Here is a 224,372-nt window from a genome sequence, read left to right as displayed (position 1 = left end):
ACCGCCGCCGACGCCGGCGAGCCCGCGCCCGGCACGAGCACGGTCAGCGCGCGCTCGCCCACCCGGTACAGGAGGTGCGCGGCCGGCTGCCCGCCCAGCGCGCACCGGCGCGCGCCGAGGAGCGTCGCGCCCGGGAGCTCGGGCACGGGGACCGTGAAGCCCAGCGCGCCCTCGAGCCAGGAGGCCACCGCGCCCGCGTCGCGCGACTCGAACTCGCAGGGCGAGGCGCGCGAGAAGGAGCGCAGGTGCGTGCGCTCCGCGTCGGAGGCGAGGCCGCGATCCAGCCCCGCCCTGCCCCGCCCCGCCAGCCAGGCCCCGCCGGCGATCCCGCCCGCCGCGAGCGCCAGGCCCGCTGCGAGCGCCGCCGCGCGGACGGCCGGGCGGGGTGCGCGCCGCGCCGGCAGGACCTGCCGCGCCGCCCGGGCCGGGCCCGCACCGCGCCGGAGCGCCGCGCGCAGCCGCCCGAACGCCGCCGCCGCCGCCGCACAGCCGGGGCAGCCTGCGAGGTGGGCCTCCACCCGCACCCGCTCCATCCGCTCCACCTCGCCGTCGAGCCAGGCCGAGACCCGCTCGTTCCACTCCGGGCTACAGGCCGACATGGCGGTCCTCCTCGCGCAGGCGGCCGGCGAGCTCCCGCCGCGCCCGCGCCAGCCGCGAGCGCACCGTGCCCACCGGGCACCCCTGCACGCGCGCGATCTCCTGGTACGACAGCTCCTCCACCTCGCGCAGCCACAGCGCCTCGCGCCACTCCGGCGGCAGCGCGGCGAGCGCCGCCGAGAGCCCGTCCCCGAGCGCGCGGGCCAGCAGCGCCTCCTCGGCGGTGGGGGCGGCGTCCGGCGTCGCCTCCGCGGCGCGCCCGCCCTCCAGCACCTCCAGGCGCGGCCGCAGCCCGCGCACCGCGTTCAGGTGGATGGAGCGCTGCAGGGCGCCGAGCCAGCCGCGCAGGCGGGTCGGGTCGCGCAGCTCCTCCTGCCGCTCCAGCGCGCGCACCAGCGTCTCCTGCACGAGGTCCTCCGCGTCGGCGGCGCTGCGCGCGAGGCGGCGCCCGTTCCGGCGGAGGAACGGGACCTGCGCGAGCGCACGCTGGAGGAAGCCGCCGGCCACCGGAGGGTGAGACACGCGGAGCCGCGAAAAGGTTCCCGGCGCCGGCGCCATCCCGCCCGGGCACCGGTCGATCCGGGAACTTTCCGGGCGCCCGGGCGTGTCGGGGAGGTCGCCGGCCCGCGTCCGCGGCCGGCCGGGCTCCCACATCGGCCCCGTGACGCCGGGCCCGCGCCCGGGGAGAATCCAGAGATGGGCTTCGATCTGCCCGGCCTGTTCGCCGCCGGGATCCTCACCTTCGCGTCCCCCTGCGTCCTGCCGCTCGTGCCGGTCTACCTGTCGCTGCTCGGCGGCGCCTCGGTGGACGCGCTCCGCCGGGGCGAGCGGCCGCGCGGGCTGGTCCCGTCCGCGATCGCGTTCTCGCTCGGCCTCGCGGCGGTGTTCGTCGCGCTCGGCGCCGGGGCGAGCGCGGCGGGCGAGGCGCTCTCGGCGCACCGCGACGCGCTGCTGGCGGTGTCCGGCGCGCTGGTCGTCGCGCTCGGCCTGAAGGTGCTCGGCGTGCTCCGGCTGCCCGCGCTCGACGTGGAGCGGCGGCCGTGGCTGGCGCGCGTGCGGCCCGGCGGCTCGCTCGCGGCGTCCCTCGCGTTCGGCGGGGCGTTCGCGCTGGGCTGGACCCCGTGCGTCGGCCCGGTGCTCGGCTCGGTGCTCACCTGGACCGCCTCGGCTGGCGCGAGCCCGGCCCGCGGCGCGCTCTACCTCGGCACGTACGCGGCCGGCCTGGTGACGCCGCTCGTCCTCGCGGCCGCCTTCGCGGGGCGCGCGCTCGCCTGGCTCGACCGGCTGAAGCGGCAGCTGCCCCGGCTCGAGAAGGCCACCGGGCTCCTGCTGGTGGGCGCCGGCATCCTGCTCGCCACCGATCGGCTCATGGTGCTGATGCCGCGCGCGGGTGGCGCCGCGGCGGAGGAGGTCGCGGCGGGCGCTCCGGCGGCGCCGGCGGTCCCCTCGACCCCGTCCGTCGCGGCGGCCCGGCCCGCCGAGTCCGGCGAGCCCGCGGTCTGCACCGACGCGTCCTCCGCCGCCTGCGCGGTGGCGGTGCCCGACCTGCCCGGCGCGGCGCCCGCCGCCGTGGCGCCGCGGCACGGCCCGGCGCTGGTCGAGATCGTGAGCCGGAGCTGCCCGGTCTGCCGGAGGATGGAGCCGGTGGTGGCCGCGGCGGAGCGCGGCTGCCCGGGCGCGCGGGTGGAGCGCCACCAGGTGGAGGCGCCGGAGGGCGCGGCGCTGGCGCGCGCGCACCGGGTGGTGGCCGTGCCCACGTTCCTCGCGCTCGACGGCGCCGGCCGCGAGGTGCAGCGGCTGGTGGGCGAGCAGTCTCTCGACGCGCTGGTGGACGCGCTGCAGCGCCTCTCCGGCCGGCTGTGCCAGGCCGCGCCGGCGGCGCCGCGACCCGCCGCGGGCTGAGGGATCTCGAGAGCGCGGAGCGCCGCGCCGCGCGCCGCGGGGGCACGCCCGCCCGCGGCAACCCCGAAGACCCACCCCTGCCCCCGGCCGCGAGCGCGCCGCGCCGCGGCGGCGGGGGCACGATCGTCGCGTAGCCCATCTCTCGAGACGGGAGCGAACGGTCATGATCCCGATGATGATCGAGGCGCACCTGAAGGAGCATCACCAGGGGTACGAGCTGCACACGCACCCCTTCGCCATGTCGGCGCAGGACCTCGCCGCCACCGAGCACGTCTCCGGCCACCGCGTCGCGAAGGCGGTGGTGGTGCGGCTCGACGGCAAGTACGCGATCGCGGTGGTGTCGGCCGCCGAGAAGGTCCGGCTCGGCGTGCTCGAGGAGGCGACCGGCGCCGCCGCCGAGCTGGTCCCCGAGCACGAGCTCGCGGAGCACTTCCGGCCCTGCGACCCGGGCGCGGAGCCGCCGCTCGGCCTCTTCGGCGCGCCGATCTTCGTGGACGCCACGCTGGCCCACGCGCCGCGGCTGCTGATGCCCGCCGGGACGTACATGGACTCGGTCCTGCTCGACACCGCCGAGTGGATGCGCTGCGAGCAGGTGCAGCCGATCGCCAACCTGGGCGCGCCGGTGCATTGACGTCCTGAGGTCCCACCCGGGTGAGTCACGCCACGGCGTGCCGTGGATTCACGCCCTCCGGGGGCGACGCATTACTCTGGGTCGGGGAAAGCAGGCGGTAAGCGCCCGATTTCATTGATCGGCCGGACGGCCCGGGGCTGGTGCGGCGCATGCAAATCCGGGAGCGTGGATGCCCGGCGCCCGCACGCCGGCCCAGCCCGGAGACGCTCCATGAAGAAGCCCGCCCTGCTCGCCCTCGCGCTGGTCCCGACCCTGCTCCTCCCGGCCTGCGTGACGACCACCACCAGCACGCGCACCTGGGGAGATCCGTACGGCGGCGGGGGCGGCGACTGGGTCCGCTACGGCCGCGTCGAGTCGATCCGCGAGGTGGTCCAGAAGCAGCAGGGCAACCCCGGCGCCGGCGCGGTGGCCGGCGCGGTGATCGGCGGCCTGCTCGGCAGCGCGCTCGGTGGCCACACGCACTACGACCGCTACGGCTACGCGCACACCCACGCCAGCGCGGGCGGCGCGGTGGTGGGCGCGGTCGGCGGCGCCATGATCGGCGCGGCGGCCAGCCAGGGCTCGAACGCGGAGTACCGCAGCTACGAGGTGTTCGTGCGCTACGAGGACGGCGGCGTCGAGCGCTACGTGTACCAGGGCTACGCCCCGTTCCGAGTCGGCGACGCGGTGGCGCTCACCGCGAACGGCCTCGCCCGCGAGTAGCCGTTCGCCGCCATCGCGGCGGGCGGAGGCACGCGCGGCCCGCGCGCGCTCCCGCGGCCGGCCGCTGCGCACTCGGGGTGCACCCGGCGTTCCGGGGGCGCGGCGCCCGGCCGCGCGGCCCGCGGGTGTAGGATCACGCCATGGTCACCGTCCGCGTCCGGCTCGCCGCCGCCGGCCGCGCCGCCGCCGGCGCGACCCTGCTCCTCGCCCTCGCACTCGCCTGCGCCGGCCCGCCGGCCGCCACCGGCCCGCTGCCGGAGCGCCGCACCGCGTTCGCCCGCCCGGACCAGGATCCCGCCCTGCGATCGCTGCCGCTCGACGAGCGCTCGCTGACCGGCGTGGAGCGCGTGGTGGTGCGGCTCTCGCCCGGTCCGCGCGGCGGGGTGCGGCTGGTGGAGGTCGTCTCGCCGGACCTCACGCCGGCCGAGCGCGCCGACCTGGCGCGCGCCATCGAGGCCGGCGAGGTGAGGCCGGAGACCGGGCCGGAGCGTCAGGGCGCGAGCTGGACCAGCACCGTGCTGCGCCGGCGCTGATCCACGGACCGTGAACCTCCGCTCAGCGCCGGTCCTGGGTGGGATCGGGGTTCGAGCTCCCCGACCAGCCGCCGGTGGCGGTGTCGCCGCTCGACGAGGTGCCCCCGCCGGCGTGCGAGTCCTCCTCGCCGCCGGTGCGCGGCCCGGGTGGCTCGACCGGGCTCTCGGCGCTCGCGCCGGACGCGGCGCCTACCTGCTCGCCCGCAGTGGTCCGCCGCTCCGCGCCCGTGCCGCCCCGCCGCCCGTGCACCGGGCGCCGGACGTCCTGCGCGCTCCGCTGCTGCGGCACCGCCTTGCGGGCGTGGGGCGTACCGGCCGCCTCGCCGCCCTTCGCGCGCGGCGCCTGGCTCCCGGCGGCCGCTTGCCCCCCTGTCGCGTGCGGCGCCGCCGTCGTCGGCTCGCCCTTCGCCTTGCGGGGCGCCTCGGGTTGCGCCCGCTCCCCGCCCGCGGGCCCGCGCCCGTCCTCCTGCGCGCGCTCCCCCTGCGCCCGCGCGCCGGCCGCGAGCAGCAGGCCCGCCGAGATGGCCGCCCCGATCGCCCATCGCCGCGCCGTCATGATCCGCCTCCCCGCGGCGAGCCCGCCGCGCTCCCTCACGGTGGGGAGCGGCGGCCGGCTTCGCAGCGGCGGCGGGCGCCGGGGCGGCGCGCAGCGGGGCGAGCGCCTTCGCGGCCGCGGTGACGGAGCGCACCGCGGGCGCCTCCGCGCCCGCTCGTGGCGTCAGCGCTCGCTCAGCCCAGCTCGAGCCAGGAGAACCAGACCGGGTGGTTCGCCTTGTACCACTCGAGCACGCGGCGGACCGCCTCCTGCTTCTCGCGCGGCACCACCCGCTCGTCCACCCGGTCGAAGTGGACGCGGATCTTCTCGCGGTCGTGCTCGAGCGCCTGGGAGAACATGGTCTGCAGCTCGTTCCGGATCCGGCCCGAGTCGGAGATCTTCACCGGGCGCTGCGTGTGGTCCACCCCGGACATGAACCGGACCAGCAGCGGGCTGAAGACGTGCCGCGCCTGCTCGAGCGGCTCCATCAGCCGGAACGTGAACGCGATCTGCGCGGAGGCGCTGTGCGTGGCGAGCCGGGTGGTGACCCGGTAGACGCCGTCGCGCACCTTCGTGACGCCCGGGCTGCCGGTGTACGGGTCGTCGCACATGTACCCGGTGCTCGCGAGGACGCGCCAGCTCTTCTCCGGCAGGAAGTCGGCGGCGCGCAGCACCCGCCGCCCGAGCGGCATGTTGGACGCGTCCGCCTCGCGGATGGCCTCGGCGTAGCTCTCGACCTTGCCCACCTCGAGCTCGCGCCCTCCGAACACCTCGGTGAGCCGGCGCGCGAAGTCCGGCGCGGCCGGATCGAGCTGCATGATCCGCCCCTCGGCGTCGCAGGGCAGCTCGAACGACGGCGAGAACGGTGCCATGGTGGTCTCGACGTCGAGCACCTCCGAGAGGCTGGCCGCCTGCACCGCCTCCGCGGTCGCGGCGTACCCGTCGGTGAGGAACACGTGCGTCGCGCCCTCGGCGTCCTTCCAGCTCCCCACCAGGAACGTGGGCGCGTAGGTGCCCGAGTCGGTGAACACCGCCACGCCGGACGGCGCCTTCCAGCCGTCCTCGACGAGGTCCACGCCGAGCGACTTCCACTCCTCCCACAGCTTGCCCAGGCGGGCCACGCGGCTCTTCCCGCGCAGCGTCCACACGTGGACGTTCTCGCGGCGGATGCCCGGGTACGTCGCCTCGATCGCCTCGACCACCTGGCGGCGCGGCGTGCGGTAGTCGAGCAGCACCGAGGCGCGCTCGGCCGACTGCGCCACCGCCCGCGGCACGGTGAGGCTGCCCATGTACGACTCGTACGGCCGCGACATGGTCAGCGGCGAGTCGAACAGGTGGAACACCGCCATCGGCCCGGTGGGCTTCCCCTCGGCGAAGCGCGAGGTGTTCTCGAGCGTGTCCACCGCGGCGCCCCACACGGTGATGCCGCGCTTCTGCAGCCATCCGTAGAAGTCGTCGAAGGAGTGCGAGGGGTCGTTGAGCAGGCGGCGCACCGCGCGGTCCACCAGCCGCGCCACCTCGGGCCGGGCGTACACGCGCCCGAAGCCGAGCAGCGGGTTGGCGCCCATCTCCGGCGTCTCGCCCGCCTTGGGCATGAGCCCCTCGCCGAGCGACACCATGATGGCGTGGTTCTCGGGGAGCGTGCGGGTGAGGTGCCAGAGCCCCTCGCTCATCACGTAGGCGCTGATCGCGTCGGCGCCCTTCTTCACCTGGTTGTAGGCGGCCTTGTCCTTGCCCGCGCCGCCGCCATAGTCGCCGAACAGCCGCGTGCCGAGCGCGGTCGCGGCCGAGGTCATGGCCAGGCAGCGGGCGATGCCGCGGGGCGTGAAGGAGAACGCGGAGACCGGCTCGGTCTGCGCGCGCTCGACCTCGACGTCCTCCAGCCAGAGGTGGAAGCGGAGGAGCACGGGCCGGGTGTCGAATGCCCACTGCGCGACCAGGTTTCGCTTTTCCGTGTCGGTCACAGGATCTCCGGAAGGTGCGGCCGCGACGGTGCGGCGCGGCGGCATTGTAGAGGAAGGTCGGGCACTTTTGGGTCAGGATCGAAAAGCCGTCAATCCGGACTTCGAGTGACGGTGGGATCCCTCGATCCGGTGGCCAACGCCCCCTGCGGCCCGCGCGGACCCGCGCGGCCCGGGCCAGCGAGACGCCGGCGCAGCACGGTCCGGCCCCGCGCGAAGGCCGCACGCGCCCGGAGCGTCCGGGCGGCGGGGCATCGCCCGGACCGAGTGTCCACCGTCATGAGACGAGGGCTCGATCATGACTGCGCCGCTCATCTCGCCCACCATCCACGGCATCCTCGACTACCTGCTCGGAGCGGTGCTCGTCCTGGCGCCGTCCGTGCTCGGCCTGCCCGCCGGGCCCGCGGTGATCGCGTACGCGGTCGGCGGCGCGCACCTCGCGATGTCCTTGCTCACCGGCTACGCCCCCGGCGCGCTGCGCGTGATCCCGTTCTGGGCGCACGGCGCCGTCGAGGCGGCCGGCTGGGCCGGGCTGCTCGTGTTCCTGGGCCTGCTCACCGCGCCGGCCGACGGGCTGTTCCTCGCGTCCGGCGTGGGGATCCTGATCGTCTCGGCGCTCACCGACTACGGCGTCGAGGCCGACGGCGTCCGCCTGCGCGCGCGGCGCCACGCGCACGCGCGGCCCTGACCCGGGCGGGCGGCGCGGCAGCCGCTCCCGGTGCGAGGCGGCGCGTCGCTTGAGCGCCCGGGCGCGACGGCCTACGGTACGGGGAGGAGGACGCCATCCCCGGGACCCGGCTCGCCGCCCCGCGCACCCTCGCCGCGCTCGGCCGCGCGGCGCTCGCGGCGATCGTCGTCGCCGCGGTGAACGCCGGGGTGGTCCGCGCCGAGCCGCCCCGCGCCGCGCCGCCGGTGCGCACGGTGGTGGTCGGCGGCGACCGCGACTACCCGCCCTACGAGTTCCTCGACCGCGACGGGAAGCCCGCCGGCTTCAACGTCGAGCTGACCCGCGCCATCGCCGAGGTGATGGGGATGCGGGTGGAGATCCGCCTCGGCGCGTGGTCGGAGATGCGCGCCGCGCTCGTCGCCGGGCGCCTCGACGCGCTGCAGGGCATGTCCTGGTCGGAGCAGCGGGCCGCGGAGGTGGACTTCTCGCCGCCGCACCTAGTGGTGAACCACGCCATCTTCGCGCGCAAGGGCACGCCCGCGGTGGCGTCGCTGGAGGCGCTCCGGGGCCACGCGGTGGCGGTCCACCGCGACGGGATCATGGACGACCAGCTCACCAGCCTGGGCATGGGCGACCGCCTGCTGCGCACCGACACGCCGGCGGACGCGCTGCGGCTGCTCGCGTCCGGCCAGGGCGAGTACGCGGTGGTGGCGGCGCTGCCCGGCACGTTCATCATCCGCGAGCTGAAGCTCACCAACCTCGACCAGGTGGCGCACAGCGTGGCCTCGCAGCGCTACGGCTACGCGGTCCGCAAGGGCGACGCGGCGCTCCGGTCCCGCTTCGACGAGGGGCTCGCCATCCTGAAGCAGACCCGGCGCTACGAGGCGCTGCGGCAGCGCTGGCTGGGCGTGCTCGAGCCGCAGCCCGTCTCCTGGGGGAAGTTCTTCCAGTACGGCGCGGTGGTGTTCGTGCCGCTGCTGCTCGTGCTGGGCGGCACGGTGCTCTGGTCGCGCCAGCTCCAGCGGGAGGTGGCCGAGCGCACCGCCTCGCTCGCGGCGGCGGTGGAGGAGCTGCGGCTCAACCAGGCCCAGCTCGTCCAGGCCGACAAGATGGCGGCGCTGGGCGTGCTGGTCTCCGGCGTGGCCCACGAGATCAACAACCCGAACGGCTTCATCCTGCTCAACATGCCGGCGCTGAAGGACGTGTACCTCGACGCGCTGGAGGCGCTCGACCGCGACCGGCCGGACGGCGCGCCCCCGCGGCTCGGCGGGCTGCCCTTCGCGACCGCGCGCGAGGAGGTGCCGCGCATGCTCGACGAGATGCTGGACGGGGCGCGGCGCATCCGGCGCATCGTCGAGGACCTGAAGGACTTCGCGCGGCGGGAGGACGCCCCCGCGCGCGCGCCGCTCGACCTCGACGAGGTGGTGCGGGCGGCGGTGCGGCTGGTGGAGAACCCCATTCGCAAGGCGACCACGCGGTTCGAGCTGGCCCTCGACGGCGCGCTGCCGCCGGTGGTGGGGAGCGCGCAGCGCATCGAGCAGGTGATCGTGAACCTGGTGCTGAACGCCTGCCAGGCGCTGCCCTCGCCCGACCGCGCCGTGCGCGTCTCGACCCGCGCCGACGGCGCCCGAGGCGTGGTGATCTGCGAGGTCCGGGACGAGGGCGTGGGGATCCCGCCCGAGCACCTGCCGCGCCTCACCGACCCGTTCTTCACCACCAAGCGCGACAGCGGCGGGACGGGTCTCGGCCTCTCGGTGTCGTCCGGGATCGTGAAGGAGCACGGAGGGACGCTCGAGTTCCGCTCCGCGCCCGGCGCGGGCACCACCGCCACCGTCACGCTCCCGGCCGCACCCGACGCCGGCCCCCAGGGGATCCCATGAGCGAGCCCGCGTCCACCTACCCCTCCTTCGCCGTGCTGCTGGTGGACGACGAGGCGGCCTGGCTGCGCTCCATGCGCGTGGCGCTGCAGCGCGCCGGGGTGGACCACGTGCTCGCCACGCAGGACCCGCGCGAGGTCCCGGAGCTCCTGGCGCGCGAGCCGGTGGGCCTGGTGCTGCTCGACCTCAACATGCCCCACCTCTCCGGCGAGGCGCTGCTCGAGCGGCTCGCCGCGGAGCGGCCCGAGGTCGCGGTGATCGTCATCAGCGGCATGAACCAGGTCGAGACGGCGGTGCGCTGCGTGAAGGCCGGCGCGCTCGACTACTACGTGAAGACCGCCGAGGAGGACCGGCTGGTCGGCGGCGTGCTGCGCGCCATCCGGCTGCTCGAGCTGCAGCGCGAGAACCGCGAGATGGCGAGCCGGTTCCTCTCCGGCGACCTCCGGCACCCGGAGGCCTTCGCCGGGCTCGTCACCCAGGACCGCGCCATGCTGGCGATCTTCTCCTACGTGGAGGCGGTGGCGCGCAGCCCGCAGCCGTTGCACGTGCAGGGCGAGAGCGGGTCGGGCAAGGAGCTCGTGGCGCGCGCCGCGCACCAGGTGTCGGGCCGGCGCGGGCCGCTCGTGGCGGTGAACGTGGCCGGGCTCGACGACACGGTGTTCGCCGACACGCTGTTCGGGCACGCCCGCGGCGCGTTCACCGGCGCCGAGCAGGCGCGCCGGGGCATGGTGGAGGAGGCGGCCGAGGGGACGCTGTTCCTCGACGAGATCGGCGACCTCTCGCAGGCGTCGCAGGTGAAGCTGCTCCGGCTGCTGCAGGAGGGCGAGTACTTCCCGCTCGGCAGCGACCGGCCGAAGCGGCTGCTGGCGCGGGTGATCGTCGCGACGCACCACGACCTCGCGGCGCGGCAGGCGGCGGGCACGTTCCGCCGGGACCTCTACTACCGGCTCGCCACCCACCAGGTGCGCATCCCGCCGCTGCGCGAGCGCCGCGGCGACCTCCCGCTCCTGCTCGACCACTTCCTCGCCGAGGCGGCGCGCGAGCTCGGGAAGAAGCGGCCCACCCCGCCCCGGGAGCTCGTGCCGCTGCTCGGCAGCTACGCGTTCCCCGGCAACGTGCGCGAGCTGCGCTCGATGGTGCTCGACGCGGTGAGCCTGCACCGTGAGCGCGTGCTCTCCATGGACGCGTTCGTGAAGGCCATGGCCCGCGGCGGCGCGGCGGCGCCAACGCCCGGGGCCCTCCCCGACCGCAACCCGTTCGCCGGCGTGGAGCACCTGCCCACCATCCACGACGCGGTCGAGCTGCTGGTCGAGGAGGCGCTCTCGCGCGCCGGCGGCAGCCAGACCATCGCGGCGCGCACGCTCGGCATCACCCAGTCGGCGCTCTCGAAGCGGCTCAAGGCCGCGCGCGAGTGACCGCGCGCACCGCCGCGGCATCCGGTTGCGCCCGGGAACGGGCATGAGCGGGCTCATGCGCATGAGCCGGCGCATGCCGCGACGAATCCGGCGGCCGGACGCGGGGTTCGGGCGCGGCCGCCCGGGACCGCAGGAGCCCGCTCATACCCCTTCCCCGCGCCGGCAGCGCACGCGGCCCAGCGATCCCGCGACGTTGCCGCGCCCGGCGGCGTGGCACCGCCCGTGCTCAAGGACGCGGGCGGAGGCCACACATGCTCATGTTCTGGATCCAGTTCGCCCTCGTGCTCGGCGCCATCCTGCTCGGCATCCGCCGCGGCGGCGTGGCGCTCGGGATGATCGGCGGCCTGGGCGTCGCCGTGCTGGTGTTCCTGTTCCGCGCGGCGCCGTCGGAGCCGCCCATCGCCGTCATGCTCATCATCCTGGCGGTGGTCACCACCTCCGCCACGCTGCAGGTGGCAGGCGGGCTCGACTACCTGGTGCAGCTCGCCGAGAAGCTGCTGCGGGCGCACCCGAAGTACGTGACGATCCTGGCGCCGTTCTGCACGTTCTTCCTGACCATGGCGGTGGGCACCGGGCACGCGGTGTACGCGCTGCTGCCGGTGATCGCCGACGTCGCGCTGAAGACGAAGACGCGGCCGGAGCGGCCCATGGCGATCTCGAGCGTCGCCTCGCAGATGGGCATCACCGCGAGCCCGGTGGCCGCGGCGGTCACCACCTTCCTCGCGTTCTCCGCCAAGGCGGGCCAGCCGCTCTCGCTCTACGACATCCTCAAGATCACCATCCCCGCGGGCGTGGTGGGCGTCCTCGCCGCCGCGCTGTGGAGCATGAACCGCGGCAGGGACCTGTACTCCGACCCGGAGTTCCTGAAGAAGCTCGAGGACCCCGAGTTCCGCAAGTCGCTCGACGTCTCGGTCACCACCCTCGACAAGCAGCTCCCCCGCGCCGCCAGGCTCTCGGTGCTGCTGTTCTTCACCGGCGTCGCCACCATCGTGGTGCTCGCGCTCGACCAGGACTTCCTGCACCTCGGGCTCATCCCGCTCGTGAACGGCGGGAAGCCCGTGGCCATGACCACGGTGGTGCAGATCGTGATGCTGGCGTTCGGCGCGTTCATCCTGTTCACCGCGAAGGTGAAGGCCGCCGAGGTGGCCCGCTCGAGCGTGTTCACCGCCGGCATGATCGCGGTGGTGTCCATCTTCGGCATCGCCTGGATGAGCGACACCTTCGTCACCGCGAACAAGCCGTTCCTGATCGAGAAGATCCAGGCGATGGTGCAGGTGGCGCCGTGGACGTTCGCCGTCGCCATGTTCTGCGTGTCGGCGTTCGTGAAGAGCCAGGCCGCCACGCTCACCATCATGCTGCCGTTCGGCCTCGCGCTCGGGCTGCCCGCGACGCTGCTGCTCGGCCTGATGCCGGCGAGCTACGCGTACTTCTTCTTCTGCTTCTACCCGTCGGATCTCGCCGCCATCAACATGGACCGGACCGGCACCACGCACATCGGCAAGTACCTGCTCAACCACAGCTTCATGATCCCCGGCTTCATCGGCGTGGGGACCTCCACGGTCGTCGCGTACGCGCTCTCGCGGCTCGCGTTCTGAAGGGCTGCGCCGCGGGCGCGCAACGGGGCCGGCGGTGCGCGCACGGGCGCGCCGCCGGCCTCGGCGTTCCGGGCGCCGCGCCGGCTCAATCCCGGGGCCGCTCCGCGTCGCTCTCGTTCGGCGGCCAGGCGTCCACGTCCGGTGGGGCCACGCCGGCCACGGCGCGGAAGCGGATCTCCTCCGGCGTCTCCAGGATGAGCCGCGCGCCGCGCTTGAACGTGAGGTAGTGCCAGAACCACTGGAACAGCACCGAGGCGCGGTTCCGGAAGTCGATGAGGAACCAGATGTGGATGAACAGCCACGCGAGCCAGGCCAGGTAGCCGCTGATGCGGATGCGCCAGAAGCCGGCCACCGCGCGCCCGCGCCCCACCGTGGCCATCACGCCCTTGTCGAAGTAGACGAACGGCGTGCGCGGCCGGCCGCGCAGCGTCGCGAGCAGGTTGCGCCCGGCGTGGCGGCCCTGCTGGATCGCCGCCGGGGCGACGCCCGGGATGGCGGCGCCGTGCTTGTCGCGCGCGAGCGCCAGGTCGCCCACGACGTAGATCTCCTCGTGGCCGGGCACCGTCAGGTCCGGGCTCACCGGCACGCGGCCGGCCGGGTCGAGCGGCACGCCCAGCGTCCGCGCCAGCGGCGCGCCGGCCACGCCCGCCGCCCAGAGCACCGTGCGCGCCGCCACCCGCTCCTCGCCCACCTGCACGCCGCGCGGGTCGATCCCGGTCACCCGCTTGCCGGTCCACACCTGCACGCCGAGCCGCTCCAGATCGCGCTGCGCCGCCGCCGAGAGGCTCGGGGGCAACGCCGGCAGGACCCGCTCGCTGCCCTCGATGAGGATCACGCGCGCGCGCTCGGTGGACACGGTGCGGAAGTCGCGCGGGACGGTGAAGCGCGCGATCTCGGCGAGCGCCCCGGCCAGCTCCACGCCGGTCGGTCCGCCGCCCACCACCACGAACGTGAGGAGCGCCTCCCGGCGCTGGCGATCCGGATCCGCCTCGGCGCGCTCGAAGGCGGTGAGCACCCGGCGGCGGATCTCGAGCGCGTCCTCCAGCGTCTTCAGGCCCGGCGCGAAGCGGGCCCACTCGTCGTGGCCGAAGTAGGAGTGCGTCGCGCCCGCCGCGACCACCAGGAAGTCGTAGTCGAGCGCGTAGCCGTCGGCGAGCCGCAGGCGGCGCTGCGCCGGCTCCACCGCCGCCGCCTCGGCGAGCAGCGTCCGGACGTTCCGCTGGCGCGAGAGGACGTGGCGGATGGGCTCGGCGATGTCGGCGGGGCTCAGCGCGGCCGTGGCCACCTGGTACAGGAGCGGCTGGAAGAGGTGGTGGTTGCGGCGGTCCACCAGCGTGATGCGGACCGGCGCGCCCGCCAGCTCGCGCGCCGCGTACAGCCCGGCGAACCCCCCGCCCACGATCACCACGTGCGGCGTCTGCTGCGCCTTCTCCTGCTGCGGATCCACGCCGCCTCCTTGCCCGCGGCCTGTATACACCGGCCCGCCCCGCCCCGGGGGGCGCGCCGCGCCCCGCCCGTGCGACACGCGGCCGCCGCCCGGCCCGCCGCTCCCCGACCCAGAGTCATTTGCCGCGTCGCCGGCCGTCCCCGGCCGTCCCTCCTCCCCGACCCAGAGTCGTTTCCTTCCTCCCCCGACCCAGAGTCGTTTCCCGCCCCCCGCCCGGCTCCCCGTTTCCGACCCAGAGTCATTTTCCCCGCGCTCCCCGGCCCCGGAGCCACCATCGGGTCCCTGCCCGGCGCCTTGACGCCGCCCCCGCCGGCCGGCAGGTTCCGCGCACACGGCGCCGGACCACCGGCGCGGGAGGACCCCGATGCCCCAGCACGCCCACGCGCTCGACGACGGCCTCGGCACGGGCCCCGACGGCCGGGCCCGCTGCGCCTGGGGACTCTCGGCCGCGGACTACGTCCGCTACCACGACGAGGAGTGGGGCCTCCCCGTCGCGGACGATCGCCGGCTGTTCGAGAAGCTGTGCCTGGAGGGCTTCCAGTCCGGCCTGTCCTGGCTCACCATCCTGCGCAAGCGCGAGGCGTTCCGGGCCGCGTTCGCCGGCTTCGAGTTCGAGAAGGTGGCCCGCTTCGGCGCCCGCGACGTCGCGCGCCTGCTCGGGGACGCCGGCATCGTGCGCCACCGCGGCAAGATCGAGGCGACGCTCAACAACGCGCGGCGCGCCTGCGAGCTCGCCGCCGAGGCCGGATCCCTCGCGGCCTACTTCTGGCAATTCGAGCCGCCGAAGGCCTCGCGGCCGGAGCGGATCACCTGGGCGGCGCTCCGGGCGCAGCCGGTCACCACGGAGTCGAAGGCGCTGTCGCGCGACCTGAAGCGGCGCGGCTGGGCGTTCGTCGGGCCGACCACCTGCTACGCGTTCATGCAGGCCATGGGGCTCGTGAACGACCACGTGGAGGGCTGCGCCGTGCGCGGCCGCGTCGAGCGGGCGCGGCGCGGGTTCGAGCGGCCGGTCGTCGTCGACGGGGCGTCAGCGGAGCCCGAGCCAGCGCCGCGCGCACGAGCCCGGGCCGCCGCGCGGGGGCGCCGCTAGCCCGGGTCGCCCGCGGGGCGCTGCCGCTATCGAGGATCCTGGGCGGGCGCGGGCGGACGCACCAGCCGCTGGAAGAGCCGCTCGAGCGCGCGGTCCGGGTCGTCGCACAGGCCGGAGTGGACCGGCGAGAGCTGCACCATGGTGCTGCGAGGTGCGGTCAGCCAGTGGAAGCGCTCCCGCACCGAGAGCGCGCCGATGGGTCCGGCACCCGAGCCTCCCGCGCAGATGCGCGGGATGGCCTCGAGATGGGCGGCGATCGCGTCCAGGTCGGCGTGCGGGCAGAGCGCCGTCACGCGCGCGCGGTCCAGCTCCACCCGCGCGCCCAGGAACCCGCGCTCCAGGCAGAACAGGACCACGCCCGCGTTCACGAACTCCTCCCGCTCGACGCGCGGGACGACGCGGACCACCGCGTAGTCAAACGAGCTTCGCGCGGGCACGCTCGGCCTCCTCGACGAACGCGGGCGCCGCGGCCAGCCGACGCGACAGGTGATCGACGTACGCGGCGCGGTGCGCGGCCGGGGTCGCGAAGCGCGGGTCGCCCTCGAGCCACGCGTCCGGCACCTCCTCCAGCGCGCCGGCGATGGCGCCGCCCGCGAGGCGCGGCGCGAGGCGCTCGCCCGCTGCGGCCAGCTCGCCCGCGAACGGCAGGAGCACGTGCTGGCCGACCATCGGGAACGGCGCGCGCGCCGGATCGGCGGCGCGGTCCCAGTCGTGGTGGAAGTAGAGCGCCGCGCCGTGGTCGATGAGCCACATCCGGCGGTGCCAGCGGAGCAGGTTCGGATTGCGCACGGTGCGATCCACGTTCGTCACCAGCGCGTCGAACCACACCACCTCAGACGCCTCCGCAGGCGACGGCGGCGGATCGGCCACCGGGTCGAACGTCAGGCTACCGGGCAGGTAGTCGAGGCCCAGGTTCTCGCCCGCGCTCGCCTTGAGCAGGTCGCGGATCTCGCCGTCCGGCTCGTTGCGGCCGAGCGCCGGATCGATCAGCACGCGGACGCGCTCCGGCACGCGCAGCCCGGCCGCCTGGGCCAGCCCGCCCGCGACCACCTCGGCCACCAGCGCCTTCGGCCCCTGCCCTGCCCCGCGGAACTTCACGACGTACATGCCGTCGTCGTCGCCCTCGACGATGGCCGGCAGGGAGCCGCCCTCGCGCAAGGGGGTGACGTAGCGGGTCGCGACCACCGTCCTCATGGCCGGCACCGTAGCGCAGGGCCCGGGCGCCGTCGACGTGCCGGCTTGAACCGAGGCGTTGGGCGTGCGAGAACGCGCCCCTCGTGATCCGCCTCGACGCCATCTCCAAGCAGCACGGCAACCAGCTCCTGTTCGTGGAGGCCTCCGCCGTGGTCCACCGCGGCGAGAAGGTCGGCCTCGTCGGCCCGAACGGCGCCGGCAAGTCCACCCTGTTCCGCCTGATCACGCGCGAGGAGGCGCCCGACGAGGGCCAGGTCTCCATCGACCGCGGCGTGACCGTGGGTCACTTCTCGCAGGACGTCGGCGAGATGTCCGGCCGGACCGCGCTCGCCGAGACCATGGACGGCGCCGGCCCCGTGTCCGAGGTGGCCGCAGAGCTGCACGGGCTCGAGCAGGCGCTCGCGGATCCGGAGCGGGCGGACGAGCTGGAGGCGCTGGTCGAGCGCTTCGGCCACGTGCAGGCGCGCTTCGACGAGCTGGGCGGGTACGCGCTCGAGGCCCGGGCGCGGGAGATCCTGGCCGGCCTCGGCTTCACGCAGGAGATGATGGACGGCGACGTCGGCGCGCTCTCCGGCGGGTGGAAGATGCGCGTGGCGCTGGCGCGCATCCTGCTCATGCGGCCCGACGCCATGCTCCTCGACGAGCCCTCCAACCACCTCGACCTCGAGTCGATCATCTGGCTGGAGGAGTTCCTGCGCGGCTACGAGGGAGCCATCCTCATGACCTCGCACGACCGCGAGTTCATGAACCGCGTGGTCGGGAAGATCATCGAGATCGACGCCGGCACGCTCACCACCTACTCCGGCGACTACGACCTGTACGAGCGCGAGCGGGCCGTCGCCGACCAGCACCAGCAGGCCGCGTTCGACCGGCAGCAGGCGATGCTGAAGAAGGAGCTCGCGTTCATCGAGCGGTTCAAGGCGCGCGCCTCGCACGCCGCGCAGGTGCAGTCGCGGGTGAAGAAGCTCGACAAGATCGAGAAGGTCGAGCCGCCCAAGGTGCGGCGCACCGTCGACTTCGAGTTCCGGGCGCCGCCGCGATCCGGGGAGGACGTGGCGAAGCTGGCGGGCGTGGTGAAGCGGTACGGCGAGCGCACCGTGTACGGCGGGCTCGACTTCCTGGTGCGGCGCGGCGAGCGCTGGTGCGTGCTGGGTGCGAACGGCGCCGGCAAGTCCACGCTGCTGCGGATGGTGGCCGGGGAGTCCACGCCCGACGCCGGGTCGGTGACCGTCGGCGGCAGCGTGAAGATGGGGTACTTCGCGCAGCACGCCATGGAGCTGCTGCGCGCGGAGGAGACGGTGTGGGACGCGCTGCAGCGGGCGTTCCCGCGCGCGTCGGTCGGATCGCTCCGGACGCTGGCCGGCTGCTTCGGGTTCTCCGGCGACGAGATCGAGAAGCGCTGCAAGGTGCTCTCCGGCGGCGAGAAGGCGCGCCTCGTGCTCGCGACGCTGCTCTACGACCCGCCCAACTTCCTCGTGCTCGACGAGCCCACGAACCACCTCGACGCCGCCACCCGCGAGATGCTCGTGCGGGCGCTCGCCGGCTACGAGGGAACGCTCCTGTTCGTCTCGCACGACCGCCGGTTCCTGGCGTCCCTCTCGAACCGCGTCCTGGAGCTCGGGCCCGATGGCCCCGTCCCGTACGGGGGCGGGTACACCGAGTACGTCGCCCGGACCGGCCGGGAGGCCCCCGGGCTGCGGGCCGCCCCCGGCCGCGCCGCGCGAGCCTAGCCCGCCCTACCCCGAACCCAGAGTCATTTGCCGACTCCGGCGCTCGCGCTGGAAGCGCGCGAAGCCACTCGGGATTGGTTCACGACCCGCGACACGTTCGCCGCCCGATCGGGGCGAAGAAATGACTCTCGGTCAGGAGCCTCCGATCGGGGCGAAGAAATGACTCTGGGTCAGGAGGAACGATAGGAACGATGACTCTGGGTCGGGGCCGGCAGGGTCGGGCCGCCACCGATGACTAGCCCGGATCGGCCCCCCGCAAGGCGACGTAGACGCCCTCGTGGCGGCCGCCGGCGCGGCCGCCGCTGGCCACCTCGCCCTCGACGGTGATGCGGGCGCGGGAGTGGCGGGCGAGCGTGGCGAGGAACCGCTCCCACTGCGCCGGGGGCGGGAGCCGGGCCGAGGCGGTGAAGTCGCCCTCGATCGGCTCCAGGAAGTCGAGCGCGCTCCGCTGGATCACGAGCCGCACCTCTAGGCCGCGCTCGCGCAACGCGAGGTGCAGGATGGCCCATCCGGCGAGGATGGCGAGCGCCGACAGGCTGCCGCCGAACGCGGTGCCGCGGTGGTTCAGGTTGGGCGCGAGCGGGGCCGAGAGCCGGATCGCGCTTCCGTCCCACGCCTCCACCCGCGCGCCCAGCGCCTGCGTGAGGGGAATGTGCGCGTGGAGGTAGGCGGTGATCTCGTCGTGGCGCATGCCGGGTTGGATACCGCGCGAGGCCGCGCGGTGCCGTGCTTCCGTGCGGGTTGCGCCGCGCGGGCCGCGCTCCGCGGTTACGATGCACGCATGCGGAGCATCGAGAGCGTGGTGGTGTGTGGCGTGGGGGCGGTGGGCGCGGCCGCGGTCGAGCGGCTGGACGCCATGGATCCAGCGTGCGTGACGGTGGTGGCGGACGGTGCGCGCCGCGAGCGACTGGAGCGTGAGGGGCTCACCGTCAACGGGCGACGGTTCTCGCCGCGCGTGGCCGCGCCGTCGGCGCTGACCCCGGCGGATCTCCTCCTCGTCGGCGTGAAGCACGGCGACCTCACGGCCGCAGTCGAGGACGCCCGCCGTGCCGTCGGTCCGCGCACGATCGTCATGTCGCTGCTGAACGGGATCTCCAGCGAGGCGACGCTCGCCGACGCGTACGGCGCCGACAAGGTGCTCCCGGCGTTCCTCGTCGGCAACGACGTGGTGCGCGAGGGGACGCACGTCCGCTACCAGAACATCGGCCGGCTGGTGTTCGGCGCGCCCTCGAACGACCCGGCCGACCCGCGCGTCCTCACGGTGAAGCACCTCCTCGACCGGGCCGGCATCCCGTGCCAGGTCGCCGCGGACATCCGGCGCGAGCAGTGGTGGAAGTTCATGCTGAACGTGGGCGTGAACCAGGTCTCGGCGCTGCTGCGCGCGCCCTACGGCGCGTTCCGGCTCGAGGAGGTCCGCGCGCTCGCCCGCCGGGCGGCGCTCGAGGTGGTCGCGGTCTCGCGGCACGAAGGCGTGGGGTTGGTGGCCGAGGACGTGGAGCGGATCTTCCCGGTCATCGCCGGGCTCGCGCCCACGGGGAAGACGTCGATGCTGCAGGACGTGGAGGCGGGCCGGAAGACGGAGGTGGAGATCTTCGCGGGTGCGGTGGTCGAGCTCGGCCGCCGGCACGCGGTCGCGACCCCCACGAACGCGTTCCTGGGCCAGGCCATCGCGGCGCTCGACGCGATGGCGGCCGCACGCGCGGCCGGGGGCGTCGCATGACCGCGGGCCCCGGGCTCGTCGGCCTGCAGGTCCGGCCCGGCCACCCGGACTTCCTCGACCTGCCATGGGATCTCCCGCTGGCGCGCTGGGGCGAGCGCTGCGCGCGCATCGTCGAGGTCACGCGCGGCGTCTCGCGGCACGACGTGCTGTTCCTCCAGTACGATCGGGCGCTGTACGTCGTGAAGGAGCTGCCGCCGGCGCTGGGCGAGCGGGAGTACGGCGCGCTGCGCTGGCTCGAGGACCGCGAGCTCCCGGCGGTCGTCGCCGCGGGACACGCCCACGTTCGCACCGGCGAGGGCGACGCGAGCGTGCTCATCACGCGGTTTCTCGACCGATCCTTGCCCTTTCGCACCCTGTTCGAGAACGCCGGCCTGGAGACGTACCGGGCGCGCCTGCTCGACGCGATCGCGGGGCTGCTGGTGCGGCTCCACCTCGGCGGCTTCTACTGGGGCGACTGCTCGCTCTCGAACACGCTGTTCCGCAGGGACGCGGGCGAGCTGCGCGCGTACCTCGTCGACGCCGAGACCGCCGAGATGCACGACCCCCTCTCCGACGGCCAGCGGCGGCACGACATCGAGATCCTGGAGGAGAACGTCACCGGCGACCTCCTCGACGTCGCCGCCATGCTGGGCGTCGCTCCGCCGCCCTGGCTGTACGAGACCGGCGCCGCGCTGCGCGGCCGGTACGAGCGGCTGTGGGGCGAGATCACGCGCGAGGAGCTCATCTCCGCCGGCGAGAGCTGGCGCATCCACGAGCGCATCCGTTCGCTCAACGCGCTGGGGTTCACCGTGGGAGAGGTGAAGCTGGAGCCGACCGGCGACGGCAGCCGCCTCCGCATGCGGGCGGTGGTGACCGACCGCGATTACCACCGCGACCTCCTGCACGCGCTCACCGGGCTCGTGGCGGAGGACCGGCAGGCCGCGCTCATGGTGAACGAGATCCAGGAGCTGCGCGCCACGCTGGTGCGGCGCGAGAACCGGAGCGTCGCGCTCGCGGTCGCCGCGTACCGCTGGCTCAACGAGCGCTGGCTGCCGGCGATCCGCAAGCTCGCCCCGCGCCCAGGCAGCGATCCCGCGGAGCTGTACTGCCAGCTGCTGGAGCACAAGTGGTACCTGTCCGAGCGCGCCCGCCGCGACGTCGGCTTCGACGCCGCCCTGGAGGATTGGCTGCGGCGCTTCCCGCCTGGCGCCGCTCGTCCTCCTTCTCCTCCTCATCCCGACCCAGAGTAGTTTTTCTCGCACGCAGGTCCGTCGCGCGGACCGTTCGCCGCGCCGAAAGGCGCGTCAGGACGTGCTTTGGACGTGGCACGCCCGGTGCCATGGGCAACCCACCATGACCGCGCCCCGCCAGATCTGCCCCGGGAAGACGTACTTCGTGACGCGCCGCTGCACGCAACGCCAGTTCCTGCTCCGCCCGTCACCCGAAACCAACACCCTGTTCGGCTACGTCCTCGCAGTCGCCGCGAAACGAACCGGCATCCTCGTCCACACGTGCGTCGTGATGTCGAGCCACGTGCACCTCGTGCTCACCGATCCCGAGGCGCGCCTCCCCGAGTTCTCGCAGTACCTCTGGTCACTGGTCGCTCGCGCGCTCAACGCGTCGCTCGGGCGGTGGGAGTCGTTGTGGGCCCCCTCCAGCTACAGCGCCGTCCAGCTCGAGACCGCCGAGAGCATCGTGGGGGAAACGGCGTACGCGCTCGCCAACCCGGTGAAGGCCGGGCTCGTGCGTTCGGGGCGCGAGTGGCCGGGCCTGTGGCTGGCGCCTGAGCACGTGGGAACGCCGGTGGTCTTCGAGCGACCCGCATTCTTCCGCACCGAGGGCCCCATGCCGGAGGCGGCCCAGCTCACGCTCACCCCGCCGCCAGGCTTCACCGCGGACGAGTACCGCACACGCGTCGAGGCGGAGCTCGCGGCGTCGGAAGAGAAGGCGCGCGCGTCCATCGCGTCCAGCGGGCGCGGTTTCCTGGGGATCCGGCGCGTACTCGCGCAGGACCCGACCACCTCGCCCAGGACCCACGAGCCGCGCCGCAACCTGAGCCCGCGGGTCGCCGCGCGCGATCGGTGGAGGCGGATGGAGGCGCTCGCCCGCCTGCGGTCGTTCCAGAGCGCCTACCGCGAGGCGCGAGCGCGCTTCAGCGCGGGGATACGCGACGCGCTGTTCCCAGCCGGCACGTACCTGCTCCGCGTCATGCACGGCGTGCGCTGCGAGGCCCCTTCCTAGCGCACGGATCAGCACACGCCGTCATCGTACCCGTCAAGCGGCGCTCGCCGACGAGGGCCGGTACACCTGCACCTGAACGGCGGCGGTCACGCGCACCGGCTCGTCGAGCACGGCGACGCGCGCGGCGAGGACGTCCGGCGAGGTGTGGTGGGCCGATGGTCCCATGCCGGCGACGGCGAGGACGTCGGCCCGCGCGAGGGAGAGCGTCCAGGCGAGCGACTCCGAGAACGCGAGCGCGAAGTGGCCCTCGAGCGCCTCGGATACCCGGCGTGCCTTGTCTGGATCGACCTCGAGCAGCCCGAGCGGTTCGCGCAGCTCGGCGAGGTGCGCGGGTGCGGGGGTGACGAGCAGCAGCGATCCTCCCGGCACGAGCACGCGCCGAAACTCGGCGGCGTTCCGCGGCGCGAAGACGTCGAGCACCAGCGCGGCGCAGGCATCCGCGACCGGCAGCGGCTCCCAGGCGTCGGCGACGACGGCGGCGAGGCGCGGGTGTGCCCGCGCGGCGCGCCTCGCGGCGTGGCGGGAGAGATCCAGCGCGAGGCCGTAGCGATCCGGGAGCGCCTCGAGCACGGCGCGCAGGTGGTGCCCCGTTCCCGCGCCGACCTCCACGACGAGGCCTTCGGGCCCGGCGTGCGCCTCGGCTGCCCGAGCGAGCGCGGCGCTCAGCGGGGCGAAGTGCCCGGCGCCGAGGAAGGTCTCGCGGGCCGCCACCATGCCAGCGTCGTCGCCGGTTCCCGGTGAGCGTCCGCGAAGCAGGTTCACGTAGCCCTGGCGTGCGAGATCGAACGCGTGCCCGGCCGGACAGCGCAGGGCGCCGGGAAGGGCGGCGAGCGGCGCCCTGCAGACCGGGCAGCGTAGGTGTCGAAGGACCTCGGGAAGCACCGGCCGGGGATGATACGCGAATCCCACCTCTGCGCCGCGACGCGCTACGCTTCTCGCATGCGTCTCGCGTCGCGCCTCGCCATCGGCCTCGTCGCGCTCCTCACCGCCGCCGCGAGCATCGCGGCCTGCACCTCGTCCGCGCCGTACACGCTCGGGGCCGCCGCCGTGAACACGACGCTCGCGCTCGGGGTCGCTGCAGGTCAGCGCGCCGGAGGCGGCTGCTATGCGACGTGCACCGGCGGCACGGTGTGCAACCCCGTGAACGGCATGTGCGAGGCCGCAGCCGCGGAGCAGGTGTGCCAGGAGGCACCGGGCGGCGGGATGCGGTGCGTGCCGGTGTCGGTCCGAGGCATGACGCGCGAGAAGGAGGGTGCGGGCCAGGTGCCGCCGGTGCGCGCCGGCGTGTCGCCCGCCACGGGAACGGTGGCGCCGCCGCCGAACGAAGCGTCGCCGCGCACTGCGCCGTGAGGGCGCGCGGTTCTCGTGCGACGACTCAGGGATCGGCGTCCTCGGGAGCGCTCGCGTCCCCCGGCTCCCTCGGCGCGACCTCATCCGGGGCCCGTCCGGGTTTCGCTCCAGGTGGCCAGACGGGAGCCGGCACCTGGCCATCCTGGAACTTCACCTTCCCGACGAGGATGCATCCCTTCATGCCGGGGCGGCAGTACGCGCCCGCGACCTTCTTGCAGATGCCCTTCAGCTCGTAGCGGCAACTCCAGGAGCTCAAGCCCCCTCCATCGGATGATCCATCCGGCACGACCGCCGCCGGCGCAGGACCGCTGTCGGACGAAACGACTCTGGGTCAGGTCCGGGGGTCCTGTGTCCGGCGAAATGACTCTGGGTCGGGACGTATCGGGAGTGTAGCCGAACGGGACGGCGGCGCACTCCCGCGCTTGCGCCAGGCGCCGGGCGGGGCCTCGCCTGCTTCGGGGTTCGCGGCTGGCCGCGCCGGCGGCGGGTGGCTAACTCACAGCGCGGCCGGGTGACCCGGCCGACCGCCCGCGTCAGGAGAGCACCACCCATGGCCATGATCCAGAAGCGCGACGACCCCATGCAGGCGCCGGCCGGAGACCTGCTGCTCGGAAAGGGAGTCGAGTTCGACGGCAAGCTCACCTTCGCCGGCACGGTCCGCATCGACGCGAAGTTCACCGGCTCCATCACCACCGAGGACGTCCTGGTCGTCGGCGAGCAGGCGCGCATCGACGCGCAGATCACCTGCGGCACGGTCATCGTCCACGGCGAGGTGAACGGCGACATCAAGGCGAAGACCTCGGTCGAGCTGCACCACACGGCACGGGTCCGCGGCGACATCGAGACCCCGTCGCTCTCCATCGAGAAAGGCGTCGTGTTCCAGGGCTCCACCCGCATGCCGGGCGCCGGCGGCGATCGCGGCGGAGCGGTGAAGCCGGTGACGCCCGCGGGCACGCCGTAGCCGCGCGGCCGGGCCCCCGGTGTAGCATCCGGGCGAATGTCCGGCTCCCCTTCCTCCGCTCCGCGTCCGCCCGCCCACCCGTCGCTCGCCCAGCGCTGCGCCCGGGCCGTCCTCCGCGCCGCCGGATGGCGCGTGGATCTGCCCTGGCCCTCCAGCCCGCGCTGCGTGATCGTCGTCTACCCGCACACCTCGAACTGGGATTTCGTGCTCGGGTACCTCGCGAAGGTCTCGGCGGCGCTGCCGGTGCGCTGGGTCGGGAAGCACTCCTTGTTCCGTCCGCCGTTCGGCGCCCTGCTGCGGCGCATGGGCGGCATCCCGGTGGATCGTCGTGCGCCCACGGGCTTCCTCGCCGAACTCGGCCGGGAGCTGGCCGAGGCGCCCTGGATGTGGCTGGCGCTCGCGCCGGAGGGCACGCGCGCGCGCACGGATCACTGGAAATCCGGCTTCTACCGGCTGGCGCTCGCCGCGCGCGTGCCGGTCGGGCTCGCGTTCATCGACTACCGGAGCCGCACCATCGGCATGTCGCGGTACCTCGACCTGAGCGGCGACGAGGCCGCCGATCTGGCGCAGATCCGGGCCGCGTATGCCGGCAAGATCGGACGCCATCCCGCCCAGGCGAGCGACATCCGGTTCCGTCCGGGCGCCGCGCCGTGAGGTCAGGGCGGCGTCTGCCCGGAGGCCTCCGCCACCCCGCGGCGCGCCCGGATCTCGCGCACGATCTCCGCGTCGAGCGCGCCCGCCAGCAGCCGCCGCATGGCCGGGAAGATGATCTCCTCCTCGCGCCGGAGGTGGATCTCGAAGTGACGCTCGAGCTCGCCCACCGCGGCGGCCATCGCGCCGGCGAGCGCGGCGTGGCGGGACGGCTCGCGAGCGACGGCCTCGCAGGCCGCGACCAGCCGGCCAAGGGGCTCCTCGTGCTCCGCGTGCTCGTGGGCCATCGACGCGAGCGCCGCGTCCACCTCGGCCTCACGCCCGCGCAGCCGCGGCAGGATCGACTGCTCCTCGTCGTGAGCGTGCAGCGGCAGCGCCTGCGTGAAGTAGCGGCGCACCCGCGACGCCGCCTCCGGCACCTCCGCGAGCTGGTCCGGCCGTGCCTCGGCCACCCGGCGCCCCAGCGCCAGGAACTGCCGGATGCGGTCGTGGCACTCGAGCAGGAGGTCCACCGCGTCCGCGGGCGCCGCCCGCTTTCCGATCACGTTCAGCATGGTCACGCCCCTGCCTTGGCCTCCAGCTCCTTCACGCGCCGCGCGAGCTCCCGCTCGCGCTGAAAGCGCTTCGTCACGTCGCGAATGATGGCGAGCGGTCCGAGCAGCTCGCCGCCCGCGGTCCGCAGCATCTGGATCGTGAACTCGATCGAGATGTTCCGGCCATCCTTCGTGATGGCCGGCACCGCGAGCACGTCGCCCGCGCCGTAGCGGCTCTTGCCGGTCTGCATGGTCTTCATGTAGCCGTCCCAGTGACGGCCGCGGAGCCGCTCCGGGATGATGATGTCCATGGACTGGCCCAGCGCCTCGGCGGCGGTGAAGCCGAAGATCGCCTCCGCGCCCGCGTTCCAGATGCGGATGCGCCCCTCGCGATCGCCGAGGATGAACGCGTCCGGGCTGCCGTCGACGATCTGCTGGTAGATGGCGGTGTCGGTCATTCGGCTCCTCTGCGGGCGGGCGGGCGCTCGGGCACCCGTCCGGAAGGGGCTGCATGGCGGCCCGCCGAAACGACTCTGGGTCAGGGTGGAGACGACCGAGAGTCGTTGGGAGCGCGGGCAGTGGTCCGGCAGTGCCAGCGCCCTGCCATCGACCGGACCAGTCCAATTTCGCGGACTTAACGCACCATCCCCGATTGAGCCACCCATTGTTCGGTGAATTGCGACCCATCATTCGGTGTTCAAACGGCCGGCGGGTGCGCCGATGCGCTCCATCCGGGCCGTGGCGCCTCGGAGGCGGGAGGCGCTTCCCTTGCGGAACCGAGCAGCGTCACGGCGGATTTCGAGCCGGACGCGGCCCGCAGCGGGGCGCGCTGCCGTCGTTGGCACACGGCGCGTAAATGGTTCGAACGTCCGCTTACGGCGAGGCCGACGCCCCGCCGAACGCTGCCGCGCACCCGCTGCCCAGAGACGTCGAAAGGACTGCCTCATGGCCTCCGAGCACCTGCTCCGCGCCGGGGCGCTCGCGTTCCTGCTCGCCATGCCGTCCCCGTGGCTCGCGGCGCAGCAGCCCGCCGCGGAGCCCGCCGCCCCCGCGCCGGCCGAGCCCGCCGCCGCAGCCGCCCCGGACGCCGCCGCGCCGGAACCCACCGCGCCGCCCGGCGACCCGGCCATCGGCCGCGACCTCTTCATCGGCGCGCGCGCGCTCCGGAACGGCGGCGCGCCCTGCGGCGCCTGCCACGCCATCGGCGGCGAGGGCTCCGCGTTCGCCGCGTCGTTCGGCCCCGGCCTGCGCGCCAGCTTCGACGGGCTCGACGCCGCCGCGCTGGACGGCCTGCTGTCCGACCCGCCCTTCCCTTCGATGGTCCCGGTCTACGCCGGCCACCCGCTCGATCCGGACGAGCGCGCCCACCTCTCCGCCTTCCTGCTCGGCGCGGCGGGGAAGCCGGAGCCGGGCGCCGGACGCGCCGGGTGGATCGCCGCGCTGATCGCGCTCGCCTGCCTCGCCGGCATCGGCCTCGGCGCGCGCCGCATCCCGGGCTCCGCCCGCGCCGAGCTGGTCGCCCGCGCCCGCCTCGCCCCGCCGCCGCGGCGGACGCGGCCTTCACAGCCCACCCGGCCCGCGGCGTCTGCCGCGGGGGCCGCACCGACCGCGCCGGCGAAGGCCACGCGCGCGCAGGGAGGAGTCCGATGAGCTGGATCGAGGACGTCATCGCCCCGTCGCAGCGCACCTGGGAGGACCTGTACCGGAGCCGCCACCAGGTGGACAAGGTCGTCCGCAGCACGCACGGCGTGAACTGCACCGGCGGCTGCTCCTGGAACATCCACGTGAAGAACGGGATCGTCGCGCTCGAGACGCAGGCGCTCGACTACCCGCGCTTCTCCTGCGAGGTGCCGGGCTACGAGCCGCGCGGCTGCCAGCGCGGGATCTCCGCGTCCTGGTACCTCTACAGCCCGCTGCGCGTGAAGCACCCGTACCTGCGCGGCACGCTCATGGACCTGTGGCGCGCCGCGCGCAAGGCGCACGCGGACCCGGTGGACGCCTGGGCGTCGATCGTGGACGACCCTGCCTCGCGCGCCGCCTACCAGCAGGCGCGCGGCCAGGGCGGCCTGCGGCGGGCGAGCTGGGACGAGGCGCTCGAGCTGGTGGCGGCCTCCACCATCCACACGCTGAAGCGCCACGGCGCCGACCGCATCGTCGGGTTCTCGCCCATCCCGGCCATGTCGATGCTGTCCTTCGCCGGCGGCTCGCGCTTCCTGCAGCTCCTCGGCGCGGTGAACCTGTCCTTCTACGACTGGTACTGCGACCTGCCGAACGCGTCGCCCGAGGTGTGGGGCGAGCAGACGGACGTGGCCGAGAGCGCCGACTGGTATCACTCCAAGTACATCGTCTCGATGGGCTCGAACGTCGGGATGACCCGCACGCCGGACGTTCACTTCCTGGCCGAGGCGCGCCACGACGGCGCCAAGGTGGTGGTGCTCTCGCCCGACTACAGCATGACCTCGAAGTACGCGGACGAGTGGCTGCCGGTCCACGCCGGCCAGGACGGCGCGTTCTGGCTGGCGGTGAACCACGTCCTGCTGAAGGAGTTCCACGCCGACCGCGAGGTCCCGTTCTTCGCCGACTACCTGCGCCGCTACAGCGACGCGCCGTTCCTCGTCGAGCTCGAGGTGCAGGACGGCCAGGTCACCCCGGGCCGCATGCTCCCGGCGAGCCGCCTCGAGCGCTACGCCGGCGAGGAGCACGGCGACTTCAAGTTCCTGGTGTGGGACGAGGCCGCGGACGCGCCGCGCATGCCGCAGGGCACGCTCGGCTTCCGCTGGCAGCAGAAGAAGGGCCAGTGGAACCTGGAGATGAAGGACGGCCACGACGGCGCGGCGCTCTCCCCGCGCCTCGGCCTCCTCGACGCGCACGACGAGGTGGTGCAGGTGTCGTTCGTGGACCACGCCACCGGCCGGGTCTCCCGCCGCGGCGTGCCGGTGCGGCGCGTCCCGACCGCGCGGGGGACGGTCACCGTCACCACCGTGCACGACCTGCTGTTCGCGCGGCACGGCGTCTCTCGCGGCCTCCCCGGCGACTACCCGGCGAGCTACGACGACGCGGACGCCGCCTACACGCCCGCCTGGCAGGAGCGCCACACCGGCCTGGATCGCCGCGACGTGATCCGCTTCGCGCGCGAGTGGGCCGGCACCGCGGAGCGCACCCAGGGCAAGTGCTCGATCATCATCGGCGCCGGCGTGAACCAGTGGTTCCACGCCGACCTCGCCTACCGCGCCGCCATCACCGGCCTGGTGCTCTGCGGCTGCGTGGGCCGGAACGGCGGCGGCCTCAACCACTACGTCGGCCAGGAGAAGCTCGCGCCGGTGGCGCCGTGGCAGGCGCTCGCGTTCGGCCTGGACTGGTCGCGCCCGCCGCGCCTGCAGAACGCCCCCAGCTTCCACTACGTCCACTCCGACCAGTGGCGCTACGAGGGCGCGGCGGACCTGGGCCAGCTCGACCCGGCGCGGAACGGCCACCCGCTCACCCAGGGTCACACGCTCGACCACCAGGTCCGCGCGGTGCGGCGCGGCTGGCTCCCGTTCTTCCCGCAGTTCGACCGGAGCCCTGCGCAGGTGGTGCGCGAGGCCGAGGCCGCGGGGGCGCGCACCGACGCCGAGGTGGTGGAGCACGCCGTGCGCGAGCTCCGCGACCGGAAGCTCCGCTTCGCGGTGGAGGACCCGGACGCGCCGGCGAGCTGGCCGCGGCTCTGGTTCATCTGGCGCGGCAACGCGCTCATGTCGAGCGCGAAGGGGCACGAGTACTTCCTGCGCCACTACCTCGGCACGCGCCACGGCACGGTGGCGCCGGAGGCGGCGAAGGGCGCGGTGACCGAGGCGACGTTCCGCGAGCAGGCGCCGGAGGGGAAGCTCGACCTGGTGGTGGACCTGAACTTCCGGATGGACACGACGGCGCTCTACTCCGACGTGATCCTGCCGGCGGCGAGCTGGTACGAGAAGGACGACCTCAACACCACCGACATGCACTCCTTCATCCACCCGCTGCAGGCGGCCGTGCCGCCCTGCTGGGAGTCGAGGAGCGACTGGGACATCTTCAAGGCGCTCGCGGAGAAGGTGAGCGCGCTCGCCCGCACCCACCTCCCGGAGAAGGTGCGCGACCTGGTGGCGACGCCGCTCATGCACGACACGCCGGCGGAGCTGGCGCAGCGCGAGGTGCTCGACTGGAGCCGCGGCGAGTGCGAGCCGGTGCCCGGCAAGACGATGCCTGGCCTGGCGGTGGTGGAGCGCGACTACGTGCACCTCCACGATCGCTTCGTGTCGCTCGGCCCCACGATCCGCACCGCCGGCCTCTCGGCGCACGGGATCAGCTGGCCGGTGGACGACCTGTACGACGAGCTGGTGCGCACGCGCCGCACGGTCGAGTGGGGCGGCGCGCGCTACCCGTCCATCGCCGAGGCGCGCGACGCCGCCAACGCCATCCTGCACCTCGCCCCCGAGACCAACGGCGAGTCGGCCTGGCGCGCGTACCACGCGGAGGAGAAGAAGGTCGGGCTCCCGCTCGCGGACCTCGCCGAGAAGACCCGCGGCGTGCGCATCACGTTCGAGGAGCTGGCGCGGCAGCCGCGGCGGCTGCTCGACAGCCCGTGCTGGACCGGGATCACCGGCGGCGGGCGGACCTACTCCGCCTACTGCCTGAACGTGGAGCGGCTCGTGCCGTGGCGCACGCTCACCGGCCGCCAGCACTTCTACCTCGACCACCCGGGCTTCATCGCGTTCGGGGAGGCGCTGCCCACCTACAAGCCGAAGCCGGAGCGCGACGCGGTGCGAGACCTCACCGCCCCGGCCGGCGATGCGGGCCAGGCGCTGACGCTGAACTTCCTGACCCCGCACGGCAAGTGGGGCATCCACTCCACGTACGGCGACAACCTCCGGATGCTCACGCTCTCCCGCGGCATCCACCCGCTGTGGGTGAACGACGAGGACGCCGCCGAGATCGGGCTCGCCGACAACGACTGGGTGGAGGTGGTGAACGACAACGGCGCGGTGGTGACCCGCGCGGTGGTGAGCGCGCGCATGCCGCGGGGCGTCTGCTACCTGTACCACGCGCCGGAGCGCACCATCGGCGTGCCCCGCTCGCCCTCGCGCGGCGGCCTGCGCGGCGGGAGCCACAACAGCCTCACCCGCGTCCGGCTGAAGCCCACGCTGATGATGGGCGGCTACGGCCAGTTCACGTTCGCCCTCAACTACTGGGGGCCCACCGGCAACAACCGCGACACCTACGTCCGCGTCACCAAGCTCGAGGGCGAGCCGCAGTGGTAGCCGCCCGGCCGAGGAACCCATGAACGTCCGCGCGCAGATCTCGTCGGTGTTCCACCTCGACAAGTGCATCGGGTGCCACACCTGCAGCGTCGCCTGCAAGAACCAGTGGACCGACCGGAAGGGCGTCGAGTACGCGTGGTGGAACAACGTGGAGACCCGGCCCGGCACCGGGTACCCGGTGCTCTGGGAGGACCAGGAGCGCCACCAGGGCGGCTGGAAGGTCGAGGGCGGTGAGCTCTCGCTCCGCCAGGCCAGCCCCGGCGCCTCGCTGGGCCGGCTGTTCCACAACCCGAACCTGCCGGTGCTCCAGGACTACTACGAGCCCTGGACGTACAAGTACGACGACCTGTTCACCGCGCCGGCCGGCGACGTGCAGCCCACCGCGCGCCCGGTGTCGCTGGTGGACGGCAAGCCCATCGACATCGCCTCCGGGCCGGCCTGGGACGACGACCTGGGCGGCTCCGGCACCTACGCCGCGAACGACCCCGGCCTGGCCGCGCTCACCGAGGCGGAGCGGACGCAGCTGTTCGACCTCGAGCGGATGGTGTTCTTCTACCTGCCGCGCATCTGCAACCACTGCCTGAACGCGGCCTGCGTGGCGGCCTGTCCCTCCGGCGCGATCTACAAGCGCGGCGAGGACGGCGTGGTGCTGATCTCGCAGGACGTCTGCAAGGGCTGGCGCATGTGCGTCTCGGCCTGCCCGTACAAGAAGGTCTACTTCAACTGGGAGACGGGCAAGTCCGAGAAGTGCATCCTGTGCTACCCGCGGCTCGAGGCGGGCGAGGCGCCGGCCTGCTTCCACACCTGCGTCGGCCGGATCCGCTACCTGGGCGTGCTGCTCTACGACGCCGACCGGATCGCGCAGGCCGCGTCGCGCCCGGACCAGGACCTGGTCGCGGCGCAGCGCTCGCTCATCCTCGATCCCTCCGACCCGGCGGTGATCGCGGCGGCGCGCGCCAGCGGCGTGCCCGACGCCATGGTGGAGTCCGCCCGCCGGTCGCCGGTGTACCGCTTCGTGAAGGAGTGGGAGATCGCGCTGCCGCTCCACCCCGAGTACCGCACCTTGCCCATGCTGTTCTACGTCCCGCCGCTCCTCCCGGCGCTGGCGCGCTCGGCGTCGGACCCGGACGGCCGGTTCTTCACCTCGCTCGAGTCGGCGCGCCTCCCGCTCCGCTACCTCGCCGGCCTGTTCGGCGGCGGCAACGAGGCGGTGGTGGAGGCGGCCTACCGCCGGCTCATCGCGGTGCGCGTGCACCGCCGCGCCGGCCAGGTCGGCGACGTGACCCCGGCGCAGGCGAACGCGGCGCTCGAGGCGGCCGGGCTGCACGCGGCGCAGGCGGACGAGATCCACCGCATGACCACGCTCGCGCCCATGGAGGAGCGGATCGTCATCCCGCCCATGGCCCGCGAGGCGGACACCGAGCCGGCCGTCGAGCCGCAGCCGCGCTCCTCGAGCGGCCTCGGGTTCCTGCGCCCGCTGGGGAGGTGAGCCGATGGAACGCACGCACGCCGAGCTCTGCCGCACCCTCTCCGCGCTGCTCTCCTACCCCACCGGCGACGCCGCCGCGCTGGCGCACGAGGCGCGGGGACTGGCCGGTCCGGGCGCCGCCGCGGCGGCGCTGGGCCGCTTCGAGGACGCCGCCCGCGAGGCCGGCCGCGAGGGGCTGGAGGAGCTGTACACCGCCGCGTTCGACCTGCGCCCGGCCTGCGCGCCGTACCTGGGCGCGCAGCTGCTCGCGGAGGACAGCCCGGTGCGCGGGCCGCTGCTCGCGAAGCTCGCGGAGGTCTACGCCGCCGAGGGCTACCGGCCGCGCGAGGAGCTGGCCGATCACGTGGCCGAGGTGCTCGGGTTCCTGGCGGTGGCGCAGCCGGGCCCGGTGCGCGACGACCTGGTGCAGGACGGCCTCGCGCCGGCGCTCGACAAGATGATCCACGCGTTCGCGGATCGCGCGAACCCCTACCGCGAGCTGCTGGTGGCGGTGCGCGCGGTGTTCGCCGCGCCGGCCGCCGCCCGGCCGCGCGGCGCGGAGGCGAGGCCATGAGCGACACGTTCCTGTTCGCGGTGTTCCCCTACCTCGCGGTCGCGTTCGCGGTGGGCGGCGCCGTCTACCGCCGGCGGGCGCTGGGCGGCTCGGTGAGCGCGCGCTCCACGCAGCTCATCGAGGGGCGCGCGCTGCGCTGGGGCTCGATCGCGTGGCACCACGGCATCCTCGCCATCCTGGCCGCCCACCTGCTCGCGGCGGTCGCGCCCGGCCTCTGGGGCCGGCTGCTCGGCGCGCCGGCCCGGCTGTACGCGCTCGAGATCACCGGGATGGCGCTGGCGATGCTGGCGGTGTTCGGGATCGCGCTCCTGCTCGTGCGGCGCACCGCGCTGGCCCGGCTGACGACGCCGATGGACTGGGTGGTGCTCTCGCTGCTGCTCCTGCAGGCCGCGACCGGGCTGTGGATCGCCTACGCGCTCCGCTGGGGCGGCCTCTGGTACCTGCACACCGCCGCGCCGTGGCTCGCCTCGCTCGCGACGCTCTCGCCGCGGGTGGACGCGATGGCGGTGCTGCCGCCGCTGGTGAAGGTGCACGTGGTGAACGCGTTCCTGCTGCTCGCGCTCGTGCCGGTGTCGCGCCTGGTCCACGCCACCAGCCTGCCGCTCGCGTACCTGTGGCGCGCGCCGCAGCGCGTGGTGTGGCGCCGCGCGCCCTCCCAGGAAGCGAGGTGACCGATGAGCCCCGTCCCCGCCCCGGCGCCCGTTCCCGAGCCCGTCGCGCCCCCGCGCCGCCGCGCGCGCCTCATCACGCAGTGGGACCCGGAGGACCGCGCCTTCTGGGGCGCGGCGGGCCGCCGGGTGGCCCGCCGCAACCTCTGGCTCTCCATCTTCGCCCTGTTCCTCGCGTTCGCGGTCTGGATGGTGTGGAGCGTGGTGGCGGTGAAGCTGCCCGCCATCGGCTTCCGCTTCACCACCAACCAGCTCTTCTGGCTGGCCGCCCTCCCCGGCCTCTCCGGCGCGACCCTGCGCATCTTCTACGCGTTCGCGGTGCCGGTCTTCGGCGGCCGCCGCTTCACCGCGCTCTCCACCGCCTCGCTGCTGCTGCCGGCGATCGGCATCGGCGTCGCGGTGCAGGACCCGGACACCTCCTACTCGACGTTCCTGGTGCTCGCGCTCCTCACCGGCCTCGGCGGCGCGAACTTCGCCTCGAGCATGTCCAACATCAGCTTCTTCTTCCCGCGCGCGGAGAAGGGCACCGCGCTCGGCCTGAACGCCGGCCTCGGCAACCTGGGCGTCTCCGGCGTCCAGCTCGCGGTCCCGCTGGTGGTGGCGGCCGCGCTGCTCGGCCCGCTCGCGGGCGGGCCGCAGGTGCTGCACGGCGGCAAGCAGGTGTGGCTGCAGAACGCCGCGTTCGTGTGGGTGCCGCTCATCGTGGTCGCATCCGTGCTCGCCTGGTTCGGCATGGACGACCTCGCCAGCGCGAAGGCCTCCTTCCGCGAGCAGTCGGTGATCTTCCGGCGCAAGCACAACTGGCTCGTGTCGCTGCTGTACCTCGGCACCTTCGGCTCGTTCATCGGCTACTCCGCCGGCCTCGCGCTGCTCACGCAGGCGTCCTTCCCCGCGGTGGACCCGACCCGCTACGCGTTCGTCGGGCCGCTGGTGGGCGGCCTGGCGCGGCCGGTGGGCGGGTGGCTCGCGGACCGGCTGGGCGGCGCCCGGGTGACGCTGGTCACGTTCCTGGTGATGGGGCTCGCGGCGGTGGGCGTGCTCGTGGCGCTGCCCCGCGGCGGCGGGCCCGGCAGCTTCGGCGGCTTCCTGGCGGCGTTCGTGGTGCTCTTCACCGCGACCGGGATCGGGAACGGCTCGGTGTACCGGATGATCCCGGTGATCTTCTCCACCTTCCACCAGCGGCGCGCCGGCTCCGATCCGGTCGCGCTGGCCCAGGCGCAGAAGGACGCGCTCCGCGAGGGCGGCGCGGTGGTCGGCTTCGTCTCCGCCATCGCCGCCTACGGCGCGTTCTTCGTGCCGCGCACCTTCGGCATGTCCGTGGAGCTGACCGGCGCGCCGCACGGCGCGGTGCTGGCGTTCGTGGCCTACTACGCGGGCTGCATCGCGCTGGTGTGGTGGTACTACGCCCGGCCGCGGGCCGAGATCCCGGCGTGACGGGGCCGTGCCGGGGCGACGCGCCGCCGCGCGCCCCGGCTCACCGCCGCCCGCCCTGCGCCCCCATCCGCGCGAACGCCGCCGCGAGCCCGTCCACGCGGGCGAGGTAGGCGCCGAGCTCGTGATCGCCGCAGCGCTCCCCGGGCGCCGCGGCGAACCCGCGCCGCGCGAACGCGGCGCCGCGCTCCCGTCCGCACAGGTGGATCACGGCGGCGAGCCGGCGCGCGTCGGCGGGCCCGGCGGTGCCCGATCCGGCGAGCGCGTCGGCGGCGCACACGTGCAGCCACGCGGCGGTCATCTCCACGGCGTGGCTCGGCACGGTGCGCAGGTAGAGCGCGTTGAACCAGCAGGCGTCGGGGTCCCACCAGGCGCCGTCGCGCGCCACCCGGTGATCGTGGATGCAGAGCCGGCGCGCCTGCGCGTAGGTGCCGTCGGTGATCTGGAGGATCCCGACCGCGCTGGAGGCGGGCGCCCACACGCGCAGCGGATCCGTGGTCCAGCGCCAGCGCCAGTAGGTCCGCGCCAGCGGGTCGCCCGCGCTCTCCAGCTGCACGAGCGCGGCGAGCACCTCGGGCCGCACCAGGTCGGTGGCGTGCGCCTCGAAGAGCGGGCCGTACTCGGCCCAGGTCTCGGCGGGCGCCTTCGGCGAGGTGGGCACGACCGCGCCGAGCAGCTCGGTCGGCTTGCGCACCACCTGGACGGCCAGGTTCACCGCGAGGAGCAGCGCGACGGCGAGGAGCGCCCAGGCGGCCACCGGCAGCTCCGCCCAGCGCCGCGCCGCGAGCCACCCGCGCACGCGCGCGCCCGGACCGCGCCGCGACGGCCGACGCCCGGTCCGCCCCTGCCCCGCCCGCCCCGTGCCCCGCGCCCGCCGCCGCGCCATGTCCGCATGCTACCGCGGACCGGCCGCCCGGCTTCCGCCCTCCGCGGGCGCGCTCAAACGAACAGGTCGCCCGGCAGCGCCGGCGCGCCCGGGTTCACCTGCCGGTACACGTCGAGCAGCGTCGCCACCGCGCGCCGCCCCGCCTCGCCCAGGTCCACTGAGAAGGCGTTCACGTACAGGTCGATGTGCTGGCGCATCACCGCCTCGTCCATCTCCTGCGCGTGGCACCGCACGTACCCGGTGACAAGCGGCCGCCCCGCGAGCGCGTGCTCGGCGCTGGCGCGCACGAGCCGCTCGAGCTTCCGCAGCACCTCCGGCCCGAGCGACCGCCGCGCCACGATCCCGCCGAGCGGGATGGGCGACCGGGTCCGCGACTCCCAGTGCTCGCCCAGGTCCATCAGGCGCTCGAGCCCCTTCGCCTGGTACGTGAAGCGGCCCTCGTGGATGATCACGCCGGCGTCCACCGCGCCGGAGAGCACCGCCCGCTCGATGTCCGAGAACACCATGAACTGCTTGTGCGCGGCGCCGGGGTACGCGAGCGAGAAGAGCAGGTGCGCGGTCGTGTTCCGGCCCGGGATGGCGACCGTCATCCGCGCCGGGTCGAACGCGCCGAGCCCGGGCCGCGCCACCAGCAGCGGCCCGACCCCGAGGCCGAGCGCGCCGCCGGACGCGAGCACGGCGTACTCGCGCGCGACGAGCGGCAGCACGCCGTAGCTGATCTTGCTCACGTCGAGCCGACCGGCGAGCGCCCACTCGTTCAGCGTCTGCACGTCCTCGAGCCGGACGTCGAGGTCGAGCCCCTCCGCGTCCACGGCGCCGTTCACCAGGGCGTCGAAGATGAACGTGTCGTTCGGGCAGGGCGAGAAGCCGAGCGTGAGCCTCATGCGGCGCGGTCCTCCAAGGCGACCGGCGCGGCCGCGGGCCGGGCATCATACGCCCGGGCGCGGCCACGTGCAGCCGTGGCCGCTCCGGTCCCTTCCTCCAGCGGGCCCTGTCCTGGAGCGGGCCGCTAGGTCGGCGCTCCGGAGCGCCCTGACGTGGATGCGCGGCGGTGGTGGGGACGCTCTCGCCGGAGGAAGCTCTCGTCCCGCTCCCTCGAAGCCGCGTTCCACGGCCCCACGTCCGCAGCGCGGACGCCCTCGCCCGCGACCGCGACTGTCAGCGCAGGCGCAGCGAGAGACGATCGCGCCTCGCGCGCGTATCCAGCCGGCGTGCGCGGCGAGCATGTCTGAGGCCGCGCGTCGCGCCAGCGATACGCGCGGCCGAGTTTGCGAGCGCGCCCAGGTGCGTCGAACGCGATCCGCGCGCGTCCTGCCACCGAAGTCCCGCGCCGAGCATTCCGCCTCCACGTCGCGAGAGCGGGCGAGGGCGGGAGCGCAAACGAGGACCCGCCCACACGGAGACCCGGCTTCGAGGAACGCGGTTCCGACCTGGGAACGCGACCGCTCGCCCTTCAACAGGCTCAGGGCGAGCGGATGCTCAGAAAGGCCTCGGTCGGTTCGAGCACGGGACCGCTCACGCCGTGTCGCGCAGGTACTCGCGGATGAGCTCGTCCACCACCTCGGCGCGACGGCCGGCGTCGAGGACGATCACGGGCGCGACGGGATGCGGCGTGCCCTCGCGCGCGAAGTCGGTGAGGACGGCGAACGCGCGGCGCCAGCCCTCCGGATCGGCGGTGGGCCGCGCCACGGTGACGGTGCCGGCGGCGAGCAGCGCCAGCACCGCGTCGGCGCCGGACTGCGAGCAGGCGATGAGGCCGAGCGGATCGCCGCGGCGCACGCGCCGCAGCACCGCGGTCTCCGCGTCGCCCAGCGCCACGCCCGGCGGCGCCCCGAGCTGCAGCTGGACGGCGCCGAGCGCGCCCAGGCGCCCGCCGCGCCGCAGCACCGTCCGGAGCCGCTCCGCCAGCAGGGCGTCGAGCCAGGCGCCGTGCCCCGCCTCGGGCGAGGGGCCCCCGCGCACGTCGCCCGCGAACGCCACGCCGATCTCGAGCGGCGCCGTCCGGCGGGCCCACACCACCTGGCCCAGCGCCAGCAGCGGCGAGCCCCCCGTCTCGATCGCGATCTGCACCAGCGCGCCCGGGCTCACCGGCCGCCGCGCCGTCAGGCGGCAGCCGCGGGCGGCGATGTCGAGCGTCTCGCCCGTCCACTCCGCCAGCTTCTCGGTGACGACCACCCGGCAGGCGAGCGGGATCCGCGCCAGCCGGCGACGCTCGTCGTTGCCCGATGCCATCCCGCCTCCTCGCACGCGGCGCCGGCCCTCCGGCCCCTCGCCCCACTTGCTCAGCTTCCGCGGCGCCGCGGCATATCGCGGTGCGGTGTCACCGGATCGCGGCGGTGGGACGGTGTCGGGCGCACGGTGAGTGCGCCCCACGTTCCGGGGCGAGTCGCCACGCCGGTGGGGCAAGACGCAACGGGATCAACCCCGCGCGAAGAACACTGCCGCCATGGCGAGGCCGGTGGCGACGATCCCGCGGCGGAGCCACGCCCCGGGGATGTGCCGCGCCGCGCGCGCCCCCAGGTAGCCACCCGCCGTCGCGCCCGCGGTCATCAGCGCCGCCTCCGGCCAGCGCACCAGCCCGCCCGCCGCGTAGAGCGCCACCGCGATCGCGGCGAGCGCCGCCGAGAGCAGGTTCTTCAGGCCGTTCATCGCGTTCAGGTCGGTCTGGCCCAGGAGCGCGAACAGCGCCAGCAGGAGCACGCCGAGCCCGCCGTTGAAGTAGCCGCCGTAGGCGCTCACCGCGAGCACGCCCGCCGCCGCCCAGCGGGCCGGCGATCCCGACGCGTCGTGCGATGCGTGCGCGGCGCCCTTCGCATCGCGGCGCGCGGCCCGGAGCAGGCGCGGCGCGAGCGCGAACAGCGCGGTCGCGGCGAGCAGCAGCCACGGGACGAGCCGCCGGAAGGCGGGCGCCGGCGTGAGGAGCAGCAGCGCCGCGCCGGCCGCGCCGCCCGCGAGGCCGAGCACCAGCAGCGCGCGGAGCGAGAGGCCCGGCGGCGGCCGGATGTCCTCGCGGAAGCCCCAGGTGCCGGACAGGTAGCCGGGCAGGAGCGCCACCGTGCCGGTCGCGTTCGCCACGATGGGCGAGGCGCCCACCACCACCAGCGCCGGCAGGGTGAGGAAGCTTCCCCCGCCCGCGACCGCGTTGAGGGCGCCCGCCCCGAAGGCCGCGGCCGAGAGCAGCGCCGCCTCGGCGAGGGTCATTCCCACACCTCCGCGCGAGCCCGCGCAGGCCGAGCGCGCACGGTTGGCGCGCCCGGATCGCCGATCGCTTCACCCGGCGTCCGAGGGCGCCGCAGGGCCCGCCCCTCCGAGTCCTGGGCACATCCCTCTGACGACACAGGCATTCTCTCGCTCCATCGAACCCCGAGTCCGGCGGGTTCGGATCGACCGGCCCCAGCAGGGTGACCGATTCGTCGTGCTAGCGTAGCGCGCCCGCGCTTATTTTGCGTGTCCCGCAAGGTATTTTTTGCGTTCACTCCGCGTCACCAGCCACGGAGCACCATCCATGACCAAGCTGTTGGGTACCCTGCTTCTCTGTGCACTTGCCCTGCCCGCCGGGGCAGCCGACTCCGTCAAGATCGCCGTCACCGGGCCGTTCAGCGGCGGGTCCGCGCCCATGGGCGCCTCGATGCGGGACGGCGCCAAGCTCGCCATCGCCGAGATCAACGCCGCCGGCGGCATCCAGGTCGGCGCGCGCAAGCTGAAGATCGAGGTGGTCGAGCGCGACGACGAGGCCAAGAACGAGCGCGGCGCGCTCATCGGCCAGGAGCTGGCCTCGATGGCCGACCTCGCCGGCGTGATCGGCTCGGTCAACACCGGCGTGGTGATGGCCGGCGACAAGCACCTGCAGGAGAAGGGCATCACCAAGATCATCACGCCCGCCGCCGGCTCGGCCTCGATGACCCAGTGGGCGAAGGGCGCCGAGGGGCCGAAGACGCTCTCCATCTTCCGCTTCGCCGCGCACGACGGCATCCAGGCCGCCATGGTGGTCGAGGAGGCGATCAACCGGAAGTTCACCAAGGTCGCGCTCCTGCACGACTCCACCAACTACGGCGTGTCCGGCCGCGACGACCTGCTCCGGCAGATCAAGCTCCAGGGCGACAAGCTGCAGGTGATCGCCACCGAGAAGTTCAACATCGGCGACAAGGACATGACCGCGCAGCTGCTCCGCGCCAAGGCCGGCGGCGCGCAGGCGATCCTGATCTGGGGCATCGGGCCCGAGCTCGCGGTGGCCGCGAACGGCATGGCCAAGCTGAACATCAAGGCGCCGCTCATCGGCGGCTGGACGCTGTCCATGTCCAACTACATCGACAACGCCGGGAAGAACGGCAACGGCACGCTCATGCCGCAGACGTTCATCGAGGAGCCGGTCACCCCGAAGGCGAAGGCGTTCATCGAGGCGTACCACAAGGCGTACGGCGTGAGCCGGATCCCGTCGCCCGTCTCCGCCGCGCAGGGCTACGACGCCGTGTACCTGTTCGCGGCCGCGGTGAAGCAGGCCGGCACCACCGACACCCGCAAGATCGCCGAGGCGCTCGAGGACCTGAAGGAGCCGGTGCCGGGGGTGATCGCGACCTGGATCCACCCGTACACGAAGTGGGACCCGTCGAAGGTCGAGACGCACGAGGCGTTCCGCCGCGAGCAGGTGGTGATGGGCATGGTCAAGGACGGGCGCGTGGTGTTCGCGAACGAGTCCGACCGCGCCCGCCTCGCGCAGGGCGCCCAGAAGAAGATGTAGCCGCGCGGCGCGCGGGGAGGAGTCCCCCTCCTCCCCGCGCCCGCAGGCCTCTCCCCCCGCCTCCCCGAGGACCAGACCCGCGTGCCAGCGTCGATCATCGCGCAGATGGCCATCAGCGGGGCGTTGATGGGGCTCGTCTACGCCCTCATCGCCTACGGCTTCCAGCTCACCTACGCCACCAGCAAGAGCCTCAACTTCGGCCAGGGCGAGCTGGTGATGGTGTCCGCCTTCTTCAGCCTGACGCTGCTCGACCTGGGCGTGCCGTACTGGCTCATGGTGCCGGGCGGCCTCGTCTTCGGGGCGCTGCTCGGCCTCGCGGTGGAGCGCGCCGGGGTCCGGCTCGCGCTCGAGCAGAAGAGCGAGGGCTGGATCCTCCTCACCATCATCCTCGGGCTGTTCCTGTTCTCCGCCGCCGAGAACGTGTGGGGCCGGGACGACCGGCCGTTCCCCACGCCCATCTCCTCCGACCCGATCCACGTGCTCGGCGTGGACGTGACGCCGCTCGAGCTGTCGGTCGCGGTGGGCGTGCTCGCGGTGATGGCGCTCATCGAGGTGTTCAAGCGCCGGACGCTGCTCGGCAAGGCGTTCGAGGCGGTGTCCGCCGATCGCGACGCGGGCGAGCTGATGGGCATCTCCGCCACCCGCACCGTCATGCTGTCCTACGCGCTCTCCGGCACCGTCGCGGCGCTCGCCGGCATCCTGGTCTCGCCCATCACCACCGTCGGGCCGACCATGGCGTCCGCGCTGGTGCTGAAGGCGTTCTCGGTCGCGGTGGTGGCCGGGCTCGACTCCGGCTTCGGGGTGGTGCTCGTCGGCGTGCTGCTCGGCGCCCTGGAGAGCCTGGCGAGCTTCTACGTGGGCAGCGGCTGGCGCGAGGCGCCGGGCCTCGCCCTCCTCATCCTGGCCCTGGCCGTCCGCCCCACCGGCGTGTTCGGCAAGGCCGCCATCCGCAAGGTCTGACCGGAGCCGCCCCATGCTGAGACGACTGCTCCTGGTCCGCGGCGCCGAGGTGGTGCTGTTCGCGCTGCTCGCCGCGGTGCCGCTCGCCGTCCACAACCCGTACGCGCTCGGCCTGCTCACGCTGCTCGCCATCTACGGCATCCTGCTCATCGGCCTCGACGTCACCGTCGGCTACCTGGGCCAGGTGAACCTGGCGCACGCCGCGTTCCTGGGCCTGGGCGCCTACACCGCCGGCATCGCGGTGACGAAGCTCGGCCTGGGGCTCGTGCCGGTCCTCCTCCTCGCGCCCACCATCGCGTTCGTGATCGGCGCGCTCCTGGCCCTGCCCTCGCTGCGCCTGGAGGGCCCGCAGTTCGCGCTCGCCACGCTCAGCTTCCTGGCGCTCACCACCACCGCGCTGAACGAGCTGGAGTGGCTGACCGCCGGCGCGCAGGGGCTGAGCCTCGACCGGCCGCCGCTGCTCGGGCACGACCTCAGCCCGCGCGACTTCTACTGGCTGTGCATGGTGCTGCTCGCCGCCGTCTGGTGGGCCATGCGCAACCTGCTCTCCTCCCAGTGGGGCCGCGCGTTCGAGGCCCTCCGCGACAGCCCCATCGCCACCGACGCCATGGGCGTCGGCACCTACCGCCACAAGGTGGCCGCGTTCGCGTTCGGCTCCGGCCTGGGCGGCCTGGCCGGCGCGCTCTACGCGTTCAACTTCGAGTACCTGCAGCCGCAGTCGTTCGTGTACGAGCTCACCATCACGCTGCTGCTCGGGGTGGTGCTGGGCGGGCGCAAGAGCCTGTGGGGCGCGTTCGTGGGCGCGACGCTGGTGGCGCTGCTCCCGAACCTGCTCTCCAACCGCGTCCTGTTCCAGGTGTTCTCGGGCCTGGGCCTGGCGGTGGCGCTCGCCGCCGGCGGCCGGGGCCTGGCCCGGCGCACCCTGCGGCCGTTCCAGGCCATCGCCCCGGCCGTCGCCACCGGCGCGCTGGTGGTGGGCGGCATGGTGGTCGAGAACACCGAGGACTGGCGCAAGGCGATCTTCGCGCTGATGCTGTTCGCGGTGGTGGTGGGCCTGCCCGAGGGGCTGATGGGCTTCGCGGGCAAGTTCCTGGCGCGGCTGTTCCGCGTCGCCCCGCCGCCGCTCCCCGCCCCCGCCCCGCTCGACCACGTCCTGCCCCCGCGCACCGCCGACGGCGCCGCCATCCTCGAGCTGCGCGACCTGAAGCGCCACTTCGGCGGCGTGAAGGCGGTGGACGGCGTGACCCTGACGGTGCGCGCCGGCGCGGTGCACGGCCTCATCGGCCCGAACGGCTCCGGGAAGAGCACGCTCGTCAACGTGGTCTCCGGCCTCTACACGCCCAGCTCCGGCGAGATGACGCTGCGCGGGAGGCCGCTCCCCGCGGGCAGCCTGTTCCAGACCGCCCGCACCGGCGTCGCGCGCACGTTCCAGAACCTGCAGCTGTTCGTCGGGCTCACCGCGCTCGAGAACGTGATGGTGGCGCTCCAGGGCGTCTACCGCGCGCCGCTCCCGCTCGTGCTGCTCGGCCTCGGCCGCGCCGAGGAGCGGCGGGCGCAGGCCGACGCGCTCGCGCTGCTCGAGTTCGTCGGGCTCGCCGACCAGGCGCGCACGCCGGCCAGGGACCTCACCTACGGCGCGCAGCGCTTCCTCGAGATCGCCCGCGCGCTGGCGCGGCGCCCGGAGGTGCTCATCCTCGACGAGCCGGCGGCCGGCCTGGCCCACCCCGACGTGGTGAAGCAGGTGGAGCTGATCCGGCGGATCCACCAGCGCGGCATCACGGTGGTGCTCATCGAGCACCACATGGACGTGGTGACCTCGCTCTGCAGCACCGTGACCGCGCTCGACGGCGGCCGGCTCATCGCCGAGGGCACGCCGGACGAGGTGAAGCGCAACCCCAGGGTGGTCGAGGCCTACCTCGGCAACGTGGCGCCCGAACCGGCGCCCCGGCCCGCCGCCGGCGCGCCGGCCTGACACGGAGCCCCAGATGCTGGTCGTCGAGGATCTCTACGCGGGATACGGGCTGAGCGAGGTGCTGGTGGGGACCTCGCTCCAGGTGAAGCCGGGCTCGGTGGTCGCGCTCATCGGCGCGAACGGCGCCGGGAAGACCACCACCATGCGGGCGGTGTCCGGGCTGCTCCGGCCCGCGCGCGGGCGGGTGCTGCTCGACGGCGCGCCGGTGCAGGGGCAGGCGGCCTCGCGGATCGCGCGGCTCGGCCTCGCCCACGCGCCGGAGGGGCGCAAGGTGTTCGGCCCGCTCTCGGTGGAGGACAACCTGCTGCTCGGCGCCTACCGCCGCCTGCCCCGCTTCTTCGGCTTCCACGGCCGCGCCGCGGCCGACCTCGAGCACGTCTACGAGCTGTTCCCCCGCCTCAAGGAGCGGCGCCGGCAGGCCGCCGGCACGCTGTCGGGCGGCGAGCAGCAGATGCTCGCCATCGGCCGCGCGCTCATGGCCCGGCCGAAGGTGATGCTGCTCGACGAGCCGTCGATGGGGCTCGCGCCGGTGATCGTCCAGGAGGTCTTCCGGACCATCCGCCGGCTCAAGGCCGAGGGCATGACCATGCTGCTCGTGGAGCAGTTCGCGAAGACCGCGCTCGAGGTCGCCGACTACGCCTACGTGATGGAGCGCGGCCGCATCGCCATCGAGGGGACGCCCGCCGAGCTCGCCCGCGACGAGCGCGTGCTCGCGGCCTACCTCGGGTGAGCGCGTCCCCGGCCGCGGCCGCCGTCGCCCCCCGCGCGCGCGGCGCGGCCGCCGCCTACCTGTTCCTCGCGCTCGCGGCCGCGTTCTGGTCCGGCAACTTCGTGGTGGGCCGGGCGGTGCACGGCCGCGTGCCGCCGGTCGGCCTCGCGTTCTGGCGCTGGGCGGTGGCGCTCGCCCTGCTCCTCCCGCTGGCGCGCCGCCCGCTGGCGGCGCAGTGGCGGACGATCCTCCGCGCGTGGCGGATCGTCATCCCGCTCGGCATCCTGGGCGTCGGCAACTTCAACCTGTTCGTCTACCTCGGCCTCACCCGCACCACCGCCACGAGCGCGCTCCTGCTCCAGTCGGCCTGCCCCGCGTTCATCGCGGCGCTCTCGCCGCTGCTGGGCGGCGGCCGCCCGGGGCGGCGCCAGGTGGCGGGCATCGCGGTCTCGCTCGCCGGCGTGCTCGTCATCCTGGGCCGCGGCACGCTGTCGGCGCTGGCCGGGCTCGCGTTCGGCCCGGGCGACCTGTGGGTGCTCGCCGCGGTGCTGAGCTGGGCCCTCTACACCCTGCTCCTCGCGCGCCGGCCCGCCGGCGTGGACCCGCTGGCGCTGCTCGCGGCGCTGGTGGCGGTGGGCGTCGCCTGGATCGCGCCGTTCTACGCCTGGGAGCTGGCCTCGGGCGCGCGGATGGCGCTCGACGGCGTGACGGTGGCGAGCGTGGCCTACGTGGCGGTGTTCGCCTCGGTGCTGGCCTACCGGCTCTGGAACGAAGGGGTCGCGCGCGTGGGCGCGAACCGGGCCGGCCCGTTCATCCACCTCATGCCGGCCTTCGGCTCCCTGCTCGCGGTGGCGCTGCTCGGCGAGGCGTTCCGGCCCTTCCACCTGGCCGGCCTGGCGCTGGTGCTCGGCGGCGTGACGCTCGCCGGGACCTCCGGGCGCCGGGGGCGCGCCACCGCCTGAGCGCGCCGCCCGTCCGGCCAGTCCGGACCGATCCCGGCCATCCCGGGCCAGCGCCGGCCCGCCCGGCCGCCGGGCGCCGCCCGCGGGCGGCTGCGGGAAGGTGTTGCGTCCGGGGCCGGGGGTGAGATATCCGCCGGGCGCGGGGACGACGGGCTGGACGCCGGTCCCCGGAGCGAGGACAGCCCATGGGTCGCATCTTCGAGACGCGCAAGGCCACCATGTTCGCCCGGTGGAACAAGATGGCGAAGGCCTTCACGCGCATCAGCAAGGACATCGCCATCGCGGTGAAGGGGGGCGGCCCGAACCCGGACAACAACCCCGCCCTGCGCCGCGTCCTGCAGAACGCCCGCCACCTCAACATGCCGAAGGACAAGGTCGAGGCCGCCATCAAGCGGGCCAGCGGCCAGGACCAGCAGGCGTACGAGGTGGTGGTCTACGAGGGCTACGCGCCCCACGGCGTGGCGGTGATGGTCGAGACCGCGACGGACAACGTGGTCCGCACCGTCGCGAACGTGCGCATGCACTTCAAGAACAACGGCGGCAACATGGGGAACACCGGCAGCGTGGCGTTCCAGTTCCGCCGCATGGGCGTGTTCCGCCTCGCGCCCGAGGGCATCGACCAGGACGCGCTCGAGCTCGACCTCATCGACCACGGCCTGGAGGAGATGGGCGAGAGCACCGGCGAGAAGGGCGAGAAGCTGCTCGTCATCCGCTGCGCGTTCGAGAGCTTCGGCCAGCTCCAGGCCGCCCTGGAGGAGCGGAAGCTCAACGTGCTCTCGGCCGAGTCCGAGTACGTGGCGCAGACGCCGGTGCAGCTCGGCGAGGAGCAGGCGCGCGAGGTGCTCGAGCTGGTGGACGCGCTCGAGCAGGACGAGGACGTCCAGCACGTCTTCCACAACCTGGCCTAGGCTCGCGGCAGGTCAGCGGGCCGCGCCGGCGCCCTCGACGGCCCGCGTCCCGACCTCGTACGCGAGCCGGAGCGCCTCGCGGAGCACCGTGAAGCGCTCCCGCTCGCGCAGCGCCGGGCAGAGCCGGATCAGCTCCCGGACCTCCGCGTCGAACCGGGTGGCGATGGCGAGCCGGCTCGCCTCGACCCGCTGCAGGTCGGCCTCCACCCCGAAGTACGCGAACAGCCGCGGCAGGTCCAGCGTCCGCACCGCCTCCAGCGCTCGTCCCATCGCCTGGCACCTCCGCGCACCGGAGATGCGCGGTGCGTGCCAGCGCGGCCCGGCCCGCGAAACCGCGCGATGCGGCCGCAGCCGACGCGGGCGGCGTCGCCTCGGCGACGCCGGATGCCGGATTTCCGGGCAGCGCGCGCCCGTCAGGCCGGCGCGGCGGCGCCCTCCGCCGCGATCGCCTCGGGCGGCTGCGCTGCCTCCTCGGAGGCGTCGCCCGGCACGTCCGCCCGGGCGTCGCCGGCGCGCTCCGGCTCGGGATCGCCCGCCGCCAGGACCCGGTCCAGGTCGAGGAGGAGCACGAAGCCGCGGCCCACCTTGCCCATGCCCACCAGGTACTCGACGCTCACGCCGGTCCCGAACGACGGCGAGGGCTCGACCTCGTCGGCGCGGAGCGCCACCACCTCGTTGACCGCGTCGGCCAGCACCCCGAGCGTGAGCCGGCCGCCCGGCACCTCCACCTCGACCACGAGAACGCAGGTGAAGCGCCCGGGCCGGGAGGCGGACCCGCCGAACTTCACGGCCAGGTCCACCACCGGCACCACCGCCCCGCGGACGTTGAGCACCCCGCGGACCGAGGGCGGCGTGCCCGGCACCCGGGTGATCTCCTCGTGCTGCAGGATCTCCCGGACCTTCAGGATGGGGACCGCGTAGTCGATCCCGTCGATCCGGAACGACAGGTACTGCGCCTGCTCGCCCGCCGCCTCGACCGCGTCGCGCATGGCCGCCCCTAGAACCGCTTGAACTCGCCCGCTGCGGCGGGCTTGCCGTTGCGCGGCTCGGGCTGCGGCCAGGGGCGGTCCAGCGCCGGAAGCGGCGCGGGGGCCGGCGCGCGCAGGGGGAGGTGGCGCGGCGCGCTTCGCCGCTCCTCGCGCACGGTGAAGAAGCCCATGAGCTGCTGCAGGCCCTCCGCCTGCGACGCCAGCTCCTCGGCGGTGGAGCTGAGCTCCTCGGCCGCGGTGGCGTTCCGCTGCGTGACCTGGTCCACCACCCCCATGGCCTTGCTGACCTGCGAGACGCGGTCGCTCTGCTCCTGCGACGCCGCCGCCACCTCCTGCACCAGGTCGGCCGTCTTCTGGATGGCCGGGACGAGGTCGGTGATGAGCCGCCCGCTCTCCTCGGCCACCGAGAGCGAGCTCTCGGCCAGCGTGCCGATCTCGCCGGCGGCCTTCTGCGCGCGCTCGGCCAGCTTGCGCACCTCGGTGGCGACGACCGCGAAGCCCCGGCCGTGGTCGCCGGCGCGGGCGGCCTCGATGGCCGCGTTCAGCGCCAGCAGGTTCGTCTGATACGCGATCTCCTCGATGATCGAGATCTTCTCCGCGATGGAGCGCATGGCCGCGACCGTCTCGGTGACGGCCGTGCCGCTGCGGCCCGCGCTGCCCGCCTGGGCCTTCGCGGCGGTCTCGGTCTGGCGCGCGCTCTCCGCGTTCTGCGTGATGGAGGCGTGCATCGCCTCGAGCGAGGAGGTCGTCTCCTCCACGCTGGCGGCCTGCTCGCCGGTGCCCTGCGACAGCGTCTGGGCGGTGGAGGAGACCTGCGACGAGGCGCCGGCCAGCGCGTCGGCGCCGGCGCGCACCTCCGAGATCACCTGCGCCAGCTTCTCGCCCATGGTCTTCATGGCGGCGAGCAGCTTGCCCAGCTCGTCGCGGCCGGAGACCTCCACGGCGTCGCGCAGGTCGCCCGCCGCGATCCGGTCGGCGGCCTTCACCGCGCTGCCGAGCGGCAGGACGATGGTGCGCGTCACCCAGAACGAGAGCACGATCGCGATCACCGCGGTGGAGAGCAGCACCGCCACCACCAGCACCCGGGCCGACTCGTACATGGCGTGCCCGGCCTCGGCCGCCTCCTGCATCTGCGCGCCCTGCGCCTTCGTGTAGTCCGACCAGCCGAACTCGACCGCGGTCAGCGCCGGCACGAGGTCGTCGCGCGTCACGCGCTTGGTCTCGGCCAGGTTCAGCGTGCGGGCGGTCTCGAGCGTCTTCTGGAACGTCTTGCCGAGGTGGGCGCGGCGCACCGCGAGCTCCGCGAGCACCTGCTTGGTGCGCTCGTTGTCCACCACCGTGATGCCGCCCTCCATCGCGGCGAGCTTGTCGCCCTCCTCGTTCGCCCGCTGCGCCTCCTTGCGCAGCTCGAGGATGGTCTCGATGCGCCGGAGCGCCTCGGCGGGATCGTCGGTCGAGAGCATCACGCCGACGTGGTTCGCCTGCTGCGCCGTCACGTGCAGCCCGCGGATCGCCATCTCGAGCGAGCGGAGGCGCTGGCGCGCCACCTCGTCCAGCCCCTGGTCGAGCTGGGCCAGGCGCGACAGCGCGAAGAAGCCGACCGCCACGAACGCGGCGGTGACGAGCATGAAGGCGAAGGTGAGGCGGACGCCGATCGAGAACTTCCGCATGGTGACCTCTGGTGAAGAAGAGCGGGCGTGACGGGGTGGACCGCCGCCCCGCCGGGAGCCCGGCGGAGCGGCGATCCGGCCGCGGGCTAGATCACGCCCATCGCGGCGCGGAGCTGCGGGTGGAAGATGCGCTTCGGGATGACGCCGTAGATGCCCTTCTGCCCGTTCACCACCTGCGTCACGCGGAAGCTGACCGCGAGGCTGCAGAGGGCGTAGGCGTCGAGGCGGGTCAGGCCGGCGCGGGCCTCGAGGAAGTCGATCGCGTTCAGCAGGGCGATGCGGAACGCGGTGTCGAGGTCCGGGTTCGTGCCGTGGACGATCCAGGCGTCCGGCGTCTCGTGCATCGGCCAGGCGAGCGCGACCTGCTTGTGGAGGATCACGCGGACGCGGATCTCCTTCATCGCGGTCTCCATCGCGGTGAGCGTCACCTCGCCGTCGCCCTGGAGCGCGTGCGAGTCACCGGTGAAGATCTTGCCGCCGCGCTGGAACACCGGGACGAACAGGCGCGAGCCCTCGCCCGCCTCGCGGCAGTCCACGTTGCCGGCGTGCTGCCCCGGCGGCACCGAGCTGATGACGCCGTAGGCGTGGCCCGGGGGCGTGGGGAACACGCCGTTCGCCGGCGCGACGCCCATGGTGCCCTGGAACGGCGCGAGCCGGAGCTGGATGCCCGGCGCGAACTCCGAGGTGTTGTTGGCGGTGTCGAGGTCGAAGTACTTGGCCTGCCCCTGCGGGAACGCGTCGGGCAGCGCGCCGGTGCCGAGGGCGCCGGGGTTGTTGAAGCAGACCGCCCAGTCGGTGGGGCGGACGCGCAGGTACTGGATCTCGAGCACGTCGCCCGGCTCGGCGTCGCGCACGCCGACGGGGCCGATGATCGAGTGCGGCCCGACGCCCGGGTGGGCGAGGCGCAGCCGCGCGATCTCCTCGATCGGCATGCCCGGCTGCAGGTCGTTGAGGAAGTGGCTCCAGGTGTTCGGGTACGAGACCACGTCCCCGGACTCGATCTGGACGACATCGGGCAGGTTGGAGTCGAAGATGCCCCACTTCGTGGTCTCGTAGGTGGACTCGACCACGTGCACCCGGCCGCCGCCCTGCTGGAACAGGCTGTAGCCGCCGTTGCCCTCCGCGCGAGCGCGGGAGAGGACCGGCGCCGCCGCCGCCAGCGCGCCGAACAGGCCGCCGGCCTTCAGGAACCCGCGCCGGCTGCGCGCCGAGAGCAGGTGGTCCACGTCGTCGCCGCGCACCTCGTCGAGCCGCGTGAGGCGCTCGCCGCGCTGCTCGACGGCGAGGTCCACCTCGGCGCCCGACATCCCGCGCGTCGCGCTCGGCCCGCAGCAGCCGCAGATGCCGCCGTGGAAGTCGTGCGTCGCCCCGGCCTCGTGACTCTTGTCGTGCTTCACGCTCATTGACGCGTCTCCTGGCTGGTCCGTCCTCACCACGTCCGCCCCGTCGAAACGACGAAGCCCACGCGTGCTCTGGGCAGACGTGGGCTGGGGCCGGAGAACCGGTCTCGCCACGGCGGCCACGGCCGTCCGGCGTCGCCGGACCCGCGGCTTTGCGCTTCACCCTACGTGCGGGTGAATTGCCCTGAAGCGTGGTGCCCTTCACCGTAAGAGACTCCCCCCTAGGAGGTCAAGACTCAGCGTCGCAGTACCGTCGGTGTACCCAACGGGAGTCATGCGGGGGCCTGCGCGCGGCGCGCCGCCCCACGCACATCCGCTCACCGTGAACCGGGTCGCTCAGGGGCGCGTCGTGAGCGCGCCGAGCACGTGGGGACGGCTCCCGCCCCGATCGCGCAGCGCGAACCCGAGCCCCTCCGCGATCGCCCAGCGCCTCAGCGTCACGGCGGCCGGCAGCAGCACCGGCGCCCTGAACGAGGCGTCCAGCCGGACGGGCCCCGCTGGCAGCCCGGGGCCGAGCTCCGCGGCGATCCGCGCGAGCGACCACATGCCGTGCGCGATGGCCCGCTCGAAGCCGAACGCGCGGGCGGTGAGCGCGGAGAGGTGGATGGGGTTGAAGTCACCCGACGCGCGCGCGTACCGGCGCCCGATCGCGGCCGGCACGTCCCAGCGGCGCTCGTCCGCGCCGGCGGGATCCGCGTCCGCGGGCGCAGGTGGACCGCGGCCGGCGCCGGGGCGGCGAGCGAGCAGCACCGCCTCCTCCCGCCACGCCAGCTCACCGGCGGCCCATGCCTCGGTCACCAGGTCCAGCTCTTGGCCGCGCCCTGCCTCGCGCAGGCCCGAGAGCCGCGCGCGCAGCTCGAGCGGCACGCCCTCGGGCAGCGGTCGGAGCGCGTCGATCCGGTTGCGGAGGTGGACCAGCCCGAGCGCCCGCACCGGGAGCTCCGGCGCGGTGAGGAGCGCGAGGTGCAGCGGCCAGGCGAGCACGTGCGGATAGGTGACCGGCAGGTCGGGGCCGGCGGCGAACCCGCACACCTCGCGGTAGGCCGCGACCCGCCGCGGGTCGGAGCGGATCCCTGCCGCGCGCTGCTCCAGCGCGAACCCGCCCTGCCCCGGCGCGGCGACGCGGGGCTTCCGCGAGAGGAGCGCGCGGGCGTAGGCCGTCCAGGGACCGGGGGGCGGGGTGACGTGCACGGCCCTTCTTACCCGATCCGCCGCGCCGCGGCCCGCGCGGCGCCCCCCGCCGCGGGAAGGCAGGGGCGGACACGACCACCCGGCCGGTAGGGCGGGCGCCTGGGCGGGCGCCAGCGCGCGGTTACGCCCTCTCCGGCCGCGCACGATCCGTACGAACGTCGGATGTCTCCGCCATCGCCTCCGGCGTAGCGTGCGCGCCCATGTGCGACGACCGCCGCGTGCGGGGGCACGGCGGCGGCGGCGCCGAACGGTGCGGGCGATCGCTCGCGGAGGGACGACGGATGGCCTCGAGGAGCATGCGGACGAGGTTCGGTTCCATGGCGGGCGCGGCGGCGCTGGCGGCGGCGGTCGCCGGGTGCGGCGGGCAGGCGCCGGAGGACGACGCGGCGGCGGCCTCGGCGGCGGCGCGCGCCGCGTCGGAGGGCCAGGCGCTGGCGGCCGCGCGCGCCGCGAGCGCGCGCTACCACGACGTCGCGGTCGCCGAGGCGGAGGGCTTCGTGCCGCTGAGCCCGTGCGTCGCGTCGCCCGCCGGCGCCATGGGGATCCACTACATCAACCTGGCGCGGCTGCTCGATCCGTCGATCGAGGCGGACGCGCCCGAGGCCCTGCTGTACCTGCCCACCGCCGACGGGCTCGCGCTGGTGGGCGTCGAGTACGTCCTGCCCATCTTCCACGACGGCGCCCCCTGGATCGGGAGCACCCCGCCCGACGCCGCCGACGTTCCGCCGCGCCCGAGCTTGTTCGGCCAGGCGTTCCAGGGGCCGATGGAGGGCCATGGGCCCGGCGAGCCCTGGCACTACGACCTGCACGTCTGGATCTGGCGCAACAACCCGGAGGGCACGTTCGCGCAGTGGAACCCGGCGCTGTCCTGCCCCTGAACGACCGCTCGCGATCCGCGATCCCCGGCGGGGGTTCGCGGATCGCGCTCGGCCCGGCCGGTCAGAGCGCGTGAATCCATCCCCGGACCGAGCCAGGCGGTCGAGACGCGAGCAGCGCGAGGCGCGACGACCGAGCATGCCCGTCGGCATGTGAGGGAGGAGCAACGACGCGATGCGACGCGGATCGGCCGCCGCGGCGACGGGAGGGGATGGGTTCACGTGCTCTCAGGCCTCCTCGCGCGCGCCACCGGCCAGGATCGCGCCGGGCCCGGCGGCGCGGGCGCGCTCGGGCGGGCGCGCCGCGGCGAGGCGCGCGAACAGCTGCGCGCGGCTGCGGGCGCCGGTCTTGTCGAAGACGTGGGTGAGGTGGTCGCGCGCGGTGTAGGGCGAGATGCCCAGCGCCGCCGCGATCTCCTTGGTGCAGAGCCCCTGCAGCGTGAGCTGCAGCACCCGGCGCTCCGCCGGCGTCAGCCCGAACGCGCAGACCTGCAGCTCGGCCAGCTCCACCGGCGCAGCCGGCTCGATCAGCGCGGCGAGCTCCACGCCCGCGCGGCCGGCGGGCCGGAAGCCGTGCACGGTCAGCCAGCGTCCGGAGCGCGCGCGGGCCCGCACCCGCGGCGGCCCGGCCGCCTCCCCCGCCTCCCCCGCCTCGTCGCGCCGGCGCGCGGCGGCGGCGACCGCCTGGAGCACCAGCGGCGGCGCCGCCCCGTCCGCGCCCAGCTCCTCCAGCCAGCGCTCCGCGGCCGCATCGGCCGCGACCCGCTCCAGCCCGGGCCCGAGCAGCACCAGCCCCGGCGCGTCCTCCGGCGCGCGCGCCGACGCGCCCTCCAGGAGCAGCGACGCGCGGAGCGCCTCCGCGAGGCTCCGGGCGATGCGCCCCAGCGCCTCGGCCTCGGGCCCCGTGAACTCCGGCCGCCCGCGCTCGCGGTACAGGTCGAGCCAGGCCCAGCAGCCGCCGCCCGCCACGCACGCGCTGCGCGCCTGGCGGCCGAGCCCGATGGGCGCGAGCACCTCGCGGAAGCGGGCGCTCCGCTCCGGACGGCCGGCGGTGCTCACGCCGAGGACGCCCACGTGCCGCCGCCCGCGGGCGAGCGCGGACAGCTTGTCGTAGTCGTCCTCGCGGATCTCGTTGTCGAGGATGGCGGCGCAGTAGCGGTCGGGCAGCTCGTGGAGCACGCCGGTGGTGGGCAGGAGCGTGGCCGGGTCGGTGGCCGCGAACGCCGCCGCCTCGAACGGGATCGCGTCCGCGACGCGGCCGCGGGCGGCCTCCCACAGCGTGGTCCAGGGCAGGCCCCGCCGGCAAAGCGCCGCCACGTCCCGCTCCACGCGCTCCGTCCCCGCCCGGCGATCCGGCATGCGGCCCCCTCGCCCGGGGCGCGCGGCGCCGCCGGTGCCGGTCCCCATAGCGGCCGCGCCCGCCGCGGCGCCAGCGCCCGCTCCAACTGGTTCGCGGCGGACGGCGCGGCCCATGCCCCGACGGCCGTCGGATGGTGGCCGGCCAACGCCGGCGCGAGATTCGGCGAGGCGCGGCGGCGGAGCCGGCCGGCAGAGGAGGCGACATGACCCAGGACGAGATGGATCGGCTGGTGAACCGGCACTTCGAGCAGGAGGCGCACGACGATCTCGACGGCGTCCTCTCCACGTTCACCGAGGACCTGCAGCACCGCTGCGTGGGATCGACCTGGGGGCCGCTCTCCGGGAAGGAGGCCGCCCGGGGCTTCTACCGCCAGCTCTTCGAGGACCTGCGCGGCGAGGGCGTGCGCCCCATCGCGCGCCGGTACGGCGAGGGGTTCCTGGTGGACGAGACCGAGTGGACCGGGACGATCGCCGACGCGAGCTTCTGCGGGCTGGCCGGTTGGTCCGGACGGGCCACGTTCCGAATGCTGCACGTGTTCGAGCTGCGCGGCGACCGGATCTCGCGCGAGGAGCTGTGGTTCGACGTGGCCGCGCTCCGGGCGCAGCTCGCGCCGCCGGTGCGCGGCCAGCGCGGCGACGCGGCGGCGGCGCGCGGCGCCGCGACCCCGGGGTGATCGGGCCGCGCGCCCGTCGACCTGGCGCGTCCGCGCGATCCCGGATCGCCGCCGGCGCGCCCGCGTCGCCGCAGGGGCCCGGGGGCTCAGGGAGGCGGCACCGGCTCCACCGCCGGCGCGCGGCGCGCCCGACGCGCGGCGGCCTCCGCGAGCAGTCGCTCGAGCTGGTCGAGGTCGGGCGGCTTCGCGAGGTGGGCGTCGAACCCGGCGTCGCGCGCGCGCTGCACGTCGTCGGGCTGCGCATACCCGGTGAGCGCCACCGCGTACGTGGCGGCGCCTCCGGGCACGGCGCGGACGCGCGCCACCACCTCGTAGCCGTTCAGGTCGGGCAGCCCCACGTCGCAGATGAGCGCGTCCGGCAGCCGCTCCCGGACGGCCTCGATCCCCTGGCGTCCGTCGGCGGCGAGGCGGACCTCGTGCCCCTGCATGCGCAGGATCTCGCCCAGCGTCTCACGCCCGTCGGCCTCGTCCTCCACGAGCACCAGGTCGAGGCGCGGGACGGCGGGCGTCGGGGCTCGCCCGGCGACGCCGGCGTGCTGCGGGGCCAGCGGGAGCGTCACCACCAGCTCCGCGCCGCGGCCGGCCCCCTCGCTCCGGGCGACGACCGTCCCGCCGTGCATGCCCACCAGGCTGCGCACCAGCGAGAGGCCGATCCCCATCCCCCCGCGCGCGGTCCAGCGGGTGCGCTCCGCCTGGGCGAACGGCTCGAAGATCGCCTCCAGGAGGCCCGGATCGATCCCGACGCCGGTGTCTCGGACCCGCAGCACGCAGCTCCCACCCTCCGCGCGCACGGTCACGGCCACCCGCCCGCCGGGCGGCGTGAACTTCGCCGCGTTCGTGAGCAGGTTGCCCGCGATCTGGGCGAGGCGCGTCGGATCGGCGTCCACCCACACCGGCTGATCGTCCAGGTCGAGGTGCAGCGCCGGCCCGCGCTCGTCGAACAGGGGCCGGAGGTCGTCGCAGGTGCGGCGCACCACCTCGCGGGCGTCGAGCACCGTGCGCTGCAGCGCGATCTTCCCGAAGTTCACGCGGCTGAGGTCGAGCAGGTCGTCCACCAGCTTGGCGAGGTGATCCGCCTGCCGCTCGATGACCGCGCGCGCCCGCTCCGCCTGCGGTCCGCCGGGCGGCGCGTGGTGCAGCAGGTAGACCGCGTTGCGGATCGGCGCGAGCGGGTTGCGCAGCTCGTGCGAGAGCACCGCCAGGAAGTCCGTCTTCCGCCGATCCGCGTCGCGCAGCGCCTGCTCGCGCCGGCGGTGCTCGATCAGATCCGCGGCCTGCCTGGCCAGCAGGTCGAGCATCCGCAGCGTCACGTCGTCCGGCCGGTGCGGCTCGCGCCAGTGCGTGGAGATCATCCCGAGCGGCCGCCCGTCGCGGGCGATGAGCGGCGTGGACTGCAGCGCCCGCACGCCGGCGTCCTCGAGCAGCCGCTGCGCCTGCGTCCCGGCGAGGTGCGGGCACGCGCGCGCATCCTCCACCACGTGCCGCTCCTTCCCGCGCAGCCGCTCGGGGCAGGCGACGGGATCGTCGGGCACCTCCGCGAGCGACCGCACCACGTCGGGCGGGAAGCCGCGCTGCGCCACGAGGCGGAGCGCGGAGGAGCCCTCCTCCAGGATGTGGAGCGTCCCCATGCGCGCGCCCGCCACCGCCAGCGCCGCGTCCATCACGGCCTCGAGCAGCGTGGGGAGCGCGTCCTCGCTCACCAGCCGGGCGGACACCTCGTGCAGCCGCTCCAGCGCGGAGCGATCGGCCAGGAGCCGCGCCTCCGCGTCCATGCGCTCCGTGATGTCGAACACCAGCCCCGCGCTCCGGTCCGGGCGGTGCCCGCTCCGGGTGACCGCGGTGATCACCAGCCGCACCCAGCGCCAGCCCTCCCGGCCGCGCACCCGCAGCTCGCGCTCGAGCTCGGCGGCCTTGCCGGTGGCGTACTCGGCCATCGCGGACACGAAGCCGGGCGCGTCCTCGGGGTGCAGCCGCTCCATCAGCCAGGGCACGAGCGCCGGGCAGACCGGGAGCGCCTCCGGCGCGAAGCCCAGGATCTCCGCCATCCGCGGCGTGGCGAAGCCGCTGGAGAGATCGGCGGAGTGCTCGAAGTAGGCGGCCCCGGAGGCGCGGATGACCTCCCTCAGCTTGCGCTCGCTCTCCCGCAGGTGCTCCTGGAGCTGCTTGTGCGCGGTGACGTCGGTCACGTAGCCGTGCCAGATCACCCCCTCGCCGGATTCCGGCTGCGGCGACGACCAGCCCTCGATCCAGCGCAGCCCGCGCGTCGGGTGCTGGTACCGGAACACGTCGTGCCAGCGCGAGAGCGTCCGGGCGGACGCTGCGATCCGCCGGACCACGCCGGGCAGGTCGTCGGGGTGGACGTTGCGCGCCCAGGCGGACATGTCCCGCGCGAGCTCCTCGCGCGACACGCCGTACAGCTCCTCCGCGGCGGGCGTCGCGAAGGGCATCGAGGCGGTGCCGTCCGGCCGGAGCCGGAACGAGCAGATCACGCCCGGCACGCTCTCGGCCAGCTTCGCGAACTGCTCGCGCAGGGACACCTGCGGATCGGCCGAGGTCGGGCCCGTCGCCTCCTCGCGCGAGGGCTCGCTGCCGGCGGGCGGCTCTGCCTCGCGGCGGGGCATGCCTGCGATCTGGTCAGCGTGGCGCCGCGCCGCAGGACCCTGGGGGCCGAACCCTGGGTCCTGCCTCCGCCGGGCGGGCTCCGCGCATCGCGGCGCGAAGCTTCCGGGGGCGCCCGTCGGCACTAGGCGCTTCTGGAACCGCGCCGCCGTGCGCCCCCGGCGCGGCGCCGGGGCCGCGGCGCTCGGCGCCGCGACCCCGGGTGATCCCTCACGCGATCTTCTCGAACCGCGACGCGGGCGTGCCGCACACCGGGCACTTGTCGGTGGGGACGCCGAACTCGACGTCGCCGCAGACCGGGCACAGGTACACGTCCATCTTCGACAGGTCCTGCCCGGCCTCGAGCGCCGCAAGCGCCTGCTTGAACAGGGTGGCGTGCACCTTCTCCACCCGGTTCGCCCAGTCGAGCATGGTCTTCGCCTTGTGCTGCTCGGCGATGGCCTGCTCGACCATGGGCGGGTACATCTCGGTGTACTCGTAGGTCTCGCCCGCGACCGCCTCGCGCAGGTTCTCGAGCGTCGAGCCGACGCCGCCCATGTTCTGCAGGTGGGCCAGCGCGTGGATCGTCTCGGCGTCGGCCGCCGCGCGGAACAGGCGGGCGATCTGCGGGTAGCCCTCCTTCTCCGCCTTCCTCGCGAACGCGAGGTACTTCCGGTTGGCCTGGCTCTCGCCGGCGAACGCGACCTCCAGGTTCTCCGCGGTGGTGGGCATCGGCTGTCTCCTCCTGCGTGTGGGTGGACGATCGCGCGTCGGGATCGGGGACGCCGCCCGGCGGCCCGCGCTACCCGGCCGCCGGCGTGCGCGCCTGGCCGCGGCGCTGGGCGAACCCGCCCCAGGCCAGGAACGCGATCTCGGCCAGCGCGATGAGCACCATCCAGATCACGATGGGCGAGTCGCCGAAGCCGTACGCGTGGAGCCCGGTCCCGAGGACGTAGTTCACCCCGAGGTACGTCATGAGGATGGTCTGGAAGGCGATGATGCTCCAGGCCGCCACGCCGAAGCGGCCGAGGAGCCGGTCGGAGCGGCCGTGCAGGATGGCCATGTACGCGAGGAACGCGACCAGCGACCAGACCTCCTTCGGATCCCAGCCCCAGTACCGGCCCCAGGACGACGCCGCCCAGATCGAGCCGGTGAGGATGCCGGCGATGAGCAGGATCGAGCCGACCATCGTGTACCAGTAGTTCAGGTCGGCCATCTTCTCGATGAGGTCCTCGCGCCTGGGCGCCAGCGCGCCGAACGCGATCTGCATGTGCGCGATGATCACCCCGAGCGCCAGCACCGCGTAGCTCACCATGATGATGGGCACGTGGATGGCGAGCCAGGGCGTGCCGGTGAGCACCGGCGGCATCGGGTGGATGAAGCCGTCCATGGGCAGCAGGTCCACCAGGAGCATGGTGAGCGTGGCGCCGGCGCTCGCGTTCACGAGCACCAGGCGGTTGCGGATGAAGACGAGCGCGACGAGCGCGAACAGGCCCACGCCCCACGCCAGGAACAGCATCGACTCGTACATGTTGGACGCGGGCACGCGGCCGCCCACCGCCCAGCGCGTGCCGAGGCCCCAGGTCATCACCCCGAACCCGATCACCAGCAGCACCGCGGCCGCCGCGTCGAGCGTGCGGTTCCGCGTGCGCCAGCCGGCGATCGCGGCCACCAGCGCGCCCACCAGCACGATCCAGGCGATGCGGCTCGGGCGCGTGGCATTGTACGAGACCTCGCGATCCATCGCGGCGGCAGACGGCCAGCCCTCCAGGCGCGGCCCGCGGGCCACCTCGAGCAGGCCGGGCAGCCCGGGCTGCGGCGCCGGGTTCCAGCGCGCCTCGGCCGGCCCGCCCACCGGCACCGGCCGCACGCCGCCGGAGATGAGATCGCCCATCCGCTGGGCGCGCTCGTAGAGCTTCTCGACGTCGGCGAGGACGCCGCGGCGCGGCTCGTTGCGCGCCTCCTGCTCGGAGGCCTGCCGCATGAGCTGCCCGAACTGCGGGCTGCGCGCCACCTGCACCAGCGCCGCGTGCGTGGCGCCGGGCAGGCCGATCGCCGCGGCGAGTTCGGCGTCGTCGAGCGCGATCACCGGATCCTCGGCGGCGAGCTGCGGGTTGGCCAGCCAGCCCGCCGCCACGGCCACCGCGTCCCGGCCCTGCCACTGCCGCCGCCCGGTGATCTTCCAGACGTTCTCGCGCGCCCAGGTGTCGAGCGGCATGAGGCGGCCGTCGGCCTGCACCGGCAGGCGGCGCAGCGCCGCCATGTCGGCGTCCATCAGCAGCATGCGGGGCGTCTCTACCTCGCGTTTCGTCACCTCGTCCGCCGCGGCGGCGGGGCGCGCCAGCGCGAGCACGGCCAGGCTCGCGAGCAGCGCGGCGGCGCGGCGGCGCTGCACGATGCGGGTGCCGAACACCACGCACATGCCCAGCACCAGCAGCACGTAGCCGGCGAAGACGATGGGCTGGCCCGGGTCCTTCGACACCGAGAAGACCGACGCCTCGCGCCCGTTCTCCTGCTGGTAGCTCGACTGGAAGATGGTGTACCCCGCCACCTCCAGCGGGTGGTTCATCCAGAGCGCGCCGGGCGTGCCGGCCCCGGTCTGCGCGTCGAGGATGACCACGTAGCTGCGGAACTGCGCCGGGCGCATCGTCCCCGGGTAGTGGTCGATCTGGAAGTCCATCAGCCGGACCGAGAACGGCAGCGTGTGTCGCGCCACCAGCTGGCCGTTCTCCACCTGGTCGATCTCGTTGCCGGTCTGGCCCTCCCACAGGCCGAGCGTCCCCTCCACCTTGAAGAAGTAGGTGACGAGCGCGCCGACCAGGATCAGCACCAGCGAGCCGTGGGTGAGCAGGTAGCCGATCCGCATCTTCCCGTACGGGAACAGCGCGACGAGCGACGCGACCACGTTCACCGTGAACAGCGCCTGGAGCGCCAGGAACCAGGGCGCGTAGTAGACGAGCCGACCCGCCACCTCGACGCCGGACCGCGACTCGATGATCGTGCCCGCCGACAGCCCGAGCAGCAGCAGCACGAGCAGGATCACGGCGAGCTTGAGGGAGGACAGCAGGGCGAGGAGCTTCGGCATCGAACGACCTCTGCAGCGGAAGGGCTCCGGGCCGGGGTGTGTGCCGGCGCGGCGCTTTCGGGGGAAAGCGGCGGCATGGTACCACCAGGGGCGTCCCGGACGCGCACCGAACCGGCGGCCGACGGACGGCGCGGCGCAGGGGTAAGTGGCCGAGGCGAGGGCTCTTCTGGCGGGCGTGGGCGGGGCGCGACATCGCGCCGCAGGGGCCCGTCAGCGCCGCGGACCGCGTCGCGGGCCGCCGGGGCGGGGCCCGGGTCCGCGACCGTGCTGGGAGGGCGTCCCCGACCCGGGGCGCGGCGGCTGCGCGTGGCCGGGCCGGTCGCGTGGGCCGGCGAGCGGCAGGCGCTCGACGCGGATCACCTCGGGTCCGGGGGCGGCACCGGCGCGGCGCCGTTCGCCGCCGCGATCCCCGCCGTGCTCGCGGCGATCGGCTGGGCGGCCCCCGCGGTCTGCAGGGCGGGCGCCGCGGTCGCCGGGGCGGCCGCCGCGATCGCCGGGGCCCGGCCCGCGCTGCCGGTTCCCGGGGGCGCGCCGCTGCGGCGCGTCCCCATGCGCGGGTGCAGCGCGCGCGGGCGCCGCGTGCGTGGGCGCGGGCGCCGGCTGCGTGGGCGCGGCGTGCGGAGCCGCGGCGTGCGGCCGCTGGGGCTGTCCACGACCACCGGCGCGGGCGGACGGGTGCGCGGGAGCGCGCGGCGCGGGCTCCGGCGCGCGGCCGGACGGGACGAAGTCGGGGGTCAGCTCGCGCCGGACGTACGCACGCCAGATCTCCCGCGCGTCGCCCGCGGCGGCGTGGAGCGCGGGATCGAGGGCGGCGAAGAAGCGGCGCAGGTTCTCGAGGTCGCGCCGGAAGAACGCCTCCGCCTGGCCGTTGTGCGCGGCGCCGACCACCTGCGGGAAGTCGATCACCACCGGGCCGTCGTGCCCGAGCAGCACGTTGTACGGCGACAGGTCGCCGTGGATGAGGTCGCAGCAGAGCATGCGCACCGCCTGCGCGCGCAGGTCGGCGTAGAGCGCGGCGGCGCGCTCGCGCGGCACGCGCGCGTCCACCAGGCGCGGCGCGGGGTGGCCGTCCGGCCCGACGACCAGCTCCATGAGCAGCACGCCCTCGTAGAACAGCACCGGGCGCGGGACCCGCACGCCCGCGGCGTGGAGCGCGTGCAGCGCGTCGGCCTCGCGCGCCTTCCACGCCTCCTCCGCGGCCGCCTGGCCGAAGCGGCTCCCACGGTCCATGGCGCGCTGCGTGCGGCTGTCGCGGACGCGGCGGCCCTCGCGGTAGGCCGCGTCGTTGCGGAAGGTGCGGGTCTGGCGGGCCTTGTAGACCTTGGCCGCGACCACCTCGCCGCCGGCCTGGACGAGCCAGACCTCGGCCTCCTTGCCGGTCTTCAGGCGCGCGCCGACGGCTTCGACCACGCCGTCGGCGAGGAGCGGTGCGAGCGGGTCGTGCATGCGCGAGAGGGCGCTACTTCTTCGGCGCGCCGCCGCCGGGGCCGCCGGGACCGCGCCCGCCGCCCGGGCCACCCGGCCGCCGGCCGCCGCCGCCCGGCCGCCCGCGCCCGCCGCCGCGCTCGTTGCGGCGGTCCTCGCGCAGCGAGTCCATGGAGAAGCCGCCGGTCGCCGCGCCGGCTCCCTTGCCGCCACCGCCGCGGCCGCCGCCTCCCCCGCCCCGGCCGCCGCGACCACCCCGGCGCCCGCCGCGATCGTCGCGGTCGCCGCCGGCCGTCTGCTTCATGCTCGCGGGGAACAGGTCCACCAGGAACTGGTGGTCGCCGAGCGTCTTGGCGCCGGCGACCGGCTCCTCGACCCCGAAGACCCGGACCAGCCGGACGTCCTCGGCGCGGCGTCCCACCACCTCGACCGCGGCGCGGAGGAGCGCCAGGCGATCGCCGGACACCCCGGTCGCCCCGGACACCGCGGCGTCGAGCGCGGCCTTCACGGCCTCGCTCTCGCCCTGGGGCGCCGGCGCGGCGGGCGCCGCGGCCTCGGGCTGCGCGACCGCCTCGGGCTGCGCGTCGGTGGCCGGTGCCGCCTCGGCCGACGCGGCCGCCTCGGGAGCGGCGTCGGGCGCCGCCTCGGGCGTGGCCGCGGGGGCAGGCGCCGCCGCGACGGGCTCGGGCTCGGCCGGGAGGTTGCGCCGCGCGGCCGCGATCGCCGCCGCCGCCGTCCGGATGAGGGTGCCGCTCAGCTCGGTCAGGGTCTTCATGGGGCCGTAGCCATACACCATCGGCCGGCGCCGACAAAGCGCCGCGGGGACCCGGCTCCGCGCCGGCCTAGGGCCTGGGCGGCGGGTGCTGGCGGGCCCAGGCCTGGAACCGGCCGGCGGCCCCCTGGAGGCGGGGCGAGGCGGTCGCCCAGGAGAAGGACCGGGTGAGCCGCAGGTCGCGCAACGGGAGGATGCGCAGCGTGCCGGCGGCCACCTCGAGCTGGACGCTCCAGCGCGAGACGAACGCCACGCCCAGCCCCGCCACCGCGGCCATCTTGATGGACTGGTTGGAGCCGAACAGGAGCTCGGACCGCCGCACCGAGCGAGCCCCGAGGACGCCGGCCAGCGCCTCCTCCACCAGCGCGCGGGTGTTGGACCCGGGCTCGCGCAGCAGCAGCGGCGCCGAGGCGAGGTCGGCCGCGCGGGAGATGCGCAGCAGGTCGCGGGCGGATGCGGCGGCGACCGCCACCAGCTCGTCCTCCAGGTAGCGCTCCAGGTGGACGCGGGGCGAGCGCAGCCGGCCCTCCACGATCCCGAGCGGCACCTTGCCGTCGGCCACCCACTCCAGCACGCGCGCGGTGTTCGCGACCTGCATCCGGAACGGGGCGCGCCCGTGCACCGCCCGGTAGCCGGCGACGAGCGGCGGGACGACGTAGGAGGCGGTGGTCATGCTCGCGCCGAGCACCACCTCCTCGCCCACGCCCGGCTCCTCCAGGAACGCGCCCTCCACCTCGCCGAGCAAGGCGTGCACCTGCTTCGCGGTGTCGAGCAGCCGCAGCCCCCAGTCGTTGGGGGTGACGCCCTTCGACGAGCGGACCAGCAGCGCGCGGCCGCACTCCTCCTCGAGCGCGCGGATCTGCGCGGTCACCGCCGGCTGCGACAGGTGGAGCAGCTTGGCGGCGGTGGAGATCTTCCGGGCCTGCGCGACCACGCGGAAGGTCTCGAGCTTGCGGGGATCGAGGCGGCGCACCCGCGCAGGCTATCAGATCCCCTGCGCGGCCGGGAGCCGGCCATCAGCTCTGCCTATGGTCCATCCGATCTTGCGTGGAGGCGCGGCGCGCGCGGGGGCGCATCATCGCCTCCGGAACACGCCGGGCAGCGCCCGGCCGCTCAGCCCCGGAGGGCAACCGCACATGGCCTCGATCCAGACCCGCGTCACCCGCACCGTCGTCGCCCTCGACGACACCGCCAGCTGCGCCGAGGCCGCCCGCCTCATGACCGACCGCGGCATCGGCTCGGTCGGCGTGCGCCGCGGCGGGGCGCTCACGGGGCTGGTGACCGAGCGCGACCTGGTCGCCGCCATCGCGCGCGGGGTCGACCCCGCGAAGACGCCGCTCGCCGCGGTGCTGCGCCCCGACTTCCCCGCCGTCGCGCCGCAGGCCACCGACGCGGAGTGCGCGCAGCTCATGCGCACCCGCCGCACCCGCCACCTCGCGGTGCGCGAGGGCGGCGTGGTGGTCGGCGTCATCTCGATGCTCGACCTGGTGGACCTGGTGGTCGAGGAGAAGCAGTCGGACATCGAGCAGCTCGAGAGCTACATCCGCGGCGGCCGCGCCCACCAGCTGAGCGAGCCCATCACCACGATGTTCAGCCACGCGGCGAACTCGGTCTACTGATCCCACGGGGCTGCGCCCCGCCCCACGGAGCGGAGCTCCGCGGGGCCCCACCCTGCTGCGCGGGGCCCGTGACCTCGCGCGCCCGCCTGCGCGGGCTCGCACGAGGTCCCCGCGGGCGCGGCCTTGCCGCGCTCGGGGCTGCGCCCCGCCCCCGGCCTCACCACGGCACCGGCCGGGGGCCCGTGACCTCGCGCGCCCGCCTGCGCGGGCTCGCACGAGGTCCCCGCGGGCGCGGCCTTGCCGCGCTCGGGGCTGCGCCCCGCCCCCGAACTCACCACGGCACCGGCCGGTAGTCCTTGAAGAACTGCCCGGCCGGATGCCGGCCGGTGCGGAAGCCGTCGAAGATGGGCGCGACGATGCGCGCCGCGCCGTCCACCACGTCGAGCGGCGGCGAGAACGCGTGCTCCTCCACCTTGCGCGCGGCGAGGTGGGCCGGGTCCTCGTCGGTGACCCAGCCGGTGTCCACCGCGTTCAGGAAGATGCCGTCCTTCGCGTAGTCCGCCGCGCTGGTCCGCACCAGCATGTTGAGCGCCGCCTTGGCCATGTTCGTGTGCGGGTGCCGGTCGGTCTTGTGCTCGCGGTAGAACTGCCCCTCCATCGCCGACACCATCACCACGTGGCGGGCCGCGTCGCCGCTGGTGGCGGTCCCCTCGGGCGCCCCGGGCGCCCGCGTCATCAGCGGCTTCAGCCGCGACGCCATCACGAACGGCGCCGTCGCGTTCACCAGCAGCACCTCCAGCAGCTCCAGCGTGGGCACCTCGTGCAGCCGGAGGCGCCAGGAGTTGTGCGTGCGCAGGTCCACCTGCTGCAGGTCCTGGTCGAGCACGCCGCGCGGGAACAGCTCCAGCGCGCTCTTCCCGGGCAGGAGCAGGTCCGCGTCGCTGCGCGCCTGCGAGAGCAGCGCCGGCCCGGTCACGCCCGCGGCGCCCCCCTGGCCGCGGAGCGCGTCCCGGAACGCCTCCCAGTCCCGCAGCAGCGCGCGCTCGGCCGGCGGCAGCGCGGAGGGCGCCACCTGCTCGGCCTCGAGCAGGTGCGCGTAGAACCCGGGCGGCCGCCGCACCGTCTGGCAGGCGTTGTGGAGCTGGAAGTCGAGCCGCGGCAGCGTCGCGTCGAGGCGCTGGCAGAGCAGCTCCACGCTTGGCGTGTGGCGCAGGTCCACGCCGTGGATGGAGAGCCGGTCCCGCCAGCGCTCGAAGTCCGCCTCGCGCGCGTAGCGCGCCGCGGCGTCGCGCGGGAACCGGGTCAGCGCCACCACGGTGCAGCCGGCGCGGAGCAGCAGCAGCGCCGCCTGGTAGCCGATCTTCACGCGCGCGCCGGTGACGAGCGCCACCCGGCCGCGAAGGTCCACGCCGGCGGTGCGGCGCGCCTGGTTCTCGTCCCCGCAGGCGCGGCACAGCTGATCGTAGAACGGGTGCAGGCGGCGGAAGCTCGCCTTGCACACGTAGCACTTGCGCGGCTCCGACAGCTCCGGTCCGGTGTTCTCCGCGACCGCGTCCGCGCCCGGGCCGGCCGCGGCGGCCTCGCCCGCGCCCGGCAGCCGCGGCCACCAGCCGGACGCGTCGGCGCCGGGCGGCGGCAGCTCGGGGAGCGGCGCCACGAACACCGGCGCCTGCCGGAGCCGCTGGATGCCGGTGTCCCGGCGCAGGTCGGCGTCGCGGGAGCGGCGCGCGCGGTGCTCCTCCTTGAGCAGGGCCTTCTGCAGCTTCTTGCGCGCCTTGAGATCCGGCCGCGCCACCTCGCCGGCGAGCCGCTGCAGCGCCACGCGCGCGTCCGCGTCCACGCGCGCGAGCAGGGTGCGGTCCTCGGCCACCCGCGCCAGCACGCGGAGGGCCGCCGCGAGGTCGGCCGGATCGAGGTCGGGCCCGCCGCCGTCGCCAGGGGTCGCCATGGGGGCGCATCCATACCCCGGCTGCGGGCGCGTGCCCACCCCCGCCGCGTGGCGGCGTGCCCCAGCTGTCCCCCGTCCGCGCGTCCCGGCGGTGCGGGTCGGGCGCTCGCGCGACTTCCGCCGCGAGCGCCGGCGCGCGACGCTGGGCACGGTCGCAGGGTCTAGCCGACCAGGGGGGACGCGATGATCCACTTCTACGAGGAGGCGGCGGGCGGCGCGGCGTGCCGGGCGGAGAACGGCCGGTTCTGGACCATCGTGCCCGTCACCGTGTCCTGCCCCGCCTGCCAGGCCGTGCTGGCGGAGCGGGAGGCGGAGCGCCGGGACCAGCGAGCCCCGCCGCCCCCGTGCGCGCCGGTGCTGCTGGGGCGGCTGCGCCCGGCCTGAGCCTCAGCGGCCGGCCGTCCCGTCGCCCGGCGCCCCGCGGCCGCCCGCCTCGAGCACCCGCGCCAGCGTGGCCGGGTCGAGGGGCTTCTCGAGCCGGGCGTTCGGGACGCGCTCCAGGAACTCGCGCGCCCGGGTGGTGAACGCACCGCCGGTCATGAACACGATGCGCGCCGCCTGGCCGGGATCGATCTCCTGGATGGACGCGTGGACGTCCATCCCGGCGAGCTCGGGCATCATCAGGTCGCAGAGGATCACGTCCCAGCGCTCGCCCGAGTGGACGCGCCAGAGCGCCTGCACCGGGTCGGTGCTCACGTCCACCGCGCAGTCGCGCGAGAGCGTCCGGCCGATGGCGCGCGCCACCAGCGGATCGTCGTCGAGCACCAGCACCCGCCGGCGCGGCGGCGCGGCGGGCGCGGGGGGCGCCTCCGGCGGCGCGGCCACCGCGCCTTCCGGCGCCGGCGGGAGCAGCACTCGGAACCGGCTCCCCCGTCCCACCGCCGTCTCGACCTCGATCTCGCCGTCCAGCCCCTTCACGATCCCGTGGCAGATCGACAGGCCCAGCCCCGTCCCCTCCCCCACGCCCTTGGTGGTGAAGAACGGTTCGAAGATGCGGGGCAGCACCTCGGGCGCGATGCCCGTGCCGGTGTCGGTCACCACCACCTCGACGCGCCCGTCCGCGGCGAGCGCGGTGGAGACCTCGATGCGGTTCGCGTCGGGGTCGCCCTCGGGGATGGCGTGCGCGGCGTTCACGATCAGGTTCAGCATCACCTGCCCGATCCGCGCCTCGCTCGCCAGGACCCGCGGGACCTGCGCGAGCCGCACGCTCACCTGCGCCCGGTCGCCGGTGAGCGTCGCGGTCATCTTGAGGCAGCCCTCGATGACCTGCGCCACGTCCACCGGCTCGAGCCGGCCGTCCTCGGCGCGCGAGAACGCCTTCAGGTCGCGCACGATGTGGCGGACGCGGTCGGCGCCGGCCAGCGCCTCGCGCAGCGCCTGGAGCGCCTCGTCGACGGGCCCCTGCCGGCCGCGCGCGACGTCCACCGACCGCAGCCGCTCCAGCGCGAACGCCACGTTGCCGTACACGTAGGTGAGGGGGTTGTTCACCTCGTGGGCGACGCCGGCCGCCATCGTCCCGAGCGCCGCCATGCGCTCCGCGGCCTGCACCCGCGCCTGCATCTCGCGCCGTTCGGTGACGTCGCGGGTCACGCCGATGGCGCCGAGCACCTGCCCGTCGGCGCTCCACAGGAGGCTGAAGCGGGACTCCGCGTGGACCCGCCGGCCGTCCTTCGCCACCACCTCGTGGTCGATGAGCGCGTCGGCGAACGGCTGCGCGTGCGGCGCCACCGCGCCGAGCCGGGCGAGCGCCGAGCGGATCCGCTCGATGGAGGGCGGCGACAGGAGCCGCGGCCAGCGGACGCGGCAGGCCTCCTCCGGCGTCCACCCTGCCAGGCGCTGCACCGCCGGGCTCACGTAGGTGAGGCGGCGCGCCGCGTCCACCATCCAGATCACGTCGGTGGCGCTCTCGGCCAGCAGCCGAAAGCGGGTCTCCTGCTCGGCGAGGTCCTGCACCGCCGCCTGGTGCCGGCGCCAGGCGCGCAGCGTCAGCCAGGCCGCGGCGGCGGTGAGCAGGCCGAAGGCCGCGAGCACGGCTGTGGCGAGCACCGTGGAGCGGCGCCAGCCGGCGAGGTAGTCGTCGCACGCGAGCCCCACGATGACGAGGTGCCCGGTGCGCGCCATCCGCCGGAACGTGAAGGTGCGCTCGACGCCGTCCACCGCCACGCCGGAGTAGGTGGCGGAGCGGTGGCCGTCGCGGAGCAGCGCCAGCAGCTCGGGCGAGACGGTGCGGTCGCCGAGCGCGATGGGCGCGCCGGAGGTCTGGCGGCGCACCACCACGCCCAGGTCGGGATCGCGCAGCACGATGACGCCCCGCGCGCCCACGTCGTAGCCCTCCAGCGCGTGGGCCAGGTCCTCCAGCAGCACGCTCGCGACCGCGACGCCGGCGAAGCCGCCGTCCGCGCGCCGGAGCGCGCGGGCCATGACCAGCTGCGGGCGGGCGGTGAGCCGTCCCACGAGCGGGCTCGAGACGATCACGCCGAGGCCCGGGTCGTCCCGCAGCCGCCGGAAGTACTCGCGGTCGGAGATGTCGCTGACGACCCCGGGGGGCGCGTCGCGGCCGTGCGCCAGCACCCCGTTCGCGTCGAAGACCTCGAGCGCGTGGACCTGCGGGATCCGTCCGCGCTGGCGCGCCAGGAAGTCGTCGAACATCGGCGAGTCCAGCCGGCCCGCGGCCGACTCGCGCGCGTACTCGTCGGCCACCGTGAGCAGCGTCAGCTCGACCTTCTCGAAGATGCCGCCGAGGTACTGCTCCAGCGCGGCGGCCAGGTTCTGGGTGGCCGCGGTGGCGCGCTCGTGCTGGTGGAGCCGGCTCTGCTCGACCGAGGACCCGACCAGCAGGACGGCCAGCAGGTCGATGATCGCGACCGCCACCACCAGCGCCGGGGCTGCCCGCGAGGACGCCCAGGCCGGGACCGGGGTCCGCTGTTCTTCGCCGCTCACGCTCGCGCTCCGGGGCGCCGGGGGCCACGCGCCCCCGGTCGAGCAGCGAGAGTACCCTCCGGGCGCCGGCCTCGGAAGCGCCGACCTGCGCCCCCGCGCGCAGGCACGCGGCGGGCGCGGGAGGTGGTCCGGGCTCCCACCCGGCCGTGCGCCCGCCTATCGGGGCAGGAGCTCGCGCACCGCGTCCTCGAGGCGCGCGCGCGGCACCGCGCCGACGAGCTGCCGGGCCACCTTGCCGCCCTTGAAGAAGAGCAGCGTCGGCATCGCGCGGATCCCGTACCGCTCGGCGGTGGCCGGGTGCCGCTCCACGTCGAGCGCGGCGACCTTCACGCGGCCGCGGTAGCCGCTCGCGAGCGCCTCCAGCGTGGGCGCGAGCGCCCTGCAGGGCGCGCACCACGCCGCGGTGAACTCCACCAGCACCGGCTCGGCCGCGCTCAGCACCTCGCGCTCGAACTCCGCGTCCCCGATGTCCAGCACGCCGCCCGCCATGGCCGCCTCCGCCCGCGCCGCCGGGCGGAGTGCCCGGCCGCCGCGCGGACCGGATCTACCCGCGGCGGCGCGCCGGGGCGACCGGCCGCGCCGGAACGCTGCGTTCCGCGGCGTCCCCCGGCCCCAGGTCCGGCGCGCGCCCCGGCGGATCCCAGGGCAGCGCCGCGGCGCCGCCCGACACCAGCTCGAGGAACGCGCGCACCTTGGGCGCGAGGTGCCGGCCGCTCGGGTAGACCGCGTGGACCGGCATGCCCGGCGGCGTCTCCGCCTCGAGCACCGCCACGAGGCGCCCGGACCGCACGTCGTCCGCGACGAGCGCCGCCGGCAGCCGCACCACGCCCAGCCCGGCGCGGGCGGCGAGCTGCCCGGCGTGCACGCTGGGCACGCGCAGGCGGCCGGCGGGGCGCACCGTGCGCGCCGTGGCGCCCGCGCCGAAGAACCAGATCTCGTCGGTGCCGGCCTCGGCGAGCAGGATGCAATCGTGCGCCTCCGCCTCGTCGCGCAGCGCGTCCGGCGTGGCCGGCGTGCCGCGGCGGGCCAGGTAGGCGGGGCTGGCGTAGCAGCCGGTGCGCAGCGTCCCGAGGCGGCGCGCCACCAGGGAGGAGTCGGCGAGCGGGCCGGTGCGCAGCGCCAGGTCGTGCTCCTCCGCGAGCAGGTCCACGTGCGGCGGCGCGAGCGCGAGCTCGACCCCCAGGCGCGGGTGGCGGAGCAGCAGCTCGGCCACCGCGGGCGCGAGCAGCTCGCCGAGCAGGGCCGGCGTCGCGATCCGCAGCGTGCCCTGCGGCGCGCCGCGGGCCTCGGCGGTCTCCCGGTCGAGCGCGCGGGCCTCGGCCACCAGCCGCGCGGCCCGGGCGTGGTACGCGCGGCCCGCCTCGGTGAGCCGCAGCCGGCGCGCGTTCCGCTCCAGGAGCCGGACGCCGAGGCGCTCCTCGAGCGCGGCGAGCCGGCGGCTGACGGTGGACTTGCGCAGGCCGAGGCGCGCCGCCGCCGCCGTGAGGCCGCCGGTCGCCACCACCTCCACGAGCAGCCGGAGGTCGTCCAGGCTCGCGTCAGCCGCGATCATGGCCCGAGGGCGTCACCCCGCCCGCTCGGCGGCGGCCGGCGCGACCGCGCCCGGCGCGGAGCTCCGGGCCGGAATCGGGGACGCCGCTCGGCGCGCGGCGCCGGAGGTCGCGAGCCAGGAGCCGCCCAGGATCAGCGCGAACCCCACCGCGGTGCCGACCGTGAACGGCTCGCCGAGGAGCGTCACGCCGGCCGCCACCGCCACCGCCGGGTTCACGTACGCCACCACCGTGGCGCGGACCGGGCCCACCTCGGCGATGAGCTGGAAGAACAGCGTGAACGCGAGCGCGGTGCAGAGCACGCCGAGCCCCGCCACCGCGCCGAGCGCCTCGGCGGGCGGCCAGGCGCCGGGCAGCTGCGCGATCCCGAACGGCGCATACGCGAGCGCGCACATCGCGAGCGACACCGCCACCACGTCGAGCGCGGGGAGATCCGAGAGGCTGCGCGCCACGATCCGCGGCGCGAGCGCGTACCCGACCACGACCACCGCGAGCTCCGCCACCGCGCGCGCGTCGCCGCGGCCGAGGTCGAGCCCGAGCAGCGCCACCACGCCGGCGAGGCCGACGGCGAGGCCCGACAGGCGGCGGGCGCCGAGCGGCTCGTGGCCCGCGCTCAGGCGCGAGGCGAGCGCGCCGACCAGCGGCGTGGCCGCGATGACGAGCCCCGCGAGCGAGCTGGTCACGTGGCGCTCGGCGTCGGCGAGCAGCAGCCACGGGACCGCCATCTCGCCGAACGTGAACAGCGCGATGGGGCGCCAGCGCGCCAGCACCGGCCGCAGGTTCCCGCGGACGAGCACGAACGGGAGCAGCAGCACCGCCCCGGCGGCGGTCCGGAGGAACACGAGGCTGGCGGGCGAGAGGTCGCGCACCGCGACCTTGATGAGCAGGTACGGGATGCCCCACAGCACGCACAGCGCGACGAACAGGATCCAGCCTCGGCGGGTCACCCGGGTCTCCTTGGCGCCGCCCACGTCCGGCGCGAGCCGCACGAATAGTCGGCGACGCGCGCGAGGGCAAGCGTCCGGCGCGCGCATCCGCGCGCCGGGGGTGGGCGTTCTCGCGCCTCCCGCCGCCGCGGTCACAATCCGTCACCGGAGACGAACGCGCCCGGAACGTCCAGCACCTAGCTTCCGCCGGATGCGCTCGCCCCTCGGCCCGCTCCGCCCGTTCGCCGCGCCGGGCCTCGCGCTCGCCCTCGCGGTCGCGGTCGCCGCCTGCGCGCAGCCGGAGGCGCGGAACGCGGTCCCGCTCGACCGCCTCGTCTACCCGACCGCGCTCGCCGTCCGCGACGGCACCCTGCTCGTCCTCTCGTCCAACCAGGACCTCACCTACGACGCGGGCTCGGTGGCCGCCGTCGACCTCGCCACCGACCCGCCCGCCATCGCGGCCGCGGTCCCGATCGGCAGCCTCGGCGGCGAGCTCGCCGTCGCCGAGGCGGACGCGTGCGGGCTCGATCGCCCGGAGCTGCTCGCCACCTCTCGCAAGGCGCGCCGCCTGTACCGGCTCCAGCTCGACGAGGCCGGCCACCCCTCCTGCGGGGACGGGTGCGAGGTCCCGCTCGAGGACGGGCCGCTGGATCCCTACGCGGTGGCGGTCTCCTGCCCCGCGGGCGGCCCGGCGCGGGCCTGGGTCGGCTACCTCCGCGCCGACGGGAACGAGGGCTGGCTGACGGCGCTCGATCTCGCCACCGGCGCGCGCAGCACCGTGGAGGTGGCCTCGGCGGCCCCGCGCAGCCTCGCCTACGACGCCGAGGCGGATCGTCTGCTGTTCACGACAAGCGAGACCTGGACCACCGCCCCGCTCGGCTGGATCGAGCTCTCGGGCGGCTGCGTCCTGGGGGCCGACGCGTGGGAGGGCGGCTGCCCGGTGCGCTCGATCGATCTCGCGGACCAGGTCGCCGGCCTCGAGCTCGCCGGCCTGGCGCTCTCGAACCCGCAGGACGGGCTGACGCGGCGCGCCTACGTGGCGGCGCACGTGTTCGACACCGACGTCGCCGAGGCGAGCGGGGAGCGACCGTCCACCGACCTCGGCGGCCTGCTGCTGGTGCTGGAGCTCGCGACCGGCCCCGACGGCGCGCTCGCGCCGGCGCTCGTGCGGACGGTCCAGCTCGGCCTGGGCGCGTCGGAGGTGCGGGTGCTCCCGGCGCGCGCCGGCCGGCGGGACCTCGTGGCGGTGACCGCGTTCGACGACGAGCTGCTCGCGATCTACGACGACGACGCCGGGGCGGTGCGCCGCGTGTTCACGCGGGACGAGACCACCGGCGCGCCGCTCGTCGGCGGGCAGCCGTTCGGCCTCGCGGTGGAGCCGCGCGACGCGGCCACGGCCCGGGTGCACGTCGGCTCGTTCGAGGACGGGTTCGTGAGCGCCGTGGACGTGCCGCTCGACGCGCCCTGGGACGCGGCGCTGGTCACCACCGCCGGTGCGACGTCGGCGCTGCGCATCGGGCAGGTGTCCCGGTGACGGCGACCGCCCCGCGCGCCGCCGCGCTCGCCGCCGCGCTCGCCTTCACGGCCGGCTGCAGCTCCTCCAGCAGCGCCGAGCTGCACCTCGACGAGCCCTCCGCGGTGGCCATGATCCAGGGCGTCTTCGAGGCGGAGGGGCGGCATCCGTACCTCGCCATCGCGAGCACCGGCGACGACGCGCTGGTGCTGCTCGACGCCGTGGACGACGCGCCGGTGCTCTCGCCGGTGGCGGTCTGGCCGCTGCTCGTCTCGGTGGCGCCGCGACCGGTCCGGCTCGCGGCGGGCCCGCTCGGCGACGGGGGCGCCGACCTGCTGGTGGCCATCTCCTCGGGCGGCACCGACCTGCAGCTCGTGGACACCTGGAGCGGCGCGCCGGCGGTGGTCTCGGGACGATCGGTGGAGCTCGCGGTGCTCGCGCCCGGCGCCGTCATCGTGGACGCGGTCGCCGCGCCGGTCCCGGCCCTCGCCGGCGACACCTGGGCCGCCGAGGCCGGCAAGGTCCGGGTGGTGGCCGCGCTCTCGGGCAACCGCGTCGCGGTGGTGGAGTACGCGCGCGCCGCGGACGGCGGGATCTCCGCGGGGACGACCGCGGTCCAGGACGTGGGCTTCCAGCCGCTCTCGCTCGCGGTGAACCCGGCGGATCCCCGGCACGTGTACGCCGCCACGGCGGACCTGCTCACCGGCGACGCGGGCGCGGCCGTGCAGGGAGTGGCGGAGCTGGACGCGTCGCTCGAGCCGGGCACCTGGACGCTCCGGGGCCTCGACGCGCGCGCGCCCACGCGCCTCGTCGCGGCGTGGACGCTGCGCGAGCGGCGCGCCGACTCGGCGGCGGACGGCGCGGAGGCGTTCGAGGCGGCGGCGGTGGACCGGGTGTACGCGGTGCTCGGCCCGGGCGGCTGCGGCCGGGACGAGCGGATCGGCTGCGGCCTGGCCGTGCTCGACCCCGCGGCGGGCGGCCTGGTGGCGGATCCCGCGGGCGACATGCCCTACCTCGCCCCGCTGCCGCTGCCCGCGACCGCGGTCGCGATCGCCATCTCGGGCCCGCCGGCGCGGCCGCCCTCGTCCTCTGCGGACGACGCGCTCTACGTCGATCCGTTCATGAAGATCGTCCCCGGCAGCACCGGCGCGCGCGCCACCACCGCGGTCGCCGCCGTCCCCTGCGGCGACGGCGACGTCTACTGGGTGGACCTGGCGCGCTGGGAGATCCCCAACGAGAGCTCGCCGCTGCGCTCCAGCAGCGCGCGCACCGGCGTCACCGCCGCAGAGGCGACGCTGGTGGACGGGTCGGCGCAGCGGCTCGGGCTCTGGACCACGACCGCCGCCGGCGCTGCGACGCTGGCCGTCACCGAGGACGCGATGATCGAGGCGGTCCAGGTGACGCCCGGCTTCACCACCACCGAGGACTGGACCGTCGCGTGGCAGGGGGTCCTCCCCGGGCTGGAGGCCCGCGCCGCCGAGACCGGGGCCGCGGCGGACGGGGCGCCCTGGGTGGCGCTGCAGCGGACCGGCGCGGGCGGCGGGGTGTCGCCGGTCGCGCGCGTGCACGATCCCCGGCTCGGGGTGCAGCTCGACGACGTGGTGGTCGTGAACGCCGCCGCGCTCTCCGGCTGCGCGGCGGAGGTGGAGGGGCGGGTCACCGCCCTGCTGGCGCCGGACGCGGCGCGGCCGGGCGGCGCGCTGGCGCTCGGGCCGCCGCCGTGCACGCCGGAGCCGACCGGGTCGGGCGCGGAGGACTGCACGGTCCGCGACGCGTACCTGGCCTGCGCGCCCGCGCTCGCTTCCGGCGCGAGCGGCCTGGTCGCGACGGTCCGCGCGGGCGGGCTGCTCGTCACCGGCTCGGTCACCGGCTACGCGGGGCGCGCCGCGCTGGACGAGACCGGCGCCGGCACGGCGTTCGCGCTCGAGTACAAGGCGGGCTCGGACCCGGCGGCGGCCGACGAGGACGCGCTCGACGCGGCCTGCCCGCTGGTGCCCTGGCCGTGGCCGGATCCGCTCCCGGCGGGCGCCGCGGCGGTCGCGTGCGACGCCGCCTGCCGCGCCACCTGCGAGCGGCTGGTGCTCGCGCGGAAGGCGCGGCGGATCCACCACCTGTCCGAGACCTGCACCAGCGGCTCGGACGCGAGCGACACCGCCGATTGCCTGGAGGCGTTCCCGGCGGACCGCTACCCGTTCCCGCGGGCGAACGGCCCGGTGATCGCGTTCCGCGCCGGCGTGCGGCGTGCCACCTCGCGCCCGGCCGAGGCGACGCAGCGGGGGCTCGCGCTGACGCTCACCACCCGCAGCGGCCTCTCCCCCGCCTCGCGCGGCGATCCCTCGCCGAGCAGCTCCGACTCGGTGAGCGCCACCGCGCCCATGGGCGCGGCGACGTTCGACCGGAGCGGCTGGTCCGGGCACGAGGCCGACGGCTATCGCTTCTACGTGCCGTACCTCGACGGCCACCTCATCGACTTCAGCCCCAGCGAGGGCAGCTCGGAGACCGAGGAGCTGTGGTGACGGTCAGTAGACGACCACCGCGTCGGGCGCGAGCAGGCCCGAGGTCGCGTCCACCTGGACCAGCGCGATGCGGCGGGTCCCGTCGGCGGAGAAGAACGCGAAGCGCCCGTGCGAGACGTAGCCCTTGCCGCCCACGCCGATGCGGGTGAGCGGGATCGTCTCCTGGAGCGCCAGGAAGTCGTCGCCGAACAGCCGGAGCTCGGCGTCCGCGTCGGGATCCGCCGGCCAGTACGGCACGCCGGTCACCACCAGGATCTGGCCGGCCGCGGCCGAGTGGTCCGCCCACTTCACCTGTCCGGTGCCCTCCAGCGCGCCGGCGTAGGTCATGTCCGAGCCGGCGGTGGAGCCCTGGGTCGTGTTCGAGTGGAACGTGTTGCCGCACGCCGTCACGATGCGCAGCCCGTCCTCGGTGATCCAGAGATCGCCGCACATCGCGTAGTCGCCGTGGTACGGCGAGTCGTACAGGAACGAGGCCACCCCGCTCGCGATCGAGAACTTCCGGATGTCGGCGGGCGACACGAAGTTGTCGGCGCCGTAGAGCGCGGCACCGCCCGGGTGCAGCCTCGCCTTCGTGCCGTCGAACGGGCTCCAGCCGGTGCTCGGCGTGTCCACGCCGGTCGAGATCCGGATGCCGTGGATCTGGTCCCAGGTGGTCGGGAACACGTAGATCCAGCCGTTGCCCGCCAGCACCACGTCGGACGGGATCACGCTGGTGGTGAACGTGCCGAGCAGCGCCGGCGGCGCGTCGAGGCTCACGTACGAGACCAGGGCGTCGTGGCCGACCGCGGCGTAGCGGCCGTCCGGCGAGACGCTCACCGCGAGCGCCGCCTTCGGGAGCGCCACCGACGTCTCCGTCCCGCCGACGGGGTCGGCGACGTACAGCCTCGAGCCGCCCACCGCCACGATCCGGTCGAGCGCCCGCGAGTACTCCGCGTCCGCCACCGCGTGGCCGAGCATCCACACCTTCTCGTGGACGATGACCTGCACGGTGTCCGCCGCGGCGCTGGCGAGCTGGCCGTCGTGGACCGCGAGCGAGAACGCGTACACGCCCGCGAGGTCGTAGGTGACCGACGGGGCGCACGCGCCCGGGTCCGACAGGACCGCGCCGCTGCCCGCCGGCTTCGTCACCAGCGCCCAGGCGCAGGTGATCGGGTCCTGGTCCGGATCGCTCGAGGCGGCGGCGCTCAGGGCGAGCGTCGAGCCGGCGTTGGACTCGAGGTCCGGGCCGGCGTCCGCCACGGGCGCGTGGTTGCGCACGGTGACCGTCACGTCGTCCTGCGCCGCGAGCACGCCGTCGCTCACCGTGAGGCGGACCACGTAGCTGCCGTAGACGTCCGGCGTGAAGGAGGCCTGGGAGAGCCCGGCCCCGGTGAGCGCCGCGGTGCTGCCGGGCGGGCGCGCCGTCAGCGCCCACGCGTAGGTGATCGCGTCGCCGTCCGGATCCCAGCTGGCGCGCCCGTCGAGCGCGACCGCGATCCCCCGGCTCCCCTCCCGGTCGGCGCCCGCCGCCGCGGTCGGCGCCACGTTCTGGCTGGTGATGACCACGTCGTCCGAGACCGGCGCGTTCAGCCCGTCGGACACCTGGAGGCGCACCACGTAGCTGCCGGGCACGTCGGCGACGAACGACGCCCGCTGGGAGGTGGCGGACTGGAGCGTGGCGGCGCTGCCGACGGGCCGCGACACGAACGTCCACCCGTAGCTCAGCGGGAAGCCCTCCGGGTCGCGGCTGGCCGAGCCGTCGAGCTGGACGAGCGCGCCCTTCGCGACGGCGCGGTCGAAGCCGGCCTGCGCGATCGGGGGCGCGTTCCCCGGGATGACGGGCGGCGGGGGCCGATCGCTCCCGCCACCGCTGCAGGCGAGGAGGGTGCAGAGCGCGATGGCCGCGGGCACGTGGCGGCGGGCGGGGTGCATGGGTCCTCCGGGGAACGCGGAGCCGCGCGCGCCATCATGGCGCCGGCGGTCCACCTCCGACACGGACCGTGCATGCTAGGCGAACGCCGACCGTCCACCGTCCGCAAAACGCCAGCGGCCCGGGCCGCGGCTGCGCCCGCGCCGCACACGCACGCGGCGCCGCGCACACCCGACCACCGCGCCCGGGACCGGCGCTCAGGGCTTGATGAACGTCCCGCTGCGCAGCTCGTGGAGGGCCTGCTCGATCTCCTCCTCGGTGTTCATCACGAACGGCCCGTAGCGCGCGTACGGCTCGTTCAGCGGCTGCGCCGAGAGCAGCAGGAAGCGCGCCGGGGCCGCGCCGGCGTGCACGCGGACCACGTCGCCGTCCCGGAGGATGGCGAGCCGCGGGGCGCCCACCGCCTGCGCGGCGCGGCCGGCCTGCGCGCCGCCCACGGTTACCTCGCCCTCGAACACGTACAGGAGCGCGGTGTGGCCACGCGGCACCGGCTGCTCGAACGTCTTGCCCGCGGGCAGCGCGACGTCGAGGTAGGTCGGGCCGGCGAAGATGTCCTTCACGGCGCCGGCCACCCCGTCCACCTCCCCGGCGACCACCCGCACGCGCGCGCCGCCGGCCCGGGCCACCTCGGGGATGCGCGCCGCCGGCACGTCCTGGTAGCGCGGTCGGGTCATCTTCAGCTTCGCCGGCAGGTTCACCCAGATCTGGAAGCCGTCGAGCCGGCGCGGCCCGACCTTCGGCATCTCCTCGTGCAGGATGCCGCTGCCGGCGGTCATCCACTGCACGTCGCCGGCGCCGATCACGCCCGAGTTCCCGATGCTGTCGCGGTGCGCGACGCTGCCGTCGAGCATGTAGGTGATGGTCTCGATGCCGCGGTGCGGGTGCATGGGGAAGCCCGCGATGTAGTCGTTCGCGTTCTCCGAGCCGAAGTGGTCGAACAGGAAGAACGGATCCAGGTGGTCGAGCGTCCGGGTGGCGATGCTGCGCTTCAGGCGCACGCCGGCGCCGTCGCTGGCGGCGATGGGGGTGACGACGGTCTCGAGTCCGCGTTCGGTCATGGCGATCTCCTGCCCCGGGATGTGCCGTCCGGCCCGGTCCGGCGCAATGTCCGGGGGCGCACCGGATCGTTGCGCTGGGCGGAACGGCCGCGCCCGGGGGGCTCCGATCAGGGCCGGAGCGCGAAGCGCTCGAGCGTCATCACCGCGGACTGGAGCCCCTCGCAGAACGTCGGGTGCGCCATCTCCATGTCCACGAGCGCCCGCGCGCCCGCGCCTGCCTGCATCAGCGCGGCGACCACGTGCACGAGCTCCCCTCCCTCCGCGCCCACCACCGACGCACCCAGGATCCGGTCGTCGCGCGGGTCCACCAGCAGGCGCAGCACGCCGTCGGGCTCGTCCACCTCGACGGCGCGCGCCACGCTCGCGAACGGCAGCGTGGCGAGCTCGAACGCGACGCCGCGCGCCCGCGCCTCGCGCTCGGTGAGCCCGACGCCCCCGACCTGCGGATCGGTGAACACCACGTGCGGCACCAGCCGGTCGTCGCGGGTCCGGCGGCCGCGGCCGAGCAGGAGGTCGAACAGGATGCGGTGGTCGTCCCATGCGCTGTGGGTGAACTGGGCCCCGCCGGCCACGTCGCCCACCGCGTACACGCCCTCGGCGCTGGTGCGGTAGCGCGCGTCCACCTCCACGAACCCGCGGCGATCCAGGGCCACGCCGGCCGCGTCGCAGCCGAGGTCGTCGGTGTTCGGGCGGCGCCCGGTGGCGACGAGCAGGTGCGAGCCCTCCTCCACCGCGCCGCCCGCGAGCCGCACCCGCACCGCACCCGCGCCGCCCTCGACCGCCTCGGCCGCCGCGCCGAGCGCGAGCCGGATGCCCTCGCGCCGGAACACCTCCTCCAGCGCCGCGCTCACCGGCTCGTCCTCGCGGGCGAGCAGGTGCGGCGAGGGGCCGATCACCGTCACGCCGGCGCCGAGCCGCCGGAACAGCTGCGCGAGCTCGCAGCCGACGTAGCCGCCGCCGAGCACCACCAGGTGGGCCGGGAGCGCCCGCAGCGCGAGCGCGCCCGTGCTGGTGAGGAACGGGACCCGGTCCAGCCCCGGGATGGGCGGCACCGCCGGCCGGGCGCCCACGTTCACGATCACCACCGGCGCCGCGAGCCGCTCGCCCGCGACCTCCACCTCGCGCGGGGCCACGAAGCGCGCGGGACCGTGCACCAGCCGCAGCCGCGGCGCGGCGGCCTCCAGCCGCTGGCGCACGCCCTCGCGCCAGCGCGCCACCACCGCGTCCTTGCGGTCCATCACCGCCCCGAGGTCCACCTGCACCTCGCCGGCGCGGATCCCGAGCCGCCCGGCGGTCCTCGCCACGTGCGCGGCGCGCGCGCTCGCGATGAGCGTCTTCGTCGGCGTGCAGCCGGCGTTCACGCAGGTGCCGCCCAGGTCGCCGCGCTCGACCAGCGCCACCCGCCGCCCCGCGGCGGCGAGCCGCGCCGCGAGCGGCACGCCGGCCTGGCCGGAGCCGAGGACCAGCACGTCGAGATCCGTTGCCATGCGCCACCTCCGCGCCCGCGCGGGCGTCCCGCGGATCTGCCGCCGCCGGGGCGCCCGCGCCAGGCCGCTCCCAGGTGTCGCGCGCCCGAGAAGACGCCTCGCCCGGGCCGGGACGTTCCGCTACATAGAGGCGGATGGACCGGATCCTCTCGGCCTGGGTGCGGGACGCGCGGGCGCGCACGCTCGGGCTCGCGGCGTCGCTGCCGGCGGACGGCCTGCTCGGCCCGCGGCTCGCGATCGTCAACCCGCCGCTGTGGGAGCTCGGGCACGTGGCCTGGTTCCAGGAGCGCTGGGTGCTGCGCCACGCCGCGGGCCGGCCGCCGCTCCGGGCCGGCGCCGACGCGCTGTACGACTCCACCGCGATCCCGCACGACGTGCGCTGGGACCTGCCGCTCCCCTCGCTGGAGGAGACGATCGGGTACCTGGGCGAGGTCGAGGCGGGCGTGCTCGCGCTGCTCGAGCGCGGCGAGGCCGATCCCTACTTCGTGCGCCTCTCGGTCTTCCACGAGGACATGCACTGGGAGGCGATGGCGTTCTCGCGCCAGACGCTGGGCTGGCCGGCGCCGCCCGGGCTCCCGGCCGCCGCGGCCGGCGCCGGGCCCGAGGGCGACGCGGCGCTGCCGGGCGGGACGTTCCGGCTCGGCGCGGCGGCCGGCGACGGCTTCGTGTTCGACAACGAGAAGTGGGCGCACCCGGTGGAGCTCCGGCCGTTCCGGATCGCCCGCGCCCCGGTGACCGAGGCGCGCTTCGCCGAGTTCGTGGACGACGGCGGCTACCGCCGGCGCGCGCTGTGGAGCGCCGCCGGCTGGCGCTGGCGCGAGGCCGAAGGCGCCGAGCACCCGGCGTACTGGGAGCGCGCTGCGGACGGGTGGACGCGCCGCGAGTTCGACCGGCGCGTGCCGCTGGAGGCGGACCGGCCGGTCGCGAACGTGTGCGCCCACGAGGCGGACGCGTTCTGCCGCTGGGCCGGGCGGCGGCTGCCCACCGAGGCGGAGTGGGAGGCGGCCGCTGCCGCGGAGGGCGCCCCGCTCGGCGCCGCGCACCGGGTGTGGGAGTGGACCGCGAGCGACTTCCTCCCCTACCCCGGCTTCGTCGCCGATCCGTACCGGGAGTACTCGCAGCCCTGGTTCGGCACGCACCGGGTGCTCCGCGGCGGGAGCTTCGCCACGCCGGCGCGCCTGCTGCGCCCCACCTTCCGCAACTTCTACACGCCCGATCGCCGCGATCCCTGGGCCGGGTTCCGGACCTGCGCCGCGTGAGGATCGCGATCGCCACGCCGGCCGCCCGCGGCTCACACAAGGGCAACCGCGTCACCGCGCTCCGCTGGGCCGGCCACCTGCGCGCGCTCGGCCACCGCGTGGGCCTCGTGGACGCGTGGGCCGGCGAGCGGTGCGACCTGCTCGTGGCGCTGCACGCGACCAAGAGCCACGCCTCGGTGCTCCGCTGGCGCGAGGCCCGCCCCGGGGCGCCGCTGGTGGTGGGCATGGCCGGGACCGATCTGTACCAGGACCTGCCCGCGTCGCCCGAGGCGCGGCGCTCGCTCGCGCTCGCCACCCGCGTCACGGTGCTGCAGGCGCGCGGCGTCGAGGCGCTGCCGCCCGAGATCCGGCCCCGGGCCCGCGTGATCGAGCAGTCGGCGGTCGCGGCCCCGCCCACGCCGCCGCCGGACGGCGTGTTCCGCGCCTGCCTGCTCGCGCACGTGCGCGCGGTGAAGGACGCGTTCGTCGCCGCCGCGGCCGCGCGCCGCCTCCCCGCCCGCTCGCGCCTCCAGGTCGCGCACCTCGGCGCCGCGCTCGATCCGGACGCGGCCCCGGCCGCGCGGGCCGAGATGGCGGCGAACCCGAGGTACCTGTGGCTCGGCGAGCACCGGCGCCGCGAGGCGCTCTCGATCCTGGCCGGGAGCCAGGTGCTCGTCATCACCTCGCGCCTGGAGGGCGGCTCGAACGCGCTCTCCGAGGCGGTGGCCGCGGGCGTCCCGGTGCTCTCCACCCGCATCGACGGCACCGTCGGGCTCCTCGGCCCCGACCACCCCGGCTACTTCCCGGTGGGCGATCCTCAGGCCCTCGCCGGGCTCCTCCTCCGGGCGGAGGAGGACCCCGCGTTCCTGGTCGAGCTGCGTCGCTCGACGGCGCGCGCCCGCCCGCTCGTCGAGCCCGCGCGCGAGCGGGAGGCCTGGCGCCGCCTCCTCGCCGAGCTGTTCCCCGGCTGACGTCCCCTCGCGCGCCCGGCGCCCGGCCGCGGGGCCAGCGGCGCGATGCCACGGGCGGCGGATCACCGCTCCTCCGGACCCCCGGCGTGGTACACAGGCCGGGGCGGACCTGAGCGGAGGAGCGCGTGCGCTTCGCCTCGCTGATGGTGGCCGTGGCGCTGCTGGTGGCCTGCGGGGATCGCCGGCCGCCGCGGACGCGCCTGGTCCTCGCCTCCGTGCGGCAGCCCGCCACCGCCCTACCCCTCGTCGCCGCCGCCAGCGGCTGCTTCGCCGCCGAGGGGCTGGAGGTCGAGGAGCGGTCCTTCGACCTGGGGCGCGACGCGCTCGCGCTGCTCCGCGCCGGCGGCGCGGACGTGGCGGTCGCGTTCGAGACGCCGGTGCTCCAGGCCGCCCACGCCGACGGCCGGCTCCGCGCGCTCACCGCCCTGCACACCTCGACCCGCAACACGCGCCTGGTGGTGCGCGCCGCGAGCGGGATCCGCGGCTTCTCCGACCTGGGCGGGCGCCGGATCGGCCTCGCGCCCGGCACGAACGCCGACTTCTTCGCCGACCTGGCGCTCCGCCTGGGCGGCGTCCCGCGCGATCGGGTGGTGCTCGTGCCCGGCGCGCCGGCCGAGTCGGTCGAGGCGCTCGCCGCGGGCGCGCTCGACGCCGCGGTCCTCTCCGATCCGCCCGCGCAGGAGGCCGAGCGCCGCCTCGGACCCGGCGCGCAGGTGTTCCAGACCGACCTCTACGTCGAGGTCTCGCTCCTCGTCACCCGCGACGACGTGCTGGCCGCCCGGCCCGCGGCGCTGCGGGCGCTGCTGCGGGGCCTGGCGTGCGGCGAGCGGCGCGTCCGCGCCGACCGCGACGGGGCGCGGGCGCTGATCCGCGGCCGCTTCCCGGAGACCGGCGACGCCGCGCTCGCCGCCCAGCTGGAGCGGGTGCGCTGGGGGATCGGCCTCGACAACGTGCTCGTGGACGTCCTGCGCCGCGAGCGCGACGCGCTCACCGCCGCGGGCGCGCTGCGCGGCGACCCGCCCGACCTGCACCAGCTCGTCGCGCCCGCCCTGCTCGAGCAGGTGGCGCCCGAGGCGGTCATGCTGCTCCCCGGGGACGCGCGATGGTGACCGTCGGCCGGCGCCTGCTCGTGCCCACCACGCTGCTGGCCGCCGTGGCCTGCGCGGCGCTGGCCTACGCGGCGTGGTCGTCCGCGCAGCAGGCGCGCACGCTGGAGCGCGACGCCCGGGCGGTGCGGACCGCCATCTCGCTGGCGTTCGCGCTCGGCGACGCCACGCACGAGGAGGAGCGCTGGTTCCTGACGTTGCCGCGCTCGCCCGGCGGCGTGCAGGACACGCGCCTCGACGAGGCCGGCGCGCGCATCGCCGGGCTGATGCGCGAGATCGAGGCGCTCCCGCTGCCGGCGCGCGTCGCCGACGCGTGGCGCGAGTACGTGGAGGTCCGGGCCGCGCAGGACGCGCTCGGCGACGAGATCCGCCGGGCCGCGCCGGGCGGCGGGCCGGCGCTCGAGCGCGCCCTCGAGCGCTGGGGGCTGATGTCGTTCCGCAGCGAGGCCCTGCTGAAGGACGTGTCCGGCTACTACCTGCGCTTCCTCGACCGGATCGTGGTCGAGCTGCAGGCGCGCCGCGCCCGGGCCCTGTGGATCTCGGCGGCCGCGGTGGTGGTGGGCCTGCTCGCCGCCGCGGCGCTCTCGCTGCTGGCGGCGCGCGCGGTGGTGCGACCGCTCGAGGACATCGCCCGCACCGCCGAGCGGATCGCCGAGACCAGCCTCCCCGCCGAGGTGGCCGGGGCGGAGCGGCCCGACGAGATCGGGACCCTCTCCCGCGCCTTCAACCGGATGACCGGGCGGCTGGTCAGCGCCAACGCCCGCCTCACCGAGATCGACCGGCGCAAGGACGAGTTCCTGGGGATGCTCTCGCACGAGCTCCGCAACCCGCTCGCGCCCATCCGCAGCGCGCTGCACCTGCTCTCGCACCCCGCCGCCAGCCCGGCGCAGGGCCGGCGCGCCCTCCAGGTCATCGCCCGGCAGGTGGACCACCTCACCCGCATCGTGGACGACCTGCTCGACGTCACCCGCATCGCGCGAGGGAAGATCGAGCTGCGCCGGGAGCGCATCGACCTCTCCGAGGTGATCGCCCGCACTGCCGAGGACTACCGCGACCTGCTCGACGATCGCCGCATCGCGCTCGAGGTCGAGCTGTCCGCCGGCCCGCTCCGGGCGGACGCCGATCCCACCCGCGTGGCGCAGGTGGTCGGCAACCTGCTCAGCAACGCGGCCAAGTTCACGCCGCCCGGCGGCCGGGTCACCGTGCGCGCGGCGGCGCGCGAGGGGCGCGCGGTGATCCGGGTGATCGACACCGGCGTGGGCATGCCGCCGGAGCTGCTCGGGCGGATCTTCGAGCCGTTCGTCCAGGCGGATCGGTCGCTGGCGCGGAGCGCGGGTGGGCTCGGGCTGGGGCTGTCGCTGGTGAAGGGGATCGTGGAGCTGCACGGCGGGGCGGTGGAGGCCCGCAGCGCCGGGCCCGGCACCGGCAGCGAGCTGGTGGTCGAGCTGCCCCTGGCGGCCGGCGGCGCCGAGCCGCTGCTCGCGCCGCCGGCGGCGCCGGCCGGCGCGGCGGGGCCGCGGCGCGTGCTGGTGGTGGACGACAACGTGGACGCGGCCGAGACGCTCGCCGAGCTGCTCCGCCACGCCGGGCACGAGGTGGCCGTCGCGCACGACGGTCCGGGCGCGCTGGCGGCGGCGCGCGCCGGCGCGCCCGACGTGGTGCTCTGCGACATCGGCCTGCCGGGCATGAGCGGCTACGACGTGGCGCGGGCGCTCCGGCGGGAGCGCGGGCCGGGCCTGCTGCTGGTGGCGATCAGCGGCTACGCGCTGCCCGAGGACGTGCACGCGGCCCACGAGGCCGGCTTCGACCGGCACCTCGCGAAGCCGCCGAGGCCGGACGAGGTCGAGCGGGCCGTCGCGTCGCCGCCGGCCGGGATCCGCGCCGGCGCGGGCGGCTGACGGCGCACCGTCCGGGCGCCGGCGGGCCGCGCCCCGCGCGACCGGCGACGCGCCGGCGCGCGCCGTGCTAGACAGGCGGGCTCGGAGGATCTCGCATGCCGCTCGTCCGGATCGACACCACCCTTCGCCTCGGCCCCGAGCAGCGGCGCGCCGCCGGCGACGCCGTGCACCGCGCGCTGGTGGACACGTTCAAGGTCCCGCCCGACGATCGCTTCCAGGTGATCGCCGGCCACGGCGACGAGGGGCTGAGCATCGCCCCGAGCTACCTCGGCATCGACCACGGCGAGGACGTGGTGGTGGTGCAGATCACCGCCAACGCCGGGCGCACCGTGGACATGAAGCGCGCGCTCTTCCGGCGCATCGCCGACGACCTGCACGCGGCGGTCGGCGTGCGCCGCGAGGACGTCATCGTCAGCCTGGTCGAGGTGGCGAAGGAGAACTGGTCCTTCGGGAACGGCGAGGCGCAGTACGCGACCTGAGAGCACGTGAACCCATCCCCTCCCGTCGCCGCGGCGGCCGATCCGCGTCGCATCGCGTCGTTGCTCCTCCCTCACATGCCGACGGGCATGCTCGGTCGTCGCGCCTCGCGCTGCTCGCGTCTCGACCGCCTGGCTCGGTCCGGGGATGGATTCACGCGCCCTGAGGCGGCGCCGCGCGTCCGCTACGCTCCGCGGCGGAGCACCTCGCGCACCACCTCGACGAAGCGGACCACCAGCGGCGACGGCTCGCCCGGGCGGCGCAGCGCCACCAGGCGCGTGCGCGCCCGCGGCGCGGCGATGGGGCGGTAGTCCACCCCGCTCCGCCGCAGGTCCTTCACCGACGCCGGCACCAGGGTCACCCCGATCCCCGCCGCCACCAGCGCCATGGCGGTGGCGAGCTCGGGCGCGTCCTCGGCCACCCGGGGCTGGAAGCCGGCGTCGCGGCACAGCCCCAGCACGAAGTCGTACCAGCCCGGCCGGCGATCGCGCGGGAACAGGACGAACGGCTCTGGCGCCAGCGCCGCCAGGCGCAGCGCGCGGCGCGCCGAGAGCGGGTGCCCCGCCGGCAGCGCCACCACCACCGGCTCCTCCAGCACGGTCTCGGCCACCAGCGTCTCGTCCCCGAACGGCGTGCGCGCCAGCCCGAGGTCGAGCTGCCCGGCCCGGAGCGCGGCCACCTGCGCGCCGGTGCTCATCACCGCCACGCCGAGCGCCACGTCGGGGTGGCGGGCGCGGAACGTGCGGAACACGCGCGGCACGAGGCCGTAGGTGGCGGACGCCACCACGCCGACCGACAGGGCCCCGGTCTCGCCCCGCGCCGCCCGCCGGACGTCCTCCGCCGCCTGCGACGCGCGCTGCAGGACGGCGCGCGCGTGCCCGAGCAGCACCCGCCCCGGCTCGGTGAGCTCGACGCGGCGGCGGGCCCGCAGGAACAGCTCCACCCCGAGCTCGCGCTCGAGCTGGCGGATCTGCTGGCTGAGCGGCGGCTGCGCGATCCCGAGCCGCGCGGCGGCGCGGCCGAAGTGCAGCTCCTCCGCGACCGCCACGAAGTACCGCAGGTGCCGGAGCTCCATGCCATCGAGATCTAGGACGTCTCGACACGAGAGCAAAGATATATTGGACGTCTCGACGGTCCTTCCGCATGTTCCCGGGCCCATGCCCGAGGCCGCGCGCTCCGTCCCCATCCCCCGCCTCTCCCCCGCGGACCCGGCCCCGGCCGCGCCGGGGCCCGAGGCCGCGGCGGAGGTGGCCCGGCCGGCGGCGGGGCTGTTCGCGATCGGGCTGGCCGGGCTGTGCGCGTTCCTGGGCTTCTACGCGACCCAGCCGCTGCTCCCGCTGCTGGAGCGGGTGTTCGCCGTCTCCAAGGCCGGGGCGGCGCTCACCGTCAGCGCCCCGACCATCGCGGTGGCGCTGGCCTCGCCGTTCGCGGGGTGGGCCATCCGCCGCTGGGGCCACCGCGCGGTGATCGTCGGCTCGATGCTGTTCCTTCCCATCCCCACGCTGCTCGCCGCGGCGTCCCCGAGCGTCCCGGTGCTGGTGGGCTGGCGCTTCGTGCAGGGGCTGGCGCTCCCCGGCATCTACGCGGTGGGCGTGGCGTTCCTCGCCGAGGAGTGGCCGCCCGCCGCGCTCGGCAGCGCCATGTCCGCGCTCGTGACCGGCAGCGTGATCGGCGGCTACACCGGCCGCCTGCTCTCGGGGCTCGTCGCGGCGCGGTGGGGCTGGCGCGCCGCGTTCGTGGTGCTCGGGCTGGTCACCGCCGCCGCCGCCGTGGCCGCCGCGCGCCTGCTCCCGCGGGCCCGCCGGCCGCGCCCCGCGGGCCCGCCGCCGCGCGCCCGTCCCGGCGACCTGCTCCGCGCCCCGCGCCTGCTCGCGACGTTCGCGGTCGGCTTCAACGTGCTCTTCACGCAGGTGGCGGTGTTCACCTACGTCACCTTCCACCTGGCCTCGCCGCCCTACCGGCTCGGCACCGCCGCGCTCTCGTCGATCTTCACCGTGTACCTGATCGGCGCCGCGGTGACCCCGTTCGCGGGGCGCTGGATCGACCGGGTCGGCTCGCGGCGGGCGGTCACCCTGGCGCTCACGGTCGCGGCGGCGGGCGCGCTCGTCACGCTGGCGCCCTCGGTGACGCTGGTGGTGGCGGGCCTGACCGCGGTCTGCACCGCCGTGTTCGTGAGCCAGTCCGCCTCGACCGCGTTCCTGCGCACCGCCGCGCCGCCGCGCCTGCGGCCGTCCGCGTCCGGCCTGTACGTCTCGAGCTACTACCTGGGCGGCGCCGCCGGCGGCGTCGCGCCGGCGCTCGCCTGGCACGCCGGCGGCTGGGGCGCGTGCGTGGCCATGGTGGTGGCCGTCCAGCTCGGCACCGTCGCGCTCGCGCACCGCGCCTGGCGTCCCGCCGCCTGACGCGCTCAGCCGCGCGCCTCCGCCCCGGCGCCGGGCTCGCCCAGCGCGGCCACGATGGCGTCGCGGAAGCGCGCCACCGCCACCGGCTCGTACCGCCGGCTCGGCCAGACCACGCTCACCGGGCCGCCGCGCCGGACGTACTGCGGCAACACCCGCTCGATCGCGCCCTCGCGCAGGGGGGCGGCCACCATGCCGGTGGGCACCAGGGCGATCCCCGCGCCCGCGAGCAGCATGCCGCGCACGAACGCGAACTCGTCGGCGGCGGCGCGCCCGTGCACGGTCACCTGCTCCTCGCCGCGGCGGCCGGTGAGCCGCCACACGGCGGTCTCGGCGCCGGCGCGGTAGAGCAGGCAGTCGTGCCGGGCCAGGTCGGCGAGGCGCCGCGGCCGCCCGCGGGCGTCGAGGTAGGAGGGCGCGGCGAACAGCGCGAGGGCGCTGTCCGAGAGCTTCCGCGCGAGCAGCGAGGAGTCGGCGAGGACGCCGGCGCGGATGGCGAGGTCGAAGCCCTCCTTCACGAGGTCCACGTACCGCGCCGTGAGCGACACCTCCACCCGCACCTGCGGGTGCGCGCGCAGGAACGCGTCGGTCAGCCGCGCCAGGTCGGGCGCCAGGTCCACCGGCGCGGTCACCCGCACCGTACCCCGCGGCTCCGCGCCGAGCGCGGCCGCCTCCTCGCTCGCCTCGCGCAGCCCGGCCAGCGCGTCGCGGGTCCGCTCGTAGTAGGCGCGGCCCGCGTCGGTGAGGCTGAGGCGGCGGGTGGTCCGCTGCAGCAGGCGGATGCCCAGGTCGGCCTCGAGCGCCGCCACCGCGCGGCTCACCGACGACTTGCGGAGGCCCAGCGACGCCGCCGCGGCGGTGAAGCTGCCCGCCTCCACCACCTGCGCGAACACCGCGATCCGGTTCAGGTCCATCGTTGCTCCTCGCGCATCGGTCTTTCCCCGCTTCACTATCTAGTCCACTCTCCCGCAACGGCCTAGGCTGCGCACCATGACCCCCGTGACCGCCACCCCGACCGCCACCCCGACCGCCACCCCGACCGCCACCCCGACCGCCACCCCGACCGCCACCCCGACCGCCACCCCGACCGCCGCCGCGAACCCCCGCCGGCCCGAGCACCCCATCGACGCGCCGTTCCTCGCCCGCTGGTCGCCGCGGGCATTCACCGACGAGGCGATCCCGCGCGACACGCTGCTCGGCCTGCTCGAGGCCGCGCGCTGGGCGCCCTCGGCAATGAACGCGCAGCCCTGGCGCTTCGCCTGGGCGCGCCGGGGCACGCCCGCGTTCGACCGCTTCCTGTCCGCGCTCGCGCCCGCGAACCAGGCCTGGGCGCGCAACGCCGCGGCGCTGGTGGCGGTGGCGTCCCGCGAGGCCATGGCGCTGCCCGGCCGCCCGGGTCCGGTGCCGAACGCCAGCCACGCCTTCGACGCCGGCGCGGCGTGGGCGCAGCTCGCGCTCCAGGCGCAGCGCTGGGGCTGGGCCACCCACGCCATGGGCGGCTTCGACGCCTCCCGCGCCCGCGAGGCGCTGGCGCTGCCGGACGGCCTCGCGCTGCACGCGTTCGTGGCGGTGGGCCGCCGCGGCGACGCGGCCGCGCTCCCGGAGGCGCTGCGCGCGCGCGAGCGCCCCAGCGACCGGCTCCCGCTCTCCGCGCTCGCGTTCGAGGGCGGGTTCGAGGGCGCCGGCGCGTAAGCGGCCTTTGACGCGCGGCGATCGGGCGGCGTCTCGCGCACGATTTGCCGCGCGACCGATTGCCATGGGTCGGATCTCCGCGACGCCGGCGGTCATCTCCGACCCACTGCGACACCGCGCCGCGAAAAGCGCGCGCGCGTTGACGTACATCAAGATCTCGCTGGCCCCGACGGGACTATCAAGGCGATAGTCAAACCTATGGGTGCGGTCGAATGCGCGCCTCAAGGAGCCAGACGCAATGATCCGACGGACACTGCTGCTCGCGGCGCTCGGCCTCGCGGTCGTCGCCTGCGAGGGCGCGAAGGGCCCTGCCGGCGCCCCCGGGCGCGACGGCACGAACGGGCAGGACGGTCAGGACGGCAGCAACGGCACGTCCTGCACGGTCACCGACAACCACGACGGCACCCACACCATCACCTGCACCGACGGCACGTCGGTGACCGTGTCGAACGGCGCGACCGGCGGGAACGTCGCGATCAGCGACTTCCACGGCGCCGCGTTCATGAAGTCGAGCGGCGAGTACGCCACCGGCAAGTTCGACGTGAAGGTCGCCATCACCGGCGCGACCGCGGCGGCCGACGGCACCCTGACCGTGAACTTCACCGCCGCGACCCCCGGCGCCGGCGGGCAGCCGGTCCCGGGCATCGCGGCGATCACGGCCGACGTGGCGAAGCTCGTCCCCGGCACCGCCACCGAGCGCGCCTCGCGCTTCGTGCCGTACATCACGCGCATCGAGACCGCCACCGCCGGCGACTGGCCGAACCCGGCCGGCACCACCGCGGTCCAGGGCAACACCGAGGGCAACGGCGCGCTCACCGATCACGGTGACGGCAGCTACACCTACGTGTTCGCCACGAACCTCGCGGCCGCGACCACCGAGGGCGCGCCGGTCGGCTACCAGCGCAACCTGCTGCACCGCGTCTCGGTGATGATCGGCGGCCACGACGGGCCCACCGGCGAGGCCACCTTCGACTTCGTGCCGGACGGCTCCGCCATCACCACCACCCGCAACATCGTCCAGACCGCCGCGTGCAAGGCCTGCCACGGCGAGGAGTTCCACGGCCACGGCGGCAACCGCCTCTCGGTCGAGAACTGCGCCACCTGCCACGTGCCCGGCACCGCCGACGCGAACGGCGGCCAGAGCCTCGACCTCGCGGTGATGATCCACAAGATCCACGCGGGCGGCGAGCTGGCCAGCCTGCCCGGCGCGGACGGCAAGATCTGGGACGACCCGAGCACGGCGGCGGACGAGTCCGCCGACAACGGCGAGTACGCGATCTGGGGCTACCGGAACACGAAGCACGAGTGGTGGAAGGCCGAGTTCCCGGCCGTGCTCGCGAACTGCCAGAAGTGCCACACCGGAACCGGCGCGCAGGTGGACAACTGGAAGACGAACCCCACCCGCCAGGCCTGCGGCTCCTGCCACGACACGGTGGACTTCGCCACCGGCGCGAACCACGCCGGCGGCGCGCAGGCGGACGACTCCGGCTGCGCCACCTGCCACGGCGCCACCACCGGCTGGGCGCCCATCGTGCCCGCGCACGACTGGACCACCAAGGACCCGCGCAACGTCCCCGAGTTCGACGCGGAGCTGTCGCTGTCCGCCCCCGCGAACGGCAAGTACTACGTGGCCGGCGAGGCGCCGGTCGTCACGCTGGTCCTGAAGGACAAGGCCACCGGGACGCCCATCGATCACAACCTCGTCACCGGCGCGGCGCTCGGGTGCCTCCCCACCGGCTGCCCGGCCCCGACCAGCGCCACCACCTTCGCGAACACGGCGTTCTTCGTGAGCGGCCCGCGCGCCACGCGCAACCCGGTGCTCACCAGCACCGCGCGCGCCAAGATCGAGGTCGCCGCGCCCGCCTCCTGGGACCTGTCCGGCGGCGCCGCGCTGGCGCTCAAGGTGGACAACGGCCGCGACGTCACGATGTACAACCAGACGGGCGGTGACTTCGTCGCGTCCGGGACGATCTCGGTGACCGTGCCCGCGTCGGCGTTCGCGAACCCCGCCGCGGCGACGCCCGCGGAGCTGGCGGCCGGCCTGAACGCCATCCCGGCCTTCAGCCGCCGCGCCATCGCCTACGTCGAGGCCGGCCGGTTCGGGATCCGCAGCCGCAACCTGGGCCGCCTCTACGCGATCCAGCTCGATCCCAGCGCGGTGACGGCGGCGGTGTTCGCGGGCGACACGGCCCTGAAGCTGCCGGGCGGCTACTACCCGTCCAACACGCTCGCGTTCAACGCCGCGCCCGGCGCGGCGAACGACCGCAAGGTGACCCGCGCCGCCGGGTCGATCACCTACCAGCTCGATCCGGTGGACGACCTCACCCCCGGTACCTACGTCGCGAGCGTCGAGATCTCGCGGCTCGGGCGGGTGAGCGAGACCAACTACCGCACGCCGACGGTGGCGAAGGTCGCGTTCCAGGTGAAGACCGCGGCGGTGGAGAAGCCGATCGCGAGCAACTGCAACTCCTGCCACCAGAGCGCCGACGGCCGGGGCTTCGTCCTCGACTTCTCGCGCCACAACAAGATCTTCTCCGACGACGCCGTGGACCAGTGCGGCGCCTGCCACGACTACCAGCCCGGCTCCGCCACCGGCGCCTGGCTCGGCGGTCACCCGATCTCGAAGCGCGTCCACGCCGTGCACTTCGGGTCGAGCCTGTTCACCCCGCTCGCCACCGTCGCCTACTCCAACGGCGACCCGGTCGCGGGCCGGAACTGGGACATCACGTTCCCGCAGGACGTCCGGAACTGCCAGGCGTGCCACCCCGACGGCACGTCGAGCGGCACCTGGGCCGCGCGCCCGAACCGGCTCGCCTGCGGCGGCTGCCACGACGGCGACGCGGCCAAGGCGCACATGGCGCTGCAGACGCTCGACCCGACCCCGGCGAACCCGTGGAGCGGTGACGAGCAGGAGTCCTGCCAGGCCTGCCACTAGGCCCGGCGACCGCTGAACCCCGGGCCCGGCGGGGCGGCTTCGGCCGCCCGCCGGGCCCTTCCCTTCTCCGCGCCGGCGGCGGGCCGGCTAGAGCGCGTCCTCGCCGCGATCGCCGGTGCGGATGCGGACCGCGTCGTCCACCGGCGTGACGAAGATCTTCCCGTCGCCGATCCGGCCGGTCCGCACCCAGGCCTCGAGCTCGGCGACCAGGCGCGGCACGAGCGGGTCCGGGACGACCAGCTCGATCCGCAGCTTCGGGACCAGCTCGACGGTGTACTCGGCGCCGCGGTAGAGCTCGACGTGCCCGCGCTGCCGCCCGAAGCCTCGCGCCTCGGAGACCGTCATCCCCGAGATCCAGGGGTGGGCCAGCGCGGCGCGCACCTGCTCGACGCGCGACGGCCGGATGATCGCCTCGATCCGCTTCATGGACACCTCCGCGCGAGCGCAGGTGCAATCACCGTGCGTGCACTGCGCGCGCTGCGGGCCGCGCCCGCGCGCCCGGACCGCCTCGCCGGGCCGCTTCCCCGTGCACCGGGCTGCTCGCCCTCGCGGCAGCAGCCCCGGCCGGAGGGCGCGATCGCGCCGGAAACCGCCCGGAACCGGCGTCGCCGGTGTTCCGGTACGCGCGCTGCAGAGGCGCCTCCCGTCCCATCCAACGCGACCGCGTGCGGCCGCCCACAGCACGGGAGAACTCCGCCGATGAAGCAGCTCCGAGCCTTGCTCCTCCTCGCAGCGCTGGCCGCCCCGGCCGCGCTGCTCCTCCACGCCCCGGCCGCGCGCGCCGACGACGCCGCCGTGGCGGCGCCGGTCGCGTTCACGCAGGGCATGGCCGACGCCATCGCCGCCCAGAAGGTCGGGCTCGACACGATCTGGGTGATGATCGCGGCGTTCCTGGTGTTCTTCATGAACCTCGGCTTCGCGCTGGTCGAGTCCGGCTTCTGCCGCGCGAAGAACACCGTGAACATCCTGTTCAAGAACTTCGTGGTGTTCGCGATCTCGTCGCTCGCGTTCCTGGTGATCGGGTACGGCCTGATGTTCGGGGACGGCAACCCGTTCTTCGGCACGAGCGGGCTCCTGTTCGCGTCCGGCGCGGACAACAGCCCCGCGATCGGCGACGCGTACCAGGGCGTCTACCACGCGCTCAACTGGACCGGCGTGCCGCTGTGGGCGAAGTTCTTCTTCCAGCTCGTGTTCGCCGGCACCGCCGCCACCATCGTGTCCGGCGCGGTCGCCGAGCGGATCAAGTTCAAGTCCTTCATCGTGTTCACGCTGTTCCTGGTCGGCGTGGTCTACCCGGTGGGCGGCCACATGATCTGGGGCGGCGGCTGGCTCGCCAGCAAGGGCTTCCTCGACTTCGCCGGCTCGACGGTGGTGCACTCCATCGGCGGCTGGGCCGCGCTCGCCGGCATCCTCGTGCTCGGGCCACGCCTCGGGAAGTACGGCCCGGGCAAGCAGATCAACGTCATCCCCGGCCACAACATGACCAGCGCGGCCATCGGCGTCTTCGTGCTGTGGTTCGGCTGGTTCGGCTTCAACCCCGGCTCGACCATGGCGGCGGACGGCGCGTCCATCGCGCACATCGCCACCACCACCAACGTGGCCGCCGCGGCCGGCACCGTGTCCTCCATGCTCGCGGCCTGGATCTTCCTGAAGAAGCCGGACTTCGGGATCACGCTGAACGGCTGCCTGGCGGGCCTGGTCGCCATCACGGCCGGCTGCGCGTTCGTGAGCGTGCTGAGCTCGCTCGTGATCGGCCTGGTCGCCGGCGTGCTGGTGGTCGCGGCGGTGGTGTTCTTCGACCGGATCCGCGTGGACGACCCCGTCGGCGCGACCGCGGTGCACCTCGCGAACGGCGTCTTCGGCACGATCGCGCTCGGCCTGTTCGCGGATCCCACCGTGGCGCCGTGCGCGGCGGTCGCGAAGCCCGGCCTGTTCCTGGGCGGCGGCATGGCGCAGCTCGGCCCGCAGCTCCTCGGCGTGGCCGTGGTGGCGGCGGCCGTGTTCACCCTGTCGCTGGCGGCCTGGTACGTGACGAAGCTCGTGTCCGGCGGGATCCGCGTGACGGCCGAGGAGGAGCTGGAGGGCCTGGACGTCGGCGAGCACGGCAACTCCGCCTACCCGGAGTTCCAGATCCGCTCGGGCGGCGCGTTCGGCGGCACGGCGCCTCACGACGGCGCGCCGGTCGCGGTCGCGGCGGTCGGCAAGACGAACCCGGCCTACTGACCCGAGGCGGGGGGGGGAGACGCGAGGCGGGGCCCGTCGCACGGCGGGTCCCGCCTCCGCGCGCCGGGCGTCGCCGCGCTACCGCGGCGGCAGCGCGGCGCGAAGCGTCCGGGCGCGCGGCGAGAGCGCCTCCTCCGGCTCCGCGTCCACCGCGGCGCGGGCCTCGGCGTCGAGCGGTGCGCCACGCCCCGCGGCCTCCAGCCACAGCTCCACCGCGCGCCGGCGCCACCCCGCCTCCAGCGGATCGGCCTGCTCCCGCGCGATCTCCGCGCGCTCCAGGCACAGCCGCGCGAGGACCAGCAGCCGCTCCGGCTCCGCCACCAGCGCGGCCGCGGTGGCCGACTCCACCGAGGCGACCATCCGCAGGTCGATGCCGACGAGGCCGGTGGCGGTGGACTCGAGCTGCTGCACCGCCTGCTCGTGCGCGCCGGCCCGGCGGAGCTTCAGCACCCCGGCGAGCGCCCAGCCGAGCTGCTCCAGCATGCGCTGGATGAAGTCGCGGCGGAGCGTCATGTCCCCTCCCGGCCCGCCACCTCGCGGGCCTCGCCCTGCCCCGCCGGCGGCGGCGGCGCGCCGCCGGGGCCCGCCCACCGCGCCGGCCGCGCCTCCAGCCCCTGCACCAGCCGCTCGGCCCCGAGCGACGCCGCCCAGGCGCCGAGCCGCTCGCGCGAGAGGCCGGGCCAGCGCAGCGCCTCGAGCCCCTCGGCCAGCGGCGCGTCGGTGACCAGCGTCGCGAGCCGCCGGTACAGCAGCGCCGCCTCGCGCCCCTCCTCCAGCGCCCGGGCCAGCTTCGCCGCGCCGCGCACGCCCGCCGGCCAGCGCGCCGGGTCGGCCGGGACGTCCTCCAGGTGCCCGTACACGGCGAGCAGCGCCGACGCGGTGCGCTCGCCGAAGCCGGGCAGCCCCGGGATCCCGTCCGCGGTGTCCCCCACCAGCGCCAGCCAGTCGGGGACGCTCTCCGGCTGGATGCCCCGGCGCGCGAGCAGCGCCGCCTCGTCGGTCTCGCGCCCGCGCATGCGATCCACCTGGACCACCCGCCGCCCGCGGAGGCACTGACCGAGGTCCTTGTCCGGCGTGAGGATCCGCACCTGCTCCACCTCGTCGCGGAAGCGGGCCGCCGCGGTGGCGAGCGCGTCGTCGGCCTCCAGCGCGTCCATCGACCACACCACCAGCCCGAGCGCCCGGGCGGCCTCCTCGGCGGCCTCGAGCTGCGCGAGCAGCTCGGGCTCGACGCCCTCCTCGCTCTTGTAGCCGGCCCACAGGTCGTTGCGGAACGAGCGGATGGGCCGGTCGAACGCCACCGCCACGTGCGTGACCGCCTCGCCCGCCTCGTGCAGCAGCGCCAGGAGCGAGGCGGCCATCCCGAGCGTCGCCTTCACCTCGCGGCCGTCGGGCGCCCGGTGGCCCGGCCGCCCCGAGAAGTGCGCGCGGAACAGCTCGTAGGTGCCGTCCACCAGGTGGAGCCTCATGCCGCGAAGTATACGCTCCGCGAACCCGCGCCCGGGGCGTGCGCGCGCCGCCGCGCCCCCGAGGGCACGCCGCACCCCGCGCGTGCGCCCCCGATGCGCGGTGGCCTCCCGGACCGTCTGGGTCCAGCCTGTCGGGACGCGCCGAGGACGGCGCCAGGAGACGACACATGGACTTCGAGCAGGAGGTCGCGGCCCTGCGCCGCTGGTTCGAGAGCCCACGGTTCGCGGGCATCCGGCGCATCCACACCGCGCGCGAGGTGGTGGAGCAGCGCGGCACGATCCGCCAGGACTACCCGGTGGCGCGGGAGGCCGCCGAGGCGTTCCACGCGCGCCTGCGCGAGCTGTTCCAGCAGCGGCGCTGCATCACCACCTTCGGCCCCTACTCGCCCGGCCAGGCCGTGGCGATGAAGAGGATGGGCATCGAGGCCATCTACCTGGGCGGCTGGGCCACCTCGGCGAAGGGCTCGGTGCAGGAGGACCCCGGCCCCGACCTCGCCAGCTACCCGCTCAGCCAGGTGCCCGACGAGGCGGCGCCCATCGTGCGCGCGCTGCTCACGGCGGACCGGAACCAGCACCACGCCCGCTCGCGCATGACCGAGGAGCAGCGGCGCGCCACCCCGGCGGTGGACTTCCGGCCGTTCATCATCGCCGACGCCGACACCGGCCACGGCGGCGACGCGCAGGTGCGCAACCTCGTCCGCCGCTTCGTCGAGGTCGGCGTGCCCGGCTACCACATCGAGGACCAGAAGCCGGGCGTGAAGAAGTGCGGGCACCAGGGCGGCAAGGTGCTCGTCGCCGAGGACGAGCAGCTGAAGCGCCTCTCCGCGGCGCGGTTCCAGCTCGACCTCATGGGCGTGCCCGGGATCGTGGTGGCGCGCACCGACGCGGAGTCGGCCACGCTGCTCGACGGCCGCGGCGACGAGCGCGACCAGCCGTTCATCCTGGGCGCGAGCAACCTCGCCGTCCCGGCGTTCCGCGCGGCGTTCCTGGCGATCCTGCGCCGGTTCCGTCGCGCCGGCGTGGAGGAGTTGTCCGGCCACGAGCTGTACGCCGTGTGCGACGAGGAGTACGCGGCCGCCGACGCGTGGTTGGAGCGGACCGGCTTCGACAAGGCCATCGCGGCCGCCGCCGCCGAGCACCAGCGCGGCGCGCTCGCGGTGGACGCCGCGCTCGACCGGGTGTTCGACCGGTTCGTGGACGCCTGGCAGCAGGAGGCCGGCGTCTGCACCTACGCCGAGGCGGTGGCGCAGGCGATCGCGTTCCGCGAGCACGAGGGCGAGCACCCGACCATGCGCCGGGACGAGTGGATGGCGTTCGCCGCCCGGGCGCCGTTCTACCGGGCGCGCGAGAAGGCGCGCGCCATGGGGATCGAGACGCCCTGGGACTGCGAGCACGCCAAGACGCCGGACGGCTACTACCAGGTGCGCGGCGGCATCGACTACGCCATCCAGAAGTCGCTCGCGGCGGCGCCGTTCGCCGACCTGCTCTGGATGGAGACCAAGACGGCCGACCTCGCCGACGCGCGGCGCTTCGCCGACGCCATCCACGCGGTCCACCCGGACAAGATGCTCGCCTACAACCTGTCCCCGTCGTTCAACTGGGACACGACCGGCATGGACGACGAGCAGATGCGCCGCTTCCCCGAGGAGCTCGGCAAGCTCGGGTACGTGTTCGACTTCATCACCTACGGCGGCCACCAGATCGACGGGCTGGCGGCGGAGGAGTTCGCGACGGCCCTGCGCGAGGACGGCATGCTGGCGCTGGCGCGGCTGCAGCGGAAGTTCCGCCTGCTCGAGTCCGGCTACCGGACGCCGCAGACGCTGGTGGGCGGGCCGCGCCTCGACGCGGCGCTCATGGCCGTCTCCGGCCGGACCGCCACCACCAAGGCCATGGGCCAGGGCTCCACCCAGCACCAGCACCTGGTGCAGACCGAGGTGCCGCCGCGGCTGCTGGAGGACTGGCTCGACCTGTGGCGCGAGCGGCACGGGGTCCAGGGCAAGCTGCGCGCGGCGCTCCGGCCGGTCACCGCCGGCTCCGACCTGCTCGAGCTGGTGGTCACGTCGGCCGACGGCGAGCGGAAGCTCGACGTCACCTTCGCGAGCATCACCGACCGGCGCGGGCGCAGCATCCTGTCGGTCCGCGACCAGAACACGCACGACCTGGCGCTGCGGCGCAAGCGGCTCATGACCCTCGCGCAGCTGTTCCTGTTCCACCGCTACCGCGTGGACTCGGCGCACTACGTCACGCCCACCGAGGACAACCAGCGGCAGGCGGAGGGCATGAAGGCGCTCGGCCTGTTCCGCTCGGTGGCGCAGGAGGTCGGCGAGATCATCGTCGCCGACGTGGACCGGGCCCGGGTGAAGGCGCTCGCCGCGCGGGATCACGTGGCGCTGAAGGCGCTCCTCGGCGCCTGACGCCCGCCCCTGCGCGGGGCGCCCCGACCGGCGCGTTGCGGCCGTGGGTCACGTCCACCATGCGTGAGCCTCGCTTCCCCGAGGCCCGCATGCCGCTCGTGACCTTCACCGCGACGCTCCGGCGCCACCTCGACGCGCCGCCGATCGAGGTGCCGGGCGGGACGGTGCGCGAGGCGCTCGAGGCGGCGTTCCGCGGCAACCCGCGCCTGCGCGGCTACGTGCTCGACGACCAGGGCCGCCTGCGCAAGCACGTGGCCGTGTTCGTGGACGGCGCGCTGGTGATCGACCGCGACGGCCTTGCCGACCCGGTGCGCCCCGGGAGCGGCATCCACGTCATGCAGGCGCTCTCGGGAGGGTGAGGCATGGGCACGAGCGATCGGCTGAGCGTCGCCACGCGCAAGGGGCTGTTCCTGCTGGAGCGGGGCGCGCGCGGCTGGCAGATCGAGCGCTGCGCGTTCCTCGGGGATCCCGTCAGCCTGGTGCTCGACGATCCGCGCGACGGGACGCTCTACGCCGCGCTGGCGCTCGGCCACTTCGGCGTGAAGCTGCACCGCTCCGACGACCGCGGCCGGACCTGGACCGAGCTCCCCGCCCCCGCGTTCCCGCCAGAGCCCGGGGCGGCGAGCGAGGCGCCCAGCGTGCAGCAGATCTGGGCGCTCGAGCCCGCCGGCCCGGACCGGCCCGGCGCCCTGTGGGCGGGGACCATCCCTGCGGCGCTGTTCCGCTCCGGCGACCGCGGCGCGTCCTGGAGCCTGGTCCGCGGCCTGTCCGACCGCCCCGAGCGCAAGGACTGGGGCGGCGGCGGCTACGACCAGCCCGGCCTGCACTCGATCGCGGTGGATCCGCGCGACCCGCGGCGGCTCCTGTGCGCGATCTCCACCGGCGGCGTGTGGGGCACCGCCGACGACGGCGAGACCTGGGCGCTGCGCGCCACCGGCATGTACGCGGAGTACATGCCGCCCGAGCGCCGCGAGGATCCCAACGCGCAGGACGTCCACCGCCTGGTCCAGGCGCCCACCGCGCCGGAGCGCCTGTACGCGCAGCACCACAACGGCGTGTTCCGCAGCGCCGACGGCGGCGAGCGGTGGACCGAGATCACCGCCATCCGGCCCTCCAAGTTCGGCTTCGCGGTGGCGGTGCACCCGCGCGATCCCCGCACCGCCTGGTTCGTGCCGGCGGTGAAGGACGAGCGGCGCGTGCCGGTGGACGGGAAGCTGGTGGTGGCGCGCACGCGCGACGGCGGCGACACGTTCGAGGTGCTGCGCGAGGGCCTCCCGCAGGAGCACGCGTACGACCTCGTGTACCGCCACGGGCTGGCGGTGGACGCGGGCGGCGACCGGCTGGCGATGGGCTCGACCACCGGCGGGCTGTGGATCTCCGAGGACGGCGGCGATCGCTGGGTGCAGCACCCCGCGAGGCTGCCGCCGGTGTATCAGGTCACCTTCGGGCAGGTCGCCTCCGGGCAGGCCTCCCGGTAGGGCGCGCCCCCCCGGCGGCGGGGCCGGCCGGACAGGCGCCGGGCAGCCGGGCGCCCGCGCTCCCGCCGCGCGCAGCGCGACGCTTTCGCCCCTCGCGGCCGTTTCGACGGCGCGCCCGCTCGCGCATGCACCGGCGCGACGCCGGCCGGGCGCACCGGTGCGCCGCGCGGCCGGGGGAGGCAGCCATGGCGTTCGACGTGATCGTGGTGGGCGGCGGGATCGGCGGCGCGGCGCTGGCGGGCGCGCTCGCCCGCGGCGGGCGTGAGGTGCTGGTGCTCGAGCGCGAGCCCCGGTTCCGCGACCGGGTCCGCGGGGAGAACCTCCTGCCCTGGGGGGTCGCGGCGGCGCGGCGCCTCGGGATCCACCACGACCTCGTCGGCGCGGGCGGGATCCCCATCCCGTGGTTCACGAACTACGCGGGCGGCCAGGTGGTCCGGCGGCGGCACCTGCCGTCCACCACGCCCGGCGCGGACCCGGCGCTGGACGCCTACCACCCGGCCATGCAGGAGGCGCTGCTGGCGCGCGCCGCGGCGCGCGGCGCCACGGTCCGGCGCGGCGCGACGGTGGTGGCGCTGGCGTGCGCGGACGATCGGCCGCCCGCGGTCACCTGGACCGAGGGCGGCGTGCGCCGGACGGAGGCGGCCCCGGTGCTGGTCGCGGCGGACGGGCGCGACTCGCGCGCGCGGACCTGGGCCGGCTTCGACGTCCGGCGCGAGCCCGAGCTGCTCGAGATCGCCGGCGTGCTGGTGGAGGAGTCGGCCGCGCCCGAGGACTCGATCCACCTCGCGTTCGGCGACGGGATCGCGATGCTGCTCGGCCCGCTCGGCGGCGGCCGTGCCCGCCTGTACTTCGTCTCCCCGGCCGCCGCGGGCCGGCCGGCCCTGACCGGCGACCGCCGCTTCGGCGCGTTCGTGGAGGCCTGCCGCGCCACCGGCGTGCCCGCGGCGTGGCTGGCGCGCGTCCGGCAGGCGGGGCCGCTGGCGCAGTTCTCCGGGGCCGAGCGCTGGGTGGACCACCCCTGCCGCGGCGGCGTGGCGCTGATCGGCGACGCGGCCGCGTCGTCGGATCCGAGCTGGGGCTGCGGCCTCGCGCTCACGCTGGTGGACGCGGAGCGGCTCGCGGCCGCGCTCGGCGCGGGCGGCTCCGACGCCGAGGCGCTCGAGCGCTGGGCCGGCGAGCACGACGCCTACGCGGGCGCGCTCCGGCGCATCCTCGACGCCATGGACCGGCTGGTCTGGACGCCCGGGCCCGAGGCGGAGGCGCGGCGGGCGCGGGTGCTGCCGCGCCTGCTCGCCGGCGATCCCGCCCTGCCGGATCCGGTGGGGCTGGGACCGTTCGGCCCGTCCGACGAGGCGGCGATCCGGGCCCTGCTCGACGAGCCGGAGCCGCAGGCGCAGCTCGGGCTGGCGTAGCGCCGTCCCGGGACGAAGAGGCCCCGACCGCCTGGCGGCGATCGGGGCCCCGGATCCTGCTCCGCGGCGAGCCGCGGCGGTCGCTACTTCAGCGTGGCGACCAGGTCCTTCACGGCCTTGACGGACTTGTCCATCATGGCCTGCTCCTCGGCGTTCAGCTTGAGCTGGAGGACGCGCTCCGCGCCGCCCGCGCCGATCACCACCGGCACGCCGACGTAGAGGCCGTCCACGCCGAACTCGCCCTTCAGGAAGGCGCAGGTCGGGAGCACGCGCTTCTGGTCCTTCAGGAACGACTCGGCCATCGCGATGGCGCTGGAGGCCGGCGAGTAGAACGCGCTGCCGGTCTTGAGGAGCGCGACCACCTCGCCGCCCGCGCCGCGGGTCCGCTTCACCATCGCGGCCATCACCTCGGCGGCCTTGGCGGCGCCGTACTTCTGCTCCAGCAGCTCCATCACCGGGACGCCGCAGACGCTGGTGTAGCGAACGAGCGGCACCATGTCGTCGCCGTGGCCGCCCAGGGTGACCGCGGTGACGTCCTTGACGGAGACGCCCAGCTCCCACGCGATGAACGCGGCGAAGCGGGCCGAGTCGAGCACGCCGGCCTGGCCGACCACGCGGTTGTGCGGGAACCCGGTGATGCGCTGGCAGAGCGTCACCATCGCGTCGAGCGGGTTCGAGATCACGATGACGAAGGCGTTCGGGGCGTACTGCTTGATGCCCTCGGCCACGGTCGTCATGATCTTCGAGTTCACCGCGATGAGGTCGTCACGGCTCATGCCCGGCTTGCGGGGCAGGCCGGCGGTGACGATCACCACGTCCGCGCCCTTGATGTCCTCGTAGGTGTTCGTGCCCTTGAGGCTGACGTCGAAGCCGTCGACCGGCGCGGCCTCGGCGATGTCCAGCGTCTTCCCCTGCGGCAGCCCCTCGACGATGTCGAAGAGGACCACGTCGCCCAGCTCGCGGAGCGCCGCGAGCTGCGCCAGCACGCCGCCGATCTGCCCACCGCCGATCAGTGCAATCTTGGACCTGGCCATGTTCGTCTCCCTCGCCTGACTGGTTGGATTCCTGCAGTTACGCCATCGCGTCGATGATTGCGTTCAGCGTCGCGCTGGGACGCATCGCCTTCCCGGTCTTCACCGGATCCGGCCGGTAGTAACCGCCCATGTCCACCGGCTTGCCCTGGGCCGCGAGCAGCTCCTGGTCGATCTTCGCGGCGTTGTCCGCCAGCTGCTTCGCGAGCTTCGCGAAGCGCGCCTGCAGCTCCTTGTCCTGCGACTGCGCGGCGAGCGCCTCGGCCCAGTACAGCGCCAGGTAGAAGTGGCTGCCGCGGTTGTCGATCTGGCCGACCTTGCGGGCCGGGGACTTGTTGTTGTCGAGGAACTTGCCGATGGCCTGGTCGAGCGTCTCGGCGAGCACCGCCGCCTTGGCGTTGCCGCTGGCGCGGCCGATGTGCTCGAGCGAGGCGCCCAGCGCGGAGAACTCACCCAGCGAGTCCCAGCGCAGGTACCCCTCCTTCACGAACTGCTGCACGTGCTTGGGGGCCGAGCCGCCCGCGCCCGTCTCGAACAGCCCGCCGCCGGCGAGCAGCGGGACCACCGACAGCATCTTCGCGCTGGTGCCGATCTCGAGGATGGGGAACAGGTCGGTGAGGTAGTCGCGGAGCGCGTTGCCGGTCACCGAGATGGTGTCCTGGCCCTTGCGGATCCGCTCCAGCGAGTAGCGCATCGCCTCGACCGGCGCGAGGATCTTGATCTCCAGGCCGCGGGTGTCGTGGTCGTTCAGGTACTTCTGGACCTTCGCGATCACCTGCGCGTCGTGGGCGCGGGCCTTGTCCAGCCAGAACACCGCCGGCGCGCCGGTGGCGCGGGCGCGGGTCACCGCCAGCTTCACCCAGTCGCGGACCGGGATGTCCTTCGTCTGGCACATGCGGAAGATGTCGCCCGCCTCGACCGCCTGCTCGAGCAGGGTCGCGCCGGCGCCGTCCACCACCCGGATCTTGCCCTTGCCGCTCGCGATGAACGTCTTGTCGTGCGAGCCGTACTCCTCGGCCTTCTGCGCCATCAGGCCGACGTTCGGCACGCTGCCCATCGTGGCCGGGTCGAAGGCGCCGTGCTTGCGGCAGTCCTCGATGATCTCCTTGTAGATCGTGGCGTAGCAGCGATCCGGGATCACCGCCTTGGCGTCCTGCAGCTTGCCCTCGGCGTTCCACATCTTGCCGGACTCGCGGACCACCACCGGCATGGACGCGTCGATGATGATGTCGTTCGGCGCGTGCAGGTTGGTGATGCCCTTGTCCGAGTCCACCATCGCGAGCGCCGGGCGCTTCGCGTAGGTCGCCTTGATGTCGGCCTCGATCTCGGCCTTCTTGTCGGCCGGCAGCGTCTCGAGCCGCTTGTACAGGTCGCCGAGGCCCAGGTTCGGGTTCACGCCGAGCTGCTTGAACGTCGCGGCGTGCTTCGCGAACACGTCCTCGAAGAACACGGTCACCGCGTGCCCGAACATGACCGGGTCGGAGACCTTCATCATGGTGGCCTTGAGGTGCAGCGAGAACAGCACCCCCTGGCGCTTCGCGTCCTCGATCTGCTCCGCCACGAACTTCCGCAGCGCGCGGACGTCCATGATGGTCGAGTCGATGATCTCGCCGTCGAGGAGCGGCGCGTCCTTCTTCAGCACCGTCACCGCGCCGTCCGGCGCCACGTGCTCGATGCGGAAGGTGGTGGCCTTCGCCACGGTGGTGGAGGTCTCGTGCCCGTAGAAGTCGTCCGCGGTCATGTGCGAGACGTGGGCCTTCGACTCGGGGTTCCACGCGCCCAGCTTGTGCGGGTGCTTCTTCGAGAACGCCTTCACCGAGAGCGGCGAGCGGCGGTCCGAGTTGCCCTCGCGGAGCACCGGGTTCACCGCGCTGCCCAGCACCTTGGCGTAGCGCGCCTGGACGGCCTTCTCGGCCTCGTCCTTGGGGGCCTCCGGGTAGTCCGGGACCGCGTAGCCCTTGCCCTGCAGCTCCTTGATCGCCTCCTTGAGCTGCGGGATGGAGGCGCTGATGTTCGGGAGCTTGATGATGTTCGCGTCGGGGCTCTGGGTCAGCTCGCCGAGCTGGGCGAGGTAGTCCGGGATCCGCTGCGCCTCGGTGAGCTTCTCCGGGAACGCCGCGATGATGCGGCCGGAGAGCGAGATGTCACGCGTCTGGACGTCGACGCCGGTGCCCTTGGTGAAGGCCTGGACGATGGGCAGCAGCGAGTAGGTGGCGAGCGCCGGCGCTTCGTCGATTTCGGTCCAGATGATCGTGGAGGTCTTCGTCGTCATTTTCCCTCGTCCTTGGCTTGCGTGATCCTCGTCGTCGGCGACCACCACGGCAGCGCCGGCCCCGTCCCGAGTGAGGTGCCCGACATGCCACGATTCCTCACGCGAGATCAATGATGGAAGTCACGGATCTTTGGCCGGAAAGTGGACTGCCAACGTCTACGAACAGCCCCGCCGCGCAAGGGATTCCGTGGGGCCTCCGGCGGCGCCCGGGCGCCCTCCGTCGCCACGCGTTCGGGCGCTCAGCCGCGCGCGCGCCCGGGACGCCCGGCGGCCCGCTCTGCATACCACCCGGACCGGCTGCGCGGCGTCCCGGCGGCCCGCCCCTCGGCGTCCGGCCGGGCGAGCAGGAGCTGGAACACGCTGATGCGCCCGAGCCGGAACCCGGCGGCGGAGGCGGCGAGGTAGAGCCGGTACAGGCGCGCCCGCCGCTCGCCCACCAGGCCGACCGCCTCCCCGTACCGCTCCTCCAGCCGCCCCAGCCAGGCGGCGAGCGTCTCCGCGTAGTGCTCCCGGAGGCACTCCAGGTCGCGCACCTCGAACCCGGCCCGCGCCGCCCGGGCGATCACCTCGGCGATCGGGACCAGCTCGCCGTCCGGGAACACGTAGCGCCAGATGAACCCGCCGCCGCGCTGCCCGGCCCAGGGCAGCGTCGGCCCCCGCCCGTCCACCGACGCGATGGCGTGGTTGAGGAACAGCCCCCCCGGCCGGAGCAGCCGGTGCACCGCCGCGAAGTACGCGTCGAGGCGGGCCCGCCCGACGTGCTCCATCATGCCGACGCTCGCCACCTTGTCGAAGGGCGCCTCGGGGCGGAGCGTCCGGTAGTCCTCCGGGCGCACCGCGAGGTCCGCCCGCCCGCGCAGGCGCTCCGCGCGCGCCTCGGCCGCGCGGAGCTGGTGGTGGCTGAGCGTGATCCCGGTGGCGCGCGCGCCGTGGCGGACGGCCGCGTGCTCGATCAGCGCCCCCCACCCGCAGCCCACGTCGAGGAACCGCTCGCCGGGCGCGAGCGCGAGCTTGCGGCACACCAGCTCCAGCTTGGCGCGCTGCGCCTCCTCCAGCCCCTCCCTGCCGGTCGGGAAGTACGCGCACGAGTAGACGAGGTCGTCGCCCAGGAACAGCCGGTAGAACGCGTCGGAGACGTCGTAGTGGTGCCGCACCGCGTCGCGGTCGCGGCGCACGCTGTGCCGGCCCCCGTGCAGCCGGGCCTCGAGCGGCGCCGGACCGAGCGCGTGGAGCGCGCGGCGGGCCAGGGCGCCCGCGATGGCCGCGGCGAGCGCCGGGTGCGGGCGGGGGCCGGTCCACCGCGCCGCCGCCTCCACCAGCGCGATGGCGTCGCCCTCCAGCTCGATGCGGCCGTCGAGGATCGCCTCCGCGAGGCGCCGCTCCGCGGCCGGGGGCACGAGCGCGTCGAGCGCGGCGGGATCGCGCAGGAGCACCACACCCCGGACGCCCGCGTCGCGCGCCGGCGGGAGCAGCGTGCCGTCCCAGAGCCGGACCGCGAACGTGCGGGACTCGGAGTCGAACATCGCCGCGGCGACCCGGGCCGGGTCCATGCGGGCAGCATATTCGAGCGAGTGGCCGGTGCGAGGGGCGCCGGCGGGGGCGCCGCGGCGGAGGGGCGCCCCCGCGGATGCCAGGCGCACCCGCGGGTTCGCCCCCGACCCGATCAGGCGTGTGGGCGAGCCTCCGGCCCGCGCGCCTCCGCGCCCGGCTGCGCGGTGGGCGCCACGCCCAGCTGGCGCATCAGCCCGAGCGCGTCCCACTGCGTCCACTCCTCCGCCACCTTGCCCGAGCGGAACCGGGCGATGGTGATCCCCTCGACCGTGCAGCGCGCCCCGGTGGGCGCGATGCCGAGCAGCGCCGCCCGGTGGGTGCCGGTCATGCGCCAGTGCGTCGTGACCGAGTCACCTTCCGTGAACGACGCGAGGAGCGTGGGCTTCAGGTCCGGGAACGCGTCGCGGTAGGCGCGGCACGTCTCCTTGGACTTCGCCAGGTCGGCGTCGCCGTTCACCGGATCGTGGCTCCGGTACCCGGCGTCGCAGAGCTCGTCGAACACCTCGAGGTTCCCCTTCCCCCACGCCTCCTCGAACAGCCGCCGGTGAGACTGCTTGATGTCCACGGCCATGGTTCGTCCTTTCACCTCCCCGGAGATCGTCGACGGGGGAGGCGGTCCTGAGGTAGGGCGTCGCCGCGGGGCGCGCGCCGTGAACGGCCGCTGACCCCCGCGATGAAGGACAGGTGGGATCCGCCGTCGGAGGGCTCACTGCGGATCGCGCAGCATCACCAGCAGCATCCGCGTGCGCGAGACGGCGTCCACCGCGTGCGGCACGTTCGCCGGCATGCGCGTGAGGCTGCCCGCCGGCGCCTCGACCGGCTCCCCGCCGATCGTGAGCGTCAGGGCGCCCTCCAGGACGACCACCAGGGCGTCGAACGGCGAGGTGTGCTCGGTGAGCCCCTGCCCCGCGTCGAACGCGAACAGCGTGACGTTGCTCGTCCCCTTCCTGGCGAGCACGCGGCTGGCGATGCCGTGCTCGGCGTAGCCGAGCAGCTCGACGAAGCGGTGCGACACGGCGGGCGGCAGCAGGTCGTCCTTGGCCATCGGAGCTCCTCGTCGTCCCCGTCGCGGCGCCGCCTCGCGGCAGGCGGCCGGGGCGTCATCGATCGTTTGCGTAGCAACGCTTCGCGTCACGCCGCACCTCGGGCGCTCCGTGCATGGTACGCCCCCGCCGGCCCGTTGCCACCTCCGCCGCAGGACGAACAGGAGAGCCCCTTCCCGCCGTCCCGTTCCCCCCGGAGGCTGCATGCCGCTCACCCGCCGTTCCCGAATCGCCGCAGTCACACTCGCCACCGTCGCCGCCGCCTCGCTCGGCGCCGCCTCGCTCCAGGGCGGCAGCCGGGCCGCGGTGCGCGACGTCACCGTCCACGAAGGGACCAACGTCGCGGTGACCGCCTCCCCCGACGGGCGCGACCTGGTCCTGGATCTCCAGGGCGTGCTCTGGTCGCTGCCGCGCGGCGGCGGGGAGGCGCGGCGCCTCACCGACGGGCTGCTCGAGCCCGCCCGCCCCGACTACTCGCCGCGCGGCGACCTGGTGGCGTTCCAGGCGTACGCGGGCGGGACGTTCCACATCTGGACCATGCGGCCCGACGGCACCGAGGTGCGCCAGCTCACCTCGGGCCACGGCGACGACCGCGAGCCGCGCTTCTCGCCGGACGGGACGCGCATCGCGTTCTCCTCCGACCGCGCCTTCCAGGGCAGCTACGACGTGTGGGTGGCCGACGTGGCGACCGGCGCGCTGACGCGCTGGACCGAGGCGTCCGCCGACGAGTTCGAGCCCGCCTGGACGCCGGACGGCGGCGAGATCGCGTTCGTGAGCGGCGCCGGCTCGACCGGCACCGCGATCGAGGCGGTGGACGCGGCCGGCACCCGCCGCACGCTCGCGACCGCGCCCGCCGGCGCGCGCCTGAACTCTCCGTCGATCTCCCCCGACGGCGCGCACCTCGCCTGGATCCAGTTCGCCGCGAACCGCAGCCGGCTCGTGGTGGACGGCGCGCCCGCCTCGCCGTTCGAGGACGTGTTCCCCTTCCCGGCCCACTGGCTGTCCGCGCGGACGCTCCTCTACACCGCCGACGGCGGCATCCGCGTGACCGATCTCGACGCCGGCACCAGCGAGCAGGTCGCGTTCCAGGCGACGTTCCGGCTGGTGCGCCCGGCCTGGGAGCGCAAGCGCTTCGACTTCGACCGCACCGCGCCGCGCCGGGCGCTCGGCATCGTCGCGCCGGCGCTGTCGCCCGACGGCACGCGGGTGGTGTTCCAGGCGCTGAACCGCCTGTGGCTGATGGACGTGGGCGGGGCGCCGCGCCCGCTCACCGAGGGCCCGTACTACGCGCAGGATCCGGCCTGGTCGCGCGACGGGACGCGCCTCGCGTACGCCTCGGACAAGGGCGGCACCGCCGACCTGTACGTGCTCGACGTGGTCACCGGCGCGGAGCAGCGCGTGACCTCGCTGCCCGGCGCGGAGGTGGCGCCGGCGTGGTCGCCGGACGGCGGGCGGCTCGCGTTCCAGGACCAGGCGGGCGCCACGCACGTGCTCGACCTCGCCACCGGCGCGGTGCGCCAGGTGGTGGCGCCGCTGTTCGCGCCGGGGCGCCCGAGCTGGTCCGCGGACGGGCGCACGCTGGCGCTCGCCGCGCTGAAGCCGTACACGCGCCGCTTCCGCGAGGGCACCAGCCAGATCCTCACCGTGGACGTGGAGTCCGGCGCGACGCGCTACCAGGAGGCGGCGCCGTTCGAGTCGCTGAGCACCCGCGGCGACGACGGCCCGGTGTGGTCGCCGGACGGGACCGCGCTCGCGTTCGTGATGCAGAGCACGCTGTGGGTCATGCCGGTGGACGCGTCCGGCCGCGCCGCCGGGCCGGCGGTGCGCATCACCTCCGAGCCCACCGACGCGCCCACCTGGAGCGGCGACTCCCGCCGCCTGCTCTACCTGTCGAGCGGCACGCTGCGGATGGTGGCCCGCGAGGGCGGCGCGCCGGCGACCGTGCCGGTCGAGCTGCGCTGGCGCCCGGAGCGTCCGGAGGGCACCGTGCTGGTGCACGCCGGGCGGCTGTGGGACGGCCGCGGGCCCGAGGTGCAGCACGACGTGGACCTGCTCGTCGCCGGCAACCGGATCCGCGCCATCCTCCCGCACCGCGCCGACGCCCACGCGCGCGCCGCCGCCCAGGGGCAGCGCGTGGTGGACGCGTCGGGGCTCACCGCCATCCCGGGCCTGTGGGAGTCGCACACGCACGAGTGGATCAGCGGCAAGTTCTACGGCGCACGGCTCGGCCGGCTGTGGCTGTCCTACGGCGTGACCTCGGCCCACTCGCTCGGCGATCCGGACTACCGCGCGGTGGAGACGCGCGAGGCCTACGCCTCGGGGGCCCGCGTCGGCCCGCGGTTCTTCGCGAGCGGCGAGGCGATCGACGGCGAGCGCGTCTACTACAACTTCATGCGCCCGACCACGACCGACGCGCAGCTCGACCTCGAGCTCGCGCGCGCCAAGGCGCTCGACTACGACATGGTGAAGACCTACGTGCGCATGAAGCACGAGTGGCAGGCGAAGGCCGTGCGCTTCGCGCACGAGGAGATGGGCGTGTGGGTCGGCTCGCACTACATGCTGCCCGGCATGTCGTACGGGATGGACGGCCAGACGCACGTGAGCGCCACCACCCGCCTCGGCTTCGCCTACACCCGCTCGTCGGGCGGGGTGAGCTACGGCGACGTGCGCGCGCTGTTCGCGCGCTCCGGCATGTTCGACATCTCCACCACCTTCAACTCCTCGCTCTACGCCGAGGACCCGGCCATGGTGGACGACCCGCGCCTGCTCGCGCTGAACACGCCCTGGGACCAGGTGCTGCTGCGCGGGAAGCGCGATCGCGCGCTCACCACCGACCAGACCGTCAGCCTCGAGAGCCTGCGCCGGGAGGAGGAGACGCTCGCGGCGGTGCTGCGCGCCGGCGGCACCATGCTCGCCGGGACCGACTCGCCCATCGACAACGTCGCGACCGCGCTGCACCTCAACCTGCGCGCGCAGGTGAAGCTGGGCGGCCTGGCGCCCTGGGAGGCGCTGCGCACCGCCACCGCCCTGCCCGCCCGCGCGTTCGGCGTGGACGCGGACCTCGGGACGCTCGAGGCGGGCAAGCTCGCCGACGTGGTGTTCGTGCGCGGCGATCCGCTCGCCGACGTGGCCGACGCGGCCAACGTGGAGCTGGTGATGAAGAACGGCCGCCTGCACACGGTCGCGGAGCTGATGGCGCCGTTCAACGGCGGCGCCGCGGCGTCCGCGTCCGCCGTCGGGCACCGGCGGCTGCCGGCGGCGCCCGGGGTGGCGGTGACGCCGGCGCGGTGGTGGCACGATCCGGAGGCGATGGTCGAGGAGGACCACCGGTAGCGGCCCGGCGGGCGGAGCCCGCCCCGGCCTCACCGGCCGGCGGCGGGCTCCACCCCGGGGGTCCCGGCTCGCCGCGCCTCGCCGCGGGCCGGGGCCGGGGCCGGCGCGGCCAGCGCCAGCAGCAGCGCGGCGGCGGACGCGGAGAACACGGAGTAGTCGAGCGGCGACTTCGGGCCGAACGAGATCCCCATGGCGGCGCCGAACACCGCCAGCAGTCCGGCGCTGGCGAGCGCCACCCAGCGCAGCCGCACGCCGGCGAGGAGCGCGAGGCCGAGCGTGGTCTCGGCCACGGTCGCCGCGCGCGCCAGGAACGGCGCGAGCGCCGCGGGCAGGAACGCGTTCACCTCGGCGGTGTAGCGCACGAACGCGTCGAAGTCGTTGTGCCCCCAGAGCCCGAGCCGGCTGCCGACCGCGGACAGGAACGCCGCCGCCAGGGCCAGGCGCGCGTACACGATGGCCCAGCGGGCCGCGCGGCCGGTCATCGGTCGGCTCCGCGCCCGGCGAGCACGCCGCGGTAGAAGGCCGCGATGCCGGAGGTGGTGCTCCGCTCGGCCACCCCGCCCTGCGGGTCGAGCGTCTCCATGGCGCCGCGCACGGTCACGAAGATCACCACCGGCTCGTCGCCCACCGCCATCCAGCTGTCCACGTTCCCGGGCGGCTCGTACACGTAGCCGCCGGGGCCGACCACCTCGCCGGTGTCGAGCAGCTTGCGGTGGCCGGCCAGGTTGAGCGCGTGGACCTCGTCCTCGTGCCGGTGCCGCGGGACCAGGGTGCCGGGCTCCAGGCGGAGCAGCAGCGCGCGCGTGTCGCCGTCCGCCGAGCCGCGCAGGAGCTTCAGGGAGAAGCCGGGCGACACCTCGGCCCAGGGCAGGTGATCGGTTCCGTCCGGGTGGTTCGGTTCGTGGGTCATGCCCTCCAGGTAGCGGCCGGAGTGGCTCCCTCACAGGTCCACACTGGCGAAATCCGATGGATCCATTACCGTCCGGGACCGTGGACCTGCACGTCTCCCTGCACCGCCGCGGCCGGCTCGCCGCCGACGCCTACCGCCAGCTCCGGGAGGCCATCCTGGACGGGCGCCTGCGCGCCGGCGAGCGGCTCCCCGCCACGCGCGACCTGGCCCGGCGCCTGGACGTCTCGCGCAACACCGTGCTGCACGCGTACCAGCGGCTCGCGGCGGAGGGCTACCTGGTCGGCCGCGCGGGCGCGGGGACCTACGTGGCGGAAGGGGTCCGCGCCGACGCCGGCGGCCGGCGCGCGCCCGCCGGCGCGGCGCTGCGGCCGCGAGCGGGCTGGGCGTCGATGCCCGCGCCGGCGGCCCCGCCCCCGCGGCCCGCGCCCTACGACTTCCAGGTCGGCGCGCCGGACCCGGCGCTGTTCCCGTGGGACGCCTGGCGCTGGCGGGTGTCGCGCCAGCTCCGCGGCCGGCGGGCGAAGGCGGGCTACCCGCCGCCCGAGGGCGATCCCGGCGCGCGCGCGGCGGTGGCGCGCCACCTGGGCGTGGCCCGCTCGGTGCGCGCCGGCGCGGAGGACGTGATCCTCACGTCCGGCGCGCAGCAGGCGCTCGATCTGGTGGGCCGGGTGCTGCTCGCGCCCGGCGACCGCGTCGCGCTCGAGGATCCGGGATATCCGCCCGCCCGCGCCGCGTTCGAGGCGCTCGGCGCGCGCGCGGTGCCGGTGCGGGTGGACGCGGAGGGCCTGGTGGTGGAGGCGCTGCCCGCGGACGTGCGGCTCGTCTACGTCACGCCGTCGCACCAGTTCCCGCTGGGCATGCCCATGTCGCTGCGCCGGCGGCAGGCGCTGCTCGCCTGGAGCGAGCGGACCGGCGCCGCGATCGTCGAGGACGACTACGACAGCGAGTTCCGGTTCGACGGCCGGCCGCTCGAGCCGCTGCAGGCGCTGGATCGCCAGGGGCGCGTCGTCTACGTGGGCTCGCTGTCGAAGGTGCTGCTGCCGACGCTGCGGCTCGGGTTCCTGGTCGCCCCCGCCTCGCTCGTCCCGGCGCTGCGCGCCGCGAAGGCCCTGGCGGACTCCCACGGGCCGCTCGAGCTGCAGCGCGCCCTCGCCGAGCTGGTGGACGACGGGCTCCTCGCGCGCCACGTGCGCCGCGTGCTCCGGGTGTACCGGGAGCGCCGCGACCGGCTCGCCGCCGCCGTCGAGCGCCACCTCGCCGGCCGCGTCATCGCGCTCCCGGCCTCGGCCGGCCTGCACTGGAGCTTCCTCCTCGCCGACGCAGGCGCGGACGAGGCGGGGGTGGTCCGGCGCGCGCAGGCGCTGGGCGTGGCCGTCCAGCCGCTCGCGCCGTACCACGCGCGGCCGGGGCGGCCCGGCTTCGCGCTCGGCTACGGGATCATCCCCGCGGCCCGGATCGACGAGGGCGTCCGCCGGCTGGCGGCGGCGCTGGAGCCGCCGCCCGCCCCGCGCCCGCGCCGGTGAGCCGCCCTATCCGCGCTCCGGCCCGCCGCGGTCGTGCCCGCGCCCGCCGCGATCGCCGCCGCGGTCGCCGCCCCGATCGCCGCGGTCGGGTCCGCGATCGCCGCCGCGCTGCGGCGCGGGGCCGGCGTCGCGCCCCGGCCCGCCGCGGTCGTAGCGCGGGGCCGCGGCGCCGCCGCGCTCCTGCGGGCGACCGCCCGGGCCGGCGCGATCCGGCCCGCCGCCGCGATCGTACCGCTGCTCCGGCTGCTGCCGCTGCCACCCGTCGGCGCGGCCGCCGGGACCGCCGGGGCCGCGCGCCGGCTGCGGCTCGCCCCGGCTCCAGCCCTGCGCGTCGTGCGGGCGCGCGGCGGGGCCGCCGCGGTAGCCGGGGCCCGGGCCCGGGTCGTGGCGCCGCGAGAAGTCCTCGCGCGGGCGGTACCCGTAGCTCGTGCTCCGGATCGAGCGCTGCTGCTCGACGGCGCGCGGGTAGCGATCGCCCGAGTAGCCGCGCTGGTACCTCGGCAGCGGGGCGGGGCGCGGCACGGCGCGACGGTCCCAGCGATCCCAGCCGGCGCGGCGGTGCTCCCAGTCGTGGCCGTAGTGGTGGCCCCAGCGCGGCGGCGCGGCGGCGTGCCAGCCGCGGAAGTACGGCGGGGGGGCGCGGTAGTAGCGCACCGGCACGCGGAGCACGTAGGCGGGCACGTAGTACGGGTCCACGGCGTCCCACGGGCCGTCGTACCAGCTGCTCGCGTACCAGGTGTCGTCCGCGTACACCCAGTACAGCCCGTCGTAGAAGAAGTAGTTCGCCGGGAGGCGCGGGGCGTAATAGACCGGGTAGCCCGGCACCGCGACGAGCTCCGGGTACGCGGGCACGTTGATGCCGATGGAGACGCCGGGCGCCGTGATCCCGATGCCCACGCTGACCTGGGCGCGGGCGGGGGCCAGCGGGGCGAGCAGCAGCGCGAACGCGACGGGCAACCAGCGCATCTCGACCTCCTGTCGGAGCCGCGGCCCTCCAGCGGGCCGGACGAGCACCGATGGAGGGACGAACCGGCGAACCCGGGGATTCATGCCCCGCCGCGCGATCCCCGAGTTTCCGCGTGCGCCGGCCCCACACCGGCGCCGCGCGGCGCCGATGTGGTCCGGCGCATCCGTCAGACGCCGCCCGCCTGTGCGCCCTTGCCCCGCGCGGCGGCGAGCGGCCCCGCCGCCCACGCGAGCCCGAGCGCCGCCGAGGCCGCCAGGATGAGCGTCGCGGCCGGGCCGCCGGTCGGCTTCATCGCCATGAGCGCGAGCACGCCCACGCCGAGCGCGGCGCGGAGCCGGAGCGAGGCGTCGAGCGCGGGGCTCGCGAGCCGCGCGCGCAGCGCCGGCGACAGCTCCGGCCCGCGCTCCTGCCGCACCGCCGGGCCGATCCGCTTCAGCCACCGCCCCGTCACCGCGCCGCCGAGCGCGCCCATGAGCACCATGCCGGCGAAGCCGCTCGCGATCCAGGGCGCGTGGCCCCAGACCGACACCGTCATCCAGATGCCCGAGGCGAGGATGGCGAGCATGGCGAGCTGGCCGAGGCGCCCCGGCAGCGCGAGCTGCCCGAGCCAGGTCCGCGCCTCGTCCAGCGTGGCGGCGCGCCGGAGCCGCGCGATCGCCACCGCCTCGATGCCGCCGGCCACGCCGAGCAGCACCGCCCCGGCGACGTGGGCGAACACCGTGATGGGATAGATCCAGTCCATGATGGTCTCTCTTTCGCCTCAGGGCGCGTGAATCGATCGTGCCCTCACGGCTCGGTGCCCGAGGGGAGCTGCGGGTGGAGCGGCACGTTCACCGGCGCCTCCAGCCCCACCGGCCGCGCCGCGAGCGCCTCCTTCCGGTGGTCGCGCGCGATCAGCACGTAGATCGACGGGAGGAAGAGCAGCGTGAACGCGGTGCCCACCGTCATGCCCGCGACCAGCACCAGGCCGATGCTGTTGCGGGCGTGGGCGCCGGGGCCGGTCACGTAGGTGAGCGGCAGGTGCCCGAACACGGTGGCGAAGGTGGTCATGAGGATGGGCCGCAGGCGCGTGACCGCCGCCTGCCGCACCGCCTCCACCTTCGACAGCCCCTGCTCCTGGAGCTTGTTCGCGAACTCGACGATGAGGATGCCGTTCTTCGCGACCAGGCCGACCAGCGTCACCAGGCCCACCTGCGAGTAGACGTTGAGCGTGGTGGTCCAGCCGTCGGTGAAGAACGGCATCTGCGGGTTCGGCATCTTCAGGAACACCAGCGCGAGCGCGCCGAACATGCCGAGCGGCACCGAGCCGGCCAGGATCACGAGCGGGTCCCGGAAGCTGTTGAACTGGGCGGCCAGCACCAGGAAGATGAGCACGATGGCCAGCAGGAACGCGGGGAGGAACTTGTTCCCCTCGGTGCGGAGCTGGCGCGACTCGCCGGTGTAGTCGATCACGTACCCGGCGGGCAGGATCTTCCCGGCCTCGTCCTCCAGGTACGTCAGCGCCTCGTCGAGCGGGCGGATGGCGACGCCGCTCAGCTTCACCGCGTTCAGCTGCTGGAAGCGGTTCAGCGAGCGCGGCGTCACCTGGTCGCGGATCCGGGCGATGGACGCGAGCGGGATGAGCCGCCCGTCCGGCCCGGTGACGTGGATGTCCTCGAGCTGCTCGGGGTTGAGCCGCTCCGAGCGCAGCAGCTGCGGGATCACCTTGTAGCTGCGGCCGCCCACGTTGAAGCGGTTCACGTAGTTCCCGCCCACCGCGGAGCCCAGGTCCTGGCCGACGGTCCGCAGGTCGAGGCCGAGCTCCGCCACCTTCTCGCGGTCCAGCTCGATCTCCGAGGACGGCTGGTCGATCTTGACGTCGATGAGCGGCGGGAACGCGAAGATGCCGCTCTTGGCCGCCTTCTCCTGGAGCTGCTGCGCGAACCCGAGGATCTCCTGGGTGTCGGCGGTGGAGGCGAGGACGATCTCCACCGGGAAGTTGCCGCCGCCGGGCAGCGCCGGGGGGAGGATCGCGAACGTCTGGATGCCGGGGATGACCGCGAGGCGCCCCTGCACCTCGTGCAGCACCTCGGCCGCGGTCCGGCTGCGCTCGGTCCAGGGCTTCAGGCCGACGCCCCAGAAGCCGCCGGTGGGCTGCGTGATCTGGAACGTGAACCCGGCCTCCGGCATCTCCATCAGCGAGCGGTTCACGGCCTTGGTGTTCGGCACGAGCTGCTCGAGGGTGGAGTTCGACGGGGTGTTCACGATCCCCATCACCACGCCCTGGTCCTCGGTGGGCGCGAGCTCTCGGGGCGCCATGGTGAACATGGCCCCGACCAGCAGGATGATGGCGACCCAGGCGGCGTAGATGGCGCCGCGCGCCTGGAGCGACTTCTCCAGGTGGCGCGCGTAGACGTCCCGCACCCGCTCGAAGCCGCGCTCCAGCAGGCGGGCCAGGCCCTTCGCCTCCCCGCCCTCGCGCAGCAGGTGCGCGGACATCATGGGCGAGAGCGTGAGCGCGACCACGCCGGAGATGGTCACCGCGCCGGCGAGCGTGAGCGCGAACTCGCGGAACAGCGAGCCGGTCAGGCCGCCCTGGAACGCGATGGGCGTGTACACCGCCGCGAGCGTGATGGTCATGGCGATCACCGGGCCGACCAGCTCCCGGACGCCGGCCAGCGCCGCCTCCATCCGCGTCTTCCCCTCGCGCAGGTGGCGCTCCACGTTCTCGACCACCACGATGGCGTCGTCCACCACCAGGCCGACCGAGAGCACGATCGCGAGCAGCGTGAGCAGGTTCAGGGTGAACCCGAACGCCTGCATCAGGAACACCGCGCCGACCAGCGACACCGGGATGGCCACCACCGGCACCAGCACCGAGCGGAGCGAGCCGAGGAACAGGAAGATGACGATCACCACGATGACCAGCGTCTCGGCCAGCGTGTGCTCGACGTCCTTGATGGCGTCCTGGATGTAGGCGGTCGCGTCGTACGCCACCACCGCCTTGATCTGCTCGGGGATCTGCGTCTGCATCGCGCCCATCTCGGCGCGCACGCGCTTGATCACGTCGAGCGAGTTCGCGTCGGGCAGCGCCCAGATGCCGACGAACACCGCGGTCTCGCCGGTGAAGTTCACCTCGGCGTCGTAGTCCTCCGCCCCCAGCGCCACGTCGGCCACGTCGCCGAGGCGGACGATGGCGCCGTCGCGCTCGCGCACCACCAGCTGCTGGAACTCGCGCACCGAGCGGAGGTCGGTGTTGGCGGTGAGGTTCACCTGGACCAGCGAGCCCTTCGTCTGCCCGACCGCCGCCTGGTAGTTGTTGCGGGCGAGCGCCTCGCGCACCTGCGCCGGGCTGACGTTGAGCGCGGCCATCCGGTCCGGCCGCAGCCAGACGCGCATCGCGAAGGTGCGGGCGCCCAGGATGTCGGCCCGCTGCACGCCCTCGATCGAGGAGAGGCGCGGCTGCACCACGCGGACCAGGTAGTCGGTGATCTCGTTCTGCTTCAGGAACTTGGACGAGAAGCTCAGGTACGCGGAGGCGAACTGGCTGTCGGCGGTCTCGATGCCGACCACCGGCACCTCCGCCTCGGGCGGCAGGTCGCCGCGCACCTGGTCGATCTTGGAGCCGATCTCCGCCAGGGCGCGGTTCGAGTCGTAGTTCAGCCGCAGGCGCGCCCGGATGATGGAGACGTTCTGCTTGCTCTCCGACTCCAGGTAGTCGATGCCGTCCGCGGAGGCGATGACGCGCTCGAGCGGCGTGGTGATGAAGCCGCGCACCAGCTCGGCGTTCGCGCCCACGTAGGTGGTGGTGACGGTGATCTGCGCGTTCTCGCTGCGCGGGTACTGCCGCACGTTCAGCGTGCGGATGGCCTGCAGGCCCGCGATGACGATGACGAGGTTGACGACGACCGCGATGACCGGGCGCCGGACGAACAGGTCGGTGAGCTTCATCTCAGTTCTCCGTCGGCTTCGGCGCGAGCTGCGCGCGCGGCGCCAGCGAGTCGTTCACCGCCACCGCGGCGCCGTTGCGCAGCTTGAAGACGCCGCTGCTGACCACGGTCTCCCCGCCCTTCAGGCCGTCGAGCACCGCCACCAGGTCGCCGCGCCGCTCGCCGGTACGGACGAACTGCTGGCGGGCCACCAGCGTCGGCTTGCCGTTCGCGTCCTTCTTCTGCTCGATCACGTAGACCGAGTCGCCGTAGGGGGCGAACATCACCGCGGTGGCGGGGATGGTGAGGACCTTGTGCTTGTCCGCCGACAGCACTGCCACGTTCACGAACATGCCGGGGCGGAGCCGCCCGTCCTTGTTCGGGAAGGTGGCGCGCACCCGCACGTTGCGGGTGACCGGGTCCACCTCGGGGTTCACGGTGGTGATCTCGCCGGTCCAGTCGGCGCGCGGGAACGTGTCCGTCCGCAGGCGCACCTTCTGCCCCGCCGCGAGGTCCACCAGCGCCTGCTGCGGCAGCCAGAAGTCCGCGTGGATGGGCGTCACCGACTGCAGCGACGCGATGGGGCTGCCCGGCGACACCACCTGGCCGAGCTCCACCTGGCGGATGGAGATGCGGCCGTCGAACGGCGCGCGGATGGTCTTCTTGGCGATGATCGCCTGGAGGTTGCGGACGGTCGCGTCGGCCTGCTTCGCCTTGGCGTCGGCCGCGTCCAGGTCCGCCTGCGCGTTCGCCTCGCCCTGCCGCAGCCGCTGGGCGCGCTCCAGGTTGACCTTCGCGAGCGCCGCGTCGGCGGTGGCCGCGGCGAGCTGCGCCTCCTCGGCCGAGGTGTCGAACCGGACCAGCACCTGGCCGCGGCGCACGTTGCTCCCCGACTCGAACGCGATCTGCCGCACGGTGCCGGGCAGCTCGGCCGCGAGCGTCACGCCCTGCACCGCCACCAGCGAGCCGACCGCGGCCCGGGTGGCCTCCCACTCGGTCGCCTCGACCTTCGCCGACGTGACCGACTCCGGGGGCGGCACGAACGCCTCGCCGGCGCGCACCATGGTGACGATCTGCCCGGCCTTGACCCCGACCAGGATGGCGAGCACCACCACCAGGCCCACCGCGAACACTGCCCACTGCTTCTTGCTCTTCATGTGCGCTCCTGCTGGAAGACGAGTGTGAAGGTCTGGGCGTGACGCCCGGTCATGGGGAGGCCCGCGGGGAGTCCCGCGGGGGCTCCCGCGCGTCGAGGAGGTTCCGGCCGGCCGCGAGCCGGAGCTGCGCCCGCGCGTCGGACACCTCGGCGTCCGCCTGGATGCGGGCGGCGGCGGCGTTGAACGCGTCGCGCTGCGCCTGGAGCAGGTCGAGCTGGTCGGCCGCGCCCGCCTGGTAGCGCTCCAGCGCCAGGCCGGCGGCGCGCTGGCTCACCTCCGCCTGCACGCGCGCCGACCGGCTGCGCGCGATGTCGGTGCGGACGGTCATCCACGCGCTGTGGACGTCGTCGTGCGCCGCGAGCCGCGCCCGCTCCTCGCGCGCCCGGGCGCCGTCCGCGACGGCGTCCTGGGCGCGCATGTTCGCGAGCGTGGTGAGGTCGAACGACCAGCTCAGCGACACGACGGCCTGCCAGGTCCGCTCGTGCCCGGCCAGGCCGGTGTAGTCCGTCGCGTGCTCGGTGGCGCTCGCGGAGAGGCTCGGCACCAGCACCAGCCGCCGCGCCCAGGCCTCCCGCTCCTCGGCCACGCGCGCGCGCACCGCCGCCGCGATGGCCGGGACGTCCTCGTCGCGCGCCTGGAACGACTCGATGGGCGCCTCCTCGTGCAGGTCGTCGCCGAGCGCGACCTCCCCCTCCAGCTCGGGCTCCATCCCGCTCAGCGACCGGAGCGCGCGCGCGGCGAGCGACACCTGCAGCTCGGCGGTCGCGACCTGCTGGACGTTGCGCTCCACCTCGGCGCGGGCCCGGTCCACGTCGAGCAGCGCCGTGGAGCCCGCCCCGTGCCGCGCCTCCGCGATCCGCAGGCCGGCCCGGGAGACGTCCAGCGCGCGCCGCGAGGCCTCGACCAGCGCCCGGCTGGCCACGAGCTGGTGGTACTCGCGCGACACGAGCGACTGCACGCGCAGCTCGGTGGCGTCCTGCTGCTCGGCGGCGGCGCCGGAGGCGGCGCGCGCCGCGCCGATGCGCGCGAAGGTGGCGAGGTCGACCAGCGGCACGTGGACGGTCGCGTAGCCGTCGAGCTGGTCGCGCGGCGTGAGGACCACCGGCCCGGTCGCGCTCTGGATGCGGGTCTCGTACTGGTTGCGGGTGTACGTCCCGAGCAGCGACACGCCGGGCAGCGCCCGGCCCAGGGCCGCCTGCGTGCCGGCCGACGCCTGCGCGCGGGCCGCGCGCGCCTCGGCGTTGTCGGGGCTGGCGTCGCGCGCGCCGCGCAGGAAGGACTCGAGCGGCTGCAGCGCGCTCGCCCGCCCGGCGAGCGTGAGGACCGCCGCCGCGAGACCGAACTTGAGGATTCGAAGATGGAGGCTCGACATGGTTCGCCGGCGACCTTGCACCGGTCGCGCCAGCGCTCACGCCACGCGCGAAACGCAAGGACTCCGCGGGATCCGCGCGTGCCCGGGCGCAGCGCCCCCGCGCCGCCGTACCGAGGTCCGACGGGGCCGCTCAACCGTTGAGCACCGCGTTCGGGTACGCGGGCGCGATCCGGCGCTCAGCGGACGGCGCCGGCGGTCGCCGCAGCGCCCTCGCCGGCGTCGGCGACGAGCTCGTAGCGCCGCAGCCGCTCGGTGAGCGTGTTCCGGCTGATGCCCAGCCGCCGCGCCGCCTCGGACTGGTTCCCGCGGACGGCGGCCATGGTGCGCGCGATGACGGCGCGCTCCAGCTCGTCGAGCTGCTCGCGGAGCGTGCGCGTCTCCTCGCCGCCCCGGGCGATGGCGGCCGGCCGGTCCGCCGGGACGCTGGTCGCCTCGAACGCGTCGGGGCCGATCTCGCCCCCGCCGCTCAGGGCCACCATCCGCGCCACCACGTTCTCGAGCTGCCGCACGTTGCCGGGCCAGTCCGCCTCGACCAGCCGCTCGATCAGGGCCGGCGCGAGCCGCACGTCCTCCGACCCGAAGCGCTCGGCGTAGCGCAGCGCGAACTCGTGGGCCAGCGCCGGGATGTCCTCGCGGCGATCCCGGAGCGGCGGGACGGTCAGCTCCACCACCGCCAGCCGGTAGTACAGGTCCTCGCGGAACCGCCCCGCCTGCACGTCGGCGCGCAGGTCGCGGTGCGTGCACGCGACGATCCGCACGTCCACCCGCTCCACCCGGCCCGAGCCGACCGGCTGGATCTCGCCCTCCTGCAGCGCCCGGAGCAGCTTCGCCTGGATCCCGAGCGGCAGCTCGCCGATCTCGTCCAGCACCAGCGTCCCGCCGTCGGCCTGCGCGAAGAACCCGGGGCGCGCCTGCACCGCGCCGGTGAACGCGCCGCGCACGTGGCCGAACAGCTCCGCCTCCGCCAGGTCGGCCGGGATGGCGCTGCAGTTGAACCGGACGAGCGGCCCGGCGGCGCGCTTGCTGAGCGCGTGCAGCAGCGTCCCGACGAGCTCCTTGCCGGTGCCGGTCTCGCCGCGCACCAGCACGGTGATCTCGCGCGCCGCCACCCGCGCGGTGGCGGCCAGCACCTGGCGCATGTTGGCGGACTCGAACACCAGCCGCCGCCCGATGGCGTGCTCCACCGTGAGCTGGCGGTTGCGCTGGCGCAGGATCCGCGCCTCCAGCGCGCGGCCGATGGCCAGCGCCAGCTCGTCCACGTCGAACGGCTTCGGCACGTACTCGTACGCGCCCGCCTTCATGGCGCGCACCGCCAGGCGCTCCGAGCCGTGCGCGGTGAGCAGGATGACCGGCAGCCACTCGTCGCGCTCGCGCACCGCCTGGAGCAGCGCGAGGCCGTCCATCTCCGGCATGGAGAAGTCGGTCACCAGCACGTCGGCGCGCTCGAGCTGCTCCAGCGCCTCCGAGGCCGAGCACGCGAGCACCGGCTCCCAGCCGCGGCCCTGCACCAGCTCCTTGAGCGCGGCGCGGACCGACGGCTCGTCATCCACCAGCAGCACGCGCGACATCCCCGCTCCTCTTCGCGGCGCGCGGCAACGTGACGAGCACCTTCGTCCCGCTCCCCGGCTCGCTCTCGTAGCGCAGGGTACCACCGTGCTGCACGATCACCGCCCGCGCCAGCACCACGCCCAGCCCGGTGCCGTCGTCGCGGGTGGTGAAGAACGGGGTGCCGATGCGCCGGAGCGTCTCCGGCGGCATCCCGCGCCCGGTGTCCCGCACCACCAGCTCGATGTCCTCCCCGGACAGCTCGCGCGCCTCCACCACCACCTCGCCGCCGGCCGGCGTGGCCTCGATCGCGTTCGCCACCAGGTTCAGCAGCGCCTCCTTCAGGCGGCGCGGGTCCGCCTCGAGCGACGCGTCGCCGCGCGCGTAGAGCCGCACCCGGGCCTCGTCGGCGCGGGCGGAGAGGACCAGCAGCGTGTCGGAGACGAGCGGCCCGAGCGCCACCTGGCGCGGGTTGACCGACTGGAGCGGCCGGTTGAACGAGAGGTAGTTCTGGATGATCTCCTGCATCCGCGTGACCTCGCGGTCCACCACCTCGAGCCGCTCGTGCGAGGCCGCCTCCGCCGGGCTGCGCAGCCCGAGCTGGACGAGCGCCTTCACGCCGGTGAGCGGGTTCTTCAGCTCGTGCGCCACCTTGGCCCCGACCTGCTCCAGCCCCTGCGCCCGGCTGAGCGCGTCGGAGACCATCTCGGCGCGGGCGCGGGCCACCTGGTCGCGCTTGCGCCGCGTCTCCGCGTGCGCCGGCGCGAGCAGCGCGCCGACGCCGAGCACGCTCACCACCGTGAGCACGCCGCGCTGGAGCGCGGGCAGTTCCGGACCGGCGACCGCGTCCGGCAGGAGCGCCAGCACGGCGCCGCCGAGCGCCGTCGCGGCGAGCAGCCCGCGCGTGGCCACGCGGTCGCCCACCACCGAGACCGCCACGAAGTAGGACCCGAGGAACGGCAGGATGAGCGGGCTCTGCTCGCCGCCGGTCACCGCCGCCGCGAGCGCGGTCGTCAGGAAGAACGACGCCTGTCCCAGGACGACGTAGAGGGCGATCCGGTCGAAGGTCGCGTTGACGCACCGGCTGGCGTCGCCCCGCCGGCAGCCGCGCACGCCGACCTGCTGCAGGGCGCCGCCCGCCAGCACCACGCCGATCCTCCAGGGCGCGTAGCCCGCCCACGCGAGCACCCCCGCCGCCGCGAGGTAGTAGGCGATCGCGAACAGATCCTCCCGGCGCGGCCACCGGTCGGCGCGCTCCCGCGACGGCGCCGCCGCCGTCATCGGACAGGGCGGCGCGGAGGCGACCAGCGGGTGTGTGCGCGGAGGGGCGACCACGTCTCCGGAGCGAAAGGCAAGTTCCGGGCCGGCGGAGAGGACTCTGACCATGGCCCGGCTCGATTAACCCGGCCCTGAACGCACGCGCTCGCCCCGGAACGTGACCAACGGCCGTTTCCGCCGCGCCGCGCAGAACTCCAACAACCTGCTCAAACCTTGAGCAGGTCCCGTCGCCCCGGCGACGCCCGGCGGGCCGCCCGCACGATCGGTCGCCGCCTCCCGACCCGCGTGCTCCGGCGGGCTCACGGCGGAGCCGGCGCGAGCGCGCGCAGCCCCTCCGCGAGCGCGCGGGACAGGTTCTCGATGAGGTCCTCCTTCGCGCTGGCGACGTACAGATGCGGTCCGAGGGCCCAGGTGTCGCGCACCACCCGCCGCGGCTCGGGCGCCGCGCCGCCGGGGCCGACCAGCGCGCGGCCGAGCAGCGGCAGGACCTTGTCGCCGAGGCGGAGCGCGGTGTCGATCGCGAACAGGGCGACGTCGGGCCGGAGCGCGCGCAGCCGCCGCACGAACGCGTCGGCCTCGGCGGCCATGAGGTGCTTGGGCGGCCCGGACTTCAGCTCGAGGTAGACGAGCCTGCCCTCCGCGGCGGCGACGACGTCGAGGTCCCCGCCGACGCCGGGCGCGCCGCTCCGCACGCCGGTCGCCACCTGGAGGCCCAGCCGCGAGGACAGCTCGCGCGCCACCCACCACTCCAGCGTCCCGCCGAACGACCGCGCCCGCCGCAGCAGGCGGTAGCGTCCGCGCGGGCGCCGCTCGGCCAGGCCGAGCGCCACGCAGTCCTCGGCCATGGCGCGGGCGCGGGCCGCGTCCACGTAGCGGGTGGCCTCCGACGGCAGGAAGCCGGCCGGCGCGAGGATGGCGCCGCGCAGGAACAGCCGGAACGCGTAGTGCCCGAGCCGCGCGGCGATGGCGTCGAGCGCGGGCGCCGGCAGGGCGGGGTCGAACGGCAGGTCGGGGCGGGACAGCCGCGGGTCGAGGCCGCGGCGGACCAGCATCGCGAGCGGCTCCGAGGCGGGGGCGCGCGCGCGGCCCGCCGGCGGGGGCCGGGCCGCGGCGGCCGCCTCCAGCTCCCGGGCGCCGGGGCGCTCGCGCATGCGGGGATTGTAGCCGCCCGGCGCGCGGACGCGCTCCGCCGGCGCGGGTGACGACCGGCGGGCCGGCCCGGCGCCCGGGATCCTCCGGGCGCCGCCTCACCGGGTGGCGTCACCGGCGAACAGCGCCCGCGCCCCGGTGAACAGGCGCGTGAGCGCCGCCGCCACCGCCCCGATGGCCGGATCGCCGCGCGACGTGGCGCGGCGCAGCAGCCACACCGGCCGCGGCGGCGGGACCGGCCCCTCGACCCGTCGCAGCGCGGGGTCGGGGTCCCCCATGTAGCAGGGCAGCAGCGCGAGCCCCAGGCCCGCGCGCGCGGCCAGCTGCTGCGAGCCGAAGCCGTTGGTGCGAAAGGACGGCCGCTCCTCCGGGTGCGCCTCGGCGAGCCACACCGCCTCCGGCAGGTGCGCGCTCCCCTCGTCGAAGCCGATCCAGCGCGGCCGCGCGCCGCCGGCGAGGGCGCGGGCCACGGCCGGCGCGGCGTAGAGGCCGTACGCGAACGTCGCGATGCGGCGGCCCACCAGGTCCTCGCCGCGCGGCGAGCCGAGCCGGACGGCGAGGTCGGCCTCGTGGCGCGCGAGGCTGAGCGCGCGCGACTCGCCGATGAGCTCCAGCTCGCAGCCGCGCAGGCGCTCCTCGACGCGGGCGAGCCGGGGCAGGAGGAACGCGTCGATCACGGGTCGGGTGGCGGTGACGCGGACCACCGCGGCCGCCTCCGCCGCCCCGGGGGCCGCCGCGAGCGAGGCGGCCGCCCGCTCCATGTCCCGGGCGCGCTCCAGCGCGGCCGCGCCGGCGGCGGTCAGGCGGACGCCGTCGGGGCGCCGCTCCAGCAGCCGCCGCCCGAGGGCCCGCTCCAGCGCGGCCACCCGCCGCGCCACCGTGGCGTGGTTCACGCCGAGCGCGCGGCCCGCGCCGGAGAGGCTGCCCGCCCGGGCCAGCGCCGCGAAGCAGCGGACGTCCTCCCAGTCGAGCGTGGCTGTGCGATGTCGATCGGCGATGGTGCGCATCTGCGCATTGTCGCACAGGCGCCGGCGGGGCAGGTTCCGGCGTGCGGCGCGGCCCCTCCGATCCCCGGAGCCCGCCCCGGAGGTCCTCATGTCCCGGACGGCTCGCATCACGCTGGTGGGCGGCCCCACCGTGCTCCTCGAGGTGGGCGGCCTGCGCCTCGTCACGGATCCCACGTTCGACGCGCCCGGCAGCTATCCGTCGTCGGGCGGCGCCGTCACGCTCACCAAGCGCACCGGCCCCGCGCTCGCCGCCGACGCGGTGGGCGCGGTGGACGCGGTGCTGCTCAGCCACGACCAGCACGCCGACAACCTCGATCCGGCCGGGCGGGCGTTCCTGCGCGGCGCCCGCCGGGTCCTCACCACCCGCGAGGCCGCGGGCCGGCTGCCGGGCGCCGAGGGCCTGGCGCCGTGGGAGCGGCGCCTGCTCGCCGCCGGCCCCGCCGCGCTGCTCGTGACCGCCACGCCGGCGCGCCACGGCCCGCCCGGCATCGAGCCGCTCTCGGGCGAGGTGACCGGCTTCGTGGTGAGCGAGCCGGAGGGGCGCGACCTCGTCTACGTGACCGGCGACACGGTGTTCTACGAGGGCGTGGCGGAGGTGGCGCGCCGCTTCCGGCCGGCGGTGGTGCTCATGTTCACCGGCGCGGCCCGCACCCGGGGCCCCTTCCACCTCACCATGAGCGTCAACGACGCGCTCGAGACCGCGCGCGCGTTCCCCGGCGCGGCGCTGGTGGCGGTGCACAACGAGGGCTGGGCGCACTTCACCGAGTCCGCCTCCGACCTGGAGCGCTCGTTCGCGGCGCTGGGGCAGCAGGCGCGCCTCGTGCCGCTGGCGCGGGGGGGCACGGCCGAGCTCCCGCTGCCGCCACGGGAGGCCTGACCGGCGCGACGCCGGGGGCGCGCACCCGGCGGTCGATTTCACGGAACGGCGCGCGCCCGGCGGCTAGTTCTCGCCTCGAGGAGGCAGCCATGGACTACCCGGATCTCGCGCCGCGCGCGCGCTCGTGGGCGCCGCACCTGCTCGGCGTCCTCAGGATCGTCGCCGCGTTCCTGTTCATGCAGTTCGGCACCGCGAAGCTGTTCGCGTTCCCCGGCGCCGTCATGCCGGGTGGCGGCACCGCGCCGCTGGCGTCGCTGCCCGGGATCGCGGGCGCCCTCGAGGCGGTCGGCGGGGCGCTCCTGCTCGTCGGCCTGTTCTCGCGGCCGGTCGCGTTCCTGCTCTCCGGCGAGATGGCGGTCGCGTACTTCATCGGGCACGCGCCCCAGGGCTTCTGGCCGGTCCTGAACCAGGGCACGCCGGCGGCGCTGTTCGCCTTCGTCTTCCTGTACCTCGCCGCCGCCGGACCCGGCCGGTTCAGCCTGGACGGCCTGCGCGGGAAGGGCGCACCCTGAGGCGCGCGCGCCGCCGCGACGCGGTCACGCGTGCGCCGGCATGGCGAAGTGCCCGCGCGCCTCGCCGGCGCCGGCGGGCCAGCGGCTCGTGACGACCTTGCTCCGCGTGTAGAACGCGATCCCCTCCGGCCCGTGCACGTGGAGGTCGCCGAACAGCGAGGCCTTCCAGCCGCCGAACGAGAAGAACGCCATGGGGACGGGGATGGGCACGTTCACGCCCACCATCCCCACCTCGACCTCGCGCGCGTAGCGCTGCGCGGCCGCCCCGGAGCGGGTGAAGATCGCCGTGCCGTTGCCGTACGGGTTGCGGTTCACGAGCGCGAGCGCCTCGTCCAGGCTCGCGGCGCGCAGCACCACCAGCACCGGCCCGAAGATCTCCTCGCGGTGGATCGACATCTCCGGGGTCACCCGGTCGAACAGCGTCGGGCCCACGAAGAACCCGCGCCCGCCGCCCGGCACCTCCCGCGCGCGCCCGTCCACCACCAGCCGCGCGCCCTCGCGCACGCCGGCGTCGATGAACCCGCGGATCCGGTCGCGGTGCGCCGCGGTGATCACCGGCCCCATCTCGACGCCGGGCGCCGTCCCGGGCCCGACCGGCAGCCGCCGCGCGCGCTCCGCCAGCGCCTCCACCAGCGGGTCGGCCGCCTCGCCCACGGCGACCACCGCCGAGATGGCCATGCACCGCTCGCCCGCCGAGCCGTACGCCGCGCCCGCGAGCGCGTCGGCGGCGAAGCCCAGGTCGGCGTCGGGCAGCACCACCGCGTGGTTCTTCGCGCCGCCGAGCGCCTGCACGCGCTTGCCGTGGCGCGCGGCGGTCTCGTAGACGTGGCGCGCCACCGGCGTCGAGCCCACGAACGAGACCGCCGCCACGTCCGGGTGGGCGAGGAGCGCGTCCACCGCCTCGGCGTCCCCGGGCACCACGTTCAGCACGCCGTCCGGCAGGCCCGCCTCGTGGAACAGCTCCGCCATCCGCAGGCTGGTGGAGGGGACCTTCTCCGAGGGCTTCAGCACGAACGCGTTCCCGCACGCGATCGCGACCGGGAACATCCAGAGCGGGACCATCGCCGGGAAGTTGAACGGGGTGATGCCGGCGCAGACGCCGAGCGGCTGGAGCGTGGAGTGCACGTCGATGCCGCGCCCGACGTCCTCGGCGCGCTCGCCCTTCAGCAGGTGGGGCGCGCCGCACACGAACTCCACCACCTCGATGCCGCGCTGCACCGAGCCGCCCGCGTCCGCCAGCGTCTTGCCGTGCTCCTCCGACACCAGCGCCGCGAGCGCGTCGCGGTTCGCCTCGAGCAGCTCGCGGAAGCGCGCCAGCACCCGGGCGCGCCGGAGCGGGGGCGTGTCGCGCCACGCCGGGAACGCCGCCTTCGCCGCCGCGACCGCCGCGGCGACGTCCTCGGCGCCGGCGAGCGGTACGCGCCGGACCACCTCGCCCGTGGCAGGGTCGAACACCTCGCCGGTGCGGGCGCTGCGCGGGGCGGTGCGCCGGCCGGCGATCCAGAGGTCGAGCAGGGGAGCGGTCACGGGAGGTCCCTCCGAGGGCGGCGAGTCGGGCCGCATGCCACCCGGGTAATGATGCTCGCTCGCGCGCTCAACGTCGCCCCGCCCGCCGGATGGGGCGCCGGGTCCCGCGGCCGTGCCCGCGCGACGTCGTCGGCCCACGTTTGGCGCAGGCGCCGTGGCGCCGGCCGTGGCCTCCCGACGCATCAGATCCCGACCGAGCGACGCCGCCGCGGGCCCCGACCCGCGCGTCCGCGCCCTGTTCGCCGCGCCGCCCGCCGACTTCGTGGCCCGCCGCGACGCGCTGGCGCGCACGCTCGACGGCGAGCGCAGCCCGGAGGCCGCCCGGGTGCGCCGGCTTCGGCGCCCACCGCTCGCGGCCTGGCTCCTGAACGCCCTCGCCCGCGAGCGGCCCGAGGCGCTCGCGGCGGTGCTCGAGGCGGGCGACCGGCTCCGGCAGGCGCAGGCGCGCGCGGTGCGCGGCGACGGCGGCGCGCTGCGGGAGGCGGCCGCGGCGCTGCACGACGCGATCGCCGAGGCGCTCGGGGCGGTCCGGGCCATCGCGGGCGCCGCGGGACACGGGGCCGCGGCGGCGCAGCCCGGGCCGGTGGAGCGCGGGCTGCGGGCGGCAGCGACCGCCGCGCCGGCCGAGCGGGCCGCGCTGCGGGCCGGCGTGCTGGAGCGGCTGCCCGAGGCGGGCGGCCTGGAGCTGCTGGGCGGGCTCGCGCCGCAGGCGGGCGCCGCGCCGGAGCCGCCGCCTCGCGGGCGGTCCCGGGGTGCGCGCGAGCAGGACCGCGCCGGGCAGCACGCGCGGGCCGAGGCGGCGCGCCGCGAGCGCGAGCGGCGGCGCGCCCGGGCCGAGGCGGACCGCCTGGAGCGCGCGCGCCAGCGGGCGGCCGACCGCCTGCGCCGCGCGGCGCAGGCGGTGGAGCGCGCGCAGCGCGCCATGCAGGCGGCCCGGGCCGAGGCCGAGGCGGCGAGCGCCGCCGCGGAGGCCGCCCGGGCCAGGGCGCAGGCCGCGGCCCCTGCCCTCCCCGCGCGCCCGCGCAGGGGTGGCCGCGCCGGCGGCCGCGCCCTATGACCGCGGCATGTGCCGCAACATCCGCGTCCTCCACAACTTCGACCCGCCCACCACCGACGGCGAGATCCGCGACGCCGCGCTGCAGTACGTGCGCAAGGTGAGCGGGGTGCGGGAGCCCGCGGCCGCGGACGCGGCGGCGTTCGGACGGGCGGTGGACGAGGTGGCGGCGTCCACCCGCCGCCTCCTCGGCGCCCTGCACGCCCGCACCGCCGTCCGCACGCGCGAGGGCGAGCGCGAGAAGGCGCGCGCCCGCGCCGCGCGCCGCTTCCACGCTCCGTGATCCGCGCCCCCGGATCGGGGCGGAGTGGGCCGGGCTCGCCCGCGGGCGCGGCCCGGCGAGCCCGGCGGCCGCCGGTGCCGAAGCGGGTGGGCGGCGTCCTGCGGGTCGCCTTCCGGGTGGCCCTGCTCGCCGCCCCCGGCCTGCGGATCCGACCGGCGCGGCCGCGCCATGACCCGCTGCGTCGCTGGCCGTGGCGCGTTCGCGGGACCCACGCGGGACGGCGCGCCCGGCCGCGCCGTTCAGCATCATCGAACCATCCGTTTACCCCCTGCTCGCCGTCCGGCCCTTCGCTCGCCTCGGGCCGCGGCACCGGAGGCCGCTTGGAAGAGGACACGGGGCACCCCGCTCCCGCCCGCCGAGGCCCGCACGTGCGCGCGCCGCGCGATCTCGCGGCCGGCGTGCTGGTCGCCGGCATCGCGGCGGTGGCCCTGCTCGCGACCGGCGACCTGGACCCGGGCCGGCTCCGCGCCATGGGCCCCGGCATGCTCCCCCGCGCCGTCGCGGCCATCCTGGGCCTCGCCGGCCTGGCGCTGATCGCCGCCGCGTTCCTGAAGGACGGCGAGCCGATCGGCCGCTGGTCGCTGCGCGGCCCGGTGTTCATCTCGCTCGCGGTGATCGCGTTCGCGCTCACCATCCGCACGGTCGGGCTCGCGCTGGCGGGGCCGCTGGTGATGCTGCTCGGCGGCGCGGCCTCGCCGGAGGTGCGCTGGAAGGAGCTGGCCATCTTCGCGGTGGTGACCACCGTCGCGTGCGCCGGGCTGTTCCGCTTCGCGCTCGGGCTGCCCATCCCGGTGCTCATCCTCCCCGGGTTCCGCCTCTAGGCCGGCATGGGCGACCTGCTCTCGCACCTCGCGCTCGGCTTCTCGGTCGCGTTCACGCTCCAGAACCTCGGGCTGGCGCTGGTGGGCTGCCTCATCGGCACGCTGGTGGGCGTGCTCCCCGGCGTCGGCCCCATCGCCACCATCACCATGCTCCTGCCCATCACCTACGGCGTGGAGCCCACCGGCGCGATCATCCTGCTCGCCGGCATCTACTACGGCGCGCAGTACGGCGGCTCGACCACCGCCATCCTGGTGAACATCCCGGGCGAGGTCACCGCGGTGGTCACCACGCTCGACGGGCACGAGATGGCGAAGCAGGGGCGCGCCGGGGCCGCGCTCGGCATCGCCGCCATCGGCTCGTTCTTCGCCGGGTGCGTCGCCACGCTGGTGGTGGCCGCGCTCGCCGCGCCGCTCACGCGCGTGGCGCTCCTGTTCGGGCCGGCCGAGTACTTCTCGCTCATGCTGGCGGGCCTGGCGTTCGCCGTGGTGCTCGCGCGCGGCTCGGTGCCGCGCGCGCTGGTGATGATCCTGCTCGGCCTGCTGCTCTCCACGGTGGGCACCGATCTCGAGACCGGCGCCGAGCGCATGACGTTCGGCTGGTCGCCGCTCGCCGACGGGATCGACTTCGCGGTGCTGGCCATGGGCGTGTTCGGGTTCGCCGAGGTGCTGCGCAACCTCGACCTGACCGAGCAGCGCGACGTGGTGCGGCGGCCCATCGGGCGGCTGCTGCCGAGCGGCGAGGACCTCCGGCGCTCGGCGCTGCCCATCGTCCGCGGCAGCCTCCTCGGCGCGATCCTCGGGATCCTGCCCGGCAACGGCGCGGTGCTCGGGCCGTTCGCGTCCTACACGGTGGAGAAGCGGCTCGCCCGCGACCCGCGCCGCTTCGGCCGCGGCGCCATCGAGGGGGTCGCCGGCCCGGAGTCGGCCAACAACGCCGGCGCGCAGACGTCCTTCATCCCGCTGCTCTCGCTGGGCATCCCGCCCAACGCGGTGATGGCGCTCATGGTCGGCGCCATGACCATCCACGGCATCGTGCCCGGCCCGCTGGTGATGACGCGCAGCCCGCAGCTGTTCTGGGGCGTCATCGCCAGCATGTGGATCGGGAACCTGATGCTGCTCGTCATCAACCTGCCGCTGGTGGGCGTGTGGGTCCGGTTCCTGAAGGTGCCCTACCGGCTCATGTTCCCCGCGATCCTGGTCTTCTCCTGCATCGGGATCTACTCGGTGAACAACTCCGCCGCCGACGTGCTCCTCACGGCCGCGTTCGCGCTCGCCGGCTACGCGTTCGTGCGGCTCGACCTCGAGACCGCGCCGCTGCTGCTCGGGTTCGTGCTCGGCCGCCTCATGGAGGAGAACCTGCGGCGCGCGCTCGCCATCTCGCGCGGCAGCGCCGCGGCGTTCGTGCAGCGTCCCATCAGCGCGGCCTTCCTCGCGCTCGCCCTCGTCGTGCTGGTCCTCGCAGTGCTGCCCGCGGTGCGCACGCGCCGCAAGGAGGTGTTCGTCGAATGAGCCCGAATCGCATGCACCGAGCCGCCGCCCGGCTCGCCGTCCCGCTCCTCGCGGCCGCCGCGCTCGCGGCGGCCCCGGCCCGCGCCGCCTACCCGGAGCGCCCCATCACCATGATCGTCCCGTTCGCCGCGGGCGGCCCCACCGACGTGGTGGCGCGGATCGTGGCCGAGCACATGTCGCGCACGCTCGGCCAGCAGGTGGTCATCGAGAACGTGGCCGGCGCCGGCGGCACCACCGGCATCCTGCGCGCCTCGCAGGCCGCGCCGGACGGCTACACCATCATGATGGGCCACATGGGCACGCACGGCGCCGCGCCGGCCGTGTACCCGGACCTGAAGTACGATCCGCGCAAGGACTTCGCGCCCATCGGCCTCGCCGCCGGCACGCCCATCGTGGTGGTCGCGCGCAAGGACTTCCCGGCCAAGGACTTCAAGGAGTTCGTCGCCAAGGTGAAGGCGGACTCGGAGAAGCTGAACGAGGCGCACGCCGGCGTCGGCTCGGTCTCGTTCACCACCTGCTCGCTGTTCAACTCGCTGCTCGGCGCGAAGCCGACGCGCGTGGTCTACCGCGGCACCGGGCCGGCGCTGAACGACCTGGTGGCCGGCCAGGTGGATTACATGTGCGACCAGATCGTGAACCTGGTCCCGCAGATCCAGGCGGGCACCATCAAGGCGTACGCGGTGGCGCTCCCCGAGCGCTCGCCCGCGCTCCCCGACGTGCCCACCACGAAGGAAGGCGGGCTGCCGGAGTTCCAGGTGACGGCGTGGAACGCGGTGTTCGCGCCGAAGGGGACGCCGCCGGCGGTGGTGAAGCGGCTCTCCCAGGCGCTGCTCGCGTCGCTCGACGACGCGGCCACCCGCAAGCGGCTGCTCGAGCTGGGCGGCGACCTCTCCAACACCGCCGCGCGCACGCCGGAGGGGCTGCAGAAGCTGGTCGAGAGCGAGGTGGCGCGCTGGAACCAGGTGCTGAAGGCCACCGGCGCCGCGAAGTGAGCCGCACCGCGGCACCGCCCGCCCGCCCTGCCGGCGCGGGCGGTGCCCGGAGCGCCCCGCCACCCGACCGCCCGGGCGCGCCTCGGCACCCGGTTGGAGCGCTCGTGACGCACGCGCGTGCCGCCCGTATCCCGCGGCGGCATCCATCCGTCTCCACCGCATGACCACGCCTCCAGAGCCGACCCCTTCCCTCGCCGGCGCCGTCCAGGCGTCCTGGCACCGCTTCCTCGACACCTACGAGCCGCTGCGCCCGGAGCTGTACCGGTACTGCCGCAGCCTGGCGCGAAGCCCCTGGGATGCGGACGACCTGGTGCAGGACGCGATGGCGCGGGCGTTCGTGACGCTCGGCTGCATGGACGGCCCGCCGGAGAACCCGCGCGCCTGGCTGTTCCGGGTGGCGTCGAACCTCTGGATCGACCGGCTCCGGCGCACGCGCGAGCAGTCCGGGGACGTGCCGGAGGGCGCGACCACGCCCGAGCCGAGGGCGCCGCGCGAGGCCGCCGGCACGCTCATCGGGCGGCTGTCGCCGCAGGAGCGCGCCGCGGTGGTGCTGAAGGAGGCGTTCGACCTGTCGCTGGAGGAGATCGCCGAGGCGCTCTCCACCAGCGTCGGCGCGGTGAAGGCGGCGCTCCACCGCGGCCGCGGGAAGCTGGCGGAGCCGGACGAGGCGGTCACGGCGTCCCCGAGCGCGCCGGTGCTCGACGCGTTCTGCGAGGCGTTCAACGCCGGCGACCTCGACCGGCTGGTGGCGCTCCTGCTCGACACCGCCAGCGTGGAGGTGGTGCGCGTGCACGCGGAGTACGGGCGCGACGCGGCGCGCCGGGGCGTCTTCCAGGGCATGATGTTCGGCAGCCGGCGGCTCGCCGGCGTGGACGGTCAGACCACCGGCATCGACCCGCGCTACCGCCTCGGTGCCCTCCCCGATCGCCCGCGCTGCGAGGTGCGGCTGCACCGCGGCGAGCCGGTCATCGTGCACTGGTACGCGCACGCCGACGGCGAGGCGGTCCGCGCGCTCACCCGGCTCGAGACCTCGGGCGACCGGCTCTCGCGCGTGCGCAACTACTTCTACACGCCGGACGTCATCGCCGAGGTGTGCGGCGAGCTCGGCCTCCCCTGCCGCATCAACGGCTACCGCTACTGGTGAGAGGGATCCCGCCCATGACCGCGCTCCTCCCCGCCGCCCTCGCCGCCGCGCTGCTCGCGGCCAGCCCCGCCGCGCCGAACGCTCCCGCGCGCGCGCCCGCCGGCCCGGTGCAGCGCGGCCACGCGCCGGTGAACGGCCTTCGCATCTACTACGAGATCCACGGCCCCGCCGGCGCGAAGGGCCCGCCGCTCGTGCTGCTCCACGGCGGCGGCTCGAGCATCGACACCTCGTTCGCGAGCCTGCTCCCCGCGCTCGCGCGCCACCGCCGCGTGATCGCGTTCGACCAGCAGGGCCACGGGCGCACCGCCGACCTCCCGGACCGCCCGTTCACGTTCGAGCAGTCGGCCGACGACGCCGCGGCCCTGCTCCGCCACCTGGGCGTCGCGCGGGCCGACCTCCTCGGCTTCAGCAACGGCGGGACCATCGCCCTCCGGGTCGCCGTCCGCCATCCCGCGCTGGTGCGGCGGCTGGTGGTGGCGTCGACCCTGGTGCGCCGCGACGGCCTGGCGCCGCAGGCGTGGGAGGCGATCCGGCGCGGGCGCCTGGAGGACATGCCGGTCGAGCTGCGGCAGGCGTACCTCGCGGTCGCGCCGCACCCCGACCAGCTCGCGTCGTTCCACGCGAAGTCCGCGCGCCGCATGCTCGAGTTCCGCGACTGGCCGGACGCCGAGGTGCGGTCGATCACGGTCCCGGTGCTCGTGGTGGCCGGCGACCGCGACGCGGTGCTGCCCGAGCACGCGGTGGCGCTGACCCGCATGCTCCCGGACGCCCGGCTGGCGGTGCTCCCCGCCACCGACCACGACGGCGTGGTGCGGCGCCGCGTGGAGTGGCTCGGCCCGATGATCGAGGCGTTCCTGGACGAGCCGTGACCGGGGCCGGGCGCCGGCCGTGCCGGGATGGTGGACCGGACCGGTCCACGCACGATTCGCCGGCGTCCGCCCGCGGCACGTTGTCGCGAAGCACATTCCGACGAACCCGCCAGGGGCTGGACGCGCTCATATGCCTCAGGGTCCCGTCGGTCCGCGCGGCGCGCCGGACTTGCGGGTGGCGGCCAGCATCGGGCGGCCGACCGATGGGGAGGTGGCGCGCCGCACGCAGGGAGAACGCATGTCCGCCACGCTCTGCATCCCCATCGAAGAGAACCGCGGCCTCCTCAGCCCGGTGTCGCGCCACTTCGGGCGCGCGCCGGCGTTCATGCTCGTGAACGCCGCCACGCTGGCGTACCGGATCCTCCCGAACGCGCCCAGCGAGCGCCCCTGCGATGCCTGCCGCGCGCTGGCGAACGAGGACATCGACGTGTTCCTGGTCGGTGGGATCGGCACGCACGCGCTGGAGCGGATCCGCGCCCGCCGCCGCATCGCGGTGCTCCGGACGCCGTCGGGCCGGGTGGCGGACGCGCTGGCGCTCCACATCGCCGGCCGGCTCCCGGTGGTGCAGGAGGAGTGCTGCCCGCCCGAAGGAGCGCCGGGGACGTCGCTGCACGTCCTGGGCGCGCCGGGCGCCGGTTGCGACGCGACCTGCTCCGGGAGCTGAGACCGGGCGCCGCCGCGCCGGACCTGCGCCGGGCCGAGGTCGACGTTGCGTGAACCTCCGGCCCCGGCGCCGCGCCGCACGCCCCGTCGCGGAAGTGGACCGCGGCCCGGGTTCGGGACTCTCATTCGAGGGTGACATGGCTCCGCCGCGCCGCGCTGGTGCTCCTCCCCGTCGCCCTGCTCGCCGCGGCCGCCTGGACGCTCCACGTGGAGCTGCGCGGCCTCCACCTGCACCAGGTGGAGCGCGAGCTGTCGGCGCTGCCGGCGGCCCTGCTCGCGCTCGCCGCCGGGCTCACCGCGCTCGACTACCTGCTGCTCTCCGCCTACGACGTGCTGGCGCTCCGCTACGCCGGGCGCCGCCTCCCGTACTCGCGGGTGGTCTTCACCTCGTTCGTCTCCTACGCGTTCGGGAACAACGTCGGGTTCGCGCTGCTGTCCTCCGGCTCGGTGCGGTTCCGCCTCTACTCACAGTGGGGCCTCTCCGCGCTCGAGATCACGCGGGTGGTCGCGTTCACCGCCGCGCAGCTCTGGGCCGGTCTCCTGCCCATCGCCGGGGTGGCGCTGCTGTCCGGGCTGCCGGTGCCGCTCCCGGGGTGGGCGGCCCGGGCGCTGGGCGCCGCCGCGCTGGCGGTGACCGCGTCGTACGTGGTCGCCGCCGCCCGCGGCACGACGCTCTCGGTGAAGGGCGTCCGCTTCTCGCTTCCCTCGCTGCCGCTGACGCTCGCGCAGATCGTCGTGTCCGCCGCGGACTGGGCGCTGGCGGCGCTGGTGCTCCACGTGCTGCTCCCGGCCGCCTCGCCCCTCGGCTTCGTGCAGCTGCTCGGGCTGTTCGTGGCCGCGCAGGTGGTGGGCCTGGCCTCGCAGGTGCCGGGCGGCCTGGGCGTGTTCGAGTCGATCGTGCTCGCGGCGCTGACGCCCGCGGTGCCGGCGCCGGCGGTGGTGTCGAGCCTGGTGGCGTTCCGGCTCGTCTACTACGTGGCCCCGTTCCTGGTCGCGTTCGCGCTGCTCGCGACCCACGAGCTGCTGCTCAGGCGCGCCTGGCTGGGGCGGGTCCTGCGCGGCGCCCACGCCTCCTTCGCCCCGGTGGTGCCCTGGCTGGCCGGCGGCGCCGCGCTGCTCGCCGGCGCGGTGCTGCTCGTCTCGGGCGCCACGCCGGCGGAGGCCGAGCGGCTCCACCTGCTGCGCCGCGCCGTGCCGCTGCCGGTGCTGGAGGCGTCGCACCTGGTCGGGAGCCTGGTCGGGACGGCGCTGCTCCTCCTCGCCCGCGCGCTGGTCCGCCGCATCGACGCGGCCTGGGCGGTCGCCATCGGGCTGCTCGCGGCGGGCGCGGTGGCCTCGCTCGCGAAGGGGCTCGACTGGGAGGAGGCGACGCTGCTCGTCGCGCTGCTCGCGGCCATCGCGCCGTTCCACCGCCAGTTCTACCGGCGCAGCTCGATGCTCGAGGGCGTCCCCTCCGCCGGCTGGGCGCTCGGGGTGGCGCTGCTGGTGGCCGGCTCGATCGTGATCGGCGTGCTCTCGTACCGGCACGTGGAGTGGTCGCGGGACCTGTGGTTCACGTTCGCGTTCCACGGCGACGCGCCGCGGTTCCTGCGCGCCTCGGTGGCCGGCGTGTCGCTCCTGGTGCTGTTCGGGGTGGCGACGCTGCTCCGCCCCGCGCCGCCCGAGCCCCCGCGCACGGGCCAGGCGGAGCTGGACCGGGTGCGCCCGCTGGTGGACCGCGCGCCGGAGTCCTACGCGCACCTCGCGCTCACCGGCGACAAGTGCCTGCTGTTCGCGGAGGCCGACGCCGCGTTCCTGATGTACGCGGTCGAGGGCCGGAGCTGGATCGCCATGGGCGATCCGGTCGGCCCGGACCCGGCCGCGACCGAGCTGGCCTGGCGCTTCCGGGAGCTGTCCGACCGGCACGGCGGCTGGGCCTGCTTCTACCAGGTCGGGCCGGCCGCGCTGCCGCGCTACCTCGACCTGGGCCTCTCCCTGCTGAAGCTGGGCGAGGAGGCGGTGGTGCCGCTGGACGGGTTCTCGCTCGACGGGAGCGGCCGCCGGGCGCTGCGCCAGGCGCACGCCCGTGCGGAGCGCGACGGCCTCTCCTTCGAGGTCGCGCCCGCCCCGGCCGTGCCCGGGCTCCTCCCGGAGCTCGCCGCCGTCTCGGACGCGTGGCTCGTCGAGAAGGGCGTGCGCGAGAAGGGCTTCTCCCTGGGATCGTTCGACCCGCGGTACCTGGCGGAGGGGCCGGTCGCGCTGGTGCGCCTGGATGGCAAGATCGTGGGCTTCGCGAACGTGTGGGCCAGCGCCGCCCGCGTGGAGCTGTCGGTGGACCTCATGCGCTACCACCCCACCGCGCCGCGCTCGACCATGGACTACCTGTTCACGTCGCTCATGCTGTGGGGAAGGGCCGAGGGCTACCGCGCGTTCAACCTCGGCATGGCCCCGTTCTCCGGGTTCGAGCCGCGCCAGCTCGCGCCGCTGTGGACGCGGATGGGCGCCCGGCTCTACCGCCACGGCGAGAACTTCTACAACTTCCAGGGGCTCCGCGCGTACAAGGAGAAGTTCGCGCCGGAGTGGCGGCCGCGCTGGCTGGCCGCGCCCGGCGGGCTCCGCCTTCCCGCCATCCTCGCGAACCTGGCCGCGCTCGTCTCGCGTGGCCTGAAGGGCGTGGTGACGAAATGATCCCTGCCGCGCTGGCGCTGGCCCTCGCCGCCGTCCCCGCCACCCTCGACGTCCCCGGCCTCGGGGCCGTGCCCGTCTCGGCGCCGCCCGGGGCGCCGCAGCGGGCGATCCTGCTGGTCTCGGACGCGGGCGGGCGCGACGCCGCGCTCGACGACCTGGCGCGCGCGCTCGCCGCGCGTGGCGCGCTGGTGGCGACGGTGGACCTCCGCGCGTACCTGCGCTCGGTCCGGGAGGCGCGCTGCGCCTACCCCGCGGCGGATCTCGAGGCGCTGGCCCAGCGGCTCCAGAAGCGCGCCGGCCTCGGCGCGTACCTGCGGCCCAAGCCGGTCGGCGTCGGCCTGGGCGCGTCGCTCGCCTGGGCCGCGCTCGCCGAGGCGCCCGCGGGGACGTTCTCCGGCGCGGCGCTCGTCGGGTTCTGCCCGTCCCGCCCGCTGCCGCTGCACCTGTGCCACGGCTCCGGCCCGCTGCCCGAGGCGACGCGCGGCGGCGAGGTGGTCCCGCCCGCGCCGCACCTCGAGCAGCCGCCCGCGATCCTGGAGGAGGCCGCGCGTCCCGGCTGCCCGGCGGCGGAGGTGCAGGGGTTCGCGCGCCAGATCCCGGGTGCGACGCTCGAGACCGTTCCCGCGGACGCGACCTCGGAGGCGCGGGCCGAGGCGGTGACCGCCCGGGCGCGCGCGCACGAGCTCACCGCCGCGGCCGCCGCCCCGCCCCCGCCCACCCCTCCGCCGGCGAACGCGCCGCCGGTCTCGGACCTGCCGGTGGTGGAGAACCCGGTCGCCGGATCGGGCCGCCGGATGGCCGTCATTCTCACCGGCGACGGCGGCTGGGTGGGGCTCGACAAGGGGCTGGCCAAGGCGCTGGTCGCGGCCGGGGTGCCGGTGGCCGGCCTCGACTCGCTCAAGTACTTCTGGAGCGCCAAGACGCCGGAGCAGACCGCCGCGGACGTGGCCCGGATCGTCGCGCACTACCGCGCGAAGTGGGGCCGCGACGAGGTGCTGCTCATCGGCTACTCGCGCGGCGCGGACATCGTCCCGTTCCTGCCGCCGCGCATGCCGCCCGGCGAGCGCGCCGCGGTCAAGCTGGTGGCGATGCTCGGCCCGGAGTCCTTCGCCGAGTTCGAGGTCCACGTGGTGGACCTGTTCACCTCGGTGCGCCGCGGCGCCGCCACCTCCACGCAGAAGGCGGTCGAGGCGCTGGACGGCACGGTGCGGATCCTCTGCGTCCAGGGCGTCGAGGAGAAGGACAGCGCCTGCCCGCTGATCGACGGCCGTCCGGAGGTCCACCGGGTGGTGCTGCCCGGCGCGCACCACTTCGATCGCGACTACCCGAAGCTCGCCCGGCTGGTGCTCGAGGCGGCGCCGTAGGCGCGGCGGGCGACCCGGTCCTCCCCTCGGGCGGCCCCGTCGGCCCTCCTGCCGGCCGCGCCGCCGTGCGATGCTGCCGCGGGGGAACGCGCCATGGGACACCTCGTCGGCAAGGACCTGTACCGCCACCTGGGCGCGAAGGTGGACGGGCTCACCGTCCGCGCGCCCTGGAACGCCGCGCTGTTCGCGATCCTGAAGGAGCTCTACTCCGAGGCCGAGGCCGAGCTGGTGGTGAAGATGCCGTACGGGCTCGCGCCGCTGGAGCGGATCGCGCGGGTGACCGGCCTCGCCCCCGACGACGTGCGGCGCCGGCTGGACACCCTCTGCCCGCGGGGCCTCGTGATGGACGTCGAGGTGCGGGGACGCGCCTGGTACGCGCCGTCGCCGATGGCCATCGGCATCTTCGAGTACACGATGATGCGCACCGGCGGCGCGACCGAGGGCGACCACGCGCGCTGGGCGCGGCTGTTCCACGACTACCTGGAGGACGGCGCCTTCTACCGGGCCAACTTCGCCGGCGGGCAGCGCGTGTCGCTCATGCGCGCGGTCCCGCACGAGGGAGCGGTGCGGCCCGAGGAGTACGTCGAGGTGCTGGACCACGAGAAGGCGGTCGCGATGGTGGAGTCGGCCCGCCGCCTGGCCATCGGCACCTGCTCCTGCCGGCACGAGAAGTCCCACCTCGGCGAGCAGCGGTGCGCCGCGCCGCTCGACACCTGCTCCTCGTTCGACCACGGCGCCGACTACCTCGTCGCCCACGGCTTCGCCCGCGAGGTGTCGCGCGCCGAGATGCTGGACAACCTGGCCCGCTCCCGCGCGCTCGGCCTGGTGCTCAACGCCGACAACGTGCGCCGCGGCGCGACGTTCATGTGCCACTGCTGCGGCTGCTGCTGCAACATGCTGCTCGGCGTCACGCGCCACGGGTATCCGAACGCGGTGGTGACCTCGAGCTACGTGGCCGCCTCCGATCGCGAGCGCTGCCTCGGCTGCGGCAAGTGCTCGAAGCGCTGCCCCGTCGGCGCCATCCCGCGCGTGCCGGATCCCGACCCGAGGTTCCGCAAGCACGGCCGGCCGCAGGTGGACGAGGCGCGCTGCCTCGGGTGCGGCGTGTGCACGCTGACGTGCAACCCCGGCGCGATGAAGCTCCACCACCGGACGCAGCGCGTGCTCCACCCCGAGGACCTGTTCGAGCGGCTCATCCTGCAGTGCCTGGAGCGCGGCACGCTGCAGAACCAGCTGTTCGACGACCCCGGCAGCAAGTCCCAGGCGTTCCTGCGGGCGCTGGTGGGCGGCTTCCTGCGGCTGCCGCCGGTGAAGCAGGCGCTCATGGGCGACGCGCTCCGCTCGCGGTTCCTGGCCGGGGTGAAGGCGGCGGCGGGGAAGCGCGCGCCGAAGGAGCTCGTGGACGCGTGAGGCCCCGACGCGCCGGTGGCGGGCCGGGACCGGCGGCGCTAGGACCGGCCGGTGCCCACCCTCCCCGTCCGCCACCTGAGCACCTCGATCTCGCGGCCGCCCGCCGACGTGTACGCCTTCGCCTCCCGGCCGGAGAACCTTCCGCGGTGGGCCTCGGGGCTCGCCGCCGGCATCCGGCAGGTGGCCGGCGAGTGGGTGGCCGACGCGCCCGCCGGGACGGTGCGGATCCGGTTCGCCCCGCCGAACGACCTCGGCGTGCTCGACCACGACGTCCTGCTGCCCGGCGGCGACACCGTGCACGTGCCGCTCCGGGTCATCGCGAACGGCACCGGCAGCGAGGTCGTGTTCACGCTGCTGCGCCTGCCGGAGATGACCGACGAGCGGTTCGAGGCGGACGCGCGCTGGGTCGAGGCGGATCTCGCGCGGCTGAAGGCGCTGCTGGAGCGCTGAGAGAGCGTGAAGAAATCGGCCGGCGCCCATGGACCTAGGACGGCCGGCCGTGATCTTCTCGGGGCGTGAGCGAGCACGACGCGCCGCGGGTGGTGAGGCCGGTCCGGAACCAGCTGTCGTTGCAGCCGACCGACCTTGAGGCATTGGTCGCGGACGAGCATCCGGTTCGCGCCATCTGGGGGCTCGTTGAGCGGCTAGATCTCTCGGCGTTCTACGACGAGATCGCGTCGAGGGGCAGCAACGCGGGGCGACCGGCGACCGACCCGGCGGTGCTGCTGGCGCTGTGGCTGTTCGCGAACTCCGAGGGCGTGGGGAGCGCCCGGCTGCTGGAGCGGCTTTGCGAGCGGGATGCGCCGTACCGCTGGATCTGCGGCGGAGTGCCGGTGAACCACCACACGCTCGCCGACTTCCGCGTGATTCACGGCAAGAAGCTCGACCGGCTCATGACGCAGGTGCTCGCCGCGCTGATGAAGGAAGGCGTAGTGCAGCTGAAGCGCGTGGCGCAGGACGGAATGAAGGTCCGCGCGAGCGCCGGGGCGGCGAGCTTCCGGCGTCGGCAATCGCTCGAGCGGTGCCGCAACGAGGCCGAGGAGCAGGTCCGCAAGCTCCGCCGCGAGATCAGCGAAGATCCGTCCGCATCGACGAAGCGAGTGACAGCCGCGAAGGAGCGCGCGGCGAAGGCGCGGCTCGACGCCATCGACGCTGCGCTTGCGGAGATTGGTGAGGTCGAGGAGGAGCGTGCCGAGCGCGACGAGAAGAAGCCGTCAGACGCGAGACGCCGCGGTGAGATCCGCGTGAGCACGACGGACGCCGAGAGCCGCGTGATGAAGATGGCCGACGGCGGCTTTCGCCCCGCGTACAACGTGCAGCTCGCGACGGACGAGAGCGGCTTCATCGTCGGCGCGGACGTGACGAACAACGGCACCGACCAGCCACACGTCGTGCCGATGCTCGACGAGATCCAGCGCCGCACCGGCGAGGCGCCACGCGAGTACCTGGTCGACGGCGGCTTCGTGACCCTCGACAACATCGAGGCGATCGCGGAGCGCGGCGCGACCGCCTACGCGCCGCTGCCGAAGTCGAAGAGCAAGGACGTCGACCCTCACGCTCCGAAGCGGAACGACCCGCCCGCGGTCGGTGCGTGGCGCATACGGATGGGCACCGAGGATGCGAAGCGCGTCTACATCCAGCGCGGCGTGCTCGCTGAGCGGACGAACGCGGATCTCCGGGCGCACCGAGGTCTCGACCGGCTGAACGTCCGTGGGCTCGTGAAGGTGAAAACCGTGGTGCTGCTGGCCGCCATCAGCTTCAACGTGATGCGGCTCATCGCGAGCGGGCTCTCGGCCTGACCGGCGTCTCCGGGCGCCCACTTCGGGCGCCCGAACCAGGGTCCTGACCGGGCAGCATCGGACTTCGGCCGGCCGAACCGCCGCCGCTGCCCCCCCGGACTCGGGCGCGTCTCGACTCCGCGGCGCCTCCGGCGCCGCCACGCTCGACGCGAACGGATTACTTCACGGTCCCTGAGGGCTCAGCCCCGCGCCAGCGCCTGCGCCTCGCGGGCCAGCCCCTCCACCACCGAGTGGAAGCCCTTGAACTGCTCCATGCGGGCGGCGGGGAAGCGACGGCGGATCTCGTCGGCGATCCGCGGGACGCGGGCGGTGCCGCCGGTGCAGCAGACCACGCCGATCTCCTCGGGCGCGACGCCGGCGCGGCGCACCGTCTCGTCCAGGCACGCCAGGATCGCGTCCACCTCGCGCCGGCAGGCCTTCTCGAACCCGGCGCGCGTCACCGGCTCGCGCACCTCGATGCCCGGGTGCGAGAGCTCCACCCGCGCGCGGGCCGCGCCCGACAGCTCGCGCTTGGCGCGCTCGATGGCCTCGAACACCTGGAACCCGAGCGTCTCCTCGACCATGACCGTGAGCTGGTCCATCCGCCGCCGGTCCTCGTCGGACAGCGACCAGCGGCGCACGTCGGCGAGGAAGCTCGCCACGTCTCGCCGCTGGAGGATGGAGAGGTGCGCCGGCGAGCAGAGGTGCTGCACGATCCCCTGCGGCATGCGGAGCACGTTCTTGCCGAACGGCACGCGGTACAGGACCTCCGCCCCGAAGTGCCGCGCCACCCGGTCGCGCATGATCGACGCGTCGAGCGCGTCGCCCGCCACCGCCACCCCGCCGACCGCGAGCACGTCCTCGCGCCCGAGCGCGCGCGGCCCCACGCGGAGGACCGTGAAGTCGGAGGTGCCGCCGCCGAAGTCGCCGATGAGCGCCAGCTCCTCGCGCTCCGCCGCGGCGCCGAACGCGCGCGCCGCCGCCACAGGCTCGGGCAGGAACGACACGTCCTCGAAGCCGGCCAGCTCCGCGGCCCGGCGCAGCCGCGCCTCCGCGAACGCGTCGTCCTCGCCGTCGAAGTGCACCGGGCGGCCCAGCAGCGCCCGCCGCACCTCCACGCCGTAGTGCGCGTCGGCGCGCTCGCGCATCCGGCGCAGCACCGCCCCGACCAGCTCCTCCGCGGAGAGCATCCGGCCGCGGATGACCGTGCCGCGGAACGAGCGGGTGCCGAGGTGGTGCTTGATCGAGCGGAGGAGCCGGGCCTCGCCCCCGTGCTCCACGAACTTGCGGAGCGCCTCGGACCCCACGTGCACGCCGCCCTCGTCGGGGAAGCAGACGATGCTGCGCAGGACGGTCGGATCCGGCGCGTCCGGATCGAGCGGCGCCGGGTCGAACGTGCGCTCGGCGCTGGCCGCGGCGAGCAGCGAGTTGCTGGTGCCGAAGTCGATGGCGTAGTAGGTGGGCCGGCTGCTCATCGGGGCGGGCGTTCTACCCCGGGAAGGGCGGAGCGGGAAAGAGCGCTCGGCGGAAACTTTTGCTTGAGCCGCGCGCGCGCCGCGTGCGAAGCGAGGAAGGACGATGCATGGCGCTCATACGTTCCTCCTCGCGCTCACCGTGGTGCTCGGCGTGGCGGCCGTCACCACGGTGCTGTTCCAGCGGCTCCGCCAGCCGGTGGTGCTCGGCTACATCCTCGCCGGCCTGATCGTCGGCCCGTACGTCCCGGTTCCGCTCGTCGCCGATCGCGAGATCGTCCAGACCCTGTCGGAGCTGGGCGTCATCCTGCTCATGTTCGCGCTCGGGCTCGAGTTCAGCCTGCGCAAGCTCGTCCAGGTGGGCCCCACCGCCGGCGTCACCGCGGTGGTCCAGTCGAGCATCATGGTGTGGCTCGGGTTCGTCGCCGGACGCGCCTTCGGCTGGACGGTGCTGGAGAGCGTGTTCGCCGGCGCCATCGTGGCGATGTCCTCCACCACCATCATCGCCAAGGCCTTCGACGACCTGAAGGTCCGGGGGCCGCTGCGCGATCTCGTCGTGGGCGTGCTGCTGGTCGAGGACCTCTTCGCGATCCTGTTCATGGCGGTGCTCACCGCCGTCGCCACCGGCGCGGGCGTCTCCCCGGGCGAGCTCGGCGCCACCCTGGGCCGGCTGGGCGCGTTCCTCGCCGTGCTGCTAGGCGGCGGGATGCTGCTCGTGCCGCGCGCGGTGCGGTACGTCCGCCGCCGCGGCAGCGCCGAGACGCTGCTGGTGGCGAGCCTCGGCCTCTGCTTCGGGTTCGCCTGGCTGGCGCTGGCGGCCGGCTACTCGGTGGCCCTGGGCGCGTTCATCGCCGGGTCGCTGGTGGCGGAGTCCGGCGAGGCGCACGCCGTCGAGGAGCTGATCCGGCCGGTGCGCGACCTGTTCGCCGCCATCTTCTTCGTCTCGGTCGGCATGCTCATCGACCCCGCGCTGGTCGCGCGCCACTGGGTGGCGGTGGTGGTGTTCATCGGCCTGGTCGTCGTGGGCAAGTCCGCCGCCGTCGGGCTGGGCGCGTTCCTCACCGGCAACGGGGTGCGCACCTCGGTGCAGACCGGCATGAGCCTCGCGCAGATCGGCGAGTTCTCGTTCATCCTCGCGGCGCTCGGGACCTCCCTCGGCGCGACCCGCGAGTTCCTCTACCCGGTCGCGGTGGCGGTCTCGGCGGTGACCACCCTCACCACGCCGTGGCTCATCCAGGCGTCCGGCCCGGCCGCGACCTGGATCGACCGCAAGCTCCCCTCCCGCCTCCAGACGCTGCTGTCGCTCTACGGGAGCTGGCTCGAGCAGCTCCGCAGCGCGCCGGATCGCCACACGCTGGGCACGCGACTGCGCGCGGTGATCCGCGCGCTCCTCGTGGACGCGGTGGCGGTGGTGGGGATCACCATCGGCGCCTCCGTGGGCGCGCCGCGCGCGACGCGGCGCATCGCCGAGGCGCTCGGCGCCGGGCCCGAGACCGCGCGCTGGACCCTGTTCGCCGCCGCCACCCTGCTCGCCGCGCCGTTCCTGGTGGGCCTGGTCCGGAACGGCCGCCGGCTCGGCCTGGCGCTCGCGTCCACGGCGCTGCCGGAGGGCGCCGCCGGGCGCCCCGACCTCGCCGCCGCGCCGCGCCGCGCGCTCCTCGCGGTGGTGCAGCTCGCGGCCACCCTGGCGGTGCTGCTCCCGGTGCTCGCCGTCACCCAGCCGTTCCTCCCGGGCGTGCCCGGCGTCGCGGTGCTGCTGGCCGTCCTCGGCGTCCTCGGCATCGGGTTCTGGCGCAGCGCCGCGGAGCTCCAGGGGCACGTCCGCGCCGGCGCGCAGGTGATCGTCGAGGCGCTCGCGCGGCAGGCCTCCGGCGGCGACGCGGGCGGCGCGCACCCGCCGGAAGCGGAAGCCCCCGGCCCCCGCGACGGCCTCGAGCGGATCCGGGCCATGTTCCCGGGCATCGGCGAGCCCACGCCGGTGCGCCTGCGCGAGGGCAGCCCCGGGGCCGGCCACAGCCTGTCGGAGCTGGGCGTCCGCGGCCGGACCGGCGCGACCGTCCTCGCCATCTCCCGCGCGGGCGCGTCGGTGATGGTGCCCACCGCGGCCGAGGTGCTGCGGGCCGGCGACGTCCTGGTGCTCGCGGGCGCGCACGAGGCGGTGGACGCGGCGCGCGAGCTGCTCGGGGCCGAGCGGTTCTCGCCCGCTCACCTCGACGCGCCGGAGGACCGGGTCGGCTGAGCCGCCGGTGCCATGGCCAGGGCCACGCCCGCCAGGATGGCCGTGCCGGCCGCCAGCAGCCGCGGGGTGATCGCCTCGCCGAGCAGGCCGGCCGCGGCCAGCGGCACGAGGGCCGGGACCGCGAGCTGCACCGCCGCCGCGCGCGCCGCGCCGAGCGCCGGCACGACCGTGTACCAGAGCACGTAGCCGACGCCGGAGGCCACCGCGCCGGAGGCGGCGGCGAGCGCGGCCCCCCGGCCGGTCAGGTGCAGGGTCCCCGCCGAGGCGATCACCAGGCCGAGCGCCAGCGGGACCGCCAGCGCGAAGTTCGCCGCGGTGGCGCCGGCGGGATCCCGGACGCCGCGCCCGCGCAAGGTGTACGCGCCCCAGGCGACGCCGGCCGCCAGCATGAGCGCCGCGCCGCGCGCGTCCGGCGCGTGCGCGCCCGGCAGCGTGAGCCAGCCGAGGCCGGCGAGCGCCACCGCCAGGCCCACCCACTGCCGCCGGGTCGGGCGGGCGCCGCGCAGGACGCTCCAGCCGAGCATGCTGGCCTGCACCGCGAAGAAGAGCAGGAACGCGCCCGGGCCCGCGTCGATCCGCCGGTAGGCGAGCGAGAACGCGGCGGCGTAGGCGAAGAGCGCCAGCGCCGACCCGGCGCTGCCGCCCCTCGGCCGCCCGCGGCGCGACGCGAGCGCGAGACCCCCGAGCGCGGCCGCGCCGGAGACGAGCCGGATCGCGGTGAACGTCGCGGCGTCGGCGAGCCCCGGGCGCAGCGCGGCACGCGCCAGGAGCGAGTTCGCCGCGAAGAAGGCGAGCGTGAGGACCGTGAGCGCGGCGAGGCGCGCGCCGGCGGGCGCGGCGGGCGCCGCGACCGGCGCGGGGGGGACCGGGCGTGCCGGGCTGCCGTCCATCCGCGCTCCTCCGAGTCGGTCTCGCAGTAGCGGAGGGCGGGAGGGCCGCGCAAGGCTCCGCCGGGGCCGGGCCACCGCCCGCGACGCCCGCTACGCTGGCGGCATGACCTCGATCGACGAGCGGCGCACCGCCTTCCGCGCGCTCCACCAGCAGGGCTGCTTCGTGCTGCCCAACCCGTGGGACGCCGGCACCGCCCGCGCGCTCGAGCGCGCCGGCTTCCGGGCGCTCGCCACCACCAGCGCCGGCTTCGCGTTCTCGCGCGGCCTGCCCGACGGCGCGGTGTCCGGCGCGGACATGCTCGCGCACGTCCGCGAGCTCGTCGGCGCCACCTCGCTGCCCGTGAACGCCGACCTGGAGGACGGCTACGGCGCCACCGCGGCCGAGGTCGCGGCGAACGTGCGGGCGTGCGTGGACGCCGGGGTGGCCGGGCTCTCGATCGAGGACGCCACCGGCGATCCGGCGGCGCCGCTGTACCCCGCCGACGAGGCCGTGGCGCGCCTGCGCGCGGCGCGAGGCGCCATCGACGCGGCGGGCGGCGGGGTGGTGCTCACCGGCCGGAGCGAGGGGTTCGTGGTGGGGCGGCCCGACCTCGCCGAGACCATCCGGCGGCTGGTGGCGTACGCGGAGGCGGGGGCCGACTGCCTCTACGCGCCGGGCCTCGCCACGCGCGAGCAGGTGGCGGCGGTGGTGAAGGCGGTGGCGCCACGACCGGTGAACGTCCTCGCCGGCGGCCCGGCGTTCACCGTCGCCGAGCTGGCCGCGCTCGGCGTCCGCCGCGTCAGCCTCGGCTCCGCGCTGGCGCGCGCCGCGTGGGGCGCGTTCCTCGAGGCCTCGCGCGAGATCGCCGAGCGCGGCACGTTCGAGCGGCTGGGCGAGGCGGCGGGGTACGCCGCGCTGAACGGGCTGTTCCGGCCGGACGGTGGGTACGGGCACGCCCCGTGACCATCAGCTCGCTTCGCGCCGCACGATCCAGTCCATAACCTCCGCTGATGGCACATCCGTTCTTGCGCGTTCCGCGGTCCCGGGTTCGCGGGCATGTTGCCGACCACCAAGGAGGCCACATGCACCACCTCACCGCATCCCAGGCCGTCAAGGGCACCTTCGCGTGGGCGGTCCTCGCCACGCTGGTCCCGCTGTTCGGCATCGTCCTCATCCCCATCCTCGCCGCCGCGGCGATCTGCCGCGGGATCGCGCTGGCCGGCGCCGCGCTGGTCGCGCTCGTGCGCACCTCGCCGAACCCGTGGTCCACGGTGGACGCGCGCGGCCCGATGGCGCGCAGCGGCAACACGGCGGCCTGATCCGGAGCGGCGGCGCGAGGAGGCTCGCGCGCCGCCGCACGCGCGTTCCGCCGCGCCTTCAGGCGCGCGTCGAGCGCCGCACGTTCGCCTCGCCGAGCTGGACCGCGGCGCCGCGCCGCAGCGTGCCCGGGATCTCCGCGATGCGATCCACCCGCGCGACCAGCTCCGCGAGCCGCTCCTCGCTCGCGTCCCCCGCGATCTCGACGTCGTAGCGGATCCCGCTGGACACCGCCGGCTCGCCGGCGAAGTCGCCCCGGACGCGGACCCGCACCGAGTCCAGGCGGATCCCGGCCGCGAGCGCCTCGCGGAACAGGTCGTTGGAGACGCACCCCGCCACCGCCAGGTGCAGCAGCTCCCCCCCGTTGAACCCGAGCCCGCCCCCGCCCGCCGCCTCCGGCCGGTCGATCACGACGGTGTGCCCGCCCGCGCTTCCGACGGCCGTGACGCAGCCCTGCAGGCTGCGGGTCTCCACCTCGAACGCCATGCCGTTCCCCCCTCGCGGACGCGATGCGCGCCCGGCCGCGGCTGCACCGCGCGGGCTTCTCGTAGCGTGAGCGCGTCGCTCCCGCCGCCCGCACCGGACATCCCGCACGGGCGCCGCGCGGCCGGTCAGGCCACCCGCGGCGGCGCCGGGGCGTCCGCGGCCGCGTCCCGCCACCCGGCGTTCCGGGCGTGCATCGCCGCGAGCACGCCCACCATCCGGTCCATGACCGCCTCCGGGTCGGAGCCCCCGCCCGCCGCCTCGTAGACCGCGGCCGCGACCACGTGCGCGGCGTAGGCGCCCTCGCCGTAGGCGCGGCCGGCGCGGGCCGGGCCGGATCGCCCGGCGCGCCCCGACACCGCCTCGCGCAGGTCCGCCACCACCGCCTCGTCCCGGTCGCGCCAGTCCTGGATCTGCTGCAGCGTCCGCCCCTCCAGCGCCGGCAGCCGGGTGCGCACGATCGCCTGCGCCACGAGCGCGGCGGACGCCTTCACCGCCGCCGGCGGCACCTCGGTCTTGCCCAGCCACACGCGCCCGAGATCCCGGTCGGCCTCCGCCACCAGGCGGTCGGCCCACTTGCCCGCGCCCTGGAACGACAGGAGCCGGACGGTCTCCGCGGCCAGGTACGCGCGCGCCATGTCGGCCGGGTGCGGATCCTCGGCCCGCCCCACGTTCCGGAGCGCGGGCCGGCCGTGCGCCGCCGCGTTCATCGCGCGGAAGTAGCCGACCAGCCCCACCGCCGCGGCCGGGCCCATGTTCAGGACGCCGAGGACGTCGGCCGCGGTCTCGTCGATCCGCTCGGCCCAGTAGGCGGCGACCTCCGTGCCCATGCCGGCGCCGAGCAGCCGCTCGCGCACCGCCCCCGCGAGCTGGGCGCGGAGCCCGACGTCGGCCTCGAGGATGTCGTGCCCGGCGGTCTCGTGCGCGAGCGCGGGCCAGGCGAGCAGGCCCCCCGAGGCGTTGGCGGCCGGGAGGCTCACCACCGCCGCCTTCACGCCCACCGCCCGGGTGGCGGTCGCGGGCCAGGTGTACGGCCCCGTCTCCGCGCTGCCCCACCGGACCAGCGGCGGGACCACGCCGTGATCCGGCGGCTTCACGCCGCGGCGGTCCTCGGCGGAGAGGAAGCCCTCGTACAGATCGGTCACGACCTCCTGGAACGCGGCGGTGGCGCGGGCCTGGTGGCCCTCCCCGCGCTGCAACACCGCCTGGGCCACGTCGAGCAGCAGGCGCGCGCCGGCCTGGCGGTCCGGGTCCTCGCGGAGGACGCGCGCGAAGCCACCGGGGCCGAGCTGGTCCAGGGTCCGGAGGAGCGGCTCGGCCACGGCGCGCCGGTACGCTGCCGGGAGGGCCGGCGACGCCTTCGCGAGCCGCGCGCGCAGCGCCGCGAAGGTGGCCGGATCGGGCGGGCCGCCGGCGCCGGACAGGGCGGCGGCGCGCGCGTCCTCGATGGCCGCGGGCAGGCCGGCGAGCGCGGCCGGATCGGGCGCCGCCGGCGCCGCGACCGCGTGGACGGGCGCGCTGGCGGCAGCGCCCGCGGCGCCGCGGGTGCGCGGACGCCCGTGGGCGCCGGGTCCCGGCGCTGCGTCCTCCGGGGCGAGTCGGGAGATCGGGAGCTGCGAAGCGGACGCGGTTCCGACGAGCATGTGCACCCTCCGTGGTGGGGACGGGCGCAGATGCCACGGGCGTGCCGGGCCGGGACGCGCGGGATCTCGCGCGTGGCACGGGCGGGGACGGACGCAGCGCGGACGGAGCGGCGGCTACGCGGCCGGCCCGGCGCGTCGCTCGGGCCTCGGGGCGGCGCGGCGGCGGCGCCAGGTGGCGGGCGGCTCCCCCACGCACTTCTTGAACGCCCGGTTGAACGCGGCCTCCGACGCGTAGCCCACCTGGCCCGCGATCGAGGCCACGCCCTCGCGCGTGGTGGCGAGCAGCCCGGCCGCGACCTGCATGCGCCAGCGCGCGAGGTACTGCATGGGCGGCTCGCCGATGAGCGCCGCGAACCGCTCCGCCAGGGACGAGCGGGCCAGGCCGGCGGCGCGGGCGAGCCGCTCCAGCGACCACGGATCCGCCGGGCGCGCGTGGAGCGCCGCGAGCGCGCGGCCCACGTGCGGATCCGAGAGGCCCGCCAGCCAGCCGCCGCGGCCCGCCGGGAGCGCCTCCAGGTGCCGGCGCACCATCTCGAGGAACATCAGCTCCGCGAGCCGGCTCAGGACGCCCTCGCCTCCCGGCCCCGGCGCGCTCGCCTCGGCCTCCGCCACCTCGAGGAACCGCGACAGCCACCCGCGGCGCGGTCCCTCCCGGTCGCTGGCGCGGAGCAGGCGCGGCAGCGAGGCGAGCAGCGGGTTGAACGGGCGCGCGTCGCAGCCGAAGAAGCCGCACAGCACCTCGGTGTCGGGGGGCCCGGCGCCGACCCGCACCAGGAACGGCCGCGGCGCGTCCCGCGCCAGCGCGTACGGCGCGAGGTCCGGCGCGGCGCCGCGGAGGCCGGCCGCGCTCGACAGGACGTGCGCGTCGCCGTGCGGGAAGCAGATGACGTCCCCCGCCTCGAGCACGACCGGCGGCTCCCCCACGATGCCTGCGTGGCAGCGCCCGCGCGCCACCGCGTGGAACTCGATGACGTGGTCGGCGCCGGGCATCACCTGCGCCGCGATGGCGCGGGAGGGCGGCGCCTCGGCGGCCCAGGGCGGAGCGCCCGCGACGCGGAAGAACACCGAGCCGGTCAGGCGAACCGAGGTCAGCACGTCGGCCAGCGGATCCGCGCCCATTCGCCCTCCCCGGTGACGCTCCGTGGGCCGGTGGGCCCCGCTCAGGTCGCGGACGGACGGGCAACGAACGCGGCGGGGCGAGCAGGTCCGGACCGGCCCGGGTTTCCTAGATCCCGCCCGGCGTCCACGCCACCTGACCTGCAGGCAAGGAGACCGCAGATGAACGGCATCGCTTCCCCCTCCCCCACCCCCATGACCCCGCCCGCCGCGCCGCCCCCGGGCCTCGACCTCGACGCCGTGAAGGCACGGCAGCAGTCCACCTGGAGCTCGGGGGACTACGCGGTGATCGGCACCACGCTGCAGATCGTCGGCGAGACGCTCTGCGAGGCGGCCGCGGTGTCGGCCGGCGAGCGCGTCCTCGACGTGGCCTGCGGCAACGGCAACGCCGCGCTCGCGGCCGCCCGCCGCTTCGCGCGCGTGACCGGGGTCGACTACGTCCCCGCGCTGCTCGAGCGGGCGAGCGCCCGCGCGGCCGCCGACGGCCTCGCGGTGGAGCTGCGCGACGGCGACGCCGAGGCGCTGCCGTTCGACGACGGCGCGTTCGACGTGGTGCTCTCGACGTTCGGCGTGATGTTCACGCCCGACCAGGCCCGCGCCGCGGGCGAGCTGCTCCGGGTGTGCCGCCCGGGCGGCCGCATCGCGCTCGCCTCGTGGACGCCGGACGGCTTCATCGGCAAGGTGTTCCAGGCGGTGGGCCGCCACGTGCCGCCGCCCGCCGGGCTCCGTCCGCCGGCCGCCTGGGGCACCGAGGCGCGCCTCCACGAGCTGCTCGTCCCCGGCGCCCGCGAGATCCGCGCCCGGCGCCGCGAGTTCGTGTTCCGCTACCGCTCGGCGGCGCACTGGGTGGAGGTGTTCCGCACCTGGTACGGCCCCATCCACCGCGCGTTCGCGGCGCTCCCCGCCGAGGCGCGGCCGGCGCTCGAGCGCGACCTGCTCGCGCTGCTCGAGGAGGCCGACACCGCCGCCGACGGCACGCTCGCGGTGCCGGCCACGTACCTGGAGGCGGTGATCACGCGGGCGTAGCGCGCGGGCGGCCGGTGTCCGCGATCCCCACGACGCCGGCCGCCTGACGCCACGCGAGCGCGGAGCCGCGCCGGCGCCTCGGGGTGGATCCCGACCCCGCGCGGCGACCCGCGCCCGCGCGCGGGGCCCAGGCCTCGGCGCCGTCCGGGCCCGCGGCACATCGGGTGCAATCGCCCTCCCCGACACCGACACTCAACGGAGGGTGAATGATCCCATCACGCTCGCAGGCGAGGCGCGCCGCCGCCGCGCGGTCGATCGCCGCGCTCGGCCGCGCCGCCGCTCCCGCGCTCCTGCTCCTCGCCGTGCTCGCGCCCCCGGCGGCCGCGCAGTGGGACGCGCCCTCGCGCTTCGAGGACCTCCACGCGGCGTTCGCCGACGCACCGGTCGACGCGTGCCTCTCCTGCCACGAGGAGGCGCTGATGCCCCAGGGCAACCACCCGGTCGGCATGTACTACCAGCCGGGCCCGAGGTCCTCGCTGCGGCCCCGCGCGGAGGTCGAGCGCCGGGGCGTGGCGCTGCCGGACGGCAAGGTGCACTGCTGGAGCTGCCACGCGCTGGGCTCGCGCTGGCGGTACCACCTGCTCATCCCCGACGACGCGACCGCGGGACCCCGCGTCGTGCCCGGTGACCCGGCGACGTACGGGAGCCTCGCGCGCGCGGCGCCGGACGACGACGAGGGCGCCGACGTGAGCCCGATGCCGCTCTGCCGGGCCTGCCACACCCACGGCGACTGAAAGCGCCGCCCATTCGCGTGGGGGCCCTGCTGCGGCGCACGCTGGCTGCCTGCGCCGGGCAGACTCGTCCCTGCGCTGCTCGACGTGCCGACGGGCACGCCTGCGCTGCTCGGTCCTCGTGTGCCCGGCTCGGCGACGCCATCGTGTGCCTCGCGACGGGCCCCACGCGAACCGGAGGCGCTGTGAGGGTCGCCACGCCCGCCTGCCCGCTCACGGTCCGTGAACCCGGCCGGCCGCGTCGCGCGGCGCGCCCCGCGCCCGCCCCGCCTGCGGTACTCTCCCCTCGCGGAGGATCCGCGGGGAGGTGGTGGCGGTGAGGATCGCGATCTACGGCGCCGGCGCGGTGGGCGGGCTCGTGGCCGCCCGCCTGGCGTGCGCCGGGCACGAGGTGAGCGCGGTGGCGCGCGGCGCGACGCTCGACGCGCTGCGGTCGCGCGGGCTGCGGCTCGTCTCGGCGGGCGGTGAGGCGCGCGTCCGGCTCCCGGCGTCGGACGATCCCGCCGAGCTCGGGCCGCAGGAGCTGGTGGTCGTGGCGGTGAAGGCGCCCGCGCTCGTCCACGTGGCCCGGGACATCGGCCCGCTGCTCGGGCCGGACACGGTCGTGCTCACCGCCATGAACGGCGTGCCCTGGTGGTTCTTCGACCGGTTCGGCGGCCGCTGGGCCGGCACCCGGCTCGACTCGGTGGACCCCGGCGGCGCCATCGCGGCGGGCATCCCGTCGCGGCACGTGGTCGGCTGCGTGGTCCACCTCGCCTGCGCGGTGCCGGAGCCGGGGTTCGTGTGCCACACGGCCGGCAACCGCCTCATCGTGGGCGAGCCCGGCGGCGAGGCGTCGCAGCGCCTCGCGCGCCTCGCCGCGACGCTCCGCGGCGCCGGGTTCGACGTGGACGTCTCGCGGCGGATCCAGGCGGACGTCTGGTACAAGCTCTGGGGCAACATGACCATGAACCCGGTCTCGGCGCTCACCGGCGCCACCTGCGACCGGATCCTCGACGATCCGCAGGTGTACCGCTTCTGCCTGGACGTCATGGGCGAGGCGGCGCGCATCGGCGCGGCCATCGGGTGCCCCATCTCCGAGAGCGGCGAGGACCGCATGGCGGTCACGCGCAAGCTGGGCGCGTTCAAGACCTCGATGCTGCAGGACGTGGAGGCGGGCCGGGCGGTGGAGCTGGACGCGCTCGTGTCGGCGGTGCGGGAGATCGGCGCCCGGGTGGGCGAGCCGACGCCGCGCATCGACACGCTGCTCGGCCTGGCCCGGCTGCACGCGCGCGTGCGCGGCCTCTACCCGGCCTGACCGGCGGCGGCCGCCGCGCCCTCCAGCACCCCGTCGATGGTCACGACGTCCACCAGGCCGTGCACCTGGTAGAGCGCCGGGATGACCTGCTCCGGCGCGTGGCGCCGGCGCAGGTCGGCGACCTTCTCGGTGCCGGCCCGGTAGCACGGCAGGTACATGCGGCCGTTCAGCGGGTGGCGCGCCCAGGCGCCCGAGATCTTGGCGGCGCGCTCCTCGGAGAGCAGGTACTCGCGCCGCAGCGCCGTGGCGACCTCGTCCTGCGGCCGGCCCTCGGCCCAGGTCAGCCAGGACGCCTGGTTCTTGGCGTCGTCCTGCAGGAGCACCAGGAGCTTCCCGATCTGCAGGTCGGAGTCGGGCAGCTGCTCCACCTCGGTGACGCCGAGCGCCATCATCATGGCGTTGTTGGCGAGCCCCTCCGAGAGCGCCGCGCCGCGCGTGTTCATGGTGAGGACGGTGCCCTCGAACCCGAGCCGCCCCTGCACGTGGAGCGCCTGGGCGAGCGCGAAGTTCGTGACGTGCCCGGGGACCACCTCGTGCGCCACCAGGTCGAGGAACTCCGGGACCGAGATCTGGAGGGCCGCGTTGATCTCGTAGGTCGCCTCGTACCGCGGCGAGCCGTCGGGCCCGCGGGCCCGCCCGATGTAGTTCATCGACCCGGAGAACCAGGCGTTCTCGATGGGCAGGAACTCGATGTTCGCGCGCGGGATCCCGTGGAGCGAGGCGGGCAGGTGCGGCACCACGTGCCGGCGCGTGCCCTCCTCGAGCTGGGCGATGCAGGCGTCGGCGAGCAGCTTGATGGCCTTGCGCGGGACGAGCCGCTCGCCGCGCCACGCGTCCACCGCCGCGAGCAGCGGCTCCGCCTCGGCGCGCACCCCGAGCAGCTCGGCCAGGCGCTCGCGCTTCGCCTCCGGCCGGGACGGCTCCGGCGCGCGGCCGGTCGAGGCGACCACGCAGCGCTCGTAGGGGACCTTCGGCCCGCGCCCGAGCAGCTCCTCCGCGAGCGCCCACATGACGCGCAGCGACTCGCCCTGCGCCGCCAGGTAGGCGCCGCGGATCCCGCCCACCCCGCGGCCGAGCGCGGCGAGCGCGTCGATGGCGCCCGGGACGTCCACGGCGGCGAGGTACGCGTCGATGGCGGCCCGGTCCGGCGCGGGCGCCGCCACCCCGCCCGTCGCGCGGAGCCGCGCCGCCGCGGGCAGCGCGTACGCCGGCGGCAGCGGCTCGTCCGAGAACCACGAGTCGGCGATGTACCGGCCGGTCCCGGAGGCGCTCATCACGTCGCCTCCCCAGAGCGTGTCGATCCCGAGGATCGCGTTCGCGGTCGTGCTCGCCAGCCTGGCTTCGTCGGACATGTGCGGCCTCCGGGCCGCGGACCATAGCACCGCCCCGGCGCGGCGGCGCGTCCCCGGCGGGCGCGGGACGCGCCGCGCCGGGGGCACGCCCCTCAGCGCGCGGGCTCGGCGGCCTTCGCCCGCACCGCCTGCTCGTGCGCGCGCACGTCCGGCCGGTACTCGGAGGCGTCGAACATGACGAAGCTGCCGAACAGCACCGCGAACAGCACCGCGCCCACCAGGATCACCAGGTGGAACCGGTGCTCGTACTTCAGGTGCATGAAGAACAGCGCCACCAGCGAGGCCTTCACGGTGGCGATGGCGAGGGCCACCGGCACGTTCGCGGCCCCCAGGTGGACCCGGGCGACGGCCACCGTCAGCACGGTGAGGACGCCCAGCGCCGCGGCGGTGCCGAGCAGCACCGAGGGCGGGAGGACGTGCGGCCCGGCGTGCGCGCCGCCCCCGTGCGCGCGGTGAGAGGAGGCGTTCTCGACGACGTTCATGGAGCCGGCCTCAGATCAGGTAGAGCAGCGGGAACAGGAAGATCCACACCAGGTCGACGAGGTGCCAGTAGAGCGCCACCGCGTCCACCGGCCCGTAGTAGCCGGGGCCGAAGTGGCCGCGCCGCGCGCGCACGATCAGCCACACGTACAGCCCGATGCCGATGACCACGTGGATCCCGTGCAGGCCGGTCATCAGGTAGTACAGGCTGAAGAAGGTGCCGAGGTGCTCGGGGACGGGCAGCGCCCGGACGGCGGCGGGCAGGCTCGCGAGCAGCTCCGGCGACGGGTTGCACGCCGTCCCCCACCCCACCCCGTTGTGCAGCTTGTGGCTGTACTCGAAGTACTTCACCACCATGAACGTGGCGGCGAGCACCACCGTCAGGACCAGCGAGCGGATCAGCGTGCGCTGGTTCCCGAGCTGCGCGGCCCGGACCGACCACGCCGCGGCGAGGCTGCTGCTGATGAGCACGAGCGTGTTGGTCGCGCCCATGCGCCAGTCGAGGAACTGGCTGGCGTAGCGGAACAGCTCCGGGTGGTGGGAGCGGTAGACGCCGTACGAGACGAACAGCGCCGAGAAGAACAGCACCTCGTTCGCGAGGAACAGCCAGATCCCGAGCTTGCCGGTGGCGAGCTGGGCGGGCATGTCCTCGAACTGCACGGCCAGGAACCGGTCGCGCTCCGGGCGGGCGGCGGCGGGCTCTGCGGTCGCGTCCATCTAGCGTCCCTCCTCGCGCACCCAGCCCGCGTCCTCGGAGACCTCGTGCAGCCCCGAGTAGTCGTACGGGCCGCGGGCGCGCGGCGTCGAGTCGAAGTTGTGGTGGGTGGGCGGCGAGGCGATGGTCCACTCCAGCGACGCCGCGCCCCAGGGGTTGGGCGGCGCGCGGCGGCCGCGCCGCAGCGAGTGGAGCAGCCCGGCGAGCGCCAGCGCCAGGCCGAGGGCGAGCACGAACGCGCCCACGGTGGAGAGCCGGTTGTGCGCGGTGAACTGCGGCGCGTACGTGGCGTACCGGCGCGGCATGCCCAGCACGCCCGCCAGGAACTGCGGCACGAACGTGAGGTTGAAGCCGAGGAACACCAGCCACGCGGACGTCACGCCCACGCCCTCGTGGTACATGCGGCCGGTCATCTTCGGCCACCAGTAGTGCAGGCCGGCCAGGAACGCGATCATCACCGCGCCGACCATCACGAAGTGGAAGTGCGCCACCACGAAGTAGGTGTCGTGCAGCGGGATGTCGGTGGCGAGCAGGCCGAGGAACAGGCCGGTGAGCCCGCCCACGCCGAAGATGGCGAAGAAGGTGAGCACGTACACCATGGGCGTCTTCAGGACGATGGCGCCCTTGTACATGGTGGCGATCCAGTTGAACGTCTTGATGGCCGACGGGATCGACACCAGCATGGTGAGGAAGCTGAAGGCCAGGCTCGCCCAGCGCGACTGGCCCGAGACGAACATGTGGTGCCCCCACACCAGGAAGCCGATGATCGCGATGGCCATCGAGCTCACCGCGATGAAGCGGTAGCCGAAGATGGGCTTGCGGCTGAAGACCGAGACCACCTCCGACACCACGCCCATGGCCGGCAGGATCATGATGTAGACGGCGGGGTGCGAGTAGAACCAGAAGAAGTGCTGGAACAGGATGGGATCGCCGCCGTACTCCGGCATGAACAGCCCGAGGTGGAAGATCCGCTCGAGGAAGCCCATCGCCGCGGTGATGCCCAGCACCGGCGTGGAGATGATCTGGATGACGCCGGTGGCGTAGAGCGCCCACAGGAACAGCGGCATGTCGAACCAGCCCATCCCCGGCGGCCGCATGCGGTGGATGGTGGCGATGAAGTTCACACCGGTGAGGATCGAGCTGAAGCCGGTGAGCACCACCGCCGACAGCGCCAGCAGGATCCCGAGGCCGCGCGCGCTCTCCAGGCTGTAGGGCGGGTACAGCGTCCAGCCGGTGTCCACCCCGCCCACCACCAGCACCACCACGAAGAAGATCGCCCCCGCCACGAACAGCCAGAAGCTGAGCAGGTTGACGCGGGGGAAGGCCATGTCCTTCGCGCCGAGCTGGAGCGGCAGCACGAAGTTGCCGAGCGCCGCGGGGATGCCGGGGATGATGAACAGGAAGATCATCACCGCGCCGTGCAGCGTGAACAGCTTGTTGTAGGCGTCGTTCGAGACCAGCGCGCCCTGCGGGCTCCAGAGGTGCATCCGGAGCGCCAGCGCGAACACGCCGCCCAGCAGCAGGCAGGCGGAGATCGCGACCAGGTACATGATCCCGATGCGCTTGTGGTCCAGGGTGAACAGCCAGGAGCGGACGCCGCGCCCGTGCTCGAGGTAGCTCCCGGTCTCGTGCGCCGGCGCGCGCACGGCCACTGCCGCGGTGCTGCTCATCGCTTCGTCTCCTCGCCCTTCGCCGGCGCGCCGCCCTCGGCGGCGAGCGTCTCGAGGTACGCGGCGACGGCCTTCAGCTCGCGCTCCTCCAGCGGCATGGGCGGCATGATGTTCGGATATCCGGCGACCACCTTCGCGCCCGGCTTCACCAGCGACTCGCGCAGGTACTCCTCGTCCACCAGCGCGGTGGTGCCGTCCGCCAGCTTCTCGTGGCGCTTCCACAGGCCGCGGACCGACGGGCCGACGCCCCGCGCCCCGTCCACGCTGTGGCAGGCGGCGCAGCCCTTCTCCGCGAACACCTGCTTGCCGAGGTCGGCGAGCGTGGCGTCGGCCGGGAGGCCCTCCCTGGCCCAGGCGTCGAAGGAGGCCTGGTCGGCGTGGACCACCACGGTGGAGAGCATGCGCGAGTGGTCGGTGCCGCAGTACTCGGCGCAGAGGATGGGATAGCTGCCCGGCACGGTGGGCGTGAAGGCGAGCCGGGTGAAGCGCCCGGGGACCGCGTCCTGCTTCAGGCGGAACTCGGGCACGTACAGGGAGTGGATGACGTCGGTGGCGGACAGGACCAGCTCCACCGGCCGGCCGGCCACGACGTGCAGCTCGTTCGCGCCCTTGCCACCCGGGTGGTCGAACCACCAGGACCACTTGCGCCCCGTCACCTGCACGCGGACCGGATCCGCGCCGGGGTCCGCCGACGTCATCTGGATCCAGGTGCGGGTGGACATGACGAACAGCGCCATGACGAGCGCCAGCGGGATGATGGTCCACACCAGCTCGAGCCGCGTGCTGTGCGCCGGCGAGGGCTCCGGGTGGAGCCGCGCCGGGCGGCGGCGGTACCGCAGCACGAAGACGATGGTGAGGAGGACGATGAGCGCGAGGAAGAAGGCGCTCACCCAGAAGAGGAACAGGAAGACCTGGTCCACCCCGTCCGCCACGCTGGACGCGCGCGCGGGGAGGTAGCCGGGGCCTGCCCCGGCGAGGAGGTGGAGGGTGCGGATGGGCAGCTCGGTCACGGTGCGTTCCTGATGCGGCGCCGACGGTCGCGGGCGACGTGGACGCCGACGAAGGAGACGAGGAAGAGCCCGACCACCCCGCCCGCCGCGCGCATCACCTTGAGCGCGAGCGGGAGCGGATCGTCGGGGGAGAACCCGATGCAGGAGAGGAGGAACCCGCCGAGCGCCTTCTGCTCGGCGGCGGTGGCCACTCGCCCGTCGGCGGCGCGGCGCACCGCGGTGCGCAGCGCGTCCGGCTCGTAGCTCACGCCGTGCAGGTAGCCGGAGACCCGGCCGTCGCCGGTGAGCACCACCAGCGTGGCCTGGTGCGCGAACTCGCCGGTCTTCGGATCGTAGCGGTAACGGAAGCCCACCGCGTCGGCGAGCGCGTCGATGGCCGGCTTCGCGCCGGTGGCGAAGTGCCAGGCGCGGGCGACACCCTCCCCGCCGCCGGCCTGCTGCACGAACGTCTCCTCGTACTTGCGGATCTGCGGCAGGGTCTCGGCGGGGTCGATGCTCAGGGTGAAGACCGAGAAGTCCTCCCCCTTCCAGCCCGCGTCGCGGAGCGCCCGGGCCAGGCCGGCGAGCTGCAGGCTGCAGAGCTTCGCGCAGCTCGTGTAGTTGAACGAGAGCAGGACCGGGCGGCCGGCGAGCGCGCCGAGCGTCACCGGGCGCCCGTCCTCGCCGGTGAAGGCGAGGTCGCGGGGCACCTCGGCGCCGAGCCGCTCCACCACGCCGATGGCGGCGAGCTCGCGGCGGAGCTGCTCGGGGGTCTGCGCGCGGGCGGCGCCGGCCCCGAGCACGAGGGCGGCCGCCGCGAGCGCGAGGGTTCGCGGGAGGGAGGTCACGGGATGAGGGACGCGAGGGTTAGCGGCTACTTCTTGGCCTTCGCGCCCTTGGCGCCGCGCAGGTCGAGCACGTAGTAGGTGAGCGCCCAGCGCTCCTCGGCCGGCAGGTGCCCGAAGGCGGTCATGGTGGTGCCGGCGATGCCCTTCTCGAGCGTCGCGAACACCTGGTCGGCGGTGGTGCCGTTCCGGTAGGCGCCGGTCACCAGGTTGCGCGGCTTGGGATCCAGCGCGGCCGCGGCGGCGCCGTCGCCCAGGCCCTTGTCGCCGTGGCAGGCGGCGCAGTTCGTCGCGTACGACGCCTTCCCCTTGGCGACGAGCTCCGGGGTCTTCTTCGGGGCCGGGGCGGCGGCGCGGGCGCCGGCGGCGGAGAGGACGGCGGCGGCGGCGAGGGACATCGCGATCGACTTCTTCATGTGGGGTTCCTCCGGTTGCGGGGTTGAACGGGAGCGTCGCGCCGTCCGCGGGGCCGGCTCACTGCCGGCCCGCCTCGAGCATCTCGCGCTCCATGGTGAGGTAGGTCCCGTAGGCGTTGATCCGGTTCGCCGGCTCGAACGCGGGCAGCTTCGCGTACGCGCTCCAGTCGGCGGCGGCGTACGCCTCCTCGAACGGGACGAGGTCCTGGACCGCCGCCCCCATCACCGCGCGGAGGTGGCGGAGGTAGTCGCGGGTCAGGGCGAGGTGGGTGCCGGGGTCCCGCGACGCGGGGCCGTGGCCGGAGACGAGCAGCTTCGGGCGGCGCTCCAGGAGCCGGTCGATCGCCGCCAGCCAGCGGCGGCTGTCGGCCTCGCCGACGAACGGGATGCGGCCGGCGAAGATGACGTCGCCGGAGAAGACCACGCCGTCGTCCGGCAGGACCACCATCAGGTCCTCGGGCGAGTGCGCGGGGCCCAGCCGGACCACCTCGAAGCGCACGCCGCCCAGCTCGAAGGCGGCGTCCGCGTCGAGCCAGCGGTCCGCGGGGAGCAGCGGGTTGCCCGCGTCGAACCAGGGCGCGAGCTCCTTGCGGCGCTGCTCGAGCCGCTGCGCCGCCTCCTCGCTCTCGAGGTACGCCCTGCCCTCGGCGCTCGCCCAGACCTCGGCCCCCGCCGCCTCGAGCGCGCCGAGGCCGTAGACGTGGTCGGCGTGGTAGTGCGTCAGGATCACCCGCCGGATCGGCTGCCGGGTCACCTTGCGGATGGCGCGCACCAGCGCGCGGCCCAGCGCCGGCGTGCCGAGGGCGTCGATCACCACCACGCCGTCGCCGGTCACCACGAACGCCGCGTTGGAGTTGAAGCCGCGGTTCGCCGCCGAGGCGACGCCCGGGTCTCCCTGCACCAGCCAGACCCGCGGCGCGAGCCGGACCGGCGCGAGGACGGGATCGGCCGCGCGGGCCGGCGCGGGCCCGGCCGCGGCGAGCGCCGCGAGCAGCGTGGCGAGCGCGGGCGCCATCACGCCATCCCCGGATCCCGCCCCACGCCGACCAGGCGCGGCAGGTTCGGCGTGCGCGGCGTGACCGTCTTCTGGGCGCGCAGCCAGCGGCCCACCACGTCCCAGACCGGCTCCCCGCCGGCGTCGCGCGCCGCCTCGCTCACCGAGGCCCAGGTGGCGACCCGGTACGTCTTCGAGGCCTCCACCGGCTTCCCGCGCAGGCGCAGGTCCTGGATGCGCTCGCCGCTCCGCGCGCCCGGATGGCACGCGTACTCGAGCCCGCCGACGCGGACCATGTCGCCGCCCTGCTGGTAGTAGGGGTCCGGGTTGAAGATGTTGTCGCAGACGTCCTCGAGCACCGCCTTGAGCGTCGCGCCGGTCATGTCGTTCACGCCGACGTTCGGGTAGCTGATGGCGGTGGCCGCGAGCAGGTCCTCCTGCGTGATGGTGTCGCCGGGCAGGAGCGAGGCGCCCCAGCGGAAGCCGGGCGAGAACGCGATCTCGGCGTCCTTCTCGGCCATGAGCGCGTCGAGGATGAGCTGATCGTAGGTTCCGTTGAAGTTGCCGCGCCGGTAGAGCACGCCCTCGGTGACCGCCAGCGGGGCGGCGAGCCGCTCGCGGAACGGCGCCCGGACGCGCTCGATGAGCGCGGACATCTCCGGATCGGCCGGGAGCAGGTTGGAGAAGACCGGGAGCAGCCGGTAGCGGTGGCTCGCCACCTTCCCGCCGCGGACGTCCAGGTCGAGCACGCCCAGGAACTTGCCGTTCGACCCGGCGTTCGTGACCAGCGTCTGGCCGGACCGGTTCTTCACCGCGACCGGGCGCGGGACGCCGTCGTGCGTGTGGCCGCCCAGGATCGCGTCGATCCCGGTGACGCGGGACGCGAGCTTCAGGTCCACGTCCATGCCGTCGTGCGACAGCAGCACCACCACGCGCGCGCCCTTCGCCCGCGCCTCGTCCACGGTGCGCTGGAGGTTCTCCTCGTCGATCCCGAACGTCCAGTCGGGCACGAGGTACCGGGGGTTGGCGATGGGGGTGTACGGGAACGCCTGCCCGATCACGGCCACCGGCACGCCGTTCACCTCGCGCATCACCCAGGGCTCGAACACCGGGTCGCCGAAGTCGGCGGTGTGCACGTTCTGGGCGACGAACGAGATCTTGCCGGCGAGGTCCTTCTCCACCGCGCGCTTCACCCGCTCGGCGCCGAGCGTGAACTCCCAGTGGCCGGTCATCACGTCCACGCCGAGCAGCTTGGCCGCGTCGATCATGTCCTGGCCGTCGGTCCACAGCGCCGTGGCCGAGCCCTGCCAGGTGTCGCCGCCGTCGAGCAGCAGCGCGCCGGGGCGGCTGGCCCGGAGGCGCTTCACCAGCGTGGCGAGGTGGGCGAAGCCGCCGACCTTGCCGTACCGCCGCGCCGCCGCCTCGAAGTCGAGGAAGGTGAGCGCGTGCGCCTCGCGCGTCCCGGGCCGGATCCCGAAGTGCGAGAGGAGCGCCTTCCCCACCAGGTGCGGCGGGCGCCCCCGGGCCGGGCCGGCGCCGAGGTTCACCGCCGGCTCGCGGTAGTGGAGCGGCATGAGCTGCGCGTGCACGTCGGTGAAGTGCAGCAGGCTCACGTTGCCGTGGCGGGGCAGGTCGTACAGCCCCGCGCCCTCCGGCCCCGCCGCGCGCGCGCGGAGGGTCATCCCGCCGGCGGCGGCCGCCGCCAGCATCCGCATGAACTCCCTGCGATCCATGGGCTCGTCGCTCCGCGCTACTGGTTCACCGGCGAGGCGGGATCGAGGAGCAGCGCGACCAGGTCCCTGATCTGCTCCTCGGTGAGGATGGCGTGGTGCCCGAAGCGCGGCATGGTGGAGCACGCCGTGAACGCCTGCGGGTTGAAGATCTTCGCGTAGGTGTAGCGCTGCATGGCCTCGCCCTGCCCCCGCACCTTGCCGTACTGGTACAGGCTCGGGCCGAGCGTGCCGAACGACACCTCCTGCTTCGAGAGGCGGTGGCACGCGTAGCAGTTGCCGCCGGACGGCTTCGCGGGATCGTCGGAGAACTGCTTGCCGACGCCGCTCTGCGCGATCTGCTCGCCCTTCTTCCAGTCGCCCATGAGCTTGCCGTCGGCCGGGTAGACCAGCGTGGCCTGCTGCGCGGCGACCAGCTTCTTCGCGGCGGCGTCCGGCAGCGGCCCCTGGGCCGGGGTGCGGCTGCAGGCCGCCTGGACCTCGTCCTGCTCCAGGCGATCCAGGCCCGCCTGGCCCTTCTCCTTGAAGGACGCGCGGATGACCTCGCGGGCGCGCGCCTCGTCCTTCGCGTCCCGCCGGGGCTGCGCGGCCTGCGCGAGGCCCGCGAGCGCGAGGCCCGCGAGCGTGACGGCTACGGTTCGAGCGAACGGCATCGTCTTCTCCTCAGCGCTTGATGGCGGGGGCGTCCATCCCCGCGCCGTTGGCCTGGCGGGCCAGGTAGGTGATGAGGGCGACCGAGCCCTCCGAGCCGAACACCAGCTCCGGGAACCGCTGCTGGCGCAGGCAGTCGTTCATGCGCCATTGCATGGTGCGCACCTCGCCCTGCGAGACGCGGTAGGCCGGCCAGGTCGCGAACGCGCGCTTCGCGTCGGCGGGCGTGGTGAGGTTGGGGAGCTCCTGCAGGCGGATGCGCTTGCCGCCCTGGGCGTGGCAGGTCGCGCAGGAGAAGTCGTGCGGCCCGCCGCGGTAGAAGAAGATCCGCTCGCCCAGCGCGTACGCGGCCTTCTCCTTCGGGTGCTTCAGCGGCACCCGCACCGGCGCGCCGCGCGACTGCGCCACGATGAAGGCGGCGAGCGCCTCCAGGTCGGAGCGCTTGTCGCCCGCGCCGAACTTCTGCCTCGTCGCCTCCTCGGCGCCGATCCCCTGCAGCGTCCCCATGCAGTGGACCAGCCGCGTCTCGAGGTCCATGACGCGGTCGCCGTCGGCGAAGTACCGCGGCAGCTCGGCGTAGGCGCCCTTCACCACGCCCGGCCCCTTGCCCAGGTCGCAGCGCTCCAGCGACGCGCCCTTCGGCCCGCGCTTCTCCTGCCACAGCGCCTCGCCGCGCGCCTCCCACAGGTCGGCGGGGTTGCCGTCCTGGAGCAGCTCGCGGTAGCGGGCGATGGCGGCGGTGGCGTCCTCCTCCTGCGCGCGATGGGCGGCCGGGGCCAGGGCCGCGGCCGCGAGGAGCAGCGCCGGCCCGATCGATCGACGGGTCATCCGAATCTCCTTCCAGGAACGGTTCGTGAAGCTCAGGGCCTGAGGTAGGCGAAGCCCTCGCGCGCCTGGAGGCGCGCCGCCTCCGCCACGCCGGACTGGACCAGCGTCGCCTCCGGCAGGAGCTTCGAGGGATCGATGTTGCGGGTGACGAGCGTGTTGCGGCACGCCCGGAACTCGACGTGACGGGTGACGAGGTCCTGCACGATGGCGTCGAACGGGTTGCCGTTCTTGTCCATCGCGCCGTCGAGCAGGAAGTCGATGCCGGCGCCGTTCGCCACCACCACGATCCTCGCCGTGGGATCCGCGTCGAGGTGGTTGCGGATGTTGCGCATGGCGCGCACCGCCTCCTCGATCCCCTCGGTCAGGTGGTACACGACCTTGATGGGCGCCGCCCTGGAGGCGGCGGCGCGCGCGGACGCCGGCGCGGCCCGGGCCGCCGCGGCGGCCGCGAGCCCGGCGGCGAGGACGAGGAGCCAGCGGGCCCCCGTCCCCGCCGCCCGCGCCGCGTGGCTGGCGGACGGCGCGCTCAGGCGATGGTCCCTTCGTCGGTGCGGGTCTCGCCCTTGTTGTCCACCCAGGTCACCTTGACCTTGTCGCCCTTGGCCGCGCCCTTGAACTTGAAGGCGAGGTACGGGTTCTTCGACACCGCCGGGCCCCAGTGCGCGGTGAGCACGGCCTTGCCGTTGCACTCCGCCTGGACCGAGCTGATGAAGTGGGCCGGGACGATCGCGCCGCTCGCGTCCTTGCGCTGGCCCGTCTCCATCTCGTGGCTCATCAGCACCTTCACCTCCACGACGTCGCCCTGGAGGCTCGCGCGGATCTTCATCGGATCTGCCATGGCTCTCTCCTCTCCTACCCGCCGCATCCGCCGAGGGTGACCTTGATCTCCTTCGTCGCCACGTGGAACTTGCCGCCGGCCTTCACCAGCACCGACACGTTCGACGTCCGGGCCATCTTGACCCGCGTGGAGACGACCGGCAGCGAGGCCGGGGTCAGGAGGAACGACGCGGCGAGCATGTTGGGGTTGGCCTCGACCAGGAACGCGATCGACTCGGTGTCGGGCAGGTTGCTGGTCGCGGTGATGGGCACCACGGCGCCGTTCTCGGCGATGTCCGGGGCGGTGACGACGATGTCCTTCGAGTCGGCCGGCGTGCCGGCGCCGAGCGCCTCCAGCGCCTCCTTCATGGTCCGGGCCTCGAACGCGGCCTTGTTCCAGTCGGCCGCGCGGCCCCAGCTCGGCTTCAGGATGCCCGCGGCGACCAGCATCCCGAGGAGCGTGGCCCCGCCGGTCGTCTCGAGGAACCGCCGCCTCCCGATGCCCGCCTGCTCTACCTCTCTCATTCCGCTCTCCTTACGGGTTCTGCCGGGCGCGGCGACCGTCGCCGCGCCGCGGGCGCCTCAGCGTGCTCCCTCGAGCACCCACTTCACGATCGTGTCCACGTCGCCCTCCGCGACCTGTCGCTGGGGCGGCATCGGCACCGGCCCCCACGCGCCCTGGCTGCCGCCGCGCACCCGGGCCGCGAGCTTCGCCGCCGCGGCCGCGTCGCCGGCGTAGCGCGCGTTCAGGTCGCGGAAGCTCGGGCCGAGCCGCTTCGCCTCGACGTCGTGGCAGGCGAGGCAGCCGCTGGCGCGCGCCAGCGTCAGCCCGGCGGCGGGCTTCCCCGCCGGCGGGGCCGCCGCGGGCGCGCCGGTCCGGGCCGCGCCGGCGGGCCGGGTGGTGTCCGCGCCGCGCACCGGGCCGAACGTCCGGTTCTGCTCGGCCAGGTTCCCGTGCGCGTTGCGGGCGAAGTCCGGGAGCGTCGAGGCGACGCGCGGCTCCGGCCCGCAGTCCTTCATGCACGGGATCGCGCGCACGTCCGGCTTGCCCTTCACGTCCCACAGGCCGTGCGCGCGGGTCATGCCGTTCCGGTTGGGCAGGCGCTGCTGCACCGCGCGGATCGAGTCCTGGTCGAGGACGAAGTCGGACGGGACGACGTCGCCGAGGTTCAGCAGGTACGCGAGCACCGCGTAGGTGTCGTCGTCGCTCAGCGAGCGCGGCGCGTCCCACGGCATGGCGCGGCGGATGTAGTCGAACAGCGTCGACACCGTCGCCACCTTCATGAGCGTGGTGCGCTGCGGGTGGCCGTTGCCGGTCAGCGCCGCCACGCGCCCGCGGGCCTGATCCTCGGCGGTGGTCCCGCCCACGAGCGGCGTGAACACCTCGTTGCTCTCGCCGAACGTGCCGTGGCACGAGGCACACTTCGCGTCCCAGACCTCCTGCCCGCGCAGCACCGAGCCGGAGCCGCGCGGCAGGCCCTGGAAGTCCGGGCGCACGTCGATGTCCCAGGCCCGGACCTCGGCCGGCGTGGCCGGACGCCCGACGCCCTCCGCCGCGTGCGCGGCGCCGGCGGCCAGCAGCGCCGCGAGGACGAGCGGCTCACGCCAGCTGCACATTGGACACCTCGCCGTTCGGGTCGACGCGCCAGGTCTGGATCGCGTTGTTGTGGTAGATGGACTTCGTCCCGCGCACCTCGCGCAGCAGCCGCGTGGTCGGCTGCACGTAGCCGGTGTCGTCCACCGCGCGGCTCTGCAGCAGCGCGGCGCGGCCGTCCCAGCGCCAGCTCAGGCTGAACCGGGTCAGCGCCTTCGAGAGCACCGGCGTCTCCAGCCGCGCCGGCGTCCAGCTCCGGCCGCCGTCGAGCGACACGTCCACGCGCTTGATCTTCCCGCGGCCCGACCAGGCCAGGCCGGTCACCTCGCAGGCGCCCTGCTGCACCAGCACCTGGCCGCCGGAGGGCGTGGTGATGACCGACTTCGCCTCCTGGATCGACGTGTACTGACGGTGACGCCCGTCGGGCATGAGGTCCACGTAGTGGATGGCCTCGTCCTTCGTCGCCCAGGGCTGGTCGCCGACCTCGATCCGGCGGAGCCACTTCACCCAGGAGACGCCCTGGACGCCGGGCACCACCAGGCGGAGCGGGTAGCCGTTCTCGGGCCGCAGCATCTCGCCGTTCTGGCCCCAGGCGACGAGCACGTCGTCGAGCGCGCGGTCGATGGCGACGGTCCGGGTCATGCCCGAGCCGTCAGCGCCCTCGGCGAGCACGTACCGGCCCTTCGCCCGGTCGAAGCCGCAGTCGTCGAGCAGCGTGGACAGCCGGACGCCGGTGAACTCGCTGCACGACAGCATGCCGTGGGTGTACTGGACCGTGGGCACCGCCACGTTCCCCCACTCCATGCCGGTGTTGGCGCCGCACTCGATGAAGTGGATGCGCGAGACGGACGGCAGGCGCATCAGGTCGTCCATCGTGTAGACCTTGGCCTGCCGCACCAGGCCGTGGACCATCAGCCGGTGCTTCGCGGGATCGACGTCCTGCCAGCCCTGGTGGTGGCGCTCGAAGTGCAGGCCGCTCGGCGTGATGATCCCGAACAGCCCCTGCAGCGGCGCGAACGAGACCGACGCCGCGTTCACGCGGGTCAGGCCGGGGCTCTCGCGGCGCTGCAGGTTCGCCTCGTACGGCGACGGCAGGCCGTAGCCGCGCGCGGCCACGGGCTTGCCGAGCGAGGTGTTCCAGGGCTGGCGCTCGAGGATGGCGGGATCGCCGGCAGGAGCCGGGGCCGCGCCGGCGCGAACGGCGACCGCGCCGGCGGCGATCCCGCCCGCGGCGAGGAACGCGTTCCGCAGGAAGCTCCGGCGGCCGGCGGAGACCTCGGTGATCTGCTCTTGGGTGAGGAAATTCTCAGGAGCCCGGAGGATGCGGGCAGGGTTGGATGGCACGCGTGGGCTGTAAGAGAACGCATAGTCGACGTCTCCGTCCTGAGTGGGGCTTGACGGCCTTCACGCGAGGTGACGCATCGACCGAGCGTGTGGGTGACGCGCGGCGTTGAACCGGTGCGGGGACCCTGCTTCACCTTCCGTGCGCCACTGGTGGGGCGCACGCGAAGCGCGCGGCGCGCCGGGAGGCTCTCACGCTCCTCGCTCGCAGCGCTCCGGCCGGCCGTACCGCCACGCCGCCCAGGTCAGCATGCCGGCGACGACCGGCGCGAGCAGCACGAGCGCGGTGAGCGCGAACAGGGCGAGCGCTGCGCCTGCCGCCACGACGGCGGGGACGCCCACGAACGCGGCGACGTACGCCGCGGCCCGCCGCGCCTCCCGCTCGGCGCGCTCCCAGTCCGCCGCCTGCGGCGGCATCGGCACCGCCCGGACCTGATCGACGGCCATCGCGCACCTCCTCAGGCCCCGCATCATCGCGCACCGCTCGCGCCGGATCCCGCCCCCACCGGACGACGCCGGGCCGGGTCGGGCGGCGCGCCAGGAGCCCGCGCTCGCCCTAGCCCGGGCGCGTCGGACAGGATGCCGCGCGCGCCGCGCGTGAGGCCGCGCTCTCCTTCGCCCATGCCGAGCGCCTCCCGCGCCCTCCTCGCCGCCGTCGCCGTGGTCACCGGCGCCTGCGCACACTGGCCCGGCGGCCGCGCCGACCCGGAGGCGGAGCTCCGCGCCGCGATCGCCGCCGCGAACGACGCGTTCGTCCGCGCGCTCGTCGCCGGCGACGCGCGAGGGATGGCGGCCGTGTTCACCGAGGACGCCCTGGTCATCCCCGCGATGCAGCGCGGCTTCGTCTCCGGCCGCGGCGAGCTCGAGGCGTACGACGCGCGGCGCGTGAGATCGCTCCGGTACCTGGAGGCCACCATCACCACCGTGCAGCTCGAGGTCTCGGGCGACCTCGCCTGGGAGGCGGGGACGAACCGCCTGGTGGTGCAGCAGGGCGACCGCGCGCCCATGACAGTGACGGGACGCTACCTGGCCGTGTGGCGGCGCGGGAAGGACGGACGCTGGCGGATCCGGGCCGAGCTGCCGGTCCCCGACCCGATCCCCTGAGCCCGCGGGGCGGCGTCAGAACACGTCGATCGAGACGTCCACCGGGATGCCGCGCCGGGCCTCGAGCGCGGCGGCGAGCTTGGCCGCGTCCACGCGCCCCGCGAGGCCGCGCCGCTCGAGCTGGCGCCGCACCTCGGCGCGGAGATCCACGCGCGCGTCCGGATCGTCGTGGGCCTCGACGACCACGCGTCCGCCGCGCACCCCGACCTTGACCGGCTCGCGGACCATCCGGACCGGCGTCTTGAGCGGCACCACCTCGAACAGGCGCGGGATGTCCTCGGGGTAGAGGCGGACGCAGCCGTGGCTGAACTTGCGCCCGATGCCGAACGGCTCGTCGGTGCCGTGGATGAGGATGCTGCCCGCCGAGAGGCGCAGCGCGTGCGTGCCGAGCGGATTGTCCGGGCCGGGCGGGACGCGGTCGGGCAGCGTCGGGTCGTCGCGGCGCATCGACGCGGGCGGGTACCAGGTGGGCGCGACGGTCTTGCCGATCACGGTGAACGATCCCAGCGGCGTCTTCGCGCGATCCTTGCCGATGCCCACCGGGTAGGTGACGGGCGCGGCGTCGCCGCCCGGGAGCAGGTACAGCCGCATCTCCGAGAGGTTCACCACCACCGAGCCGGGCGCCGCGGACGGCGGCAGGATCCAGGCCGCCGGCACCACCAGCGGCGCCCCGGGCGTCGGGACGTACGCGTCGAGCCCGGGGTTCGCGGACTCCATCGCGTTGAAGCCCACGTCGTGCGCGCGGGCGAGCTCGATGAGCGAGTCGCCCGGCTCGACGATCCGCGTGCCGAGCACGCCGACGACGTCGCCGCCGCCCGCCGGCTCGAGGAGGGGCACCGTGGCGAGGAGGAGCGCGAGCAGCGGCTGCATCGCCCCAGGCTTCGCGTGCGCGGGGCCGCGCGTCAACCCCCGCTCAAGGGAACACCAGCAGACCGAGGTTCGCCCCGCCCTGGAGCGCGGGGGTGATGCCCGGGTCCCGATCCGCCGGATAGGCGTGATCGCGCTCCAGCCGGTCCATGGCATCCGGGAACACCGCCAGCCCGAAGGACAGCTCCACCGCGGTGCGCGGCCCCACGTCGAACAGCACGCGCACCCCGCCGCCGGCGCCGTGGCCGAGCACGCCGTTGTACTTGTAGCCGGCGAGCAGCGCGATCTCGGTGGTCGAGGGGCCGTTCACCCGCAGGCTCACGTCGCCGTTGAGCTGGTACGCGTTGTAGAAGTCGAAGCGGAGATCGCGCTCCGGCGTCCGCTCGTTCGAGAAGACCATCACCGGCGCGTAGCCGCCCGACACCCACCCCTTCAGCCGGCCGGTCCCGCCGCCCGCGATGAGGCCCGCGCCGGACCAGAAGCCGAGGGTCGGCCCGACGCCGAAGCTGCGCTGGCCCGGCGTCGCCGCCACGGCGGCCGGCGCCTCGAGCACTCCGGCGGCGCCCGCGGCCGGCGCGGCGCCAGGCTCCGCCCCCGGCGCCGCGGCCGGCGCGAGGGTGACGAGCAGCAGCACGGCGATGGCGGAGCGGTGGCGGGCGGCGGCAGGACGGGCTGGGCGCATGGAGCTCCTCGCGGTGGACACGATCCGCCGCCAGTGTAGCCCGTGCGCCGGCCGAGGCTACTCCGGCGCCGCCCCGAACGACCGCTCGAACAGCGCGCGGATCGCCGCGCGCCCCGGCTCGGAGAGCGCGCGGGTGCCGGCGCCGGCGAAGCGGGGGTGCGTGATGGCCGGCGGCGCCTCCGGGACCCAGCCGCGCCCGTCCCAGCGGAACCACCCGCCCCGCTCCTGGTCGAAGACGTGGACCGGCTTCCCCCAGTGCCGCGCCAGCTCGACCGCCCAGCCCGTGCCGCCCTGGGCGCTGTCGTCGGGGCCGAGCGCGCCGACCGCGAACACCTCGCCCGCGGTGCCGACCTGGTGCCAGATGAGCTGGAGCACGCGCCGGAGCTCCGGCGACGCCGCCAGCGCGCCGGGCAGGTGCGCCTTCAGGTAGGCCTCGCCGACCTCGCCGAGCCGCAGCTCGGCCTCGGTCAGCTCGATGAGCCCGCGGGTCCGCGCCAGCCCGGGGCGGCCAGCGAAGGTGAAGTTCACCTCCTGTGCGCCCCAGCGCTCCGCGCAGGCGCCGAACGCCTCCTCGGCGCCGGCGAACCCGCCCGCGAGCAGCGTGAACGCCTCCGGGCCGCGCGGGTCGCCGCCGTCCTCGTCCTCGCCGCCCGCCCAGCGCAGCGAGCCGCCCTCCAGCACGAGCGGCAGGTCGGCCTCGTCCGAGCCGTCCAGGTCGCGGAGCAGCCGCACCCGCGCGCCGCGCCCCTGCGCCAGGAGCGCGAGGATCACGTCCACCTGGGCACCGCAGCGCTCGGGCGGCGCCGCCTGGTCCGGGTCGGCCTCGCACGGCGCGCACCCCGGGGCGGACCGGGCGGTCATCCACAGCTCGGCGCCCGCCCGCGCCGCGCTCGCCTTCAGGCCGGCGAGCGTCGCGCCCACGCCGGCCCCGGCCCAGGGGAAGCCGTCCACGAGCACGGTGGCGGGGGTCCGGCCGAGGTGCGCCTCGAACGCGGCCAGCGCCTCGTCCAGCGTGCGGACGCCCGGGCCGCCGTCCATCGACGACCAGATCAGGCGCTGGCGCGCGACCATCTCGTGGACGCCCCGGCGGTCCGCCAGGTCCACGCGATCCGCCAGCTCCTCGAAGAACGCGCCGTAGCGGGCCGCGACGTGCTCGATCGACTGCCCGAGCGCGACGTGCAGCACCGGGCGGCCGCGCAGCAGCGCGTCCAGCCCGAGCTGCACCAGGACGGCGGACTTGCCGACGCCGGCGGGCGCCACGATCACGCCGAGGCGACCCTTCCCCAGGCCGCCGTGGAGCCTCCGGTCGAGGATCCGCAGCGGGCTCTGGAGGATCGCTTCCTGGCGGATCATGGCGCCGCAGGCATCGCTACTTCTTCCCGCCCTCGGCCTTCTTGGCCGCCTTCGACATGAGCTCCTCGGCCATGGCCGCCGGGACCGGCAGGTAGCGCGAGAACTCCATGCTGAACTCGGCCTTGCCCTGCGTCGCCGACCGGAGGGTCGTCGAGTAGCCGAACATCTCGGCCAGCGGGACCTCGGCCTCGATGCGGGCCAGGCCGCCGTCGTCCTGCGAGCCGACGATCATGGCGCGCCGCTGCATGAGCGTGCCCAGGATGCCGCCGGAGAACTCCGCCGGGCCCTCGCACACCACGCGCATGATGGGCTCGAGGAGGCGCGGCTTGGCGCGGTCGAAGCCCTCGCGCCAGGCGCCGCGGGCGGCCTCCTGGAACGCGATGTCCGACGAGTCCACCGCGTGGCTGGCGCCGTCGTTGATGACGACGCGCGTGTTCACCACCGGGAACCCGAGCAGGCGGCCCTTGGCGAGCATCGAGCGGAAGCCCTTCTCCACCGCGGAGATGAACTCGCGCGGGATCGCGCCGCCCACCACGTCGTCCACGAACTCGAACTGCTGCTCGCAGGGCTCGATGTAGCCGCACACGCGGCCGAACTGGCCGGAGCCGCCGGTCTGCTTCTTGTGCGTGTAGGCGAAGTCGGCGCGCTGGCTGACCGTCTCGCGGTACGCCACCTGCGGCGGCGACACCTCGACGATGCAGTTGTACTCGCGCTTCATGCGCTCGATGTAGACCTCGAGGTGCAGCTCGCCCATGCCGCGGATGATGGTCTCGCCGCTCTCCTCGTCCAGGCCGGCGCGGAAGGTCGGGTCCTCGCGGGTGAAGCGCCGGAGCGCCTTGCCCATGTTGGTCTCGCTCTTCGAGTCCACCGGCTTGATGGAGAGCGCGATCACCGGCTCGGGCACGTGCATCGAGGTCATGTTCAGCTTGACCGTGCCGTCGGTGAACGTGTCGCCCGAGTTGCAGTCCACGCCGAACATCGCGACGATGTCGCCGGAGCCGGCGGCGTCGATGTCCTCCATCTGGTCGGAGTGCATGCGCACCAGCCGGCCGATGCGGTGGTCCTTCTTGGTGCGCATGTTCGTGATGAACATGTCGCGCGAGAGCTTGCCCTGGTAGATGCGCAGGTACGTGAGCTGGCCGTAGCGCCCGTCCTCGAGCTTGAACGCCAGCGCCACCGTCGGCTTGCCGTTGTCGATGGTGAGGGCGACCTTCTCCTCGTCCTTGGTGAGGTCGTGGGCCTCGTTCACCACCTCGGTCGGATCCGGGAGGTAGTCCACCACGCCGTCGAGCAGCTTCTGGACGGCCTTGTTCTTGTAGGCCGAGCCCATGAACACCGGGGTGAGCTTGAGCGAGAGCGTGCCCTTGCGGACGGCCGCCTTGATCAGGTCCTCGGTGACGCGCTCCTCGAGGATCGCCTCGGTGAGCTCGTCGGAGAACATCGACGCCGCGTCGAGCAGCTCCTCGCGCGCCTTGGCGGCGTCGGCCTGCATGTCGGCCGGGATCTCGGACTCGGTGATGATCTCGCCGTCGTCGCCGCTGAAGCGGAACGCCTTCATCTTCACCAAGTCGACGACGCCCTCGAACTTGTCCTCGAGGCCGATGGGGAGCTGCATCAGCACCGGGTTGTGCTGGAGCTTCTCGCGGAGCTGGTCCTTCACGCGGAGCGGGTTCGCGCCGGAGCGGTCGCACTTGTTGACGAACGCGAGGCGCGGCACGTTGTAGCGCCGCATCTGGCGATCGACGGTGAGCGACTGGCTCTGGACGCCGGCCACCGAGCAGAGCACGAGGATGGCGCCGTCGAGGACGCGCAGCGACCGCTCCACCTCGATGGTGAAGTCCACGTGGCCGGGGGTGTCGATGATGTTGAGGTGGAGCCCCTTCCACTCACAGTGCGTCGCGGCCGAGGCGATGGTGATGCCGCGCTCGCGCTCGAGCTCCATCGAGTCCATCGTCGCGCCGACGCCGTCCTTGCCCTTCACCTCGTGGATGGCGTGGATGCGCTTCGTATAGAAGAGGATCCGCTCCGTCAGCGTCGTCTTCCCGCTGTCGATGTGGGCCGAGATCCCGATGTTCCGGAGCTTCGAGAAATCCGTGTACACGTCTTACCTCCACCCGCGGGGGCGGACCGAGCTGCATGGGCGAATCGGTTTGCGCGGCGTCGCTCGCCAGTCCCGCCGGCGGAGCTTGGGAGCCGCTGTCTCGAACCCGTTTCGGCGCGCGTTCATTCACGCGAGCCGGCCCCGGATGCGACAAAGCCCGCGCCGTCCACCCACATCCACGGCCGCGAGCGGCGCGCACCCTCGCACAAACCCCCGTCGATATGCAAGCCGGCGCCCAGCCCGGCCGCGCGTGCGCCCGGAACCCTCGCTCGCGGCAGGCTTTTTCGGCGCATTCCCCCGAACGGCGGAGGGACCGCCTGCGACCGTCCGTCCGCTACGGGCGGTCGAACAGGTTCAGGACGAGCGACTTCCGCCCGCCCGACGCCTTCACGTTGGCCCAGCGCCGCCGCTCGCGAAGCTTGTGGACGACGAGGACGGTTCCGGCGGCGGCGACGACGACGAGGGGTGCGACGGTGGCGAACACGGCTGGGCTCACGTGGCGTTTGAAAGGGGCGAGGGGCCGCCCGGCCGGGCGGCGGTCCCGCGGCGACGGGGCTCGATCTCGGAGGCCCCGCGCTCGCGCCACCTCTGGCACGGATCGACCGGCCTTGCACCACTCGGACGGGGGAGCGCTCGCGCCCGCGCTCCCGGACGCGATCGCGGCGCTCACGGCAGCAGCGTGCCGTCGTAGCAGAGCCGCGCCCGCGTGGCCGGGAAGTACCAGCCGATGCCCGCGCAGAGCTCGTCGCTGGCCGGGTCGTCGCCCGGCTGGACGGCGCTCGCGGTCGTGTTCAGGTACTCGCAGCGCGTGGTGAGCGCCCCGCTCGCGAACGAGAGGAACGGCGGCGCGTCCCGGCGCGCGAAGCCCGGCGCGGACCAGTCCGCGCTCTCGAAGACGTTCGTGCCCCCGTCCGCGATCGAGGTCGCGACCGAGTGCTTGTAGGTGCGCGTGGTCAGGGCCACGAAGCGCGCGCCCGCCGGCACCTCGCAGGTGGTCTCCGCCGTCGCTGACCCGGACGCCGGGATGCTGAACGAGCCCGCCACCGACACGTACGGGCTCGCGAGCGTGGTCGCGGTCCCGTCCGGCCACCCCTGCACGTCCAGCTCGACGTGCGCGGTGATGGGCTGGTCGGAGGCGTTCGCCCAGTGCACGCGCAGGTAGCCCGCCTGGCCCGCCGGGATGCGGACGCCGATCGCCTTGCCGGACCCGTCGTCCGGCGGGAACGAGAGCGAGGTGGTGCCGGCCGCGCCGAGATAGGCCGGCACCGGGCCGCTCGCGGGCGCCCAGGCGCAGCCGGCGGAGGACTGCGTCCCCGGCGGCTGCACGTCGTCGGGCGTGAGCATCATCGCGACGCTCACCGCCCCCGCGGGCAGGCGCGAGGTGAACGTGCGCACCACGAGGTCCTGCGCGTTCGGCGTGCGGAAGTACCAGCAGGACGCCAGCTCCTGCCCCGCGCCGACCATCTGGTCCGGGCTCCGGAGCTGGAAGCTGCGCGCCGGCGGCGCCGCGCCGTCGTTGCCGCCGCCCCCGCCGCACGCGGCGGCGATGCCCGCGGCGGCGAGGAGGAGCCATCGGGATGCGTGCCTCACCTGGACCTCCCGTCCGCGGTCGCGCCGCGGAACGCGCCACGGTAGCCGAGGCCCCGCCCCGGCCCACCGGTCCTGGTGGGTCGGAGCGGGGAGGCCGGCGACACCCGCCGGCGCCGGGTCACGGGGTGGCGGCGTCGATGCAGCGGCCGGCCCGCGCGTCGTGCCGGCGCGAGGGCGCGAGGCGGACGGCGAGCGCGGCGGCGGCCGCCAGGGCGCCGAGCGCGGCGACGCCCGCCCATCCCGCCCGCGCGAACACCTGGCTCGCAGCCGCGGCGCCGGCCGCCATGCCGAGGAACATCGCGCTCACCAGCACCGCGTTGAGGCGGCCGCGCGCGGCAGGATCCAGGCCGTAGACGATGCTCTGGTGCGCGATCAGGCTGGCCTGCACCCCGAGATCGAAGACCACCGTCGCGACCACGAGCACCCCCAGCGAGCCCGGGAACAGCGCGATCGTCGCGAACGACGCCACCGCCAGGGCAGCGCCACCGCGGATCACCGGCTCCGGACCGCGCCGGTCCGCGGCGGCGCCCGCGAGCGGGGCGATCGCCGCCCCCGCAGCGCCCGCGAGGCCGAAGGCTCCGGCGGCCACGGGGCCGAGCCCGAACGGCGCCCCGGCGAGCGCCAGCGCCAGCGTGGACCAGAAGCCACCGAACGCGACGCTGAGCAGCGCCTGGGCCAGCGCTGCGCGGCGCAGCGGGGCGAGGTCGCGCGCGAGCCGGACGATGGACGCGAGCAGCTCCCCGTACCGGGCGCGCGCCGCGGGGGGCATCGGCGGCAGCTTCAGCGCGACCGCGAATGCCAGCCCCGCCACGGCGGACGCGGCGCCCACGTACACCGCGCGCCAGCCGGCGTGCGCGCCGGCGGCGCCGCTCACCACGCGCGAGAGCAGGATCCCGAGCAGGAGGCCGGTCATCACCGACCCGACCGTCCGCCCGCGCGATGCCGCCGGCGCGAGCGCCGCCGCGGCGGGCACGAGGTCCTGCGCGGCCGTCGCGACCAGGCCGATGGCGAGCCCGGCGACGGCGAGCAGCCCGGCGGAGGGTGCGAGCGCGGCCCCGAGCAGCGCGACGGCGAGCGCCGCGAGCTTCGCGACGACCACGCGCCGGCGGTCGAGCCGGTCGCCGAGCGGCGCGAACAGGAGGATGCCGGCGGCGTAGCCGAGCTGCGTGAGCGTCGGCACCGCGCCGATGGCGGAGGGAGACGCGCCGAGGTCGCGCGCCATCGCGCCGAGCAGCGGCTGGTTGTAGTAGAGGCTCGCCACCGAGAGCCCGGCGCCGCCCGCGAGCAGCAGGAGGAGCGGCGTGGGGAGCGGGGCCTGGGGCCCGGGGGAGGTCGCCCCGGCCGGCGTGCCGGCGGGGACGGCGGGGGCGGTGCGGTGCGGCTCGTGGGTGGTCATGGCGGGCACGATGCGCCGCGCGGTGGCCCTGCGGTAGACGCGTGACCAGCAGATCCGTTATGCGTCGTACGCATGAAGGCGACGACCGACCGGCTGGCCCTCGCGGAGACGTTCGTGCGCATCGTGGACGCGGGGAGCCTCTCCGCCGCCGCGCTGCAGCTCGGCACCTCCCAGCCCACCATCAGCCGGCGCCTGCACGCGCTCGAGGCCGCCCTCGGCGTCCGGCTGCTGCAGCGCTCGACGCACGCGATCCACCCGACCGAGGCCGGGCAGAGGTACGTCGCCCGGGCCCGGGAGCTGCTCGGCGCGTGGCGCGGGCTCGAGGCGGAGCTGCGCGGCGACGGGGACGAGCCGGCGGGGCACCTCCGGGTGGTCGCGCCGCACGCGTTCGGGCAGCAGCAGCTCCTCGGCCCGGTGGTCGAGTACCTGCGCCGCTACCCTGCCCTGAGCGTCGAGTGGCGGCTGCACGACGGGCCGGTGCGGTTCGTCGAGGACGGCGTCGACTGCTGCGTCTCCGTGGACGCGCCGGAGGGCGAAGCCGTCGTGGTGCGGAAGATCCACGAGGTGCAGCGGATCGTGGTCGCGGCGCCATCGCTCGTCCCGGGGCGCGCCCCCTCTCGCCCCGCGGCGCTCGCGGCGCTGCCCTGGCTCGCGCTCGTACCGTACTACCGCAACACCGTCCGCCTCGAGGGCGCGCGCGGCGCGACCGCCACGATCCGGATCCGGCCGCGCTTCGTGACCGACAGCCTCTTCGCGCTCCGCCAGGCCGCGTCCAGCGGGCTCGGCGCCGCCCTCGCCTCGGACTGGATCGTCGCCGAGGACGTCGCGGCCGGCCGCCTCGTGCACCTGCTGCCCGCCTGGCGCGGCCCGACGCTGCCCGTCTACGTCGCGTACCCGCAGGCGCGGTTCTATCCGGCGAGGCTCCGCGCCTTCGTCGAGATCATGCGGACGGCGTTCACCGCGCAGCACGCCGGGGTCGGCGGCGCGAGCGTGGGCCCGCAGCGCCGGTGATGGCGCTCGCCGGCGGGCGGACCGCGGCGCGCCCGTCCCGGCGCGCCGCGGCCGCCTCGCGGCCGCTCAGTTCCAGGTGTCGATCTTGAGATCGTCCGGGGCCGGCCTGCCCTTGCCGGTCTCGACGAACGCCCTGAGGCTCAGCAGGAACGTCGCCCACTTCATGCTGCAGTGGGACATGAACTCCGACGTCTCGTGCCAGCCCCGGTGCCCGAAGGCAACCACCGTCTGCTCGTCCTCGCGGGAGAGCCGGAAGGACACCTCCGTCCCGATCCACTCCTCCGGCCCGCCCTTGCAGCGCCAGCGCACCTCGCGGTCCGGCTTCAGCTCGAGCACCTCGAACTCCATCCCGCCGAGCTCGGTCCCGTCCGGCTTGCGGAACATGAAGCGGACCGTCCCGCCGGGCGCGGATCGTCCGCTCGTCTCCTGCGTCCACCAGCCCGCCACCCCCTCCACCGTGGACAGCGCCTGGTAGACGTTCGCGATGGGGGCCCGGATGGCGACCCTGTGAATGATGTCCGGCATGTCGTTCTCCTCCTCGCGCCGGGGACCTCGCCCCGCGCCTCGCGTTCTCTAGGCGGTCGGGTACGGCGGCAGGGAGTGACAAGTGCGGCGCGATTCGGAGCGGCGGCGCCGTCCCGCCAGACGCCGATCCGGCGGATCACGCGGCACGGGTTGCCGGCGGCGAGAACGTCGTCCGGGAGATCGCGCGTGACCGCGCGCTGGCGGCGCCGAAGCTTCTCCAGCTCGGTGCGCATGCGCTTCCTCGATCGACCGTCAGCGGCGGTACGGCTCCCTCACGCCGATCGACGCGTATACCGCCCGCCGCAGCGCGGCCGCCCGCGGATCGTCGAGGTGCATGCCCATCCGGTTGGGCACGTAGCCGAAGCCGATCCCGGCGTGCGGATCCGCGAAGGCGAGCGATCCGCCCGCGCCAGGCGCTCCGAACGCGCTCGGGTGGGCCCAGGGGTACCCGCGCGTCGGCTTCGCGAACCCCAGCGCGAACGCGATCTCCACCTTCAGGCACGCGTCGCGGAACCCGCGCGCCGGGCGGACCGGCGGCGCCATGAGCTGCCGCAGCGTCTCGGCGCGCAGGCCCAGCTCCTTCCCGCCGGACGCGAACACGCCGTAGGCCCTCGCCATCGCGCGTGCGGTCCCGACGCCGCCGCCCGCCGGGATCTCCAGGTCGCGCGCGTAGACGCCGCGCTCGCACCGCTCCGGCAGCTCCGATCCCTGCAGCGCCCGGCGCAGGCGCGAGCGCGGGTTCATGCCCGCGATCGCGAGCGCCGGCGGCATGGTGAGGAGCATGCGCAGCGGCATGCGCCCGGACCGGCGGAGCGGCGCGAGCCTCGCGTCCGGGATCGACGCGGGGAGCCGGATGTAGAAGTCGAGCCCGAGCGGCGTCGCGAGCTCGTCCTGGAAGAAGCGGCCCAGGGTCCGGTGCGCGGGGTCCACCCGGCGCAGCAGCTCCCCCTGGTAGAAGCCCACGGTGATCGCGTGGTACGCCTGCCGCGCCCCGGCGGGCCACGCCGGCTTCTGCCGGGCGAGGACGTCGGCCAGCGCGTCCGGATCGGCCACGAGCCGTGCGGTCGGCCAGGCGTCGAGCGCGAACAGCCCGGCCTGGTGCGCGAGGAGCTGCCGCACGGTAATCTCCGCCTTCCCCGCCCGCGAGAACTCCGGCCAGTACGTGCTCACGCGCGCGTCGTAGTCGATGAGCCCGCGGGAGTGCGCGAGCGCGATCGCGAGGCTCGCCATGCCCTTGGTCGCGGAGAAGACCAGGGCCATGGTGTCCTCCTGCCAGGGCGCGCCGGTCGCCGCGTCGCGGACGCCGCCCCACAGGTCCACCACCTTCTCGCCGCGGAGGTACACCGCGCAGGCGGCGCCCAGCTCCTCGCGGCGCTCGAAGTTCTCCTCGAACGCAGACCGCACCGCCTCGAACCCGGGCCGGACGGAGCCGGCGACGCGCAGGTCCCGTATCGACGTCCGCCCGTGGTGCCGCAGCGCCCCCACCGCAGAGCCGGCCATGGCGCCCTCCCTCGCGGATCCGTGCCCGCGAAGCGATTCCCCCGCCGACCGGCCGCCGCGTCAATCGGGCCTGGGGTCACGGCCTCGACGAGGAGCGGCAGGCTGACGCGCCCGGGCCCGAGCGTCGGAATTCGCGCTTACATCGGCCGCGGCCGGACCGATACAGTGCGCCGCGAAACGAGGGTTGAATGCGCAAGGTCACCCGTCGGCCCACCATCTTCCGCCACAGCGTTCACGCGGAATGGGGACACGGGATCGTGGTGGACGAGAACCCCGGCAAGCTCTACCTGCACTTCGAGCACGGGGAGGCCGCCCGATCGTCAACGATGCGCGGTACCGGCAGTTCCTCGTCGAGGTCGAGCTGCCCGCCGCGGAGGCGGCCTCGCTCGTCGCCTCGCTCGAGAAGCGCGCAGGCTTGCTGCCCAGGATGACGGCTCGCAAGAAGGCGCCGGCGAAGGCCCGCCCGGCCGTCGCGTGACCGGCGGCCGGCCGCAGGCGCCGACGGCCGGCTACGGCGCCGGATCGAGACCAGGGGCGTCGCGCCTCCCGGTCCTCTGCTCAGCGTCTCCGCCGGGCGCGGTCGGCCAGCGCTCGCGCCGCCAGGTACAGCGACGCGAGCCCCATCAGCACGCCCCCGGCGACGGCACGCGGCCTGAAGCCCGTGCGCCCGCCGAAGAAGACATCCCAGAGGGCCCACGCGCCGAACGCAGTGCAGGCGACCGCGACGAGCGCGCGCGGGATGCGGCTCGGCAGGTCCCATCCACCGTCGCCGCCGACCAGCACGTCGTAGATGTCGCGCGACGGCGACATCGAGGGCATCGGGGCACCCGGTGCCGCCGGCCCACCCACCTCGCGCTCCAGGTTCCGCCAGCGTCGATGGCGCTCCAGGCCGCCTTCCCGGAGGAACCGCCGGATGGCCCCGAGCTCGCCGCGATCGAACCACGCGCCGTGCGGGCGGCAGACGTCGATCACGACGCCCGAGACGCGCGCGAAGTTCCGCCGGTTCATCACCTCGCCGCATTCCGGGCAGCCGCGATACCGGACTCGCTCCTCGGGGCCGTGGGCACGGCCCACGGCGCCAGCGCCGGACGCGCACGTCGTCGCGTCCCTCGAGGCATCGGCTGGGGTCTCGTCCTCGCAGACGCGCTGGAACGAGAGGGGATCGAGCCAGATGCCCCGGCAGCCGCCGCACCGTCGGGCCACGATGGGGCCGGAGGGCGCCGCCTCCAGCTCGAGGTGGCAGTCGGGGCAGGTCGCCCCTCCACCCGATGGCGCGCGTACGAGGTCCACGGATCGTCATGGTCCTTCACCCCCGGGCGCGACGCAATGCGGACGGCACGGCGCCGGCCGGCGGGGCCGGGCTCGATCGGGCTGTCAGACACGACCTGTACATCCGTTCCGCCCCCGAGCGCGCGGGGCGGCCATGCGACTCCTCTTCCTCTCCGACACGCACCTCGGCTTCGACCTGCCGGCGCGCCCCCGCTCGGCGCGGCCGCGGCGCGGCGCCGAGTTCTTCGAGAGCTTCGAGGCGGCGCTCGCGCCCGCCCGCGATGGCGAGGTGGACGCGGTGCTGCACGCGGGGGACCTCCTCTACCGGAGCCGGGTCCCCGCCTGGCTCTCCGACGCCGCGCTGGCGCCCCTCCGCAGCGTGGCAGACGCCGGGATCCCGGTGCTGCTGCTGCCCGGCAATCACGAGCGCGGCGCGCTCCCCCACCCGCTCCTCGCGTGCCACCGCAACCTGCACGTGTTCCACCGGCCGCGCACCCTCGTGCTCGAGGCCGGCGGCGTGCGCGTCGCGTTCTCCGGGTTTCCGTACGCGCAGGAGGTGCGCAGCCGGTTCGGCGCGCTCCTCGACGCCGCCACCACGCCCGCGCCGGAAGCGGACGTGCGAGTCCTCTGCCTCCACCACTGCGTCGAGGGCGCCACGTGCGGGCCCGCGGACTTCACGTTCCGCGACGGGCCCGACGTGATCCCGCGCTCGGCGCTGCCGTCCGGCTACGCGGCCGTCCTCTGCGGCCACGTCCACCGGCACCAGGTGCTCCGCGCGCCCGACGGCGCGCCGGTCATCTACGCCGGGTCCACCGAGCGGACCTCGTCCGCGGAGGCCGCGGAGACGAAGGGCGTCGTCCTGCTCTGGTTCTCCGAGACCGGGCTCGAGAGGTACCGGTTCCGCCCGCTTCCCCAGCACGAGCCGCCGCCCCGGTTCCGCCGCGACGCGCCACGCCCTTGCGGCTGAAGCGATCGCACGCTACGAGAACGGCCGCACGGGGAGGCGCATGAGCCGTTATCTGGTGCTGCTTCGCGGGATCAACGTCGGCGGCAAGAACCTCATCGGCATGCCCGCCTTGAAGGCCGCCTTCGAGGCCCAGGGCTTCGACGACGTCGTGACGTACATCCAGAGCGGCAACGTGCTCGTCTCGTCCACCGAGCGCGGCCCCTCGCTCGTCCCGCGCATCGAGGCGATGCTCTCGGACGCCTTCGACTACGCCGCCAGCGTGGTCGTGCTCTCCCGCGCGCAGCTGCGGCGGGTGGTGGAGCACGCCCCCGACGGCTTCGGAACGCGGCCCGAGCGCTTCCGCTACGACGCCATCTTCCTGAAGGCGCCGCTGTCGCCCGCCCAGGCGCTCGAGCGCGTCCCGGTGAACCCGGAGGTGGACGAGGTCACCGCCGGCCCCGGCGTCCTCTACTACTCGCGGCTCATCCCGAAGGCGTCGCAGAGCCGCATGAGCCGCGTCGTCGGGATGCCCATCTACAAGCAGATGACCATCCGGAACTGGAACACCACGACCCGGCTGCACGAGCTGATGGGCGAGTGACGTGGCGCCGCCATGCCGCGTTGACGCTCGGTGATCCGGCGTGACATGGTGGTCCGGCATGGACTGGGTGACCGCCTACGACTTCGCAGAGGATCCGGACCAGATCCGCGCGATGCAGCAGGCGACGCTGAGCCCGACCGACGCCGGCGTCAGCGCGAGCCCTGCGCTGGTCGGATCACCGGAGTGGTGGCGTGCCATCGACTCCGGGAACCTCCCCCTGCGCATCCTCGAGGGCGCCATCACCCGCGTCTACTGGGCGAGCATGGGGGATTGGCCGGAGCTCGAGCTGACCTCGGACGCTGGCGAGAAGTCCACCTGGACTCCGTCGCCGGACCGGACGGATCACCGCAGCGCTGGTCTCCATCGTGCCCGCGAGCCTCTGGGCCCTGTTCGTCGCGCTCGTCGTGGTCGGCAGGGCCGCGACAGGGACCTTCGACGGACGACGCTCTGGCTGTTCGTCCCTCCGGGGATCTTGTCGCTGGTAGGCCTTCCGCTGCTCCGTCCCTCCGCTCGCGACTGGTACGAGGGGTCCGCTTCACCGCGCGAGACCGCGTAGGCGCGCTGGAAGAGGGACGGACATCAGGCGTTCCCCGGAGTGAAACAGGTGCGTGGCGGAGCCGCCGCGCGGCTCTCCGGTGATGGCGCGCCGGAAGCTTAGCGCGCAGGTGGTGCGCCCGGCGGCCTCAGCCCAAGTTGCCATGTCCCCGCGAACGCGGGGCGCGGCCCCCCCGCCGCCGCGAGGAATCGCGGGAGCGCCCACGCGCCGGCGAGTCACCGCCTGCGCGTCACCCCGGCCTGCCGGACGCCGTCCGCCGTTCGTCGTCAAACGATCTCCTCGCGCTCCCGTCCGCGGAGGGCGGCTCGAGCGTGCAATCGGCCATCTGGGAGGATGCGATGAGGCGATCACTGTCATGGTGCGCGACGTTCGTCGTCGTGCTGGGCGTGGCGACGGCGATCGCGTGCGGCGTCTCGACCGCGGACCCGTCGGCGGGTTCCGCGACCTCGGCGGCGCAGGCGATCTCGCCGGGCGGGACGCCGCAGATCGAGGTGAGGACGCTCGTGTCGAGCGACCTCGAGCGCAGGTACCTGATCCTCGCGCCCGAGGTGGATGGGAACCCCAAGCTCCCCATGCTGATCGTGATGCACGGCTGGAGCTTCTCGCCCGAGGCCACGGTGCCCGTGGGCCTGGAGCCGTTCGCGCTCGCGAACCACTTCATCCTGGTGCTCCCGGAGGGCGTCGGCCTCTCCTGGAACGCGCACGGCTGCTGCCCGCCGGCGAACGAGGCCGGCATCGACGACGTGCAGTTCATCGCGGATCTCGTCGAGGACGTGGCCGCGCACCACCGCCTCGATCGCGCCCGCGTCTACGCGAGCGGGATCTCGAACGGCGGTGGGATGGCGTACCGCCTCGCCTGCGAGCGGCCGGACCTGATCGCCGCCATCGGCTCCGTCGCCGGCGGCATGGGCGACGAGGCGTGCGCCCCGGGCCGGCCCGTGCCGGTGATCGAGATCCACGGCGACGCCGACGCGCTCAGCCCGTATGCGGAGGGCTACGGGCCGCTCTTCGGGAACTACACGCGCGGCGCCCCCGGAACCGTCGCCCTGTGGGCCGCCAACAACGGCTGCGCGCTCGAGACCGACAGGAAGGTGACGTTCTCGAGCACGGACGTCCTCTGCGAGCAGTACCGCGGATGCAAGGCCGACGCGAAGGCGGAGCTGTGCACGGTCTACGGCGGCGGCCACAACTGGCCGGGCTCCGCGTTCGACCTGTACGAGATGGATCCGGTCGCGAACTGGTGGTGGGGCTACCAGACCGACGACGTCGCCGCGCACGAGGTCATCTGGGAGTTCGTGAAGGAGTATCGGCTGCCCTGAAGGGCGCCCGGGCAGCTCCCTGGACGCGAGCGCGGCCGGCCGAGCAGAGCCGACGGGCCGCTACTCGCGTCCGCGCCTCGCCGCCCGCCGCGCGCCGGCCGGTGCAGGCCGCCCCCGCCCGACGACGGACCCGAGCTCGCCCAGCGCCGCCCGGAGGTGGTGCGGCAGGCCCCGACCCTTCTCGTCGCGGAGCCAGCCCTCGAAGGCGACCTTGAAGATCGCCATCCCGGCCTCGGCGGCCAGGGTCGCCGCCGGCTCGCCGACGCCACGCGCGCGCAGCGCCTCCGCGGCCGCTCCGGCGAGCAGCGTGAGCTTCATCACCTCCCGCTCCTGCAGCTCCGGGTGGGCGGCGATGAGGGCCTGGCGCTGGCGCGCGAAGGCGCGGCGCTGGTCGAACACCGGCGCGGTGGCCTCGAGCGCGGCGGCGACCGCGTCGAGCGGCGCAGCGTCCGGGGGCGCGCCGGCGATGCCGTCCGTGATGAGCTGCCGAAGCCCCGCGGCGCCCCAGAACAGCACCTCGCGCTTGTCGGCGAAGTGCCGGAAGAACGTGCGCTCGGTCAGCCCCGCGCGCGCGGCGATCTCGGCGACCGTGGTCTGATCGTAGCCGCGCTCGCGGTAGAGCTCCATCGCGGCCCGCTCCAGCCTGCCGCGCGCGTCGGGTTCCCATCGAGCCATCCCGGACAGCATACGTCAGTTTCTGACATCCCGCTCTTGACAGTCACTGACATCGAGGCCAGATTGCGCCATGTCAGTACCTGCCATCACTGCATCCCCAGGAGGATCCCATGCGCGTGTTCGTCACCGGTGCGTCCGGCTTCATCGGCTCTGCCGTCGTCCCCGAGCTCCTCGCCTCCGGCCACCAGGTCGTCGGGCTCGCACGCTCGGACGCCTCGGCCCGGGCGCTCGCCGCCGCCGGCGCCGAGGTCCACCGCGGGGACCTCGAGGATCTCGACAGCCTGCGGGCGGGCGCCGCCGGGTCCGACGGCGTCATCCACCTCGGCTTCATCCACGACTTCGAGCGCTTCGACGCGTCGGTACGGACCGATCGGAAGGCCATCGAGACGCTGGGCGCCGTGCTCGAGGGCTCGGGGCGACCGCTCGTGATCGCCTCCGGGACGCTGGGCATCGCGCCGGGACGAATGGCCACCGAGACGATGCCCTTCGACCCGAAGGGACACCCGCGCCTCGCGAACGCCCTCGTCGCGCTGGACCTGAAGGACAGGGGCGTCCGCAGCGCGGCGGTGCGCCTCGCACCCAGCGTGCACGGCGAGGGCGACCACGGCTTCGTGAAGCGGCTCGTCGACCTCGCCCGGGAGAAGGGCGTCTCCGCCTACCTCGGCGACGGCTCGAACCGCTGGAACGCGGTGCATCGGCTCGACGCCGCCCGGCTGTTCGTCCTCGCCCTCGAGAAGGCGCCCGCAGGCAGCATCCTGCACGCCGTCGCGGAGGAGGCGGTGACCATCCGGACCATCGCCGAGGCCATCGCGATGAAGCTGAAGCTCCCGCTGCGCTCCGTCGCTCCGGAGGCCGCGAGCGACCACTTCGGCTGGCTCGGCGGGTTCCTGTCCTTCGATCAGCCGGCGTCCAGCGCGCTCACGCAGCAGCGGATGGGCTGGAGGCCGACGCATCCCGGGCTGATCCAGGACATCGAGGCCGGGCGATACGCCTGAAGCGCTCCGAGGGTCACTCCCGGTCCGAAGGCACCATCGCTGCGAGCCCCAGGCAGACGAGGCCGATCGCGATCAGGACGAGGCCCGGCCGGGCGAACGCGCCGGTCGAGGACACCGCGCTGAAGAGGCTCTGCGTGAAGACCTTCGGGCTCGTGACCGGGAACGGCAGCGCCATCAAGCCGACGACCGCGGTGCAGATGCCCACGATGAGCAGGATGGTCTTCGCCCGGCTCACCGGGACACCATACTACGCGTGTACCGGGACGGCGAGGGCGGGCGCCGCTGGCGCGGGTACGCCCCTACCCGGCCATCGCCCTCCTGGCCCGGTCACCGCTGCCCGTCCGGCCCGCCGCTCACGGAGATCATCAGCCACTCCCCGTTCCGCCGCAGGTAGCTCTCGGTCCAGCGACCGTTCACGGTCGTCGAGCCCGTACCTGCCTCGACCTCCGCCGTGTACCGGTAGTGGACCACCCCGACGATCCCGTCGAACACCGTGATGCCCAGCGGCGTCAGCCCGTAGCTCAGGACGCGCGGCGACGACGGTCCCACCGCGGCGACCGCCGCCTCCTTGTCGTGCGGCCCCGGCAGGCCCGTGACCCAGCCCGTGTAGCTCGGGTGGAGCGCGTCGCGGACGAGCGCCACGTCGTGCGTCGAGGACAGCCTCCAAAGCGCGTCGACCCGCGACCAGAGCTGCGCCTGCGCTTCGCCGAGATGATCGAGATCCATGGTCTCACCTGCCGAGTCCGCAGCTCCTGTGCATCCTCGACCGCGCGCGGACGGAGTGGATTGTCGTCGGTCAACCCTCGCCCGGGCGCCGGCCACGCGCGGTGCGTTGGGCCGCGGCCGGTCGGGCGACCCCGCAATCCCGGGGATGGCTGCACCCGGCGTGAGACACACTTCGCGTCCGTGGGGGAGGAGATGGAACGCGCTCGGACGCGGATCCTCGCTCGCACCGGATCGGCGCGATGGCGCTCGCGGAGCGGCGGATGTGCCTGGCGCGGGAGGCTGGCGCTGCCGCTCGCGCTGGCCAGCGCGCTCCTCGCCCTCACGGCCTGCGCAGCCCACTTCCCGCGGGTGGACGAGCCGAGCGTGGATCTCGAGCCCATCACCGTGGCGATCCCGCTCGCCAGGGATCAGCTGTTCGAGGCCCAGCTGCCGCTGCACCTCTTCCTGTACGACGGGCTCGACCACCCGCGTCTCATGAACGACGGCGGGCTCGGCCTGGCCCTGACCTTCTCGTTCGTCGCCACGCTGCGCATGGAGACCTCGCAGTCCACGCCGATCCGGCCGCCGTCGTACCTGCCGCGGCTGCGGCTGCAGCTCGTGGACGTCCTCCCGCTCGCCTCACCCCCGAGCCGCGCCGATCGCCTGCTCGTGTCGTTCGGGTTCTTCGCCGCGCATCACTCGAACGGGCAGAAGGGCTGCGCGCTCCGCGACGGCGCGCTGCTGCCGGGCGCCACCTCGGACTTCGACTGCGGATGGCCGCCCGGTGTGCCCCGGTCCGACGCGCTGAACCTCGACAGCGGGAGCTTCACCGACCACCTCCTCGGCACCGAGCTTCTTCTCCGCTGGCTCTCCTTTCCGGTGAACGGCGGCGCCTCCCGTCTCGGAGCCACCTCGAGGCTCGGGTTCGACTGGAACGTGCCCTGCACGTTCTCGGGGTGCATCGAGCCCGCCATGCGTCGACGTTACGGCGAGACCGCGATCCGGTGGCTCGCAGCTGGCGAGCTCCAGGTGGCGGGACGCCATCGTGCCGTCCCGTTCCGCGCCCGGGTGGCCTCGGACGCGCGGCTGCGGCTCACGGCCTCGGGCGCGGTCCACCTGGGCCTCGGGCAAGGCCGCTCGCCGTACGGCGACGCCACCTTCGATCTCGCCTACGTCACGCACTTCGAGCGCGGCGGCAGCGGAGGACCGTTCGTGCGGTACCACCACGGTCACGATCCGCTCAACGTCCGCTTCGAGGAGCGCTGGGACGTCTGGCTCGTCGGGTATCTGGTCGAGCTCACGGCGCCTCCGATGCTGGACGGACCCGGAGATTGACGGCGCGCGTCCGGGGCTTGCCTGACGCTCGAGCCTCATCGAGCGGGCGACCGCGTCTCCGGCCGCTGGCGCGACCTGCTCCGGGATCCGTTCGGGGGCCAGACCCAGCACGGGCCAGCCCGCGCCAGCGCCACGCCCCAAGGCACCGGCGATGACCGCCGGCCACACGGCATCCGAGCGCATCCCCACCTACTGCGCGCTGTGCGTCTCGCGCTGCGGCGCCATCGCCACGATCGAGGACGGGCGCTTCGTCCGCCTGGATCCCGACCCGTCGCACCCCACCGGCCAGGCGCTCTGCGCGAAGGGCCGCGCCGCGCCGGAGCTGGTCCATCACCCCGACCGGCTGAAGTACCCGCTGCGACGCACGCGCCCGAAAGGCGATCCGGACCCGGGCTGGAAGCGGATCGGCTGGGACGAGGCGCTGGCGCTCTCCGCGTCGCGGCTCCGCCAGCTCTCCGCGGAGTCCGGCCCCGAGAGCGTCGCCTTCAGCCTGGTGTCGCCCTCGACCTCGGCGTCGGACGACTCGATGGCCTGGGTCGAGCGGCTGACGCGCACGTTCGGCAGCCCGAACCTCGTCGTCGCCATGGAGCTGTGCGGCTGGGGCCGGCACTTCGCCACGACCTTCACGTTCGGTGCGCCGGTGCCGGGACGCTACCTGCCCGACCTCGAGCACGCCGGCTGCATCCTGTTCTGGGGCTACAACCCGAACCACGCGCGGCTCGCCCATGCCACCGCGACGCTCGCCGCGCAGAAGCGCGGGGCGCGGCTCGTCGTGGTCGATCCGCGGCGCACCGAGCCGGCGCGGCGCGCGGACGCGTGGCTGCAGGTGCGGCCGGGCACGGACGCCGCGCTCGCGCTGGGGATCGCCGGCGTGATGATCGACCGGGGCTGGTTCGACGAGCCGTTCGTGCGCGAGTGGACGAATGGACCGCTGCTCGTCCGCCCGGATACGGGCCGCCTCCTGACGAGCGCGGACGTCTCGGAGGGCGGCGACCCGGGGCGCTACGTGGCCTGGGACCGAGCTGCAGGACGGCCCGCGCTCTACGATCCGCGCAGCAGGCGGTACGAGGCCGACCTCGCGGACGTCGCCTTGTTCGGCGAGCACATGGTCGAGACGCGGGAGGGCGTCTTGCGCTGCCGGACCGTGTTCGAGCTCGCGGCCGCGCTCTGCCGGAGCTACGCGCCCGGGCGCGTGGAGTCGATCACCGGCGTCGCACGCGGTGAGGTCGAGCGCGCGGCGCGGCTCCTGTGGGAGTCGAGGCCCCTCGCCTACTACGCGTGGAGCGGCGTCGAGATGCAGACGAACGCCACCCAGATCGCACGGGCCATCGCGCAGCTCTCGGTGCTGACCGGGAGCATCGACGCACCGGGCGGCAACGTGCTCTTCCCCTCGGTCCCCTCCCCCGCCGTCGGGAGCGAGGTGCCCCCGCGGCCGGAGCCCCGCGCCGCGGGACTCGGCGTCGCGGAGCGTCCGCTCGGCCCGGCGCGGTGGGGGTTCGCGACCACCGACGAGCTGTACCGCGGCATCCTCGACCGCAAGCCGTACGCCGTGCGAGGCCTGGTCGGCTTCGGCTCCAACCTCCTGCTGTCGCACGGTGACGTCCTGCGCGGCCGCGCGGCGCTGACCGCGCTCGACTTCTACGTCCACGCCGACCTGTTCATGAACCCCACCGCGGAACTCGCCGACGTGGTCCTGCCGGTGGCGAGCCCCTTCGAGCGCGAGGCGCTCAAGCTCGGCTTCGAGGTGAGCCCGGAGGCGCAGTCGCTGGTGCAGCTGCGGCGGCCCGTGGCCGCGCCGCCCGGGGAGGCGCGCTCCGACACCGCGATCGTCTTCGACCTCGCGGTCGCGCTCGGCCTCGGCGAGCACTTCTGGAACGGGGACGTGGACGCCGCGTATCGCCACCAGCTGGCGCCCTCGGGCCTCTCCCTCGACTGGCTGCGCCAGCACCCGGAGGGCGCGCGCGTCGCGCTCGAGACGCGCCACCGCAAGTTCGCCGAGGTCCACGACGGCGTCCCGCGGGGCTTCGACACGCCCACGCGCAAGATCGAGCTGTACTCCGAGACCCTGCTCGCGCACGGCCATCCGCCGCTCCCGGAGTACCAGGAGCCGCGCGTCGGCCCGGTCTCACGTCCGGATCTCCTCGCGCGCTATCCGCTGATCCTCACGTGCGCCAAGCACACGCTGTTCTGCGAGAGCCAGCACCGCGCGCTCCCCGGCCTGCGGCGCAAGGCGCCGGACCCCGAGGTCGAGCTGCATCCCGTCGCCGCGGCGAACCGCCGGATCGCGGCCGGCGACTGGGTCCACATCGAGACGCCGGACGGGAGCGTGCGTGCGCGGGCGCGCCTGAACGACACGTTGCAGCCGGACGTGGTCTGCGGCCAGCACGGATGGTGGCAGGCGTGCCCCGAGGTGGGGGCGCCCGGCTACGATCCGTTCGGTCCCGACGGCGCGAACTTCAACCTCCTCATCGGGAACGCGGCCATCGACTCGATCAGCGGCTCCGTGCCTCACCGGGCGTATCTCTGCGAGATCCGTCCGGCGGAGCCGCCCGGCGCGCCATAGCGCGGTCCGACGACGCCGGACGGCCCCGCGGCCTCGGCTCAGACGCCCGCGTGCTGGTCCTGGCGCTCCGCCACCGGCCGCGGGACTTCACGCACGGTCGCGCGCGCCGGCTGCCCGCCCGGCCAGCGCGTCCGCGCCGCGAGCGCGAGCGCGCGAACGCGGCCGATGTCCTCGTCGGTGAACGGCCCGTTCACCCCGGAGATGGCCGCCAGCCGCATGCCGTGCTTGAGCCCGAGCTTGTAGATCTCCTTCACCTTCTCCCATTCGATGTTCCGACCGACGGTGTAGCTCTCGAACCGGCCCTCCAGCGCGAGCACGATCGTCTCCGCCAGGCAGGCGTACACGACGCCGTCGGGGAGGCCGATGTCGCGCATGCGCACGCCGCCGGGGAGCTGGATCTCGCCCGACTCGATGACGAGCACGTCGGGCCGCTTCGCCACCTCGGACGGCGGCAGGTCGAGCGGGCGCGCCACGTCGGTGATCACGCAGCCGGGCTTCACCTTCATGATGTCGAGGATCTTCTTGCCGGCGCCGGAGGTGGCCGTGACCACGAGGTCCATCTCCCGAAGGTTCTCGTCCGCCTTGCTCGACAGGTGCAGGACCGCGTCGGGCGTGTCCGCGAGGATCGTCTCGCGCAACGTGAGCAGCTTCCCGATCTCCGGCGACACGAGGAAGACGTCGTCGAAGGACATCGCGAGCAGCCGCGCGCACGCGGCGCCGATCGCGCCCGTCGCCCCCACCACCATCGCCTTGCCGGCGACCTTGCCGTCCTCGCTCCGCGAGAGGAGCCCGAGGCGCTTCACCGCGTCCGCGGCGGCCCAGAGCGCCGCGGACGCGCTGTAGCTGTTCCCGGTGGTGATGGGGATGCCGGCCCGCTTCGCGACCGTCACGCCCGCGTCGCCCACCACCTTGGTGAACGCGCCGAGGCCCATGATCTGGGCGCCGAGCCCCTCCGCGATCTTCGCGGCGGCGAGCAGCCGCCGGTAGGTGAACTCCGGGCTGTGCGCCAGGAGCTCCTTGGGCGTGCCGCCCACGGTGATGAGCCAGCCCTCCGCCTCGGTGCCGGTCGGCGAGCGGATGCCGGTGACCCGCGAGTACACGAACGGCGGCGAGTACGCGATGAGCTTCTCGACGACCGGCAGCACGACCGAAGGGGCGATGCGCGACGCCAGCTCGACCGGCCTCGACGCCTTCAGGTACTCGCGCGACAGCGGGTGGATGACGAAGGCGAACCGGTTCACGCGCCTGGGCTTGCCCGAGGGGAACAGGATGCGCGGCGCGAGCTTCATCTCGCCGAAGATGTCGAGGTACTCGTCGTGGAGGACGTCGTCGCGGTGCTGCCTGCCCAGCGCCGCGATGATCATGGCCTCGATCACGTTGAGGCCCACGACGCGCCCGAGCAGCTTCGGCGTGCGGTCGATGACGACGTCCACCCCCTGGTCGCCCAGCCGCTTGACCTCCTCGTCCGTCACCGCCGAGGTGAGGACGATCTTGCGGTCCAGCGCCTCGCGCCCGACCGCGGCGAGGTCGTCGTGCGGGCCCACCAGGACGCTCGCCTCGCGGGCCGCCCTCCCGAGGATGAGCCGGGTCCAGGCATCACGGAGCGCGAGCGGGGCCTTGCCCCACACCGCCTGGAGCGGGCGCTGCACGGGCGCCGTGAGCGCCGCGTACGCCTCGAGCTGCGCGACCGAGCCCAGGATCGCCGGCAGCCCGAGCTGGAGCAGCGGGTCGGCGAAGCCCAGGTTGTGCGTGTACTCGGACACGGCCTGCGCGATCGCGTAGTTCGCGAGCCCCGAGAGGAAGATCACCCGCGCGTTCGTGAAGCAGCGCTGCTCGTGCGACTGGATGTGCCGGATGGCCCACTCGTCGAGGAAGCCGCGGAGGCGGGCGCCGGTGGTGACCGGCACCTCGCACACGGCCGCCTCGAGCTCGGCCGTGGTGGGATCCTCCCAGCGCCGCGTCCCCACCAGCAGGTGGTCGGCGACGAGGCCCAGGCCGATCGCGTCGCACTCGCCCTGCCAGCGCGCGAGCAGGTCGAGCGCCCTGCGGAGATCGTGGTCGACCCCGAAGCGGCGGACCCGGAACGACTGCCCCATGAACCGCGTGGTGTAATCGTAGTCACCGGCGCGCGCGCCGAGGCTGATGCTGACGACGTTCTTCATTGGCTTGCCCCGCTGGCCTCCATGATGCGCCCGGCCCGGGAAGCCTTCGCGGGCACCGGGCGGGGCCAGTTCGAAGCGGTCCCCTCGGGATGGTGTGACAGTCGAGCCGGACGATCGGCTGCCGATCGCGCGGCGGTGCGGCCTCCGGGCCGCGTCTCTCCCTGGGCTGCGGCCATCGGGCGCAGCCTCAGCGTTCCACGCGAGGCGCACCCTCGGCACGAACGCACGCGTCCTGGAGGTCGTCATGAAGACGTGGAAGGCGAAGCGCGTCCTCATCACGGGCGCCGCGGCCGGGATCGGCCGGGCCGTCGCCGAGCGGCTCGGCGCCCGCGGCGCGGCGCTGATCCTGACCGACCGCGACGAGGAGCCCCTGGCGGCGACCGCCGACGCGCTCCGCCGGGCAGGAGCGAGCGCGCAGCATCACGTCCTCGACGTCACCCAGGGCGCCTCCATCCTGCAGGCGCGCGACGCGGTCCACGGGCGCGGCGGGCCGATCGACGTGCTGATCAACAACGCCGGGGTCGTCTTCGGCGGCGCGTTCCTCGACGTCCCGCTCCAGAAGCACCTCGACACGTTCTCCGTGAACCTGCTCGGCCTGGTGTCGGTGACGCACGCGTTCCTCGCCGACCTCGTCGGCCGGCCGGAGGCGCACCTCGTCAACGTGGCGAGCGCGGCGGGGCTCACGGCGGTGCCGTTCGCGACCACCTACGCCTCGAGCAAGTGGGCCGTGGTCGGGTTCTCCGAGTCGATCCGGCTGGAGCTCGCGCGGCAGGGGCACCGCCACGTGCACGTGACGACCGTCTGCCCGCTGTACGTCTCGACCGGCCTCTTCGAAGGCGCCCGGCCGCCGCTGCTCACGTCGATGCTCACGCCGGCGCAGCTCGCGGACGAGATCGTCGAGGGCGTGGAGCGGGACCGGGTGTTCGTCCGCACGCCGTGGCTGGTGAAGCTCGTCCCGTTCCTGAACGGCGTGCTCCCCACCGGCCTGGCCGACGCCCTGTCCAGCGCGCTCGGCGCTGCCGGCAGCATGGAGCAGTGGACCGGGCGCACCGCGAAGGTGCCCGAAACGCCCGCGCGCCGGGTGGCCGGCCGCCGGCGGAGGTGAGGTGCCGCCGCGACGGCGAAGGGCCGGCGCTCGCCGGCCCTCTCACGCCCGCCGTCCGCGGCGGCTCAGGTCAGGAAGTACTCCCGCGCCAGCTCGTCCCAGCCCTCCCCTGCCAGCGCGCGAGCGATGCCGTGGACCGGCGTGCCGCCGTCCTGCAGGACCTGGCCGAGCTCGGGCGCGAGGCGGAGCGCCAGCGTGTCCCCGGCCGCGTCGAGCATCCGCTGCGCCGGCGCCTCCGCCTGGAGCTGCCGGAAGTTCGCCACCAGCCGCGGCGCCTTCACCTTGAACAGCCAGCCGGCGCCGTAGGGGTCCTCGAGCGCGCCGTGGGCGCGGACGCGCGGGTTCACCGCCACCACCGTCCCGTCCACCGGCGCGAGCATCGCGACCCCGCGGTCCTCGTCGCGCAGCTCGATGGCGGGCTCACCCTGCGCCACGCGCGTCCCGACCGCGGGCAGCTCCACCGTCGCGGGCCCCACCAGCTTGTGGGCGAAGTCGTCGATGCCGACCGAGACGAGGCCGTCGCCCTCCAGCCGCGCCCAGGTGTGCCCGGGGTGCAGGTGCACGCCGGCCGGGACGTGGAACCAGCCGGCCGAGGCCGGCCGGGCGATGGCGGTCGCGCCGGCAGGCCGCGCCGCGCGGAGGGCGGCGGAGACGGCCTCGCGCACCGGCACCGCGGCCCGCATCACCTCGCGCGCCTCGCGGCGGCCGCCCTGCACGTACCGCCAGAACGGGATGAAGAGCAGCAGGTACCCGATCCCGAGGCCGTACTCCAGGAGCTTCGCCGGGTACACGGAGAGTAGATCGTAGGCCATGGGCTCCTCGCTCTTGGGTGCGCGTACGCTGCCGCCGACCGGGGGTCAGTGCGCGGCGCTGTGGTCGAGGACGGAGAGGACGGCGAATCCGACGAGGGCCAGCACGAGTGCGAACATCATGGCGTGCTCCTTTCAGCGCCTTCGGTGGGCTCCGTGGCTGCGCTCCTTCGACGCTTTCCAATGGCAAGCGGCGGGCCAGCCCACGCACGCCACCCCCGGCTGCCGGGATCACGGAGGGGATGCGGGCGGTTGCGCGCACGCGGCGCGCGGCGAGCCCGTCAGCGCGCGCCGGAACGCCCGCGGCGAACTGGTGAGAGCGGCAGCGGCCCCGCACCGCTCCCGGCCAGAATGAGCAGGAATTCCCGGCCGCTTGGCCTCGCGGCGGCCACTGAGGAGGAACACAACACGGTGCAGAGTTTCGCGACGGTGCGATCGAGGGCGGCCGTACCGAATCCGCGCGGCGATGGGCGGCCCGCTCTCGGGAGAGAAGTTCAGGCGCCTGAGGAGTCGATCCCGGCAGCCCGCGAGCGAAGGCGGGTCGCGGGATGCGACCGATCAGCGGGCACCCGCCTCCGGAGGATGGCGGACCTCCACCTCGTCGCCGATGACGACCGTCATGAGGTCCTCCCCGACGACGAGCGGCCCGGCATAGGTCTCGCGCGTCCGGGCGACGAGCTCGGCGATGGACGGTGCCGGGACCGCCGGGTCCGTCGTGAGCAACGCAACGTGCGTGAACACCGCGAGCCGGGGCTTCACGCGCGTGAAGACCCTGCCCGCGTCCTCCGGCGAGGTGTGGACCGCGAGGATGCTACGCGCCACGGCGGAACGGTCTACGAGCTCCTTCCGCGCGGCGGCCACCTCGTGGACGAGCACGTCGGCCCCCGCCGCGAAGCGGACGAGGTTCTCGCAGGGGCGCGTGTCTCCCGAGATGACGACCGACCGCCCGGCGTGATCGACGCGATACCCCAGCGCCGGACGGAGGTGCGGTCCGTGGTCCACGGTGAAGGCGGTGACCTTCACGCCGTCGCGTTCGTACACGACCCCCTGACCGACGTCGCGCGCGCGGACGGTGGCCCCCGCGTCGGGGAGCTGCTGGTGCCCGCTGCGGGCGCGCAGGTCCCACGCGTACGCCCTCCGGAGCGCGGCGACCATGTCGACCGTCCCCGCGGGCCCCCACAGCGCCAGGGGCACGACCCGCCGCCCGAACGGCGTCGGCAGCCAGCCGGTGAGCCACAGGTCCGGGATGCCGACCACGTGATCCGAGTGAAGATGCGTCAGGAACACGGCGTCGATGTCGCGCAGCGGCATCCGGAGCTGCCACAGGCGCTGCGTCACCCCGCGGCCCGCGTCGAAGAGGAGCCGGTGCCCTCCGGCCTCGACGAGCGTGCTCGGGCCGAATCGGTCGATCTCCGGCGCGGGCCTCCCCGTGCCGAGCAGCGTGACGCGGAACTCCTGCGCGCCCGCAGCCACGCGGGCCACCGCGAGCCAGAGCAGCGGGACGAGGCGCCGGCAGGTCCTCGGGAGCATGCACCCTCCACTGGGCCGCCTCGCGAGCGGCCGGACCTCCGACGTAACGGGGGACGGTGGCGTGCGCGCGGCCCGCATCGCTGCGCCCGTCGAAGCCTCGATCGGGATCCGGTGGACGGGTGCCCGTCGCCGCCGCGACGAGCCGGGCGATGCCGTGCAGGCGCCGGACCATTACAGAGATCGCATGACCCCTGTCATCGTGATCTCCGGAGCCGCCGGAGCCCTCGGCTCCGCGCTCTCCCGCCACCTCGTCGCCCGCGGCTACCGCGTCGCCGGCGTGGGGCTCCGCCGGCACGGAGAGCGCCTGCGAGCGATCGAGCAGGACCTCGGCGCCGGCTTCGCGGGGTTCACGCTCGAGGCCGACTCGACCGCGGCGTGGGACGCGACCCTCGGCGACGTGGAGTCGCGCCTCGGGGCCGTGTCGGGCGCCGCGCTGGTCGCGGGGGGCTGGCGCGGAGGCAGCCCCTTCCACGAGGACCGGGACGAGGACGCCTGGCGGAGCATGCTGGACGAGAACCTCGAGTCGGCGCAGCGGGCGCTCCGCGCGCTGATGCCGCGGCTCGTGGCGCAGCGCGCCGGCAGCGTGGTGGTGGTCGGCTCGCGGAACGTGGAGCGGCCGTGGTCCGGGGCGGGCGCCGCGGGCTACACGGTCGCGAAGACCGCGGTCGTGGCGCTCGCGCGCGTGATCGCCCAGGAGGTGCTGGAGACCGGCGTCCGCGTGAACGCCGTCCTGCCGAGCACCATCGACACCCCCGCGAACCGCGGCGCCATGCCCGGCGCCGACGCTTCACGCTGGGTGGCGCCCGAGTCGCTCTCGGCCGTGATCGAGTTCCTGCTCTCCGACGCGGCCCGCGACGTGAGCGGCGCGGTCCTCCCCGTGTACGGGCGCGGCTGACGGCGGGCGCGGGCAGCGAGCGCGGCCTGCATCGATCACATCGGCGGCACCGCCCCGTCCTTCCCGACGAACATCCGATCGACGAGCACCGTCCCGTCCGGCTGGGGCGCCCCCGCCGCGAAGACGTGCGCGCCCGCCGCGATCGCGGCGCGGTCCGCCGGCTCGATGCGCACGACGGGCGTCCCCGGGGGAACGATCACCGTCTGCTTGCCGCCCGCGTACGACAGCTCGAGCCGCTTCCCGCCGGACGCGCCCGACACGTCGGAGACGTTCGCGTTGGTCATCGTGCTCTGACCGCCCTTCGCGTCCTCGGCGCCGGCCACCGTCGCGTTCGTCATCGAGCTGCCCGGCTTCAGGTCCCAGGGGCGATGCCCCTCGCCCGTGCCCCGCGCCGCCTCGGGGAACACGTGGACCTCGACGGCGCGGAGCGTACCGTCCTTCGCCTGGACCGCCGTCGTGCCGACGTACGCGCCCTTCGCGATCGCACCGAGATCGGCCCGCGTTGCGCTGCTCACGCGCGACCTCGGCCCGAGCTTCAGCTGCTGCGGCCGCCCGTCCTGCCCGTTCACCGTGACCGAGTCGCCGGCCACCTCGCTCACGACGCCGCGCACGTGCCGCTCGCCCTCCGCCGCGACGGCCACGGCCGCGGCGAGGCACGCCACCGTCCCGAGGACCCACCCCCGCGCCCGCGCGCGCGCCTCGCGCCCCGTCGTCCCCCGCTCCTCCCGATCCGCCATGTCCGCCCCCTTCGTCCCGGCCGCCGTCACACGCCCGCGAACCACTCGTACCCTCGGTCCTCCCAGTAGCCGCCGGTCCGCACCGGCAGGAAGGTCACCTCGGTCACCCACTTCACCATCTTGTAGCCGAGCTTCACCGCGGAGTAGACCCGCAGCGGCGCGCCGTACTCGCGCGCGAGCGGCTGGCCGTTCATGCCGTAGGCGAGGATCGTCTGCGGGTGAACGGCGCTCTCGAGGTCCCAGGACGAGTAGTACCCGGGCTCGAAGGAGCGGAACTCCACGTAGCGGACGCGGCGGTCGGGCGCCACGAGCCGCGCCAGCTCCGAGACGCGCACCCCGTCCCATGACGCGACGGCGGACCAGCCCTCGACGCAGTGGTGCCTGACGCGCGTGCGCGTGCGCGGGAGCCGCTGGAGCGCGTCCGCGGACAGGACCACCGGGTGCGCGACGAGCCCGCCGACCCGCAGCGCCCAGCCCTCCGGCGCGGCCGGGTAGTCGCTCCCGATCCTGTACTGCGGGAAGTCGCCGGGCGCGCTCTCGTCGCCCTCGGCGAGCTCCGGCGCGAGCCGGCCCGGGTCGTAGAGCGCGCGCTGGAACCGCTCGTTCACCCGCTCCATGAGCCCCAGGAACCCGGCGCGCGGGTGGTCGGAGTCGCACGCGACGCCGCCGAGCGCGACGAGCGCGCCCGTGCGCAGACCGGCCCGGAGGAACGCTCGCCGCGTGCCGGTCACCCCTCGGCCCTCCGTCCGCCCGCCGTCATGTCGACGAGCGTGCGCGGGTGGAGCACCGCCTGGACGACGTGGACGACGAGGAACGCGGCGAGCGCCACGAGCACGCCGAGGTGGATCGCGCGCGCGGCGTCGTAGCCGCCGAGGACTGCGGTGAGGCGTGGCAGCTGGACGGGCTTGTAGATCGCGAGCCCCGACGCGACGAGGAGCGGCGCGACCGCGAGCACGCCGGTGTACGCGAGGCGCTGCATCCCGTTGTAGAGCCCGACCGGCGAGGGCGGCGCCCGCCGGAGGCGCAGGTCGTGGAGCACGGTCTCCCAGGCGTTCCGTGCGTCGCGCCGCGGGGAGAAGAGCCGCTCGCGCCACGCGCCGCTCGCGAAGAAGTAGGCGAGGTAGACGATCGCGTTCAGCGTGAAGATCCAGGCGAACGCGAAGTGCCAGTGCCGCGCGCCCGCGAGCCACTTGCCCAGCGTCAGAACGGCGGGCGGGCCCGCGCCCTGGAGCGGGTACCACGCGTAGGGCTCACCGCGCGGGCCGAGCAGCGGAAACGCGGCGAGGATCTGGAGCCCGCTCCCGGCCATCACCGCGAACAGGACGGCGTTCGCCCAGTGCGTCAGGCGGATGAGGAGGGGCTGGGCCGGGCGCGGCATCTCGAGGACGTGCTTGGACGCGCGAAACCCTCGGTATCTACGGAGCGCGCTGCCGCGGCGCGCGGAATGGACGGGTCGCCCCGAAGGCACGCAGAGAACGGAGAGGACGCCTGTGGCGAGCGGGTGGGTCCAGCGCGCTCGGCGAGGAGCCGTCCCACCGCCGGGGCGTCGAACCGGCTGTGCGATGGCTCGCTCGCCGGACGCCCGGCCGGCTCGCTCCTGCCGGCGTGGGGTGCCGATACGGATATGCCCGATGTCCCGTGCCGCCGCCGTCCTCACCCCGGCCGTGCCAGGATCGGCAGCGCCTGCGCCACCATCGCGTCGGACGCGGTCAGGCTCATCCGGAAGTAGTCCGGCTGCTTCATGAGCGTGCCCGGCATGACGAACACCCCTTCGTCGGCCAGGGCCTCCCACTGGCGGACGGGATCTCCCGACCACCGCGCCCACAGGTAGAACGTCCCCTCCGGCGGCAGGACGCCGTGGCCCGCCCGGCCCAGCGCCTCGCTCAGCACATCGCGCCGGCGCGCCAGCGCCGCCACGTCGATGGAGAGGCGCTCCAGCTGCGGCACGGCGTACTGCATGACGGCGTTGGGGAAGCACCAGCCCAGCGCCATCTGGCTCGCGAACATGACCTCGCGCAGCTGCTCGCGGTCGGAGGTCGGCATCTGCGGCGAGAGGGCCAGGTAGCCGAGTCGCTGCCCCGGTGCCAGCAGGACCTTCCCGTAGCTGTACGAGACGAGCGTCCACGGGTACGTCGACGCCGGGCTGGTGAAGGCCCGGCCGTCGAAGCGAAGGCGCCGATACGGCTCGTCGGACAGGAGGAAGACCCGGCGGCCGATCCGGCGGGAGGCGCGGTCCAGCACCTCCGCCAGGCCCGCCAGCTCGCCACGCCCGTAGATCCGCCCGGTGGGGTTGTGGGGCGTGTTCACGATCACCAGGCGCGTGTTCGGGCCGATGGCCGCGTCGATGGCCTCGAGGTCGAGGTCGAAGCGCGGTGCGCGGAGCGCCACCTCCCGCGGCACGGCGTCGGCCGCCAGGAGCATCGGCTCGTAGCAGAACCAGGCCGGCGCGTTGAAGATGACCTCGTCCCCGGCGTCGAGCAGCAGGCGGAACGCGAGTGAGATGGCCCCGAACGCTCCCGCGGTGAGGGCCACGTCGGCTGGCTCGAGCGGAAGGCCGAGCTCCCGGCCGACGGCGTCGGCCAGGAACGCCTGCGGCGCCTCCTCGCTGGACTTGTAGGCGAACCAGTTCTCGTCGAGGGGGACGGCGGCTTCGCGGATGGCCGCGACGAGCCCGTCGAGCGGCATCTCGTGCGGGTTGCCGAAGGTGAAGTCGGCGATGCCGGGATCCCCGCGCCGCTCGCCGTAACGCGAGCTGAAGTAGAAGGCCTTGACGGCTTCGAACGCCCGATCCGCCGCCGCCGCCCTGCGCGACACGATCGCCATGACCGTGCGCCCTCAGGCCTTCGGCGCCGCGCCCGTCACGGAGCGCGCGATCGACTGTTCCTCCTCGGTCATCTCTGCCGGCACGTCCGCGAAGAGCGGCGTGCTGAGGTACCGCTCACCCGTGTCCGGCAGCATGCAGAGGATGTTGGCCCCGCGCTCGGCGCTGGCGGCGACCTGGAGGGCGCCGGCCAGCGTGCCGCCGGAGCTGATGCCCACGAAGATGCCCTCGCGCACGGCCAGCTCCCTGGCGCAGCGAATCGCCTCCGGGCCGGGGACGGTCACGATGCGGTCGACGAGCTTCAGGTCCACGGCGTCGCCGGTGAGCTTCGGGATGAAGTCCGGCGTCCATCCCTGCATCGGGTGCGGCTTGAAGCTCGGGTGCGGCGCGGCCGGGGTGCCGTCCGGATTGCGGGACTGCGCGGCCCCGCTGCCCAGGAGCGGTGCCTCCTCCGGCTCGCAGACCACGATCTTCGTCTCGGGCCGTTCCTTGCGGAGCACGCGGGCCACGCCCTTGAGCGTCCCGCCGGTGCCGTAGCCCGTCACCCAGCAGTCGAGCCGCTCGCCCGCGAAGTCGGCCAGGATCTCCTGCGCCGTCGTGCGCGAGTGATAGTCGGGGTTGGCCTCGTTCTCGAACTGGCGCGTCATGAACCAGCCGTGCGCGGCCGCCAGCGCCTCCGTCTTCCGGATCATGCCCACGGCCCGCTCCGCCGCCGGGGTGAGCACCACCTTGGCCCCCAGGAAGCGCATCAGCCGGCGCCGCTCGACGCTGAACGACTCGGCCATCACGAGCACCAGCGGGTAGCCCTTGGCCGCGCAGACCATGGCCAGGCCGATGCCGGTGTTGCCGCTGGTCGCCTCGATGACGGTCTGGCCCGGCTTCAGCGCTCCCGAACGCTCCGCCGCCTCGATCACGGCGATGGCGAGGCGGTCCTTCACCGAGCCGAGCGGATTGAAGGCCTCCACCTTGACGAACAGGTTCACGTCCGGTGGAGCGAGCCTGTTGATCCGGACTACGGGAGTGTTTCCGATCGTCTCCAGGATGCTCGCGTAACGTCGGCCCATGGCGCACCTCGTGGAGCGGCGGGGAGCCGCCGCTCGAGGCGACATGTGTAATGGAGACGCGTCGCCCTGACGGGAACCGGACGGGAGCGTCGGCCGTCGACCCTCGGGCCCACCGTTCGGGGGATTGCCAGGAACGCCATGCCGAGGCGCCCGGTGAACGGCACGAGGGCCCGGCGGCCGCCGCCTCCCCTGCCGCCGTGACGGGCGTCGCCCGCTGCGTGACGCTCGGTCACGGGCCCGCGCACCGTGTCCACCGTCCGTCAACCTGCGTCGACGGGTCACGCAACGACGATGTCACGAACGGTGGACCCGGCGTTCCTGGTGACGGAGGAATCGCCATGCTGGCTGGCCCCGTTCCGCTCGCGAACGCGCCCGCGCGAGCGAGGTTCGTGTCCCGCGACGCGTGCATCGCCTGCGGGTCGACCGACCTGCGCGCGGTCGCGCAGGGGCGCTTCGACGCCGAGCCGCTGCGCGGGTTCCTCGCCGCCGATCCGTGGGGCGAGGACCCGCTCCCGGCGCTCGGGGACGCGCCGTGGGAGCTGCGCGGGTGCGCGGCGTGCGGCCAGGTGTTCCACCGCTGGGTGCTCGACGACGCGTGGCAGAAGCTCCGGTTCCGACGCTGGATGGGCGAGGCCGCGATGCGCTCGTTCGCCGAGCGCGTCGGGGCCACGGCGTTCCCGGCCCGGTGGAGCAGCGGCACGAACCGGATCGCGCACGTGCTGCGGCTGGAGCGCCTGACCCGCGAGCTGCGGACCCGCGACGAGGCGCCGCGCGTGCTCGACTTCGGCTGCGGATGGGGGGAGCTCGTCGCGACCGCGACGCTCGCAGGATGCGACGCCCACGGCGTGGACTGGGACGCGCATCGCCTGCGCGGCGCAGGGCTCGGCGGCGACCGGCTCGTCGGCAGCCTCTCCGAGCTGGATCCGTCGCTCCGCTTCCACGCGGTCACGCTCTTCGAGGTGCTGGAGCACCTCACGGAGCCGCTCGAGGTCCTGAGGCAGCTCCGGTACCGCCTCGCCTTCCGCGGCATCCTGGTGGTCGAGGTCCCCGACTGCTCCGGAGTGGACGGGATCCGGACCCTCGCCGAGTACCGGGCCGTTCACCCGCTCGAGCACATCAACGCGTTCACGCCGGCGTCGCTGGAGCGGTTCGTGGAACGGGTCGGCTTCCGGCGGATCGAGACGCCCGCCGCGTGGGTGACCGCCGACCCGGTGCGCCTCGCCCGGACGGCAGCGCAGCGCGCGCTCGCGCCGTGGCGCAGGACGACGCAGGCCTACTTCCGACGCGAGGAGTAGCCGCCGGATCTCGACGGTGCGGCGCGCGCAGTGCCCGCTTGCCGCGACGCAAGCGCGGATCGGCGCGCCTATCGGCCGAGCGGAGGGAGCGTCTCCGGCCCGGGGACGACCGCGCGGCCCCGCTTCACCCGGTCGACGATGTGCTCGAGGTTCGCCGGATCGAGCAGCGGATCCGCACCGAGCACGAGGAAGCTCGCCTCGTACCCGTCGGCGAGCCGCCCGATCTTCCTTCCCGGGAAGATGGCCTGCGGCGTCGTGACCGCCCACGCGACGAGGATCTGGAGGTTGGTGAGGAGGTGGAACCGGGCGATCCGCTCGACCTCGACGCGCGGCGTCTCGCGGAACAGGTCGGTGCCGATGGCGATCTGGACGCCATGGCGCTCGAGGTTCCGGAGGTTCGCGCGCGCGACGTCGAGCTGGCGTGGCCGAGGCGCGTCTCCCAGGAAATCGAGGGTGGTCGAGATCGAGAGGTTGCGCCGCCCCGCCGCCTCGCAGTCCGCGTCGCCGAGCAGGTACGCGTCCGGCGCGTCGGCCGACACGAACGGCATGTGGGCGATCTCGTCCACCCCGCCCGCGACCGCGACGTGGAAGTCGTGGGCGTCCTCGACGTGGGCGGAGACGCGGAGGTTCGCGGCGTGCGCGCGGCGGACGATCGCGGGCACGAGCGCTGGATCCAGCCCCCGCTGCCTGGGCGTGAGCGTCCGGTCGTCCCGCCGAGCGGCGTACTCGTCCGAGTGGACGAGGAACAGCTTCACGAAGTCGGGCCGCCCGGCCAGGAGCTTCGGCCAGGCCCGATCGACGTCCGCCTCGGAGGCCACCGCGAAGAGCGCCTCGCCCTCGCCGTGGGTCGTCGCCCACTCGGCCGGAAGGATGCCCATGGCGGCAAGCTGGTCGATGAGCTCCATCGGGTGGCCGCCCGGCCCCGTGAAGCCCTGGTGCGCGCTCACGAAGTCCACGGACGTCGGCGCGCCGAGCGCCGGCCGCATCGCGTCGTGAAACGTCGGGGAGGTCCCCTGGTCGCGAACGTAGAACACGCCGTCGCGGAGGTACGTCTGGACGTACGCGTCCACCCGCGCCGGCTCGAGCCAGTGGTTGTGCCCCTCGGCGTACGGCGGCACCACGAAGCCGCCGCGGAGGTCTACGACCGTCACGGTCCCCGGCCCCGCGGGCGCGGCCTCGGAGAAGCGATCGCCGACCACCCACATCGTGCGGTCCACGAACCGCGCTCCGTCGAACCAGTGGCCGTTCCGGTACTCGATCGCCGGCACGCGCCGGTGCGACGCGGCGGGGACGCACCCGGCAACCGCGAGGAGGACCAGGCAGGCGACGACGGATCGCACCATCGGCAGCGTTCGACCGAGCACGCCGGGATGATACGCGTCCTCGCGCCCGCCGTCGGCCTCGAGAGCGCTATTTCCCGAGCACCTGCTCGACCGAGCCGACCCGAAACACGACCGCAGCACGAGCCCACGGGAACCGCTGCTTGACCCGCTGGTGGTTCGGCGTGTCCACCTCGAGCTCCGCGCGGCCGCCGAGGCGGAAGCCGATGCCCTCGGGATCGTGTCCGCCCACGATCATCTGCACCGGGCTCCCGCCCCGGAGGTTCTCCTCGGTCTTCCGGTAGCCCCCGGCCGGGAAGATCAGCGTGTCGGCATCGAGCACGTCGAGGTAGCTGTTCCACGTCGCCACGAGGTGAGGGCCGTCCGGCCCCTGCGTCACGAACGCAGCCGAGCCCTCGTCCTTCAGCGCCGCCATCAACCGTTCTGGAATCATCGTTCCCTCCGCTGCAGCGAGCCGCCCTCCGGCCGCGTTCGCAAGAGGTCTACCGGTTGCGCCGGCGGATCGCCACGGGAGTGTTCGTTGGCTCCAGGGGCGGATATACTCATCGTGGAACCCCATTCATCGGCGTGAGACCGGCCCGGAGACCGACGGCATGAGACAAGGCGGCGCTCCCGAACCCACTTCTCCGATCAGCGGGAGCCCCACGCGTCCGACAGCTGAGACGGGTCCGGCCTCGAGGCGCCGGGTGCCTTGGGTCACGGCCACGGCGTGCGCCGCGATGATGGCGCTCTTCGCGATGGTCTCCCTGACGCCGGACGAGGCGCCGCTCGCATCGTGGGGCTACCGCGGCGACGCGTTCCAGGTCTGGTCCGGGGCGGCCTGGGTCCTGCTCGCTTCGGCGTTCATCCATCGGGACCGTCTTCGCCGCATGGTTCGTCGGCTGCTGGATCGTCCTGACGCGTCTGGTGGGGAACGGGGCACACCTCGGCGGCCTCCTGTTCGGAGCGGTGGCCGCGGAGGCCGTCGCAATGGGGAGGCGGCCCCGCCTGGCGAAGGCCGGAGCGATCGTCCTGCTCCTACTGGCGCTCGGCGTCAGCGTCGTCTGCCCGTGGTCCGCCAACTGGTGGGCAACGAAGGCTTACATAGCTCACGCCCGCGGCCAGTACGACCTTGCCATCGGCGCCTACGACGTGAGCCTCCGGTTGCGGCCCGACCATCCCTGGGTCATGGCGAGCCTGATCCGTGCGTACCGCGCGTCGGGGAAGGCGGACGCTGCGGCCTCGGTGCTGGCGAGGCTGAGGACCGTCTCGCCCGACGAAGCAGCCAGGGTCGACGAGGAGGTCGGGAAGACGATCGAGTGATCGGCGCCCCCCCGGGATCGCCGCCCCCGCGTGGCGCAGCGCGCGGGGAGCCGGGACCGGGTACACTCCCGCCGCGCTCGCCATGCTCGATCCCCTCGTCCGGCTCCTCGCGCAGAACCCGCTCCTGCTCCTGTTCCTGGTGGCGGCACTCGGCTACCCGCTCGGCCAGGTGAAGCTGCGGGGCAGCCGGCTCGGGGTCGCGTCGGTGCTCTTCGTGGGCCTCGCGGCCGGGGCCCTCGATCCCTCGCTGGCGCTCCCCGAGATCGTCTACATGCTCGGCCTGGCGATCTTCGTGTACGCCATCGGCCTCTCGTCGGGCCGGGCGTTCGTGGCGTCGCTCCGGCGCGACGGGATCCGCAACACCGGCCTCGCGGCCTTTGCCGTCGCGCTGGCGGTGGCGCTCTCCTACCTCGCGCGCCGGCTGCTCGGCCTGGACGCGCCGCTCACCGCCGGCCTCTTCGCGGGGGCCACCACCAGCACCCCCGCCCTCGCCGCCGCCATGGAGACGCTGAAGCAGGCAGCCCCCGGGTACACGCTCTCCGAGCCGGTGGTGGCCTACTCGATCTGCTATCCGTTCGGCGTGGTGGGCGTGGTGCTGGCGGTGCGCGCCGGCTGGTGGCTCTGGAAGCCGGACCTCGCCGGCGAGGCGCGACGCCTGGCCGAGATGGGCGCCGCGAACGACCCGCTCGGCTCGACCACCGTGCGCGTCACCGAGGACATGGGCGCGCTCACGCTGGAGGAGCTCGTGCGCGGGCTCCGCTGGCACGTCATCTTCGGCCGGCTGCTGCGCGGCGATCGGCTCATGCTGGCCGCGCCGGACGTGCGGCTCGAGGCGGGCGACCTCGTCACCGTGGTCGGCACCCCCGCCGAGCTCGAGCGGGTGGTGGAGCGGCTCGGGGTGATCTCCGACGAGCCCATCGACACCGACCGGAGCGAGTTCGACCTCCGGCGGATCTTCGTGTCGAGCCCCGAGGTGGCCGGGCGGACGGTGGCGGAGCTCGACCTGCCACGCCGGATGGGCGCAGTGATCACCCGCGTCCGGCGCGGCGACGTGGACCTGCTCCCCGCCCCGGCCCTGCGGCTCGAGGTGGGCGACCGGGTCCGGGTGCTCGGCCCGGTGAAGCAGCTCCCCGGCGTCACCGCCTACTTCGGCGACTCCTACCGCGCGGCGAGCGAGGTCGACATCCTCACGTTCGGCCTCGGGCTCGCGCTCGGCCTGCTCCTCGGCATCCTCCCGCTGCCGCTGCCGGGCGGGGTACGGGTGTCGCTCGGGTTCGCCGGGGGGCCGCTGGTGGTGGCGCTCGTGCTCGGGACGATAGGGCGCACCGGCGGGATGGTCTGGCACCTCCCCTTCAGCGCCAGCGTGGCGCTCCGCCAGTTCGGTCTCACCCTGTTCCTGGCCGGCATCGGCACGCGCGCCGGTGTGGGCTTCCTCGCCACCTTCGCGAGCCGGGAGGGGCTGCTGCTCTTCGCCGCCGGCGCCGCGATCACGTTCGCCACCTCGCTCGCGGCGCTCTTCGTGGCCCACCGCCTCATGAAGATCCCGATGAGCCTCGCGCTCGGGATGGTGGCCGGGATCCAGACCCAGCCGGCGGTGCTCGGCTACGCGCTCGATCAGACCGGCAACGAGCTCCCGAGCCAGGGCTACGCCGCGGTCTACCCGGCCGCCACCATCGCGAAGCTCCTGCTCGTGCAACTGCTGGTGGCCTTCGGCTGACCTGGCGAACACCTGCGCGTCTCCGTCCGCGCGCCGTCATGCGCCCGCCGCGACCGCGTCTGCGAGGCGGGGAAACCTGGGCTTGAAGGAGCGGTCTGAGCGGATGCGGCTGCCATCGAGGAGCGCGTCGAAGGCGCTCGCGCGCACGGCGTCCAGGTGGCGCCGCCCCCACGGACGCGAACAGGGCGGCGAGCGCGGGGGACTCGTCGTCGACCACGTTGTAGATGCGGTGCGCAGGCGACACGGCATCCAGCAGCCGGGCGACGGCCTGCCGACGTGGTGGGCGATCGACATGCGCTGCGCGGGCGGGAAGCCGCTCAGCAGAGGGATCGCCTCCTCGATGTGCGGATCGCCGTCGCCGTACACGAACGGTAGTCGGAGCACGCGCACGTCTAGGCCTTCGATGCCGAGGAGGAAGCGCTCCGCGGCCAGCTTGCTCACCGGGTAGGCCGCGGTCGGCGCGCAGGGATCGTCCTCGCGGGCGACACGGCCGCCATTCGAGCCGTAGACCAGGCCGGTGCTCGTGAAGACGAAGCGCTTCACGGACGCGGCACGGGCGACGCTCGCGAGGTGCCGGGTGCCGAGGTCATTGACCGCATGCGCTTGCTCGGGGGTCGCGCCGCGGAAGAACGCGGCACAGTGGACCACGGCGTCCACGCCGCCGACGGCGGCCACGAGCGAGTCCACGTCGAGCAGGTCGCCCGCGGCGAGCTCGACGCCGACCTCGCGCAGGTCGGCGGTGCGCGCCGGGTCGCGGACGAGAGCTCGGATTCCATCGCCGCGCTCGGCGAGTCGCTTCGCGAGTCGGCTTCCAACCTTTCCGGTCGCTCCGGTGACGAGGATCTTCATGAGCCGAGCCTAGCCCTCCGCGATCGTCGCGCCTTGGAAGAAACGGACACGCGGACGACGCTTGCGGGGCGGTCGTGTGCGCACTAACGATCTGCTCGTGCAGGCGCCGGCCCTCTACCACGCTCCCATCTCGCCGACCGTGCCGACCGCCTCCGCCGTGGCGACGTTCTTCGTGGCCGAGTGCGACCACGACATGCCGGGCCTCTCGATCCCGCGTCCGGAGATCCAGCTCGTCGTGCGCTTCGGGCCGTCGGCGCGGGGTGGCCTCGACGTGCACGCCATGGGCGTCCGCCAGAAGGTACACCGTAAGCTCATTCGCAGTGGACAGCGGGCGGTGACGGCGCGTCTTCACCTCGGCGCTTCGGAGGCGGTGCTCGGCGTGCGTGCCTCTGCGCTCGCCGGGCGCATCGTCGCGCTCGAGGATCTCTGGGGCGACGCCGCGACGCGGCGCCTCCTGGATCGCCTCGCCGGCGCGCGCGACTCGATCGACGCGGCTGCGTTGCTCGAGAGCGTGATCACCGAACGCGTTGCGATCGCCGGCGGACGCCACCCCGGCGCGCAGCTCGCCCTCGACGCCGCCGATCGGGTCCTGCGCAGGAAGGTGAACGCCGTCGCCGTCGAGCTCGGCGTGAGCGAGCGACACCTCCGTCGCGTGTTACGAGAGCACGTCGGCGTGAGCCCCAAGGCGTTCGCCAGGCTCGTGCGCTTCCATCGCGCGCTCGGCGCCGCGCGCGCGGAGCGTCACGCGAGCTGGGCGGGCATCGCCGCCGCCTCCGGCTACTACGATCAGGCGCACCTCATCGCCGACTTCCGCGCGATCGCGGGCATGACGCCGCAGGCGCTTCTCGGTCAACTCCGGGTGAGCCCGTTGCTGGGTTGACGACGTCAGCTCGACCGCGTTCGAGCGGGCGGTTCAGCAGAGTGACGTCCCCCCAGATCCTGGACGGTTTCAAACCTCAGGAAACTTCACTGAGGGCATGAGCCTCCGTCCTGACCTGGTTGGCGAACTCGACCGGCGTCAGGTGTCCGATCGCGCTGTGAGGGCGGTTCTGGTTGTAGTCCAGCCGCCAAGTCTCCAGCTTCTGGCGAGCATCATGTAACCCCATGAAGAGCTCGCTGTTCAACAGCTCGTCTCGGAGCCTGCCGTTGAAGCTCTCGATGAAGGCATTCTCGACGGGCTTGCCCGGCCGGATGAACTGCAGCTGGACGCCGTTGCGGTAGGCCCAGGAGTCCATGGCCTTCGAGTAGAACTCGGTCCCGTTGTCCACGGTGATCGTCTTCGGGTATCCGCGCTCAACTGCGACGTGGTCGAGCAACTCGGCGACCTTGTGCCCGGTGAGCGAGGTGTCGGCGGCGAGGAGCGGGCACTCGCGAGTGAAGACGTCGACGAGCGTGAAGATCCGGAATGGCCGGCCGTCATCGAGGGTGTCCCGCATGAAGTCCATGCTCCAGCGCTCGTTTGCCGCCGTCGGCGCGGGCGGCACGACGCGCAGGTGGCTCGCGCGCTTCTTCCGCTTCTTGTACCTGACGTTCAACCCTTCCAGCTTGTAGAGGCGGTAGACGCGTTTGATGTTCACCTTCCAGCCCTCCCGGCGGAGCATCACGTGCAGCCGCGGGTAGCCGAATCGCGGCCGCGCCTCGGCGAGTTCGCGAAGGCGCGTCCGCAGAGGCGTCTGGTCCTTCGCCGTGCTCCGCCAGTAGTACGTCGACCGGCCAAGCCGAACGAGCTTGCAGGCCCGCAGCTTGCTGATGCGGAAAGCTCCCACCAGCCAATCTGCGCGTTGTCGCAACGCCGCGGGCCTTAGAATTTTTTTCGAAGGACCTCCTGGAGCATGTGCTTGTCCAGGGTGAGGTCCGCGACGAGGGTCTTCAGGCGCCGGTTCTCGTCCTCGAGCTGCTTCACCCGGCGCATCTCGGCGATGCCCATCCCCGCGTACTTCTTCTTCCAGGCGTAGAACGTCTGCTCGCTGATGCCGAGCTTCCGGCAGAGTTCGGCGGCCGGCACGCCTGCGTCGACCTGGCGCAGCGCGTGCGCAATCTGCTCCTCGGTGAACCTCGACTTCCGCATCGGCGATCCCCTTTCCTCAGGGTCTCAGCCCAGCGAAGTCCTAAAGTCATCTTCCGTCCAGTTTTCCGGGGGGACGTCAACCGTTCACGTCCGCCCAGAGCAGATCGCTTATAGGTCGCCTTGAACCTTGGCCTCCGGAGCGACGCGTCGATGGCCCACACCGTCGGCTTCACCATCGTGGTCACGTGCGTGCCGCTGCACAACGCGTACATGGACCCGATCTCGACCCGCTTCACCGCCTGCTCCAGCCGCTCGCACTCGGCTGCCCTGAGCCCGGCGAGACCGCTCTTGAGCTGGACGAGCCGGAGCTCGAGCACGTCGGCGTCGTCGCGTGACACCCGGACGAGAACCGCGTCCACGATCCCGGTCCGCGGGCTTCCGCTCGGCGCATCGAGGAACACTGGCAGGTACCAGCCGTTGTCCTTCGCCCACCTCTGCAGCGCCACCTGGCTCTTTCGCGCGGTGGTCTTCGCCTTGTGAGGCGGGGACGCCTTCGTCAGAGCCGCCTTCATCGCCGCGTCGTGACTCTTCTTGCGATTCGCTGCTCGCGTCGCGGCTGCCTTGACCGCCGCCAGGTGGCGGACCGCGGCTTCCTCGTTCATGCGGACACCCCCGTTGCCGCCGCCATCCTACCCCGTTGCCTGACGTCTCGACTGGAGTTCACCCGCCGCCTTCATCTTCACCAACTTCCGACCCCGGTAAACCCGCCCCGCCGCCCAGTTCCTGACTTGTCGAAGCCGCCAATGGCTCGCGTGCCGAGAGCCGTCCCGGCACCCGCGCGAACCCCGTGCGCGATCTGCCTTCCGCTGGGGCGCGGCCGGCGTGCCGATCCGGTTCGAGATTCACGGGAGGCGGTCCAGCGCGACGCATTCGACCGCCTGAATCCGGCCCGCGAGAACGTCGTTCATCATCGCGTCGAACACCGGGCGGGCGTTCGCCGCGCTCTCCACCTCTTCGTAGACGACGGCCTCGCGGCCGCGCGCCGCAACGCGCCGCTTCACGTCCTCGATCCGCTCCATCACGAACGCCATCAGCACGGTCCTCGAGTGCCACCGCCTCGCCGTCCCAGTCCTGTCGGTTCGTGAGCCGTGGATGGATGTCAGCGGCCTGTGCGCGAACCGTGCAAGCCGGCCTTCTGAACACCGAGCAAGGGATCGAGATATCCCGCAGCGGGATCGAGGGTGGCTGACCTCGAAGCCCCCGCCAAGCGCGCCCTTGCGCAGGGCGGCCCCCCGCCGCCTTCACCACCCCGCGAGCACCACCACCAGCACCGGGGCGATCACCAGCGCCGGCAGCATCGAGCCGACGCGGACCCGGCGGTCCTCCATCCCCATGCCGGCGAGCAGCAGGTTCACGCCGATGCCGGCGACGAGCAGCCCGCCGGCGCCCCCAACCGCGAGCACGCGCGGATCCGTCGCCGGATCCGGCAACACCCGCGCGAGCGCGGCCGCGGCGACGCTGATGCCGCCCTGGAGGACGAGGATCGGCAGCGCGGAGAGCCCGACGCCAACCCCGTAGACGCCGGCGAGCGCGACCGCGGCGATCCCGTCGAGCGACGACTTCAGCACCAGCGTCTGCGCGTCCAGCGTCAGGCCGTTCTGGATCGAGCCGACGATCGCCATCGGCCCGATGCAGAAGAGCAGCGACGCCGTCACGAAGCCCTCGGTGAAGCGGCCGCCGCCGCCCACCTTGCGCCGCGCCGCCTCGCCGATGGACGTCAGCCGCTCCTCGATGCCGAGCAACTCGCCGACGACCGCGCCGAGCGCGAGGCTCACGAGGGCGAGGATGATCCCGGGGAGCGGACCGGCGCGGACGCCGTCCAGGCCGAGCGCCATCCCGAGCCCGACGAGCAGCGTCACGAGCCCCAGCACCTGCATGAGCGTCCGCCCGAGGCGGTCCGGCAGCCGGGCGCCCACGCTGGCGCCGACGAGGGTGCCGGCCGCGATCGCGGCGACGTTGCTCCAGGTGCCGGAGGTGCGCGCGACGAGGTCGAGCATGGGTCGCCCCAAAAAGAAGACGCCGGCTCAGCTCTGGGCTGGCCGGCGTCGGAACTGGTTGCGGGGGCGCGATGGAGGACTTCTCTCCTACAGAAAAGGCCCTGTACACGCGCAGAATCAACGCGGCGGGCGCCTGCTCTTTCCCCGGCTGCGACCGCCGCCTCCACGGCGCCGGGTTATGCGATGGCCACCGGAACCAGGCCCGGCGCGGCGTGCCCCTGACTCCTCTCCGATCTCCTCGGCGGAAACCGAAGAAGGCGGCGCGACCGTCGGCAGGACTTCATCGAACCCCTTCCTGTTCGGCGCGCGCTCCGCTGCCAAGAACGGCTGCAACCAGTCATACAACGCGGGGAAGTCGAGGTGCTTCGGGAAGGGGTCCTCTTCGAGCCACTCGCATAGCATGGTGCGCCTGAACATCGCCTCCCCGCTTCGTCGAGGATGGGTTCCCAGCGTGGACTCGTAGAAGCTGGAGTGGACCGAGTAGTGGTGGGAGAAGAAGAAGGGCTCCCAGGTTGCCTCGACCTCCTCCTTCGCCTTCACGTCGATGACCTCCGTCTCCAGGAACTCCCTCGACGAGTTCGAGTCCCATGCGCCATGGAGCAACGCGACCGCCTCTACGTCGGACTTCGGCGCGCTGTACCCGAACACCGTGAACATGTAGGCGTCCTTCAGGACCGACCTGACGGCCTCCCACTCGCGAGCGATGAACGGGCTCGCTGAGTACTCCTTCTTCTCGACCGGGAACAGCAGCGGCGTCCGAACGAAGCCATTGCGGCACTCGGGACACCGAAAGCCCACCGGTCCAATTTTCCCCTGGTGGTCTGGGCAGTGCCCCACAGCAACCGAGCCGTGCAGAAAGAGCATGGGTCGGCAGTTCGCGCAGAACCTTACGGTTTCGGATGTAAGCCTGGACGAGCAACGGGTCCCAGTTGAAGGTCGCGATGAAGTCCTGGTCGCGAAGGCTCAACAGGAGGTGGTCGTACAGGGTCGGGGTGTCTGGCAACTCGAACGCGGCGAAGTACTCGTAGACCCGTTGCTCCAGTTCGGTGAGCAGCGGCTGGTACTCGGATTTGCCGTGGAGCGAACTGTAGAGGGTCTCGAAGTTGTCGGGGATGTGCTTCACCCCGTGGTCTCGGAGCAGCGACTCCAGCCCGAGCGTCGAGATGAAGTTCGCCATCAGCGGCGGCTTCACGCCTCGCTTGTCGCCGTTCGGAAGCGCCGCGAGGCTTGCACCTGCGCCGAGGAGCACGACGTGGGGCCGCCCGATACCAACCCGCTGCCGCTGGTCCTCGACCGAGACGACCGTCATCTCGTCCTCCCGTTCATAGCGTAGAGCTACGACGGGAGTCCGACATGGACGACAGCGTTCCATCTACCCAGACGGCACGTTCATCGCTGGCGTCGGGCACCGCCCGTCGAAGTCGCTCCGGGGCGAGGTGCGGTCGCGCGCGCCTTCCTCGATGGACTCCTGGTGGTCGAGTCGAAGATGACCGTCTTCGCGGCAGCGTCAGCAACCTTATCGTGCGCGCCGTGGAGGCTGAGGTAGGGCGACCTGTTCCGGAGGAACTTCTTCACGTCCTCCTCGGGCCATCCGAGTTCATCCAGGAAGTCGCGGAACACGCGGCCGTCCGCCCTCGCGCGCTCGTTCCGCAGGGCCTCGAACCGCTGCTGGTCGGGCTCCTTCCGTTCAAGCTCCACCACCAGGTCGATGTCAGCGAGGTCGGGTGCGCCCGTCGTGTAGCTGCCGAACACACGGATGCGCCTGACTGCGACCAGAAAGCGCGGGGCCCTGTTCACCTCGCCAGCGCGGTCGAGCAGCGCCGCGACGAGCACCTCGGCCTTGGCGCGGGGGATGCGGCGGAGCCCCGTGGCGTTGCACAGGCGTCCTCCCCCCGGCGTAAGCCGCCACCAGTCGTCGTGTCGTTCGTGGCGCTCGATGAGGCCCTGGAGCGCGAGCGCCTCCCCGACCTGTTCCGCTTGCTCCCTCGGGACCTTCAGCCGGTGAGCGAGGAACTCCGCCCGGTCGGTCATGTACCGTCCCGGCCCCAGCCGCCGGAGCGCGTCCCGCACCCGAAGGATGGGCACCCCGGCGATGGTCGTCTTCGGGTCAACGTTCATCGGCTCGCCTCATGTCGTGCCGCCGCCTGTGCCCTTCTTCCGCTCGGCCCTCGCCTTCATGATGGCGGCGTGGCGAGCCGGCTTGACGAAGAACCCATCGAAGAACTCGTCGAGCGCGGCGATGATGACGGTGACGTCTTCCGGCGTGACCTCGATGAGGTCCCCATCGGCTGCGAGGTTCGGGTGAACGGCGTCGTTCCCGACGCCCTGGACGAACCGCAGCTTCTCCGCGAGCAGCGCCGAAGTGCGGCCGTCCGCCAGCGCCAGCCCGATTTCGTCGTTGACCTTCCGCGATGGCGCCTTGAATCCGCACCCCCGAAGCGCGGCCTGTAGACCGCGACGCGCGAGGGCGGCGGCAGCCCGCGTGCTGATGTGCGCGACACCGACCGCCTCGCGGTAGTCGCGCGCCAGGTCTGGCGGAACCTCCGGTTCCACCTTCGGCGCCCGCGAGCCGGGGTAGGCGCCCACGCGTTGGACCACCTCGTAGACCGGCATCGGTAGGGTGTTGCGCCCACCACCGCCTTCAATTCCGGCCTGTCGGTAGGACACCCAGTCCGCGACGTGCTTGCCGCATTTCGTACAGGTCGCCACGTCGATGCGCTGGTCGTGCTGCGTCAGGCCCTTCTTCACGAACGGCGGCGGGTGAACGCTTCCCTTCGGATGGTAGTGCCAGGTGTAGTCCGCGTACTGCACGGGCACCCCGCAGTGCGGGCACACGCCCGAGCCGTCGTCCTCAATCCAGTACGTGCTTTCCCCGCCCGCGAGTCCAGCCTCGTCGCTCATTCGCACAGGGTAGCGCGCTTCCCTGACCAGAGAAGGGTGGCCGAAATCGTCGCTTGATGCCCGGCGCCGCCACCCGTGGGCGCAGTGGGCCGCAGACCAGGGCCGCCTGAAGCTGTTCAAGCGGCCGGACGGGAAGTGGTTCGTCAGCTTGCCGTCGTAGCGGTTTGGGCCCGACGCCGGTACCGGCGCGCGGCCGGGGGCCCTGGTACTCTCCACCGCCGTGCCTCACTCGCTCTCCGAACTGGTGCCCGCGTGGACGAACGTCTCGCGGGTCACGCGCCAGTTGCCGATCCCCACGACCTCGTTGAGCCGGTCGATGATCCACTGCACCTTCACGCCGGCGGTGTCGTAACCGCGCCCGGTCTTCGAGCCGTCCGTGCGTTCGACGGCCTCGGGCGGGAACGGCGCACAGAGCGCCTGGTACAACTTCTTCTTCTGCTCGGGGGTCATGGTGCTGCTCCTCGGGCGCATGCGCGCCCATGAACGACGAGGAGCCTGCGCTCACCATGAGCGGGGACCCCTCGAAGTGGTTCTGCGTCTGTAGGTGAAACGGACGCTGGCACAAGCCGGGGGTCCTACGGCTACCGCGCGTTCTCGCCCTTCGTCGGCGCCGTCAAAACGGTCTCTGCCGCCGCGATGAGGACGGCGACCGCGATCTTCTTGAGCAACGCCTTGTTCAGCATCAGCGCGACTGGAAGCACAAGCTCCCCCGATCCGGCGGGCCCGCCGAAGGTGAAGACGGAGGAGCTGCGGCAGCCGATGCTGCCGGCCTACGCCGCCACGAGCTGGATGCCGGCCTCGTCAGCGATCGCGCCCAAGGCGGCCTGCTTCAGGGCCGCAGCCCGGCCCAGCCAGATCGAGGCCAGCCGCGCCCGCCGCGGGTCCTCCCGACCCGCATCGCGGACGAGCCGGTGGTGGTCTGCGTACTCCGCCCAGCCCTGGAGGGCGGCCCAGGCGGTCCCGCGCACCCTCTCGATCCCGACGGCCGTGTCGAAGAGTTGGACGACCTTGGCCCTCTCCGCCTCTAGCCTGGAGTGGTCGCGTCGCCGGCGGCCTCGACCAGCGTGCGGGCCACCTCGGAGAACTGGACGACCTCGTACCCCTTGCCGACGACAGAGCCGTACTCGCCGGTGTCGGACCGCACCAGGGCCTTCTTGTCGGGGATCGGCGCACGGAACGGCGGCACGTACACGTCCTTCGCAACCGCGTCGTAGAAGCCGGCGGCCTCAACGACGGCTTCGTAACTGGCACGGGCAGGCAGCCGTACGCCGAGGCCGTGCCACGGCGCCTCGCCGACGTAGAACATGCGGTTGATATCGTGAGCCATGCGGGACCTCCAAACGGACGCTTCCCGGCAGACCGAGGGACGGGCCGGAGAGCGTCGTGATGAAGCAATTGGGGTCTGCGAGCCGGCTGGCCCGCGACGGTAGGAGTTCCTCCCGATCTCTTATCTCGAGATTCGGCTCGATCTTGCCGGTGCCGGGTGCGGGCACGTCATGCACGTCCGGTATGATGCCGCTGCCCGAGGGGAACCCATGGCGAGACGTCGGAAGGAACGCACGAAGCCGCAGAGGGTAAAGCCCGACGAGGTGTTCACGGCGGGGCCCCTGACGTCCGCTCGAATCGGCCGGTTCGTCCATAGCCGCGTCGACTGGCCTCCCGGCGAGTTCGAGAAGATGCAGGCGCGACTCGCGGAGCGTTACCCGGAGCTCGTCGGAGAAATCGATTCCCTCGTCTCCGAGATCGCTTCACTCGTAAGCGAACTTCCGCCGGAGAAGCTCCTGCACCGAGCGTGGTGGGAACTGAGCCTCCGCGCGACCGGCATCACGTCTGAAGCCGAGATGGACTTCGACGACGGCGTAGCGGTGAGGATGGTCGACTACATCCAGAGCGTGATCGCGGCGGTGCCGCCCTCCGCGAACCAGCGCGACGATGTCACGGAAGAGGCATGGAAGTCGCTTCGTGAAAAGGTGGAGCGCCTCTTCCGAATCCTGGTCCTCGACTACCATCTCTGCGCGACGGCGCAGACTCGCGCTGACAACCCAGCGCAGGATCTCGACTTCGAGGAGTTCAAGTACCGCGCCCAGGTGTACTGGTGCACCGTTCGTGGAACTCGGTACCAGGTCCACCAGCCCGCCTACCTCCGAGACATGTTCCTGCCGTTCTCGGACGTGCTCCAGGAGTTGTTCGGGATCACCGCCGAACAGTTCGTCGAGGAGATCACGAAGATCTGGCGGTCCTTGTCGTACGGCATTGGCGAGACGGTCGAGGGCTTCAAGTCGTTCCAAACCGACGTGCTGGACGCCGCCGAGAAGAAGATCGAGTCCGAAGAACTCCCATCCGACCAGACGATGCGGGAGATCATCGCAAGCGTCGTCGAGGAACACGGCTGGCAAGAGCGCCAGGAGAGGGCCCTCGGCCGGCTACTGGGCCTCGACCTCTTCGATGTCCAAAAGGTCGCGAACCTGCCGCAACGCCTTCTCGACGAGATGACGTGGTCCCCAGGGGAGGAGCAGGAGTTCTTCGCGCCCGGCCAGTTCCGTGGATGGCCGCTCCGCATCTGGCCGATCTTCAGGCGCCCCTTCATCCGGCTCAACGGGCGACCGTGCTGCTTCGATCTATACGGGCTCTTCGACAACCTCTACCGCGTGATGCAGCGGATCGTGACGCGGCTCAAGCCCGAGTACGCGGAAACCTGGAACCAGATTCAGAAGGAGCTCTCGGAAGCACTGCCGTTCAAGTACCTGCGCTCGATTCTGCCGAGCGCAACGCAGTTCCGCCCGGTCTACTACCGAGCGCGAACGGGGGCGCACACGGAGTGGTGCGAAGCCGACGGCATCCTGATCTACGACGACCACCTGTTCGTCATCGAAGTTCGAGCCGGCGCATTCACCTACACTCCACCCGCGACCGACTTCCCCGCGTACGTCGCATCCCTAAGAAACCTCGTGCTGAAACCAGCAACCCAGGGGAAGCGATTCATCGAGTACCTGAACAGTGGTGAGACGGTCCCAATCTTCGACCGCGATCACCTTCAGGTGGGAACGCTCAAGAGAGCGGACTTCCGCCACGTTACGATCTGCGCCGTCACCATCGACCCGTTCACGGAGATGGCTGCGCAGGTTCAGCATCTCCGCAAGATCGGGGTGGACGTCGGGTCCGAGCCGGTCTGGGCCCTGTCCGTCGACGACCTGCGAGCATACGCAGATGTGTTCGAGAACCCGCTGGTGTTCCTGCACTTCGTCGAGCAACGGATGCAGGCGTTCCGGTCGGACATCATTCAGTCCGACGACGAGTTCGATCATCTCGGCCTCTACCTGAAGCACAACCACTACGCGACGCACGCGAAGGAACTCCGGGGCGACTCGGGAGCCCGCATCACGTTCCAGGGGTATCGCTCCGAGATCGACAAGTACTTCAGCTCGCGAATGGCGGACGGGGCCACTCGGCCACCTCTCAGGCAGAAGATGCCCGCTCGGCTCTTCGAGATCGTCGACCGGCTCGCCCGAACAACTGCTCCGGGGCTCGCCAAAGTTGCGAGTTACCTCCTCGACCTGAACGGTAAGTGGCGCGAGAACATCGCTCAGGAAATCGATGAGGAGATCGCGCGACAGCCGTCCACGCGGCGGCCCAAGCCGATGTCCGTGCACGGCGGCGTCCCCCTGACCGTCTTCTGCTGGGTCAGCGGTTGCGTATCTCGGGATCCGGCGCTCGCGCTCCGGCATACACGCAAGGTCCTACTCCTTCACAACGATCCGCGCCGCCTCCTACTCGAACTCGTGTATTCCACCGAGGGGGTCTTGCAGAAGGTCGATTGGCAGTGGATCGACCCATCGACCATCCCGGCGGCCGACCTGCCGACCCTGCGTGCCGAGGCTGAACGGCTTCGCGGTGAGCGCGTTGCAGCCGCGCTAGCTCACTGGGGCAAGATCGGTCGCAACGAGCAGTGCCCGTGCGGGAGCGGGAAGAAGTACAAGAAGTGCCATCTCGGGAAGCCCGACTGAGCTTGTTCAGCCCGCTGCGAATCGACTCGTAGTCGCGCACAGCCGCGTGTTGCCCCGGCGAACCCCGCGCCGCGTGAACACCGCCCGAAGGTCAGGCCGCGATCCCCCCTTCGTACAAGAACCTCTGGAACCCGACGAAGGTCCTACCGATCTCTTCCGGCTTCCCGAGATCCGCCACCGCGTCCGCGATGGAGTCGTGGTACTTCAGCTTCAGTAGCGGCGTGAGCTTCTCCTGGTCGAGTTCCTCAACACCGACCGTCACGTAGTGCGCCAGGACGAAGTCCAAGAAGGCCTGCTGCTTGTCGCTGAACTTCGCCTTGATCGCGACTCTCGCGCGGTTCGCCCGTTCCTCGCGCGTCAGCGGCGCGGTCGCGTACGCGACGTGCGCAAGCACGTCGAAGAGGTCGCTCTTCTCAGCGTCGATGACCTTCTGCATCTCCGTGAGCTGCTCCGTCCCGAAGCCCTTTTCCGCAAGGCCATCGAGCAGCTTCCGCCTCGTGATCGGCGAGCTCCAGAGCTGCCGCAGCTCGTCCTCGTCCTTGAAGAAATCGGGGAGCTTCCCGAACAGCAGCTCCATGAACTGCTGCGCCGACATGGGTGTGCCGTCGGGATGCCAGAACGTGGTGGAGACCATGTGCTTGATCGTCCGAGCCTTCCCGTCGGCGAGCTCGATCTTCACCTTCTTGGGAGCCGCCGGGGTTTCCTCGCCCTCTTCCTCGCCCGGAACCTTCTCGGGCCCTGGTCCGCGCGGCCCGCAAGGTTCCTTCGGTTCGGGGTCGACGGGCTCCCCGTCCCACTCCGGGTCGAAGAACAGCCTGTGCGCATTCACGAAGTCGTAGATCGTGAAGTAGTCCTTGCCCTCGTAGAGTCGCGTCCCGCGCCCGATGATCTGCTTGAACTCGATCATCGAGTTGATAGGGCGCATCAGGACGATGTTCCGGATGTTTCTCGCATCAACACCCGTGGAGAGCTTCTGCGAGGTCGTGAGGATCGTCGGGATCGTCTTTTCGTTGTCCTGGAAGTCCCGGAGGTGCTGCTCGCCAAGAGCACCGTCGTTCGCAGTTACGCGATGACAGTAGTTGGGATCCTTGCTCGTCTTGATCTGGTTGATGAGATTTCGCACGGCGAGCGCGTGATCCTGGGTGGCGCAGAAGACCAGGGTCTTCTCGGACTGATCGATCTGCTCCATGAACAGCTTCACCCGGTGAGCCTCGCGCTCCTTGATCTCGATGACCTTGTTGAAGTCCGTCTCCTCGTACACGCGACCGCTCTCCACGTCGCCCTCGATGACCTTGTCGTCGGGCGTGTAGACGTACTGATCGAGAGTCGTCGCGATCTGCTTGACCCGGAACGGCGTGAGGAAGCCGTCGTTGATGCCGTCCTTCAGCGAGTACACGAAGACCGGCTCGCCGAAGTAGGCGTACGTGTCGACGTTGTCCTTGCGCTTCGGGGTAGCCGTGAGGCCGAGCTGCACCGCCGGCGAGAAGTATTCGAGGATCGCCCGCCAGGTGCTCTCGTCGTTCGCGCCTCCGCGATGGCACTCGTCGACGATGATGAAGTCGAAGAAGTCTGGGGGATACTCGCCGAAGTAGGGGGACGGCTTGCCGTCCTTCGGCGGGCCGCTCATGAACGTCTGGAAGATGGTGAAGAAGATGCTCCCGTTCTTGGGCACCTTCCCCTTCTTCCGGATGCTCGCCGGATCGATCCGGACGAGGGCATCTTCCGGGAACGCCGAGAAGGCGTTGAAGGCCTGATCCGCGAGGATGTTCCGGTCAGCGAGGAACAGTATCCGGGGGCGGCGCTCTGGCTTGCGCGAGAGATTCCAGCGCGAGTGAAACAGCTTCCAGGCGATCTGGAACGCGATGAACGTCTTCCCTGTCCCCGTGGCAAGCGTGAGCAGGATGCGGTCACGTTCCGCCGCGACCGCCTCAAGGACCCGCTCAACGGCGGTCTCCTGGTAGTAGCGACCCGGAAACGCGCCACCCTTGTCCTCGTACGGGATAGCCGAGAACCTGTCCCGCCACTCGTTCTTGTCAGCGAACGTTCGGGCCCAGAGCTCGTCGGGGGTCGGGAACGCAGGGACCTCCCCCTCGGTCCCTTCGTCCATGTCGATGCCGTAGATGCCCTGACCGTTGGTCGAGTACGTGAATCGAACTGACAGCTTCCCGGCGTAGTTCTTGGCCTGCGCGACGCCCAGCGTGAGCGGTTCGCCCCAAGCCTTCGCTTCGACGACCGCGAGCTTCGTGTTGCGGTAGACGAGAACGTAGTCCGCCGTCAGCGGCTTGCCCCGGCGTCCTGCACCTTCGAGTCGCCCTAGCGTGATCGGGTACTCGCGCCGGATCCGGCTGCCATCGATGACGCCCCAGCCTGCTTTCGCAAGCGCCGGGTCGATGTGCTCAGCTCTCGTCTCGGCTTCGTTCATGATCTAGCCAGAAGTGTGCCGCTGAACGCCGTGTGCAGCAGCGACTCTCTTAGCTCTTCGAGCGCGGCACTCTTGCTCTCGTAGAGAGCACGTAGCCGCTGCGCCTCGGACTCAAGCGACTGCATCCGTTTCACGATGTCGGCCCGTTCGGCGGGTGTCGCCGGCAACGGGATAGGAATGGAGTTCAAGGCTTTTTGGGTCAGCTTCGGCTGCGCCGCCCCCGTGACGTATTTCTGAAGGCTGATGCTTTCCAAGTAGAACTCGACGTACCTTTGGGTCGCCGAGTCGTTGAACTTCAGTACGTGCGCGTGATTGTTTACCCAGTATTTCCCAGTAACCGAAAACGCGATTGGCGTCGATCTGCTCAGCAGGTTGGCACCGTCTTCAGACACGAGCAGGGTGTCGCCGTCGAAGATGTAGTCGCTCACGTAATCCACGATGCCGGAAGCACCGTAGTACGGGAACGCGCCTTGCCGCCTATCCGCTTTCGTGATGGGGACGCGCTTGCTATCGAGGTTCGTCGCGATGCGGTCGAGTGTAGTGGTTGGCCGCTCTCCCTTCTGCGCCACAAACACTGAGTGCCGGTAGCTGTCGAACAGCGCGTCTGCTCGGTGGATGCCGTCGGCAGCGGCCGAGAGTGCATCACTCAGGCTCTGGAACGACTTGTCGAGCAGTGCCGTGATCCGACGCTGTTCTTCGAGGGGCGGAACCGGGATCGGGCAGCTCTCGATGAACTCCTTCTCCACTCGCTTGTGCCCAACCGCGCCCGTCATTCGGGTAGCGCCAACTGCTCGGAACGCGCTGCGAGCAAGGAAGTAGTAGAGCCACTCGCTCGTCACGCTCGGCTGCGGACGGAGCACGAAGTACTCGCTCGAACCGAACCCGATGCCGTTGACGAGCCCCCTCGCGATCCCAAGTTTCCCGTTCTCAAAGCAAGGGGTGATCTTCGCGAGCAGCACGTCTCCGTCAGCGAAGTACGTGTAACTCCCGATCACGTCGGAAAGGCACCTCTCCTTCGTGGGCTCCAGGTACTTCTGAGTGATCCCGAGATCTTCCATCGGCACGAAAGAGACGTACTCAGAATCGCTCAAGCGACCGCGTGCCTCTGATTTTG

202 protein-coding genes and 1 riboswitch (2 of these 203 running past the window's edge) are annotated in these 224,372 nt (G+C 74.5%); of the genes, 87 read left to right on the top strand and 115 right to left on the bottom strand.

The genetic code is table 11. The features are described from left to right. A protein-coding gene (locus tag ANAEK_RS08705; protein WP_012525784.1) for a zf-HC2 domain-containing protein crosses the window boundary here: on the bottom strand, window positions 1–599 show its 5' portion. The gene continues 148 nt to the left of window position 1, outside the view; 599 of the gene's 747 nt are visible here — the first part of the coding sequence; the start codon lies at window positions 597–599; its stop codon lies off the left edge, out of view. Further along, window positions 586–1,119: an RNA polymerase sigma factor gene (locus tag ANAEK_RS08700; RefSeq protein WP_232288409.1), complete on the bottom strand. Its 534-nt coding sequence runs from the start codon at window positions 1,117–1,119 to the stop codon at window positions 586–588. The genes ANAEK_RS08705 and ANAEK_RS08700 overlap by 14 nt, the downstream gene beginning before the upstream one ends. 174 nt (window positions 1,120–1,293) lie before the next feature. Here ANAEK_RS08700 and ANAEK_RS08695 point away from each other — a divergent pair, with 174 nt between their 5' ends. The 4 genes from ANAEK_RS08695 to ANAEK_RS08680 all read left to right on the top strand — a co-directional run bounded on the left by ANAEK_RS08695 (window position 1,294) and on the right by ANAEK_RS08680 (window position 4,365). Further along, window positions 1,294–2,499 carry a cytochrome c biogenesis protein CcdA gene (locus ANAEK_RS08695; protein WP_012525782.1) on the top strand — a complete coding sequence of 402 codons (1,206 nt, stop codon included), beginning with the start codon at window positions 1,294–1,296 and terminating at the stop codon, window positions 2,497–2,499. Window positions 2,500–2,662: 163 nt separating this feature from the next. Beyond that, on the top strand, window positions 2,663–3,130 hold the full coding sequence (locus ANAEK_RS08690) for an aminoacyl-tRNA deacylase (RefSeq protein ID WP_012525781.1): 468 nt from the start codon (window positions 2,663–2,665) through the stop codon (window positions 3,128–3,130). Window positions 3,131–3,340: 210 nt separating this feature from the next. Next, window positions 3,341–3,832 (top strand): membrane protein, encoded by a 492-nt coding sequence (locus tag ANAEK_RS08685; protein ID WP_012525780.1) that lies wholly within the window; start codon window positions 3,341–3,343, stop codon window positions 3,830–3,832. A gap of 140 nt (window positions 3,833–3,972) precedes the next feature. After that, window positions 3,973–4,365, top strand: coding sequence for a hypothetical protein (locus ANAEK_RS08680; protein WP_012525779.1), 393 nt, complete (start codon window positions 3,973–3,975; stop codon window positions 4,363–4,365). A 22-nt stretch (window positions 4,366–4,387) separates the two neighbouring features. Here the strand turns inward: ANAEK_RS08680 and ANAEK_RS08675 are convergent, their stop codons facing one another. Continuing rightward, a complete protein-coding gene (locus tag ANAEK_RS08675) occupies window positions 4,388–4,921 on the bottom strand; it encodes a hypothetical protein (protein WP_012525778.1) in 534 nt (177 codons plus the stop codon). Window positions 4,922–5,094: 173 nt separating this feature from the next. Next, window positions 5,095–6,864, bottom strand: coding sequence for a hypothetical protein (locus tag ANAEK_RS08670; protein ID WP_012525777.1), 1,770 nt, complete (start codon window positions 6,862–6,864; stop codon window positions 5,095–5,097). 295 nt (window positions 6,865–7,159) lie between these two features. Between ANAEK_RS08670 and ANAEK_RS08665 the strand changes: the two genes are divergently transcribed. The 4 genes from ANAEK_RS08665 (at window position 7,160) to ANAEK_RS08650 (ending at window position 12,415) form a co-directional block, all read left to right on the top strand. Beyond that, window positions 7,160–7,549 (top strand): hypothetical protein, encoded by a 390-nt coding sequence (locus ANAEK_RS08665; protein WP_012525776.1) that lies wholly within the window; start codon window positions 7,160–7,162, stop codon window positions 7,547–7,549. A gap of 176 nt (window positions 7,550–7,725) precedes the next feature. Beyond that, window positions 7,726–9,408, top strand: coding sequence for a transporter substrate-binding domain-containing protein (locus ANAEK_RS08660; protein WP_012525775.1), 1,683 nt, complete (start codon window positions 7,726–7,728; stop codon window positions 9,406–9,408). Next, window positions 9,405–10,820: a sigma-54 dependent transcriptional regulator gene (locus ANAEK_RS08655; RefSeq protein ID WP_012525774.1), complete on the top strand. Its 1,416-nt coding sequence runs from the start codon at window positions 9,405–9,407 to the stop codon at window positions 10,818–10,820. The genes ANAEK_RS08660 and ANAEK_RS08655 overlap by 4 nt, the downstream gene beginning before the upstream one ends. Before the next feature lie 251 nt (window positions 10,821–11,071). Further along, a complete protein-coding gene (locus tag ANAEK_RS08650) occupies window positions 11,072–12,415 on the top strand; it encodes an anaerobic C4-dicarboxylate transporter (RefSeq protein WP_012525773.1) in 1,344 nt (447 codons plus the stop codon). A gap of 85 nt (window positions 12,416–12,500) precedes the next feature. Here the strand turns inward: ANAEK_RS08650 and ANAEK_RS08645 are convergent, their stop codons facing one another. Next, on the bottom strand, window positions 12,501–13,862 hold the full coding sequence (locus tag ANAEK_RS08645) for an NAD(P)/FAD-dependent oxidoreductase (protein WP_012525772.1): 1,362 nt from the start codon (window positions 13,860–13,862) through the stop codon (window positions 12,501–12,503). A 364-nt stretch (window positions 13,863–14,226) separates the two neighbouring features. On the opposite strand from ANAEK_RS08645, the gene ANAEK_RS08640 reads away from it, so the two are divergent. Then, window positions 14,227–14,952, top strand: a complete 726-nt coding sequence (locus ANAEK_RS08640) for a DNA-3-methyladenine glycosylase I (protein WP_012525771.1) — start codon at window positions 14,227–14,229, stop codon at window positions 14,950–14,952. A 26-nt stretch (window positions 14,953–14,978) separates the two neighbouring features. Here the strand turns inward: ANAEK_RS08640 and ANAEK_RS08635 are convergent, their stop codons facing one another. Continuing rightward, window positions 14,979–15,389, bottom strand: a complete 411-nt coding sequence (locus ANAEK_RS08635) for a DUF3037 domain-containing protein (protein ID WP_012525770.1) — start codon at window positions 15,387–15,389, stop codon at window positions 14,979–14,981. After that, window positions 15,367–16,146 carry a HipA family kinase gene (locus tag ANAEK_RS08630; protein WP_012525769.1) on the bottom strand — a complete coding sequence of 260 codons (780 nt, stop codon included), beginning with the start codon at window positions 16,144–16,146 and terminating at the stop codon, window positions 15,367–15,369. Before ANAEK_RS08630 ends, ANAEK_RS08635 begins: the two co-directional genes overlap by 23 nt. An 83-nt stretch (window positions 16,147–16,229) precedes the next feature. Between ANAEK_RS08630 and ANAEK_RS08625 the strand changes: the two genes are divergently transcribed. Next, on the top strand, window positions 16,230–17,876 hold the full coding sequence (locus tag ANAEK_RS08625; RefSeq protein WP_012525768.1) for an ABC-F family ATP-binding cassette domain-containing protein: 1,647 nt from the start codon (window positions 16,230–16,232) through the stop codon (window positions 17,874–17,876). Window positions 17,877–18,111: 235 nt separating this feature from the next. Here ANAEK_RS08625 and ANAEK_RS08620 read toward each other — a convergent pair whose 3' ends face one another. After that, the gene (locus tag ANAEK_RS08620) at window positions 18,112–18,567 is read right to left on the bottom strand and encodes a thioesterase domain-containing protein (protein ID WP_012525767.1); all 456 of its coding nucleotides are present in this window, start codon (window positions 18,565–18,567) and stop codon (window positions 18,112–18,114) included. A gap of 90 nt (window positions 18,568–18,657) precedes the next feature. On the opposite strand from ANAEK_RS08620, the gene ANAEK_RS08615 reads away from it, so the two are divergent. From ANAEK_RS08615 to ANAEK_RS08605, 3 genes are all read left to right on the top strand, one after another. Next, window positions 18,658–19,596, top strand: a complete 939-nt coding sequence (locus tag ANAEK_RS08615) for a ketopantoate reductase family protein (protein ID WP_012525766.1) — start codon at window positions 18,658–18,660, stop codon at window positions 19,594–19,596. Then, a complete protein-coding gene (locus tag ANAEK_RS08610) occupies window positions 19,593–20,825 on the top strand; it encodes a DUF4032 domain-containing protein (RefSeq protein ID WP_012525765.1) in 1,233 nt (410 codons plus the stop codon). Before ANAEK_RS08615 ends, ANAEK_RS08610 begins: the two co-directional genes overlap by 4 nt. A gap of 103 nt (window positions 20,826–20,928) precedes the next feature. Next, window positions 20,929–21,816, top strand: coding sequence for a hypothetical protein (locus ANAEK_RS08605; RefSeq protein WP_012525764.1), 888 nt, complete (start codon window positions 20,929–20,931; stop codon window positions 21,814–21,816). Between the two features lie 33 nt (window positions 21,817–21,849). Here the strand turns inward: ANAEK_RS08605 and ANAEK_RS08600 are convergent, their stop codons facing one another. Next, window positions 21,850–22,698 carry a putative RNA methyltransferase gene (locus tag ANAEK_RS08600; protein ID WP_012525763.1) on the bottom strand — a complete coding sequence of 283 codons (849 nt, stop codon included), beginning with the start codon at window positions 22,696–22,698 and terminating at the stop codon, window positions 21,850–21,852. Window positions 22,699–22,755: 57 nt separating this feature from the next. On the opposite strand from ANAEK_RS08600, the gene ANAEK_RS08595 reads away from it, so the two are divergent. Beyond that, window positions 22,756–23,166: a hypothetical protein gene (locus ANAEK_RS08595; protein WP_012525762.1), complete on the top strand. Its 411-nt coding sequence runs from the start codon at window positions 22,756–22,758 to the stop codon at window positions 23,164–23,166. Between the two features lie 25 nt (window positions 23,167–23,191). Here the strand turns inward: ANAEK_RS08595 and ANAEK_RS22775 are convergent, their stop codons facing one another. After that, the gene (locus ANAEK_RS22775) at window positions 23,192–23,422 is read right to left on the bottom strand and encodes a hypothetical protein (protein WP_012525761.1); all 231 of its coding nucleotides are present in this window, start codon (window positions 23,420–23,422) and stop codon (window positions 23,192–23,194) included. 294 nt (window positions 23,423–23,716) lie between these two features. Between ANAEK_RS22775 and ANAEK_RS08590 the strand changes: the two genes are divergently transcribed. Then, window positions 23,717–24,127: a polymer-forming cytoskeletal protein gene (locus ANAEK_RS08590; protein WP_012525760.1), complete on the top strand. Its 411-nt coding sequence runs from the start codon at window positions 23,717–23,719 to the stop codon at window positions 24,125–24,127. Between the two features lie 132 nt (window positions 24,128–24,259). Beyond that, window positions 24,260–24,781 carry a 1-acyl-sn-glycerol-3-phosphate acyltransferase gene (locus tag ANAEK_RS08585; RefSeq protein ID WP_232288407.1) on the top strand — a complete coding sequence of 174 codons (522 nt, stop codon included), beginning with the start codon at window positions 24,260–24,262 and terminating at the stop codon, window positions 24,779–24,781. A gap of 2 nt (window positions 24,782–24,783) precedes the next feature. Here the strand turns inward: ANAEK_RS08585 and ANAEK_RS08580 are convergent, their stop codons facing one another. Both ANAEK_RS08580 and ANAEK_RS08575 read right to left on the bottom strand, forming a co-directional pair. After that, window positions 24,784–25,332, bottom strand: coding sequence for a hemerythrin domain-containing protein (locus tag ANAEK_RS08580; protein WP_012525758.1), 549 nt, complete (start codon window positions 25,330–25,332; stop codon window positions 24,784–24,786). Between the two features lie 2 nt (window positions 25,333–25,334). After that, window positions 25,335–25,769 carry a PAS domain S-box protein gene (locus ANAEK_RS08575; protein WP_012525757.1) on the bottom strand — a complete coding sequence of 145 codons (435 nt, stop codon included), beginning with the start codon at window positions 25,767–25,769 and terminating at the stop codon, window positions 25,335–25,337. A gap of 487 nt (window positions 25,770–26,256) precedes the next feature. Between ANAEK_RS08575 and ANAEK_RS08570 the strand changes: the two genes are divergently transcribed. The 6 genes from ANAEK_RS08570 to ANAEK_RS08545 are packed head-to-tail and all read left to right on the top strand — an operon-like array spanning window position 26,257 to window position 34,728. After that, window positions 26,257–26,961 carry a hypothetical protein gene (locus ANAEK_RS08570; RefSeq protein ID WP_012525756.1) on the top strand — a complete coding sequence of 235 codons (705 nt, stop codon included), beginning with the start codon at window positions 26,257–26,259 and terminating at the stop codon, window positions 26,959–26,961. After that, a complete protein-coding gene (locus ANAEK_RS08565) occupies window positions 26,958–30,584 on the top strand; it encodes a nitrate reductase subunit alpha (RefSeq protein ID WP_012525755.1) in 3,627 nt (1,208 codons plus the stop codon). The genes ANAEK_RS08570 and ANAEK_RS08565 overlap by 4 nt, the downstream gene beginning before the upstream one ends. Window positions 30,585–30,603: 19 nt before the next feature. Continuing rightward, window positions 30,604–32,073 (top strand): nitrate reductase subunit beta, encoded by a 1,470-nt coding sequence (narH, locus tag ANAEK_RS08560; protein ID WP_012525754.1) that lies wholly within the window; start codon window positions 30,604–30,606, stop codon window positions 32,071–32,073. A gap of 4 nt (window positions 32,074–32,077) precedes the next feature. Further along, a complete protein-coding gene (locus tag ANAEK_RS08555) occupies window positions 32,078–32,626 on the top strand; it encodes a nitrate reductase molybdenum cofactor assembly chaperone (protein ID WP_012525753.1) in 549 nt (182 codons plus the stop codon). Further along, a complete protein-coding gene (locus ANAEK_RS08550) occupies window positions 32,623–33,297 on the top strand; it encodes a respiratory nitrate reductase subunit gamma (protein ID WP_012525752.1) in 675 nt (224 codons plus the stop codon). The genes ANAEK_RS08555 and ANAEK_RS08550 overlap by 4 nt, the downstream gene beginning before the upstream one ends. Window positions 33,298–33,300: 3 nt before the next feature. Continuing rightward, window positions 33,301–34,728 carry a NarK family nitrate/nitrite MFS transporter gene (locus ANAEK_RS08545; protein ID WP_012525751.1) on the top strand — a complete coding sequence of 476 codons (1,428 nt, stop codon included), beginning with the start codon at window positions 33,301–33,303 and terminating at the stop codon, window positions 34,726–34,728. A gap of 40 nt (window positions 34,729–34,768) precedes the next feature. On the opposite strand, the gene ANAEK_RS08540 is transcribed toward ANAEK_RS08545, so the two are convergent. The 4 genes from ANAEK_RS08540 to ANAEK_RS08525 form a co-directional block, all read right to left on the bottom strand. Continuing rightward, on the bottom strand, window positions 34,769–35,524 hold the full coding sequence (locus ANAEK_RS08540; RefSeq protein WP_232288406.1) for a lytic transglycosylase domain-containing protein: 756 nt from the start codon (window positions 35,522–35,524) through the stop codon (window positions 34,769–34,771). Between the two features lie 140 nt (window positions 35,525–35,664). Then, window positions 35,665–36,495, bottom strand: a complete 831-nt coding sequence (locus tag ANAEK_RS08535; RefSeq protein ID WP_012525749.1) for a 1,4-dihydroxy-6-naphthoate synthase — start codon at window positions 36,493–36,495, stop codon at window positions 35,665–35,667. A 631-nt stretch (window positions 36,496–37,126) separates the two neighbouring features. Continuing rightward, window positions 37,127–37,843 carry a PilZ domain-containing protein gene (locus tag ANAEK_RS08530; protein WP_012525748.1) on the bottom strand — a complete coding sequence of 239 codons (717 nt, stop codon included), beginning with the start codon at window positions 37,841–37,843 and terminating at the stop codon, window positions 37,127–37,129. A gap of 186 nt (window positions 37,844–38,029) precedes the next feature. Beyond that, window positions 38,030–38,812, bottom strand: a complete 783-nt coding sequence (locus ANAEK_RS08525) for a sulfite exporter TauE/SafE family protein (protein ID WP_012525747.1) — start codon at window positions 38,810–38,812, stop codon at window positions 38,030–38,032. A 304-nt stretch (window positions 38,813–39,116) separates the two neighbouring features. Between ANAEK_RS08525 and ANAEK_RS08520 the strand changes: the two genes are divergently transcribed. The 6 genes from ANAEK_RS08520 to ANAEK_RS08495 all read left to right on the top strand — a co-directional run bounded on the left by ANAEK_RS08520 (window position 39,117) and on the right by ANAEK_RS08495 (window position 45,860). Then, the gene (locus ANAEK_RS08520) at window positions 39,117–40,349 is read left to right on the top strand and encodes an ABC transporter substrate-binding protein (protein WP_012525746.1); all 1,233 of its coding nucleotides are present in this window, start codon (window positions 39,117–39,119) and stop codon (window positions 40,347–40,349) included. A gap of 81 nt (window positions 40,350–40,430) precedes the next feature. After that, window positions 40,431–41,309 carry a branched-chain amino acid ABC transporter permease gene (locus tag ANAEK_RS08515; RefSeq protein ID WP_012525745.1) on the top strand — a complete coding sequence of 293 codons (879 nt, stop codon included), beginning with the start codon at window positions 40,431–40,433 and terminating at the stop codon, window positions 41,307–41,309. A gap of 13 nt (window positions 41,310–41,322) precedes the next feature. Next, window positions 41,323–43,281, top strand: a complete 1,959-nt coding sequence (locus tag ANAEK_RS08510; protein ID WP_012525744.1) for an ATP-binding cassette domain-containing protein — start codon at window positions 41,323–41,325, stop codon at window positions 43,279–43,281. Window positions 43,282–43,294: 13 nt separating this feature from the next. Next, entirely contained in the window at window positions 43,295–44,011 is a 717-nt protein-coding gene (locus ANAEK_RS08505; RefSeq protein WP_012525743.1) for an ABC transporter ATP-binding protein, read from the top strand. After that, window positions 44,008–44,952, top strand: a complete 945-nt coding sequence (locus ANAEK_RS08500) for a DMT family transporter (RefSeq protein ID WP_012525742.1) — start codon at window positions 44,008–44,010, stop codon at window positions 44,950–44,952. The genes ANAEK_RS08505 and ANAEK_RS08500 overlap by 4 nt, the downstream gene beginning before the upstream one ends. A 185-nt stretch (window positions 44,953–45,137) precedes the next feature. Continuing rightward, the gene (locus ANAEK_RS08495) at window positions 45,138–45,860 is read left to right on the top strand and encodes a YebC/PmpR family DNA-binding transcriptional regulator (RefSeq protein WP_012525741.1); all 723 of its coding nucleotides are present in this window, start codon (window positions 45,138–45,140) and stop codon (window positions 45,858–45,860) included. 12 nt (window positions 45,861–45,872) lie between these two features. On the opposite strand, the gene ANAEK_RS08490 is transcribed toward ANAEK_RS08495, so the two are convergent. From ANAEK_RS08490 to ANAEK_RS08470, 5 genes are all read right to left on the bottom strand, one after another. Then, window positions 45,873–46,130: a nitrogenase-stabilizing/protective protein NifW gene (locus tag ANAEK_RS08490; protein WP_012525740.1), complete on the bottom strand. Its 258-nt coding sequence runs from the start codon at window positions 46,128–46,130 to the stop codon at window positions 45,873–45,875. A gap of 143 nt (window positions 46,131–46,273) precedes the next feature. Then, complete coding sequence (locus ANAEK_RS08485; RefSeq protein WP_012525739.1) at window positions 46,274–46,849, bottom strand: chemotaxis protein CheW; 576 nt, start codon at window positions 46,847–46,849, stop codon at window positions 46,274–46,276. Between the two features lie 8 nt (window positions 46,850–46,857). Then, window positions 46,858–48,519: a methyl-accepting chemotaxis protein gene (locus ANAEK_RS08480; RefSeq protein WP_012525738.1), complete on the bottom strand. Its 1,662-nt coding sequence runs from the start codon at window positions 48,517–48,519 to the stop codon at window positions 46,858–46,860. An 86-nt stretch (window positions 48,520–48,605) separates the two neighbouring features. Further along, window positions 48,606–49,922: an acetamidase/formamidase family protein gene (locus ANAEK_RS08475; RefSeq protein WP_012525737.1), complete on the bottom strand. Its 1,317-nt coding sequence runs from the start codon at window positions 49,920–49,922 to the stop codon at window positions 48,606–48,608. 108 nt (window positions 49,923–50,030) lie between these two features. Then, window positions 50,031–50,113, bottom strand: a riboswitch (cyclic di-GMP riboswitch). 142 nt (window positions 50,114–50,255) lie between these two features. Beyond that, window positions 50,256–51,110, bottom strand: coding sequence for a MaoC family dehydratase (locus ANAEK_RS08470; protein WP_012525736.1), 855 nt, complete (start codon window positions 51,108–51,110; stop codon window positions 50,256–50,258). A 317-nt stretch (window positions 51,111–51,427) separates the two neighbouring features. On the opposite strand from ANAEK_RS08470, the gene ANAEK_RS08465 reads away from it, so the two are divergent. Next, a complete protein-coding gene (locus tag ANAEK_RS08465) occupies window positions 51,428–51,988 on the top strand; it encodes a hypothetical protein (RefSeq protein ID WP_232288405.1) in 561 nt (186 codons plus the stop codon). A gap of 225 nt (window positions 51,989–52,213) precedes the next feature. On the opposite strand, the gene ANAEK_RS08460 is transcribed toward ANAEK_RS08465, so the two are convergent. Next, window positions 52,214–53,344: a LuxR C-terminal-related transcriptional regulator gene (locus ANAEK_RS08460; RefSeq protein ID WP_012525734.1), complete on the bottom strand. Its 1,131-nt coding sequence runs from the start codon at window positions 53,342–53,344 to the stop codon at window positions 52,214–52,216. A gap of 203 nt (window positions 53,345–53,547) precedes the next feature. Between ANAEK_RS08460 and ANAEK_RS08455 the strand changes: the two genes are divergently transcribed. Then, window positions 53,548–54,018 (top strand): nuclear transport factor 2 family protein, encoded by a 471-nt coding sequence (locus ANAEK_RS08455; protein ID WP_012525733.1) that lies wholly within the window; start codon window positions 53,548–53,550, stop codon window positions 54,016–54,018. Between the two features lie 86 nt (window positions 54,019–54,104). Here ANAEK_RS08455 and ANAEK_RS08450 read toward each other — a convergent pair whose 3' ends face one another. The 6 genes from ANAEK_RS08450 to ANAEK_RS08425 form a co-directional block, all read right to left on the bottom strand. Continuing rightward, entirely contained in the window at window positions 54,105–56,639 is a 2,535-nt protein-coding gene (locus tag ANAEK_RS08450) for an ATP-binding protein (protein WP_012525732.1), read from the bottom strand. 208 nt (window positions 56,640–56,847) lie between these two features. Continuing rightward, window positions 56,848–57,348, bottom strand: a complete 501-nt coding sequence (locus ANAEK_RS08445; protein WP_012525731.1) for a rubrerythrin family protein — start codon at window positions 57,346–57,348, stop codon at window positions 56,848–56,850. 70 nt (window positions 57,349–57,418) lie between these two features. Beyond that, window positions 57,419–59,701, bottom strand: coding sequence for a cytochrome c biogenesis protein CcsA (gene ccsA, locus ANAEK_RS08440; RefSeq protein WP_012525730.1), 2,283 nt, complete (start codon window positions 59,699–59,701; stop codon window positions 57,419–57,421). Window positions 59,702–59,911: 210 nt separating this feature from the next. Next, window positions 59,912–61,147 (bottom strand): RIO1 family regulatory kinase/ATPase, encoded by a 1,236-nt coding sequence (locus ANAEK_RS08435; RefSeq protein WP_012525729.1) that lies wholly within the window; start codon window positions 61,145–61,147, stop codon window positions 59,912–59,914. A 13-nt stretch (window positions 61,148–61,160) separates the two neighbouring features. After that, on the bottom strand, window positions 61,161–61,901 hold the full coding sequence (locus ANAEK_RS23605) for a translation initiation factor 2 (protein WP_304411952.1): 741 nt from the start codon (window positions 61,899–61,901) through the stop codon (window positions 61,161–61,163). Window positions 61,902–61,968: 67 nt separating this feature from the next. Next, on the bottom strand, window positions 61,969–62,871 hold the full coding sequence (locus tag ANAEK_RS08425; RefSeq protein WP_012525727.1) for a LysR family transcriptional regulator: 903 nt from the start codon (window positions 62,869–62,871) through the stop codon (window positions 61,969–61,971). 163 nt (window positions 62,872–63,034) lie between these two features. On the opposite strand from ANAEK_RS08425, the gene ANAEK_RS08420 reads away from it, so the two are divergent. Then, a complete protein-coding gene (locus ANAEK_RS08420; protein WP_012525726.1) occupies window positions 63,035–63,517 on the top strand; it encodes a cyclic nucleotide-binding/CBS domain-containing protein in 483 nt (160 codons plus the stop codon). 271 nt (window positions 63,518–63,788) lie between these two features. Here ANAEK_RS08420 and ANAEK_RS08415 read toward each other — a convergent pair whose 3' ends face one another. Then, window positions 63,789–65,405: an SDR family NAD(P)-dependent oxidoreductase gene (locus ANAEK_RS08415; RefSeq protein WP_012525725.1), complete on the bottom strand. Its 1,617-nt coding sequence runs from the start codon at window positions 65,403–65,405 to the stop codon at window positions 63,789–63,791. A 183-nt stretch (window positions 65,406–65,588) separates the two neighbouring features. Here ANAEK_RS08415 and ANAEK_RS08410 point away from each other — a divergent pair, with 183 nt between their 5' ends. Then, window positions 65,589–65,789 carry a hypothetical protein gene (locus ANAEK_RS08410; RefSeq protein ID WP_012525724.1) on the top strand — a complete coding sequence of 67 codons (201 nt, stop codon included), beginning with the start codon at window positions 65,589–65,591 and terminating at the stop codon, window positions 65,787–65,789. Between the two features lie 3 nt (window positions 65,790–65,792). On the opposite strand, the gene ANAEK_RS08405 is transcribed toward ANAEK_RS08410, so the two are convergent. From ANAEK_RS08405 to ANAEK_RS08390, 4 genes are all read right to left on the bottom strand, one after another. Then, window positions 65,793–68,345 carry an ATP-binding protein gene (locus tag ANAEK_RS08405; protein ID WP_012525723.1) on the bottom strand — a complete coding sequence of 851 codons (2,553 nt, stop codon included), beginning with the start codon at window positions 68,343–68,345 and terminating at the stop codon, window positions 65,793–65,795. Between the two features lie 156 nt (window positions 68,346–68,501). Next, window positions 68,502–68,834: a thioredoxin gene (trxA, locus tag ANAEK_RS08400; protein ID WP_012525722.1), complete on the bottom strand. Its 333-nt coding sequence runs from the start codon at window positions 68,832–68,834 to the stop codon at window positions 68,502–68,504. A gap of 55 nt (window positions 68,835–68,889) precedes the next feature. Then, window positions 68,890–69,897 (bottom strand): LysR family transcriptional regulator, encoded by a 1,008-nt coding sequence (locus ANAEK_RS08395; RefSeq protein ID WP_012525721.1) that lies wholly within the window; start codon window positions 69,895–69,897, stop codon window positions 68,890–68,892. A 12-nt stretch (window positions 69,898–69,909) separates the two neighbouring features. Further along, window positions 69,910–70,842 (bottom strand): DMT family transporter, encoded by a 933-nt coding sequence (locus tag ANAEK_RS08390; protein ID WP_198137464.1) that lies wholly within the window; start codon window positions 70,840–70,842, stop codon window positions 69,910–69,912. A 190-nt stretch (window positions 70,843–71,032) separates the two neighbouring features. Between ANAEK_RS08390 and ANAEK_RS08385 the strand changes: the two genes are divergently transcribed. Together ANAEK_RS08385 and ANAEK_RS22990 are read left to right on the top strand one after the other, a co-directional pair. After that, complete coding sequence (locus ANAEK_RS08385) at window positions 71,033–72,355, top strand: hypothetical protein (protein WP_012525719.1); 1,323 nt, start codon at window positions 71,033–71,035, stop codon at window positions 72,353–72,355. Then, on the top strand, window positions 72,352–74,850 hold the full coding sequence (locus ANAEK_RS22990; protein ID WP_012525718.1) for a hypothetical protein: 2,499 nt from the start codon (window positions 72,352–72,354) through the stop codon (window positions 74,848–74,850). The genes ANAEK_RS08385 and ANAEK_RS22990 overlap by 4 nt, the downstream gene beginning before the upstream one ends. Before the next feature lie 3 nt (window positions 74,851–74,853). On the opposite strand, the gene ANAEK_RS08375 is transcribed toward ANAEK_RS22990, so the two are convergent. The 3 genes from ANAEK_RS08375 to ANAEK_RS08365 all read right to left on the bottom strand — a co-directional run bounded on the left by ANAEK_RS08375 (window position 74,854) and on the right by ANAEK_RS08365 (window position 79,304). After that, the gene (locus tag ANAEK_RS08375; protein ID WP_012525717.1) at window positions 74,854–76,761 is read right to left on the bottom strand and encodes a PKD domain-containing protein; all 1,908 of its coding nucleotides are present in this window, start codon (window positions 76,759–76,761) and stop codon (window positions 74,854–74,856) included. A 195-nt stretch (window positions 76,762–76,956) separates the two neighbouring features. Continuing rightward, the gene (locus tag ANAEK_RS08370; RefSeq protein WP_012525716.1) at window positions 76,957–77,817 is read right to left on the bottom strand and encodes a pirin family protein; all 861 of its coding nucleotides are present in this window, start codon (window positions 77,815–77,817) and stop codon (window positions 76,957–76,959) included. Between the two features lie 107 nt (window positions 77,818–77,924). Beyond that, window positions 77,925–79,304, bottom strand: coding sequence for an FAD-dependent oxidoreductase (locus ANAEK_RS08365; RefSeq protein ID WP_012525715.1), 1,380 nt, complete (start codon window positions 79,302–79,304; stop codon window positions 77,925–77,927). 134 nt (window positions 79,305–79,438) lie between these two features. Between ANAEK_RS08365 and senA the strand changes: the two genes are divergently transcribed. The 5 genes from senA (at window position 79,439) to ANAEK_RS08340 (ending at window position 84,996) form a co-directional block, all read left to right on the top strand. After that, on the top strand, window positions 79,439–80,563 hold the full coding sequence (gene senA / locus ANAEK_RS08360; RefSeq protein WP_012525714.1) for a selenoneine synthase SenA: 1,125 nt from the start codon (window positions 79,439–79,441) through the stop codon (window positions 80,561–80,563). Further along, on the top strand, window positions 80,560–81,513 hold the full coding sequence (gene senB, locus ANAEK_RS08355; protein ID WP_012525713.1) for a selenoneine biosynthesis selenosugar synthase SenB: 954 nt from the start codon (window positions 80,560–80,562) through the stop codon (window positions 81,511–81,513). Before senA ends, senB begins: the two co-directional genes overlap by 4 nt. Before the next feature lie 125 nt (window positions 81,514–81,638). Further along, on the top strand, window positions 81,639–82,622 hold the full coding sequence (locus ANAEK_RS08350; protein ID WP_012525712.1) for an ABC transporter substrate-binding protein: 984 nt from the start codon (window positions 81,639–81,641) through the stop codon (window positions 82,620–82,622). Beyond that, window positions 82,616–84,517 carry a hybrid sensor histidine kinase/response regulator gene (locus ANAEK_RS08345; protein ID WP_012525711.1) on the top strand — a complete coding sequence of 634 codons (1,902 nt, stop codon included), beginning with the start codon at window positions 82,616–82,618 and terminating at the stop codon, window positions 84,515–84,517. Before ANAEK_RS08350 ends, ANAEK_RS08345 begins: the two co-directional genes overlap by 7 nt. A 95-nt stretch (window positions 84,518–84,612) precedes the next feature. After that, window positions 84,613–84,996 carry a tautomerase family protein gene (locus tag ANAEK_RS08340; protein WP_012525710.1) on the top strand — a complete coding sequence of 128 codons (384 nt, stop codon included), beginning with the start codon at window positions 84,613–84,615 and terminating at the stop codon, window positions 84,994–84,996. Between the two features lie 182 nt (window positions 84,997–85,178). Here the strand turns inward: ANAEK_RS08340 and ANAEK_RS08335 are convergent, their stop codons facing one another. Beyond that, window positions 85,179–86,069 carry a LysR substrate-binding domain-containing protein gene (locus ANAEK_RS08335; RefSeq protein WP_012525709.1) on the bottom strand — a complete coding sequence of 297 codons (891 nt, stop codon included), beginning with the start codon at window positions 86,067–86,069 and terminating at the stop codon, window positions 85,179–85,181. Between the two features lie 82 nt (window positions 86,070–86,151). On the opposite strand from ANAEK_RS08335, the gene ANAEK_RS08330 reads away from it, so the two are divergent. Continuing rightward, on the top strand, window positions 86,152–87,396 hold the full coding sequence (locus ANAEK_RS08330) for an MFS transporter (RefSeq protein WP_012525708.1): 1,245 nt from the start codon (window positions 86,152–86,154) through the stop codon (window positions 87,394–87,396). 5 nt (window positions 87,397–87,401) lie between these two features. On the opposite strand, the gene ANAEK_RS08325 is transcribed toward ANAEK_RS08330, so the two are convergent. Beyond that, the gene (locus tag ANAEK_RS08325) at window positions 87,402–88,307 is read right to left on the bottom strand and encodes a LysR family transcriptional regulator (RefSeq protein WP_012525707.1); all 906 of its coding nucleotides are present in this window, start codon (window positions 88,305–88,307) and stop codon (window positions 87,402–87,404) included. A 76-nt stretch (window positions 88,308–88,383) separates the two neighbouring features. Between ANAEK_RS08325 and ANAEK_RS08320 the strand changes: the two genes are divergently transcribed. Together ANAEK_RS08320 and ANAEK_RS08315 are read left to right on the top strand one after the other, a co-directional pair. Further along, complete coding sequence (locus tag ANAEK_RS08320; RefSeq protein ID WP_012525706.1) at window positions 88,384–89,085, top strand: nitroreductase family protein; 702 nt, start codon at window positions 88,384–88,386, stop codon at window positions 89,083–89,085. Window positions 89,086–89,323: 238 nt separating this feature from the next. Further along, complete coding sequence (locus tag ANAEK_RS08315) at window positions 89,324–92,020, top strand: OmcA/MtrC family decaheme c-type cytochrome (protein WP_012525705.1); 2,697 nt, start codon at window positions 89,324–89,326, stop codon at window positions 92,018–92,020. An 87-nt stretch (window positions 92,021–92,107) separates the two neighbouring features. Here the strand turns inward: ANAEK_RS08315 and ANAEK_RS08310 are convergent, their stop codons facing one another. Beyond that, the gene (locus ANAEK_RS08310; RefSeq protein ID WP_012525704.1) at window positions 92,108–92,446 is read right to left on the bottom strand and encodes a P-II family nitrogen regulator; all 339 of its coding nucleotides are present in this window, start codon (window positions 92,444–92,446) and stop codon (window positions 92,108–92,110) included. A gap of 273 nt (window positions 92,447–92,719) precedes the next feature. On the opposite strand from ANAEK_RS08310, the gene ANAEK_RS08305 reads away from it, so the two are divergent. Next, complete coding sequence (locus ANAEK_RS08305; protein WP_012525703.1) at window positions 92,720–94,243, top strand: ammonium transporter; 1,524 nt, start codon at window positions 92,720–92,722, stop codon at window positions 94,241–94,243. Between the two features lie 78 nt (window positions 94,244–94,321). Here ANAEK_RS08305 and ANAEK_RS08300 read toward each other — a convergent pair whose 3' ends face one another. After that, window positions 94,322–94,756, bottom strand: coding sequence for a hypothetical protein (locus ANAEK_RS08300; RefSeq protein WP_012525702.1), 435 nt, complete (start codon window positions 94,754–94,756; stop codon window positions 94,322–94,324). Next, entirely contained in the window at window positions 94,753–95,712 is a 960-nt protein-coding gene (locus tag ANAEK_RS08295) for a 5'-3' exonuclease H3TH domain-containing protein (RefSeq protein WP_012525701.1), read from the bottom strand. The genes ANAEK_RS08300 and ANAEK_RS08295 overlap by 4 nt, the downstream gene beginning before the upstream one ends. A 167-nt stretch (window positions 95,713–95,879) precedes the next feature. Here ANAEK_RS08295 and aceA point away from each other — a divergent pair, with 167 nt between their 5' ends. From aceA to ANAEK_RS08275, 4 genes are all read left to right on the top strand, one after another. After that, the gene (gene aceA, locus ANAEK_RS08290; protein ID WP_012525700.1) at window positions 95,880–98,126 is read left to right on the top strand and encodes an isocitrate lyase ICL2; all 2,247 of its coding nucleotides are present in this window, start codon (window positions 95,880–95,882) and stop codon (window positions 98,124–98,126) included. 59 nt (window positions 98,127–98,185) lie between these two features. Continuing rightward, entirely contained in the window at window positions 98,186–98,485 is a 300-nt protein-coding gene (locus ANAEK_RS08285; RefSeq protein WP_232288404.1) for a MoaD/ThiS family protein, read from the top strand. 3 nt (window positions 98,486–98,488) lie between these two features. Beyond that, entirely contained in the window at window positions 98,489–99,604 is a 1,116-nt protein-coding gene (locus tag ANAEK_RS08280) for a sialidase family protein (protein ID WP_012525698.1), read from the top strand. Window positions 99,605–99,789: 185 nt separating this feature from the next. Beyond that, window positions 99,790–101,016: an NAD(P)/FAD-dependent oxidoreductase gene (locus ANAEK_RS08275; protein WP_012525697.1), complete on the top strand. Its 1,227-nt coding sequence runs from the start codon at window positions 99,790–99,792 to the stop codon at window positions 101,014–101,016. An 83-nt stretch (window positions 101,017–101,099) separates the two neighbouring features. Here ANAEK_RS08275 and mdh read toward each other — a convergent pair whose 3' ends face one another. The 5 genes from mdh to ANAEK_RS08250 all read right to left on the bottom strand — a co-directional run bounded on the left by mdh (window position 101,100) and on the right by ANAEK_RS08250 (window position 106,915). Next, window positions 101,100–102,050: a malate dehydrogenase gene (mdh, locus tag ANAEK_RS08270; protein ID WP_011421278.1), complete on the bottom strand. Its 951-nt coding sequence runs from the start codon at window positions 102,048–102,050 to the stop codon at window positions 101,100–101,102. Between the two features lie 37 nt (window positions 102,051–102,087). Further along, window positions 102,088–104,319 carry an NADP-dependent isocitrate dehydrogenase gene (locus tag ANAEK_RS08265; protein WP_012525696.1) on the bottom strand — a complete coding sequence of 744 codons (2,232 nt, stop codon included), beginning with the start codon at window positions 104,317–104,319 and terminating at the stop codon, window positions 102,088–102,090. Window positions 104,320–104,558: 239 nt separating this feature from the next. After that, a complete protein-coding gene (locus ANAEK_RS08260) occupies window positions 104,559–105,869 on the bottom strand; it encodes a cyclopropane-fatty-acyl-phospholipid synthase family protein (RefSeq protein ID WP_012525695.1) in 1,311 nt (436 codons plus the stop codon). Between the two features lie 113 nt (window positions 105,870–105,982). Beyond that, window positions 105,983–106,441: an ester cyclase gene (locus tag ANAEK_RS08255; protein WP_012525694.1), complete on the bottom strand. Its 459-nt coding sequence runs from the start codon at window positions 106,439–106,441 to the stop codon at window positions 105,983–105,985. A 135-nt stretch (window positions 106,442–106,576) separates the two neighbouring features. Continuing rightward, window positions 106,577–106,915, bottom strand: a complete 339-nt coding sequence (locus ANAEK_RS08250; protein ID WP_012525693.1) for a cupin domain-containing protein — start codon at window positions 106,913–106,915, stop codon at window positions 106,577–106,579. A gap of 202 nt (window positions 106,916–107,117) precedes the next feature. Between ANAEK_RS08250 and ANAEK_RS08245 the strand changes: the two genes are divergently transcribed. Next, on the top strand, window positions 107,118–110,246 hold the full coding sequence (locus ANAEK_RS08245) for an amidohydrolase family protein (RefSeq protein WP_012525692.1): 3,129 nt from the start codon (window positions 107,118–107,120) through the stop codon (window positions 110,244–110,246). Between the two features lie 29 nt (window positions 110,247–110,275). On the opposite strand, the gene ANAEK_RS08240 is transcribed toward ANAEK_RS08245, so the two are convergent. Then, window positions 110,276–110,728, bottom strand: a complete 453-nt coding sequence (locus tag ANAEK_RS08240; RefSeq protein ID WP_012525691.1) for a MauE/DoxX family redox-associated membrane protein — start codon at window positions 110,726–110,728, stop codon at window positions 110,276–110,278. Continuing rightward, window positions 110,725–111,156: an anti-ECF sigma factor ChrR gene (locus tag ANAEK_RS08235; protein ID WP_012525690.1), complete on the bottom strand. Its 432-nt coding sequence runs from the start codon at window positions 111,154–111,156 to the stop codon at window positions 110,725–110,727. Before ANAEK_RS08235 ends, ANAEK_RS08240 begins: the two co-directional genes overlap by 4 nt. Before the next feature lie 56 nt (window positions 111,157–111,212). Between ANAEK_RS08235 and ANAEK_RS08230 the strand changes: the two genes are divergently transcribed. After that, entirely contained in the window at window positions 111,213–112,679 is a 1,467-nt protein-coding gene (locus ANAEK_RS08230; protein WP_012525689.1) for a PLP-dependent aminotransferase family protein, read from the top strand. A gap of 6 nt (window positions 112,680–112,685) precedes the next feature. Here ANAEK_RS08230 and ANAEK_RS08225 read toward each other — a convergent pair whose 3' ends face one another. The 9 genes from ANAEK_RS08225 to ANAEK_RS08185 all read right to left on the bottom strand — a co-directional run bounded on the left by ANAEK_RS08225 (window position 112,686) and on the right by ANAEK_RS08185 (window position 125,062). After that, complete coding sequence (locus ANAEK_RS08225) at window positions 112,686–113,645, bottom strand: hypothetical protein (RefSeq protein ID WP_012525688.1); 960 nt, start codon at window positions 113,643–113,645, stop codon at window positions 112,686–112,688. Between the two features lie 167 nt (window positions 113,646–113,812). After that, window positions 113,813–114,388 carry a hypothetical protein gene (locus ANAEK_RS08220; RefSeq protein ID WP_012525687.1) on the bottom strand — a complete coding sequence of 192 codons (576 nt, stop codon included), beginning with the start codon at window positions 114,386–114,388 and terminating at the stop codon, window positions 113,813–113,815. A gap of 44 nt (window positions 114,389–114,432) precedes the next feature. Further along, a complete protein-coding gene (locus ANAEK_RS08215) occupies window positions 114,433–117,576 on the bottom strand; it encodes an efflux RND transporter permease subunit (RefSeq protein WP_012525686.1) in 3,144 nt (1,047 codons plus the stop codon). Window position 117,577: 1 nt separating this feature from the next. Then, the gene (locus ANAEK_RS08210) at window positions 117,578–118,711 is read right to left on the bottom strand and encodes an efflux RND transporter periplasmic adaptor subunit (RefSeq protein WP_012525685.1); all 1,134 of its coding nucleotides are present in this window, start codon (window positions 118,709–118,711) and stop codon (window positions 117,578–117,580) included. 49 nt (window positions 118,712–118,760) lie between these two features. Continuing rightward, window positions 118,761–120,083, bottom strand: a complete 1,323-nt coding sequence (locus tag ANAEK_RS08205) for a TolC family protein (protein ID WP_012525684.1) — start codon at window positions 120,081–120,083, stop codon at window positions 118,761–118,763. 176 nt (window positions 120,084–120,259) lie between these two features. Continuing rightward, window positions 120,260–121,651, bottom strand: coding sequence for a sigma-54 dependent transcriptional regulator (locus tag ANAEK_RS08200; protein ID WP_012525683.1), 1,392 nt, complete (start codon window positions 121,649–121,651; stop codon window positions 120,260–120,262). Continuing rightward, window positions 121,626–122,909 carry a nitrogen regulation protein NR(II) gene (locus tag ANAEK_RS08195; RefSeq protein WP_232288403.1) on the bottom strand — a complete coding sequence of 428 codons (1,284 nt, stop codon included), beginning with the start codon at window positions 122,907–122,909 and terminating at the stop codon, window positions 121,626–121,628. Before ANAEK_RS08195 ends, ANAEK_RS08200 begins: the two co-directional genes overlap by 26 nt. 296 nt (window positions 122,910–123,205) lie before the next feature. Next, entirely contained in the window at window positions 123,206–124,057 is an 852-nt protein-coding gene (locus ANAEK_RS08190; RefSeq protein ID WP_012525681.1) for a hypothetical protein, read from the bottom strand. Window positions 124,058–124,153: 96 nt separating this feature from the next. Next, the gene (locus ANAEK_RS08185; RefSeq protein ID WP_012525680.1) at window positions 124,154–125,062 is read right to left on the bottom strand and encodes a LysR family transcriptional regulator; all 909 of its coding nucleotides are present in this window, start codon (window positions 125,060–125,062) and stop codon (window positions 124,154–124,156) included. A gap of 88 nt (window positions 125,063–125,150) precedes the next feature. Here ANAEK_RS08185 and ANAEK_RS08180 point away from each other — a divergent pair, with 88 nt between their 5' ends. After that, complete coding sequence (locus ANAEK_RS08180; RefSeq protein WP_012525679.1) at window positions 125,151–125,939, top strand: MBL fold metallo-hydrolase; 789 nt, start codon at window positions 125,151–125,153, stop codon at window positions 125,937–125,939. A gap of 89 nt (window positions 125,940–126,028) precedes the next feature. Continuing rightward, the gene (locus ANAEK_RS08175) at window positions 126,029–126,451 is read left to right on the top strand and encodes a DoxX family protein (RefSeq protein ID WP_012525678.1); all 423 of its coding nucleotides are present in this window, start codon (window positions 126,029–126,031) and stop codon (window positions 126,449–126,451) included. 24 nt (window positions 126,452–126,475) lie between these two features. Here the strand turns inward: ANAEK_RS08175 and ANAEK_RS08170 are convergent, their stop codons facing one another. Beyond that, window positions 126,476–128,014: a CoA-acylating methylmalonate-semialdehyde dehydrogenase gene (locus ANAEK_RS08170; RefSeq protein ID WP_369735568.1), complete on the bottom strand. Its 1,539-nt coding sequence runs from the start codon at window positions 128,012–128,014 to the stop codon at window positions 126,476–126,478. A gap of 130 nt (window positions 128,015–128,144) precedes the next feature. Between ANAEK_RS08170 and ANAEK_RS08165 the strand changes: the two genes are divergently transcribed. The 13 genes from ANAEK_RS08165 (at window position 128,145) to ANAEK_RS08105 (ending at window position 142,553) form a co-directional block, all read left to right on the top strand. Further along, entirely contained in the window at window positions 128,145–129,035 is an 891-nt protein-coding gene (locus tag ANAEK_RS08165) for a hypothetical protein (RefSeq protein ID WP_232288402.1), read from the top strand. Between the two features lie 7 nt (window positions 129,036–129,042). Next, window positions 129,043–129,315, top strand: a complete 273-nt coding sequence (locus ANAEK_RS08160; protein WP_012525675.1) for a DUF2277 domain-containing protein — start codon at window positions 129,043–129,045, stop codon at window positions 129,313–129,315. 368 nt (window positions 129,316–129,683) lie between these two features. Beyond that, a complete protein-coding gene (locus tag ANAEK_RS08155) occupies window positions 129,684–130,136 on the top strand; it encodes a tripartite tricarboxylate transporter TctB family protein (protein WP_232288401.1) in 453 nt (150 codons plus the stop codon). Between the two features lie 6 nt (window positions 130,137–130,142). Beyond that, window positions 130,143–131,645 (top strand): tripartite tricarboxylate transporter permease, encoded by a 1,503-nt coding sequence (locus ANAEK_RS08150; protein WP_012525673.1) that lies wholly within the window; start codon window positions 130,143–130,145, stop codon window positions 131,643–131,645. Then, window positions 131,642–132,637, top strand: coding sequence for a tripartite tricarboxylate transporter substrate binding protein BugD (locus ANAEK_RS08145; protein ID WP_012525672.1), 996 nt, complete (start codon window positions 131,642–131,644; stop codon window positions 132,635–132,637). The genes ANAEK_RS08150 and ANAEK_RS08145 overlap by 4 nt, the downstream gene beginning before the upstream one ends. Window positions 132,638–132,797: 160 nt before the next feature. After that, entirely contained in the window at window positions 132,798–133,781 is a 984-nt protein-coding gene (locus ANAEK_RS08140; protein WP_012525671.1) for a sigma-70 family RNA polymerase sigma factor, read from the top strand. Between the two features lie 14 nt (window positions 133,782–133,795). Then, a complete protein-coding gene (locus ANAEK_RS08135; RefSeq protein ID WP_012525670.1) occupies window positions 133,796–134,650 on the top strand; it encodes an alpha/beta fold hydrolase in 855 nt (284 codons plus the stop codon). Between the two features lie 238 nt (window positions 134,651–134,888). Beyond that, complete coding sequence (locus tag ANAEK_RS08130) at window positions 134,889–135,314, top strand: NifB/NifX family molybdenum-iron cluster-binding protein (RefSeq protein ID WP_012525669.1); 426 nt, start codon at window positions 134,889–134,891, stop codon at window positions 135,312–135,314. A 131-nt stretch (window positions 135,315–135,445) separates the two neighbouring features. Then, window positions 135,446–137,980, top strand: a complete 2,535-nt coding sequence (gene mprF, locus ANAEK_RS08125) for a bifunctional lysylphosphatidylglycerol flippase/synthetase MprF (RefSeq protein ID WP_012525668.1) — start codon at window positions 135,446–135,448, stop codon at window positions 137,978–137,980. Beyond that, entirely contained in the window at window positions 137,977–139,344 is a 1,368-nt protein-coding gene (locus ANAEK_RS08120) for a virulence factor family protein (RefSeq protein ID WP_012525667.1), read from the top strand. The genes mprF and ANAEK_RS08120 overlap by 4 nt, the downstream gene beginning before the upstream one ends. Before the next feature lie 93 nt (window positions 139,345–139,437). Next, on the top strand, window positions 139,438–140,754 hold the full coding sequence (locus ANAEK_RS08115; RefSeq protein ID WP_012525666.1) for an ATP-binding protein: 1,317 nt from the start codon (window positions 139,438–139,440) through the stop codon (window positions 140,752–140,754). Between the two features lie 51 nt (window positions 140,755–140,805). Continuing rightward, window positions 140,806–141,204, top strand: coding sequence for a polyketide cyclase (locus ANAEK_RS08110; protein WP_012525665.1), 399 nt, complete (start codon window positions 140,806–140,808; stop codon window positions 141,202–141,204). 65 nt (window positions 141,205–141,269) lie between these two features. Beyond that, on the top strand, window positions 141,270–142,553 hold the full coding sequence (locus ANAEK_RS08105) for an IS1182-like element ISAnsp1 family transposase (RefSeq protein WP_012525171.1): 1,284 nt from the start codon (window positions 141,270–141,272) through the stop codon (window positions 142,551–142,553). Between the two features lie 179 nt (window positions 142,554–142,732). Here the strand turns inward: ANAEK_RS08105 and ANAEK_RS08100 are convergent, their stop codons facing one another. Next, a complete protein-coding gene (locus tag ANAEK_RS08100) occupies window positions 142,733–144,007 on the bottom strand; it encodes an Hsp70 family protein (protein WP_012525664.1) in 1,275 nt (424 codons plus the stop codon). A gap of 103 nt (window positions 144,008–144,110) precedes the next feature. Between ANAEK_RS08100 and ANAEK_RS08095 the strand changes: the two genes are divergently transcribed. Beyond that, on the top strand, window positions 144,111–146,243 hold the full coding sequence (locus tag ANAEK_RS08095) for a cation:proton antiporter (protein WP_012525663.1): 2,133 nt from the start codon (window positions 144,111–144,113) through the stop codon (window positions 146,241–146,243). Here the strand turns inward: ANAEK_RS08095 and ANAEK_RS08090 are convergent. Then, window positions 146,210–147,133 carry a DMT family transporter gene (locus ANAEK_RS08090; protein WP_012525662.1) on the bottom strand — a complete coding sequence of 308 codons (924 nt, stop codon included), beginning with the start codon at window positions 147,131–147,133 and terminating at the stop codon, window positions 146,210–146,212. The genes ANAEK_RS08095 and ANAEK_RS08090 overlap by 34 nt on opposite strands. Window positions 147,134–147,236: 103 nt before the next feature. Between ANAEK_RS08090 and ANAEK_RS08085 the strand changes: the two genes are divergently transcribed. After that, entirely contained in the window at window positions 147,237–148,076 is an 840-nt protein-coding gene (locus tag ANAEK_RS08085; protein WP_012525661.1) for an oxaloacetate decarboxylase, read from the top strand. A gap of 119 nt (window positions 148,077–148,195) precedes the next feature. Further along, complete coding sequence (locus tag ANAEK_RS08080) at window positions 148,196–148,432, top strand: hypothetical protein (RefSeq protein WP_012525660.1); 237 nt, start codon at window positions 148,196–148,198, stop codon at window positions 148,430–148,432. Window positions 148,433–148,490: 58 nt separating this feature from the next. Here ANAEK_RS08080 and ANAEK_RS08075 read toward each other — a convergent pair whose 3' ends face one another. The 3 genes from ANAEK_RS08075 to ANAEK_RS08065 form a co-directional block, all read right to left on the bottom strand. Then, window positions 148,491–148,916 carry an OsmC family protein gene (locus ANAEK_RS08075; protein ID WP_012525659.1) on the bottom strand — a complete coding sequence of 142 codons (426 nt, stop codon included), beginning with the start codon at window positions 148,914–148,916 and terminating at the stop codon, window positions 148,491–148,493. Window positions 148,917–149,041: 125 nt separating this feature from the next. Further along, window positions 149,042–150,556, bottom strand: a complete 1,515-nt coding sequence (locus ANAEK_RS08070; RefSeq protein ID WP_012525658.1) for a hypothetical protein — start codon at window positions 150,554–150,556, stop codon at window positions 149,042–149,044. Between the two features lie 114 nt (window positions 150,557–150,670). Next, window positions 150,671–151,675, bottom strand: coding sequence for an AraC family transcriptional regulator (locus ANAEK_RS08065; RefSeq protein ID WP_012525657.1), 1,005 nt, complete (start codon window positions 151,673–151,675; stop codon window positions 150,671–150,673). A gap of 159 nt (window positions 151,676–151,834) precedes the next feature. On the opposite strand from ANAEK_RS08065, the gene ANAEK_RS08060 reads away from it, so the two are divergent. From ANAEK_RS08060 to ANAEK_RS08050, 3 genes are all read left to right on the top strand, one after another. Continuing rightward, on the top strand, window positions 151,835–152,698 hold the full coding sequence (locus ANAEK_RS08060; protein ID WP_012525656.1) for a class I SAM-dependent methyltransferase: 864 nt from the start codon (window positions 151,835–151,837) through the stop codon (window positions 152,696–152,698). Between the two features lie 206 nt (window positions 152,699–152,904). After that, the gene (locus ANAEK_RS08055; RefSeq protein ID WP_012525655.1) at window positions 152,905–153,432 is read left to right on the top strand and encodes a hypothetical protein; all 528 of its coding nucleotides are present in this window, start codon (window positions 152,905–152,907) and stop codon (window positions 153,430–153,432) included. Window positions 153,433–153,745: 313 nt separating this feature from the next. After that, window positions 153,746–154,726, top strand: a complete 981-nt coding sequence (locus ANAEK_RS08050) for a 2-dehydropantoate 2-reductase (RefSeq protein ID WP_012525654.1) — start codon at window positions 153,746–153,748, stop codon at window positions 154,724–154,726. Here ANAEK_RS08050 and ANAEK_RS08045 read toward each other — a convergent pair. The 17 genes from ANAEK_RS08045 to ANAEK_RS07965 form a co-directional block, all read right to left on the bottom strand. Further along, entirely contained in the window at window positions 154,714–156,078 is a 1,365-nt protein-coding gene (locus tag ANAEK_RS08045; protein WP_012525653.1) for a hypothetical protein, read from the bottom strand. The two genes, ANAEK_RS08050 and ANAEK_RS08045, sit on opposite strands and share 13 nt — an antisense overlap. A 92-nt stretch (window positions 156,079–156,170) precedes the next feature. Continuing rightward, on the bottom strand, window positions 156,171–156,560 hold the full coding sequence (locus tag ANAEK_RS08040; RefSeq protein ID WP_012525652.1) for a cytochrome C oxidase subunit IV family protein: 390 nt from the start codon (window positions 156,558–156,560) through the stop codon (window positions 156,171–156,173). 10 nt (window positions 156,561–156,570) lie between these two features. Next, window positions 156,571–157,275 (bottom strand): cytochrome c oxidase subunit 3 family protein, encoded by a 705-nt coding sequence (locus tag ANAEK_RS08035; protein WP_012525651.1) that lies wholly within the window; start codon window positions 157,273–157,275, stop codon window positions 156,571–156,573. Further along, on the bottom strand, window positions 157,276–158,943 hold the full coding sequence (ctaD, locus tag ANAEK_RS08030; protein WP_012525650.1) for a cytochrome c oxidase subunit I: 1,668 nt from the start codon (window positions 158,941–158,943) through the stop codon (window positions 157,276–157,278). Next, the gene (gene coxB, locus ANAEK_RS08025; RefSeq protein WP_012525649.1) at window positions 158,940–159,953 is read right to left on the bottom strand and encodes a cytochrome c oxidase subunit II; all 1,014 of its coding nucleotides are present in this window, start codon (window positions 159,951–159,953) and stop codon (window positions 158,940–158,942) included. Before coxB ends, ctaD begins: the two co-directional genes overlap by 4 nt. Next, window positions 159,950–160,780: an SCO family protein gene (locus ANAEK_RS08020; RefSeq protein WP_012525648.1), complete on the bottom strand. Its 831-nt coding sequence runs from the start codon at window positions 160,778–160,780 to the stop codon at window positions 159,950–159,952. Before ANAEK_RS08020 ends, coxB begins: the two co-directional genes overlap by 4 nt. Before the next feature lie 26 nt (window positions 160,781–160,806). Further along, window positions 160,807–161,193 carry a cytochrome c gene (locus tag ANAEK_RS08015; protein ID WP_012525647.1) on the bottom strand — a complete coding sequence of 129 codons (387 nt, stop codon included), beginning with the start codon at window positions 161,191–161,193 and terminating at the stop codon, window positions 160,807–160,809. 58 nt (window positions 161,194–161,251) lie between these two features. Next, window positions 161,252–162,208 (bottom strand): MBL fold metallo-hydrolase, encoded by a 957-nt coding sequence (locus ANAEK_RS08010; RefSeq protein WP_012525646.1) that lies wholly within the window; start codon window positions 162,206–162,208, stop codon window positions 161,252–161,254. Continuing rightward, window positions 162,208–163,920, bottom strand: a complete 1,713-nt coding sequence (gene soxB / locus ANAEK_RS08005) for a thiosulfohydrolase SoxB (RefSeq protein ID WP_012525645.1) — start codon at window positions 163,918–163,920, stop codon at window positions 162,208–162,210. Before soxB ends, ANAEK_RS08010 begins: the two co-directional genes overlap by 1 nt. Window positions 163,921–163,937: 17 nt before the next feature. Next, window positions 163,938–164,570, bottom strand: a complete 633-nt coding sequence (gene soxX, locus ANAEK_RS08000) for a sulfur oxidation c-type cytochrome SoxX (RefSeq protein ID WP_012525644.1) — start codon at window positions 164,568–164,570, stop codon at window positions 163,938–163,940. Between the two features lie 10 nt (window positions 164,571–164,580). After that, entirely contained in the window at window positions 164,581–165,396 is an 816-nt protein-coding gene (gene soxA / locus ANAEK_RS07995; RefSeq protein WP_012525643.1) for a sulfur oxidation c-type cytochrome SoxA, read from the bottom strand. Window positions 165,397–165,428: 32 nt separating this feature from the next. Next, window positions 165,429–165,770, bottom strand: coding sequence for a DsrE family protein (locus ANAEK_RS07990; RefSeq protein ID WP_012525642.1), 342 nt, complete (start codon window positions 165,768–165,770; stop codon window positions 165,429–165,431). 152 nt (window positions 165,771–165,922) lie between these two features. Then, complete coding sequence (gene soxZ / locus ANAEK_RS07985; protein ID WP_012525641.1) at window positions 165,923–166,234, bottom strand: thiosulfate oxidation carrier complex protein SoxZ; 312 nt, start codon at window positions 166,232–166,234, stop codon at window positions 165,923–165,925. A gap of 14 nt (window positions 166,235–166,248) precedes the next feature. Next, window positions 166,249–166,737: a thiosulfate oxidation carrier protein SoxY gene (soxY, locus tag ANAEK_RS07980; RefSeq protein ID WP_012525640.1), complete on the bottom strand. Its 489-nt coding sequence runs from the start codon at window positions 166,735–166,737 to the stop codon at window positions 166,249–166,251. Between the two features lie 57 nt (window positions 166,738–166,794). Beyond that, window positions 166,795–167,829, bottom strand: coding sequence for a c-type cytochrome (locus tag ANAEK_RS07975; RefSeq protein WP_012525639.1), 1,035 nt, complete (start codon window positions 167,827–167,829; stop codon window positions 166,795–166,797). Continuing rightward, complete coding sequence (gene soxC / locus ANAEK_RS07970) at window positions 167,813–169,150, bottom strand: sulfite dehydrogenase (RefSeq protein WP_012525638.1); 1,338 nt, start codon at window positions 169,148–169,150, stop codon at window positions 167,813–167,815. Before soxC ends, ANAEK_RS07975 begins: the two co-directional genes overlap by 17 nt. A gap of 189 nt (window positions 169,151–169,339) precedes the next feature. After that, a complete protein-coding gene (locus ANAEK_RS07965; protein WP_012525637.1) occupies window positions 169,340–169,594 on the bottom strand; it encodes a hypothetical protein in 255 nt (84 codons plus the stop codon). 174 nt (window positions 169,595–169,768) lie between these two features. On the opposite strand from ANAEK_RS07965, the gene ANAEK_RS07960 reads away from it, so the two are divergent. Then, window positions 169,769–170,251, top strand: a complete 483-nt coding sequence (locus tag ANAEK_RS07960; RefSeq protein WP_012525636.1) for an SgcJ/EcaC family oxidoreductase — start codon at window positions 169,769–169,771, stop codon at window positions 170,249–170,251. Between the two features lie 15 nt (window positions 170,252–170,266). On the opposite strand, the gene ANAEK_RS07955 is transcribed toward ANAEK_RS07960, so the two are convergent. The 7 genes from ANAEK_RS07955 to ANAEK_RS07930 form a co-directional block, all read right to left on the bottom strand. Further along, window positions 170,267–171,121, bottom strand: a complete 855-nt coding sequence (locus tag ANAEK_RS07955) for a L,D-transpeptidase family protein (RefSeq protein ID WP_012525635.1) — start codon at window positions 171,119–171,121, stop codon at window positions 170,267–170,269. 43 nt (window positions 171,122–171,164) lie between these two features. Beyond that, complete coding sequence (locus ANAEK_RS07950) at window positions 171,165–171,800, bottom strand: hypothetical protein (RefSeq protein ID WP_012525634.1); 636 nt, start codon at window positions 171,798–171,800, stop codon at window positions 171,165–171,167. Between the two features lie 57 nt (window positions 171,801–171,857). Beyond that, window positions 171,858–173,153, bottom strand: a complete 1,296-nt coding sequence (locus ANAEK_RS07945; RefSeq protein ID WP_012525633.1) for an AAA family ATPase — start codon at window positions 173,151–173,153, stop codon at window positions 171,858–171,860. Between the two features lie 16 nt (window positions 173,154–173,169). Further along, window positions 173,170–175,254 carry an elongation factor G gene (gene fusA / locus ANAEK_RS07940; protein ID WP_012525632.1) on the bottom strand — a complete coding sequence of 695 codons (2,085 nt, stop codon included), beginning with the start codon at window positions 175,252–175,254 and terminating at the stop codon, window positions 173,170–173,172. Window positions 175,255–175,588: 334 nt separating this feature from the next. Beyond that, window positions 175,589–175,750, bottom strand: a complete 162-nt coding sequence (locus tag ANAEK_RS22985; RefSeq protein ID WP_157376689.1) for a hypothetical protein — start codon at window positions 175,748–175,750, stop codon at window positions 175,589–175,591. Window positions 175,751–175,920: 170 nt separating this feature from the next. Continuing rightward, window positions 175,921–176,844 (bottom strand): hypothetical protein, encoded by a 924-nt coding sequence (locus tag ANAEK_RS07935; RefSeq protein ID WP_012525630.1) that lies wholly within the window; start codon window positions 176,842–176,844, stop codon window positions 175,921–175,923. A 118-nt stretch (window positions 176,845–176,962) separates the two neighbouring features. Further along, window positions 176,963–178,240: an MFS transporter gene (locus ANAEK_RS07930; RefSeq protein ID WP_012525629.1), complete on the bottom strand. Its 1,278-nt coding sequence runs from the start codon at window positions 178,238–178,240 to the stop codon at window positions 176,963–176,965. Between the two features lie 72 nt (window positions 178,241–178,312). Here ANAEK_RS07930 and ANAEK_RS07925 point away from each other — a divergent pair, with 72 nt between their 5' ends. Beyond that, the gene (locus ANAEK_RS07925) at window positions 178,313–179,251 is read left to right on the top strand and encodes a LysR family transcriptional regulator (protein ID WP_012525628.1); all 939 of its coding nucleotides are present in this window, start codon (window positions 178,313–178,315) and stop codon (window positions 179,249–179,251) included. A 66-nt stretch (window positions 179,252–179,317) separates the two neighbouring features. Here ANAEK_RS07925 and ANAEK_RS07920 read toward each other — a convergent pair whose 3' ends face one another. The 3 genes from ANAEK_RS07920 to ANAEK_RS22770 all read right to left on the bottom strand — a co-directional run bounded on the left by ANAEK_RS07920 (window position 179,318) and on the right by ANAEK_RS22770 (window position 182,566). Further along, the gene (locus ANAEK_RS07920; protein WP_012525627.1) at window positions 179,318–179,776 is read right to left on the bottom strand and encodes an SRPBCC domain-containing protein; all 459 of its coding nucleotides are present in this window, start codon (window positions 179,774–179,776) and stop codon (window positions 179,318–179,320) included. Between the two features lie 252 nt (window positions 179,777–180,028). Continuing rightward, window positions 180,029–181,276 (bottom strand): EstA family serine hydrolase, encoded by a 1,248-nt coding sequence (locus ANAEK_RS07915; protein ID WP_012525626.1) that lies wholly within the window; start codon window positions 181,274–181,276, stop codon window positions 180,029–180,031. A gap of 558 nt (window positions 181,277–181,834) precedes the next feature. After that, the gene (locus tag ANAEK_RS22770) at window positions 181,835–182,566 is read right to left on the bottom strand and encodes a zf-TFIIB domain-containing protein (RefSeq protein ID WP_083779837.1); all 732 of its coding nucleotides are present in this window, start codon (window positions 182,564–182,566) and stop codon (window positions 181,835–181,837) included. 133 nt (window positions 182,567–182,699) lie between these two features. Between ANAEK_RS22770 and ANAEK_RS07905 the strand changes: the two genes are divergently transcribed. The 4 genes from ANAEK_RS07905 (at window position 182,700) to ANAEK_RS07890 (ending at window position 185,967) form a co-directional block, all read left to right on the top strand. Next, on the top strand, window positions 182,700–183,512 hold the full coding sequence (locus ANAEK_RS07905; protein WP_012525624.1) for a metallophosphoesterase: 813 nt from the start codon (window positions 182,700–182,702) through the stop codon (window positions 183,510–183,512). Window positions 183,513–183,552: 40 nt separating this feature from the next. Then, complete coding sequence (locus ANAEK_RS07900; RefSeq protein ID WP_012525623.1) at window positions 183,553–184,092, top strand: DUF1697 domain-containing protein; 540 nt, start codon at window positions 183,553–183,555, stop codon at window positions 184,090–184,092. A 58-nt stretch (window positions 184,093–184,150) separates the two neighbouring features. After that, window positions 184,151–184,648: a hypothetical protein gene (locus ANAEK_RS07895; protein ID WP_041454051.1), complete on the top strand. Its 498-nt coding sequence runs from the start codon at window positions 184,151–184,153 to the stop codon at window positions 184,646–184,648. A gap of 338 nt (window positions 184,649–184,986) precedes the next feature. Further along, entirely contained in the window at window positions 184,987–185,967 is a 981-nt protein-coding gene (locus ANAEK_RS07890; RefSeq protein WP_012525622.1) for a PHB depolymerase family esterase, read from the top strand. Window positions 185,968–186,027: 60 nt separating this feature from the next. Here the strand turns inward: ANAEK_RS07890 and ANAEK_RS07885 are convergent, their stop codons facing one another. Beyond that, a complete protein-coding gene (locus ANAEK_RS07885) occupies window positions 186,028–186,642 on the bottom strand; it encodes a TetR/AcrR family transcriptional regulator (RefSeq protein ID WP_041454050.1) in 615 nt (204 codons plus the stop codon). A 110-nt stretch (window positions 186,643–186,752) separates the two neighbouring features. Here ANAEK_RS07885 and ANAEK_RS07880 point away from each other — a divergent pair, with 110 nt between their 5' ends. After that, window positions 186,753–187,637 carry an SDR family oxidoreductase gene (locus ANAEK_RS07880; protein ID WP_012525620.1) on the top strand — a complete coding sequence of 295 codons (885 nt, stop codon included), beginning with the start codon at window positions 186,753–186,755 and terminating at the stop codon, window positions 187,635–187,637. A 13-nt stretch (window positions 187,638–187,650) separates the two neighbouring features. Here ANAEK_RS07880 and ANAEK_RS07875 read toward each other — a convergent pair whose 3' ends face one another. Together ANAEK_RS07875 and ANAEK_RS07870 are read right to left on the bottom strand one after the other, a co-directional pair. Next, window positions 187,651–187,872: a hypothetical protein gene (locus ANAEK_RS07875; RefSeq protein WP_012525619.1), complete on the bottom strand. Its 222-nt coding sequence runs from the start codon at window positions 187,870–187,872 to the stop codon at window positions 187,651–187,653. A gap of 92 nt (window positions 187,873–187,964) precedes the next feature. Further along, on the bottom strand, window positions 187,965–188,363 hold the full coding sequence (locus ANAEK_RS07870; RefSeq protein ID WP_012525618.1) for a nuclear transport factor 2 family protein: 399 nt from the start codon (window positions 188,361–188,363) through the stop codon (window positions 187,965–187,967). 192 nt (window positions 188,364–188,555) lie between these two features. Between ANAEK_RS07870 and ANAEK_RS07865 the strand changes: the two genes are divergently transcribed. Together ANAEK_RS07865 and ANAEK_RS07860 are read left to right on the top strand one after the other, a co-directional pair. After that, window positions 188,556–189,677 carry a hypothetical protein gene (locus ANAEK_RS07865; protein ID WP_232288400.1) on the top strand — a complete coding sequence of 374 codons (1,122 nt, stop codon included), beginning with the start codon at window positions 188,556–188,558 and terminating at the stop codon, window positions 189,675–189,677. Window positions 189,678–189,828: 151 nt separating this feature from the next. After that, the gene (locus tag ANAEK_RS07860) at window positions 189,829–192,240 is read left to right on the top strand and encodes a molybdopterin-dependent oxidoreductase (protein ID WP_012525616.1); all 2,412 of its coding nucleotides are present in this window, start codon (window positions 189,829–189,831) and stop codon (window positions 192,238–192,240) included. A gap of 38 nt (window positions 192,241–192,278) precedes the next feature. Here the strand turns inward: ANAEK_RS07860 and ANAEK_RS07855 are convergent, their stop codons facing one another. Further along, entirely contained in the window at window positions 192,279–194,402 is a 2,124-nt protein-coding gene (locus ANAEK_RS07855; RefSeq protein ID WP_012525615.1) for a dehydrogenase, read from the bottom strand. A 244-nt stretch (window positions 194,403–194,646) separates the two neighbouring features. On the opposite strand from ANAEK_RS07855, the gene ANAEK_RS07850 reads away from it, so the two are divergent. Then, window positions 194,647–195,507, top strand: coding sequence for an SDR family oxidoreductase (locus ANAEK_RS07850; protein ID WP_012525614.1), 861 nt, complete (start codon window positions 194,647–194,649; stop codon window positions 195,505–195,507). Window positions 195,508–195,572: 65 nt separating this feature from the next. On the opposite strand, the gene ANAEK_RS07845 is transcribed toward ANAEK_RS07850, so the two are convergent. Together ANAEK_RS07845 and ANAEK_RS07840 are read right to left on the bottom strand one after the other, a co-directional pair. Then, window positions 195,573–196,319: a glycine cleavage system protein H gene (locus ANAEK_RS07845; RefSeq protein WP_012525613.1), complete on the bottom strand. Its 747-nt coding sequence runs from the start codon at window positions 196,317–196,319 to the stop codon at window positions 195,573–195,575. A gap of 555 nt (window positions 196,320–196,874) precedes the next feature. Next, on the bottom strand, window positions 196,875–197,846 hold the full coding sequence (locus ANAEK_RS07840) for an MBL fold metallo-hydrolase (RefSeq protein WP_012525612.1): 972 nt from the start codon (window positions 197,844–197,846) through the stop codon (window positions 196,875–196,877). Between the two features lie 184 nt (window positions 197,847–198,030). On the opposite strand from ANAEK_RS07840, the gene ANAEK_RS07835 reads away from it, so the two are divergent. Further along, window positions 198,031–198,741, top strand: a complete 711-nt coding sequence (locus ANAEK_RS07835; protein WP_012525611.1) for an SDR family oxidoreductase — start codon at window positions 198,031–198,033, stop codon at window positions 198,739–198,741. Between the two features lie 35 nt (window positions 198,742–198,776). Here ANAEK_RS07835 and ANAEK_RS07830 read toward each other — a convergent pair whose 3' ends face one another. The 5 genes from ANAEK_RS07830 to cysK all read right to left on the bottom strand — a co-directional run bounded on the left by ANAEK_RS07830 (window position 198,777) and on the right by cysK (window position 203,363). Next, window positions 198,777–199,478 carry a hypothetical protein gene (locus ANAEK_RS07830; RefSeq protein ID WP_012525610.1) on the bottom strand — a complete coding sequence of 234 codons (702 nt, stop codon included), beginning with the start codon at window positions 199,476–199,478 and terminating at the stop codon, window positions 198,777–198,779. A 26-nt stretch (window positions 199,479–199,504) separates the two neighbouring features. After that, window positions 199,505–200,209 (bottom strand): molybdopterin-dependent oxidoreductase, encoded by a 705-nt coding sequence (locus tag ANAEK_RS07825; RefSeq protein ID WP_012525609.1) that lies wholly within the window; start codon window positions 200,207–200,209, stop codon window positions 199,505–199,507. Then, the gene (locus ANAEK_RS07820; RefSeq protein WP_012525608.1) at window positions 200,206–200,856 is read right to left on the bottom strand and encodes a cytochrome b/b6 domain-containing protein; all 651 of its coding nucleotides are present in this window, start codon (window positions 200,854–200,856) and stop codon (window positions 200,206–200,208) included. The genes ANAEK_RS07825 and ANAEK_RS07820 overlap by 4 nt, the downstream gene beginning before the upstream one ends. 275 nt (window positions 200,857–201,131) lie before the next feature. Continuing rightward, window positions 201,132–202,301: an aminotransferase class I/II-fold pyridoxal phosphate-dependent enzyme gene (locus tag ANAEK_RS07815; RefSeq protein ID WP_012525607.1), complete on the bottom strand. Its 1,170-nt coding sequence runs from the start codon at window positions 202,299–202,301 to the stop codon at window positions 201,132–201,134. Window positions 202,302–202,313: 12 nt separating this feature from the next. After that, window positions 202,314–203,363: a cysteine synthase A gene (gene cysK / locus ANAEK_RS07810; RefSeq protein WP_012525606.1), complete on the bottom strand. Its 1,050-nt coding sequence runs from the start codon at window positions 203,361–203,363 to the stop codon at window positions 202,314–202,316. A gap of 338 nt (window positions 203,364–203,701) precedes the next feature. Here cysK and ANAEK_RS07805 point away from each other — a divergent pair, with 338 nt between their 5' ends. Continuing rightward, window positions 203,702–204,658, top strand: a complete 957-nt coding sequence (locus ANAEK_RS07805; protein WP_012525605.1) for a bifunctional 2-polyprenyl-6-hydroxyphenol methylase/3-demethylubiquinol 3-O-methyltransferase UbiG — start codon at window positions 203,702–203,704, stop codon at window positions 204,656–204,658. 68 nt (window positions 204,659–204,726) lie between these two features. On the opposite strand, the gene ANAEK_RS07800 is transcribed toward ANAEK_RS07805, so the two are convergent. Both ANAEK_RS07800 and ANAEK_RS07795 read right to left on the bottom strand, forming a co-directional pair. Continuing rightward, a complete protein-coding gene (locus ANAEK_RS07800) occupies window positions 204,727–206,022 on the bottom strand; it encodes an amidohydrolase (RefSeq protein WP_232288399.1) in 1,296 nt (431 codons plus the stop codon). 46 nt (window positions 206,023–206,068) lie between these two features. Continuing rightward, window positions 206,069–206,413, bottom strand: coding sequence for a pyridoxamine 5'-phosphate oxidase family protein (locus ANAEK_RS07795; RefSeq protein ID WP_232288398.1), 345 nt, complete (start codon window positions 206,411–206,413; stop codon window positions 206,069–206,071). 533 nt (window positions 206,414–206,946) lie between these two features. On the opposite strand from ANAEK_RS07795, the gene ANAEK_RS07790 reads away from it, so the two are divergent. Beyond that, on the top strand, window positions 206,947–207,300 hold the full coding sequence (locus ANAEK_RS07790; protein ID WP_157376688.1) for a tetratricopeptide repeat protein: 354 nt from the start codon (window positions 206,947–206,949) through the stop codon (window positions 207,298–207,300). Window positions 207,301–207,382: 82 nt separating this feature from the next. Further along, window positions 207,383–209,017, top strand: a complete 1,635-nt coding sequence (locus tag ANAEK_RS07785) for an aspartate:alanine exchanger family transporter (RefSeq protein ID WP_012525601.1) — start codon at window positions 207,383–207,385, stop codon at window positions 209,015–209,017. Window positions 209,018–209,053: 36 nt separating this feature from the next. On the opposite strand, the gene ANAEK_RS07780 is transcribed toward ANAEK_RS07785, so the two are convergent. Further along, window positions 209,054–209,866 carry an NAD(P)-dependent oxidoreductase gene (locus ANAEK_RS07780; RefSeq protein ID WP_012525600.1) on the bottom strand — a complete coding sequence of 271 codons (813 nt, stop codon included), beginning with the start codon at window positions 209,864–209,866 and terminating at the stop codon, window positions 209,054–209,056. Window positions 209,867–210,005: 139 nt separating this feature from the next. Here ANAEK_RS07780 and ANAEK_RS07775 point away from each other — a divergent pair, with 139 nt between their 5' ends. Further along, window positions 210,006–210,746, top strand: coding sequence for an AraC family transcriptional regulator (locus ANAEK_RS07775; protein WP_232288397.1), 741 nt, complete (start codon window positions 210,006–210,008; stop codon window positions 210,744–210,746). A 76-nt stretch (window positions 210,747–210,822) separates the two neighbouring features. On the opposite strand, the gene ANAEK_RS07770 is transcribed toward ANAEK_RS07775, so the two are convergent. From ANAEK_RS07770 to ANAEK_RS22620, 4 genes are all read right to left on the bottom strand, one after another. Then, a protein-coding gene (locus ANAEK_RS07770; RefSeq protein WP_085931202.1) for an IS3-like element ISAnsp8 family transposase occupies window positions 210,823–211,934 on the bottom strand; the annotation gives its coding sequence in 2 pieces (ribosomal slippage) (window positions 210,823–211,673 and window positions 211,673–211,934; 1,113 coding nt in all). An 842-nt stretch (window positions 211,935–212,776) separates the two neighbouring features. Beyond that, a complete protein-coding gene (locus ANAEK_RS07755; RefSeq protein ID WP_012525596.1) occupies window positions 212,777–212,965 on the bottom strand; it encodes a recombinase family protein in 189 nt (62 codons plus the stop codon). 210 nt (window positions 212,966–213,175) lie between these two features. Next, window positions 213,176–213,931, bottom strand: a complete 756-nt coding sequence (locus ANAEK_RS07750; RefSeq protein ID WP_012525595.1) for a DUF554 domain-containing protein — start codon at window positions 213,929–213,931, stop codon at window positions 213,176–213,178. 117 nt (window positions 213,932–214,048) lie between these two features. Further along, window positions 214,049–214,795, bottom strand: a complete 747-nt coding sequence (locus ANAEK_RS22620; RefSeq protein ID WP_157376687.1) for a hypothetical protein — start codon at window positions 214,793–214,795, stop codon at window positions 214,049–214,051. On the opposite strand from ANAEK_RS22620, the gene ANAEK_RS22615 reads away from it, so the two are divergent. Next, entirely contained in the window at window positions 214,794–215,264 is a 471-nt protein-coding gene (locus ANAEK_RS22615; RefSeq protein WP_049778372.1) for a hypothetical protein, read from the top strand. The two genes, ANAEK_RS22620 and ANAEK_RS22615, sit on opposite strands and share 2 nt — an antisense overlap. Window positions 215,265–215,320: 56 nt before the next feature. Here the strand turns inward: ANAEK_RS22615 and ANAEK_RS07740 are convergent, their stop codons facing one another. The 5 genes from ANAEK_RS07740 to ANAEK_RS07720 form a co-directional block, all read right to left on the bottom strand. After that, window positions 215,321–216,049 (bottom strand): nucleotidyltransferase domain-containing protein, encoded by a 729-nt coding sequence (locus ANAEK_RS07740; protein ID WP_012525593.1) that lies wholly within the window; start codon window positions 216,047–216,049, stop codon window positions 215,321–215,323. Window positions 216,050–216,058: 9 nt separating this feature from the next. After that, entirely contained in the window at window positions 216,059–216,832 is a 774-nt protein-coding gene (locus tag ANAEK_RS07735) for a DUF4145 domain-containing protein (RefSeq protein WP_012525592.1), read from the bottom strand. Window positions 216,833–217,057: 225 nt separating this feature from the next. Further along, window positions 217,058–217,282 (bottom strand): hypothetical protein, encoded by a 225-nt coding sequence (locus ANAEK_RS07730; RefSeq protein WP_012525591.1) that lies wholly within the window; start codon window positions 217,280–217,282, stop codon window positions 217,058–217,060. Window positions 217,283–217,602: 320 nt separating this feature from the next. Next, a complete protein-coding gene (locus ANAEK_RS07725; RefSeq protein ID WP_232288440.1) occupies window positions 217,603–217,809 on the bottom strand; it encodes a DUF932 domain-containing protein in 207 nt (68 codons plus the stop codon). Window positions 217,810–217,856: 47 nt separating this feature from the next. Then, the gene (locus ANAEK_RS07720; protein ID WP_012525588.1) at window positions 217,857–218,159 is read right to left on the bottom strand and encodes a hypothetical protein; all 303 of its coding nucleotides are present in this window, start codon (window positions 218,157–218,159) and stop codon (window positions 217,857–217,859) included. 208 nt (window positions 218,160–218,367) lie between these two features. Between ANAEK_RS07720 and ANAEK_RS23295 the strand changes: the two genes are divergently transcribed. Further along, the gene (locus ANAEK_RS23295) at window positions 218,368–220,836 is read left to right on the top strand and encodes a YecA family protein (RefSeq protein WP_012525587.1); all 2,469 of its coding nucleotides are present in this window, start codon (window positions 218,368–218,370) and stop codon (window positions 220,834–220,836) included. A gap of 91 nt (window positions 220,837–220,927) precedes the next feature. Here ANAEK_RS23295 and hsdR read toward each other — a convergent pair whose 3' ends face one another. Together hsdR and ANAEK_RS22610 are read right to left on the bottom strand one after the other, a co-directional pair. After that, window positions 220,928–223,258 carry an EcoAI/FtnUII family type I restriction enzme subunit R gene (gene hsdR, locus ANAEK_RS07710; RefSeq protein ID WP_012525586.1) on the bottom strand — a complete coding sequence of 777 codons (2,331 nt, stop codon included), beginning with the start codon at window positions 223,256–223,258 and terminating at the stop codon, window positions 220,928–220,930. After that, a protein-coding gene (locus tag ANAEK_RS22610; protein WP_083779836.1) for a restriction endonuclease subunit S crosses the window boundary here: on the bottom strand, window positions 223,255–224,372 show its 3' portion. The gene runs 70 nt beyond the window's last position; 1,118 of the gene's 1,188 nt are visible here — the last part of the coding sequence; the start codon falls outside the window, past its right edge — the gene reads right to left on this strand; the stop codon is at window positions 223,255–223,257. Before ANAEK_RS22610 ends, hsdR begins: the two co-directional genes overlap by 4 nt.

This window comes from Anaeromyxobacter sp. K, assembly GCF_000020805.1.
GTDB classification, from domain to species: Bacteria; Myxococcota; Myxococcia; order Myxococcales; family Anaeromyxobacteraceae; genus Anaeromyxobacter; species Anaeromyxobacter dehalogenans.
Note: the sequence above shows the minus strand (reverse complement) of the source record. Positions and strands in the feature narration are given on the sequence as shown.

Coding starts and splice junctions, on each gene's coding strand:
- ANAEK_RS07870 (WP_012525618.1), bottom strand. CDS start 188,363: ATGGATCTCGATCATCTCGGCGAAGCGCAGGCGCAGCTCTGGTCGCGG.
- ANAEK_RS08505 (WP_012525743.1), top strand. CDS start 43,295: ATGCTGGTCGTCGAGGATCTCTACGCGGGATACGGGCTGAGCGAGGTG.
- ANAEK_RS08100 (WP_012525664.1), bottom strand. CDS start 144,007: ATGAGCAGCCGGCCCACCTACTACGCCATCGACTTCGGCACCAGCAAC.
- ANAEK_RS08060 (WP_012525656.1), top strand. CDS start 151,835: ATGAACGGCATCGCTTCCCCCTCCCCCACCCCCATGACCCCGCCCGCC.
- ANAEK_RS08230 (WP_012525689.1), top strand. CDS start 111,213: ATGGATCCATTACCGTCCGGGACCGTGGACCTGCACGTCTCCCTGCAC.
- ANAEK_RS08450 (WP_012525732.1), bottom strand. CDS start 56,639: ATGCCCCGCCGCGAGGCAGAGCCGCCCGCCGGCAGCGAGCCCTCGCGC.
- ANAEK_RS08315 (WP_012525705.1), top strand. CDS start 89,324: ATGATCCGACGGACACTGCTGCTCGCGGCGCTCGGCCTCGCGGTCGTC.
- trxA (WP_012525722.1), bottom strand. CDS start 68,834: ATGGCGGGCGGCGTGCTGGACATCGGGGACGCGGAGTTCGAGCGCGAG.
- ANAEK_RS07740 (WP_012525593.1), bottom strand. CDS start 216,049: ATGAACGTTGACCCGAAGACGACCATCGCCGGGGTGCCCATCCTTCGG.
- mdh (WP_011421278.1), bottom strand. CDS start 102,050: ATGGCCAGGTCCAAGATTGCACTGATCGGCGGTGGGCAGATCGGCGGC.
- ANAEK_RS08555 (WP_012525753.1), top strand. CDS start 32,078: ATGGAACGCACGCACGCCGAGCTCTGCCGCACCCTCTCCGCGCTGCTC.
- aceA (WP_012525700.1), top strand. CDS start 95,880: ATGGACTTCGAGCAGGAGGTCGCGGCCCTGCGCCGCTGGTTCGAGAGC.
- ANAEK_RS07880 (WP_012525620.1), top strand. CDS start 186,753: ATGCGCGTGTTCGTCACCGGTGCGTCCGGCTTCATCGGCTCTGCCGTC.
- ANAEK_RS07785 (WP_012525601.1), top strand. CDS start 207,383: ATGCTCGATCCCCTCGTCCGGCTCCTCGCGCAGAACCCGCTCCTGCTC.
- hsdR (WP_012525586.1), bottom strand. CDS start 223,258: ATGAACGAAGCCGAGACGAGAGCTGAGCACATCGACCCGGCGCTTGCG.
- ANAEK_RS08320 (WP_012525706.1), top strand. CDS start 88,384: ATGACCCCCGTGACCGCCACCCCGACCGCCACCCCGACCGCCACCCCG.
- ANAEK_RS07865 (WP_232288400.1), top strand. CDS start 188,556: ATGGAACGCGCTCGGACGCGGATCCTCGCTCGCACCGGATCGGCGCGA.
- ANAEK_RS08410 (WP_012525724.1), top strand. CDS start 65,589: ATGATCCACTTCTACGAGGAGGCGGCGGGCGGCGCGGCGTGCCGGGCG.
- ANAEK_RS08220 (WP_012525687.1), bottom strand. CDS start 114,388: ATGGACTGGATCTATCCCATCACGGTGTTCGCCCACGTCGCCGGGGCG.
- ANAEK_RS08685 (WP_012525780.1), top strand. CDS start 3,341: ATGAAGAAGCCCGCCCTGCTCGCCCTCGCGCTGGTCCCGACCCTGCTC.
- ANAEK_RS08035 (WP_012525651.1), bottom strand. CDS start 157,275: ATGGACGCGACCGCAGAGCCCGCCGCCGCCCGCCCGGAGCGCGACCGG.
- senA (WP_012525714.1), top strand. CDS start 79,439: ATGGACCGGATCCTCTCGGCCTGGGTGCGGGACGCGCGGGCGCGCACG.
- ANAEK_RS08590 (WP_012525760.1), top strand. CDS start 23,717: ATGGCCATGATCCAGAAGCGCGACGACCCCATGCAGGCGCCGGCCGGA.
- ANAEK_RS07890 (WP_012525622.1), top strand. CDS start 184,987: ATGAGGCGATCACTGTCATGGTGCGCGACGTTCGTCGTCGTGCTGGGC.
- ANAEK_RS07900 (WP_012525623.1), top strand. CDS start 183,553: ATGAGCCGTTATCTGGTGCTGCTTCGCGGGATCAACGTCGGCGGCAAG.
- ANAEK_RS07930 (WP_012525629.1), bottom strand. CDS start 178,240: ATGACCACCCACGAGCCGCACCGCACCGCCCCCGCCGTCCCCGCCGGC.
- ANAEK_RS08420 (WP_012525726.1), top strand. CDS start 63,035: ATGGCCTCGATCCAGACCCGCGTCACCCGCACCGTCGTCGCCCTCGAC.
- ANAEK_RS08065 (WP_012525657.1), bottom strand. CDS start 151,675: ATGGGCGCGGATCCGCTGGCCGACGTGCTGACCTCGGTTCGCCTGACC.
- ANAEK_RS08545 (WP_012525751.1), top strand. CDS start 33,301: ATGAGCCCCGTCCCCGCCCCGGCGCCCGTTCCCGAGCCCGTCGCGCCC.
- ANAEK_RS08150 (WP_012525673.1), top strand. CDS start 130,143: ATGGGCGACCTGCTCTCGCACCTCGCGCTCGGCTTCTCGGTCGCGTTC.
- ANAEK_RS07925 (WP_012525628.1), top strand. CDS start 178,313: ATGAAGGCGACGACCGACCGGCTGGCCCTCGCGGAGACGTTCGTGCGC.
- ANAEK_RS07975 (WP_012525639.1), bottom strand. CDS start 167,829: ATGTGCAGCTGGCGTGAGCCGCTCGTCCTCGCGGCGCTGCTGGCCGCC.
- ANAEK_RS08335 (WP_012525709.1), bottom strand. CDS start 86,069: ATGGAGCTCCGGCACCTGCGGTACTTCGTGGCGGTCGCGGAGGAGCTG.
- ANAEK_RS07755 (WP_012525596.1), bottom strand. CDS start 212,965: ATGGCGTTCGTGATGGAGCGGATCGAGGACGTGAAGCGGCGCGTTGCG.
- ANAEK_RS08690 (WP_012525781.1), top strand. CDS start 2,663: ATGATCCCGATGATGATCGAGGCGCACCTGAAGGAGCATCACCAGGGG.
- ANAEK_RS08415 (WP_012525725.1), bottom strand. CDS start 65,405: ATGGCGACCCCTGGCGACGGCGGCGGGCCCGACCTCGATCCGGCCGAC.
- ANAEK_RS08570 (WP_012525756.1), top strand. CDS start 26,257: ATGGCCTCCGAGCACCTGCTCCGCGCCGGGGCGCTCGCGTTCCTGCTC.
- ANAEK_RS08675 (WP_012525778.1), bottom strand. CDS start 4,921: ATGACGGCGCGGCGATGGGCGATCGGGGCGGCCATCTCGGCGGGCCTG.
- ANAEK_RS08295 (WP_012525701.1), bottom strand. CDS start 95,712: ATGAGGCTCCACCTGGTGGACGGCACCTACGAGCTGTTCCGCGCGCAC.
- ANAEK_RS08495 (WP_012525741.1), top strand. CDS start 45,138: ATGGGTCGCATCTTCGAGACGCGCAAGGCCACCATGTTCGCCCGGTGG.
- ANAEK_RS08370 (WP_012525716.1), bottom strand. CDS start 77,817: ATGACCGAACGCGGACTCGAGACCGTCGTCACCCCCATCGCCGCCAGC.
- ANAEK_RS08115 (WP_012525666.1), top strand. CDS start 139,438: ATGGGACACCTCGTCGGCAAGGACCTGTACCGCCACCTGGGCGCGAAG.
- ANAEK_RS07720 (WP_012525588.1), bottom strand. CDS start 218,159: ATGGCTCACGATATCAACCGCATGTTCTACGTCGGCGAGGCGCCGTGG.
- ANAEK_RS08310 (WP_012525704.1), bottom strand. CDS start 92,446: ATGAAGCGGATCGAGGCGATCATCCGGCCGTCGCGCGTCGAGCAGGTG.
- ANAEK_RS08395 (WP_012525721.1), bottom strand. CDS start 69,897: ATGATCGCGGCTGACGCGAGCCTGGACGACCTCCGGCTGCTCGTGGAG.
- ANAEK_RS08055 (WP_012525655.1), top strand. CDS start 152,905: ATGATCCCATCACGCTCGCAGGCGAGGCGCGCCGCCGCCGCGCGGTCG.
- cysK (WP_012525606.1), bottom strand. CDS start 203,363: ATGGGCCGACGTTACGCGAGCATCCTGGAGACGATCGGAAACACTCCC.
- ANAEK_RS08475 (WP_012525737.1), bottom strand. CDS start 49,922: ATGAGCGTGAAGCACGACAAGAGTCACGAGGCCGGGGCGACGCACGAC.
- ANAEK_RS08325 (WP_012525707.1), bottom strand. CDS start 88,307: ATGGACCTGAACCGGATCGCGGTGTTCGCGCAGGTGGTGGAGGCGGGC.
- ANAEK_RS07855 (WP_012525615.1), bottom strand. CDS start 194,402: ATGAAGAACGTCGTCAGCATCAGCCTCGGCGCGCGCGCCGGTGACTAC.
- ANAEK_RS08255 (WP_012525694.1), bottom strand. CDS start 106,441: ATGGCCGTGGACATCAAGCAGTCTCACCGGCGGCTGTTCGAGGAGGCG.
- ANAEK_RS08480 (WP_012525738.1), bottom strand. CDS start 48,519: ATGCGGAAGTTCTCGATCGGCGTCCGCCTCACCTTCGCCTTCATGCTC.
- ANAEK_RS07830 (WP_012525610.1), bottom strand. CDS start 199,478: ATGGCGGATCGGGAGGAGCGGGGGACGACGGGGCGCGAGGCGCGCGCG.
- ANAEK_RS08680 (WP_012525779.1), top strand. CDS start 3,973: ATGGTCACCGTCCGCGTCCGGCTCGCCGCCGCCGGCCGCGCCGCCGCC.
- ANAEK_RS07835 (WP_012525611.1), top strand. CDS start 198,031: ATGACCCCTGTCATCGTGATCTCCGGAGCCGCCGGAGCCCTCGGCTCC.
- ANAEK_RS08095 (WP_012525663.1), top strand. CDS start 144,111: ATGCATGGCGCTCATACGTTCCTCCTCGCGCTCACCGTGGTGCTCGGC.
- ANAEK_RS08160 (WP_012525675.1), top strand. CDS start 129,043: ATGTGCCGCAACATCCGCGTCCTCCACAACTTCGACCCGCCCACCACC.
- ANAEK_RS08250 (WP_012525693.1), bottom strand. CDS start 106,915: ATGGCCAAGGACGACCTGCTGCCGCCCGCCGTGTCGCACCGCTTCGTC.
- soxY (WP_012525640.1), bottom strand. CDS start 166,737: ATGAGAGAGGTAGAGCAGGCGGGCATCGGGAGGCGGCGGTTCCTCGAG.
- ANAEK_RS08180 (WP_012525679.1), top strand. CDS start 125,151: ATGTCCCGGACGGCTCGCATCACGCTGGTGGGCGGCCCCACCGTGCTC.
- ANAEK_RS08085 (WP_012525661.1), top strand. CDS start 147,237: ATGACCTCGATCGACGAGCGGCGCACCGCCTTCCGCGCGCTCCACCAG.
- ANAEK_RS08525 (WP_012525747.1), bottom strand. CDS start 38,812: ATGACCCTCGCCGAGGCGGCGCTGCTCTCGGCCGCGGCCTTCGGGGCG.
- ANAEK_RS08650 (WP_012525773.1), top strand. CDS start 11,072: ATGCTCATGTTCTGGATCCAGTTCGCCCTCGTGCTCGGCGCCATCCTG.
- ANAEK_RS08530 (WP_012525748.1), bottom strand. CDS start 37,843: ATGGCATCGGGCAACGACGAGCGTCGCCGGCTGGCGCGGATCCCGCTC.
- ANAEK_RS08445 (WP_012525731.1), bottom strand. CDS start 57,348: ATGCCCACCACCGCGGAGAACCTGGAGGTCGCGTTCGCCGGCGAGAGC.
- ANAEK_RS07920 (WP_012525627.1), bottom strand. CDS start 179,776: ATGCCGGACATCATTCACAGGGTCGCCATCCGGGCCCCCATCGCGAAC.
- ANAEK_RS07885 (WP_041454050.1), bottom strand. CDS start 186,642: ATGGCTCGATGGGAACCCGACGCGCGCGGCAGGCTGGAGCGGGCCGCG.
- ANAEK_RS08140 (WP_012525671.1), top strand. CDS start 132,798: ATGACCACGCCTCCAGAGCCGACCCCTTCCCTCGCCGGCGCCGTCCAG.
- ANAEK_RS08615 (WP_012525766.1), top strand. CDS start 18,658: ATGCGGAGCATCGAGAGCGTGGTGGTGTGTGGCGTGGGGGCGGTGGGC.
- ANAEK_RS08070 (WP_012525658.1), bottom strand. CDS start 150,556: ATGCTCGTCGGAACCGCGTCCGCTTCGCAGCTCCCGATCTCCCGACTC.
- ANAEK_RS08090 (WP_012525662.1), bottom strand. CDS start 147,133: ATGGACGGCAGCCCGGCACGCCCGGTCCCCCCCGCGCCGGTCGCGGCG.
- soxB (WP_012525645.1), bottom strand. CDS start 163,920: ATGGATCGCAGGGAGTTCATGCGGATGCTGGCGGCGGCCGCCGCCGGC.
- ANAEK_RS08610 (WP_012525765.1), top strand. CDS start 19,593: ATGACCGCGGGCCCCGGGCTCGTCGGCCTGCAGGTCCGGCCCGGCCAC.
- ctaD (WP_012525650.1), bottom strand. CDS start 158,943: ATGAGCAGCACCGCGGCAGTGGCCGTGCGCGCGCCGGCGCACGAGACC.
- ANAEK_RS08510 (WP_012525744.1), top strand. CDS start 41,323: ATGCTGAGACGACTGCTCCTGGTCCGCGGCGCCGAGGTGGTGCTGTTC.
- ANAEK_RS07730 (WP_012525591.1), bottom strand. CDS start 217,282: ATGACCCCCGAGCAGAAGAAGAAGTTGTACCAGGCGCTCTGTGCGCCG.
- ANAEK_RS22615 (WP_049778372.1), top strand. CDS start 214,794: ATGGGTCGGCAGTTCGCGCAGAACCTTACGGTTTCGGATGTAAGCCTG.
- ANAEK_RS07815 (WP_012525607.1), bottom strand. CDS start 202,301: ATGGCGATCGTGTCGCGCAGGGCGGCGGCGGCGGATCGGGCGTTCGAA.
- ANAEK_RS08260 (WP_012525695.1), bottom strand. CDS start 105,869: ATGGACCCGGCCCGGGTCGCCGCGGCGATGTTCGACTCCGAGTCCCGC.
- soxA (WP_012525643.1), bottom strand. CDS start 165,396: ATGACCCGTCGATCGATCGGGCCGGCGCTGCTCCTCGCGGCCGCGGCC.
- ANAEK_RS08665 (WP_012525776.1), top strand. CDS start 7,160: ATGACTGCGCCGCTCATCTCGCCCACCATCCACGGCATCCTCGACTAC.
- ANAEK_RS08375 (WP_012525717.1), bottom strand. CDS start 76,761: ATGCACCCCGCCCGCCGCCACGTGCCCGCGGCCATCGCGCTCTGCACC.
- ANAEK_RS08305 (WP_012525703.1), top strand. CDS start 92,720: ATGAAGCAGCTCCGAGCCTTGCTCCTCCTCGCAGCGCTGGCCGCCCCG.
- ANAEK_RS08265 (WP_012525696.1), bottom strand. CDS start 104,319: ATGACGACGAAGACCTCCACGATCATCTGGACCGAAATCGACGAAGCG.
- ANAEK_RS08015 (WP_012525647.1), bottom strand. CDS start 161,193: ATGAAGAAGTCGATCGCGATGTCCCTCGCCGCCGCCGCCGTCCTCTCC.
- ANAEK_RS08575 (WP_012525757.1), bottom strand. CDS start 25,769: ATGACCGACACCGCCATCTACCAGCAGATCGTCGACGGCAGCCCGGAC.
- ANAEK_RS08185 (WP_012525680.1), bottom strand. CDS start 125,062: ATGCGCACCATCGCCGATCGACATCGCACAGCCACGCTCGACTGGGAG.
- ANAEK_RS08535 (WP_012525749.1), bottom strand. CDS start 36,495: ATGAGGCTCACGCTCGGCTTCTCGCCCTGCCCGAACGACACGTTCATC.
- ANAEK_RS07945 (WP_012525633.1), bottom strand. CDS start 173,153: ATGATCCGCCAGGAAGCGATCCTCCAGAGCCCGCTGCGGATCCTCGAC.
- ANAEK_RS08215 (WP_012525686.1), bottom strand. CDS start 117,576: ATGAAGCTCACCGACCTGTTCGTCCGGCGCCCGGTCATCGCGGTCGTC.
- ANAEK_RS08565 (WP_012525755.1), top strand. CDS start 26,958: ATGAGCTGGATCGAGGACGTCATCGCCCCGTCGCAGCGCACCTGGGAG.
- ANAEK_RS08580 (WP_012525758.1), bottom strand. CDS start 25,332: ATGCTGAACGTGATCGGAAAGCGGGCGGCGCCCGCGGACGCGGTGGAC.
- ANAEK_RS23295 (WP_012525587.1), top strand. CDS start 218,368: ATGGCGAGACGTCGGAAGGAACGCACGAAGCCGCAGAGGGTAAAGCCC.
- ANAEK_RS08345 (WP_012525711.1), top strand. CDS start 82,616: ATGGTGACCGTCGGCCGGCGCCTGCTCGTGCCCACCACGCTGCTGGCC.
- ANAEK_RS08285 (WP_232288404.1), top strand. CDS start 98,186: ATGCGTGAGCCTCGCTTCCCCGAGGCCCGCATGCCGCTCGTGACCTTC.
- ANAEK_RS08195 (WP_232288403.1), bottom strand. CDS start 122,909: ATGACGGCGGCGGCGCCGTCGCGGGAGCGCGCCGACCGGTGGCCGCGC.
- ANAEK_RS08365 (WP_012525715.1), bottom strand. CDS start 79,304: ATGGCAACGGATCTCGACGTGCTGGTCCTCGGCTCCGGCCAGGCCGGC.
- ANAEK_RS07895 (WP_041454051.1), top strand. CDS start 184,151: ATGGACTGGGTGACCGCCTACGACTTCGCAGAGGATCCGGACCAGATC.
- ANAEK_RS08010 (WP_012525646.1), bottom strand. CDS start 162,208: ATGGCGCCCGCGCTCGCCACGCTGCTCGCGGCGCTCGCCGCGGCCGGG.
- ANAEK_RS08300 (WP_012525702.1), bottom strand. CDS start 94,756: ATGACGCTCCGCCGCGACTTCATCCAGCGCATGCTGGAGCAGCTCGGC.
- ANAEK_RS07905 (WP_012525624.1), top strand. CDS start 182,700: ATGCGACTCCTCTTCCTCTCCGACACGCACCTCGGCTTCGACCTGCCG.
- ANAEK_RS08175 (WP_012525678.1), top strand. CDS start 126,029: ATGGACTACCCGGATCTCGCGCCGCGCGCGCGCTCGTGGGCGCCGCAC.
- ANAEK_RS08490 (WP_012525740.1), bottom strand. CDS start 46,130: ATGGGACGAGCGCTGGAGGCGGTGCGGACGCTGGACCTGCCGCGGCTG.
- ANAEK_RS07735 (WP_012525592.1), bottom strand. CDS start 216,832: ATGAGCGACGAGGCTGGACTCGCGGGCGGGGAAAGCACGTACTGGATT.
- ANAEK_RS08695 (WP_012525782.1), top strand. CDS start 1,294: ATGGGCTTCGATCTGCCCGGCCTGTTCGCCGCCGGGATCCTCACCTTC.
- ANAEK_RS07950 (WP_012525634.1), bottom strand. CDS start 171,800: ATGCGCCCAGCCCGTCCTGCCGCCGCCCGCCACCGCTCCGCCATCGCC.
- ANAEK_RS08605 (WP_012525764.1), top strand. CDS start 20,929: ATGACCGCGCCCCGCCAGATCTGCCCCGGGAAGACGTACTTCGTGACG.
- ANAEK_RS22620 (WP_157376687.1), bottom strand. CDS start 214,795: ATGCTCTTTCTGCACGGCTCGGTTGCTGTGGGGCACTGCCCAGACCAC.
- ANAEK_RS08080 (WP_012525660.1), top strand. CDS start 148,196: ATGCACCACCTCACCGCATCCCAGGCCGTCAAGGGCACCTTCGCGTGG.
- ANAEK_RS08455 (WP_012525733.1), top strand. CDS start 53,548: ATGACCCAGGACGAGATGGATCGGCTGGTGAACCGGCACTTCGAGCAG.
- ANAEK_RS08210 (WP_012525685.1), bottom strand. CDS start 118,711: ATGAAGAGCAAGAAGCAGTGGGCAGTGTTCGCGGTGGGCCTGGTGGTG.
- ANAEK_RS07860 (WP_012525616.1), top strand. CDS start 189,829: ATGACCGCCGGCCACACGGCATCCGAGCGCATCCCCACCTACTGCGCG.
- ANAEK_RS08190 (WP_012525681.1), bottom strand. CDS start 124,057: ATGCGCGAGCGCCCCGGCGCCCGGGAGCTGGAGGCGGCCGCCGCGGCC.
- ANAEK_RS08205 (WP_012525684.1), bottom strand. CDS start 120,083: ATGTCGAGCCTCCATCTTCGAATCCTCAAGTTCGGTCTCGCGGCGGCG.
- ANAEK_RS07955 (WP_012525635.1), bottom strand. CDS start 171,121: ATGCAGCCGCTGCTCGCGCTCCTCCTCGCCACGGTGCCCCTCCTCGAG.
- ANAEK_RS07840 (WP_012525612.1), bottom strand. CDS start 197,846: ATGCTCCCGAGGACCTGCCGGCGCCTCGTCCCGCTGCTCTGGCTCGCG.
- ANAEK_RS07780 (WP_012525600.1), bottom strand. CDS start 209,866: ATGAAGATCCTCGTCACCGGAGCGACCGGAAAGGTTGGAAGCCGACTC.
- ANAEK_RS08135 (WP_012525670.1), top strand. CDS start 133,796: ATGACCGCGCTCCTCCCCGCCGCCCTCGCCGCCGCGCTGCTCGCGGCC.
- ANAEK_RS08595 (WP_012525762.1), top strand. CDS start 22,756: ATGCGTCTCGCGTCGCGCCTCGCCATCGGCCTCGTCGCGCTCCTCACC.
- ANAEK_RS08330 (WP_012525708.1), top strand. CDS start 86,152: ATGCCCGAGGCCGCGCGCTCCGTCCCCATCCCCCGCCTCTCCCCCGCG.
- ANAEK_RS08460 (WP_012525734.1), bottom strand. CDS start 53,344: ATGCCGGATCGCCGGGCGGGGACGGAGCGCGTGGAGCGGGACGTGGCG.
- ANAEK_RS08170 (WP_369735568.1), bottom strand. CDS start 128,014: ATGCGGCCCGACTCGCCGCCCTCGGAGGGACCTCCCGTGACCGCTCCC.
- ANAEK_RS07750 (WP_012525595.1), bottom strand. CDS start 213,931: ATGCTCGACCTCGTCGCGCGCACCTCCGGCACCTGGAGCAACGTCGCC.
- ANAEK_RS08045 (WP_012525653.1), bottom strand. CDS start 156,078: ATGTCCGACGAAGCCAGGCTGGCGAGCACGACCGCGAACGCGATCCTC.
- ANAEK_RS08630 (WP_012525769.1), bottom strand. CDS start 16,146: ATGAGGACGGTGGTCGCGACCCGCTACGTCACCCCCTTGCGCGAGGGC.
- ANAEK_RS08655 (WP_012525774.1), top strand. CDS start 9,405: ATGAGCGAGCCCGCGTCCACCTACCCCTCCTTCGCCGTGCTGCTGGTG.
- ANAEK_RS08240 (WP_012525691.1), bottom strand. CDS start 110,728: ATGACCGGCCGCGCGGCCCGCTGGGCCATCGTGTACGCGCGCCTGGCC.
- ANAEK_RS08550 (WP_012525752.1), top strand. CDS start 32,623: ATGAGCGACACGTTCCTGTTCGCGGTGTTCCCCTACCTCGCGGTCGCG.
- ANAEK_RS08040 (WP_012525652.1), bottom strand. CDS start 156,560: ATGAACGTCGTCGAGAACGCCTCCTCTCACCGCGCGCACGGGGGCGGC.
- ANAEK_RS07915 (WP_012525626.1), bottom strand. CDS start 181,276: ATGGCCGGCTCTGCGGTGGGGGCGCTGCGGCACCACGGGCGGACGTCG.
- ANAEK_RS08620 (WP_012525767.1), bottom strand. CDS start 18,567: ATGCGCCACGACGAGATCACCGCCTACCTCCACGCGCACATTCCCCTC.
- ANAEK_RS07820 (WP_012525608.1), bottom strand. CDS start 200,856: ATGCCGCGCCCGGCCCAGCCCCTCCTCATCCGCCTGACGCACTGGGCG.
- ANAEK_RS08225 (WP_012525688.1), bottom strand. CDS start 113,645: ATGCGCTGGTTGCCCGTCGCGTTCGCGCTGCTGCTCGCCCCGCTGGCC.
- ANAEK_RS08075 (WP_012525659.1), bottom strand. CDS start 148,916: ATGGCGTTCGAGGTGGAGACCCGCAGCCTGCAGGGCTGCGTCACGGCC.
- ANAEK_RS08235 (WP_012525690.1), bottom strand. CDS start 111,156: ATGACCCACGAACCGAACCACCCGGACGGAACCGATCACCTGCCCTGG.
- ANAEK_RS08280 (WP_012525698.1), top strand. CDS start 98,489: ATGGGCACGAGCGATCGGCTGAGCGTCGCCACGCGCAAGGGGCTGTTC.
- ANAEK_RS07795 (WP_232288398.1), bottom strand. CDS start 206,413: ATGGCGGCGCTGAAGGACGAGGGCTCGGCTGCGTTCGTGACGCAGGGG.
- ANAEK_RS07965 (WP_012525637.1), bottom strand. CDS start 169,594: ATGGCCGTCGATCAGGTCCGGGCGGTGCCGATGCCGCCGCAGGCGGCG.
- ANAEK_RS07850 (WP_012525614.1), top strand. CDS start 194,647: ATGAAGACGTGGAAGGCGAAGCGCGTCCTCATCACGGGCGCCGCGGCC.
- ANAEK_RS08640 (WP_012525771.1), top strand. CDS start 14,227: ATGCCCCAGCACGCCCACGCGCTCGACGACGGCCTCGGCACGGGCCCC.
- narH (WP_012525754.1), top strand. CDS start 30,604: ATGAACGTCCGCGCGCAGATCTCGTCGGTGTTCCACCTCGACAAGTGC.
- soxZ (WP_012525641.1), bottom strand. CDS start 166,234: ATGGCAGATCCGATGAAGATCCGCGCGAGCCTCCAGGGCGACGTCGTG.
- ccsA (WP_012525730.1), bottom strand. CDS start 59,701: ATGCCGAAGCTCCTCGCCCTGCTGTCCTCCCTCAAGCTCGCCGTGATC.
- ANAEK_RS08435 (WP_012525729.1), bottom strand. CDS start 61,147: ATGCACGACCCGCTCGCACCGCTCCTCGCCGACGGCGTGGTCGAAGCC.
- ANAEK_RS08385 (WP_012525719.1), top strand. CDS start 71,033: ATGCGCTCGCCCCTCGGCCCGCTCCGCCCGTTCGCCGCGCCGGGCCTC.
- ANAEK_RS23605 (WP_304411952.1), bottom strand. CDS start 61,901: ATGAAGACCCTGACCGAGCTGAGCGGCACCCTCATCCGGACGGCGGCG.
- ANAEK_RS08245 (WP_012525692.1), top strand. CDS start 107,118: ATGCCGCTCACCCGCCGTTCCCGAATCGCCGCAGTCACACTCGCCACC.
- ANAEK_RS07845 (WP_012525613.1), bottom strand. CDS start 196,319: ATGGCCTACGATCTACTCTCCGTGTACCCGGCGAAGCTCCTGGAGTAC.
- ANAEK_RS08485 (WP_012525739.1), bottom strand. CDS start 46,849: ATGCGCGACGCGGTCGAGGCGGCGGGCGAGCAGGCGCAGTACCTGTCG.
- ANAEK_RS07805 (WP_012525605.1), top strand. CDS start 203,702: ATGCTGGCTGGCCCCGTTCCGCTCGCGAACGCGCCCGCGCGAGCGAGG.
- ANAEK_RS08130 (WP_012525669.1), top strand. CDS start 134,889: ATGTCCGCCACGCTCTGCATCCCCATCGAAGAGAACCGCGGCCTCCTC.
- ANAEK_RS08465 (WP_232288405.1), top strand. CDS start 51,428: ATGGCGGGCGCGGCGGCGCTGGCGGCGGCGGTCGCCGGGTGCGGCGGG.
- ANAEK_RS08275 (WP_012525697.1), top strand. CDS start 99,790: ATGGCGTTCGACGTGATCGTGGTGGGCGGCGGGATCGGCGGCGCGGCG.
- ANAEK_RS08145 (WP_012525672.1), top strand. CDS start 131,642: ATGAGCCCGAATCGCATGCACCGAGCCGCCGCCCGGCTCGCCGTCCCG.
- ANAEK_RS08120 (WP_012525667.1), top strand. CDS start 137,977: ATGATCCCTGCCGCGCTGGCGCTGGCCCTCGCCGCCGTCCCCGCCACC.
- ANAEK_RS08200 (WP_012525683.1), bottom strand. CDS start 121,651: ATGTCGCGCGTGCTGCTGGTGGATGACGAGCCGTCGGTCCGCGCCGCG.
- ANAEK_RS08520 (WP_012525746.1), top strand. CDS start 39,117: ATGACCAAGCTGTTGGGTACCCTGCTTCTCTGTGCACTTGCCCTGCCC.
- soxX (WP_012525644.1), bottom strand. CDS start 164,570: ATGCCGTTCGCTCGAACCGTAGCCGTCACGCTCGCGGGCCTCGCGCTC.
- ANAEK_RS08340 (WP_012525710.1), top strand. CDS start 84,613: ATGCCGCTCGTCCGGATCGACACCACCCTTCGCCTCGGCCCCGAGCAG.
- ANAEK_RS07960 (WP_012525636.1), top strand. CDS start 169,769: ATGCCGAGCGCCTCCCGCGCCCTCCTCGCCGCCGTCGCCGTGGTCACC.